The organism is Acetobacter vaccinii (assembly GCF_008365315.1).
GTDB classification, from domain to species: domain Bacteria; phylum Pseudomonadota; class Alphaproteobacteria; order Acetobacterales; family Acetobacteraceae; genus Acetobacter; species Acetobacter vaccinii.
The window spans coordinates 2402672-2633357 of sequence record NZ_CP043506.1; the positions used below are offsets into that span (position 1 = coordinate 2402672).

A 230686-nucleotide genomic window follows, 5' to 3' on the forward strand; every position below is an offset into this window, starting at 1 on the left:
CATGCTTTTTCAGGGAGCGCACTGGACTTTGCTTGGCTATGAGGTGCGGGATCGGCCGTCGGCTATTATCGGTGTTCGTATCGTCATCGTGGGTGCCGAGCATGAACTCGTCGACGATGACGGTCATATCGCGGAAGCGTACGGGATCGAAGCAGGTCAATGGGTGCTCGTACGTCCGGATGGCTACATAGCCGGGATATTTCCCTCTGACGGACTGGAGCCGCAGCTTTCGCGCTACCTTGCCCATACGCTGCCGTCTCATTTGCCCAACACCCATGAAGGACCATGATCGCGTGCTGCCTGACCTTGCTGGACTGTGCACCATTGCTGGGATTACATTGCGGTTCATGCAACAAAAGGTCAAAAAATCCGATATATATTCTATGACGATACATACACTTGAGAACGTAATGAAGCCTGCTTCCTCACCAAACGCGCATTTGATATTGGGCAGGGGTTCACTCGGTTCATTCATTTCATGAGACCCTGAGATATATCTTAAAAAGATATGACGCCCATCAGTGTTCTTAAAAAGGGGCCCCAGGTGCGCCTGATTGGTCGCACCAAAGGTAACATCATGTAAACTTACGATGCCGTAAGCGACCGTAATACGTCATAATACCGACAGGTTCCGTGACGCAAATAATAGAACCATGAGCAATCTTATAACTTCTTGAAATGGAGAACTGGATTGCAGTTTACAATTTTGAAACATTGTCATGGAACATACTCAAAATGAAAATGATTTCATTTGAGAGTGATAATTTCCAGAATTGGACATTAAAAAGCGCCGCGAAATGTGAACAAAAACTTCCTGGGGTTCCCAAGTGTATTGACCGCACCACCGACGGAACTAAAATAATACTGATCAAACATATTTGTGATATTTGCACCTAGAGATATTTTTGGTGTGAACGCATATGAGATGCGGGCATCGGCAATAGCATAGCCTGGTGCGTGAATATATACTGTTGAGCAGCAGTAATAGTAAGTCTTTGTCTGCGCATAAATCGACGCACCTACAGTCCAATGTTTCAAACGCCCAGGAAGAATATAATCCGTGGATAGCTTAAAAAGATGCTTTGGTGTGATGCCAACAGAATAATCATTACTGGAATTACTTTTGCCGCGCTGCAAATCATCATATGTGTATCCAACGAGCATCGTCCAGCCCGGAGCAAGCTGACCATGGGCTTGTATCTCGACACCCTGACTCTGGACTTTGCCAGAAGACAGATAGAAGCTGGTGTGTTGAGGGTCCTGAACTGCGTTATTTGTCTCGGTTGTACGGAACAGCGCTATTGAAGCAGTCAGGCGCCCATCAAAATGCTCGCTTTTCAGACCAACTTCATATTGTTCACCTTCGATCGGACGAATGAGATCACCAGATACGGTATAATCACCACTCTGTGGCTTATAGATCGAGGTATAGCTTGCGTAGGCGGAAATATTCTTGCTGATATCATAGATCACACCTGCAAATGGTGAGAATTTTGGACCCAATCGAGCGTTTGAGTTGCTGCTCCCCCAATAGTTAAGATTTGGGTCATCTGGAACTGTCTGGCGTGAATGCCACCAAGTCGCACGTCCGCCGCCTAGCAGAGTCAATCGTTTCGTAATGCTGAGCCGCAGATTGCCATAAAGACCGACCTGCTGAGTGTTGATGGTGCCTATGGAATGTGGGCCGTTATCAAATGTGGAAAGCGGAGCAAAAATTGAATTGTCATATATATTGACGTTTGAGACATCACAATACTCGTCATACCCTCCATTCATATTGCAAAGAGGTTCATCGTAGTACGTGTGTTGGTTCATATAGTTCGCTCCGACCGTGATCCGATGCTTTCTACCCAACAAAGAAAACGGTCCAGACAGATAGAAATCAAGCGCATGTTGTTTTTCGTTCTGATTGTATTTATAATTATAGGCCTCACCTGTATTTGTGGATTGATCGTCAATCAGATTTACAATGCCATTTAAATAATCAGTCTTTATATCATAGTGATTATAAGACAATTTTGCGATCCAGCCGTTTTTGAATGCCTGGGATAACTCCAGAAACTCCCCCAATCGTTTGTTACGGTAATGATTCCACGGCGCCCCCATGTAAGCAGAACGGGAAAAATGGGGAAATGAATAATCCGATGAAACATAAGGCACACCATACATCAGGCGTCCATCAGTGTCCGTGTAGCTAACTCCGGCACGTGCGGTCAGGCCGGGTGCCAGGTCGGCCTCAAGGGTACTATAAAACTGCTGGTCATGCTGCCAGGTTGTATCCTGCATTTCATGCTGATATTGCTCAAAACCGACGGCCCGAAAACGGATTGTGCCAGATTTGTTCAAGGGTGATCCGACATCCAGTAATCCCCGTACATTGTCATAGGTTCCGGCTGAGAGAAGGCCGGAAAGCTGGAAATTGTCGGGAGCGCGTTTACGGACCAGATTGATGACACCGCCATCACCGCCGAAACCGTTGAATAACCCAGCTGGCCCGCGAAGAATTTCTACACGATCGTACATAGCAAGACTGTCCGGCGCGAGACCCACACCACCTGCAGGAATGACTGTCGGCACACCATCCAACTGAATGGCAGTCAGTGGGAAACCTCTTGCGGAATACATAGTGTCATTTGGATTAACCACAGCAACCGTCATTCCTGGCGTGGCCTGGATCACGTCATCGACGGTCAGCATATTGCGGGTTTGGATTTCATCCTGCGTGATGACAGTTACCGATTGCGGAATTTCTCGGAGGCTCACGGCGTCCTTGGAGCCTATGGTCGTTGGTGGATTCAGACGGCGTGCCACAGAATCGCTGATTGGGCCGCGCAGATTGCCACCAAGCTCCGGGGACAGATGACCTAACACGCGAATGGGGCCAAGTGTGATGGCGGAGGAGGCTTTACGCACAATCACAGTATTGCCGCTTATCCGGGCAGCAAGACCCGTATCCGTGAGGAGAGAAGTCAATGCTACGTCAGTTGTCATGGTGCCACTTACACCGGGTGAGCGAACGTTTCGCGTGAGTTCCCCTGCGGCGATGGTTTGGAGATGAGTAATGCGGGAGAAGGCAGCCAACGCTCCATCCATGGACTGTGCGGGGATCGCAAATGAAAAGCTCTTTGTTTCTGATGCTGAACCAGAGCGTGGAACGGCCGAACTTTGAGTCTCCTGTGCGTTTGCGACAACGGAGATGAGTCCCGAAGCACAGCACAGCGCGGTTGTCAGGAGCAGTCGCACGACACTGTTTCTTGCGTGTGTCTTATAAATTCCGCGTCCGTTCGATGTCTGGTACACCTGCATTGCCTTTCGCCATCCTACCGCATGATGCTCAACAAGTGATGTTCACTCGCAATTGCATCTCTTATTCGTAGAGACGACGAGATTCGACGGTTTCGGAAAATACGCTTCATTTTTTTAAAAAAATGAGGGTGCGTGGGGAGCAATCTATCAATCGTTATATTTTAATGAGGTCTGCCCCTCTGGGGATCAATACAGCACCGTCACCCATGGTGTCAGATGCAAACCGCGCAATCCCAGAGCCTCCTGAAGCGCAGGTAACGTCTTGCTCCCCGTTCCCACCATAAACGTGCCGGAGATAGGGCGGTCGCGACCGCTGAATGCCGCCAGCACAAGGTGGCTTCCCTCGTAGCGGTTAAGTTCAGCAATAACTTCCCGTAGGGGGCGCTGTTGGAAAACGAGGGTTCCCGTGCGCCAAGAGGCGATGGTCGAAGGATCGACCTCCTGCGCTCCGCCCAACCCTCTGGGACCATAAGTAACACCCTGACCGATGTTCAGGCGAAGATGATCGGGCGGTAACGTCGAGGAGGACCCGACGGAAACATCAACGATCCCCTCCTGCACTGCGACGGTCGTGGTTTGATCCAGATGGCGCACGTCGAAGCGGGTCCCGACATCGGTTATCCGCCCATTGCCTGATAACACACGGAATGGATGTTGGGCGTCATGGTGGACCGCGAACCATGCTTCTCCATGCAACAGGGTTACGCCACGCCCGTCGCTTTCAGGCAGCAGCTTAAGTGCCGTGTCGGTGTCGAGGATGACTGTCGTGCCATCAGCCAAGGCAATGGTTCTCCGTTCGCCGTGTCCTGTCAGGTAGTCCGCACGAAAACGATCCATCCATGATGATGGCATCTGAACAAAGACCATCAGTGCAATGGCAGCCATCCCAATGGCGAGAACACTCTGGCGCAGGCGACGGGCGCGACGGAGCGACGGAACGGTTGCTTGAACGGGCGGTCGTGCCAGCGTCATCCTGATATCGGCGGCAAAGGTCTGAACCTCCTCCCATGCAGCCTCATGATCCGGGCTTTGAGCGCACCATTCGCAGAAGGCGCGTCGATCCGCCTCGGTTACGCTGTCACCATGCAGGCGATGATACCATTCATTGGCCTGATCAAAGAGATCACCTGAAAAGTGGTCATTATTATTCCGCATATCTACCTGTCAGACCGGCAGCGCGGCCGGATACCGCCTGCTTTACCTGGGAAGCGCCATGAAACTCAAGGGTGAGTGCTTACCCATAGCCTCAACTTACGTCATGAGGCTGGCCTCATTCGCGCTCGCGAGCGTAGCGGCGGCAGGCCTTCATGCCATCTCGAAGGTGATATTCGACTGCCTTGAGGTCCATACCCCGTTCGTCGGCGATCTGACGATAGCTCCGCCCATCCAGATGGAAGCGGACAAAAATCTCACGGGTGACAAGGGGAAGAGCAGCGACCGCCTCGTTCAGGATTGCCTGACGGTCAGTTTCCGCCTGCTTCGTTTCGGCATTAGGTGTCGATGAAGGGTGATCGGGATCAAGCTCACCGCCATCGCGTCCCCACTCGCGGAAGGTACGACGATTGTAGTCGATCGTGATGTTGGCCGCGGCCTTGAAGAGAAGATGTGCCGGTTTTTCAACGGCTTCGGGGGCAGACAACCGGACGAGCCTGAGGAATGCATCCTGCACCACGTCGCCGACTTGTTCAGGATCGGTGCATCTCTTCCTAGCCAGCGCCTCCAGCTTGCGACGCTCGTTTAGAAAGAGATCAGAGAGGGTTTTGCTCCAGGACATTCGATAACATAACTCACTCGGGCTGACGTAATGTCTTGACGGTCCCCTCCACCGGAACGCGGTAGAGGGTCAAATTACGCAGTGTACGTTAGCTGAGTTAAGAACTAATCTCAATACGTGACGTCACCCAACTGGGTTTTCATGTGTTGTGGGCGGTACCCTTTAACAGCTGCTTTTTGACGCCCGGTGGCCTGCTGCCGGTTTCGCGGACATGAAGATAAGATCGTGTTCAAGGTGATGGATGTGCTTATGATGGCGATCTGGCAACGTGGAAAAGTGATGCCTTGCTTCACCATTCGGATCAGGGATCGCAATATACAAATAACAGTTCCAGCGGCTCCTGGCTGACAATAGGATCGCCTGCAAAGTCTATCGCAGCCGAGATGAAGCCAAGCCGCCGTCCCGGACTATATAGAACGCTTCTACAATCCACGCAGACGGCTTTCAAAATTGGGATGCACAAGCCCAATGGAGTTTGAGGTCAGTACTATACTAACTTGACCTGCTGTCCATGAGCAGCAGGTCCCCAAACGTGGCGATGACCAGGTGCATCATTCAGAAGTGCTTTTGTATACGGATCAGAGGGACTCTCGAAAATTGCCTGAACCGAGCCTTGCTCCACGACCTGACCACGACGCAGCACGACGACATGGTCAGATATTTCCCGGACCATTTCAAGGTCATGAGAGATGCAGAGATAACTGACTCCAAGCTCGTTCTGTAATTGCGCCAGAAGCGAAAGAATCTGTAATTGTACGGACGCATCAAGTGCCGAGACCGGCTCGTCCAGCACAACCAGTTCCGGTTTGATCGCCAATGCACGGGCGATAGCAACACGCTGGCGCTGGCCGCCGGAAAGCGCCGTAGGCTGGTTCGTGCGCACTCGTTCCGGGAGGCCGACATTATCAAGCAGTTCACGGACCCGCATCTGGCGTGTCACACGGTCGCCCAGAGAGAAGGCATACAACGGCTCGGCAATGATTTCCTCTATCGAAAGGCGCGGATCAAGAGAGGCATAAGGATTCTGATGGACAATCTGGACTCGCCGACGAAACTGCTTCAGCGCCTTGCCGGTCAGTCCGAGTATTTCCTGACCGTCAAAACGTACACTGCCCGCCGTGGCGGTCTCGAGCCGCATGATGATGCGTGCGGTCGTGGACTTGCCGGAGCCGGACTCCCCTACAATGCTCGTTGTGCCATGACGGGGTACCTCAAAGGACACTTCGTCCACGGCCTTTCGTATTCCATCCTGCCTACCGCGGTTAAACTGCTTTGTCAGTCCTTCAACGACCAGGATGGGACTGGCCGCAGTGGTGGAGCAGCGCGTCCGAGCAGGCTGCTTCCTCGTTGTCGCGTTGATCAGTTGTGCGGTGTACGGATGACGGGGGGCAGTGAAGACAGTGCGGGTCGGCCCGGCTTCCACGATCCGCCCCGCGCGCATGACAATGATCCTGTCCGCACGATCAGCGGCCATAGCCAGATCGTGAGTGATCAGAAGGACGGCTGTTCCTTTCCGTCGGATAAGCTGTTCCATATGATCGAGAAGACGCCGTTGCACAGTGACATCCAGGCCACTTGTAGGCTCATCGGCAATGAGTAGAGGAGGGGCGTTTGCCAAACCAATGGCGACGAGAACTCGTTGCCGCATGCCACCGGAGAGCTCATGCGGATAGCTGGCCGCCACATGTTGCTGGCCTAAACCGACATCTTCCAGCAATTCCGTCACCCGCTTTCTGGCTTCGTGCGCCGGTAAGCCGTGAACTTCCAGAGCTTCCGCTACTTGCGTTCCGATACGTTTGACAGGATCAAGAGAAAGGCTTGGGTCCTGGGGCACAAACCCCACCGTCCGGCCTCGCAAATGCCGCCATGTTCGTTCAGAAGCATGGGAAAGTTCCTCTCCATTGAGGACGATACGGCCAGTAAGCTGTGCACTAGCGACGGATAGGCCGATAAGTGCGGAGGTAATGCTGGATTTACCCGAGCCTGATTCCCCTACGATCATCACGATCTCGCCTGGCCATACTTCAAACCCGACTTCGGAGATCGCAGCAACCGGAGTGCGACCAGAGGGTCGGTAAACAACAGTCAGGTCTTCCACACGCAACAATGGTTGCCCTTGCTTGCTCACCATTACTCGCTCTCAATCCGTTCGCTTCGGTCCTGAACAAATCGGGCAAGCTGATTGGCTGCCAGCACGACAAGTACGACAACGAGGCCGGGCAGCGTCGTGCACCACCATGCGACAGATATATAATTCCGCCCTTCCGCGATCAGTAGTCCCCATTCAGGTTGTGGTGGTGGCGCACCAAATCCAAGGAAGCTGAGAGAGGAAACCGCAAGCACAGCAGAGCCGAATTCAAGAGCGACCAGCGCCAGTACGGGACCAGCCGCATGTGGCAGCACATGGGTGATGAGCGTACCGATAGGGCTCCTTCCACATGCGATGGCGGCCTCAACGAAGGCTGCCCCCCGCCAACGCATCGCTTCACCTCGGGCCATGCGGGCAAAAGCAGCGACTGCCGAAAACCCAACTGCGACAGCAATTTCGGTAATACCAAAGCCCAGAACAGTAACAATTGCCATTGACAGAAGAAGGGACGGAACAGCCATCAGCACATCAATGGCACGCATGATTGCGGCATCGGCTCGTCCGCCGAGAAAGCCTGAAAGAAAACCAATTGGCATACCGCCAAAAAGGGCAACGATTACCGCCAAGCCTGTTGCAAGCAAAGAGTTGGAGGCACCATAGATGACGCGCGAGAAGAGATCGCGCCCAAGGTGGTCGGTGCCAAACCAATGCGCGCGCGACGGTGCTTCGAGAGCATGCAAAGATGAGCTGTGCAGGGGATTAACTGAGGTGAAGAGTGTCGGGGCGACGCTCCAACCAAGGATGCCTAGCAGGAAAATGCAGCTTGCGATTGTCAGAACAGCCCCTCGACGCCGAAGAAAATTCTGTATTGCGGCAGAGACCGAATAGGAACTGGAGTTATTATCCATATGTCCAGAATCGACTGTGTACAGAAGTGGGTTGCCCATCTCCTATCTCCTCTTTCCGGAAAGCGTGATGCGCGGATCAAGCAACGGATAGAGCAGGTCCACGATGAGGTTAACGACAACAAAAGATGCTGCAACCACGAGCACAACACCCTGTACCATTGGAATATCCTTGGCTGACACGGCCCCCTGAGCGAGGCGGCCGATGCCGTCGCGGGAAAAGACGGTTTCTGTCACGACGGAGCCAGCAAGAAGACCGCCCACTATGAGACCTGCCATGGTCAGAAGCGGAATGGCGGCATTGGGCAAGGTATGGACCAGCATCAGGTGCGTTCGGCTTACGCCCTTCGCCCGGATCGCCTCAGTGAAGGGCTGAGACCATACCAAAGCCAGAGAGCGGCTCATCACCTGAGCGATACGTGCGGAAGTCGGGATCGCCAAAGTCGCCACTGGCATCACGAGAGAACGCCACCCGTCGTTACCCATCGCCGGAAAGATGGTGAAATGAAAAGAGAGGACCTGCAGGAAAAGAAGCCCAATCCAGAATGTCGGAAGTGCTGCACCAAGAGAGGGCAGGGCCAGCAATAGGGTGCGCAGCCATGGTGCCTGGACCAGACAACCAAGCACGGCCAATCCGACACCCATTATCAACGCCACCACAAGGGCACAGAATGCGAGGTTGGCCGTAGGTGGAATGGCGTTTGCTAGGGCGCTTGCTACAGTCTGTCCAGACTGAATGGATCTACCAAAGTCCAGATGAAGAACGCGCCATAGTGCAATAAAGTACTGCTCGGTGATTGGCTTGTCGAGATTGTATTCAGCCTTCAGCTTGGCAAGTTCTGCACCGTCAACAAGACTCTGTCCATCCTGATTCACCATGATGCTGACAGGGTCGCCGGGAAGAACATACAAAATGGCAAACGAGAGTGTGAACGCCGCCCATAATACCAGAGCAGACTGGCCCACACGGGCTGCGACATAAAGCAAAACGTCACGTCGAAGCAGATGACGGATCGATAGGCCAGAGGAAGGGCGTGACATCGGATTAGCGCCCGATCCAGGTATCAAAGAACTGCAGGCGGGAAGATGCCTCATGATGCAGTCCGTGCACGGTTTTGGCGGTTGCAACCACAGTCGTTACTTCAACGAGAGGAATGATATGGCCTTCCTCAATCAATAGTGTCACGGCTTGGGAAATCAGATTTCTGCGCCGCTCGACATCCAGTTCGGCGCTTGATGCGTCGAGCAGGGCATCAACAGGCTCGGCCTTGCGGTTGTTGACATTGTGCGCGTCAACGGCAAAAACCGCACGCAGGATATCCGGATCTGAGCGTGTCAGGTTATAAAACTGAACCTGATATTTTCCTGTGTTTTGCAATGCTGATGTTTGGCTTATGGTCGTCTGGTTCAGAACCAGATCAATCCCAACCGCTCGCAATTGTTCCTGCAAAAGCTCAAGATACGGAGCCGACTGCCAATATGAGAGATGGATGACAAGACGCTGTCCGTCCCTTTCTCTGATGCCGTCCGATCCGGGTCTCCATCCGGCGTCGTCCAGGATTTTTTTGCTGCCAGCTAGGTCAAAACCGAGTTCAGAGGCGTGGTCTGTGTAGAACGGCGTCGTTCCAGCGAGCGCGGATGAGGCTGATGACTGATAATGCGAAATGACGTTTTTGATTTCCTGCCGGTTAACCGCTTTGTTGAGTGCAAGGCGTACTTCCTTATGCCCCAGCACAGGATCAGTCTCATTGGGAAATAGACTAAAGACCAGACCGGGATTCGGACGGGCGATTACCGGCAGGGCCTGTGCTGTGAAAAGCCGTTCATCCTGTGCAAGGACACCGGTATCCACATCGATCTGGCCCGATAGAAGACTTCCTGTGCGGACCCCGGATTCCGGCACGATACGATAGTCAATTCCTGACAGATACGCCTTTCCCTGATGACCTGCCAGAGAGGAGGGCCAAGCGTAATCCTCCCGGCGCGTAAGGACGACCCGCTGGTTATGTACGAAGCTCGTCACTGTGAAAGGGCCGGAGCCCACGAGCTGCCCCTGGCATCTCGCCCCTGCGTCACGCGCCAGCGTTCCAGGAGACAGAAGCCCGAGGCTCATTGTCGAGCTTGCCTGCAAGAATTGTACGTTAGGTTTGCTGAATGTCAGGACGACCGTATCACGGTCAGGAGTCTGTATTTCCTTCAGTCCGGCAAGATACCCTGAGCCAAGCGATGCTCGCGCGCCAAGTTTGAGTATCCCTTCGAAATTCGTCTTGACCGCGGCTGCGTCGACGGGCGTGCCGTCGCTGAAGGTAACGCCGGGACGGAGATAAAAGGTGAACACGCGACTGTCCTGGCTGACCGTCCACCGTGATGCAAGCCAAGGAACGATCTCGCCCGTGTCTGGTCTCTGGTCAGTCAGGGAGTCTGTGATTTGGCGTCCGATATTGAGCGAATCATTATTTCCCGCCTGCTGTGGGTCGAGGCAGAGCGGATCGCTACTCTGGGCAACTCTCAACACGCCGCCGTCTTTCGGTGTGAGTTGGACGGAGTCCGCTAAACAAGCGCTGCCGGGGATAACCCCTACGACAAGTCCCATAACGACCGTAAGCTTGCCGAGATATCTGACAATCTCGTCACCCAGCATCGGTTTGACCTTTCTCAACCTGACGGAGCAAAACAATGATCGGTATCCCGACAATGACAGGGCCTCCTGCGTTCCTGTCGCATCAGCACGTAATAAGGTCATTGTCTTTCCGGCCGTTCCAGGTACAGATTTTCGCGCAATGTCCTGCCTGCATATTCGGTTTTAAACAAACCGCGACGCTGTAACTCGGGAACAACCAAACGGACAAAATCGTCGATCGCCTCGAATGTCTGGTTCGTCATGATGTTAAAGCCGTCGGCAGCGCCAGCTTTAACCCATTCTTCGAAATCATCAGCAATATCGGTGGGCGAGCCTACAAGAACCCGATGTCCTCCAGCAGACAGAAGACGTAGCAGTTGGCGCACAGTAGGGCGCTCGCGTTTTATGAGGTCCGCGACCAACTTCTGCCTGCTCTTGTGACGGTTTGTATCGGGCAGAACCGCAGGAAGAGGAGCCAAATCATCCAAAGAGTATTGTGAAAAATCCACTCCCAAACCAACAAACTCTGAAATACTCTTCAAAGCGATGGTATTGTCCGTCAGAGCGTGGAGCTGGTCGAACTTCGCCTCTGCCTCTGTGCGTGTCTCGGCGACCGTCACAGAGACGCCAGGCATGATCAGCAAATGATCCGGATTGCGACCGAACTCCCGCTCTGCTTTCTGCCTGATCTCCGTGCGGAAAGCCCTGCCTTCCTCAATGGTTGTGGCCGCCGTGAAGATCAACTCCCCAATGCGCGCTGCCAGCTTTCGTCCAGCCTCGGATGAGCCTGCCTGTGCAATGACCGGCCATCCCTGAACGGGACGGGGCGCATTGAGCGGCCCCTTGACCTGAAAATGCTTTCCTCGGTGGTTGAGAAGTTTTACACGCGCGGCGTCAAACCACCGTCCGGACTCCTTGTCCTTAATTGCGGCGTCGTCGTCCCAACTGTTAAACAGCCCCAATACAACATCAACAAACTCTTCCGCGCGTTCATATCGTGTGGCGTGAAGAACATGATCACTGCGATTGTAGTTCTCACCTCCTTCAAGGGATGTCACGACATTCCATCCCGCACGTCCTTCACTCAGACGATCCAAGGATTCAAGACGACGCGCGAGGGTGAACGGCTCGTTATAGGTTGTATTTGCGGTGCCAACCAAGCCAATCTGGTCTGTGACCACGGAGAGACCTGCCAGAAGAGTCAACGTGTCCCAGCGGGTGGCGGCAGTATTTTTCTCGATTAAGTCAGGCTCGAAAAGTCCCGAAGAAATCGTATCATTCATGAAGAGAACATCGAACTTTCCATCCTGAAGCCTTGATGCCAACTTGCAGTAATATGCGAATGTACCGAGTTCTTCTGTGTCGATGTGTTCATGACGCCAGATTCCTCCGTGTGGCCCGCTGCCATTCAGAAAAGCCCCGAGCTTTATAAAGGATGACATGCAGCCTTTCCCTCTCTAGTAGATTTCTGTTCAGCGTCCCTAGGGCTCCGGCCACGTGACGGTACGCTCTCTACAGAATGTGAAAAAATATTTTCGATCTCTGCTGTTCGTAGCGGCAATACTTGTCTCTGCTACTGAAGCAGTCGGGAAAATCTCAAATCCCACAACGATTCTGCATCAATGCGATTGGGGAGGCTTCCCTCAGAAAAAAACAGATCCGCAGCCTTCTGCTGTTCCCGGATCATGTCCTGAGTCACTGGCACTAGTTTCACGGCATGCTGCCGACCAGCAGAAAGTCGTCTAAAAATACGTTCAGGCACCGCTGTCTCCGCTGCCATAATCCTGGACCAGGCTTCCGGGTTAGCTGCGACCCAATCCCAAGTGGCACGCTCCCTCACAAGATAGTCCTCGATCAGACCGCTTTTGATCCGATCATCCATAGCGCCGACGCGGGCAGAAATCGCGAAAAACGATAATCCCCCCGATGAGATGTCGCTGGTCAGCCATCTGGCAGCGCTTTCCTCCATCAGCAACTCGGCGACATAATCGTCGGAAATCAGAGCGTCGAGATATCCCCCAACAAAGGCCGCCCGGCCAGCCGCCGCAGAGAGGGGCACGGGTTGGATATCATCAGGCGTCATCCCGTTGTCGGTCAGTATCTTCAGAAGATAATAATGATGATTGGTAGCCGGAACATAGCCGATTTTCTTGTTACGTAGGTCTTTCACAGACGCGGCGGTCGACTTTTCAGGAACAAGCAGCCCAGCATACGAGACCCCTCCTTGTATCGCTGCGATCAAACGAAACGGACTGGCATTCTGTCCGGCGAAAAGTGCTGGTATTTGGCTCATAAACGCATAGTCCAGCGCCTTGGCCCTATAAGCGTTTAGAACCATCTTGCCTCCTTCCACATTGACATAACTGACCGGATAGGAAGGGGACTTCATTTCTGCAGCATTAAAAAAATCGGAGACCTGTCCCTTATAATGCCAGACAGCAAGCCCTTCTGGGGTGGCTGCAACTCCAGTCGTGGCCCGAAAAGCCGCGGCTTGCGCAACAAGACCAAAAACGGCAACCCGGCGCGGGATCAGGTGCCGTCGATTCATTCGGTGACATCCCGGTTGTCGTCGGAGATACGATCCCACAATGACAAGAAGGAATAGTGAGCAAAAACATCCTGCCGCGCACGTTGCTCCGCACTCACGGCTGGTGGGGGCGGCGGGGGTGGCACATCAGCCGCCTGCGCAACGAGTTGGGAACGCGCTGCATCCTCGAATGTCAGAAACCGCCACGCAGCGACCTCTACGGTAGTACCCACAGTCCACACCCCGTGGTTGAACCAGATCAGGGTATTCTTATTGCCCAGTGCTCCCGCAACAATCTGTCCCTGTTCGCCGGGCTTGGGCAATGAAGGAATTCGTTCTGCAAACAGTGCTGGATCAAACAGGGCCTGATCCTGATGGAAGAAAGACGCCTCGGCGGTGATCGGCAAGAGCGGGCGACGGAAAGCAGACCAGGTCCTGCCGAAAAACGCATGTGCATGCGCTATCCCAACCACATCGGGGCGCGCCTTTTGTATCTCATCATGGTAAGGAACTCCTGATTGGTTGATCAGCTTTGGTCCCTCCACGACCGTCCCGTCTCCCGAAACAAGTGAAAGGTCAGACGCTTTGATCTTACTAAACGGAATCCCCAAAGGATTCATCCAGAAAAGATCAGGACTAATTGGATCTCTGGCGGAAAAATGCCCTGCGAGTCCATGCTCAAAACCCAGATAGCCAAACACCCGAAGTGCAATAGCCAGACGCTCCTTCCGGTGTTTCTGCTCCTCTTCTAGGGGACGAGGATCAGGGATACGGAGATCGCTTCCAGCAAGAAAAAGCTCATGATTAAAAGAAGAAACGTGCTCTGACATGATAAATTACATTCCCTCCAGCGTAGTTCTAAGCATTTAAAGGGCTTAATATGAACTCGCCTATCAAATAAGGCTTATGTCAGGTATAAAAAAAACAAATTTCCTACTGCACAAGACTGTTGTAAATTTTTTCGCCAGAATCGATGGTCTTTATAAAAATAAAGAATGTATTATTCACGACATTGATATTGTTTATTGGATGTGATGACTGAAGATTGCATAAAACTCTTGCCTAGACCTTATGGTGAGCATGAAACGGGGGCAGGATGAGTGTTTTACAGGTAATCAGGAAAGTACCGATCAGCGAGCGATGGGTGGACGCAGTTGGTAGATCCCACTACAGCCCTCTATCGCTTGATGGTCAGATCTCGCCTGAACAAGAGCAATTACGTTGCACCATAATTGTTTCCTGTTGCCGATAATTTCAAAAATACCATTACTATATAGTCATTTTGCGCGAACAAAATCGCGGCATGGCCGAGGTTAGCCTCCATGCCAGCGACGTTCAGAAATGGACGATGACTATAGAAATACGACACGATATTTATCTGCAAAAGGTCAATAATACTATGTCAATCGCAGTGCGATCGTCTTTCGCTCTTGTTCTCGTATGCTCTTCTATCACTGTAAAGGATGCTCTGGCCCAGAGAAAAACGGTCAGTAGTGAAGAGCAGGTTATTGTGACCGGGACACGTTCCAGCAATCAGAAGGCACGCAATAGCCTTAGTCCAATTTCGATCATTAACGCCAGGCAGCTGGAGGAAACAGGGCAGTCTGACCTGAGAGATGCGATCGCTCAGCTCAGCCCTTCCGTTTCCCTTCCTCCTTTTGGTTGGGGCGGCACCGGTTCAATTCTTTCCATTAGCATGAGAGGGTTGAGCTCTAACCACGTTCTTGTGCTTGTTAACGGAAAACGGCGGCATCAAACAGCATGGATCAATACGACTGCGGCTGGAGGCAGAGGTCCAGATCCTGTCGATCTCGACCTTATTCCAATGAGTGCGGTAGATCATATTGAAATACTGCAGGACGGAGCAGCGGCGCAATATGGCTCCGATGCTATTGCTGGTGTCGTCAACATTATCCTGAAGAAAACACCGAACAAGTTATCCCTTCAGGCGCTGAATGGCGGATATTATCTTGGAGACGGTTTTACGACGAGCGAGTCCGCCAATTTTGGCGGTATGATTGGTAAACGGGGTTTTTATAATGTCAGTCTAGAATTCAAGCATAATGACCGTACAGCGAGAGCGGGTGAAGATAACAGGGCAGGTGTCCCGCCGGAGATGCAGAACGATATTCGACAGGAAATGGGTATTCAACCGGTTACGCGCGAGTCGGCCAGTATCAATGCAGGCTATGACATTAATGATAATGTTTCAGTCTATGCTTTTGGTACATATGGGCATGTTAACAGCCAGCAGGCTTATAACTACCGTCTTCCAGCCTATTACGCGCCGAACGGCTTTATTCCATACGTGACAACCACGCAGAATGACTACTCATTTACAGCCGGCTTTAAAGGAAAAGTCTTTTCCAAATGGGACTGGGATATCGGTACTACCTATGGCGGCAATATAAATGACATGGGTGGGTATAATATGTTCAATACGGCGCTTCTGGCCGCGACCGGCTCCAATCCTTCACATTTTTTTCTAGGATCTCAGTCGGATACCCAATGGACCACGAATGCTGATATCCGACGTGCATTCGACACGGGGATTTTTGCTGCCCCCCTCAATCTGGCTTTTGGCGCGGAATACCGCTACGAAACCTATGAGCTTGGTGCCGGAGATGCTGCCGCACGCTATCAGGCCGGGCTGTCAGGGGGTGCCGCCATACAGACAACAGATGCAAGCAATCATGGTAGAGATGTAACCGCAGGTTATATAGATGTGGGCACAACGCTTCTACCAAAGTGGAAAATAGATCTTGCTGGCCGTTTCGAGCATTATACTGATGCAGGTGATACGGAAACGGGCAAGGTCGCTACCCGGTATGATCTCAACAAGTTCATTTCGTTTCGTGGAACAGTCAGCAACGGCTTCCGTGCTCCTACACTTCAGGAAGAGTATTTTCAGGCGCAGAGTTCGTCCCCGACAGGAAATAGCGGGCAGGTTTCAGTCAACTCCGCTGCGGCACGATTTCTTGGGGCCAGAGCGCTCACCCCAGAACGGTCAACGAATTTTTCTGCGGGTTTTCAGCTTAACCCGATACCGCGACTGCATATCGACATTGACGCCTATCAGATTACATTACGGAACAGGATCGTAAGTGGCGGCACCTATAGTGGCGCGGAAGCTATTGAGGCCTTGGAGCTCAATGGCTGGTCACCCGGCGCTGCCATAACGCCAAATGCTGTCCATACGACATTTTTTACAAACGGTGCGAATACCCGGACGCGCGGCCTAGATGCAACTGCGCGCTATGACATTAATCTGCGCCAGAATGGAGACCTGAAAATAGATGTGGGATTGAATTTAAATAAAACTGTGATTTTATCAGAAAAAAATGATCTCCATGGAAATCCTCTATTAAACGCGCAGCAGCGCGCATTTTTGACGTCCTATACACCTAAGAGCAAACTGATCTTTGGTGGTCGCTGGACCGTTGGAAATTTCGATCTTTCCGTTCATGAAATCCGCTACGGGCAGACAACATCACAGCTCACTTACTATAGTGGCCCTAATGCGTATTCAACGTCAGTGTTTCAGAAGTTCACACAAACGCCGAGATGGCAGACGGATATCGAACTTGGCTATAAAGTAAACAATCAGTTGCATGTCGCCCTTGGCGCCAACAATCTGTTCAATTCATACCTGAAAAAACTTCCTGTAGCGAACAGATATATTGGGTCGAACCGCTATGATGCAAATGTTGCGCAGATGAGCTGGAGCGGCGGCTTCTATTACCTCCGTTTAAATTATACTCTATGATGAAGGTCGCTGCGAACAAATTGGAGACATTGAAAAATCATTGATTGAATTCGCAGTGCTCTGATTTTCGCTTTGTATATTAAATATATTATAGGCAAAACACTTCTATTTTTCATGTTTCTGCGTTGATTATTTCCAGAAATAGGACGCGGTCTATAATTATAGACACTATTAGCCCGCCCGATCCTCATGAGGGTCGGGGGAGTTCCTACAGTTGAGACAAGCAGTCCTGTCAGTGATTTCTGATCAACTTTCTTCGAAGCTCTTCCGTTTGTATCACTCATCACCTTGCTTAACACTACAGTTGCATTTTGTGTCGTGAGTGAAAGCGCATAGCGTTGGCCTGATGTGTTCGTCGAAAGACGGACCATCTGAGGATATGGGCGACGGGTAGGCGGCGTTGTGCAAGCTTTACAACGATGCGCCTGATTTCCTGTATGGACCATCGGATAAGGATGATCGTGTTCTGCGTTGTGTTTTTTTCGGTTTCAGTGAGTTTGCCTGATACCGCACACTTGCCATGACGGCATAGGCAAGCATGACCAAAGAGACATGCCGATGCCAACCATGCCAGGAACGGGTTTCGTTATGATCGAGACCGAATTCGTTTTTGGCTGCTTCGAAACATTCTTCGATCCTCCAGCGCGTTCCTTCAACGTTCACGAGTTCCTGTATGGTCATCCCTTTCGGACACCAAGTCGTAAAATAGGCGAGGTCTCCATCGACGATGGTCCGACGGATCAACAGGCCACGTGTCCATGATCCGGCAATAGGGCAGTCAAATTCTTCAGCATCCAGATCGGCAAGCGCAAGATATGCCCAGTCATACAGTCGCTCACCCTTTGTGCCGTGCCCCGCAGACAGGCGGTGCCAGTCATTCTCTGACAGAGCCGCAGCAATATCTCTTGCTTCTCCTGCAATCAGCGGGTCTGTTGCCCATGACCCGAACCAGTGATTGCCTTTGACGCCAAGGACATATCCTATTCCTGCCCGACGAAGTGTGCGTTCCATATCGCCGACGCCATACACGCTGTCTGCTGCGACCCAGCGGAAGGGCACGCCTGCGCTCGATCATCATCGAGGCCAACGCCGGTTTGGTTGCAAACACCACGTCATCGGGAACGTGGGTCTGCTGGAGGCGCTCACGGTTCGATGTCCAGTCTTGCGGGAGATACAGGGCGCGGTCAATAAAGGCATGGCCACGCGCTGAGACATAGGTGGCAAATACCCCAATCTGGCAGTTCGTGATCTTGCCGGCAGATCCCGTATACTGCCGCCCGACACCGCATGACGCCTGACCTTTCTTCAGAAAACCGGTCTCATCAATCACCAGTACACCATCTTCAGTGCCCAGATGCTCGATCACATATTCCCTCACGACATCACGAAGAGCATCGGCATCCCAGCGCCCGCGCCCCAAAAGTGCCTGCTGCCGCCAGGGACCGGGATCTCCTGCGGCTTCTGCCCGCATCCAACCTGTCTTGCGTGGATCATTGCCAATTAAAACATCAAGGAAAGAACACGCTGAATCCGCGACACGCTTTTGCGTAAACAGTGGAGCAATCCGCTCCTTGGCTGATCGAAGCGAACGCACCCATAATTCCAGCGTCTCTTCAACAGACGCACCACCAGTCATCATATCCTGAATCATGGTTATTCATAGAGTCAGAACTCAACACAATATGCAACTGTAGTGTTAACTGACAACACGCTCTAAGTTAAAGTTTAGGGCCGTTCAGAGTGAGTTCTGTCAAATTTTTATACTTTACGGTGCGCGGCCCTTTAGGCTGCATCAGCACATTCGGTCATATATCGCCTCATTGGTGTTGTAACTCGTCCTATGCTTGGTGTTTGGATGGTTGCGAGATCGTTCATCCTGTGCAAGAAAATGCGAACGAGTCTTATTTACCGTTTGCCATGAGAAGGCAACACGCCCCAGGAGGTCTCCTTTTTGAAGGGGAAACGTACATCGCTTCAGCTTTACGAGGCTCATCGAGAGCGTTTGCTGAACTACGCGAATCGTTTGTCGGGAGACCGTACTCTGGCGGAAGACATAGTTCAGGATGTATGGCTTCTTTTTGCCCGTCAGCCCGTCGAGCACATTAGCGCGCCCCTGCAGTATCTTCGTACTATTGTTCGTAATCTGTTCATAACCCGTCTTCGCCGCACTGCTGACGAAGAGACAAAGGATGTGGATTTCGACACAGTTGTTGAAGGAATAGCAGATCATGCTGCCTCCCCGGAGCAGGCGGTCAGTGCACGCGAGACTCTCGCCCGAGTGCTCGCTGTGGTTGACGCAATGCCGCTGCGCCAGGCTGAAGCCTTCAAACTCTATTATTTCGAAGGGCTGAAGCTGCGCGAGATTGCGGCCCGTCTCGATCTGTCCATCCCGATGGTGCATCGGCTGATCGCCGATGGCATGACGATTTGCGATCGGATTTATGAGGAAGGACTCTGATCCGTCGTGTTGCCCCTGGAATTGATGAAAAAAGACCTACGTTCATACGTCTTAGAAAATAGGGGCAAGGGATCGCAGGCGCGTGGGCGGATATTTCCATTTGTCATCCTCTGGCTCTGGAGATCGTGCGCGTGATGACTGAACAGCGAACACCCCAGCAGGCAGCCGCGGATTGGTATCTTTTTCTTCGGGAAGATCCTGATGACGAGGATATAAAAGCCAGGTTCGAGCAATGGTTGAGCGAAGATGATGCTCATGCTGCGGCTTGGGCGCGTATGAATGTAACGACCTCAAAGATTATCTCCGCTGCCACGCTGCATCAGTCTGTTTACGCTGCCCAACGGCGTCATGAACCGACAAGGAGACGTCACGTTTGGCATTTCAGGCGTTTCTTCTTTCCGATTGCCGCTGCTGCTACCGCATGTGCTGTTGCCATACTGAACGGGCCGGATTTACTCCTACAGTTACGGGCGGACTACATCACGCCTGTTGCCGATATCCGTGACCTCCGCCTTTCCGATGGCAGTGCTGTGACGCTGGCCCCGCATTCGGCTATTGCCGTCGATATGACGTCCACCGTGCGAAGTGTCCGGCTCCTGAGGGGGGAGGCGTTGTTTGACGTTCGTCATGATGCGGCACGTCCCTTCCGTGTGTTGGCGGCCGATGTCGAGGCCACTGATATCGGCACAGTGTTTGATGTGCGGATGGAGGAGGGGGCTACTACGGTCGCCGTACGTCAGGGCGCGGTCCATGTTCGTGAACGTGGAAAGGCGGATCGTGATCTTCAGGCTGGCGAGTGGATCCGTGTTTCCGACGACGTCGTTACAGGAAGCATGCCATCTGAAATGATAGGGGCCTGGCGCGACAGAACATTGATTGCGGACAACCAGACAATCAAGCAGATGATAACATTCCTTCGCCCGTGGACCAAAGCACGGATTGTGCTGACCAGCCAAGCTTTGGGTGAGAAGCGGGTAACCGGGACCTATGACCTCCATAAGCCTGAGGCATCTCTTCGCCTGATCGTCGGTTCTTATGGTGGAACAGTCAAATCGATAACACCGTGGTTTGATTTCGTGAGTGGGCGCTGATTTATTCTGTCCAAGTTGTTGCACACTTCTGAAGGCATAAAAGTGAGTGTGCCGGATAGTCTACACCCGTGTGAATAAAAAACTTTTTTCAATGAGACAAACAGGCACGCTTCTGCTTCGTTAAAAAAATTATTCTTTTTTGGTTAAAAATTCATCCGTAGGCGCATCTCTAGAATTAAGAGCTTGGAATGCGAATAAATCGCATTTTGGCGAACGGTGTGACTGAAAACGAATGAAGAAAAGAGCCGCGCGAATGGACCTGAATGTCTGCCCTGGAAAGGCACTTGCCCCGAAATCCGACAAAAATTTTCTCATTACCTCGATCGTGCTTCTGGCAGCCACGACTATGCTGACGTCACTCACTAGCGGGACAGCGGTTGCTCAAACTGTCATGACCTCACCAAAAGTGGCGCCTGTGCAAGAGCATGGTTCTATCAACTTCAACATTCCCGCAGGCTCTCTTTCCAGCGTGCTCACGGCTTTCAGTATTCAGGCACACACGCCCCTGGGTTCGCAGGCGCCGATGCTGGCTGGTAAATCCTCTTCCGGTTTGCAGGGAAGGTTTACATCGTCCGATGCGCTCTCGCGTCTACTGCAAGGTAGTGGGCTGACGTACCGGGTCACGACCGATCATGCTTTCCAGATAATTCCAGTTTCTAATACTATCATGCTTGGACCGGTGCGGGTGGGGGGCATACTTCGGAGTTCAGTGCCTCCCACCGCGATGATCGGAAATCTGCCGCCGACGCTTCCTGGTGGCGAGATTGCACGCGGTGGACAACTTGGAATGCTCGGCAATAAAGACGTCATGGATACGCCGTTCAGTACGACGAGTTATACGGCAGAGTTTATTCAGAACCGTCAGATACGTAACATCCGGGATGCGTTGAAGGACGATCCTTCGATCCGTGGAACATGGGCGACAGGTTCTGCTGGAAATGAACAGGTCATGATACGGGGGTTCAGTATCCCGACGAGCGGCATTTCCTTTGGTGGTCTTTACGGAATGCTTTCCACCTCATCCGTGTTGACGGAACTTGCAGAGCGCGTCGAAGTTTTGCGAGGCCCAGGTGCTTTGATGAATGGCATGTCACCAGACGGTAATATAGGCGGAACTATCAATATTGTTCCCAAGCGTGCTCATGACAAAGCCTTAACCCGAGTAGAAGCGGATTATACATCGAACCTGCAATTTGGCGGTCAGGCCGATGTCGGGAGACGTTTTGGAAAAGAGAAGCAGCTTGGGGTTCGTCTGAATGGAATGATACGTTCGGGCCCGACGGCCATTGCCCGAAGTGATCTGAAAACAGCTCTCGTTGGTGCAGGTGTTGATTTGCGGCTACGGCATGTTCGCCTATCAACCGATTTTGGATACCAATATCGCGAAATCGACGGTGTTCTGCCCTATCTTGCTTTGGGGGCGGGAGTGCCTGTGCCAGATGCGGCAAAAGTTCCTCAAAATCTGGGGGCGAGCTGGGGCTATAACAGGACGGAGGATATATTCGGAGTTTTCCGGGCTGAAGTGGATATTTTTCGTAATGTGACGGCCTATGGAAGTGTAGGCGTTCACGATTCAACATTTGAGGGGATATACCCGGCAAGCGTAACGCTGACAAATCAAAACGGCACAGCATCAACCTCCAAACCTCTGGCTATCGCTGATCATGATCGTAACATTACAGCTGACGTCGGGGTGAGGGGGAAGGTTGAGACCGGTCCGGTCACGCAGAATATTGTTGTCTCAGCCAATCGTTACAATCTGGTTCGGGATGAAGCGTGGGGATTTAGTGCTTCAGGGTATCCTGTTAACATATATAAAAGGTCTTATATCCCTCGTTCGGATATTTCTGTCCCTGGAAACCTTCCTCTCTATTCATCGTCGACTTTATCCAGTCTGGCTTTCGCAGACACGATTTCAGCCCTGGATAAACGAATTCAGGTTACGGCTGGCCTGCGTGTACAACGGGTACAATCTGCAAATTTCAGTGCGACAACGGGTCTTAAGACAAGCAGCTATGACAAAACTGCTCTGAGCCCGGCAGTCATGGCGGTATTCAAGCCGTTAAAAAACGTCTCGATATACGGGAACTGGATACAGGGGCTTCAGCAGGGGAGTGTTGTCGGGACGACATACGCCAATGCTGGTGAAATATTTGCGCCTTATAAATCGACGCAATACGAACTTGGTGTAAAAGCTGATTTCAAGAAAATCATTCTAACATTCGATGTTTTCCAGATATCACAGCCCAGTACGGTCTATGATGTCGTGACCAACATTATGTCGTTGAATGGCGAGCAGAGAAATCGCGGACTGGAGCTCAATATCGCAGGTGAGATTGTTCACGGGCTCCATGCAACGGGTGGCCTCATGCTGATCGATCCGGTTCTGAAGAAGACACAAGGCGGCCTTTACAATGGACAACGAGCCCCCAATGTGTCGCCCATTAATTTCAATATGGGCCTGGATTATTCTATTCCTTTTGTGAAGGGACTGTCGGTTAATACCGATATTATCTATACCAGTTCACAATACATAGAAAATCCCTCTCCCCGCAGAAGTGTGCCCGGTTGGGTCAGGCTGGATATGGGGGCGCGTTACGTGATGCCTAATCCGGCCACTGATGCAGGAAAGATCACTCTGTTCCTGAACGTTGATAACGTTACCAACGCGCGCTACTGGAATGCCGGAGGCTATAACAATCTTACGCTGGGGGCACCGCGTACATTCCGTTTCGCGGTTGCGGCAGACTTCTGATATGCGATCTTCTATCAGGATTGCACTGAGTGTTGCTATCGCCCAGATAGCGACTTCACCAGTGCAAAACTCTGACTGATCCCTGCATCTGATAGGGCGTCGGTCTACGACTTGTCTTCTTCCCACCCCTTACAACCGCGCTCAGAAAGCTCAGCTCCTTCGGCTCACCTCATGGCGAAGATCGCTGCCTTCTGTGCTGGGCCATGATCAGGCTGGGGGCCACAGTCTTGGGACGATGCGGCAATGGCACGGGCAATCACCGCATCATCCAGACTGCCCGCGTTCGAGCCAGCGCCATATCTCTATAGCGCCGAGCTTGTGGCCTGACCTTGATCAAATATCTCGCGATATCCGCCTGATGATAAAACATGATGATGCAATCGGCGGAGATGCGGCGGCTACTTTATGACTATGGCAAAAGACATGCCTGGCGGGTGTGGGATTGATCAGGCCAGCAATCCGCCATCGACTGCAATAGTCGTCCCTGTAATGTAGCTGGCCTGAGGACTGGCCAGAAAGCCAACCGTGCGGGCAATATCTTCAACACGACCATAGGTGCCTGTGGCAACAAACCCGGCAAGTGTGGCTGCCCCTTCGGTGTTGGCCGGGTTCATTTCCGTATCAATCGGCCCAGGTTCAACAACATTGATGGTGATGCCCTTGGGGCCAAGGTCCCGAGCAACCCCTTGGGCAAATCCCCGCAGGCCTGCCTTGGTGGCGGTATAAAGAGACAGGCCGGGGAAAGGGGCACGCCCGGCAAACGCAGACCCCATGAGAATGATGCGTCCGCCTTTTTGCATGTGCTGCACCGCTTCATGGGTTTCGACCATGACTGCGCGGATATTGAGGTTGAGAGTGTATTCAATGTCCTCAACACTGACTGCCTCGATATTTTTATGCGGATAGGTACCCGCATTGCAGACCAGAACATCCAGTCGGCCGAAATGTGCAACGGTTTTGGCAATAACCACACGATTGCCGTCAAGGGTGGCGCCATCAGCCTGAATGGTCAGGGCTTGTCGGCCAATTTTGCGAATTTTGGCGGCCAGCTCCTCGGCCCGTGCTGCACTGCGGGCGTAAGAAATAGCAATATCAAAACCCTGTGCTGCAAGATGTTCGGCTACGGCCGCGCCAATGCCACGGCTGCCACCTGTTATAAGGGCGACACGTTCTGTCATGTTGTTTTATCCTTTCCCGTTAGCTTTCTAAGGCTATATGGACTGCATAATTTTTTATTGGTGCCTGTGGCGGCAGTATGCGCCATTATAAACAGGCCTTTGTGCCGGATGGCTAAAGTTCCTTGTTTTGCATGGATTTTGTGGACTATTTTATGGGTGATCAGGTAGAATAATTTTCCATAAAAATTGTCTTATTTTCTATAATTGGAGTTAAACGGAACAGCTTGCACATGCATGGCCATAATATCCTGGCAGAACTCCAGACGGCCCTTGAGGCTTTGTGTCCGGCCAAAAGCCACAGGACGGATATTGATTTTCTCACTTTGTATAAGACAACCCGGAAGACTGATCCGGTGCTGTTTGTGTACGAGCCACGGATTTATATTGTCATACAGGGGCAGAAAGAAATTTCCGTTCGGGACAAGCGTTACGTGTACAATGAGACACAGTATCTTGTTTCAACCATTGATATTCCTGTATCGGGCATGATTACCGAGGCTTCGCCCCAAAGACCCTATTTAGCCATGTGTCTTTCTTTTGCTCCCATGGAAATTTTCGAAGTTATTTCTGCCATGGGTGGTCCGCCAGAACCTTTACTCTCGCCATATTTTGGTATGGGATTGAGCGAACTTACACCAGACCTGCTTGATGCGTTATGGCGATTGCTCAACTGTCTGCCTGAGCCATCTGCCCGTCGGTTTCTTGCACCTCGTATCAAGCAGGAAATCATTTACCGCATGTTGCACGGCGCACAAGGCAGTACATTATGCGAAATTGCCAATTACCGGAGTGATCTGTCGGGGGTAAATCGGGCTATCCTGTATTTGCGGCAGCATTTCAGGGAAAATTTCGAAATATCCCTGCTGCCTGGACTGACGGGCATGAGCCAGTCAAAATTCTACCAGTGCTTTCAGGATGCAACACATTTAACGCCGGTACAGTATCGGATGCGCCTGCGTGTGCAGGAGGCCCGGCGGCTTATGCTGCATGAAGGCAAGCGCGTGGCCGAGGCAGGTTTTGACGTTGGGTATGATAGCCCATCGCAGTTCAACCGCGAATATCGCAAGCTCTTTGGCCTGCCGCCTCATGCGGACATCAAGCGGATACGATCGATTGGCATGGATCAGTACTGTGCGGATAATGAGGAGGTCTGGCTTTAACGGCTTAATACCCCGCGGCAGATGGAGGGATCGGAAAGCTCTCCATTGCGGTTGAGCTACGGCTGCCAGTCATTGATGTCGTTGCAAGTCGACAAAGCAGAATAAGGTTTTTCTGATTTCTTAGAGCGAGGAGCGCCATTATCCCGGTGCCTCATGTGTCTTGTAGATAAAATATGGAAACCATAAATTTCCATCGTTGTTGTTTCTTGCCTGATCTTCAGGCGGTAATGAAGGTCTTAGCGGAACAGAGACCGTTGTTCATTTCGAACGCTACGGCGCTGTTTTCCAGATGCGTTCATTACCGACCGGAGAGTCAATCCATGAAGTACAATCTGCTTTCGTTTCCTGCTGCTGCCCTTGTTGTCGGACTGCTTGCAGGCAATCCGGCCTCTGCCCAGGTTGTAACCAATGCTGCTCAGGCTCAGTCTGGCACGTATGCTGTTGAACCGGGCCACACACAGGTTGGTTTTTCTGTGCTACATTTTGGTTTCACAAACTATCTCGGCGTGTTCTCCAATGTTTCCGGAACACTAAAGCTTGATACAAAAAATCCTGCGTCATCAAGGCTTTCCGTGAGCATTCCGGTGGCCTCCGTGCAGACGACGAGTGCCAAGCTTGACGATGAGCTCAAGGGTGATCAGTGGTTTGATGCCGCGAAGTTCCCGAATGCGACATTTGAATCAACATCCGTCCGTGTCACCGGTCGGAACGATGCCATCGTGACCGGCAACCTGACGTTACACGGGGTCACCAAGCCTGAAACTCTGAAAGTGCATTTTATCGGGGCAGGGGTAAATGCGCTGGACAAGAAATATACCACAGGGTTTGAAGCCACAGGGACCATCAAACGCAGCGACTTCGGCGTGAAGATGTATGTGCCCTACGTGTCTGACGATGTGACTCTGCGCATTTCTGGCGCTTTCGAGCGGCAGGACTGACGCTCATGCCTTCGCCCGCGCGCGTAGCGAGCGGGACCACGCGGTATTCTACAGTGGCGATCATCCTTCACTGGATGATCGCTCTGGGAATACTGACCCTGATCGCGATGGGGTTGGTCATGGACCATCTCCACCTCGATACAATGCGCGTGTTCCAGCTCTACCAGTTGCATAAATCCATCGGCATTACTGTGATGGGGCTGATTGCTCTGCGTATTGGTTGGCGTCTGACGCATAGCGCTCCCGCTCTCCCTGTAGATATGCCCGCGTTGGAGAAAAAGGGCGCACATCTTGCCCATCTTGCTCTCTATGGTCTGCAGATTGTCCTGCCCCTGAGTGGCTGGGCGATGGTATCAGTCTCGGTGCTGGGTATTCCGACCGTTCTGTTTGGAACACTGCCGTGGCCCGATCTGCCAGTGCTTTCGACCTTGTCCAACAAGGAGCCGGTCGAAGCCACTCTGAAGGTAGTACACCACTGGGCATCGTGGATGTTGCTTGCCCTGATTGGGCTCCATATTGCCGCCGCTCTTAGGCATCAGTTTGTGCTTCGTGATCATGTTCTTCGTCAGATGCTGCCGTTTCCAGGGGCATCCTCCACACCAAGCGAGAAGAGAGACAACTCATGACGGTTTTAAACCGATTTTTGCCAGTCGCCACGGTAGCTGGTTTATTGCTCTCAACGCCGACCTTTGCGGCCGACTGGACGTTGGCATCGGGTAACGGCACGCTGGGTTTCTCCGGTACCCAGACTGGCAAGGCGTTTGAAGGGCATTTTGGGAAGTATAACGGTACGATTTCGTTTGACCCAGCCCATCCGGAGGCCGGACATGCGAAGATCATCATCGATATGGCAAGTGCTACAACAGGTGACAGCCAGCGCGATGGTGCCCTCCCGGGCCACGACTGGTTTGATGTCAAAGCATTCCCAGAGGCTGTTTTTGAGGTGAAGAGCTTCAAAGCTAAGGGCGGCAATGCCTATGATGCCGATGGCACCTTGACCATCAAGGGGATGAGCCAACCCGTTAGTCTGCCACTGACCATCGACATTTCAGGTTCTACTTTACAAGCCAAAGGCCATCTTCAGCTTGTTCGCTCGGCTTTTAATGTTGGTGTCGGTCCCTGGGCCACGGGTCAATGGGTTGCCCTTGAAGTGGGCGTGGACGTCAACGTCACGGCACACAGCGACTGAAGGGGTCAGATGTCTTTTGTGTTCCTATCTGGAGGGTTCTGCAAACCTCCAGATTTTGAATTATAGGCTGTGGTTCCCTTTATAAAGGCTGGCATTCAAAGCAAAATCATAGGTAATAAGTCGGTTGAGATGACTGCGTAATCTGACAAGGCTGGCTAAGGATCGTTTTTTGGAACAGGCTCTGAAACTCCATTTATCCGGGCATCTGCATGAGGCTGCGAAAGCCTATCAGGTGGCACTTCAGAAAGCTCCAGAGAACGCTGATTTGCTCAGTAATTACGGTGGCTTGCTTTGCAGTCTTGGCGCTTATGATGAGGCGCGCCGATTGCTTGTGCAGGCTGTGACGGTTGATCCAGCTTGTGTGACTGGCTGGTGCAATCTCGGGAACTGCCTTCAGCGGCTTCAGCAGTATGGTGATGCAATTGCCGCTTACCGGAATGGTTTGCAGATTATGCCGACCCATGCGTTGGCACTCAGTAATCTTGGCCTAGCACTTGATTGTTGTGGTGAACACGCTCTTGCCAAAAATTTTCACCAGACAGCGATCAGCCTTGATCCAGACAATGTGCAATCTCGTATGAATCATGCGCGGTCTCTGCTGTCAGCAGGTGATTACCAGAATGGGTTTAGGGAATACGAGTGGCGCTGGGTACCGCCCGGCACTCGAAATGACCTTCAGGCTCGTGAGCAATGGAAAGGGGAAGTCGTCCCGGATGCGACCTTACTGATCCATGCTGATGGTCACTTTGGTGACATGCTCCAGTTTGTGCGTTTTGTGCCTGAAGCGGAAAAACGGTGTGGCCGGGTGATTGTGCGTGTTCAGAAGGAGCTCCTGTCCCTGCTGCAACGGTCGTTTCCTGCTACTTGCTTCATTTCAGAAGATGATCTGATTCCAGAGTATGATGTGCAATGCCCGGTTATGAGTTTACCTTTTGCGCTCGGTACCACTCTGGACACACTCCCTTTTGCGAATGGATATCTGCGAGCTGACCCTGACAAAGTTGCAGTCTGGCGTGACAGAATAGACAAGGATATTGCTCTAGGGCCGGTATCCAACCGAATACCGCTGCGGGTCGGGTTGGTATGGACGGGCAGCCCCCACAGGGATGTCCCTGGTGCGTCTTTGATCGATCAGCGTCGCTCAACAGATCTTGCGAGTTTTGCTCCGTTGGTGGCAGCAGTCCCCGATGCCATGTTCTACAGTTTGCAAATTGGAGAGCGGGCAGAGCAGGCCAAGACGCCCCCGCATGGCATGAGAATAATTGATCATACGGCTATGTTGCGGGATTTTGATGATACGGCAGCCTTTGTCAATGTGCTGGATCTTGTCATTGCCGTAGATACATCTACTGCCCATGTGGCCGCAGGGCTGGGAAAGCCAATCTGGATGCTGTCTCGGTTTGATCAGTGCTGGCGATGGCTTTCTCGCCGCATTGATACTCCATGGTACGACACACTGCGTATATATCAACAAGCCAAACCTTTGGATTGGGGAGGCCCAATCGAGAGGGTGTGCGTCGATCTGCAAAAATTCAATGCCAGTTTTGATAGGGAATGAGACATCTCGTTACTCGCCTAGGCTCAGGACTTAGAGCTAGAACATGTCAGTTGCAGATAGACAGAAGGCGGAGAAAAAGAGAGTGGGACATGCTGTCGTAGCATGTAGCGGACGTCTCCAGCCCTTGAGGCTGCCGGACATAATCTTGATACAATGATAGTGCCGCCTGTCGTAATTGGCAGGACGAGCGAGGGATTTCCGTCCCGTGATACAAGGCCTGACGGGACCAGTCGGCGTTGTAACTTCGATCCACCAGCAGCCATTGAACTTCCTGTTGGCTGTCGAGAAGAGCTGCGACCCTTGTGTAATCACTGACCTGACTGGCAGTCAGCCAATATAAGTCACTTATCTCCAGCCTCCTTGTAGAGCCTGAAGCTGATTGCAGAGCTGATGAATTGATGTTGATAGGGCAGGGACTTATGTCTGCAATCATCAGTTGCTTGTTTTCTGCTTCAGAAAAGCGATTATTAAGCCGCTATGCATTACGGCGTGTGTAACGGTAGATCCGACGTTTAACACATACTCAGATTGATTTTTCATAATGCTCCATGATCTGTTTGAGGAAGAGCGACGCCACGTAACGCTTGGCCCAGGGGCAACCCTTCTGGGAGGTTTTGTTAGAGATATTGCGGATGACTTGATACACCATATTCACGAGCTATCGGCACGTACGCCATTTCGTCATATGGAAACACCTGGTGGGAAACGCATGTCAGTGGCTATGCTGAGTTGTGGCCATCTGGGATGGATTACTGACCGCACTGGATATCGTTATACGGATTTTGATCCTCTGACAGGCAAGGCGTGGCCTGCGTTTCCGTTGTTGTTCCTTGATCTGGCACAGCGTGCTGCTCAGGAGGCTGGGTTTCGAAATTTTGTACCGGATGCTTGCCTGATTAATCGATATCAGCCTGGCGCACGGATGTCCCTGCATCAGGATATGGATGAGCGGGATCTGACAGCACCTATTGTCTCTGTCTCTCTTGGGCTTCCTGCTATTTTTTTGTGGGGCGGATTGCACCGCACTGTTCGCCCCAAGAGGCATCAGGTCTTGCATGGCGATGTTGTGGTTTGGGGAGGGGCATCGCGTATGATTTTTCACGGTGTGGACGTTCTGAAAAATGGTCAACATCCTGCGACCGGAGATATCCGCTTTAACTTGACGTTTCGGAAAGTAAACTGACGGATCATCTACGCTGTTGTCGATGGTTGCATTATGATCTTGCTACGCAGGATTGTCACGAGAGTGACCGGAGCGTTTTAGTGCATGGCATTGGAATATTATGTGAAAACCTTACTCTAAATGCCTTTTAGGCCGGACCACCATCGATGGATGGTGTGTTCTGCAGCGGGAAATTTTCCGGGCTTTGAGTCCTTACGTTGGTTTAAGTATGTGGGCACAGTCTACTCATGGGCAAACATATGAGTAGATATACAAGCACTAACGGTTATTCATGTATAAAATTTCCATAACAAAATCGTAATTTTCTTACTTGTGGGCTATTGGGCATGGTTGTGGAGCGCAAAAACTGACCTGCTCAGTCAATGGGCCGGTGCCGATTTTTTTTCATGTTGGTATAAAAATGAAATATAGAATTTTATATTTTTCATTTAGGAATAAGTATTTTTTTTAAGTCAATTTTTTATAGCGCGAGAAAAAATCATTTTTTGCTAATTTTCTGGAATAGAAATTCATATTTTTTATAATTATCAAAATATAATATAAAATATAGGTATTACTTTAAAAATACACATCATAAAATTTCTGTTAGTGTTGATATTGCAACAAATACGCTCTCTGGCGCGTGGTACATGCAATGCGGAGAATAAAAATTGAGCTTTTTTAAGGAACCAGTGCAGAAACACCCGGTCCATAAGAGTTCCGAAGGATATCATTTGGCGTTGGACAAACGACAAATTCAAATGATTTCAATAGGCGGTGCGATCGGTACCGGGCTTTTCTTGGGGGCAGGGAGCAGATTACAGGCTGTTGGACCAGGTCTGGCTTTAGTTTACCTAGTTTGTGGCGTATTTGCATTTCTTATGCTGCGGGCTTTGGGCGAACTGGTTATGTACCGCCCAACCAGTGGTAGTTTTGTGTCCTATGCACAGGAATTTCTAGGCCCTCGTGCTTCTTATGTTGCGGGGTCTCTGTCATTTTTTAGTTGGGCTATGACAGGTATCGTCGATATTACTGCCGTTGCACTGTATATGCATTATTGGGGCATATTCGTTTCGGTTCCACAATGGGTTATGGCTTTGATGGCGCTGGTGGTCGTGACTGCCATGAATCTTGTGGGGGTTAAATGGTTTGGCGAGATGGAGTTTTGGTTCTCGTTGATCAAGGTGGCCGCTCTAGTCATATTTTTTGCGGTTGGGTCGATCATTTTAGGGATGCATTCTCCTGTCGCTGGGGCCACTCCTGGGTTTTCTTTAATTACTGAGCATGGCGGTATTTTCCCACATGGCATTATGCCTGCATTGGTCTTGATGCAGGGTGTGGTGTTTGCCTATTTTGGTATAGAGATGATTGGTACAGCCGCAGGGGAATGTCAGAACCCACGCGAAGTTGTGCCCGCAGCCATTAATAACGTTATCTGGCGTATTGCTATTTTTTACGTTGGTACTGTCACATTATTAGTTCTGTTATTGCCATGGTCTTCATATCAAGCTGGTGTTAGCCCGTTTGTGACATTTTTCTCCCGTCTGGGTGTGCCAGGCATGGGGGGCATCATGAACCTTGTGGTGCTGACGGCAGCACTGTCTAGTCTGAACTCCGGTCTGTATTCCACGGGTAGAGTTTTACGCACTATGGCCCTGGATGGAGCAGCCCCGCGTTATCTTTCCCGTATGAACAGACAGTCCGTTCCTTCTGCCGCTATTCTTACAACTGTTGCTATCTATCTGATTGGGGTAGGGTTGAACTACCTTCTGCCATCCCAGATTTTTGAAATCATGCTTAACATGGCTTCTCTGGGTGTTATCAGTACATGGTGCTTTATCTTGGTATGCCAGATGAAGCTACGGCAGGCCATTGATGCAGGGCGGATTGCACCGACCAGTTTTGCTATGCCTGGCGCACCCTATACAACATGGGCAACATTGGTCTTTTTCATCGGTATTCTGGTGCTTATGGCGTTTGATTATCCGACGGGTACTTATTCCATCGCTGCTGTTCCTATTCTGGCATTGTTGCTGGTGATCGGTTGGAAGATGATGGGGGGGCGTCCTATCCCAGTGGAGCCCCAGACGCAGTTTTCAGCCATTTTGACAGATGCCCTTCCTCCCCGTTCAGAAACGGATTCAGATCGGGAGGATGCGCAATGAGCGGGAAAGCATCTATGGCTGGCAGTGCAAAGGTGCTGTGTCTGTCAGCATTCATTACAGCATGTGGAAGTCTTGCAGGGCAGGTGCACCAGGCCAAGGCCGAGCAATGGTACACTGGCTCTCTTGTCTCTCCCTCAGGGCCACTCTCAAAAAAGGGTATGTTCTTGCTGGAGCCGTATATGTATTACGCGGTGCCATCAGGGATGATCGGCCCGCATAATGATGCGGTTCCTATGAGTTCCCCTCGCCAGCAGTCTGTAACGAACCTGACAATCTACCGATATGCCATTACAGACACGTTGAGCATCCAGACTGTGCCGACCATTAGCTACCGCTGGAAACATGGTGAGGGTACCAGTAGCGGATTAAAACTGGGGGACGTGCCAGTTGATCTGATGTGGCGCTACCTGACGGCTGATCCCGCTCGTTACATCCCAACTTTGAACCTGATTACGGGCGTTTCCTTTCCCACAGGGGATTATTCCAGCCTGGGACGTGCGGAAGATGGTGTGGGGAGTGGCGTTTATACCTATCGCGTGGCTCTGACTGAACAATCGACTTACACTCTTCCCAATAATCATGAGTTGCGTCTGCGTGTCTGGGCAACATTCCGGCGGGCACTTAACACGGCACACCTGCATGATGTCAGTAGCTATGGTACTACACAGGGGTTTCAGGGGCGGGCTCAACCTGGAATGTATGGCGGGGCAGGTTTTTCCCTTGAATATGGGCTGAATCAGCGCTGGGTATTAGCATTGGATGTCGCGCGGGACTGGTCCAACGGCACCAAGCTACAAGGTCGATACATCAATACAGGGCAGACCATATCCCAAATTGGTGCACCCTCGGGTGATTGGCAGATTGCCCCTGCAGTCGAATATAACTGGAGCCCCCGCTACGGTATTATTGCCGGTGTCTCTGTTTATTATGCAGGCCATAATACAGAGCGGGTTATATCGCCCCAGTTTGCATTTAACGCCCTTTACTGAGAGGTTTCTCTTTCCTTTCTGTGGGCCGCCGGGGGTGTTACCATCTCCGGCGCTTCTCTCTCGATGCTTTGTGCAGCACTTTCCTCGCTCAGGGCAAAGCCTGTCAGTCCGCCTATGACAGCTGCCAGACCAGCATAGTCAGCAAGTCCCAATGACAGATGTCCTGTTAGCAAGCTTTCACCTAATAGAGTAAAAACAACTTCTCCAGCCTGAGTGGCATCAACTGCTGCAATCAGATAGGGGTTTGAAGATGTATTGCGTGCATGAATGAACAAAGGCGTGGCAAGGCAGCCTGCAACCAGGGCGATAATGCCTGTTGCAGTAATCTGCGATACTTCAGGTGCCGGAGGCTGAACAAGAAGGGTCAGACCAAGGAGAAAAGGCAAGGCTCCCAGTGTCATGAGTAACACAGCAGCAAGTGGGTCCTGTAAAGGCTGGTAGATGGAGGCTGTATTGTGCCGCAGGCGGTTGAGTAACTGGTTGCCCACGGGGTAGCTGAAGGCTGCAATGCTGAGTGGGATTACACCAGCCAGTACCTGCGCCAGCGGCACGCCACTCATCAACTGACCAAGATTGAGACCAATGATGCCAATGAAGATTAACCCTAGAAAAACAAGACCACGAAGTGGGACTGTGTCTCCAAAAGCTCGCAGCACAAGAGGTGTGGCGATAATAGTGCCCTGCCATGTTGCGGCAACAATCCATCCCGGAGCATGATTGGCGGCAAAGCAGCAGCATGCATAAAATACACCATAACCAATACTGCCAGCGCCGAGCCAGAACCATATCCGGTGGAGAAACAGCCGACCTAACTTACCCAGGTATGATGGACCTTTGGTAAGTAATAGCCAGAATGTCAGCAATATGGCTGTTTCAATGTAGCGTAAGGAGGCACTCCATACCCATGGTCCACCTTGCAAACTTATGGCGCGGTTGAGTACAAATGTGGTGGAAAACAGCGCAGAAGCAACCAGCCCCTGGCCTATCAAGCGTGGCGCCTGTGTGGTCCCGCCCATAGTGGCATCTGCTGCTCTTGTAACAGGCTGTATTGTGTGAGAGGGAGAAACCGTATGACCGGTAGTTGGGAGATCTGGCATAGTGATATGGATGACTTCTATAATGGAAAGTAGGTAGGTATAATATACCGATACCGAATTGAAATGTGTTTCCGTTTTTTATTGATATTACATTATAATCGTCGGAAAATTTGAAAAAACTCGGAATATCATTTCGGATTAATGCGAAAAACAGGAAGATTTAATCGTGGTGGGTGTGTTGGACAGAACTGACCGGAAGATTCTCCGCCTTTTGCAGAGCAACGGGCGTATTTCCAATGCGGATCTGGCTGAGGAGGTCAATATCAGCCCGGCCACGTGCCATCGTCGCCTCCAACGTCTGTTTGATGAAGGTTATGTCAAAAACGTACGTGGTATGATCGATGCGGAAAAAGTCGATCTAGGCACTCTTGTGCTGGTGGGTGTGGTGCTTGATCGTTCAACACCAGATAGTTTTGCTGAGTTTGAAGCCGCAGTCAGTCGGATTTCTTCCATCCTTGACTGTTATCTGGTGGCGGGAGACTTCGATTATTTTCTCAAGATCAGGGTGCGGGATATCGCAGATTTTAACCGCTTACATGCTGGCAAACTCATTACGCTGCCATCTGTCCGGCAGACACGCACCTTCTTCACCTTGAAAACTGTGGCTGATACACGCGCCTTCGATTTCTAGGGAAGGGGGCTTATGTACCAGCCTGTTCCTCATGGAAGCAATATGTCACGGCCATACAGTGAATATTTGAGAGAAAAGTAGCCTCTTTTACTCTAAAAGAGGCTATTTCCTGTTATCGTAGACGGGAAAAATCTATGATTGCGGCAGTGATATGATCGATGCCCGTACATGTTCAAGCTGCCGCTTTGCGCCATGCAAAAATATGGGATGAACTTAAGTAGCCGATTTCTCATGAGATGCGGCAAAGGCGGATCTCCCAGCACTTTCCAGAACAGCATCCGCTTGTGGCGTATGAATGCGACCGCATAGAACATTACGATAATGTCGCTCCAGAGGGTTGTTCTGGCTAAGGCCGGGGTTGCCCGTGACTTCTACTGCACGGGTTACAGCAGCTATGGCATTCTCTGTCACCAACCTTTTGACCTGCCCGGCTTCAGCAAGGGTGATCGTCTGATTTTCAGCCTTGCTGAGAGCCAACTCCAGTAATGCTTCATTGGTTAACAAGAGGCCGTCAATTTCCCCAAGAACCGTTTGAAAACGCGGCAATGTGGACAGGGAGCGTCCTAGAGCCGTGGGTACACGCTGTTGCAGGAAGTCGGTCAGCCAGTCCCGTGCAGAATGAGCGATTGCGTTATAGAGCGCTGGAATGACGATTGTATGCCATGTTGCCAAAAGCGGTGTTTCTGGGTTTTTTCCATTTTCATGGAAATTGATCAGATAACGCTCAGGAATTTCGACATTCTCAAAAATAATTGTATCGCTGCCTGTTGCGCGCATACCAAGGTGGTGCCAGCTTTTTTCGATCCGCACTCCAGGTAAGGACAGAGGGACAAGGATCTGTCCAATACGGGGTGTGTCTTCTTCTGTCGCGCCCCAGACGACCCCCCAATGTAAAGCAGATGACCCGGTCGAGAAGATTTTGCGACCGGATAAAAAATAACGGTCTCCTTTACGACGTATACGGGTGGCCGGTATTCCTCCTCGTGCAGGGGTGCCTAGCTCGGGTTCCACCCGCAGAGCATTGAGCAGGGCTCCGGACGTAACGATTGAATCAAGCACCTCATTGCGTACGTCGTCGGGCCATGTCTCTGACAGCAGAATGGCAATTGTCTGCAAATACTGCATGGCGAGTATCAGGGCGGTAGAAGGGTCACCTTTTGCCACTTGCGAAATGATGGTGGTGATCTGACGAAGAGTAATGCTCTGGCCACCCTGATCCGGGGGTAATGTCAGGCTGAGATAGCCAGCCTTGTGGAGGTCAGCAAGATTGTCGAAGTTGATTTCACCCAAGCGATCTGATTCCGCAGCCCTGGATGCAAAACGGTTTATCAAGTCTTCAGGAAAATCAAGACTGACAGTAGATTTTTCTGCCATGAGAGCACCATCCATAGTCACAATATCCTTATTATGGCTTCAGTGTGTCAAGTTTTGCTCGAATGCATCACTCAAATCACCCGTACGGGCGATGAAACCTGCAGATCGGTAAGCCTCCACAACCCCGTCCTCTGCCCGGATAACATCCGGGGTGACAGGGGCGGGAACAGCAATCAGTTTTTGTGCAACAGCTATTGCCACATCATCAGGCAGCCCCGTCTGCCGGGCGAGAATATGGGCATAAGCGACTTGGTGCTTTGTGCCCCAATCATAAGCTGCTGTGATGCGACGATAGAAATCAGCCAGGAGTCGTTTTTTTTGAGCAAGAGCCTCGGTATTGGCAACAAAAAAACTGTTGTTTGGCATCAGCCCTGCAGCATCGGCTATGGCATGTCCGTGACCGGAGATAACAGCAAGGGAAACATAAGGCTCCCACGTTGACCATGCATCAACACGCTTTGTATCCAAAGCTGCCTTTGCCTGAGCAGGTAAGAGGAAAACAATATGAGGAGCCGGCGCAGGAATTGCCCCTGTCGCCAGAAGACGTAATAATAGAAGGTGCCCGATAGAGCCGCGCCCTGTGGCAATACGTTTGCCAGAAAGCTGGTCCGGTGCTGAAATGGGGGAACCTTCTGGCACCACTATGGCTGTCGCTTGGCCTGCTCCACGTGGTGGAATAACCCATGCTGCCTTGATGTGCAGGCCAGCCCCCCAGGCAAATAAAAATGGGCCATCACCGGCAATCCCGGTGTCCACTGCCCCAGCACCAAGAGCCTGAAGAAGGGGGGCTGCCGCTTCAAATTCTACCCAGCGAATATGATAGGGTAAGTTCTGATCTGTGCCTGCCGCTTCCATCAAGGCTTTTTGCTGGCCTTTCTGGTCTGCCACAATCAACTCATCTTCGGCGTGTGCAGGCAGGCACAGCATGGCCGAAAGCAGCAAGGTCGATAACAGGGGGCAGGCCTGCATCAGGCCTCTGGCAGTTCGAGTATGTGGCAAAAACGGTTTCATCGCTCCTAACCCACCATTTCAATCCAGCATTTTCAATCAAAACACAAAAATACGTGCGATGAATATATTTCACACACCATATCCACGTAAATATGGAAGAATGATGGTCTGAAAATATACAGTTGTGGAGTCACAAGGGAATGTCCAGCACAATCCTGCACGATACGCACCAGCCTGTTTCCGACTTTAAGCGGCCCGTGGTTATCCGCTTTTCCCACTATGTAATGAGTAAAGCTGGGGGGATTCGTCTGCTGCATACTCTTGCTCGTTATCTCTCTCCTCTTGTGCTTATTCTTGTCTGGCAGATAGCCTGCTCTACAGGTTTGCTTTCCACACGCTTGGTCGCATCTCCAGCACAGATTTTGGCGACAGGCTGGAGCCTTGTGCAGGATCACACGCTGCTGACCAATCTGGGAGTATCGTTACTCAGAGCGGCTACAGGTCTTTCTCTGGCACTTCTGACGGGAACAGGTCTGGCGCTGATATCAGGGCTGTCCAAGGTGGGAGAGAACATTGTGGATGCTCCTCTCCAAATTTTTCGGACGCTGCCTGTTCTCGCTCTCGTGCCATTATTCATTTTGTGGTTCGGCATTGGCGAAACACCCAAGATCCTTTTGGTTGCGCTAGGCTCTACGTTCCCGATTTATCTCAACCTGCATAAAGGCATCCGTTCGATTGATCCCAAACTGCTGGAGATGACGCGCACCCTGCGTCTGTCCCGCTTCCAGGTCATTCGGGATGTTATTCTGCCAGGGGCTTTGCCTGATCTGCTGGTTGGTATTCGCTTTGCTGTGGGAATTTCGTGGCTGATGCTGGTCGTCGCAGAGCAGGTGAATGCTGATAGTGGCATTGGGCATATGATGATGGATGCGCAGGACTTCTTGCGGACTGACATCATTTTTGTGGGTCTGGCGGTCTATGGAGTTTTAGGGCTGGCATCAGATCAATTTGTGCGTTTGCTCGAACGGCAGGCTCTGGTTTGGCGCCCCGTCCACCTTTCGGGAAGGAGCGTCCGGTGATGAATAGCCTTGCTCCAATCTCTCCGTTGCCGTCCTTGTCTCCTCCAGTTGTTGACGTCCAGGGCTTGAGCCGCCGTTTTGGTAGTGGCCCACGAGTGCTGGATCATCTGAACCTGAGCATTGCTCCGGGGGAGTTTGTGGCTTTGCTCGGGCATAGTGGTTCAGGCAAATCCACATTGCTCCGCACACTTGCCGGATTGGACCCGGTCACGGAGGGCAAGGTTTCACGACCAGAGGAAATAGCTGTCGTTTTTCAGGAAAGTCGTTTGCTGCCATGGAAAAAAGTGTGGCGGAATATCACACTTGGCCTTGAGAACGCGACCCGAGAGAAGACATTGCCGGTCCTTGAAGAAGTTGGTTTAGGACACCGTGTGGACGCATGGCCCCTTACTCTCTCAGGGGGGGAAGCGCAACGGGCAGCTCTGGCACGTGCGCTGATACGAGAGCCACAATTCCTGATGCTGGATGAACCCTTTGCGGCGTTGGATGCACTGACCCGTCTACGGATGCAGGAACTGGTTTTTGCCTTATGGCAACGCCACAAGGCAGCAGTTCTTCTGGTCACACATGATGTGGACGAAGCATTGTTGCTAGCTGACCGGGCTGTGGTGCTCGATGCCGGTCGCATCAAGGCAGAGCTACAGATCTCACTGCCCAGACCTCGCCGCCATGCCGATCCAGAGTTTGAAAAACTACGCTCGACGCTTTTGAAGTATTTAGGGGTCTGCTAGGCTCAGGTCCTCTTCCATGCCGGTGACTGCTGCGGTTAAGCAGTTAGGTTTTTTGAGGCGATTGAGGTGGACTGCTCAAATCAAGAAGGCCCGTGGCAGCATTCTGCGAAGGTTGATTGCGCTCAAAGAGTCACGCACCATGTGTGATAGCGCGGTCTGCGCTGTTCTATTGATATGGTTGCGGATACACATAAGCAGGCCATAAAAAAGATTGGGGCCCAGTGAGTAACATGGGCAGGTACTCTCTTCGCTAAATTGCGACAGCCTTATCCTTAAAGAGCGCTGAGTTCTATAAAATGCGCTTTCAGTATAGATGTTTTTTCATTGGAGCTATATGTTCTCATGAATGAGAGATAGAGAGACACGATACTGTTGAGCGGTACGGCGTATCCTCATGCCGAGACATCACCGTAAAAATTGCATCGTATTATAACTACGACCCGTTAGTATTCTGAATGTGGTGTAAAGCAGGCATATCGTCGCTGTGGCAGGCAGGAACAAACGAGTTCAGCACCGAGAAAGTACTGCCTCACGTGCATTCAAGTGAGGCAGTACGGGAACTTATAATAATTTAGAAATCAGCCTGTTTGAGCCTGAGTAACCGCATAACGATTCGTAGGGAAGGGGAGGCCAAGATTTTCACGGAAAGTGCTGTATTCGTAATCGGTTTTAAACAACCCACGTTCTTGGAGAATAGGCACGACATGGTCAACAAACAGGGCCAGTTGCCCCGGGAGCGGCTCAAACAGAACAAAGCCATCAGCTCCGCCTGTTTCAAACCAGTTTTGTAGTGCATCCGCAACCTGGGTTGGCGTACCAACAAAGTCACCACGTGGCGTGGCGAGTTCAAGAGCAATCTGTCGGATACTCAGATTGCCTTCCCGGACACGTTTGAGGATGCGCAGTGAGGAGCTTTGGTTGCTTTCATTGCCAATGTGCTCAACTTCAGGAAAAGCCCCATCAAGGTCATATTGCCGGAAATCATGGTCGTTGAAGGAGCGGGACAGAAAACCAAGCCCTGTGTCCAGGGAGGTCAGGGCCGCCAGTTCCTGATAGCGTGCTTCGGCGTCCTCTTCAGTCAGCCCTATGATAGGGGCAGCACCGGGCAGAATGAGAGGGGCATTGTTTTCTCGACCAAGTTTGCGTGCACGCTCCTTGAGGTCTGCATAATAGATGCGGGCTTCTTCCAGGTCGGCCGGGCCGCAGAAAACAGCTTCTGCATGGCGGGCAGCAAAGTCACGGCCTGTATCGGATGCGCCAGCCTGAAAGATAACTGGCTGCCCCTGTGGCGAGCGGTCAATGTTCAGAGGACCACGGACCTGAAAATAAGGGCCTGTGTGGTCTAGTCTGTGCAACTTGTTTGGATTGACAAAAACGCCGTTGGTTTTGTCGCCAACTAGGGCATCATCTTCCCAACTGTCCCACAATCCCTGTACGGTTGTCAGGTGTTCAGCTGCAATGGAATAACGTTCGCTATGGGCAGGGTGGGCTTTTCGGCTAAAATTTGCTGCCGTGTCACTCAGCCAGGACGTGACGACGTTCCAACCGGCGCGTCCATGGCTTATATGATCGAGAGAGGCAAACTGCCGGGCCACATTAAATGGCTCCGTGTAACTGACACTCAGAGTGCCAACAAGGCCGATATGATCGGTCACTGCGGCAAGCGCTGATAGAATTGTCAGAGGCTCAAACCGGTTAAGGTAATGCGGACTGGATTTTTCATTGATCGAAAGACTGTCCGCAACAAACAGGAAGTCAAACTTCCCTTTTTCAGCCAGTTCAGCCTGTTTGCGGTAGAGCGCGAAATTGGTGCTGGCTCGCACGTCCCGATCCGGGTGGCGCCAGTCATCCCAGGTGCGCCCGACACCGTGCAGGATGAACCCGAGCTTGATTTTGCGATGATCTGCCATATCAAAAATCCTTTTTTATAAAGAGTGTTCAGGCTGCATCCACATGCTGCGACGACACAGCCCATCGGTTGTCTGGAACTGCAAGGCCCAGATGCTCCCTCAGGGTGGAGCCTTCATATTCAGTTTTGAACAGGCCTCGGGCCTGAAGAATGGGAATGACGCGTTCGCGGAAGAGTGCGAAATCATGCGGATTTGTAACGCGGATATTAAAGCCGTCTGCCGCGTGACCGAGGAACCAGCGCTCGATCTCGCGTGCAACCGTTTCTGGTGATCCTACAAAATTCAGGCGCCAACCGCCGTAACGCTCTGCGGCCTGCCGCAATGTCAGGTTGTCAGCGCGGACCCCACGCAGAATGCGCTCAGCATGTCCTTTGTAACTGTTGAGTGTCAGGCCACTAACATCAGGAAATGCCTCATCAAGGGGGTATTGCTTGAAGTCATGATAATTGAAGGCGCGCCCAAGAGCGACAAGCCTTTTTTCGATATCCTCCAGTCCTTCCCGTTCAACGGCAATACGCTGGGCTTCCTCATCTGTGTCGGCAATGATGGGGGCAATGCCGGGGAGGACCGTAATAGCCTCAGGGTCCCGGCCAAGAGCTTTGGCTCTGGCTTTCAGGTCAGCGTAATATTCACGGGCAGAGTCAAAATCTTCTGTCGCAGCGAATGTGCCATCTGCAATTTCTGCTCCCAACTGTCGGCCTGCGTCACTGTCTCCAGCCTGGAAAATAACCGGATAGCCTTGAGGGGAGCGGCTGAGCGCCAATGGCCCCGCAACGGACAGGAACTTCCCTTTGTGGTTCAGGGCATGTTGTTTCGCCTTGTTCAGGAAAACATCATTTTCCTTGTCATAGGGGAAAGCATCGTCTTCGTAGCTATCCCAAAGGCCTTTGACCACATCGACAAATTCTTTTGCACGCTGGTAGCGCAGGGCATGGTCAAGGTGTTTGTCCTGACCATAATTGCGCGATGCACCTTCCAGGCCAGTGGTGACCACATTCCAGCCAGCACGCCCTTTGCTGATGTGGTCGAGTGAGCCAAACAGCCTGGCAACATTATAGGGTTCCCAATAAGTGGTCGTAAGCGTGCCTACGAGGCCAATACGGGATGTGGACACTGCAAGTGCCGACAGGAGTGTGAGGGGTTCAAGCCGGTTAAGAAAGTGGGGGGCGGTGTCCGGGGTAATGAAAGGACTATCCACAATGAAGACAAGATCAAACTTGGCGTCTTCTGCTAGTCGGGCATTGTGGATGTACCAGTCGATATCGATACTGGCATTTGGCGGCAGTTCCGGGTCACGCCATTGGCTGAAATCCGTTCCGACACCAGCAAGAATGGCACCAAGCTTGAGAGTGCCTTGTCTGACCTGGCTCATGAAAATCTCCCTGAACGATAGGCATGTTACATTGGCGGGGCAAACTCTTTCTTGCTAACGAGAAATTTTAAATCTTTGGATGCGCTGCCTAAAACAGTCCCGATCAATTATGATGTATTGATTCAATAAAAAGAAAAACTTGTTAGAGAAAATTGATTTCCCACGAATAAAGTGATGCTGTCGCATTTCTTCATGAGGTATCGTGGTGCATCTGGCTCTGTTTCTGACTCTTTCCGGCTTGCACTTAGGGGGCTGGCGTCATGCTGACGCGTCCGAGGCTGACCACATGGATATCAGAGCTTATGTGGCCCTTGCTCACAAGGCAGAGCGCGCCGCACTGGATATGGTTTTTATTGCTGATAAACTGGCCATTGATGGCAATTATGGTGGGTCCATTGCGGCCACAGTAACCAGTCGCGCTGTGGGTTCACCAGAGCCATTGACATTGCTGTCTGCATTGTCGGTCCTAACAGACAGGATCGGTCTGGCGGCAACAGTTTCCACAACATATACAGAGCCGTATCACGTTGCGCGTATGCTCGGCTCAATCAACCACTATAGCCGCGGACGGGTGGCATGGAATGCCGTAACCTCTGTGAGCGATAGTGAGGCACAGAATTTTGGGCGCAAGCGCCATCTCGAACATGCTGAACGATATGATCGTGCTGGGGAATTTATAGAGGTTGTCAATGCGCTTTGGCGCAGTTGGCAACCAGGTGCTGTCGTGCGGGACCGGGAAAGCGGTGTTTATGCGCAGGCAGAGCATGTGCGGCCGATCCATTATGAAGGGCAGCACCTTCGGGTAGCAGGGCCATTAAATCTACCACCCTATGATGACTTGGGTCCTGTGCTCATTCAGGCTGGTGTGTCTGAGTATTTTTCTCATGTTGCTTCACGCCATGCTGAGGTCATTTTCCCTGTTCTGCCGAACATATCTCGGGCTGGTCAGTTTATCTCAGAGTTTCGGGGAAAGGTGGCCCAGGCAGGGCGTGATCCTCATCGTGTTCGTATCCTTCCCGGTTGTGTTCCAATCGTTGCCGAAACCACAGCACAAGCAGAAGCCCTTCAGGAGGAGTTGGATGCCCTTATCCATCCTCTTGCAGGTCTGACTTTTATGTCGGGAAGCATGAACCATGATCTCGCTCTGTATCCACAGGATGAACTGATCCCTGATCTGGATACTGAAATTCGCGGTAGCCGTGGGCGTTTTGTGCCTTTGGTTGCAGATGCCAGAGCGCGGGGCATGACGTTGGAGCAGACGGCGCTGTCCTATGCACGGAATTTGTCGTTTCCGACTTTTGTAGGATCACCGACGGCTGTTGCTGACCAGATGATATCGTGGACTGAGGACGCTGGAATAGACGGCTTTACCATTATTCCTCCCTATTGTCCGGCATCCGATGACCTGTTTTTTTCGTCTGTGGTGCCAGAACTACAGCGGCGAGGTGTTTTCAGGCGCGATTATGAGGGGAACACTCTTCGCGATCATCTGAAGCTTTAAAGTCACCTTTCCGTATACGTATTTCCGGGTTTTTTCTGTAATTATTGCCGGTGCAGCACCGGATGTTGTTGGACACAAAACATGCTGTGGAAAGATCAACTTCTCTCTCGTTCTTTTGGGCTTTTTGCTTTTGCCGGTTTGGTAACGTGCGTTCCTGAAGGGTCGCTGATTGCGGCCTCTGCTGATCATTTGCCAAAGATCAAAAAGGAAAATCGCAAAAGCGTGGCAAAAACTGACCTGAAAGCAAAGGAGGCGGCGACTGTCAGCCGGTCTGCGGAGAATGTGGTTGTTCATTCTGGTGGAGTAGGGCGGGCTCTGAACGCAGCAGTCAATGATGGGGCTCTTGGCCGTCGCTCAGTTTTTGATACTCCGTTTTCAGTAGTCTCTGTCGGGGCCGCAGCGATCCAGGCTCGTCAGGCGACTGATATTAATGCTGTTTTTGCCCAGGATTCCTCAGTAACGATTGCTAATAGTGGGAGTGGGGCTGCCTCTGGGGCGAGTTTTAAAATTCGAGGCCTCGCGGTTGATTCCTTGAATGGCTACAAAGTTGATGGTCTGGCTATCCCATACTGGTCCATTGACCTGCCCGTGGAGAATTTTGAAAGCATCCAGATGATTAAAGGGGCTTCGGCCTTTATGTATGGTTTTGGGGCCCCGGGTGGTGTTGTCAATTTTGAAATTAAAAAACCGCATGATCTTTCAACACTGTCATTGGAGGCCGGTTATCGATCCGATGCCGTTTTCCGGCAGATGATTGATGCCGGGGGCACTCTTATTGATAGGGAAAGGCTGCGCTATCGTTTTTCCTTCTCCAACGAGATTGGCAATCTGTTCAACGGCGGCACGATGCGCAGGGACGGTGTGACACTGGCGTTTGACGGTAAAATTACCAGTTCCCTGAAATGGGATGCCAGCATGTTTTTCATGAAAACTTTGCAGGAAAACATGATCAACACGCTGTCCATTGCTTCTACGGTTACGTCCTTGCCGTCGGTCAGTGGTCGTACCCAGCTTGGTGCAAGAGGAAGCTGGAAAACGAATGACATGAAAGTAGTGACGGCAGGGTTAACGTGGGAGATAAACCAGAACTGGCATTCTCGCTTATCCTATCGTTATTCTGTTCTGGATGAAGATTTCCCTGGTACAATCATGACCATGACGAATAATCAGGGGGATTATCATGATAATGCTTTTTTCATTCAAAGGCAGTGGTGGTACAACCAGATCCAGGAAGTAACGGAAGGGCACGTGGACACAGGTCCTTTCCGGCATGATATTGTTGCAGGTGTTTCCTGGGAACATCAGCTGTATGATACAGATGCAAATGCGACGACCAATACTGTTATTTCAACAGGGAATATTTTTAATGATATTCCAAGTCTATCGGGGCATACACCGGCAGATTTCTATCATCCGCGCTTATACCATTATATTGACTACCAGCAGATTGCCCCATTTTTAAGTGACACGGTCACATGGCACAACTGGTCATTGCTCGCCGGATTTCGGTACACATGGTATAGTGAAAACGATTTTTCCCCAACGGGTGCAAGAACTGCGAGCCATAGAAACACTCCTATTACGCCGGTTTTCGCCCTGACCTACAAGGTTGATCCGGGTTTGAATGTTTATTTTAGTTACGTTCAGGCCATGCAAAGTGGTGGGCAGGCAGGGAGCAGTAATGTCAATCGGAATGAAGTTTTTGCCCCAATGGAAAGCAGTAACTATGAGCTAGGTATAAAAATTGCTCGGAAAAAATGGTCTCTAACAGGTGCTCTGTTTCGGCTTGATAGTGGCACGGGTTATACCAATGCCCAGAATTATTACATGCAGGATGGTTTGGCCCGTTATCAGGGTGTCGAAATCAATGGCGCGTTTGCAGTTACACCTCGTCTGACTGTATCAGGGGGTATTACCTATCTTTCGGCCCGTTACCAAAAAGCTGCATCAGCTATTATTGGCAACCATGTTGAAGGGACAGCCCCTTTACAGGCATCTGCGCAACTCCATTACCGTGTGCCACGGGTGGAAGGACTCAGCCTAGATGCGTACTTCCGCTATGTGGATTCAATGTATGATGGGGCTGCCAATACACTTTCGCTCCCATCGTATCGGGTGTGGGATATCGGAGCCAATTATGCCCTGCCTGTTGGTAAACATCATTTAACCTTCAGGGGGATGATCCGTAATCTGGGCGGACAGCGCTATTGGACCACTTACGGCAATATGGCTGCTCTGCCTGGAGACCCTCGAACAGTCTCACTCAGCGCACGGATCGATTTCTGAACGTTTTGAGGGGGAGTGGTTATGAGTGAAATCCAGGCGGATGTTTTGGTTGTTGGTGGAGGAATGGCGGCTGGTTGGGCGGCGATTTCGGCTGCCAAGGCCGGTGCCTCTGTTGTTATTGTCGATAAAGGCTACATGGGCACCAGTGGCGTAACAGCACCAGCGGGGCCTAATCACTGGTGGGTGCCTCCTGAACCAGAACTGCGAAAGTCTGCCGTTGCCCGTCGGCTGGAAACAGCGTTTGGTCTGGCAGACCCTGCATGGATGGAACGGGTTATTGATGTTACATGGCGCTCAATTCCAGAAATGGCGCCGTGGTACCCGTTCTCTGGCAATGGCAAGGGGGGCACATTTCAGTCAGGTTTGCGGGGGCCAGAATATCTGCGCGCACTGCGGCGTTACGCCACCAGTCTGGGTGTTAGAATATTGGACCATCACCCCGTGTTAGAGCTTTTGGCACGGCAGGACGGTTCTGTTGGTGGGGCTGCGGGGCACGATAGACTGGCAGATAAAGCATGGCGTGCCCGTGCGGGTGCTGTCATCTTGGCAACTGGAGGGTGTGCTTTTCGGTCAGGACTGCTGGGAAGTTATAATAACACGGGTGATGGCTACCTTATGGGGGTCGAGGCTGGTGCTGAACTTTCGGGAATGGAGTTTAGTATCTCCTATTCCATTTCACCGGCATGGCTAAGCACACGAACGTTGCCGTATACAGGGGCGCGATATTTTGATGCAGACGGACAGCCTCTGGCAATTCCGGGTTGGGATAAGCCGCGTGACTATCTTTGCAGATTAGCAGATGCGTTTCGATATGGGCCTGTCTATGCTGACCTGCATGAAGCCCCGGCTGAACTGGCTACCGTCCTTCGGGAAATTCAGCCTGCGACACTGGCGGCGTTTGAACGGCGTGGTGTTGATCTTTTTCGGGATCGGTTTGAAGTCAAGCTCTTCGGTGAAGGCACAATTCGTGGGGTTGGTGGGCTCCGCATTGTTGATACGTCCTGCGCGACATCTGTAAGGGGATTATTTGCGGTGGGAGATGCCGCAACGCGCGAACATGTGGCTGGTGCTACGAGTGGCGGGGGCGCGCAAAATGCAGCCTGGGCACTCTCCTCTGGCGTGCTGGCGGGGGCTGGAGCCGCTTCTGCCGCCCAAAAACAGAAGGGGCGAATTGAGCAGACTGAAAAGTTGAAGCCTTTGGGGGGCGCAGGGCTGCGCCCAACGGGGACGGTGCAGAAAATTGACAGGAATGCTGCTGTACACACGGCGCAGCAAGAAGTTCTGGATCTCGATAAAGCGCTCTGGAGAAATGAGGTTAAACTGAAAAAATCTACATCTGTATTGGATAACACGTGGACCGATATCCGGCGTGGCTTGCATGCTGACGGTCTGGATGCGGTCGCTGCGCGCGAGGTGGCAGCTATGGTCGCGACAGCGCGTTGGTGCACATCCGCCGCCCTTGCCCGGAAAGAAAGCCGTGGCATGCATGTCAGAGAAGATTACCCTGTCATGAGCCCTGAATATCAGCATTCTATAGTCACAACGGGTTTGGATCAGATCACGACACGGCTGGACACATACCATAATGCCCAGGAGGTCTTATGATTGCAGAAATTCTTTTGGAGCGCTGCAATGGATGTAATAGCTGCGTTGTTGCGTGCCCCGATCATGTGTTCGACAGGGGGCCGGAGGGGGCTCCGCCAGTTATTGCCCGTCTGGAGCAGTGTCAGACGTGTTTTCTGTGCGAACTCTACTGCCCAGAGGACGCCCTTTATGTTGCTGTAGGTCTTCCACGAGCACAATTGAAAGAGGACCCTCTGGGGCATATTCGTCGAGATTATGGGTGGGACGGGGCAGAGGATGACCCATTGAAGAACTTCTGGAAGCTAGGACCTCTGTTGCGAGAGGGTGTCCAGACATCATCCGCCCGTTATGCCCGACAAGAACTGGAAACCCCCACCGCCACCAGCAAGGACTGAGATATTTCGTATCAGTCTGCTGAAGTAAGGTACATGTTGATATGAAAGCTGTCCTTTCCCGGCGGACTATGCTGGGCACAACTTTATTCTCATTGCTGCCGTTGCAGGCATTGGCGGCTCCGCAATCGCAGGAGGTTGTCGATGGGAAAGGAAGTTCCACGTTATTGATAGGGGACCAGCGTGGGGGTGTTCGCTCCTTGCTTAGAGCCTCTGGGCAGCTTGCCAACCTGCCGTATCGGATTCAGTGGGCATCTTTTCCTGTTGGGGCACCTCTGGTGTCGGCTATTGCGTCCGGCGCGCTTGACTTTGGCTATGTGGGAGACGCAACAGCCACCTTTGCTTTTGCATCAGGCAGTCCGATTAAAGCCATTACGGTATGGACAGTGGATGGGCAGTCTAACGCGTTGCTGGTGCCCCAAAGCAGTAAGGCCCAGACAATGCGTGACCTGATCGGGCGACGTGTTGCCTTTGTAAAAGGTTCACCGGGCCACCTTCTGATTCTCGCGGCCTTGCAGCGGGAAGGGCTGACGGCAAAACAGATTGTCGGGGTGCCATTATCGGCGGCGAATGCAAGGACTGCACTTGCCAGTGGCTCAATCGACGCATGGGCCATTTGGGACCCTTACGCAGCAATGGCGGAGCTGGAAGACCATGCCCGGATCATGCTGACAGCGCATGGTCTTGTAGATGAAGTTGAATGTGGTGTGGCGAGCGAGAAGGCCATTGCCACTAAACGGGCTGAATTGACCGATTTTATGTCCCGCGTTGGAAAGGCTCTTGTATGGGGGGTAAACCATCTGGATGAGCGGTCACGCGCGTTTGCTCAGGACACCGGCACACCATTGGATGTTGCACGGCGTACAGCATCGCGCATGCTTATGACACCTCTGCCTTCTGTCACAGATAAAGCCATTGCTATCCACCAGCATGTGGGGGACCTGTATCAGGAGGCAGGGGTTATTCCGACCAGAATTGATGTGGCCCGTTTTTACGACAGGTCCTTTGTGATCGCAGGGTGATGTAAACTGTCTTTCCTCAACCTGTCAGGAGTGGAAACAGCGCGTCGGAAAAGACTTGGTTCAGGTTGAGGTCAGGAGCAATCAGGTGTTGCTGAATAAAAACGTCAGCCACGGAATGTGCGCTCTTGATATCATCTGCCGTCCAGGGACGGGCTTTGTAAGGGCGGTTTTGTGCATTCAGATCCCGTAGAACAATGTCTTCCGGCACCTGAATGACGGGGGAGATGGTTTTTGCCCACAGTGCTTTGTTCTGTGACAGACGGCCATAAGCTTTGCCAAGGCGTTGGATGTAATCTGCGGCAGCTGCCCGAAAAGCCGGGTCAGGGAGCTTTGTGGGATTGACGCCCGTAAAATAGTGCCCGGACAAAATATTTTCTGCACTTTCAAGAACACGAGCAGAACCATCAGCTTCCAGCAGCGGGATCACATACCCATAGGTCGCCCATGCATCCAGGCTGCCTGATTTTAAGGCTGTCAGACCCTGGCTCATGCCCAAAGGCACAGGTGTTATGTCCGCAAGTGTCAGCCCCGCGTTCTGCAACATCCGGATAAGGAAATAATGGGCCGTCGTGGACCGGATATAGCCAACTTTCTTGCCACGCAGGTCGGCAAAGGAATGGGCTGTTGAATGGGACGGGACAACGACAGCCTGATTGGTAGTGGGGCCGTCCATCGTGGCAACAACTTTGACATTTGCTTTGGACGCGGCGATGAAGACAAGCGGGATCTCGCTCCAACCGCCAAGGTCAACAGCGTTTGCGTTAATAGCCTGTGCAATCAGATTGCCGGAATTGAACTCGCTGAATTCTACTTTGTAGGGGAAATCCGCAAGCCCGGCAGCGGGGATCAGAGAGGAATCCATTCCTCTAAAGCTGGCGACCCGCAATGTTACGGATGACAGGTCCGCAGCGCTGGCAGCGCGAATATTGCCAAGCCCAGCAGCGCCAAAAAGAGCAAGGGAACCCAAGCTAAAATGCCGACGGGATAGGTGTTTGTCTGAAAAAGTCATGTGTTTCTCATTCTGCTTTGTCGCGGCCCATATTATGGTAACTCTGTCACTGTCTGTGATTTTTCAAATATAAAAAATACTGTTTAATGAGATGATAATATCTGTACAGTGTTTATGAAAACGGAAGTGAGCATCAATTCTGTCTTTGATATTAGTTAATAGACGGTGTGAGCCTAATTCGGAGATACCGGAAGAGTAGGACCCCGCTTGTTCTTCATCGTCTTTTACTCTTGCTGTTGAGACAGAAATAACAATGTATGTAAGGCAGGATGCGCTTCACTTGGAACGTCTAGGAAACAGGCGTTTCCGTTTCTCTTTTCTGTTTCAGACGACGTTCTGCGCCACGCTTCTGCTCACGTCTGCGCAGGAATTGCTGGCTGCGGAAACACATCCATCGTCTCCCTCTGCTGTCAGGGTACAGCATGGCAGAACTGCGGCAAAACAGCCGAGACACTCAGCAAAAAATTCAGCTCCCCTGCATGCAGCGCAAGGAGAGATGATCAGCGTATCAGGGAAGAATAAAACGGCACGGCAGGAAGCCGTGCTCCAGAAAACAGCGGTGGCGGCAACACTATTATCTGCCGCTCGGTTGGAACGTCTTGGTGTGCATAGTACCAAGCAACTTGCTGGTCTGACACCTAATCTTTACATACCCAATAATATGCCGGGCTATTCGGTAACAAATTATTTTATTCGCGGGATTGGTGAAATTGATCCCCAGGGTGAGCCTTCTGTTGGGACCTATATCGACGGCGTCTATCTGCCTCGGAATATGGGAAATATGCAGGAGTTGCTTGATGTCGAGAACATTCAGATTGACCGTGGCCCCGTAACGTCCATTGGGCATCAGTCCGAAGGTGGGGCAGTTCATATTAATACTCTTGTACCAACCAATAAACGCCGCGTTGTCGCCCAAACTGGGTATGGCACATATAACGAGTGGCAGATTGGTGTAGCAGCCAGCGGTGCTATTTTGCATGATAAGGTTTATGGCAGTATTGCCTTTGACCATCATGAACGCGGTGGCATCGACCACAATTATACGGTCGGCAAAGACGTCAATAATATTGATTATACCCAGGCACGCGGAAAACTACGTTTTACCCCGAATGAAGACTGGGACATCACGCTGGCCTTTGATGGCACGGTAGATGGGAGTACCAATAGGGGGGCAGGCAACCTGCTCAACGCAAACAGATTTGCGAACTACAACCCAGCATTTCCCAAGAACAATTACGTTGAGGCCGGGTTTACCGGTAATGTCCGTTATACACTTTCGCCACGTCTGACGTTGTACTCAATCACGGGTATCCGTGGTTATGATGACAAAGGCATGTACGATAACTTTGGTGATCTCTACTCCAGGTCATCCCAGCAGTTGGCGTATAAAGACCGGATGTATTCTGAGGAGTTGCGTCTGCATGGAGCTTATGGAAAGCTTGATTTCAACGTAGGTGCCTATTTCTTATATGAGGACTGGTTTACCAATCGGAATGCCAACAATCCGTATGGTACGATGACAAACGACCCGTCGCAGATACGCTACATGCCGGTCAATGCGGTTATTGACCAGTTGAACCGGAACTGGGCTGTCTATGGGGAGGCCCATTATCATATCACGCCCACGCTGACGTTTACGGCAGGTCTGCGCTTCAATTGGGAAAATCATTCAAACTCGGAAACCCTGCGCTATCTTGCCGGTGGTAATCATATCACTACGGTTGCCAACCAGCTTTCAACGCTTCTGTCATCAGACCCGGTGGGCGGGGTGGCCTGGCGGGCATCGGCACAGGATAGCTGGATACAACTGCTGCCCAAGGGGTCTTTGACGTGGCAGGCGCTTCCAAACCTGATGACATATGTCTCCATCTCGCAGGGGGGGAAATCCGCAGGGTATGATTTCCGGGCGCAGTCTCCCTCTGCTACCGGCAGCCTTCAGGCGACTATCCCTTTCCGGCCTGAAATTGTCACGACATATGAGGTCGGGGTTAAATCCGACCCTCTGCCAGGCCGGGTGCACTTTAATGGGGCGCTGTTCTGGAACCAGTTTGATGATATCCAGTTGACCACAATGGACCCCTCAACGGGTCTAAGTCGCCGGTTTAATGCGGGGAAGGGGCATTCTGCCGGGGCGGAGGTAGAGACCTCTGTAAAAATTACCCGCGATTTGAACCTGCACTACACAGCATCTTATCTTTATTCAGTTCTGGATAGTTTCAAGGGGCGGAGCAGCCATATTATTCTGGCTGACGGGAGTTCTTACAATACTACTCCTTACGCCGGGGCGCCGCTGCCATGGGCACCGCGTTTCCAAACGGCGGCATCCTTGACCTACCATATTCCGGTCAAACTGCCTGGAACCTTCCATATCGGTGCAGATGTATCTTTCCAGACCGGGATGCATACGACCTCCCTTGCTAATACGCAGGATCGCATACCTCCCCAGACATACGTTAATGCCATGGTGAGTTGGTCCAGCCCAGACACGCGCTGGCAGATCCAGGCGCAGGCACGCAACATGCTTGATCATCGCTATCTACAAGGCACGTCCTTTGCACAGGGTAATGGGGTGCCTGTCTATTATACGGGCTATTACTCTGATCCGCGCACAATTTACGTCACGGCCCGCTTTACACTCTAAAGAACAGAGGACGGATGTGAGGTATAAAGGGGGGATGGATAACCATTCCCCTTTTTCTTTGGCGTTATATCATTTCTGATATGCGGGAAAGTGATGGGTGCTTAATGCAAGTCAGGCTTGCATGGACAGGCATGTCAGAGCGCCAGTGGCCGCCCTACATAGAGCTTGTTACTTACAAAGGCCGTCCATCGTGGCGGGAGGTTTACAATGTCCTACATCTCTAACCGTTCTCTGAAAATGAAGTTTGCTGGTATCATGAGTGCCGCTGTCGTAGCAGTTGCTCTGTGCGGGTCTGTTGCCTCTGCAGCGCCGGCCGATGGTCCGATGGCAATCTGGGCTGCTGATCACCGGAGTGAGGTCAAGGTTACGCCTCAGCAGGTCAAGATTGTTCACGCTGACACTGAAGCCGATGCTCGTTCAGACGCTCAATCTCTGCTTGTTACCGATGCTCCCGCACGTGATGATGCCCGCTCTTTGCAGCGTGAGTCAGGCCTCCAGTCGGAGCATATCTGGCTTGGCCTGCATCACGCAGGGTAAAATGCAGAGTTTGGTAAGGATAAGAGCTTGGAGGGTTTAAAAACCCTCAGTTCTGCTATCTGCCATTAAAAAGGGGCGGTGTTTCAAACACCGCCCCTTTTTAATGGATATGAGAACAGATTATTCGAGAATGAAAAACCCGTGGGTGCCGTCACGTTCCAATTGTGCGACAAGCCCGTATTCCCAGTCTAGATAGGCTTGCATGGCTGCTTTGGCATTGTCGGTTCCCTCATAGGGACGTTTGTAAACATCTATGGGGTCAGACAGACTGTTGTCTTTTGAAAGGCCTGCCTCAGTAGGGTGTCCTGCGGCTTTCCAGGCGTTGGTGCCGCCTTCCAGAATACGAACAGTAATACCAGCATCACGCAAGCGCGCTGCTGCGATATGTGCAGAAACACCATCGGGAGATGTTAGCACAATATCCTGAGCTTTACGCACCAGATCATGCGTTGCAATATCTGATGGAATTACAAAAACAGAACGCGGGATATGTGCTTTGCGAAAAATTGGGCTGGTTGCAAGGTCAAGTAGCAAGGGGGTTCGCGGACCAGAGAGTGCTGATGCCAATTCATCACTGGTGATTGTGCCGACGGAGGGTAAAGGTCGTGGTAACAGAGGGGACTCTGCGCCAGCTGCGTGTGGCAGATCAGACCAGTCATCAAGCACATAAACGTCCTGCCACCCTAATTGCCTTAGCCAATGGCCAGTCATGCGGGCGCGGACACCGTCTGTATCCGTAAGAACGATAATACCGTGCCGTACTCCCACCCATTCATCGGTTGCCTGAACAAGCTGGCCACCAGGGGCTGAGCGAAAACCAGCAAGATGGTCTGCTTCATATTCCTCAGGACTGCGAACATCCAGCCGGTAGAGGGTGCGATCCTGTTCTTTTTCCAGGTCATGCAATTGTTGTGGGGGAATCTGTCGCACGCCAGTACGGTCGGCCAGTTCCTGTGCGTTGCGGCGTGCCTGTTCATGAGTGTCTGAGCTGGGCGTGTCGGCCCTGCGTGAGGCACCATGTTCCAGTGTAAACCCGGCCAATGTCCAGCCAATCGTACCATTCCGCAAGGCAAAGACCGGATTGGGGATACCTGCATTGACTAGAGACTGCGTGCCAATAATCGACCGTGTGCGCCCTGCACAATTGACGATGACTGTTGTCTTGGGCGACGGCGCAATATCACGGACCCGTAGTGCCAACTCTCCTCCAGGAACAGAGCGTCCACCGGGGATCGACATTACGTTATATTCAATGAAACGCCTTGCATCGAGAATGACCAGGTCATCCCCTCGGGTAATGCGAGCGTGGACATCCTCAGCCGGAAGAGACGGTGTATGTCGTATATGCTCGACCAGTTCACCAAAGGCTTTGGAGGGTACGTTCACATCAATGAACAGCTCCCCACCAGAGGCACTCCAATTTTCCAACCCGCCTGCAAGGACTGAAACATCGGTATAACCCAGATGCAAGAGTAGGGTTGCGGCCGGGTGGGCGCGTCCTTCTCCATTGTCATAGACAACAATGGGGGCAGTCAGGCGGGGGATCAGCCCGGTGATACGCTCTTCTATACGGCCAAGAGGGAGATTGACCGCAAAAAGCGGGTGCCCTGCTGCGTAGGGTGCTTCTTCCCGCACATCAAGCAGCGCAACCTCCTGCTTGTTGCGTAGGCGCTCCCGAACGGCTTCGGGAGTGGTTTCGGCAAGGGGCGTATCAATGGAGGAAAGCGCGTTCATGCCGCCTGCCTTTCGCGGGAGCGATCCCATAGGTTGGGTGTTTCTTCGCTGGAATAACCCGAGATGAAAGTTTTTTCAGCGCCGGTATCCGGGTCGTAGGTGGCACGAGATACGCCGCCAATATTGGCACCGTAAACATGAATGGAAATGGATGTCTGGTCGTTAAGGGCATTGGCGACCAGATGGTAGTCGTTGATCCCAGGAGTGAGAGCTGCGACCTCGCCGGGTTCCAGAAACGTGGTTTCCGTAGCATGAAAATGGCCGTCAGCGTCACGCGTAAACTGTGTCTCGCTTTCACGTCCACGCAACATGCCAATCAGGCCCCAGACGCGGTGGTCATGCAAGGGTGTTTGCTGTCCCGGCCCCCAGACAAAGCTGACAACAGAAAAGCGTTCAAGAGGGTCGCAATGGAGTAGATATTGGCTGTAACGCTCAGGGGATGGACGGGCAAACTCTTCGGGGAGCCAGTCATCACGGGAGACCAGTTTTTTAAGCAAGGATGCTCCATCACTCTGCAGTGTCTGCGGAGGGAGGTCAGAATCATGTATTTTCGTGAATTCCACAATGAAGTCACGGAGCGGGGAAATTGTGGTCATAATGCAGCTCGTGTGTTTGTGTGCGAAAAGCTCAATCCAGAAGGTCAGGTTCCTGTGCTACAATCCAATCCCACAAGGGCTGGAAAGAAAAATATCCACCTAGATCCGTGCCCACCTGGGCTGCAGTCTTGCGGGCGATATCGGGTGCGATCGGTTTGACCGGGCCAGCAGCCTGCGCCAGCAATTGTGCATGGGCAGCGTTATCCATGGTGATGAACCACCATGCTGCGGCTTCCACAGAGTCACCAACAGTCAGGAGGCCATGATTTTGCAAGATAATGGCCTTGTGACTGCCAAGCGTTTTGGCCAGCCGCTCTCCTTCACTATCGTCCAAAACCACGCCGGAAAAAGGATCAAAGACAGAGTGAGATTCGTAAAAAGCGCAGGAATCCTGCGTGAGAGGCAAAAGCGGCGTGCCAAGCGCCGAAAAGGCCTTGCCATAAGTGGAATGTGTGTGTGCCGCCGCAATAACATCGGGGCGCGCCTTGTGCAGGGCTGAGTGGATTGTAAAGCCAGCGGTATTGATCGGTCGGTTTCCGATCAGGATGTTGCCGTCATGATCGACCAGTTGGAGGTCTGATGTGCGAATTTGTGAGAAATGTACCCCAAGAGGGTTGATCCAGTATTGTTCAGGAAACTCGGGATCTCGCGCGGTGACATGCCCCGCCAGACCCTGGTCAAAACCGTAGCGACCAAACAGGCGGAAGGTGGCTGCCAGACGCTGCTTGCGATGCAGCCGCTCTTCTTCATGAGATGCAGCAGGTTGACGGGGCTCAAGGCGGAAAGAGCGCGCCTTGGGTGCAGTGACTGGGGAGAGGGCGTTCATAGGCGGTGTCCTTGTGTCTGGCATGAGCCGTAATGGGGGGTTAGTAGCCGCGGGCAGGATCAATGGTGTCGATCAGGGGTTTTCCCCCGAGAAAATGGGTCAGGTTGGTGCGGATACGCTGAACGAGATTGTCTCGTACGGATGGGCCAACCCAACTGATGTGTGGTGTCAGGTGAATGCGAGGGTGGGTATAGAACGGATGCCCCGCAGGGAGGGGTTCAGGTGTCGTAACATCCAGCGTGGCAAAGGCTGGGCGGCCATTATCAAGCGCCTTCAGCAGGGCATGCTGGTCCACAAGCCCCCCACGTGCGATGTTAATCAGGTGCAAACCGGGGCGAGCATGCTTCAGAACATCCGCGTTAACGATCTGTTGTGTCTCGCGCGTGAGTGGCATGGCCAGTACGAGATGGTCAGAGGTCTTGAACAGTTCAGCGAGGGATGACACGGGCTGAATGTTGTTTTCTTCCTCCTCCCATGCTCCTCGGCGGAATGCGCGAATGTTCATGCCAAAGGCGCGTGCCCGCGTGGCGATAGCGCGGCCGATAGCTCCGTACCCTGCCAGCCCGAGGGTGCGGCCTTGCAGGGTTCCGGTCGAAGGGTTCTGGCGGAAAGGGGCTACAATAGCCTCCCATTCCTGCGGAGAGCCCGGATGGAGCGCATCAATCTGCCGTTCATGGTTCAGCAGTGCCGCAATAACGTATTCAGCAATCGGGGTTGCGGCATCGCCCCGGCCACAGGTTACAAGCCGTCCCTCGGTGAGCCATGATGGAAAGCTGTCAATGCCAGCCGAGGCAATTTGCACCCACCGTGGCCCATCCTGCCATTCTGGTGGTGGAGAGGACGGAGCTTCAGCCCAGGCGCGGGAAGGGGCGGTAAACAGAATATCCGCCCCGTTGATGTGCCATGGCGCTGTTGTGTTGCGATCACCTGAGATGACATGTACCTGCTGCGTGTAGTCAGCTAATAGATGGGCGACGGGGCCACCGATCTGGTCAAGCAGCAGGGGGCGGGTAGGGGAGATGCTCATGGCCAGTCCTAGGCGGCCTGCGCTGTATGACGGGCATCTTCAGCGGCCACCAACTGACGGACGAGAGGGATCAGATCCCGCCCATAGGTATAGGCATCTACCAAGGGGTCAAAGCCACGGATCAGGAAGGTGGAAATACCCAGACGGTAATAGTCGAGCAGTGCTTCGGCCACCTGCTCAGGCGTGCCTACCAGAGAGGTGGAGTTGCCTTTGGCTCCAGTCAGGGCCGCAATGCCGGTCCAGAGCCGTTTATCAAGGCGACTTCCCTGTGAGGCTGCGGCAAGAAGGCGGCGGGAGCCTTCGTTGGGAATATCGGAAGACTTGGTAAAGCCTGTTTTTTCCTGAAGTGAACGTGCCGTTGCAAGAATGTGATCTGCACGGGCCCAGGCGGCCTCTTCCGTGTCGGCCAGTATCGGGCGTAGCGAGAGTGAAAAGCGGGGTGAGCGACCGTGCTTTGCGGCACTAGCACGGACGTGTGCGACGGTCTCGGCGACCTGCTCATAGGTTTCCCCCCATAGAGCATAAACATCAGCGTGTTTGCCAGCAACGTCGATCGCTTCGGATGAAGAGCCACCAAAATACACAGGTATGCCGCTATCCCGATAAGGACGTACTAGTGAATTCGCCCCGTGCACATCATAGAACTGCCCCTTGTAGTCAAAGGGAGCCGTCTCGCGCCATTCCTGTCGGATAATATCGAGATATTCACTGGTGCGGGCATATCGCTCTGCCTTGGTCGTGTGGTCGCCATCAGCCTGAAGCTCTAAATCACTACCGCCAGTGATGATATGAACGGCGACACGCCCTTTTGTAATATTATCGAGCGTTGCAAACTGTCGAGCGGCAATGGTTGGTGCATTAAAGCCTGGTCGATGAGCGATTAATAACCCGAGGTCCGGTGCCACGGCAGCCGCATGCTGTGCGACCAGAATACTCTCTGGAGAGTTGGAGTGGAAAGCCACAAGAGCACGATCAAAGCCACCATTTTCGTGAATTTTTGCGGCAGTTTCAATGTGCTTTGGATCGACGATCGGCCCCTGGGGGGGGATGATTTCGGATTGATTGTGGCTGCCGATATAGCCGATGAATTCAACAGGCATGACGGGCTCCCCTATAACACTAAACAATTCAGTTTATTCTGAAATAAACGCTTGAAAATAGATTAAAAGCAAGCAAGGAATGCTCAAGACGCACATCATCCCCATTAATTTGAGTGCCCTGATTGGGTCTGAGACCAGAGGTTTTGCATGTCACAATCCGATCATTCCGCCCCAGGGCTACTTCTGCCACAACGTATGGCGCGTAACGTACCGACCGAGTTGTTGCGGTCTTTTGTTGCCATTGTGGAAGCTGGTTCCATGTCGCAGGCGACTGAGACAATTTTTCTCACCCAGTCTGCACTGAGCCTGCAGATGAAACGGTTAGAAGATGTGTTGCAGCAAAAGCTTTTCCGACGTGATGGACGGCGATTGATCCTGACCTCCACCGGCGAAGAGCTGGTGAATTATGCGCGGCAGCTCCTTGCTCTGAACGACCGAATTATGAGCACACTGGGGCAGGAATCCGAGCCTGAACCAATTAGCGTTGGTATGGTGCAGGATTTTGCAGATACGCTGCTGCCTGATGTACTAGGGCAGTTTCGCCTTGCCCACCCTCGCTCCCGACTGGTGGTGTGTGTTGGTGGCTCTGCTGAATTGCTGGAGATGTTTGATCGTTCTCGTCTGGATATCGTACTCTGCCTTGGGCAACACGGAGATCGTGCGGGTGGAACGTGGGACATTGTGGGGCGCGACACCATGGCGTGGATCGGAGACCCAGGCCTTGCCGAACATTCTGAGTTACCCTTGGTCCTTTTGGAGCCGCCCTGCCGTTTCCGCGATGCCGCTCTTTGTGTTCTGACACAGGCGCGGCGGGATTATCGACTGGTGATGGAAACACCTAATCTCCCTGCTATGCGGGCGGGTGTGCGTGGTGGTTTGGGCGTGAGTTGCCGGACGCGTCGCTTTGCTTTGGCGGAGGGGCTGCCGACCATTACAGGGGGGGCTCTCCCGATAGTTCCTGATATCGAGACTATTCTTGTCAGGCGCAATCATTTGTCGGATGCGGCGCATGATCTGGGTGATCTGTTGGCAACAGCAGCTGGTGCTTGAAGGCTACTCAAGGAACGGATGAAAAGAACTCTTTATGCGTCAGGGAAGGTTTTGCGGCAGGATCGGGCTCTTCTGATCTTCGCAGTGAGGTTTCTTATGACGTCGTCCGCATCCCTTGGTCCTCTTCGTGCAAAATTCCGGGCTCTGGAAGAAGAGCGTGAGCGGACATGGTCGCCTGATGCCTTGGCTGTCAATGTTAATCAGCGTGCACTGCTGGTGCGGGAGCATGGGCAAATTCAAGGAGTAGTGCAGAAGGGAGACGTGCTGCCAGAGTTCACGTTGCCTACAGTTGATGGCGCTACAGTCTCTTTGATCGATCTGGTCGCAAAAGGTCCAGCTGTTCTAGTTTTTTTTAGGTTTGCTACGTGTCCTGCCTGCAATATTGCTTTGCCTTATTACCGGGATACGCTGTGGCCCAAGCTCAAGGCTGCCGGAATCTCACTCTTGGCCATTTCACCCCAGCCAGTCCCCGCGCTTTCAGAAATTGCCACTCGGCATACATTGCCATTCCCTGTTGCAAGTGATGTCGGCCTGGAGTTGTCGCGTGCATTGGGGATTACCTATAAGTTTGATGAGGCCTCCTATCAGGCGGCTGTGTCCAAAGGTGGCAGAAGTATAGACCTGAATGGTCTTGATGACGTGTGGGAACTGCCAAAGCCTGCGGTGCTGGTAGTAGGGCCTGAACGTGTCGTGCAGTTTGCTGATGTATCCCCAGACTGGATGGATCGTACTGAAAGTGACAAAGTGCTGAAAGCACTTGCGCTGGATGCAGGGGAAGCGTCGCACGCTGCGTGATTGGATTACCTTTGCGGGAGATGATCCTGCAAAGGTGGATGCTGAGTGCTATTGATAAGTAGCCCTGATATGCAGTTCTGTGTGCATTTTCCGCCATGGGGCAGTCGCGTAAACAGCGGGGCAATTCGCGCGGACATAGAACTTCACTCAGTTGTCAGAATGATGGTCGGGATATGTCTTATCGTCATTTAATGCCAGCTAATTGGGAGCTATGGTAATAATCACCGTTCCTCATTTAGCGTTTTTTGCCCGATCCGCGCTTCGTCCTGAAACCAGATTTCAATCTGTTTGCCGCTTGGTCTCTCTTAACTCACGCACATTTTTGCATTGACCGGTTTGCGCAGGAAACCTCCTGACAGCGTCCTGCTCGTGGGCATGACATCACGTTTTCGGCTGCAACCGTCATCGCCGCAGCTTTGAGGCTATACCCGCACTGTGAGGCGACAAGGCGCAGAAGGCTGGTCAGTTCGGGTTCATTACACAGGGTCTTCTGCCCTGTGTCGGCATCCACAAATGTCAGAAGCGGTTCTGGTTTGTCATTGTTGGTTTGTTCTACGTTATAAGGGAGAACGTAATGAAAAATACGATCTTCCCCCACTGTGCGCTCGACAATACCGTGCGTAGCCAAGGAGTTGAGTGCTCGTTGAACCGAGGCAATGCCAGGCGTATGGTGTTGTCCCAACATCTGATCGAGTGTTCTTTGCAATGTTACTGCGGAGGGGGCCGGTTGAGAGCAGAGAAGGGCATGCAGCACGAGGAGTCGCACACCAGAGGCGCTCAGGCCAGCAGACTTACACCGCTCTTTTAAGTGATTAAGCCGGGTAGAATTGACAGTAAATTCTGGGCGAATGGCGTCAGGCCCAGGGGGGGAGCGGCGGCGGTCAGAATAGAACTGCATGATGTTTTCCTTCAATCTCGGAGCCGCTCAGCAGTGTAATGTTTGCTGCAACAGCAATCAGGCCTGCAAGAGTCCCTTAATTTTAAGGGAATCGTTTGTGACGTGAACTGAAAATCAATAAAAATATCAAATTAGAGAATTAATTTTCTGTATCGCATCGGTTTTCTATCTTTGATGTTTCACTATTATCATGTGGTAGGTAGTTGTTAGACGCTGCGTATGATGGGAAATTAACTGACTGTATGAAACGGACAGCAGGCATGCGAATTTGACCGATCGACATGGCACAATCATAGCTTGCAATTAAGAATGGCTTGCAATAAGCCTGGCTTTCGTTCGGGTGAGTCTCGATCGCGAGAGTAAGCATAATAATTCGAAACCTTCGGCAGTAACCCGATTGGCGGGAGGAACACGGCGGTGAGTGTGACGAGCGTGGAAGACAGACTCCTGGGTGAGTATATGGTCCATCGACCGCAATTACATGCGCTCGCGACACGCCTCATGGGTTGTCGCTGGAAAGGCGAGGAGATTGTGCAGGAAGCCTATCTCCGCATGACCGCCGACACCGGGGCGCGGGATATTAAACGTCCTTTCCAGTTTTTGTGGAGTGTTGTCTATCGCCTCTCGATTGACGCAATGAGGCGGGAGACGCGAGACCCTCTTTCTCTGAGGCGGTCTTTTGCAGCGCCGGAGTGTCATGACGAACTCCATGAAAGAGAAGAAAAGGCGCTGGCTGATATGGTCACGCCAGAACGTGATGTGGTTGCCCGTGAGCACATGGCGCGTATGTCAGTCGTGTTACAACGGCTTCCTGATCAAACCCGCCGAGCCTTTGAACTGGTTCAGATTCAAGGATATTCTCAAAAAGAAGTGGCGCAGATGCTAAATGTCTCAGCCCCTTACGTTAATAAAATTGTGAAAAATGCGTCTAGAATACTCGACGAGTGCCTTATCGACTTTGACTGAGTGCTTTTGCGGTTCTCTGGCGTGATTGATGGAAATTCGTCTATAAGAAGGAAGAGTGCAGTCGACTGAGCGGCTCACTGCGTTAATCGCTGTCTATTATGTGAGCCTATGACTGAAACTCGTTCTCCCGATTTGCGTGAGCAGGCGATCTCGTGGCAGCTTTTGCTGAACGATAATCCCCATGACTCTGGTGTTCGACGTCAGTTGGAGGCGTGGTGTGCCGAATCTCCGCAGCATAGGCAGGCGTGGGAGCGAGCGGAGCGTGTTCGGGCATTTGCCAGATTGGCCATTGAGGCGGAACAGGCTGCTCCCCTTTCGTCCAAGTCATTTGAGCAGAAGTCGCCACATACACGTTTCGCAGGAATTCTCAGAAAATATGTGAGTGTTGGTCTGGTGGGGGGGCTTGCGCTAGCCGGTGCTGCGGTCATGTTCTTTGTCCCGGAGCTGAATGACTGGTGGCTGGCAGATTATTCTACGGGAACAGCAGTTAACCGTATGATTACTCTGGCTGATGGGTCTGAGCTTGTGCTTGGTGCAAAGAGTGCCATAGCACTCAGTCATGATCCCCTTGCACGTGGTGTGACTCTTTTACATGGTGAGGCTTATTTTAAGGTCGTTCACGATGAGCGACATCCATTCGTCGTGAGAGCTGCATCCTTCACTATCAAAGACATTGGCACGGCTTTTGATGTTCGGCGGGTTGGTGGGCACCTGACAGTTGCGGTGCGTGAAGGGCAGGTTGCCGTGAAGGAAAACGGCTCAGCTCAAAGCACAGCAACAGAACTGGGGGCGGGACAGCAACTGGATGTGGATACGCAAAACCCACAGGGTGCTAGTTTAACGCAGGTTTCTTCTGATACTATTGGGTCATGGCGAACTGGCATACTTTCAGTCGAGGGTATTCCGATGGGAGACCTTGTGAGTATCATCAAGCGCTATTACCCCGGGTATGTTATGGTTACTGGACCGATCGCTACCCATACCGAAGTTGGGGGCGTTTACGATCTGAACCATCCTCTGGATGCATTGAAGATGCTTGTGAGCGTACGTCATGGCAGTGTGAGCGAGTATGGTGGGCATATCGCAATGGTTAGGTTCTCTTCGGAAATGGGTAGGGACAGTCGTTAAAGCCGTAGGTTTTTCTGTTACGCATAAGAGATGCCGTTTTGAAGATGTTGAGGATTGCGGTTTATCCTCTTTGATTTCTATCACTGTGGTGTTCAGTAATAGGAGGCCATAATGGCTAAGGCGACGCCTGCCAGTCTGTTCGATCTTTCACTGCCTATTATACAAGCGCCTATGGCGGGTGTTTCTACACCGGAGCTTGCGGCAGCAGTTTGCAATGCAGGCGGGCTTGGTTCTCTTGGTCTGGGGGCCTGTAATGCTGCCCAAGCCAGGTCAATGATTGAGCAAACACAGGGGCTTACAAATAAGCCATTCAACGTCAACGTCTTCTGTCATGCTTCTGGAAAACGCGATATCGGACGTGACAAAGCGTGGCTGAAGTATCTCTCTCCGTTCTTCGTGGAGTTAGGGATTGCTACGCCAGAAGCTCTCAACGAAATTTATAAAAGTTTTCTTGAAGATGAAGGTTTATTTAAAACAATTTTGAGTCTTTCTCCTGCGTATATCAGCTTTCATTTTGGGTTACCTTCAGGAGAGCAATTGGAGGCCTTTCGTCAGGCAGGTATTACAACCCTGGCGACAGCAACTAACCTGCAAGAGGCCGCATTAATTGAAGCAGCAGGCATAGACATTATTGTGGCGCAGGGCGTAGAGGCTGGGGGGCATAGAGGTCTGTTTGACACAGAAGCTGTTGATGAGTGCCTGAGCACTGCTGTTCTCGTCAGGTTGTTAGTTTCTCAGACAAAGCTGCCCGTTGTCGCTGCCGGTGGAATCATGGATGGTTATGCTATAAGAGCAGCTCTTGACCTAGGGGCTGTTGCGGCACAATTGGGTACAGCCTTTATTCTGTGCCCGGAATCTGCAGCGCATGAATATTATCGTAAAGACCTTAAGAGTGAAAAAGCATTTAAGACACGTCTGACATCTGCTCTTTCTGGGCGTCTTGCACGGGGCATAGTTAATCGTTTTATTCTGGAAAGTGAACGTTCAGGAACGCCGGCTTCTGCCGACTATCCTTTTGCGTATGATGCTGCCAAACAATTGCATGCAGCGGCCATCAAACAAGGTAATTCAGAGTTTTCTGCCTATTGGGCAGGGCAAGGAGCACCATTAGCACGGGAGCTTCCAGCGGAACGGCTTATTCAAGTATTAGCTGAAGAAATGCGAAAGGACCTTGCAGCTCCAATAGCCATAACGTCGCAAAGTGATGTAATTTAAATTATAAGTAAGTTTATGATATAATTTTAAAATTCCAAATATACAATTTTGGGAAACACGTTTTTTGTTCTTAGAAGGGCTTTTACAATTGTAGAAATGCATTTATTTTTTAATTTATGAAGTTGCATTCAATATTATTGCGATATTTTTTCTTGTTGTCAAAGTGTCTCAAATGCACGGTTAACTTTCTTTTCAAAGCGTCGTCTATCCCGCAGACGTGGAGGGTTCGAAAAACCCTCTGTTTTTGAAGCTTTCTATGTGATTCCCTTCCTTCGGTTCTGGTTGAGGGAATGGCGCTATGAAACAGCCTGGTTTTTTTGATGTTGAAGAGCGGCTTGCTCGATTGAGCGGGCTTGGTGATCAGCTCGAAGCGTTTTCCCGGACTGTGGATTTTGAAGTGTTCCGCCCTGATCTGGAGCAGGCTCTGGTCTATTCAGACGGCAGCAAAGGCGGGCGTCCCCCGTTTGATCCCGTGTTGATGTTCAAAATTCTGGTGATCCAGACGCTGAACAATTTGTCTGATGAGCGGACAGAGTATCTGATCAACGATCGCCTGTCCTTCATGCGTTTCCTTGGCCTGGGGCTGTCGGACCGTGTGCCTGATGCCAAAACGGTCTGGCTGTTCCGTGAACGCCTGACCCAGGCGGGGGCCATTGAAAGACTGTTTGACCGATTTGACGCGACCCTGCGGAACGCGGGCTATCTGCCGATGTCGGGCCAGATCCTGGATGCAACACTGGTAGCCGCTCCAAAGCAGCGCAATACCAACACTGAGAAAGCCGACCTCCGGGCAGGGCGTATTCCTGAAGACTGGCAGGACAAGCCATCCAAATTGTCCCACAAGGATCGCCATGCGCGCTGGACGCTGAAGTTCACAAAAGCAAAGCGGCAGGATGATGGGACGATCCCGTCAACGGATCTTGCCATTCCGTTCTTTGGCTACAAATCGCATGTTTCCATCGATCGAAAATTCAGGCTGATCCGCAAATGGAAAACGACGGATGCCGCCGCCAGTGATGGCGCGCGATTGAGAGAGGGGCTGCTGGATAAAACCAATACGGCCTCAACTGTGTGGGCCGACACGGCCTATCGCTCGAAAGCAAATGAGGACTTCATGGACAAAGAGGGTTTTGTCTCAAAGGTTCACAGAAAAAAGCCGCATCTCAAGCCCATGCCCCGCCATATCCAGCGGTCCAATGCAGGGAAATCGGTGATCCGATCACGCGTCGAGCATGTCTTTGCGGATCAGAAATCACAGACAGGGTTGTTCGTCCGAACCGTCGGCATCACCCGAGCCACCACGAGGATCGGACTGGCCAATATCGTCTACAACATGCGCCGCTTCATCTTCCTGGAACGGATTAGCACTACAGCATAGCAATCCAGAGCAGGAGGCCTTCTCTCTACTCAAAACGCAGAGCGAAAGCGACCCAAAGAACCGTTAATCAAATCGCCAAAAGCCCAAAATCAGAACCAAGACACATCAACCAACGGTTCTTCGATCCCTCCATCTCCCGAAGGCTTGGATTTCGTTTCACGTTATGCAGATGTTTATGCAGTAACGACCGAACCCTTAGCCGAAACACGTGCCTTACTGGATCAGGTTAAGGCAGCGACCTTGGAGCAGGGACGTAAAGACATTGCTTTCTGGCGAGATTCCAACTTCATTCTTGCTGCGACTGATGAAGAGGCACAGCAGCGGGCTGAGCGTATAGCAGCTGATATTCGAACAACAACAGGCGGCGTCGCTGTCCAGACGCAAAGTGTCGGGCAGGCGCGGGCTCTTTCTGCTGTTGATCGGGCAGAATGGCATGACAGAGCGCTTTATACAGGGATCAACCGTGCTGGTGGCCGCGGGGGGATTCCCTTTGTGGGCTCTCCCAAGACAGCAGCGGACGCTGTGCTTGATTATTATGACCTAGGAATAGAAACCTTTTCCATCGGCGTTCCCCTTGTGTCTGAAGAGGATGACCGTCTTGCGACGGAGTTGCTGGAACATATCCGCAATGGCGTCAAAGACCGGGCATCAAAACACCACGCCGCGTAATGGATGAGCATTACTCCCAAATTTCAGATACGAAAGCTTTAAGTCATGACTTCTAAAAATTTATCTTCCCAAGCCCCTGCAAGTGCACGGGTTTTGAACTACTCAATCTGCCCTGTATTTGTCGCCTCTCATGTTGCGGTTGAACTGGGCTGGCTTGAGGAGGAACTGGCATCTGTCGGTGCATCAGCACGTTATCTGGGATCACTGACAAGAGATGAGCAGAATATCGCCCATCATCAGCATACTCTTCCGTTTCAAATCCGGGATGGCGGTAACATTCCTCCGACATGGTCTCATGCAAGAGGGGCAGAGAATGTTGTGATTGGTACGACCGGATTTAATTCCGGCGGACAGATTGTTGTTAGAGCGGATTCAGGAATATACACACTTGCAGACCTGGCCGGGCGCAAGGTTGCTCTTTCTCGCAGCAATGCTGATTATCGCGCTGACTGGTGGCGTGCCAATTCAGAGTTTGGTCTGCTCCTCCTCCTACGTTTGGGGGGGCTGACATTTGACGATGTGGAACTGATAGAAATCCCCGCGATTGAATCCACAGCCCATCTCCCACCGGTTAGCCGGCTGTCAGAACGTTGGCCACAGACAGAACGGGAGAGTCTGGCCTTTAATCTGCCCGAGGTGGTAGCTTTGGGTGATGGTCGCGTTGATGCCATTTTCAGCAATCAAGGACGCTCCGAAATTCTTGAGAAAACCGGGCAGTTCAAGGTAATTGAAGATCTCCGGCGTTACCCGGATTGGACATTAAACGCACCTTCCGGTCCCTATCTGATTACTGCAAGCCGAACACTGCTTGACCAGAGCCCTGAAATTGCAATTGCCTTCTTAAAGGCTTCCATTCGGGCGGGGAGGTGGATCGCTGATAATCGTCGAGAAGCAGCGGTTATTCTTAACCGCGTTACCTACCAGGCAACTGCCGAAGATGTTTTGAGGGATATAGCTGATATTGATTTTGTACCATCATTATCAGCACAAAATATTGCTAACCTGACTTCTCTAAAAGATTTTCTATTTAAACATGAATATATCAAGAATGATTTTGAAATCAGTAGCTGGATTGATGGTCAATTCTTGAAGTCAGCATTGGACGACCTATAAAGCGTTTGCTCTATATGCCAAAAATCTGGAGGGGGTAACTCCTCCAGATTTCTTGCACTCATCACCCTGTTTCGCACCGAATGAGCAAGCTATTTAAATGGATGCCAGAGCCAGACCTTCGGCAACCGATACAAACTCTCCTCCAAGCTCTACCCGTTCAGCACCGAAGCGGGAGGTAAAGAGTGCGCGCACAGCAGGCACAAAGGATGTACCTCCAGTTAAAAAGACCCGGTCAATCTGTTCTGGGGCCAGAGCAGCCTCGGTCAGTGCTGCATCTATACCTTGTGCAAGTCGGGCAATATCAGGGGCAATCCAACGGTCAAAGTCAGTGCGTGAGACTTTTGTTCTGATGTTTAATCCCGGCTGTGAAAAATCCAGTTCAGCCTCGGCATCGGAAGAGAGCGCGCGTTTTGTGGCAGAAACAGCATTGTAGAGTTCCTGCCCACGCTGTTCGCTTACAAGCTCGACCAGATTGGCAAGTTTTTCTGGCTCGGATGCTGTGCGTGCCACATCTTCAATCTCCCGCAGAATACGCGGGGTACGCATGAGCGAAAGACGGTGCCAGCGAGCAAGAGAGTGATACCATTCTATAGGTACAGGCAATGGCTCCCCACCCATAACGCGGAATGTGCAGTCTCTGCCCAGGTAGGGGGCCACAACATTGTCGATAATACGAAAATCAAACTGATCTCCAGCAAGTCCAACACCGGCATGCCCCAATGGCTGTGTTGCTTTCTGGCTGGTGGGGTCAAAGCGCATTACTGAGAAATCGCTTGTTCCGCCACCAAAATCCCCGACCAGAACGGTGGCGGGCCGATCAAGACGTTGCATAAAGCGCCAGCCTGCCGCCTCTGGCTCCATCATGATTGAGATTTGCGCAAATCCTGCCTGCCCAAACGCGGTACGTAGTCGCTCTTCGCCTAGGGTGTCATCTGCATTGTCACCAACAAAATGTACGGGTCTCCCCACAGTTACATAACAGTTGGCTGGCTCCAGACCACTCAACGCCATAAGTTCTTTAAGAAAAGTCGCTATCAGGCTTTCCAATGGAAAGCGTTGCCCGAATACTTGGGTCTCACGAAAGCTGACCTGAGCCAGGTAGGACTTCATGGACATGATAAGCCGGGTTTCGGCCGGGTCATCCATATAGGCTTCAATAGCATAATCGCCAATAGCACGGTGCTGTATGCGCCGCCCGCCTTCCATATCCTGCCATAAAGCCAACAATGTACGGCATGTCTGGGAAGAGCCATCATCCACAGTGGGAAAATGGACTGTCTGGATCTGATGGCCGGGTCGGGCAATGACAATGACACTGTTAGTCGTGCCAAAATCAATACCAATGCGGGTGAGGGAAGGGGAGGTGGTCATGATTGCGAGAAAATAGAATCCCGCAATCACGCTGTCTATGGTCCATGCCTAACAAAATGCTCGGAACCCAAAGAGCCCAACATCAGTATTATCAAGCTTATGGGAATACGCTGCCTATGGGCTAGGACGATTAGCACGATAGAACTTTGCCATCGGTATAATCATTGTTCAGGCTTAACCGCGATTACCATTGCTGTTTGACGCTACAAAAGCAATATCCACATCGTTTTTCTGGCGACGTATGACGAACATATGGTAGCCAGAGGCTGGTATTATGAGAGCATGAACCGTAAGTACTGTCAGGTAAAACACTCTAATCATGAAGTTTCTGTAATACCTTCATTTCTGGAGTTTTTTGTATCATCACAACAGCGTGTTGATTATACCTGTTTTGCGTAGACAAAGAGAGTTTTGGCCTTTTTTGCTCTTCAAAACTAACAGGCTATTTTTAAATTTGAGCGTGATTTTTTTTTATAAATCCGGCATGAGGAGTAGGTAACGCATGTTCTTTTTTGTGCGCCCTTGTTTCTTTTTTGTTCTCATGCTTCATAATCCCTAACCGAGGACGCCCCTGTCGTGCTGAGATTCGGACTTGTCGGAAAAATTGTTTTAGTCACCATTGCTTTTCTTATTGTTTTTACAATTTCCATTATTGTGGAAATTACCCATCTTGTGCGCAGTGAGATGCACCAGTCTCTACTTGATAGTATTCATTCAAGAATGCGGGCAGCAGTCAGCATTTTTGAACGGGATATGCCGACTGTGCATGTTACATGGGCGGCCAATGGGGCGATCCAACGCGTGACTGCAGGCAGCCTTGCTACGCATTATTCTGATCATCACATGACGGATGCTATTGCTCGTGTTGCCAATGGGCGAGCCGTTCTGTTTGTTGCGGATGAAAGTGGGCATAGTTTTGTCCGGCGCATGGTGAGCGATGCGAACGACACAAACGAGGAAAGTCAGCGGTCTCTTGGCATGCCCCTCGATCCCAGCACACCAGCCTATCAGGCGCTTGCCCGTGGAGAGCCCTCGGAAGGGGAAACCACTCTGCTGGGAACCCGCTATTATGTTTACTATCTTCCAATCTTCTCGCCCGAGGGAAAAGTGATTGGAAGTATTGATGTGGCAATTACCGCAAACAAAGCGGATGCCGTCATCAATAACCTGATTTGGACGATTGGCCTGGTCGCTGGTGCCATTATGCTGGTCGCTGCGATTGGGATGGCCTTTATTACAAAGCGAATGCTCCAACCGCTTGCTGTGATTACTCAATCAATGCGCGGATTGGCCGGGGGAGACACCACCACAGTTGTGCCATATGCTGACAGACAAGACGAGATCGGCACAATGGCTGGGGCTGTTGAAGTGTTTCGGCAGGCTGCGATTGATAAGGCACGGTTAGAGCAGGAAGCCGAGAAAGCCCGACGCCAGCAAGAAGCTGAACGTCAGGCGGCCCAGCAAAAGGCCGAGGAAGCCGCCCATCAACTCCAGATTGCAACAGACAGCCTGGCTGATGGCTTGCAGAAAATGTCCAATGGCGATCTGTCTGTGCAGATAAAGACCCGATTTGCCGCTGACCTTGAACCGCTACGTGAAAACTTCAACCAATCGATTAGCCAACTGGCGAGCGCCTTTGGGACAGTGTCAGGCTCGGCTTATAGTATCAGCAACAGCACGCATGAACTCTCGACAGCTTCTGACAATCTTTCGCGGAGGACAGAGCAACAGGCTGCAACGCTGGAAGAAACATCGGCCGCATTGACACAAATTACTCAGCGGGTTCAGAAAACAACGGAAGAAACCCGTCACGCTCATACGGTTGTCAATTCCTCCCGCGCTGATGCTGAGCAGGCCAGCCTTGTCGTTCGCAAGGCTGTTGATGCCATGTCCCGGATTGATACCTCATCGCGCGAGATTTCGGGGATTATCGGCCTCATCAATGATGTTGCATTCCAAACCAATATTCTGGCCCTTAATGCCAGTGTAGAAGCCGCCCGTGCTGGGGATGCCGGGCGTGGTTTTGCTGTCGTTGCAACGGAAGTACGTCATCTGGCTCATCGTTCGGCCGAGGCCGTAAAGGAGATTTCGGCGTTGATCACCGGCTCTGCCATGCAGGTCAAAGATGGCGTTGAATCAGTGCAGGAAACTGGAAACGCCCTGCATCGGATTGTCTCCCAGGTGGAGGAGATCAGCACTCTGGTCTCCAATATTGCAGCGGCTGCACAGGATCAGGCAACGAGTATCAGTGAACTGAATCTCGCCATGACGAGTATGGAGCAGACGACCCAGCAGAATGCGGCTGTCGCAGAACAAAGTGCTGCGGCCAGCCATAATCTGACAACCATGGTGACAGAGCTCCAGAATCTGGTCGGTCGTTTTGACTTGGGGGATGCTGTCAAGTTGCCCCATCAAGACCAAATATCTCTCCAGAGAACGGCAACGCTCAGAATTGTTTCTCATAATTAATTAGAAATATTTTTTCGAGACTTGGTTTTGCCATCGCTTTTTATTCCTGAAAAGCGATGGCGTTCCGTACTGGTTCTTCTGGAAATAACAGTAATTGACTATTTTATTTTTAATTTTCCGGCGGCGGGGCTTGCACACATTGTGCCGGAACGCTTTAACGGCCGGAGAGTAAGGTGATTTATCTCCACCATTTATTTGTTCCAGAATGTGCTTATGTCTCTCACTTAAGCCAGGGCAACTTCCGTAAACTGATACCTAGTATTTGACGTGCTTTCTGATTGCATGCCCCTGTCAGAGTATTCTGGTAGTAAACACTCTCTTCTCCTAAAAGGCGAAGAGCTTCCTGTTCATCAAGAGAGGGAAGGGCATTCAATCCGAGCCAGTTCGCGTAGGCCGGAAGCCATTCCGACAGTCTTGTTGGTTGATCATCAACGACATTATAAAGACCGACTGGTGCTGTAAGAGCAGCCACAGTTGCCTGCGCCGCATCCTCCACATGGATAAAAGAGAATGTACTACTGCCCTTGCCGATTAAAGACACATCCCCCTGAGCCAGATGCCGACTGAAGGCACCATCTGGCCAGTACCATGTGCCAGGGCCATAAAAGAAGCCATAGCGCAGTCCGACACCCTCAAGTGATGTCGCACTCAAAACCCTATTTTCTAAAGCGGCGTACATACGCGCACTGTCGCCAATTGTACCGGGAGCACTGGTTCTCAAAGGGCTGAATTCTGTTGCCAGTCCATGACCACCATCCAGATAAAACCCGGACAACTGTTGGATATAACGCTTTACATGAAAGGCTTGGGCTGCCTCAAACAGATTGCGCCCTCCTTCCAACCGCAATTTTCTATCAGCAGGAAGGCGTTGGGGTAAATCAAAGGGGCTGGCAGGAAGGGAGGTCAGTTGGTCAATCACAACATCCGGACGAATATGTTCTATAAGTGCAAAAATACTTTCCCGCTCTAAAGCATTGCCAGCGACAGGGTTGGCTCCCAGTTGTTCAATGGCCCTTAAGCTGCTTGGGTGGTGCGCTAACCCCCAGACGTCATGCCCGGCGTCCTTAAGACGGGTGATTAATGGACGACCAACTGCACCGCTGGCACCTGCGACAAAAACCTTCATTGTCTAGTGTCCTTCGCTTTAATGAGCGGGGAGGACAAACGGAGCATTCTTGTCTTTGACAAAAAATGCCAGAAAACGCGCGGGATCTGTCTGGCTGGCATTGCGCCCTACAAGATGGACATCATCCGGTCCTTCAAAAAAGCTTTGTCCCTCTTTCAAAGTCACAGACGCACCACCTTTGACCTGCATGATGATGCTTCCCTTCAGCACATACACAAACACGGAAGCATTGTGCCTGTGGATTGGGTCTGAGGCTCCGGGTGAGTAATCCACTGTCACCATAGCCCCTTCCTTGCCAGGAATGCCCTGTAAGTTCTGCGCCATGAGCGGGGTTACTCTCGTTTCCGCATGGATAGAGTGGCCACAGAGGCTTGCAGCTATAGCTGCAAGGAACACAACTTTGCGCATTTTCATTATCCTGATTTAGAGGCGTTAAGCGGGATCAAGAGGCGGGCGGTTTTTTCGTTGCCGGACTTTCCCGGTTCGACGTGTTTGCACACGTTCTTCAAACCACGACCGTGCTTCTTCAAAGAAAGGCGAGGGGGCTTTATGGCGCACCGATTGGGCCAGATCAGCCAGAGTGGTTTTGGCTAATTCCCGCCTCATGGCCTGTTCGGCATTGAGCATGAGGGCATGAATGCTGCACACACCTTGCGTAGCCCATGGCGGAGTTTTGTGATCAAAAAGCGCACAGCGCTCTCTGATTTCCTGACAGTTGAAAAGGCTTTTTTTGCCTTCAACTGCATCGACAACAGCGAGCACACTGATCTCATCAGCAGCCTTTGCCAGTCTATATCCGCCCTTTAACCCTTCGGAGGCCGCAAGTAGCCCAGCCTTTTCAAGCTTGGGTAGCAGCTTGGCGACAAAGGCAGCAGGGATCTCCTGTAATTCTGCCAAATCAAGGCTGCTGACAGGTTCGGGGTTATCGACCAGCCAGAGTAAACTGTGCAGGACGTATTCGGTGCTTGCGCCATAAAGTGCCATACGCGGATATTATAAGTCTGCGTTTAGATTCGCAAGGTGGCACAAAAGAGTCAGAGCCCATAAAATGACGTGACCTAGAGATGCTGCCAGAGTGTGGGGGGGCTGTTTGTGTCAGCGCAGTCATTCACACCGAAACTAAAATGGCACCTCGTGCTCTCAGGCTACGCTGGCTTTTTTGCAGAGCAGCGAGCAGGTTCTGCCGTGTTTCAGACATGTGTGTTTCCATCAACGCGATTGCTTGCGAGCGTTCCCCATTTTTAAGGGCTGCGATGATAGAACGATGCTCGTCCCACCCATGGTGGGTAGGCTCATTATCCAACCAGCGCGCTCGCCTCAAGCGTGTCATAGCGTCCTTTACACCTTGTGTGACAAAGCGATTTTTTGCCAATCCAGCTATCCAGAGGTGAAAGTCGCGGCCTGCCTGATCCAGCTCTTCAGGGCGACTGGTTGGCGTAATTGATTCCAATAGACTTTCAATTGTCGCAATCTCGCAGGCCGGAATCACTGCTGGTGCCAACCTCAAGGCTGTCAGTTCCAAGGCTTCACGATAAACACAAAGTTGGGAAATTTCCTCCAGATCAATCGGCGGCACTCTCCAGCCACGGCCTATGCGACAAACAAGCCCCTCAGCTTCCAGACGAAATAATGCTGTCCGCACGGATGTTCTGGAAACACCAAGCATACTCTCCACGCCACGCTCGGTCAGGCGTTCCCCCGGGCCAAGCTCCATATCCAGAATCAAGCGTCTGAGATGATCCTCTGCCTGTTGCATCTGCGTGGCGCTTTTGGTCATGACAGTCTCTCTTTTGACCTTGTGTGAGGGCTTTCTTTAAAGGTATCCCAATTTGGTATACCAAGAATCGTAGAGCTCTTGAACATGGTTATCGTGTATGTCTGGCCATTCTAAACATGAAGGCTACGAGCCCCATTGGCAGCGTAATTTGGCCGTCTGCCTGTTTGGCTCCTTTACAACCTTGGTCGCAATGACACTCATGCTACCGTTCTTGCCGCTTTATGTGCAGCAGTTGGGTGCAAGAGATCAGGCAAGCATTGCTCAATGGTCGGGCATAGCCTACGGCGCAACATTTCTGACAGCCGGGCTCGTCGCGCCGCTCTGGGGGCGGTTAGGAGATCGATATGGACGCAAACCCATGCTGGTACGGGCCAGCTTGGGTATGGCCATAACAATGGCGTTGATGGGGTGTGCCGACACTCTATGGCAACTTGTCGGATTACGACTGCTGGCTGGTCTGGCAGGAGGTTATTCATCCGGAGCAACGATCATGGTGGCAGCCCAGACACCACGCAATCGCTCTGCCTGGGCTCTGGGCCTGCTGTCTTCGGGCGTCATGGCGGGCACTTTGGCAGGCCCACTGATTGGGGGCTTTCTGCCGGCTCTTATTGGCATCCGTATGACGTTCCTCGCGGCAGGGGGGCTGATTTTCGTGGCGTTTCTGGCGACTGTTCTGCTGGTGCGTGAAACACCACGCTGTTCGGTCAAGGAGGGGCAGGCTCGCAGTCACTGGGCGGAAATTCCCGATAAGCGTCTCGTCTTGGCTATGTTAACGACCGGATTGTTATTGATGGTCGCCACTATGTCGATTGAGCCCATTATTACCCTCTATGTGCAAACCCTGACCACTGATCCGGCCCGAGTAACGTGGATAGCTGGCCTAGCCATGTCGGCCGCTGCATTCGGGAGTATTGTGTCTGCCTCTTACCTTGGCCGACTTGCAGATCGTGTTGGCCATGGCTCTGTGATCGCAGGGGCTCTGGCTGTTGCCGGGTTACTGCTGATTCCTCAGGCGTTTGTTACAACGGGTTGGCAACTGATCGGGCTGCGCTTCCTGATGGGATTATCCCTTGGAGGGCTATTACCCTGTATTTCCACGGTGATCCGACATAATGTCCCTGATTATGCGGTGGGCCTTGTTTTGGGTTACGCAATTTCTGCCCAATACGCGGGTCAGGTTGTGGGACCGCTGCTTGGTGGATTTGTCGGTGGGCACATAGGCATGCGTGCTGTTTTTCTGGGAACGAGCGGGTTGCTGCTTTTGGGTGCAGCCTGCAACTGGCGTATTTGCCTATTTTATCGCCAGACTACCTAAGCTGCTGCAAATTTTCGGATCAGACACAACAAGTGCCGGAAAATTGACATGACAAAACCGGCCATAACTGGGATTAATCACGACCAATAAGTCGAGCAGACAGTTGCCGGTTGGTATTGCCGTTGCTTCAGGTCCAGAACACCTTCACGACGTTGGGATTACAATGAGCGCCTATTCAGATTACCTCGCTGAAATCAAAGACCGCGAAAATCAGGGGCTTGCTCCCAAGCCAATCGATGATGGCAGTCTTGTTAGTGAAATTATCACCCTGATTGAAGACACTGGGAACGAGCAGCGGGCAGATGCTCTCAAATTCTTCATCTACAATACGCTACCAGGCACCACGAGTGCGGCTGGTGTCAAGGCCGATTTTCTGAAGAAGATCGTGCTGGGTGAAACAGTCGTCCCAGAAATCACCCCGAGCTTTGCCCTTGAGCTTCTTTCACACATGAAAGGTGGCCCCTCTGTCAGGGTGCTGCTTGATATCGCATTGTCAGACGCAAGCCCGCTGGCCAAACAGGCTGGAGAGGTGCTGAAGACCCAGGTCTTCCTTTACGATGCCGATATGTTCCGCCTGCGCGATGCCTATAAGGCAGGCAATGCCGTCGCAAAGGACGTGCTTGAAAGCTACGCCAAGGCTGAGTTTTTTACCAAGCTCCCTGATGTTGAAGACGAAATTAAAGTCGTCACCTTCATTGCTGCTGAAGGCGACATCTCGACGGACCTTCTGTCTCCCGGCAATCAGGCCCATTCGCGCTCAGACCGTGAACTACATGGCCAGTGCATGATCTCGCCCGAGGCGCAGAAAGAGATCGTCGCGCTGCAGAAGCAGCACCCTGATGCCCGCGTGATGATGATTGCCGAAAAAGGCACAATGGGTGTCGGTTCTTCCCGCATGTCGGGTGTAAACAACGTGGCACTGTGGACCGGCAAGCAGGCAAGCCCTTACGTTCCTTTTGTCAATTTTGCTCCTATTGTCGCAGGCACGAATGGTATTTCGCCAATTTTTGCGACAACCGTTGATGTGACAGGCGGCATTGGCATTAATCTGAAAAACTGGGTCAGAAAGACTGATGCCGATGGCAAGCCAGTTCTGAACGCTGACGGCAACCCTGTCCTTGAGCAGAAATATTCGGTCGAAACCGGCACCATTTTGACGATTGATGTGAAGGAGAAGCAACTTCGCGATGAGGCTGGCAAAGCTCTGGTCGATATCTCTGCGGCATTCACGCCCCAGAAAATGGAGTTCATGAAAGCCGGTAGTTCTTACGCTATCGTTTTCGGCAAAAAGCTCCAGACTTTTGCGGCCCAGACGCTTGGAGTTGAAGCAACTCCGGTTTTTGCCCCCAACAAAGAAATTGCGATTGATGGTCAGGGTCTGACGGCTGTCGAGAAAATCTTCAACCGCAACGCTGTTGGTGTTACGCCGGGCAAGGTCCTGCATGCAGGGTCGGATGTGCGTGTGAAGGTGAATATCGTCGGCTCCCAGGATACGACCGGCCTGATGACTGCGCAGGAACTTGAGGCAATGGCAGCTACCGTCATTTCACCTTTGGTGGATGGCGCATACCAGTCTGGCTGTCACACGGCATCTGTCTGGGATAAAAAAGCACAGGCGAATATTCCAAAGCTCATGAAATTCATGAATGACTTTGGCCTGATCACGGCACGTGACCCCAAAGGGGTCTACCACCCGATGACAGACGTCATTCATAAAGTGCTGAACGACATCACGGTAGATGACTGGGCGATCATCATCGGTGGAGACAGCCATACCCGCATGTCGAAGGGTGTTGCCTTTGGCGCTGACTCCGGCACTGTGGCGCTGGCACTGGCTACCGGTGAAGCAACAATGCCGATCCCGCAGTCCGTCAAGGTCACGTTCAAAGGTACGATGAAGCCGTATATGGACTTCCGTGACGTCGTACACGCCACTCAGGCACAGATGCTTAAGCAGTGCGGTGATAACGTCTTCCAGGGCCGCATCATCGAAGTCCATATCGGCACTCTGCTTGCAGACCAAGCTTTTACCTTTACCGACTGGACAGCGGAGATGAAAGCTAAGGCTTCCATCTGCATCTCTCAGGATGAAACGCTGATAGAATCCTTGGAAATCGCCAAGTCACGCATTCAGATCATGATCGACAAAGGTATGGAGAACGCGGCAGGCACATTGAAAGGCCTGATCGCTAAAGCCGACAAACGCATTGCTGAAATACGTTCGGGTGAAAACCCAGCTCTGGCTCCCGATGACAATGCGAAATATTTTGCCGAGGTGGTGGTTGATCTCGATCTGATTGACGAACCGATGATCGCCGATCCGGATGTGAATAATCCGGACGTATCCAAGCGCTACACACACGATACCATCCGTCCGGTTTCTTACTATGGTGGTACCAAGAAAGTAGACCTCGGTTTTGTCGGTTCCTGCATGGTACATAAGGGCGATATGAAAATTGTTGCCCAGATGCTGAAGAACCTTGAAAAAGCACAAGGAAAAGTAGAGTTCCAAGCGCCCCTGGTTGTTGCCGCACCAACTTACAATATTATTGATGAGTTGAAGACGGAGGGAGACTGGGAAGTTCTGGAACGTTACTCTGGCTTCGAATTTAACGATCAGCACCCAAAAGCAACTGCACGTACCGAATACGAAAACGTCCTCTATCTGGAACGCCCAGGCTGTAACCTGTGCATGGGTAACCAGGAAAAAGCCGAAAAGGGTGATACTGTCCTCGCGACTTCAACACGCCTCTTCCAAGGACGTGTCGTTGAAGATTCCAAAGACAAGAAAGGTGAATCCCTTCTGGCTTCAACACCAGTTGTAGTGCTGTCCGCAATCCTTGGCCGGATGCCCACTAAGGACGAGTACAAAGCTGCGGTCGAAGGGATTGAGTTGACTAAATTCACTCCACCAAAAACGGCTCCGCTCGGTTCTATGTCCGTCCACTATTAATGATTGCAAATGTTAGACTTAGCCAATTTTAATTTATTGTGTTGAACGCTGCGTTATCGCTCACAGATTTATCCATAGAGGATTAAATCTGTGAGTGACGTTTTTTTGCTATCAGAGAGCTAATTCTTGGGGGCATCGAAGAATTATATTTTGATGTATTTTGCTTACGATAGGAGGCTATGACGTGTTGATTGATGGTGCCCGGATTAGCCTTCCATCTGTATTTTGAGAAAATCGAGGACTATATAATGTGCTGAATTTCTATACATGGGGGGCATCCTCTCCAGAAACAGGAAGCAGCACATTTTTTAATCAGCCTGTAGCTCGAGTGATGCTTACCGTTCGGGAAACAAGCCTCGCCTGGGATTTCTGATCAGAACAGATTCAACACGGGGTCGGATGACCGATTTTCCAGCATTCGACTTCTGGATATGGTAGGGTTGGGTTTGAGATGAGGCTTTTCCCTGCAGATCTTCCCAACAAATTCCTACGTCTTTATGAAGTCTGCGTCGGCTTTCGATCAATAGAAATATGGGATTTGTAACCAAAAAACGTGATCGCGAGATTGATTGAGGTCATACTCCTATCTTCCTGCCCCTTGATGTTGGAAAATTTCAACGTCCAGAACGCATGGCGGTCTTTGTGAGACAGCTTTGTTGGCCATCCAGTCCTATGGATATCCTTCCAGAAAACTCGGCTTCTTAGTGCCCGTGTTGTGCCGCTAGGAGGTATCGTCAGTTAACGGTGTTGCCCCGGCCCGCGTAATTTTTCTTGTTTTGTGGTGTTTTCTCTCTGCTTTTCAGGGAAATATGCAGGTGCGCCGGTATGGTTTGAACGATGCTCAATGAGAACGGATCAAGGATATTCTTCCTGGTCGGGAGGGTAGTCCCTGGCGCGACCCGCCTGTCCGGTTCGGGAGTTGGAAGAACGTCCATCGCCAGTTACGTCCCTGGTGCGAAGGGGCGTTATCAAACGGGATTTTCCGGTACCTAGCTGTCGACCATGACAACGCATACATGGCGATCGATAGCACGATCGTTTGAACTCACCAGCATAGTGCGGGCGCTCATAAAAAAGGGGCGTGAACCAAGCTATCGGATGGTCCCGTGGCGAGCTAACCACGAAACTCCACGGCACTATCGATGCTACCGGAAAAGCTACGGCTCTTCTTCTGGCGCCCGGACAAAAAGCCGACATCGTTGAATCTGAGCCATTGCTCGATGAAGTCGATCCCGGGACCTTCCTTGCCACGGCTCAACTCGTCGCCGCTATCATCAGAATTAACCGACGACATGACCGAGTAAACTCAGGCTAGTTTAGTAACTTGATTTCCGTGTATTCACTATATATGACACTCGGAATATGTATTTTATAAATACGGTCTTTCGTCGTTATATTATCTGTGCCTGAAGGCATGTCATCATGTCTCTCGGCAGTTGTTCCTTCTTTTTCAAGCCGGACCTTTCGATGATTTCTGCTTTCTCTCTGTCCCGCCGCGCTTTGCTGGGCGTTCTAGTGATCGAGCCTTTGCTGCGCGTTGCGCACGCCGCCGAACAGAAGACCTTGCGGATCGGTATTATGTCCGGTGAGGACGAGGATATCTGGCGTCTGATCGCCACCCACGCTGCCAGGGTCGGTCTGACGTTGAAAATCGTGACTTTTTCGGACTACAACGCGCCCGACGAGGCGCTGGCAGAGCATGAACTGGATGCCAATGCCTTTCAACACGGTCCATTTCTAGAGGCCCAGAAGGCAGCACACGGTTATAGTATCGTGCCTGTGGGCAATACCTATTTCTCCCCGATCGGACTGTATTCCGCGCGCTGGCCGTCGGTGGCAGCCCTGCCAAAGGGGGCCGTGATCGGCGTTCCGAACGACCCTAGCAACGAGGGCAGGGCCTTGCGCTTACTGGAGACGTTAGGGCTGATCAAGCTGGCGCCTTCGGCCGGCTTGCTGCCCACAGCGCTGGATATTACCGACAACCCGCTCGACCTGTCGGTGAAGGAACTGGATGCTGGGATCGTGGGCCGCACGCTTCCCGACCTAGATGCTGGCGTTGTCAACACGAACTGGGCGTTCAAATCGGGTATCCAGATTGATAGGCAGCGGATCGGGCAGGAGGTACTGACCAATAACCCGTACGTCAATTTCGTTGCGGTCAATGAGGCGGATGCCAATGCACCTTGGGTCGCGCCGTTGATGGACGCCATCCACCAGGCCGACGTGCGGAAGGCCATCATCGATATCTACCAGAGCAGGATCATCCCGGCATGGTGAAGAACCTTCTCCGGGTTGAACATGCCACTCGCCGCTTCGGCAGCCACACGGCACTGGACGACGTCTCGGTTCAGCTCCGCTCCGGCGAGATACTAGGCATTATCGGTCGGTCCGGTGCTGGGAAAAGCACGTTGCTGCGGTGTCTGAACGGGCTGGAACGGCTCGATAGCGGGCGCATCCTGATCGAAGACCGCGATATTACAACCCTGCCCGAGCGCGAACTGGTACAGGTGCGGCGGCGGATTGGGCTGGTGTTCCAGCATTTCAACCTGCTGAATTCTCGCACTGTTGCCGGCAATATCGAACTTCCCCTCAAGATCGCCGGTGCACCCCGCGACAAGCGCCGGGCGCGGGTTGCTGAACTGCTGGATCTGGTCGGGTTGGCTGGACATGCCGACAAACGTCCCAGTCAGCTTTCGGGCGGTCAGAAGCAGCGGGTGGGTATTGCCCGGGCACTGGTGGCCGACCCAGCCTTACTGCTGTGTGACGAGGCCACGTCGGCTTTAGACCCGGAAACCACGCTCTCCATCCTCGACCTGCTCCACGACATCAACCGTCAATTGGGTTTGACGATCATCCTGATCACTCACGAGATGGATGTGATCCGCCGTATCGCGCAACGCATTCTGGTCATGGATCACGGCCGCGTGGTTGAGGATGCAGAAACCGCGCAGGTTCTGCGCGGTGCGGCACAGCATGCGGTCACACAGGCCTTCCTGCACGGCGAAACGACGCCTCTGCCCGACAGGATCGTGGCCCTGATGCGTCCGGACGCGTTTGCCGGAGCGGTCCCCGTGCTGCGGCTGGCGCTTGATATTGAAACGACGGATGCGTCCATCCTGTCGATCCTAGCGCACCAATATGGCATTGATGCTACGATGCTATGCGCCAGAATAGCCGAAGGCGGTGCGCGCATACAGGCGGAATGCGTGGTGCGTCTGTCCGGGCATGATGAAAAGGTTATGAACTTTCTTCACCAGGCTAGCCCGTCGATGGAGGTATTGGGCTATGTCCCGGCTGATTCTTGATCTCATCCTGCACGCAACGGTTGAAACCATGGTAATGGTTATGGCTTCCGGCCTGATTGCAGTCGTCGGCGGCCTGCCTTTAGCCATCCTGCTGATTGTGACCAAACCAGACGGCATTCTGCCGCTGCCTGTGTTCTCGCGCGCACTCGGACTGGTGATCGATGCCGCACGGGCGGTACCATTCATGATCTTGCTAGTGCTGCTACTTCCGGTCACGCGGCTGATCGCGGGTACGACGCTCGGCACCGGGGCGGCCATCGTGCCGCTTTCCATCGCTGCTGTGCCATATTTCGCACGTATCGCTGAAGTCTCTTTGCGTGAGGTGGATCGCAATCTTGTTGATGCCGTGCAGGCGATGGGCGGCACGCGCTGGATGGTCATCCGCTTTGTCCTGCTGCCCGAGGCACTGCCTGGCTTGATCTCCGGCATTACGGTTACGCTCGTCACGTTGGTCGGGGCTTCGGCCATGGCAGGTGTGATAGGTGCCGGGGGGCTGGGCGACCTCGCGATCCGCTACGGGTATCAGCGTTTCAACACAACAATCATGCTCTCTGTCGTGGCGGTGCTGATCGCTATGGTCACACTCATACAGGCCATCGGTAATGCATTGACCCGCAAACTGCGGTGAAATTGTCAAAACTATCGGCGCGGTGCTCAGGTCGCCCTGCGCCCCTGTATGCTCGATTATGATACGCATACAGGGGTGATGTCACGTTAAGTCGGGCATGTTAATTGATGACGATGTCAAAGCTTCGTCTGCTGTCTTCTCCGCTGCCCGCAACCTCTTCGTTCCCCCCAATTCCAGCAGGAACGCACTCTCTCGCCGTCTCTTCGCATTCGCCCAATGGAATGCCGCAGCTACTCTCTCAGTATGAAAAGTCGGCCACATTGGCGTCCTTCAAATTAACAGAGTTAGCGTGACAACATCCGAGAAAGGTGAGGCCCATGTTAGAAAAACTTTCATATAGAAGAGCAATATAAAATGCCGACAAACCAACCAAACATTCCAAAACCTGGCACCATAGAATATTACGAAGGGGCAATACGATTTTCTCTGCGAATTGAAAATAAATTTGGATTGATATCAAAAATAGTGCTTTGGATTATTTCTTTTATAGCAGTATCAAGCGCAGCCTTAATTCTATTTGCTATGTACATTCATTTCGATTTAGACTCTGCGCTGAACATCCGTAGCCAGCATGAAAGCAACATATATACAGCATTTATAATTTTATTCTTTTCTCCGACATGGATTATTGGTTGGCTGTGGTGCATCGTCGTCTTCACAAGATTATATGCAGAAAAAAAGCTCAAGCATCTGAGATACTCTTGATTTTCTTAACATCAACCTTGGAGCCTGTCTGGAAATTCGCCCTGATGTGATTCAAACTCTGGATGTGGACGCCAGAGCAGAGGGGCCGGCTGACCAGGATAGCGGTAAGACGAAACACTACCCGGCTGACATAACGGACAAAAAATGGAAGAGGATCGCGCCGTTTATGCCAGGCTCTGGGCGTTGTGGTCGCCCACGGGAGGTTGCATTCCGTGAAGTGATCAATGCGCTTCGCTATCTTGTTCGCTCAGGCCGTAGGTAGCGGATGCTGTCGATCCACTTCGGACACTGGTGCACAGTCTATGGCTGGTCTCGCGAGTTGACGCGCCGGCTCCTGTCCCAGACCATCGATGACGTTGAACTGATGCTCGACTGGGAGCAGGCTAGCCGCGAAGTCAGTCGATGATGGCGCGTTAGTTCATTGATGGGGATGGGCAGGCATCTGTGACCCACAAACGGCATCGTTTTTACGTGAGGTGATCGCGCATGCGGTGTGGCTGTATTGCCGGTTTCCTCTGAGCTTGAAGAGATTCTACTCGAACGCGGGATTGTGGTCTCGTATGAGACAATCCGTCGCTGCTTGATGCCGCGTTCGCCCTCTCCCTGCACAGCAAACCAGCGAAAACTGGAGATGTCTGGCCTCTCAACGAAGTCTGTATCGTGATCAACGGTCGGCCCCACGGGCTCTGGCGGGCCGTTGACCAGGATGGCTACATCTTCGACGAGACCCTTCAGGCCCACCGCAACACGAAACTGGCAAAGCGCCTGCTGACCAGACTTCTGAAACAACAAGGTATCTGCCCAATGGAACGCCGCAGCTACTCTCCTAGCCTGAAAAGATGGTGACATTGGTATCGCTCAAGTCAACAAAATTAACGTGAAAGCATCTCTGGAATTATTCGTGTGAAAAATGACTGTTAAGTGTAAAATGATAGCGCTCTGGTCGAATAAAAAATGTGGAATATTCGGCAGGCTGATTGTTCATGAAATAGGAAATACGTTCCATATGCAGGAGCGCTGTATTTTCTGCAATTTGCAGCAAATGCGCCAGTTCAACGCCAGCAGACTGCGCACCAAGGGTTACATGAACCCGATCTAGGGAGTGTCCTGAAAAGCGGTTGAGCAATGCGTATGTTGGTACAATATCTGCCTCGTCGCGCGAAATATCGGCAAGCTTTGCAGGTAAAAAGCTGCGCCCTACGGCGATTGGTTCTTCACCGATCAGGTGGAGTCTTTCCAGGAAAAGACACTCACCATCGTGCCCAAGCATTTTTCCGACTGGTTCGGGAGGCGTCTTAAGCTCGAAGGTCAACAAGCGCATCCGCGCATCAAAACCCTGCAGACGCAGCGACTCATGGAAACTACGCAGAGTGTCAAGTTCGTAACGCACTTCGCGCCCGATAAGATACGTCCCTTTCCCCTTGCGTTGTTCGATCAGACCACTTTCAGCAAGTGCGTTCAACGCCAGTCTCACCGTTACCCGGCTGACTGAAAACCTCTCTCGAAGCTCTGCTTCGGAAGGAAGTTTTCCGGTGCGTTCAAACCGGCCTTCGGCAATCTCTTGACGCAGTTGCGTGGCGAGTTGGCGATAAAGAGGCGTGGCGTTTTCTCTGACAAGCTGCATGTGGTTTTATAAAATCCTTTTGATATAGGTCGTTATGAGATCTTTTGACGCGATGCAAACGTCAGATTGTCTTGGTCTTGCGATACATGTATTAGCCTGTATTATTGAGAGGTCACAGTCAGTCATACTGGCGGAAAGCGAGCTTTCTCTTCGTAGGTCATTTCCCTCTTCGACGCGGGAAGACAATCTACGCCACCTGGAAGGGTCAAGCATGGATAGCATTACACCTTTTGCCTCTGTCACGCCGACCATTCCTTCGGGCTTGAGCGACTATGTCCATTCCCTTCCGTTTCTCGGTCGTATTAGCCTGGACCGAAAGCAACTGTCTGCGGGGGAGTGGACAGAACTTGTGCTGACGTACGAAATTGGCGGCGTGGGGCTAGCCGATGGAGCGTGGCTTAAGCTGGCATTCAAATTCTATTCGGACTGGGCTTTATTCCAGACATCAGATCCCCGAGCAGCGAATTATGTTTCCGCTGAGTATCATGCCACCGCTTTGCGACCTGGCCAAAGTCCGTCTACTGTTCAGGCACTCAAAGTGCGCTTCGATCAAAAAGGACATGAGCGTCCTTTCCAGAAAGCGGTGATCATCGACATTGTGGATGGTTATCTCAATCCCGGCGACCGGATCATTATCCGCCTTGGTGATCGGCGGCAGGGTGGGGCCGGTACGCGGGTGCAAACTTTCGTTGAAAAGAATTTTCGCTTCCGGATGTTCATTGATCCGCTAGGAAGTTCCAAATTTGCTGAGGTTCCTGGCGACTGCGTGCTGGACATCGTGCCTGCCGCCCCAGCGGCATTGGAGCTTATCGCACCACGCTTTGTGGCTCCGCACCAAAGTTTCGGTGTGCGCCTGCGGATAGACGATGTATGGGGAAATACGGTTGAAAATCAGGAAGCAACCGGACGTTTGATACTCACGGCGCCGAGCGGCAAAGAGTATGATCTCAAGGCTGACTTTGCCAGTTCCGGGTGGGCCATTGCCCTCGTGAAGGACGTGCAACTGGACGAAGCAGGTGAATGGCTGTTCAGAGCCAGTCTGGATGATACCTCGATTGTCTCGGTTGCCACTTATGTCACTGTCGAAGCAAAGGAAAATGACCTAAGCGTCTTCTATGCTGATCTGCATGTCCATTCACAAGATACGGTCGGCACCAACGACACTTACTATAACCTCAGTTATGGAAAGGATGTGGCAGGACTGGACGTACTTGGCTATACAGTGAACGACTTCAATGTTACCGAAGAAAAATGGGATGAAGCAGTTGGGATTATTTCCCGTTTAAATCAGCCAGGACAGTTTGTCTGTTACCCGGGAACCGAATGGTGCGGCAACTCCGCTGCTGGCGGGGACCGTAATGTTGTGTTTTTGCGCGACGGCAAGCCGCGATTTCCGTTCGATGCGGCTGGGAATTCGGTAAGGTCTTTCGAGTGGAATGAATTCACTGCAGGTGCCATAAAACCGGGGACATGGCCGGTTGATCAGCTATGGGCCGCCTACGCGGACGATCCGGAAGGTCATCTCATGATTCCGCACGTGGGTGGCCGACGTTGCATTTTTGACTGGTATCATCCCGACTTGGAGCGATTGACGGAAATCACTTCTGCATGGGGACAATTCCACTGGAATTATATTGATGCACTGGCGCGCGGGTACCGTGTTGGCGCATCCGCAGCCAGCGACGAACATCAGGGCCGTTGCGGCGGCGGTGCACCAGCGACCGCTGTGTTTGGCTCTCGTGGTGGTTTGACCGGTGTTCTGGCGGAGAGGCTAGATCGTGCAAGCATCGGCGGCGCACTACGAGCACGCCGGACCTTTGCCACAACCGGTGAACGCAGCTTTGCTTCCTTGCGTCAGGGAAAGGTATGGATGGGAGAAGAGGCCCAGGCCGATCTCAATGTCCCGCTCAGCTACCGTTTGCTTGGAACAGCAGGGTGGGAAGAAGTCAGCCTCTTTGACGCTAACCGTTGCATCTGGCAGCGTAACTTGCATGCCGAACTCGGGCTCTCATCGCGACAGATCCGTATTCGAATTGGGGGCGCACGCATTAAAGACCGCTATCGTGCGGCCTATTGGCGCGGTACTATCGAGATTACCGGTGCCGCTATCTTGGATGTCGGAACCGTTGGTTTCGACCATCCCGAGCAAACCGCTTGGCGCGAGAGTGCGACGACTGTTTGCTTCACTACCGCCACCCATGGCGATACAGATGCTATTGAACTGACACTTTCCGCGCTTGAAGGCGCTCGTATTAGAGTCAGCACAGATCTGTTTGGTTATACCAAGGTTGGGGATTCACTACAGCCTCCAGTTCATACTGCCTGCCCCAAGGCCAGCCTTGAAATATCGGGCCAGGATCTGCTTACGAAAAGCGAGGTCGTTCTTGATATTCCTGGAGTGGAGCTTCGGCTTGCTGTCGAACGTATCACCGAAAGTGCGCTTCCCCGCGATATCGCGGGGGACATAGATTGGAACTGCTTGAGCCTGCCTTCATGTCCCGTGCATGCGTTGTTTCTTACAGCGCGACAGCGTGATCAGTCACGTGTGTGGACGTCGCCTCTATTTCTTGCGGTGTAAAACTACGTTTCGTAGCATGATCTTTCAGCATCGACGGATACACAATGGCCGTTTCCGCCGATGCCGTCACGTTAACGCTGTTGACTTGAGCGACGTCAATGTGGCCGGATTTTCAGGCTGCAAGAATAGCTGCGGCGTTCCATTGGGCGAATGCCCAGAGACGGTGGACGTGGTGGGAGATTTCGGTCCTGATGTGATTGGAGGGAACAAAGAGGTTTCGGATAGCGGGGAAGACGCAGACGAAGCGTTGATATCCTCCCGGCGATCAAAACTTCTGCATGATCCGTTCACGTTTTCGCAGGGGCAGGTGGCTGTTTTCGGCGCTATTGTTCCGTCCCTTATGAGACAGGTACCGGACACGCAGTCAGGGCTTTCTTCTGGCCGCCCCATAAGATTTCAGCTTGTCCGTGATCATCCGTTTTGGGCGGATACCTTATTGTTTCAGAAGTCTGGTCAGCAGGCGCTTTGCCGCTTTCGTATTGCGATGAGCCTGAAGGATATCGCCGAGGACGTAGCCATCTTGGTCAACGGCTCGCTAAAGCCCGTGGGGCCGACTATTTGTAGTTCACAGATGCCTTGCTCATCTCCATCAATGAACATGACATCACTCAGAGGACGTTTTTGTAAGTGTCGGTATTGGGCAGTCACAGGAGTTTGCCAAAATTATTTGCAATGAGTGTGTTAACTTCGATATCAAGACTTTCAACGTAAATGGTCATAAAAAAGAATATTTTCCAAATTTATAGATATATCGTTGGCAGTGATTCCTCGACTGACAGGAGGTTCAAATGGTTTGAAGAGCAGGGAGGATATTATCCCTTCAGAAGAGATAATTCGTTTTTTATTCTAAAATAAACATGTATATTTTGTTTTTCGATGTAAATGCGCCAGACCTGTGAGATAATTTCCCGTCAAAGGTCTAATATTTTCCTTAATTCTTCAAACTCTTGCCTAAGAAGAGTGATAACACTCCTCACTTTTGGTAGATCCACTAAACGCTTGTGACAGATTATTGCGAGCGGTGGGCTAAATGCCGGTGAAGCCTTGAGATCGAGTTCTACCAGTTCGCTCGAGTGCTTAAGCCTATGGAGAGTTTTCAAAAGAACCATTGCGCCAACTCCGGCCTGGCAGGCAGCGACCTGAACGCTGTAGTCGTCAGATGTAAAGATTGGCCGGAATTCCGGTATCTTAGCGGCCAGTTCCGGATTGGGACTCAGCATCTCATGTTCATCGGCCCATGCAATCCAATCCAAGTCATAAAAATCGTATTTCTCTGGAAGGTTTTGCGCATATTCCCTGCTTGCATATACGCCTGTGGGAATCCTGATTTCGTCGAGGATAATCAGATCAGGATCGTCATAAGACGTCTTCCTGAGCCTCAGTGCGATATCGACTTCTCCACGTGAAAGATTCAAGCGTTTCATTCCGGAGATAACTTTAAGAGTAATCTGCGGATGTTTTCTCTTAAGCGTCTCTGCAAACGGCGCAAGAAAATCGAAGGCGAACGACGGTGCAGCAGAGATACTGACAACACCGCTGACTGGAGAGGTCTTCGTATCGAGTGACAGATTGGCTTCTGCTGCCCACTGTGCCATGCCCTGCGCAGCGGGCAGCAGCCTCTTTCCCGTGTTTGTGAGAGAAATGCCATGGTTGCTCCGGACGAAGAGTGTTTCACCAAGCATATACTCCAGATCTGCTATTTTCCGGCTCAATGTGGGTTGGCTCACCTTGAGGTAGCGTGCAGCCTTGCTCATGCTGCCAGACTCACAGATTGCGAGAAAAAGCCGGATATCATCCCATTGAAGTTCCATCTCATTCCTGAGCATTTTTGTGTTTTGTTATCCATATATAGATGGCCATATAGGAAAATATGGAATTGCTATTCTATTTTGTAGCGGTCAAAAAAATCAAGCTATTCAAATAGCCCCTTCCAGAGGCAGTCCAGCCAGTGTCGGCAAGGGTTATTCCAGATGCAGGAGGCGAAGATGGGTAAGTTGGATGGAAAAATTGCCGTCATCACTGGTGGTAGTGATGGGATAGGATTTGCGACTGCCAAACTATTCGTACGTGAAGGCGCCAGGATCGTTATCACTGGACGTGACCCCGCAAGGCTTGAGACCGCAGTGCAGGCCATCGGAAACGTTGCTGACGCGATCTGCTGCGACATTTCAAAGATGGCGGATATCCAAGGCCTTCGCGACTTTGTCGAGAGCAGGTACGGACACGTTGACATCATTTTCGCGAACGCCGGTGCAGCACGCCCTAACATGTTTGAATATATGTCGGAGGAAGAATTCGACTTCACACTTGCCTGCACATTCAAGGGAACCTATTTCACAGTCCAGAAGCTTCTTCCACTTATGACGTCTGGCGGTTCGATTATCCTCAACACTTCCACCCTTAATACAAAAGGCATGCCTTACGTAAGCGTCTATTCAGCTGGCAAAGCGGCTATTCGCTCGTTGGCACGGTCGCTTACAGCCGAACTCGTTGACAGAGACATCCGGGTGAATGCCATGGCACCGGGCTATATTGATACCAACCAGGCACAAAAATCCGGTGTAAGCGAGGAGATGCTCCAGCAGACGACGGCTAAGGTACATGCGCAAATTCCGATGCGCCGGAGTGGCAAGGTCGAGGAAGTTGCAAAAGCCGTACTGTTTCTGGCCTGTGATGACTCCTCCTATCTTACTGGGAGCGAACTCTGTGTCGATGGTGGCTGGAACCAAGTGTAATCCTTTTTAATTCTGCCAACAGCTCTGTTGCACAAATGATCTTGGCGGAATTCACAGCGTGTATCCAGGGTGGTAGCTGATTGTAATGAATAAGCCGCCATCCAGACCTGTCTTGCGATGAAAATTTTGGTTGGCATGCCGCAGCACAGCCCGGAGATCGTGAACAACAGCCTCGAAACATCCCACTTCCATCCAGCGCCGGGCCTGCTGGTAAGCCGCAGTCCACGGCGGAAGATCGTTCGGCATCGCCCGCCAGGCAATGCCGTAACGGATCATATACCGAAGACAGTTGAAGAGTTCCCGCAGATCATGGTGGCGTTGTTGCGCGTCCTCCGTCATCAGAAGAAGATACGGAACAATCAGAGATTACTCTTCATCGCTGATATCAGACGGATATGGTTTGTGTGCAATATTCATCCAGATGTTCTGCAACACTCACGCCAGAAAGCACATAACACCCTCTAACCATGGTGCGTCAGCCAGTGAATGAGGCCGTCCAGCGTGTGAAAATCATCCGCGCTGCGTGTTGGGATGCTGGCGAGGCTGGCATGCGCCATGCGCGACAATGCACAGCCCGGGCCTGTTTCGAGAATGGCGCTTACAGTGCTTTCCGCACAAGCCTCAAGGCAGGCGTTCCAGTGCACTGTCATGCCGACCTGCTTTGCCAGCCGGTCACATCCATCGATCATATCAAAAACGGGTTCGCCATCGAGGCCACTGATAAGACGTCGTCCGCAGGCAGGGCGGGACGGCCTAAGAGCCGTCAGTGCTTCGCGCAGTGGTACCACCGCGCTCTGAAGCAACGGCGTATGAGATGGAACGGCCACAGGGAGACGCCGGGCCGTGGTGGCACCAGCTTCCAGAGCCAGGAGAATGGCGGCGTCTAGCGCGGCGTGGAGGCCTCCGATGACGGCAGATTCAGGCCCGTTGGCAATGGCGATCGTCGTACCCGTCTTGTGGAGAATGGGGTCTAGGCGTGCCATCGGTAGTCCCGCAATCCCGGCGAGCCCTGCATCGGGAGGGCTGGCAGTGTTCATGAGGTCTGCCCGACGGGCTGCCAGAGTCAGCACCTGTTCGGGTGACAGGCATCCGGCAATGCCCCAGGCAGCCAACTCGCCCACGCTGTACCCTGCACAAAGCAGTGTCTGGCCATCGAGCGTAGGCGCAAGGGTTGCATGCAAAGCAAGGGCCTGCGTGCAGCACAATATCTGTCCAGCCCGATTGCTGAACAGTGCAGTCTCGGAGGCTGTTTTCACAAAATCACGGGGATCAGCGCCAAGCAGAGGGGTTGCTGCCTCGAAAATCGTGTCGGCCTCTGAACGATCAGCCAGAAGATCGAACATGGTGGCATGCTGTCCACCCTGTCCGGAGCAGAGAATGGCGAGTGCGCCTGTCATGAGATGCGTCCTCGTCTCACAGCCGTTGTGTCAGGATGCGGCCGGAGCGGCGGTTAGGGAGAGAGCAATCGTTAAGGTCACAAGACTGAGCACGGTGCTGACGACCATGATAGATCCAGCGTCCTGACTGTCTGCCTTGTAGCGGAGCGCGAAGAGCAGGCCAAAGAAACCGGCGGGAAGGGCCATGAGCAGGATGACAGCATGAGCCATCTGTGTAGGCATCGGGATCAGCCAGATAAGCGGCAGAGCGATCAGGGGCTGAATGATATTGCATAAGATGCTGAGGAAGATAATGCGCGGGGAGAGAGATACTTTCTGCGCGCTCAGGATCAGGCCGGTAACAAACAGTGCCACGCCTGCAGTCGCCTGTCCCAGCAAGTCGAAGGAACGCAGCACAAAGACCGGCAGCGTGATCCCGATCAGCGCGATGGCGACGCCGAGGAACGGGGCAATCACCAGTGGCTTGAGCATCGAGCGCCCGATGGAGGTGAACAGCAATGCAACGCCGCTTGTCTTGCCGCCATCCTTCTCTGCTTCGAGAAAAGCAAGCGTGAGAGGAGACATCACGATGGCACCGGAGACAATCGCTGTGGTGATATAGAGTTTGCCCGTTGCACCGAAAACGGCAGCCGCCAGCGGGATACCGGCTGCGGCATAATTCGGCAGCGCTGTGCTGAGCGCGATGACGGCGGAGACAGCCGAGGAAAATCCGGAAACAAAGCGCGCCATTACCCAGACAAAGGCAAAGACGATCAACATGCCCAGTAGCAAAACCAGCAGAAGTGGCCACTGCTCAGCCAGCACGGTGCGCGAGGCCCGTGCTGTTGTCGCGAAGAGGGCGGCTGGGAGGGCGAATTCCATGGTTAGAACGTTCAGGCTTGCAACGTTCCGATTGTCGATCTTGCCGCGTTTACCGGCGTAATATCCCGCAATCATCACCGCAAAGATCGGGACGAGAGAAATCAGAAGAATTTGCGCCATTGTCCAATTCCTGAATATTTATCCTATCAGCGATCCGGTGGGCCTCTTGCTGGGGCGGTGCTGGATCAAGCCGATCAAGAAACAATGACAGCGCCAGGCCATCGGCCGCGCCGCCTGGGGATAAGCGGTGTTTGACGAAATCGCTGTGGATGACGGCCGCCTCTTGGCGCCATGCCTCCTGCCCAACGCCGCCATTTTCCAGAAAATGACGGGCATGACGCTGGGCAAAGCGCAGGCCTTTCCACCCACCGCGGTAGAGAAGATTGGTGTCGATCAATGTGGCGATGAGTGCCATGCAGCACTGCACTCGCGCGGCCTCGGGATCACCCGGCCGCAGAGCACGGCCTTGCCGGAGCGCGGAAACGCCCACAGTGCGAATGGTAGGAAAACCCCAACCTGCCTCAATTCTGGCTCCGCCCGCCCCATGCAGGCGACGCATCCGACCGCCATGTGTTGCCTCTTCGGGAGGTGTCGCCAGAATCTCCGTACCCCAGTGCTGCCGGAGAATATCGGAGCAGGCAGAGGGAACGCCCAATGTCGCGCGGCGGCCTGCCGCAGCGCTGGCGAGGCCAAGTGCCCAGATTGCGCCCCGATGGGTATTGATCCCACCCGTAGCATCCATCATGGCCCGCTCGGCAGCAAGACCAATTTCGCGCAGGCGAGACAGGGGTGCGCTGATCGATCCGGCTTCATAAAGCTGCGCGAAAAAAGGTGTGATGGCGTGGGCGCTGGAGACGAACTGTGCGATCGTCATATCGGTGTGGCTGCCTTGGTCGATATGACTGACGAGCCCGGGTTTCGGCCATGTTTGCACCTCGGCGAGCAGGCAGGCTCTGGCGAGCCATGCAATCCGTCGGGCGCTCTCGGGGGAGGGGGCGGTCTGAAAGGCGAAGCGCTTCGTCATGCCGTTCTGTCCTGCGCCGGGGAGAGCAGGGTTTGCGCGGGGGCGAGAGAGAGGCCCGTAAAGCTTTTGACTAGCACCTCGTCGCCCGGGGTAGCAGAGACCAGTTCGTGCCACTGAACGGCCCGGTCGCCGGGGAAAATGATTTCACCATCCAGTCGCGTGTTCAAGGTCGCGGCGGTCTGCTCCAGATCCGCAAGGAAGGCATGAATATCCAGGCAGGACGGATCGACGCGCCAGAGTAGATCAATATCGGACGTGGGCGACAGATAGGGCAGGCCCGTCACCGCGCCCCAGAGAAGGCTTCCCGTCGGTTCGGGCGTCAGGTGATGGCGTTGGGCGAGGGCGTCCAACCGTTTTATGTCGGCCTGCCGAGGGGCTGTCATACCAGATTGCGTGGCTACCACCTGCGGCCAGACCGATGTTGTGAAAGGACGTAAAGCCTCGATCGGCGCTTGAAAGCTCAGCCGCCGTTTGCCTTCAGTGGGGGGGAGTGGCAGGCCAAGCGGCACAAGCCTACCCGTTAGGTCAGGCTCGGAAGGGTAGGGGCGGCGGACGATAAGCGGCCAACCTTGCGCGGCCCAGCACTGTACGAGCGCCTCGGGCTGAGCAGCCGCGACGGCCAGCCAGACCCGCGGTTCGACGACAAGCAGAGCGTGGCGCCGAAGTGTGATCATCAGATCGCACCTTCTCCAGAGGCTGGCTTCAGAAAAGCAGCTGCGACCCGTAAGGCGACGTCATGCGCCTGTTTACGACCTCCCCGCTCGGCACCGAGTACATCGCGCGTGTCCTGATTGGATGATGTTGCCAGCACGGTTGCAAGACGGGGTGCGAGTGGACCATCGGCTGCGGCCCAGACCTCAGCGACGGCACCCATTGCTGCGAGCGGTACAACACCAGGCGCAAAAATGGGGGTCGAGGCTGCTTTTTCAGTCAACACGTCCAAAGGTAACTTGGTCACACGCGCGATGGATGGCAGATCCATGACGCTGGGATGCGCGCCATCCAGCGCGATCAGCGTTTGCGTGGCAAGGGCCGTTGCAATAAATGCTCCGGCCGCCGCCGTGCCATACAGAATCCCGACTGTCCGATGCCCCTGCGCACCGGCCAAGGTAATTACCTTGGCAAGATGCCCGAGATATTCATTCAGGCCGAGCATTTCATCGCGCCGCGTCATACGCTGGCTTGCCGTGTCGATCAGCAGGACGATCGGCGTTTTCTCTCCAGCACGGATGATATCGAGCACAAACCCGGCGAGGGTGATGGCGATCTCCGGGCTTAGGGGCGTGGCATCCGTTATCCCCAGAACGGCGACACTTTCGTTCGCTACGATCGCCGTGCCCAGAAGAGTATTCTCCGCTCCGGGGGTGACGTTGTGGCCCTCGGGGAAGAGGGCGGCAAGCAGATCAGCGGGCGCCATGGGCGTGTCCCTTCTCGGCAAGTAGAGCGATAAAAGCGTCGTCACTGAGTTCAGACACGTTCTTGGGGTCATCTATTCCGGCACGCGCCCATATCTCGGGTGTATCGCGGCAATCCCCATAGGCATTCAGTCGTTCTTCGAGGCGCTTCTGCTCGGCATCAAGTGTTGCCAGAGAGAAATCGGGCAGCGTATTGCGGGTAACCGCCGCCGCCTGACGAAAGCTTGCCACATCGCCTTTAACGTAGCTGTCGGCCCCGCCGAGCAAAGCGCGGCTCCGCCCGCCGGTCACACGCCAGACAAGAGCACGATCACGGGAGTCAAACTCCTCTGCGCCTTTGTTTGTCTCGATGACTTCCGGTCCGCTGATGGAAATACGGCCCTGTTCCGAGATGATGACATGCGAGCAGCAGGCAGTGACGATGCCACCACCGCCAAAAGCTCCAGCCCGGCCACCGATCAGTGCGATGACCGCAATCCCCGCGCTACGGGCTTCCAGGAGGGCTCTTACCGTTTCGGAAACAGCCATTTCTCCGGCATTGGCTTCCTGAAGGCGTACGCCGCCCGTATCGAGCAGCAGGAAAACGGTTGATACCGCCTGCGCCGTGTCGGCCGCGGCTGTCGCTGCCCGCAATAGCCCCACGAGTTTGGCACCGCTCACCTCGGCAAAGGTGCCGCCCATGAACTGGCCTTCCTGTGCCGCGATGGCGACGGGGTGGCCATTCATGGTGCCCCGGCCGATAATCATGCCATCGTCAAAGGCAGGTGGCAGATCGAACAGGGCAAGATGCGGGCTGATCACACCGGCTTCGGGGCCGAGGATCTCCCTGAAGCTCCCGTGATCAAGCAGGCCGTTAATCCGGTCACGCGCCGAGGATTCATACCAGGATGCGGCCTTGGAAATATTTTTGGGGATCATGAGGGCATCTCCAGCATTTTCGCTCCCTGCATCAGGCGCAGCATCACCGTATCGGGGCGTGCACCGTTGTCATGGATGGTAATGCGCACCCCCCCTGGTGAGGTCCGCTCCACGAAATCGCGGATGACGGCTTCCCAGACAGTGCGATACCCTGTTGAGGCCGTCAGGATATTGATCTCGACTGTGTCGCCACCGATCCGTTCAAACAGGAGTTCGAGATTACCCGATGCGACGACGCCGAGGATGGCCTGCCGAGTTGTGCCCGACAGGGGGCGCTGCGCACGGGTGCTGATGGTAAATTTTTCCATGACGCCCTCACCAGTTCCGGAATTTTGACGGCGGTGCATAAAGCCCGTCCGACCAGGTTACGAGATCGCGGATGGATCGTGCTGCCAGAAGATTGCGGTTGGCCTTAAGTGGGTCGATGCCCAGATCTTCAGGACGCTGAATGACACCGCGTGCCCGTAATTCCGCCACCTTCGCGTGGTCACGCGCCATGCCAACGGGGGTGTAGCCCGCCACGCCGCGGATGGCCTGTTCGATATCGTCAGTGCTCCGGCATAGAAGGAGATTGGCGATACCCTCTTCGGTGACGATATGCGTTACGTCATCGCCGAAGATCATGACGGGGGCGAGCGGCATATTGAGCTTGCGCGCCAGAGCGATGCTATCAAGTTCTTCGACGAAGGCCGGCTTCATTCCGTCGCCAAAGGTTTCAACCATCTGAACGACAAGCTTGCGGCCGCGCACCAATGGCCCTTCTGCTCCTGCCGCCTCGTACCCAGCTTTGAGCCAGGCATCCGACGTATGACGACGGCCATGGGCATCCGCCCCCATGTTAGGCGCTCCACCGAACCCTGCGATCCGGTCTGGGGTGACGGTGGAGGAATTGCCAGCGAGATCGATCTGGAGTGTCGAGCCTATGAACATGTCACAGGCGTAGAGCCCGGCATTCTGGCATAGCAGACGATTGGAGCGCAGTGTGCCGTCCTTGCCAGTGAAATAGACGTCGGGTCGGGCTGACATATAGGCATCCATGCCAACCTCGCTGCCGAAGCAGTGTATCTGCTGGACCCAGCCGCTTTCGATGGCAGGGATCAGCGTCGGATGCGGGTTCAGCGCCCAATGCGTCGCCACGTTACCGCGCAGGCCGAGTTCTTCGCCATAGGTGGGCAGTAGCAGTTCGATGGCTGCGGTGGAGAAACCGATGCCATGGTTGAGGCGTTTGGGCCGGTATTTTGCGTAAATACCTTTCAGCGCCATCATAGCCATGAAGACCTGTGTGTCCGTCACCGCACCAGGGTCGCGGGTGAAGAGAGGTTCTACGTAGAATGGCCTGGGGGCTTCGACGATGAAGTCGATCTGATCGGCGGGAATGTCCACGCGGGGCACCCGATCGACGATCCGGTTCACCTGGGCTACGACGATACCGCTTTTATAGGCAGTTGCCTCAACGATTGTCGGCGTGTCTTCCGTATTCGGACCGGTATAGAGATTGCCGTCCCGATCTGCACTGACAGCAGCGATCAGCGCTACATTCGGCGTGAGATCGATGTAGTAGCGCGCGAAGAGTTCGATATAGGTGTGGATGGCGCCCAGTTCGATCTTGCCTTGGTCCAGCGCGCGGGCAATTGCTGCTGATTGCGGGCCGGAATAGGAAAAATCGAGCTTGCGGGCGATGCCGAGGCGGAAGAGATCGAGATGTTCCGAGAGAACCAGCCCTGACTGCACGATATGAAGGTCGTGGATGAGCCCCGGGTCAACTTCCGTCAGGCAACTCGCGAGAAAATCCGCCTGTTTCTGATTATCGCCTTCAAGACACACACGATCTTCGCTGCAGATGATGCGCTCGAGAAGAGCGGTCACGTTATCTCCGGCGACGACCTTGCCGTCTGTCAGCGGCGCTGCGGCATTCAGTCGCCGTGCCCGTTCCGTCGCCTGCTTCGTCCACATACTCATGCACTTCATCCCATTCGACTGCTGACTTGGAAAGGTTTACGCGATATCTCGGCTCAGTGTCAGAATAAATTATTGACACCTTGGTGAGTGGTTTTATAAATAAATCTATCATGCTTGATACTGGCCTTCTCGAAAGTTTCCTTGCTGTTGTTGAAGAGGGAAGCTTCACCCTCGCCGCCGAGAGGATCGGGCGAACACAATCCACTGTGAGCCAGCAGATCCGTCGGCTGGAGGAGCAGTTGGGCCAGCGCCTGCTCCATCGGTCGACGCATCATGTGACGGTGTTGCCGGATGGCGAGCGGCTGCTCCCTCATGCGCGGCGCATCCTTGGCGCGATCATGGAAGCCGAGCGAGATCTTGGCGGGTCGAGCCTGAGTGGGCATGTCAGTCTCGGCGTGGCGGAGGATTTCGCGACATCACGCCTGCCGGATATTTTGAGGCGGTTTCGTCGGTTTTATCCGCAGGTGACGTTACAGGTGGAAATCGGGCTTAGTGGCAATTTAAAGGACAAACTCCATGCAGGGTTTTTCGATGCCATTCTGATAAAAACCAAAACTGTATCCGCAGGGACCGAACCGCTCATGGCGGACCCATTGGTCTGGGTGGCGTCGCCCGATGAGCCCATGATCTATCGGCAGCGGCCCTTGCCCCTTGCGCTTCATCCCGAACCCAGTGTGACCCGCGGAATGGTAATCGAGGCCCTGAAGGCGGCCGGAATTCCCTTCACGATTGCCCATACGAGTTTGAGCATCACCGGACTACGCGCCGGGGTCATCGCGGGCATGGGTATATCGGCGTTCGGGCGTAGTTTCATCCCGGATGGGATGCAAATTATTGATACGCAGGCTATTGATCTGCCACGCTTGGCCGATCTGTCTTTCGTCGTTGAATTGCAGGATGGTAAGCATGATAGCCTCGCGGTGACAGCACTAATCCAGGCCATTCGAGAAAATATCGCCTTGTTGGATCAACACACCCTTCCTCAGGGGGGCAGGGCAGGACTAGTGTGAAGCGGTTCCGTATCTTCTTCTAGGCTCAGGACTCATAGCCAAAACATGACGGTTACGGCGAGGCCGATGGCCGAGAAGAAGACGGTGGGGCATCTGTCATAGCGTGCTGCGACCCGCCTCCAGTCCTTGAGCCTCCCGAGCATGATCTCGATATGGTTGCGTCGTTTGTATTTCCGCTTGTTGTATTTTTCCGGTTTCCCAAGGAGTTTCCGTCCCGGAATGCAGGATTTAATCCCAGGACATGCCTGAACCAGTCAGCGTCATAATCCCGGTCTTCCAGCATCCATTCGGCTGCTGGAAGACCGTTCAGAAGGGCAGTTGCACCGGAGTAATCACTGAGCGGACTGCAGGATCAAGGGGGACGCAGAATGTCTTCTATGGGGCGATAGTGTTGAAAAACTCATGGTGAAGAGTGAAGGTGTTGCCAAACCACTTCGATATGTGTGCGGCTTTCTTGACTCAGGTGGATAAGGCAGGCGCTCCGGTAGGTATCAGTTTCGCCATTTTGCGGAGATTTTGGGCAGCTGCGGCGAGATGAAACTCATCACGGGCGCCGTTTGGTCCTCTGAGCCTCAACCGATCGATCTTCAAAATGCGCTTGAGGTGAGCAAACAGCATTTCGACCTTCTTCCGTTCTCGTCTGGAGACAATATAGGCGTCGGTTAAGGCAATGTCGCGGGCCATATCACGAGCACCTTCATGAACAGAGCGCAGAACCTTACGATTGGGCTGATTGGGGCAGCATTTTTGTTTGAGAGTGCATACGTCGCACGCCAGTTTCGACGAACGGTATCGAAGTAGGTTATCGGGAGGGGTGTTTGGTCGATCCGAGTTGATCTTGCGCCACTGCTGCTTCAGTTCCTGTCCACCAGGACAGACGTAAAGATCGTGCACGTGGTCATATGTGAAATCTCGGCGTTCGAAAGTCCCGTCCTGCCGGGCAGATTTGTCGAAGACCGGAATGTGAGGTTCTATGCCACGCTCATGAACCAGCCACGCAAGATTTTCAGCGGATCCATAAGCTGTATCCGCAGCAAGCCTTTCGGGCCATATCCCAAATGTTTCCTGCGTACGCTCTATCATTCGGCGTTGCGCCGTAACCTCGGCCTGCCGGATGGCTGTCGTGGTTTCTACATCCATGATGACAGCCGATTTAAGGTCGATGAGGTAATTTGTGCAGTAGGCATAATAAGCTAGGCCACCGCTTGCAGCGTTCCAACGTGCCGCAGGATCGATCGGAGAGATATATTTTGGTTGTACGGGCGTAGCAGACCCAAATGCAGCATCGTCCAGCACCGAGAAATACTCTCGCACAGCACGATGGGCCTCAATTGGCAGCTTGTCTGGGCTCGGAACACTGCGCTGCCGATTAGCGTCGGCCTTGATCGTGCTGGCATCGACCGCAAAGCCTTCACCGCCCACCAGCCCCTTGGCGATGCACTGCCTGACGGTCATTTCGAACATTTGGCGAAGCAGATCACTCTCCCGGAAGCGTCCGTGCCGGTTTTTCGAGAATGTCGAATGATCAGGCACAGGGCCGTTGAGACCAAGGCCACAGAACCACCGGTAGGCCAGGTTAAGATGGACTTCTTCGCATAACCGTCGCTCGGATCGAATACCCATCACGTAGCCAACGATTAACATCCTGATGATCAGTTCGGGATCGATCGAAGGCCGCCCCGTGCCGCTGTAAAATGGGCGAAGATGCTCACGCAGGCCGTCCATATCAACAAAGCGATCAATTGAACGCAAAAGGTGGCCAGCTGGCACATGATCTTCAAGACGGAACTCGTAGAACAGTGCCTCCTGTATTTTCGTTCGATCACCCATCATTAGCAGGTTCCTCCTGCAAAGAGTGAATCAGTGCTTCACTCTCAAAGTCAAGCGCGACTTTTTCAACACTATCGGTCTCTAAATGTCTATAAGCAGACATTTAGAGTTTCCAGTTCATGTGTAAAGGACGGAATAGTCTCAGAATGTTCAATAATGACCACGTAAGGTAAAGCTAAAAGTACGTGGCTCGCCATAGATCATGCCGTCGTAAAACCCCTCCTGACGCACGTAAGTCCGGTCTGTGAGATTGGTAATGTTCCCGGCAATATCAAGCCAGTTGGCAACACGATACCGCGCCATGATATTAATGAGCGTGTAGCCTTTGACACGAAGGTTGGAAGAATCATACTTGCCATTCCCAAGAGGACGCCCGGGATTGGTGGACCATTCTGTACTGGACTGGCTGGAGATGCCACCACCAACAGTCAGATGATGGAGTTTTCCAGGGAAAGTATAACTTGTTGTAAGACGCACAAGGTGATGGGGATCCTGACGATAGCTCAAACCTTTTTCGTAGAGATAGCTGTAACCAAAGAATACGTTCCAACCAGGTAGAAGCTCACCCGAAGCATCAAAATCAATACCTTCAGTCTTCACACCATTGACAGACTGATAAATAGCTTCCCCGGTGGTTGAATTTGTTGAGCCAGTTGCCTGGGCAACATTGTTTTGACGGTTGAGATAAAATGCGAGAGACGTGTTCAGGCGCTGCTTGAAGAACGCACCTTTCAAGCCCGTTTCATAGCTTTTTCCCATGACCGGATCGAGGGGTTTGTTGTTGACGTCCCGCAGGTTCGACTGAGGTGTGTAAACGTTTGTATAGCTTCCATAAATCGACATGGTCTTTGTAAAGTCATAGACCATACCAGCATAAGGGGTCAGGACAGCGTTTTGCTGACCTGTACTGGTGGATCCTGAGTATTTGTTGGCTGTATTATACGTGCCGGTGTAAGCTTGATAACTGCTCATGCGCCCCCCCAGAATAAGGGAAAGCCCTTTGGCTAGAACAAACCGACCAGAAGCATACGCACCGTAATTTCGGGTGACATCAACCTCACGCGCGTGTGTGCGGTGCGTTGCAAAATTAGGGTAAGATCCGTTCCATGTCTGCCAGTTATCAATAGGAAGACCGATTGCCCGATACTGACACCCTGAATAGGGGGTGACACCTGCAATCGAGCAGTTTCCTAAAGCCTTACTGAATGAATACTGTGTCAGTTCATCATTATATCCGTTGAAACCAAAGACCAGTTGATGTTTGCGACCGAAAACATGAATGGGCCCAGAGATATGGACGTCAGCATTATCCCGCGCATCTTCATACTCAGCATGAAGGGCGTTCAGATACGCTCCAGTCCCATCCTGATTCCAAAACCCTCCATAAGTTCCCCGTGATGCGTTATTAATTTTTGCGACACCAAGGTTGTTATAAGAACTCCCCTGAGTACGCATATAGCCGGCTTTCAGATGCCAGCCTGCTGAGAAATCATGATCGTAGTTGATAAACGCCGTATACTGGTCACGCGTGGCCTGGCTCCAGTCCGCAGCAGGGTTGGTGCTACGTGGTAGATTGGTTTTTGTTCCATCTGCATACCATATAGGAACATTGGTTCCCCAGGATGCACCATCATTACGGGTTCTTTCATATTGAAATCCGAAATTCAGCGTATCTCGCGAAGAGATATCTGCTGTGAAGTTCGCAAGAGCCCCAATACGGTTGACGTGTTCTCTTACCCTGAAGGTATCGGTATCATCCCACGAAAACACATATCTGCTACGAATAGTTCCTGAATGATTAAGAGGAGTATTGAGGTCCGCCATGACGCGGTGCTCGTTCCAGTTTCCTAGTCTTAAAAGACCATTCGCCGAAAATTCTCTCTGAGGTGCTTTACGTTGCAAGTAGATTGTTGCGGATGGGTCCCCCGTTCCACCCAGAAGGCCGTTGGCCCCACGGACGATCTGCACATTATCATACAGGTCCATATTCATGGATGAGCCAACACCACCAAAGCTTGTTGAGGCATCAATCTGCATGCCATCAATCTTGTAGTTGGTAATGTCGAAGCCACGTGCGCGATATGTTGTTCTGCCAGCGTTGTCGTTTGCATAGGATGTAACGCCAGGCGTGGTATTCAGAACGTCATCCAGGGTATTGATCTGCTGATCATCCATAACCTGCCGCGTCATAACCGTGACTGTCTGCGGTGTTTCCCGTAAGCTTAATGGCAACCCCGTGGAAGCACTTGTTTCTGGTGCTGTATAACTTCCGTGGTCCCACCGTCTGGCTCGTACAAGAATACTTTCATCAGTTTTGGATGCAACATTGGCAATACTTTTTTGTTTTGTAGTCTTTTTTGCAGCTGATTGTTTGTTATTTACGGATTTTTTTTCAAAAACTTCGCTCGTATTTGTTTTCTTCTTTACGATATCTTCTGCCTGAACAGCAGATATTCCTCCTAGAGAAAGGAACGTTGAGGCCAGCAGGGCAGTCACTCGAAGATGGGTTACAGGGTGGAGGGTCACATCAATATCCTACCAGGAACAGTAAATGAGAATCATTATCATTTATGGCGGAATATCAGTTATGCGTTGTTGTTGATAGATTGAATAAATTAAATTTTATTCATTATTTCGATGTGGCAGCCCTTGATACCAGAGCGGGCATGGTGGCAGAGTTCTACCATCGCGAAGTAAACATAACGTCGAGCAGTATTCTCGTATCAACCATCCTTTCATTTACGCGTATCACGCTCTATCTGGACGCAATCGGTTGAACATGAAGCTGAGGCATCTATCCCCGGTTAGACGGGTTCCTCCATTTGGGAGATTTGTCAGATCTCCCTAGCACTACAGTTGCATTTTGTGTTGAGTTCTGACTCTATGAATAACCATGATTCAGGATATGATGACTGGTGGTGCGTCTGTTGAAGAGACGCTGGAATTATGGGTGCGTTCGCTTCGATCAGCCAAGGAGCGGATTGCTCCACTGTTTACGCAAAAGCGTGTCGCGGATTCAGCGTGTTCTTTCCTTGATGTTTTAATTGGCAATGATCCACGCAAGACAGGTTGGATGCGGGCAGAAGCCGCAGGAGATCCCGGTCCCTGGCGGCAGCAGGCACTTTTGGGGCGCGGGCGCTGGGATGCCGATGCTCTTCGTGATGTCGTGAGGGAATATGTGATCGAGCATCTGGGCACTGAAGATGGTGTACTGGTGATTGATGAGACCGGTTTTCTGAAGAAAGGTCAGGCGTCATGCGGTGTCGGGCGGCAGTATACGGGATCTGCCGGCAAGATCACGAACTGCCAGATTGGGGTATTTGCCACCTATGTCTCGGCGCGTGGCCATGCCTTTATTGACCGCGCCCTGTATCTCCCGCAAGACTGGACATCGAACCGTGAGCGCCTCCAGCAGACCCACGTTCCCGATGACGTGGTGTTTGCAACCAAACCGGCGTTGGCCTCGATGATGATCGAGCGCAGTATCGAGGTCGGCGTGCCCTTCCGCTGGGTCGCAGCAGACAGCGTGTATGGCGTCGGCGATGTGGAACGCACACTTCGTCGGGCAGGAATAAGATATGTCCTTGGCGTCAAAGGCAATCACTGGTTCGGGTCATGGGCAACAGACCCGCTGATTGCAGGAGAAGCAAGAGATATTGCTGCGGCTCTGTCAGAGAATGACTGACACCGCCTGTCTGCGGGGCACGGCACAAAGGGTGAGCGACTGTATGACTGGGCATATCTTGCGCTTGCCGATCTGGATGCTGAAGAATTTGACTGCCCTATTGCCGGATCATGGACACGTGGCCTGTTGATCCGTCGGACCATCGTCGATGGAGACCTCGCCTATTTTACGACTTGGTGTCCGAAAGGGATGACCATACAGGAACTCGTGAACGTTGAAGGAACGCGCTGGAGGATCGAAGAATGTTTCGAAGCAGCCAAAAACGAATTCGGTCTCGATCATAACGAAACCCGTTCCTGGCATGGTTGGCATCGGCATGTCTCTTTGGTCATGCTTGCCTATGCCGTCATGGCAAGTGTGCGGTATCAGGCAAACTCACTGAAACCGAAAAAAACACAACGCAGAACACGATCATCCTTATCCGATGGTCCATACAGGAAATCAGGCGCATCGTTGTAAAGCTTGCACAACGCCGCCTACCCGTCGCCCATATCCTCAGATGGTCCGTCTTTCGACGAACACATCAGGCCAACGCTATGCGCTTTCACTCACGACACAAAATGCAACTGTAGTGCTAGGTGTCAGGTTGTGAGACGTCATTGGGATGATGTAGCGTGGGCAATACCGCGTTACACTCCATGGTTTTCTTCCGTCTGCAGGGAGAGCGAATGATGCTTCAGATCCATCCACAGGCACGCACGACACCAGCGGTCCGGGCTGACATAGCGCGTTCGTCAGAACCGACATCCGTGCTCGCCAGACGCTACGGGATCAGCGATGAAACTGTCCGCAAGTGGCGCAGGCGTGGTCCAGACGCCTGCCAGGACCGCAGCAGCCGTCCCTGGAAACTGGCCTGGAAAGCCTCGGAGGAAGAGCGTGCCATTGTCTGTCAGCTTCGGCGTTCGACCGGTTTTGGCCTGGATGATCTGACCTTCGTCGCGCGGCATTTCCTGCCACATCTGAAACGGGACAATATCTGGCGTATTCTGAAAGATGCTGGACTGAACAGGTTACCTCCCGCTTCAAAGGCCGGGCCTGTGCGTGGACAGGGAACATTCCGGGATTACGATCCCGGTTATGTCCATATCGATGTAAAACATCTGCCTAAATTGCAGACAGCAGATGGAGAACGGCGGAAACGTTTTCTCTATGTCGCCATCGATAGATGCTCCCGCTCGGTCCATCTGGCCGTCTATGACGCAGAGAATGCCGATAATTCCGTCGATTTCCTCAAAGCTGTCAAAACTACCTTTCCTTTCCGGATCACCCATATTCTGACCGATCGTGGCTCCTGCTTTACGGCGGATGCCTTCGAAAAAGCCTGTCATGACATGGGTATCGACCGACGCCGGACCAAAGCTTACTCCCCTCAGACCAACGGAATGGTCGAACGCTTCAATGGCCGTGTCGCGACAGAGGTGTTACCGGTCTGTGTCTCAAGCCATAAGGATCTGGAAATTCTGCTCAGAGGCTTCTGTTTCGCTTACAATCATCGCCCGCAGCGTGTTCTGGGCGGCATAACTCCCGCCCAATGCATCATGTCGTGGCTTGAAAAACATCCCGCGTCTCGTAATCCTGATTACGTCAAACCAGCCAATCGTGACATCATGAAGCAGATCGACGAAATCCTCGATTATGCCAATGACGTCTCACAACCTGACAGCTAGCTTTCATCCTAGACATTCCGTCCGTAAGAGATGTTCCCTTAAGCCGACATGGATGGGTAGATTGCTGCGCGGCAACATTGCGGGAATTGAACGCACGACAAAGGAGGTGGAGAGACCAGAAATGCCACCTGCGGACGCTAAACGTCTCGTCATTATGATGCGATCATCATCCTATAACGCTACCTGCCTAACAATGACCCTCTGACGCCAGTTCGTGCGTGATTATGAGAGCCGCATTGATGTGTCACAGTGAATAGCCCCAGAATTTATATTTAGGGGCAGTTGCTTTGGTAGGCATGAGAGATGTGTGTTTGATATGCGACAGTGAGAAGTAGTTCATCACGCAGCAACAGCATCGTTCAGAGTTCTCACAATCTGAATAATCTCTTTAGCCTGATCTCGGTCGAAGATGCCAGCGATGCCCATGTCGTCCAGATCGGTGAACGGACTCTCGTAGAAGCTGGCCGGATCGACATACCCAGACTCCGTCAGGCTATTGATAACCAAGTCGAGGAACTCGGTTTGGTCGGCGTTCAATTGATGTTGCCCCACGAATGTGCTGAAAGCTTCCTTCGCGGCAGCTTTGTCCAGGCCGGTCAGTGACCTCAAGAAGCGTCCGAGGCCTCCTTCCTCGTCGAGGTCAGCAATGAGGGTATCATTCGCGATCTCTTGCTCGATTAGTATGCGCTGCAGCTCTTCGAGATCCAGCTTGGTCAGGGGCTCACCTCGGCGGATCTTGATCAGGGTGATGTGGTCACGATGATCGTCAATGAAGCGACGAACCTTCATCTTGAAGCGCGCCTTGTCAACGCCGCTGCCCACCTCCGGCATGTTGACCTCGGTCCCTTCGCCGATTTCATCCTCGAAGTCGGTGACGACCACCTTGCGCTCCATAGGCTTGATGAGCTCAGCCAAGTGTCGAAGGCGTCGACGCACGGTCTCCAGAATCTCCGGTGTGATGTCTTCCCAGAAGGCGTCAGTCTGAATGTCGAGAATCAGCTCCATTTCCTTCGCCACGAGAGGCACGTTGTCAATGCTTTCCAGCGCTGAAGCGAAGCTGATGATTCGCACCTGGAGCCTGGTGAAGGCTCCGGTCTGCTTCAGCAGCTCTAGTTGTGTAGTCAAAAGCAATAGGTCAAACTGCTTTGCGGGCAGGTTGCCATCCTCGAAGGCCGTTGGCAGCCCGGCGACCTCCTCGATCAACGTCAGTCGGTCGTCGAGGGTCAGGTTGCCCCAGCCTTTCGGATTGCGGAACTTTTCGACACTCCGCCGCTTGGCCCGGACGATGAAGTTGTCCAGCGGCATGCCAAGTACCTCGTCACGGAGCCGCGTTTTGATGTCCTTGATTAGCGCCTCGTGCGGCTCGCCTGCGTCTGCCAAGGCCTCGATCAGTTCGACGCGTAAGCCGAACAATCGCTCGCCTAGCGGCCTAGCCGTGGGGCCATCAGTCTTGTTAAGGTTCTCTTGGAAGAACTCAAGGTTCTGGCAGTAGTCGAAGATGACGAACTGCTGCTTGTCCTTGCCCGGCCCGAATAGATCGGGACACAGGCGGGTTCCTCGACCGACCATCTGCCAGAACTTGGTCTTGGACCTGACGATCTTGAAAAAAACGAGGTTCACGACCTCGGGCACGTCGATGCCGGTATCCAGCATGTCGACCGAAACCGCGATGTGTGGGGTCTTGTCCGCCTCGGAGAAGTCGTCAATCAGCGACTGGGCATAGCTGACGCTGTAATCGATCAACTGGGCGAATTGCCCCTTGTAATACGGATAGGCCTTATTAAAGCGGTCGATGATAAACTGGGCGTGCTTGCTGTTCTTGGCGAAGATTATCGTCTTGCCCAGACGGTCGCCCCCCTCGACCTTGACCCCGTTGCGCATCAGGTGCTCCAGCACCTTATCGACCGAGTCCTTGTTAAAAAGCCATTTGTTCAGATCGGCACTTTCGATGCGGTCCCGCTCTGTGCCGTCCTCGTCCCACTCGATAGCGTCCCAGGCTTCCTTTTCTTCGTCGGTCAGCTGATCGTAGTCGATGCCGTTGCGCTGGAACTTCAGCGGCACGGAGATGGTGGTCGGCGGCACGAGGTAACCATCGCTCACGGCATCATCAAGGTCGTAAGCGTCGGTTGGCACGCCCTTCTCGAGCCCAAACAGGGAATAGGTGTCCTTGTCGATCTCATCGCGCGGTGTCGCTGTCAGACCGACCAGCAGGCTGTCGAAGTAATCGAAGATCGCCCGGTATTTGCGGTAGACCGACCGGTGCGCCTCGTCGATCACGATCAGGTCGAAGTGACCAGGGCCGTAACGCTTTTCGCCGCCCTTGCTCTCCTCGATCAGCCCCATCATTGTCGGATAGGTCGACAGGCAGACCCGCGCTCCGGCGTGGTCGTTCTTCCTGGTGTCGTGTCGCTCAAGCAGGTTGGCCGAGGGTGTTGAGGGCAGATGCTCTTTGAACGCCCCGTGGGCTTGCTTCACCAAGGCAATCCGGTCCGCCAGAAACAACACGCGCTTCACCCGGTTGGCCCGCATCAGCTGGTCGATCAGGGCGATGACGGTCCGTGTCTTGCCGCTGCCCGTGGCCATGACGAGGAGTGCCTTGCGTTGAGCGTCGCGTTCGATGGCCTCTCCCACACGGCGAATGGCCCGCTGCTGGTAGTGGCGCCCCGCAATCTCAGGATCTACATCGACCTTCGCCAAGGGGCGGATGTTCTCGCGACGCTGCAAGAGCAGCTGCAACTCATCCTTCTTCAGAAAGCCCGAGATCCGTCGCGGCGGATAGGCCTGGTCGTCCCAGATCCAGTGCTCGTAGCCGTTACTGGTGAAAATCACCGGGCGGCGACCGTATCGCTTCTCCAGACAGTCAGCGTAGAGCTTTGCCTGCTGCTGCCCCGTTCGACTGTCTTTCTTCGTCCGCTTGGCCTCGACTAAACCCAGTGGCTTCCCGTCGTCGCCCCAGAGCACATAGTCGACGTACCCGTCACCGCTCTGGTTGGGCATGCCCGTTACGGCGAACTCCCGGTCCCGCTCCTGATCGAGAGGCCAGCCCGCCTCGCTCAGAAGCAGGTCGATGAAGTTGTCGCGGGTCTCGGCCTCGCCGTAGTCGTGGTCGTCCTGCACCGTGCTGTTGGCCTTGCGCAGTGCGGCCATCTCCGCCCGAACGGTGGCTAGCTCCTCATCCAGCTTGGCGCGTCCCTCTTCAGAGGCACGAAGGGCTTCCTCGGCCTCCGCCGCGCGCTTGCGCTCGGCCTTGATGTCCGCCTCGACCTTCTGGATTTGCGCCACGGTGCTGGCGGTGATTGTCAGCGACTTCTCCAACTTCCCAGCATCGAAGGTCAGCGCCGGATCCGGGCGCTTGATCTTTGCGTAGGTTCGGGCAATCCAGTAGCAGACATGGAACAGCTCGCGCACACAGGCGCTGGCATCATAGGCGCTCAGCGGCTTGCCGGTGTCATGGGCGGCGCGGTTGCCCTGGTCCTTGATGTAACGGGCCTTGATGACGACGGCGGGGCCGGTCAACGCCGCTAGGCTCGGCTCTGCAATCATCGCGGCCAGCGTGTCGGTGTAGACCCTCCGCAGCGCCGGGTCGGTCCGGTAGAGCCACTTCAGCGCCGTTTCCAGCGTCAGCCGCGCCCAGAAGCACGCGCCCCGTGGGTCAGACAACGCGTGGGTCTCGGCTTTGCTGGCCGTTTTGAAGAGAGCTGGAAAGTCTGCTGACAGAAAACTGAACTGGCTCATGTATTAGCCCCCTTAAAATCGAATTCCGTTTCACCAAGAATAGTTTGACCAAGAGAGAAATCGGCTCCTGTGGTCACACGCTGACGCAAGCCCCTTTGGATTGCATGGCTTTCGGTAGCACTGGTGAAACTGGTGGTCATCTAATCCTCAATCCGAATAAATCTTTTCTGGATCCATGGAGGGACTCAAATAAGGGGAAAACCCCGTCAAAATCACAGATATCGAAAGGAGATCGCGCATATCAATTTCACGCAGTTGGCTGGCCGGATTACCGCCATGGCGAATCCCGGGATAGTCGGACGCAAAGCTATAGATGGCTTTTGCAGACTCCATGACCTTGTTGTGGGGCCAAACACCCGCCTTGTCGCACATTGCACCGAAAGTGTTCGCCTTCCGGCCTTGCGGAATGCGGTTTTCCATAACGGTATTATAAGCAAGTATGTTCGGGTGCTGGGATAACATGGCTTCGAGCAGATTGAACTGAGCCGCAATACACTGCTTTACTCTCCGAGGAGATCGTTCGTCATGCAGATCTCGGATCGTCTCCTCGAAGGCCCCCATTAGCGCGGCCAGAGCGGCATCTTGAGCGCTGGATAACCTTAGATCTCGCAGCATCTTTGTGAATAGCCCTGGAAGCGTTGGATATATTGCCATCCTACGATTGAAGTACGGTCGGCGGACCTCGTAGCGAAGGCTGAATTTTTCTATGAAAGTCTGAACGGCAACGAAATACGCGTTCGACAGTTGATCGCCGCCGGCATCGTCAAAGGGCGTGAAGGCTTTTTCCAGAGTCTCGACGATGGCATGTTCCGATGACGCGTCGTCGAAAAAGTTGCGGATGTAATCCCGTGCGCATCCGTCGTCTGTGCTGGCCTCCATGTAGGTCTCCAGCTTGGTTTGATGTTGTTCGAGAGCCGCCTCGTAGGTTGCACGCGCCTCAAGGTCCTCCGGCAGGTGCAGCTCACCGTCGTCGTTGTACGATTGGTATGTCGGGGCGACCGGCGGCACCGGTCTTGGCAGCGCGGACTGAAGTATATCCAGCCAGAGGTCTTCGACCTCGATGTCGTTTTCTTCAATAAACTCGAACAGAGGTTCGAAGATCTCGGCCATCAGCAGGGTTGGGATCCCCAGAAACTCGCCACGCATCAGAGCTCCCCTCGGAAGGCGCGGTGCTGGAGGGAGGCGAACAACTTTTTACCAGTTGACAGGCTTTTCGAAAGCTTGGCTGCTTGTCCTCGGATGCTTGATATTTTGCCTTCGAATTCTGCCTGCATCTCAAGCGGAGCAACCGGTATTTCGTAGGCCATGAGCTGTTTCCGATTTATTTTCGGAATATTTGCACGTCCCGAAACTGATGCTGCGTAGCTAAGGAAATCCGAGCTCCCTAAGATAAAATGCAGATAGGAGTTCTTGACCACATCACTGTTTGCAACAAGTGCATACATGTCCGCGCTACACATTCCGACGCGATCCGCAATTGCAACCTTGTTCAAGTATGGCCGGATCTTACTGTAGATAATATCGTTAGGCTCAAACCGATATTTCCCACTGGTAACACCGTCTTGGGCGCAGGATACTACGCGATCCCATTCAATTTCAGCGCCGCCCTGCCGAATATGCTCAGGACCGACGTGAGGTAGTTGGGCGTTTTCTGGCAGTATTGGGTCAGCTAGAGAAGAGCGGGCTTCAATTACTTCTGCAAGGGCAACCCGTTCAAAAGAACCACTTCCAAATATCTCATGAAAGATCGCCTGGCCGAGGGTGTTTAGTTTGTCGAGGGCGCGGGTGCGGAGGCGGTAGAGCTCTGCTGCCTGATTCAGTATCCCCGCAATCCGCTTCTGCTCCTCCAGCGGCGGGAGAGGGACCGGTAGTGCGAGAAATGATCCCCTATCAAGGGAACGACGACGAGCGGTCGTAGAGCGTAGCTTCCCGAGATAGTAAGCGATGGCCTGCGGCGATTTGAGAAAATTTTCCAAATACATGGGATCAACCGATGCTCCCGACCTTATTTCCCAAATTCCATATGCCGGGCTGACGATGGCTTCATCATGAAGCTGCTGGAAGGATAGGACCCCTTCGTCGATGGGGAAGCCAACAACTAGTTGTCCACGTTCGACAACCTTGTAGCCTGACGTGTCTTCACTGGCGACGCGCTTTTTGAACTTGGTTGTGGGGTCGACCAAACCACCCGCCATTGTCATCGACAAAAGCGGGTAGTTGGTGGAACCAGCTTTTCTCGTTTTAGCGGGCTCGATTAAGTCACCCAAGCAAACTTGCAGGACGCTCATCCCAGCATCCCCTCAAGCCGATCCAGCCCCTCCGCGATCTCGGATTCCAGCGCGCGCAGTTCGGCGATGATCTCGGCGGGGGCGGCGTGGGCGACCTCCTCGTGCTCGATCTCCTTGTAGCGGTTCAGCGACAGGTCCCAAGACCCGGTGGCGATGATGTCCTCAGCAGGCACCATGAAGCTTTGCGCTGTGCGGGGCCGCGCTGCCTCGGCTTCCCAATCGCCCCAGCGGGTGAGGATGTCGGGCAGGTTGTTTTTCGTATGCTCCTCGTCCGTCAGCGTATGCGCTGGGCAGACGCCGAGCTTTTCGGCGTCCAGAAGCGGCGTTCGTTTGTCATCGAGGCTAAAGCCATCCGCCGTCATGTCGTAAAACCACACGCCCTCCGTACCGCCGACGCCAGTCTTGGTGAAGACCACGATGGCGCAGGACACACCGGCATAGGGGCGGAAGACGCCCGAGGGTAGTTTGATGATGGCGTCGAGCTTATGTTCCTCGACCAGCATCTTGCGAATGTCCTTGTGAGCGGTCGACGAGCCGAAGAGAACCCCGTCCGGCACGACCACCGCCGCGCGCCCGCCGATCCGCAGCTGCCGCAGGAAGAGCGCCATGAAGAGAAGTTCGGTCTTCTTGGTCTTGACGATCTTCAAAAGGTCCTTGGCCGTGGTGTCATAGTCGAGCGATCCGGCGAAGGGCGGATTGGCAAGGATCAGGGAATAGCCGCCCGCGTCGGTGCCATGTTCCTCAGCCAGGCTGTCGCGATAGGAGACATCGGCATTCTCGACCCCGTGCAGGGTCATATTCATCGCACCAATACGCAGCATGGTCGCGTCGAAGTCGAAGCCATGAAACATGTGATTGTGGAAATGGTCGCGCGTTTCCTTTTTTCGCAACATCTTCGGGTGGTGGTCGCGCAGGTATTCGCCCGCCGCCACAAGGAAGCCGCAGGTGCCCGCCGCTGGGTCGCAGATGGTATCACCGGGCTGGGGCTTCATGATGTTGACCATCAGCTCGATGATGTGGCGGGGTGTGCGGAACTGGCCGTTCGTGCCTGCGCTGGCGATCTTGCCCAGCATGTACTCGTAGACGTCGCCCTTGGTATCCCGGTCGTCCATGGGGATGTCGTCGAGCATCTGCACGACCTTGGCCAGCAAGTTGGCGTTGGAGAAACCAAGCCGAGCGTCCTTCATGTGGGTGCCGTAGGACGATCCTTCCTCACCTAGCTGGCGCAGGAAAGGGAAGACGTGCTCATCCACGATGCGCATCATCTCTCTGGCTTCGAAATGCTTGAAGCGGGACCAGCGAAGATTGTCGTAGGGCTCGCCCTTGTCGTCGGTGCCTTCGGGGAAGATGCGGCGGGCGATGGGTCGGCCGAGGTCTTCTGACTTGCGTTCCTCGACCGTCTGGAGGTCGTCGAGCCGCTTGATGAACATGAGGAAGGTGAGCTGTTCGATCACGGAAAGCGGGTTGGAGACCCCGCCGGACCAGAACGCGTTCCAGATCTGGTCGATCTGGGTTTTGATTGTGCCTGTGATCACTTGCTGCCTACTGTAATTGTCGCGCGGTTCATGTGCATGAGGGGCGCTTTGTAAATGACTGGACGTCGATCTCATAGGCGCGGGCCATGACCGTTTCTAGTTCGTGGTTCATTTGCCGTTCCATCCAGGGCCGGCCGGAGGTGCCGAATGCCTTTTCAAGGCGTAGCGCCATCTCCGGCGAAATGCCGGATCGCTCGTTCAGGAAGTTGCACCCGAGCACCTGGCCGGTATTGGTTGCGGACAAGCCGTTGGGATCAAGGCACTCTTGGCGAACAAACATTCCGGGATGGGTCACGTATGTTTCTCCATTTCTGAAACCGTAGAGTGGTAGTCGACAGTTATCAATGGGTCGTCGTACGCATATCCGTTGCACGTGACGGCGTTCTACTCAAGGTCCGGCGCATGTATTCGCGAGGAAGGAGCCGAAGCCTGCGTTCTGCTCGTGGATATCGGGCTTGCGAGTTTCGCGCGTAGACGTGCGATCTCCTGTCGTGCCCGCTCTTTTTCGGCCTGACGTTCCCTGTCCCACCGTCGGATGCGGTCGGCTCTGGCCTGCACCAGCCTGTTAAAACGGCCTGCAAGCCATGGTTCGAGTTTATCTGGATCGGCCATGGCGGTGAATTCAGCATCATATTGTTTATGAAAGCCCTCAAGGGCTGATCTGTCGCGTTCTGTCAAAACATGTCGGACTGGTTCTGGCGGCGAGGAGCGTAGCCCCACGATGTGAAGGAGGGCTTGAACGACAAAGCGCAGGACGTCAAGAAATTTAAGCAGGAGTTGCTGGTAGACTTTTTCCAGTTTCCCGGCTCGTCCGGTCATACGTTGCCAGCGGCTTTTCTCGGCCTCCTGCCATGCTCGTTTTGCCGTGGCGTAACGGTCATAGCTTTTTCGGAGCTGCTTCTGATAGGGGATAAGCTGTCTGCGCCATGTCGTTATGGTTCTGTTTCTGTCCAGAGGTTTCCAGCTTGCTTCCGGGGCTTGCTGGTCGAGAATAGCCTGTTGTTGCACAATAGCCTTTGTGATCTCCTTGTGGAAACGGGCCTCCCCTGCACTGATGATCCGGATAGAAGATGTGGGGCTGAGTGGTTCTGTTGTTGTCGTATCAACATTAGCCATACGTTGGAGCCAGAGTTCTCTTTGCCATTTGCGCATTTGGGGGCGTTTTATAACAGGTCTTTTTCTAAGGACGGTCTGAGTGTCTGGGCCTTTGGGGATAGGGTATTCCTCATAAAAATCAGCGGTTGTCCGGCGGATGGATAAACGGGTGCTTTTGATATCCGTCTCTGGCTTGCTGACTGTGGGGTGCTGTTCTTCTGCAAGAAGCTTTCTGAACTCCGTCATTCTGACTTTTGTGAGACGGGTAAAGCTGCCGATCAGTTTTCCGTCCTGATCTTCAATGATGTGCGCTCCTGACCTTTTATCCGCTCGGTCTCCTTCGCGCATGGTCAGGCCATGTTCCGTCAGTGCTGCACGGAAAGACTTTAATCCGTCAGACTGGGTCCAGAGGGAGCAGACAAGCTGTTTCAGTTGCGGGAGGTCTAATCCTTGTCGTTCAGCCGTGCGATGTGACTGGGACGTATAGGCAGCACGAGGTTTGTCAGTGGGGTGCTCTGGAACAAGAGCATCAATCAGGACTGCTTCCTGATGTCGGCCTTCTTTGCGAAGAGCTTTGGCAATCGAACAGTCGTGGCGTCCAGCGACCAGCGCGTGACCCAGCCTGATTTCTTCCAGCCTTGCGAGTTTCTCCAACCGTATCCAACTAAAACGATTGTCTAAAATATGACCCTGTTGCCATTCAGGGAGGAGAAGATGCCCATGAGTGCTGCCATCTTTCTGATGGATGACCAGAGTCATATGCTCCGGGTCTCCATGGAATTCGTGACAAATCCTTCTGGCAAACTCTTCCAGTTGGGCGTCTGTCATGGGTTCATTGGGATTGAAAGCGATGTGACGCAGACCATAGGTCAGGTTTTCGCGTCTCGCTTCCCGCATGGCATCGTAAAGCAACCAGTCTGACCCAGCCATGATCCTGATTGCTTTCAATGAAGTGTTTGGGCAGACCGGACGCACCTGCGCCCGGTTGACGGTTGCCCTGAGCGGGTCAGAAGCTGGTCAATCTGGTGCAGTCTGTTTTCCAGTTCGCTCAATATCGTTTCGCAGTAAACGGCGTCACCACAATGGGCGGAATGAGCCAACTGATTCAGATTGTTACCAATGCGTGAGAGGGCATGACGCAGGTTGTAAAGTTCTGCGCTGACCTGCTGACCATCGTCACCAGCCAGTTCTGAGGTCATCAGGAGAGCCCTGATCCAGTGGGCGGTGGTGGCATGGCCGAGGTGGCGGGCAACGCTATTCCAGCGGTCCAATTCAGTTGGGCTGGCTCTCACAGAGAGACGAGAAGTTCGGGCAATCGGCATAACAAAGTGCTCCTTAAAGGGGGTCAACGGGGGAAGTATTCCCCCTTGCCAGCTGCGCCATGCACCCGGAACGGGTAGCCATGGGGCACTGCTGGCTCCTTCTAAAGATAACCTATTGAGATGCCCGATTTCCTGTTTTTGTTTTTATACAAACAAGACTGTCACCATAAGGCTTTCAGAAAGGCATGATGCACTCGGGTGGATAGGTAAGTGCTTCAATGACCTGCTTGAGATTGGCAACTTCAATCCCGCTTGTGTAGTTCATTGTTCCTTGACTCTTGTGGGTTGCTTCATGGCCGAGGACAGTATCAATCTATAACTCTCTAATGTGCGCTTCCTGATTTCTAAGTTTTGTGCTGACGGTATGGCGGAAAGAATGGAATGTCACAGCTTCTGGCAGACCGAGCCTTTTTTTATGCTTTGAGAAAGAGCGAGCAAAGTTATCACCACGTTCACCTGATGCTGAAACAGTCAGATCAGGAAAGAGGTATTTTTCACCATTGCCCTGAAGCAGTTTCAGCCTTTCCATTCCGAGCAGACTGGAATGAATAGGAATGATACGGGTGCCCGCTGTGGTCTTTGGTGACCAGCCATCTTCGGGGTGAGGGCGCACATGGAAGCAAGGCGCACCGTCAATGACTTCAATATCCTGTCGCCTGAGGTTACAGATTTCACCCAAGCGCATGCCTGTAAACATGCCGATAGTAATATGTTCGGTGAGAGACAGCCGTTCCTGACCATTCCGCATGCGCGAGTTGTGTAAGCTCGGCATCCGTCCATCCCCGGCGAACAATCTTCTTGGTGACATTGAAGTCCCAGCCAGACCATGGGTTCTTGTCGGCGAAATCCCGTTTGACCAGATGCTCCCATAGTGCAGACAGTCGAGAGAAATGGTTTTTGACAGTTTTTCCGCCAACTGTTTCCAGACCCCGTTCGTGCGCCTGTGTAATGACAACACGTAACGGGAGAACTGTTTTACCCTTCCCATGCGTGGCTGGCAGAGAAGAAAGTAAGTCAAAAAACTCTCCCGCCACGTTGCCCGTAATCTGTCGCACGGGCATATCGCCAAAAGCTTCAATGAACAGCTCAATAGTCTTCTTAGTGGCTTTTATAGTGTCGGCGCTCTTTGCCTTGTCGGAATAGATGAATCGTTCAGCCATGGTCGAGAGAAGAGGGGAGGACGTTTTTGGGGCAGGCTTGCGCTCTTCTTGTACGGGCGGGGCAGGTTTCTGTGGCACCGGCTGGATACTATGGACAGGCTGACGACTCTGGATGTCAACGATCATGCCGGACAGACGGTCAGCTTCCGCCTTGAGCATTTTCTTTTCCTGTTTGCTCAGGGCAATGCCGGTGGTGAGCTGCTGACGCATACTTTCAAAGCTCTGGCCGATCTCGCGTATCTTGCTCGAGCTTTCATCAAGGAAGGCATTTTCACTTTCAAGCCGTTCCAGCAGTGCCATGTTATGGGTGGCATCGCGGATTTTGCGGATTTTGCGGTCAAGGGCGTGACACTCTTCAGCAAGGGCAAGTGTTTCTTCCTGATCCCTGATTGTCTGGGCCTGAACAGCCAGCAGGTCTTTCATCAGATCAGTGTCAGGTTTTTCGTCCATCATCCTTGCTCTTTCAAACAGTGCGCCTGTGGACGCATAGAGGGCCGCCGCCCGCTCTCGGGCGATGAGCTTACTCTGAGTCTGTAAGGAAAGGGAGATTTCGGTTCTGCCGAGGCAGGCTTGCACGGCCTGAGGGACTGCGCGACGGAAGTGGTAATGAGAGCCAATGAGGCGGAGCATCTGCGTTTCCCGTTCTGGGAAGACAAACGGGAAAATCCCGCAGACCCGTCAAATTCTCACTTTACTGTTATATTTCAAGAGGTTAGTGGTGCGAACTGCGGGACTCGAACCCGCACACCATTGAAGGTTGGAGATTTTAAGTCTCCTGCGTCTACCATTCCGCCAAGTTCGCTTAGCAACGAATATTTCTCGCAAATAGATAATTGTGTCAATATGCGGAGCATGAATTTGGAAAACCATCTTGTTTTGATGTTACCTCATAACCTCGTTCTGTGTATGGAAATCAGAGAATATTATAATATAGAATTAACGATCCAACTCGCATATTTAATGTTTATACTTAAGATTTAGAATATCTGATACCTGAGAAAACTGATCAATAACCACCTGTCATTCATGTAATTTCTTCAGTTTAAGGTTATCAGGAGTTATCTTTGATATAGAGATGGAATGGAAGAGTCGAAAACCCCTTTGTTTGTGGGTATCCTACATCTTTTAGCCGCAACATATTGGATTAAGCATTAGGTTCTGTTGACAAAAGGTCTTTGCAGGCTGGCCTGGACGTGATTCAACGCGGGTCTTTACGGAGACCTGTGGATGCGTGGCGACCTGACGGACGAGGAATGGGCGATCATTGGCGGCCTGCTGCCGCCTGAACGTGGCCGCTGGTCCCGACCAGCACAGGATAATCGTCTGTTTCTCAACGGAATGCTTTATGTCCTGCGTGTCGGTTGTCCGTGGCGGGACATGCATGAGCGCTACGGAAAATGGAACTCAGTGTATGTGCGGTTCCGTCGATGGGCAGAGCAAGGCGTCTGGGACGCTCTACTGGAAACGCTGGTTGAACTCGGCCTGACCGATGACTGGCAGCACATGATCGACAGCACGGTCATTCGGGGTCACAGCCAGGCGGCTGGCGCAAAAGGGGGACTCATAAGGAAGGCTTTGGTCGAAGCCGCGGCGGCTTTACGAGCAAGATCCACGCCCGCGTTGACGGTCAGGGACGCCCTCTTGGCTTTGAACTGACGGGCGGTGAAATTTCTGACTACTCTGGCGCTGATGCCCTGATGGACCTACCGGTCGTGACACCGCGCCGACTTCTGGCCGACAAAGGGTATGATAGTGACAGGATACGGCAGAACCTGCTTTTTCGAGGTATTCTTCCTGTTATCCCGCCGCGTTCAAACCGCACAGAGGATATCCCCTGCGACTTCCGTTGTTATCGGGATCGCAACCGTATCGAGCGGATGTTCAACAAGCTGAAGCAGTTCCGACGTATCGCCACACGCTATGACAAGACAAGAAAATCGTTTCTCGCCTTTCTTAACCTCGCAGCCGTAAAACTGTGGCTACCGTCTTTTGTCAACAGAACCTAATCCTCCGCTTAAAACCCGGCTGTTAAAGACAAGCGTGCAGAAATAGGCTCAATGGGATGACCTGTGGCCCCTGTTTGAACGCTAGATGTTGGTGTCAGGCGATAATCATAAGCATATTGTGCTGCATAAGCGTGAGTATCGAACGCGTTAAACACACTTGCTTCTAACTTCAGCTTGGAAGTAAAGCGATAGCCTAGGTTCATGTTGACCTCTTTGTATCCACTCGAGCGCAGGCTGTTATCCTCCACGAGAGGGTAGCCACCTAACCAGCGAACCTGTAATCCCCCATACCAAGGCCCTCGATCCAGAATGATACCGAATGACCAGACAAAACTCGGTGCATTTGTGACATAAGGTCCATCGATACCATATTTCGAGAGGTCTTTTGCCTGGTAACGAGCTTTGGCGAATGAGAGATCAGTATTGATCTCAAGCCATTGGAAGGGCGTGTATTGTGCAGATAATTCCACACCTTTGCGTCGGCTGGCAGGCCCTGGGGAAGTTACCCCTGCATCTCCGTCGTAGCTAAGTTCAGAATCAAAATCGATAATAAAGGCGGCAGCTTGAACGTTCAGGTGGCGCAGGGGCGTCGTTCGAACCCCGACTTCACCACTGACGGCTGATGTCATAAGAGGAACTGTTACCGAGCCTTTGGTGAACTCACCAGATGCATAAGAACCGGAAACAGAGCGGAAATCATTGGAATGAAAGCCACGCCCCGCACTGAGATAAAGCTCTGTTTTCTGCCATGGCCCAAATATCAGGCTACCTTTGGGCTGGAACAACCACTGATGCCGTCGTGTCAGGCTGCCATCAACCTCGTTACTATCAGTGCCGCCTTGATAGTCTTCACGCAGCCCCACAACCGTACGTAACCACGGCAACCAGTGCGTCGTATTCTGCACAAAAAGTCCGACTGCACCCAAATCGATAGTATCCGCATTACACAGGTAAGGCCGGGTTGCTTCAAGGCTGGAAGGGCAGTTGGGAAGAGCAATACGTTGTCGTGTATGGCGGCGGTCAACATAGAGAAAATCATAGCGACCCTGCACACCAACCTGGGTTTCAGTTTTAACAGTTCCAACATGATCTTGCCGGGCATAGACGCTACTGCCGCCAAGAGTAGTGCGTGTTTCATCCTGCTGCTGCTGATCACCATTCACAGGATCATCCAGATAGTGCGTGAAGTTGTTCCAGAGTGTCAGCCTGTCATGGGCAACAAAAGCACTTGTCGTCCATTTCCAGTTATCGCGGCTAAGATGATAGTGTCCTGACAGGCTGTACCGCTCCGAGAAACCACCATCAGTCGGATCCAATGAACCATAACGGCTGATCAGTCCTTCGGAATAGGCCGCAAGCGGCTGGTCATTGGTTGCACGCCATTGACCACGATAAAACATGGCTGTCAGGTCAAAACCACTGGCTGCACTACCATGTGTGTAACGCGACAGAGCCCGAATGCTGCGAGCATTATCTGGATATTTCCATGGTCCATCTGAATGCGAAATATTGAAAGCATTGACCCACCGGTCACCATTTTCAAAGTGCGTGGTGCCGCCAATATAGGCACGATAATCACCTAACGTACCCGCACTCAGGCTGATCTGCCGTCGAATTTCATCAGCCAGTTTCATATGGTCCGAGCCAGCAACGCCAAAGTCACCAATATCCGCGTGAAACGGCCCCTTGGTATAATCAACACCAGACAACGTCTCGGGAATAAGAAAATTGAGGTCCGTGTATCCTTGCCCATGAGCATTACTGACACCGTTAATCGGCATATCATCAACAAATGTTGCCAAATCTGTACCATGGTCGAGGTTGAAGCCACGTAACAGAAACTGATTGGCTTTGCCCTCACCGGAATGAGATGTCACGACCAGACCGGGTACAGCCTCCAGCAGTTGGCCAACACGGTAGACAGGTCGCAATTGTATCTCCCGTGCAGTCAGCGACCCTTCACTGGCAGTCGCGGCTCGGCCCAGAAGATTATGACGGGAAGCTATGACCTGAACAACTTCAGCGGGTCGATTGCCCGCATCCACTTTCTCGGATGCTACAGGTTTTGAGGCGGCACCCCCGGGGCCCTTTGGCTGTCGGGGAGAGTTAACTGCGGCCTGTGTGCTGGAACGCAGGGCATACTTGGGTTTCTCTTCGTCTTCCGCAAAAGCTGGTTGTGTCAACAGAACGAAAAAAGAGGGCAGGGAGAGTGAAAACAGAGCTGTTGCCGTAACCAAATGCCGCTGACTGGCCCGTTGAATAGTTCCACACCGGAGCCGCATTGAAGAAAATGAGTGAATAGTCATAGTGATCCTGCAGCGTGCAAAGGCCGCGTGTTCATCCAGTTCAATTGCTATGTGACCGGGATAGTCCTATGTTCGTTCCCGATAGAAACAACACTCAGGATTGCCGGAAAGACATGGATAAACAGGCCTGATGAAGCCGAAAATATCAGAAGAGCAGAATGGCCATTAGCCGAGCTGTAAGCCTGAGATCTTTCTTGCAGGCAAAAAACCATGTGCTGCATGGCACACGACACACAGGAGGCTCATCATCATCACTCTCTCAGGAACCGGCCATCCCCGACCGATACTCAGGCTTATCATGACGATGGCAGGTCTCCTGACTCGCGGATCACAGATATCTGCCCAACCTTCCCAGCCTCACTCAGGCCAGTGGCTTGTTTCCGCAAAGAAACAATAAGGACACATTCTCACCGCCAACAGTTGCGGGGGCAGTTGCTGACTGGCTTCCGGACTATTTGTCCTGCCAAAGCGCACAGCATTCCCTTTTCATCCGTTCGCACGGAACCATCGACTTGTGGTGTGTTCATAACCACGCATTTACTGCCTATCAAGAGACTGTTTTGAGTCTTGGCCACGGCACCTGCTTTTCAAACCATGCGCCACCGTGTAGTCTTGGGACAGTAATAGCAGGGAAGTCGGTGTAAGCCCGACGCGGTCGCGCCACTGTAATTGTCGTCACGCCATGCGTGCACAAAGCCAGACCCCTGCTAGCCCTTGTCCCACCCCGGAACGCGATTTTCCGAGCGGAGTTTATCATGAGCCACGGTTTTTCCTCGCCCATTCCTGCCGCCGCACCAGTTGCCATTCCTGTGCGCGCACTTCTTCCCTGGGCGATTTTTGGCCTGATTTTGTCGGCAATGCTCCTGTATTTCGTGGGTGCTGAACAGGGGGCCACTGCGTTACTTTCCGGTCATGCCGTGCATGAATTTGTGCATGACGGACGGCACCTGCTGGGTTTCCCCTGCCACTGACAGCAGGAATAGTCTCATGGCCGGACGCCTTCTGGCGCGTGGCATGATTGCCGGTGTTTGCGCGGCATGCCTTGCCTTTGTTTTTGCACGCCTGTTTGGCGAGCCACAAGTTGCCCTTTCTATCGCCTTTGAAGCGACGCAGGATGCAGCAAAAGGGATAGCCCCTGAGCCAGAACTCGTCAGCCGCAGCATCCAGGCCTCCTTAGGCCTTTTGACAGCTGCGGTCATGTATGGTGCGGCTTATGGCGGTGTTTTTGCTGTTGTCTTCAGCCTGGCTTATGGACGGGTAGGGGGGCTGTCACCCCGCGCCTTGGCGTTACTGCTGGCCGGGGCCGGGTTTCTGACCTTTGTGTTGATCCCTGATCTCAAATACCCTCCCAATCCCCCCGCTGTAGGCCTGGAAGAAACCATAGGCCTGCGAACTGTCACGTATTTTGGCATGATCATGCTGTCGGTCTGTGTCATGGCGGTTTCCATTCTACTGGGCCAGCGATTGATACAGCGTTTTGGAACCTGGAATGGGGCTATAGCGGCAGTTGGTATCTTCATAGCCCTGACTGCGCTGGTGCAAGCAGGCCTTGTGGATATCAATGAGGTTCCACAAGATTTTCCTGCCGTCGTTCTCTGGCGCTTCCGCGAAGCGGCCATTGGCATGCAAATTGTCTTATGGAGTGCGCTGGGGTTGATTTTCGGGCGATTGGCAACACCCGTTCTACTCTCGACAGATATTTCACAGCGCCCCAGGCGCTAAAGCTCTGCCTGATTATCGGGGGTGCTTTGCTGCACCGATCCAACAGTCTGGAAGCAGCAAAGCCATGGGAACCCCTTCATGTTCTCATGGGTCAAGAAGGTTCACACAGGCAACATAGTCTTAACCAAGCGGCACACCTATGCGGGAAACACGCCAACCCATATGGTAAGACATGTCACTACGGCTTGACGGCGGCACATCCAAGCGCCCAACCATTTCTACTCCACCACCCAGACCATGAATTAACAGCATCCGTATCACTGCCGGACGGGCAATGATGACCCGGTGACTAGCATCATTGGCTAAACTGCCAAGCCAGCCACCGATGCGGTCAAAAACCGCGCCTGCACTTTCCCCCGAGGGTGGGGAAAATTGGGGATCATTCAACCAATCCCGCAATGCTGTCGGTGACAGGTCCCGCAAATTACGGCCATGCCACTCACCATGATCACGATCACTAAGTGCCGGGACAACCTGGATATTCTGCTCGAAACAAGGCTGCCCCATGAGAGAGACATCGGGCCCAATAATCATTAGGCACTGCGGCTCCACTGTTTGCAGCCATGCCGCGGAACCTGCCTCTAACTCGCTAAGACTGTTACGAGCAGGGATAAAACCTCGCCGCATATCAGCAGGCGCACTGGAAGCAATGCAGAAGAGCTTCATACTATCCTAGCATTTCAGGCAGATGGCTGCCGTCGCAGCAAGTAAATATCCATAATCCATCCATGCTGGGCCCGAGCGTCTGCCCGCGTGGTTATAATCCGTTGCCCAACCTGTTCCAGCGGACCCGACAACAGGATTTGCTCGGCCATACCAACATAAGCCCCCCAGTAAATTGTCACGTTTTTTGTGTCGATCTGCTGGAACGAGCATTCACCATCGAGCATGACCACGACCGTGTCCGCACCCTGTGGCCAACCATGGTCCCGCAACTGTCGGCCTGTGGTGACAACAAATGGAGCTCCGATGTCATTAAGCGCAATCGTATGTGCGGCGGCCAGCATGTTCAAAGACATGATGCCAGGAACACTCCGCACCGCCCGAGGTGGTGGGGAAAGGCGCGATGCAATGCGCAGAGTGCTGTCATACAACGCGGGATCTCCCCAAACCAACAAGGCGACTATGCAGTCTTGCTGGCTATGCTGGGTAAGATGCGTGGTAATTGTCTCCTGCCATATTTGGGCTATTGCCTCATGCCAGTTGTCCACCCCCTTGTGATAGTCTGGGTGTGTGGCGTCCCGACGTGGCATGTCGAATGTCACCATACGAGTGGCGGAATTGGTCACAACCTGAGCACAAATTGTATGCCGCAATTCGGCTAGGTCAGCTTTCTGGGTCCCTTTGCTCGGTATCAGAATCAAATCTGCCGCATTGAGCTCACGAATAGCCTGAAGAGTCAGATGCTCAGGATTACCGGTACCAATGCCGACAAGCACCAGAGTAATCATGCCGTGGCCGGAAAACGAGGGGCCGTGCCAACTGGCCGAAACCTCCGATCATAATCCCCGGCGTAAAGGCGGCTCTCCTCAAATTCAGTCGTGCTGATCGCCCGCCCTACTAGAATAAGCGCCGTACGTTCCATCTCCGTTGCAAGGGTGGATGCAAGCGTTTCCAACGTTGCCCGCACAATACGCTCATCCGGCCAGCTTGCCCGCCATACGACTGCGACAGGGCAGTCAGGGCCGTAATGGGGTGTCAATTCCGCCAGGACACGGTCCAGCACATGGACCGACAGGTGGATTGCCAGTGTCGCTCCTGTTGCCGCAAAGGCCGCAAGTGTTTCTCCTGGTGGCATGGTGCTGGCCCGCCCACTCGTACGCGTCAGCACAACCGACTGAGCAACACCCGGCAGGGTCAGCTCTACCTCCAATGCCGCAGCCGCGGCGGCAAACGAGGGCACCCCTGGGGTCACATCATAGGGAATATCCAAGGCACGTAAGCGGCGAAGTTGCTCGCCCATGGCAGACCATACAGAAAGGTCGCCCGAATGGAGGCGGGCTATCTCCAGCCCCGCCTGATGTGCTGACACAATTTCGGCCATAATATCGTCAAGCGACAAAGGAGCCGTATTGATGATCCGCGCCCCCGGTGGACAATGGTCAAGCAATGCAGCAGGCACCAGAGACCCCGCGTACAGGCAGACTGGGCTTGAAGCAATCAGATCACGACCGCGCAGGGTAATCAGGTCTGGCGCGCCCGGTCCTGCACCGATGAAGTGAACTGTCATCTTTTCTCTCCTTCTGTCGCGGGGCTACAGGCTATTGCAGCAACAGCCATTCCATCAGCAGAACATGCACGAGGCGCAAGCAAGCGGGCATTGGGGCCCGCAGCGACAAGGGCAAGTGCTTCGGCAACACTTCCCGTACCAAAACGGGCCACGATGCGCTCTGACTGGGTAAAGGTATCGATACCGGCCAAGGACTGTGCCGTAAGCGCCTGAATAGGAAGCCCCATCTCTTCCGCCAGAGCCCGCAATGCTGGTGCCTTGGCTTTGTGCGCAAGGGCCGCTACCGCATGCAGCCCACAACTACCCCCGGCAGCAGCCAGTGCGCTACGCAATGACGCAATGCTGGCGGCGTGCCGGAAGCCAAAGCCCACGACCATCACCGCGTCACACTCCATTGCATAATAGGCCGGGACGGGCGCCAGCCACGCATTGCCCCTAACGGGGCTGCGCTTGCCAGTTCGATGCGGAGCAGCTCGCCCCCTTTCTGTCCATGCCACAAGGTAAGCAAAGCATCAGTTTCCAGCGTGACACTGTTTGCGACCAGTCGGGTAGAAGCGGCAAGAATGCTCCATAATTGTTCCAACAGGAGTGTATTAGCACCCCCACCGATAAAAACAGCGTCTGGTGCAGGCAAACCCGACAGCACTGCCGAGGCCTCTCCTTCCACCACATTCAGCAGATGGCTCACCCCCAGTGCAGAGGCATTGGCCCGGGCCATGGCAGCACGGTCGGCACGGACCTCCACAGCAATGGCCCGCCCACCAGCTAGACACCATTCAACGGCAATAGACCCAGACCCGGCACCAATATCCCACAATACTTCCTGCGGTCGCGGCGCCAGCGCGGACAGGGTGAGGGCACGGATGGGGCGTTTAGTAATCTGCCCTTCGTGCATAAACGTCTCATCGGGCAGACCCGTAACACAGGCAAGTCCAGGTGGCCCGACCATAGCAAGGCCGACAGCCACTGGTGCCACAATATCAGCAAGAGAGAACTCTACTGCACGCGACACACGGACCCGCTCATGCACCCCGCCTAAAGCTTCCATGACGTGCAGGAGGGAGGCTCCAAACCCCCGCATGGCCAGCCACTGCGCCAGAGCCCCCACAGCCGCCCCATCCCGCAGCAGGCAAATGGCCTGTCCATGATTGTGCAATACAGGTACCAGACGTTCAAACGGAGCGGCATGGAGCCCCAGACAGTTCACCCGTTCCAGCGGCCATCCCAACCGACTAGCCACGATTGAAAAAGTTGATGGTGCAGGGTGGGCAATCCATTCGTCTGGGGCAAGTCTGGCAGCCAGGCTGGTACCCCCGCCAAACCAGAACGGATCACCCGAGACCACGGCAACTACGCGCCGCCCCCGCTCTGCCAGAACAGGGTCAACCGAGAATGGGACAGGCCATGCCCGCCCTCTATCCCCCGCATTGACCAAGGCAAGATGACGCGGGCCACCAAAAATAACCTCGGCCTGCGCCAGTTCAGCATGGCGTGCAGCCGACAAACCTGCCATGCCGTCTTCACCAATGCCGATGATGACAAGCCAGGGGTCAGCCATGACACGCATCCTTTTGCTGGGAGGCACCACAGAAGCCAGTCAGATGGCGCGCATACTGGCCGAAAGCGGGATTGATGCCATCTTTTCCTACGCAGGCCGCACTACGGCACCGTCCTCTCAACCGCTTCCCATGCGTATTGGCGGTTTTGGAGGGGTAGACGGGCTTGTCAGCTATCTGCGCACGGCTGGTATTACGCATGTCATTGATGCCACCCACCCTTTTGCCGCGCAGATAAGCTGTAACGCCCTGACTGCGTGCCGCAGTACTGGCGTGCCTCTGATTGCTTTTGAACGCAAACCATGGACGCCTGAAGACGGGGACAACTGGCATATGGTAGCCGATACGGCTGCTGCCGTGGCCAGCCTGCCAAACACACCGGCAAGAGTTTTCCTGGCAATTGGCAAGCAATTGCTGCGCGCTTTCGCGGCTTGCCCGCAGCATCATTATCTGCTCAGGCTGGTTGATCCCCCCACCGGACCTTTGCCAGTGCCCCGTTGCACTGTGGTGGTCGCACGCGGCCCTTTTACACAGACAGGCGATCGGGCTCTGATGCTGGCACATGGCATCACCCATATCGTAGCCAAGAACGCCGGAGGGGAGGGAGCACGCGCCAAGCTGGATGCTGCACGCGCTCTCGGCCTGCCTGTCATTATGATCGACCGGCCCACCATCCCACCTCGAGCCATTGCCCATACGGCTGATGCCGTGCTGACCTGGTTGGCAGGACAGGGCTATCATACAGCCCGCCGAGGCGTGTAAACATACCGACCGACCTGCCGTGTCGCGGCATTGCCGAGCAGGACAACAGTACGCATATCCGCCATTTCAGGGCGGGCTTCCCCCAGTGTTGTCACAACAATCCGCTCGGCCGATGTCGTGACAGCATGGGCGAAGATAATTAACCGTTCTGGACCGCACTCCTCTCGCAAGATGTCCAGTGCTCGCGCAAACTGGTGAGGCCGGCTGGCTGATCGGGGGTTATAAAACGCCATGGCAAAGTCAGCCTGCGCGGCAAGACGCAGGCGTCGTTCGACAATACCCCAGGGTTTGAGATTATCGGACAGGTTAATAGCACAAAAGTCATGCCCCAGTGGCGCACCAACACGGGCAGCAGCCGCTAACATGGCTGTAATACCGGGGAGCACACGGACATCCACACCAGTCAGGTGCGGGGTGTTCTCCATAGCTTCGAACACAGCCGATGCCATGGCAAATACCCCAGGGTCACCAGAGGAAACCACCACGACCCTGCGCCCTGCGGCTGCCATTTCCAACGCATGAGTTGCACGGGCCAGTTCCACACGATTGTCCGTCGCATGCAGTGTCAACCCCGGACGGGCAGGAATACGCGCTACGTAGGGAATATAACCGACCACATCAGTTGCCACCGCCAGAGCCTGGGTGACCTCGGGAGTGATGACGGTCTCATTCCCTGGCCCCAAGCCTGCCACTACCAGTGTACCCGTCATAAGCAGGGCTCCACAGTAGCTTCAGGGCGGCGACCATGCCCATGCACGAGTACTATCGCAAAATATGGGCATTCAGCGTCTTGTGTATCCACCAGGCGACTTACCTGCTGACCCGGCATGGTCCCTCGCTCAACCAGCCATGCTGCCTCCAGCCGTCCTGCGGCAGCAAGGGCGCTACGTATTTTTGGCAGGTTTCGACCCGTTTTCATGACAACAAGAGCATCAGCCACGCGCATATGCCTTACCAGTTCTGCCTCTGACATTGTGCCGGTCAGAACTGTCAAGACATCATCCCCCCAGGTGATAGGCAACCCCGTGGCAGTCCAGCAGCCAACCATGCCGGGAATACCAGGAACGACCTCCACAGCCACCCGGCCCTGAAGGCGGATATGCAGATGCATAAAGGAGCCATAGAAAAATGGGTCTCCCTCGCACAACACGACAACATCCTGTGTTTGCGCCAGCTCCACGAGCCGATTGGTCCAGTCGTCGTAAAATGTTGCCAGCGTATTGCGATAAGCTAGGCTATCCACCGGCAGTTCGGTGGTAACCGGGTATTCCATGGCGTGCTCAACCACGTCCGACGCAAGCAGACCCGAGACAATGCGCCGAGCCTCCCCAGTACGACCAGCCTTGCGGAAATAGGCTACGTGCCGGGCATTACGGATCAGCCGGTCTGCACGCACACTCAACAGATCAGGGTCGCCAGGACCCAGGCCAGTGCAAATAATCCTGCCAGAGGAGGGGGAATGGAGCACGTTCCTATTCCACCCTGCTTGCCAAGGCATTGACAGCCGCAACCGTTATCGCAGAACCACCCAACCGCCCTTTCACACTCAGTGCAGGAGCCGGAGGGGCTGCCATCAAAGCATCCTTTGATTCAGCCGCTCCAACAAACCCAACGGGGCAGCCAATAATCGCCGCAGGCCGTGGGCATGCAGGGTCTTCCAGCATGTTGAGCAAATGAAAGAGAGCAGTAGGAGCATTGCCAATAGCCACCACCGCACCGGATAGATAGGGTCGCCATAACTCCAGCGCTACTGCCGAGCGCGTGTTGCCCGCCTGGCGCGCCAGATCAGGCACTTCTGGCGCATGTAACGTACAGATAACAGCATTGTCGGCCGGGAGACGCGCCCGGGTAATACCTTCACTCACCATCCGGGCATCACACAGGATCGGTGCTCCAGCTTCCAACGCGGTACGTGCGGCGGCCACCATACCGAAGGTAAAGACAATATGATGCTCAAGCCCCACCATACCGGCTGCATGTATCATTCTGACAGCCACATTTTCCTCATCCGGGGTAAAACGCGCAAGATCGGCTTCTGCCCGAATAATCGCAAAGGACCGCTGATAGATCGCGCTGCCGTCAGTTTCATAACAATGAGGCATCAAGGCCCTCCAAGAGTATTTCAGGTGTGGCCATAAGGTGCTCAGCCGTTACATGGCGATTGTTTGCCGCTGTAGCAGGACCATTGTGGATCAGGTCAAAGCCGCTTGCTTGCGCCACCAGTGTCAGTGGTGTTGCTCCCGGATGGGCGCAGCTTTTTGCGCAGCCGCTGACATGCAGCACCGCATTGACCGGCACCTGCGGAGCCAGATGGCGCGCAAGAGCACGCGTGGGCTGCAAACCCTGCACACAGGCTGGCGCACCGGGGCATGCCACAACACGCAGGAGCGGGTCTTCCGGTTGGGTCAATACATGTTCAATCGCAGGAATATCTGCCAGTCCTTCAACCAAGAGCATACGCCACGGCGTAACGCGTAATGGCCCAATCCCTGCCAGAACTGCAAGTGTGTGGGCTTGCATCTGGCCAAAGGCAAAGCCCACCATCATACTTGCGACCGTCCGGCCGGGACGGGGAGGGGGCAGTGCATCTGCTGCTACAGCACTTTGCATGCTAAAAACGGAGGGAGGAACAGCCCCTTCTGACAGGCGCGCTGCCATACGGCCCTGCCTGCCGCCTGCCAGAAACCAACGGGCAAGATCAAGTGCAGTGCTGGCCATGGTCTCCGGCGTGACCAGCGCGCCATGGCTGGCCCCATCAGCCCGGCAGAGTAGCTGCCCATTGCTCGTACGTTCAATTCTGATATCGGCAGATATACTCCGCAGGACGGGGGCAGGGCCTGTGTCAATGGCAAAGCCGAATTTGGAAGGCATGGTACCTTCCCAGCACTGTAACGCTCTTGCCAGATTATGGGCCAGTTCCAACGTGCCATCACCCTCCAGCCAATATGGGGTGGTCACAATATTCCGCTTGGCTTCAGCCTCTGGCGTAGGGTCAATAAGCCCTAACTCTGAAAGCTCTGCCATCAGGGGCTCGTACGTGTGATCCTGAACACCACGGAGTTGAATGTTGGCACGGGTGGACAGGTCTATCAGCCCGTTGCCATATCGCCCAGCCAGACGGGCAACCCCAGCCGCCTGAGCTTGGGTCAACCGCCCCGCAGGTGGGCGCACCCGCACCAACATGCCATCACCCGATGCCATTGGCCGCAGGGCCCCTGGGCACCATCCCTTAACCACTGGCGCAGTCATGGAGTGTCCCACAAGCTGGCGGCAATGGCATTCCGGCGTGTTACCCACAAGCCTGCACGGTCCAATGCGCGAAAACGCTCACGCAAGGCGGCAAGAGCCGCAGGGTTTTCACGCTCCATAAATGCCACCAGATCATCACGACCGAGGGTGGCGTTGTAGTAAATATCGAACAAATGGGCGGGCACATCCCGCGTCAACTGGGCAAATGCCGCCAGGTTATCCAGTGTCGCGGTGATTTCCGCTGCACCACGAAAACCATGCCGCATCATACCATTAGCCCATTCTGGATTGCCCGCACGAGCGCGGACCACGCGGGCAATCTCTTCAGATACAGTACGGGCACGAGGCGCCTGCGGACGGGTTGCATCAAGGTGGTAGAGCGTTGGTGCCACACCGCCAATACGCGCAAGGGCCGCAGCAGGACCAGCCTCATGCGCCGCGTAATCAGCCGCAAGAAGCAGGTCGGTCTCGGGAAGGTCCTGCACATGCACGACACTGTCTGTCATCCGCAGGCGAGCTTCCAACGCCGCACGATCCTGCCTGCTTTCTCCCTTTGCACTGATAACCCACTCGGAAGCACTCAGCCACGCCTCTCCGGCTTTATCACGCCCCTGGTCGCTATAATCTTCCAACGCTGTGCCCATGCCCACTCCATAATAACCAGGCTTGGGACCAAAAACACGGGGCCCTCGCACGGTATAGGGGTTTTCCTCCACAGGTTCACGCCGGTCAGCCAGTGCCGTGGCTGCGGCTTCAAACATCTGCGCAAGCCCTGGGAAAACATCACGGAACAGGCCCGATACACGCAATGTCACATCAATACGGGGGCGCCCTAAAAGAGCTGGGGGCAGAATTTCAAAACCACAGACCCGCTCTGTTCCGCAATCCCACTGCGGAGCAAGGCCAGCCAGATGCAGGGCCATGGCAAACTCCTCCCCAGCCGTGCGCATGGTGGCTGAACCCCATAAATCCACCACCAAACCACGCGGCCAGTCGCCATGGTCCTGTAGATGGCGGCGCAAGAGTTCCTCAGCCAGACGCACGCCCTGGCCATGTGCGACGCGGCTGGGCACCATACGTGGATCAACCGCATAGAGATTCCGCCCTGTGGGCAGCACATCAGCACGGCCACGCAATGGGGAGCCTGCAGGACCGGGGGGAACACGGCGGCCGGATAGGGCTTGCAGCAGGCCTTCTCTCTCGCCTACGCCTGCACCATAAATATGCAGACCATCACCAAACTGGCTTTCCTTGATATCGCAGACAAAGCGATCAATCCGTACAATAGCCTCGGCAGCACTGGCATCAGGCGGAATACCCATATCCTGCTCAACCCCAGTGGCCTGCGCTTCTGCTCTGATCGTATTTATCAGCCGGTTACGGCGGGCAGGATCAAGACCATCTGCTGTGGAATATTCATCCAGCAGGCGCTCCAGCCGCAGCATCTCGTCCTGTATAGCACTCCCACGCTGTGGGGGAGGCAGATGACCTAGTGTTACTGCCCCAATCCTGCGCTTGGCCTGTGCGGCTTCCCCTGGGTCATTGACAATAAACGGGTAGATAACCGGCAGGCTACCCAGCAATGCTTCTGGCCAGCAGGTCGAGGACAACGCTACGGACTTGCCCGGCAGCCATTCCAACGTGCCGTGGGCACCTACATGCACCAGTGCCTGTATCGCCTGCTCTCTCAACCACAGGTAAAACGCAACATACCCATGGCAGGGGGTGCGGGTCAGGTCATGGTAATCCCCCTCACGCGCAAGAGCTTCCCCTCGTTCCGGCTGCAAGGCCACCAGCATGTGACCCCGCCAGATGGCCGCGAAGTGAAATGCGCCATGCTGCACGGCGGGATCGTTTGCTGGGTCCCCCCATGTTTCATGCAGTGTCTGCTGTAATTCGGGCGGCAGTGCGCCAAGGGCCGTCTGATAGGCGGGCAGAGACCAGCTTTGCCGTGTTGTCAGCAATGCCTCGGCCAAGGAGGATTGTGACCGAGCGCTCTTATATCCCGCCTGCTCAAGAGCACTCAGAATAGCCTCAGCCGAACCAAGAGCATCCAGACCCACGGCATGAGCCATCTGATCAGGCCGACCAGGATAGCTGGAGAGAATAAAGGCCAGCTTTCGCTCTGCGGGCGGAGTAACACTCAGGCGATGCCATGCGGCCACACGGTCGGCCACAGCGGCAATACGCTCAGGGTGGGGACAATGCACCATGCGTGCAAACTGCAACTGAGGGTCCCAAATCTGCGCCGCTTTAAAACTGACAACACCCGCAAAAACTCGCCCATCCACTTCCGGCAAGACAACATGCATGGCCAGATCCGCCGGAGACAAACCTCGTTCCGCCTCAGCCCAGGTAGTTTCTGACGCTGTGGAAAGAGCGACCTGAAACACAGAACAATCAGTGATATCAAGAGGGGAGAGACCATCATCCCCTCGGGCAGAAAAGGCCGTGGCATTGATAATGGCAGCCACATTAGCGCCCGATAGCTCCTGCCTGACCCAGCAAACCGCATTGGGGGCCTTGAGCGAGGGCACGAACAGGCCCACAGCCCGAAAACCTCGGGCACGCATGGCATGGATCAACGCGTCAATCGGTGCAGTATCTGCCGCAGCCAGATAGGAGCGGTAGAAAGTAACAACGGCTAACGGCCCATGACCTGATGGCACAGTTGCAACAACCCCGATATCAGGATCGTACCAGCCGCAGTCCGGCAGAACAGTAGCATCTGCAACAGAGGGTGCCGACACCCCTGATGCCTGAGCTAATTGAGCCAAAGCAACCTGTGCCGCCGCGACCCCGCCACTGTCACACAAGACTGACAAGCTCTGGAGCGTAGCCGGTGGCACGGTGGAGAGTGCTTCCAGCCGAGGGTCCTGCTGCCCATCGGCTGGGAGCACGGCCAAGGCCAGCCCTTTCTCCCGCGCCAGACACTCAACCTGCGCAAGCCCATAAGACCAGTAACCAGTCCCGCCGATCAGCCGGATCAGAATGCCTTTTGCCTGGGCCAAGGTTGTTTCAACATAAGTGTCGATCGACAGTGGGTGGCGTAAGGCTGCAAGGTTAGCAAGCCGCAAGCTGGGCAATGCACCCCCGGCGGCGTGCCATGCTGCTGCAAACGCCCCTAAATCACTGTCGGAAAAGGACAGAACAACCAGATCGGCCGGGCTCTGTCCTAGATCGATCGGGGTTTCCGTCTCTTCCAGACCATGACTTTCGCGGAAGAGCACATGCATAAGAGCTTATTCCTTTGGGGCAGGCTGGCCTGTCAACACGAAGCGGATGGCACGTTCATCCACATGATCGTGCTCAGCAATGACAACCAAACGGGTCTGGCGGGGCAACTCCCCCCAAGGGCGATCATACTGGGTCCGCACGCGCTCCCCCACAGCTTGCAACAGCATCCGCATAGGCTTTCCTGCAATAGCAACATAGCCTTTTACACGCAGAATATGCTGCTCGCGCGCAAGAGTACGTACAGCCTGCACCAATGTATCCGGGTCGGTCACTTCTGGCAGATCGATGACAACACTTTCAAAGTCTTCATGCTCATGATCATCATGACCATCGTGATGCGATGGCCGCGCAGCAAGGTCGTCTTCCACCGCTGCTCCAAGCCCCAGAACAATCTGCGGATCAATCGCCCCGTCACGTACAGCCACGATAGGCAAGGGGCGGGGAGCAAGCTCTGCAATGACTGCACGCGCACGCTCCAGACATGCAGCATCCACCAGATCAGCCTTGGTCAGAAGCACGATATCCGCACAGGCAAGCTGGTCCTCAAAAACTTCAGCAAGAGGGGTATCATGATCCAGGCTGTCATCAGCCAGCCTCTGGGCATCTACTGCCGCAATGTCAGGTGCAAAACGCCCTGCGGCAACGGCTTCTGCATCAGCTAGAGTGATGACACCATCTACGGTAATGCGGGAGCGAATACCCGGCCAGTCAAATGCCTTGAGCAGAGGCTTGGGCAGAGCCAGACCTGACGTTTCAATCAGAATATGGTCAGGTTGCTGTGGCAGCGCCATCAACCGCTCGACTGTCGGAATAAAATCATCCGCGACCGTACAGCAGATACACCCGTTGGCGAGTTCGATAATGTTTTCAGCCGGACAATTTTCATCGGCACAGGATTTAAGAATGTCGCCATCCACTCCCAATGTACCAAATTCATTAACAAGCACGGCCAGACGGCGACCTTGTGGAGCGCTCATCAAATGGCGGATCAGGGTCGTCTTGCCTGCACCGAGAAAGCCCGTAACAACAGTGACGGGAATTTTTGTAAGGCTGGTTCCCGCCTGACGGGACAGAGTTGTTTCAATCATGTTCAACGCTCCTGCGGGGGAAGGCGAGCAAGGCTCTGCTTGCGGAAAATCAAAGGGCGCTCACGCCACGGCACAAGCCCATCTGACGTAGCCGCATAGGCCGCAGCCCCTGCGAGAATATCGTTGGCGTCATCCTGACTGAGCCGCCCGTACACATAGCTCCAACACGCAGGAGCGCTCAGGGCTACCACACACCCATTGCTACACGCGGACAAACACTCCACAGGAGCAATGGTAAGGCCTGGAGGCCGTGGGCTTTCTAGCAATGCAGTATAAAGGCGGGCACCAGCCACAGGCTGCCCATCCACGACGGGCTGACCTGCACGGCAGGTTGTACAGACAAAAAGCGTCGCGTTCATGGCTCAACCCTGTTCATAGTCAGGGTATGTACGGCCAAACTCCTGCTGCCGCCATCAGGCAATCACAGAGTATTTAGCCGGTTACAGCACACCCCGGCTGCCCGTTTCATCCGTTTGCTGGCAGGTCTCCCGGCTCCCGGATTCAGGGTTTCCCCAATGATCACCCGCCCTTCCCAACATGACGTCAGTGGCACCAGGTGATCTTTCCGGTAACGGTCGCGGGGGCGGCTGTGCCTGAGCCTGCCTTGCGAGCAGGCCTGTCACATTCCCTCTTAGCCTCTCCATAAAGTCTCTTCACAGAGCGGAACCAACACCTCTTGCTGTTGGGGCAAGGCTTTGCACATGTCAAGTTTTCGCCGTCACTTGCAAACATTGCAGCCTGAAATTTCGGAGAAAAATATAGGAACATCTATTTGATATTATTGTAAAATAAGACAAAAAGTGGGTTTTGGAACCCTCTGAAAAACACTCATTCACGAACACTAGCCCGTTACACATCCGATATAATGCACCCGGGAGCTTGATTAAAATTAATGAACGCATAAAATACTCCCTACCAGTATAATGAGGCGAGTCCAATGCCACACACACCAGCAGAAAAAAAACGGGCTCTTGCCAGAGTACGACGCATCCGTGGGCAGCTGGACGCTCTGGAAAGTGCGTTGGAGCAAGGTGTAGAGTGTGGTCCTGTTTTACAGCAGCTTGCTGCGGTAAGAGGGGCAGTCAACGGCCTGATGTCGAGTGTCTTGGAAAGTCATCTACGCGAAGAGTTTTCTTCGCCGCCTCATCCAGATGCACCGGAGCAAAGAAATATCGACGATATCATATCGTTGATGCGCTCCTATTTTCGTTGAAACAAAATCCAACAAAAAATCATGATTATACAAAGGGCTAACAAGCTATGAAATCACGTGCGGCCGTTGCTTTTGAAGCAAACAAACCTCTCGAAATTGTCGAAATCGATGTTGCGCCTCCTCGCGCTGGGGAAGTGCTTGTCAAAATTACACACACGGGTGTGTGCCATACGGACTCCTTCACTTTGTCAGGCGAAGATCCTGAAGGGCTTTTTCCTGCCATTCTTGGGCATGAAGGGGCCGGGATTGTTGTCGAGGTGGGAGAGGGCGTCACGAGCGTAAAGCCAGGTGACAGCGTCATTCCACTCTACACAGCAGAGTGTGGCGAGTGTCTTTTCTGCAAATCTGGAAAAACCAACCTTTGCGTTTCCGTTCGTGCAACGCAGGGCAAAGGTGTCATGCCAGATGGGACGAGCCGCTTTTCATACCAGGGCAAGCCTATCTTCCATTATATGGGATGCTCCACGTTCAGCGAATATACGGTCGTAGCTGAAGTCTCGCTGGCAAAAATAAATCCTCAAGCCAACCCTGGCCATGTTTGCCTGCTCGGATGCGGGGTTACGACAGGTATCGGAGCCGTTCACAATACTGCAAAAGTTCAACCAGGCGATACTGTCGCAGTATTCGGCCTTGGAGGAATTGGTTTGGCCGTTATTCAGGGCGCGCGCCAGGCAAAAGCAGGACGCATTTTTGCGATCGACACTAATCCTGAAAAATTTGAGCTTGCGAAAGTCTTTGGAGCAACTGATTTTCTGAACCCAAAAGATTATGACAAACCCATTCAACAGGTTTTGGTGGAAATGACTGGGTGGGGCATTGATCATACCTTTGAATGTATTGGCAACGTCAATGTCATGCGTGCCGCGCTGGAAAGTGCTCATCGTGGATGGGGGCAGTCTATTGTTATCGGCGTTGCTGGGGCAGGGCAGGAAATCTCAACCCGTCCATTTCAACTCGTGACCGGACGTGTCTGGAAAGGCTCTGCATTTGGAGGAGTGAAAGGCCGCAGCCAACTCCCCGCAATGGTAGAACAGGCGATGCAGGGAGATATACAACTCGAGCCTTTTGTGACACACACCATGCCGCTCGAAGATATCAATACCGCATTTGATCTTATGCATGAAGGTAAATCCATTAGATCTGTTATCCATTATTGATATTTTTATTAAATAGAATGTAATAAGTTAAAAAACTATCGAGAGGGTTTTTTTAAACCCTCTCTTTTATTTCTCTCTCTATGACTTCATTTCCCCTGATATCAATTTAGGGCTTCTGTCTGAAGTCCATTAGTATCTCAAATATCGAGAAACACTTGGCCCGCCTGATCGAGCCAGAGATTTCTCCAAACCTCTGATTTTTGAGCTACTCAGAGCTATCCAGATAAAAACCGTCGGCAGGTCATATGATCCGATGTCAAACGCAGCACAATCTATCTGATGAACACAGGCGGAGAAGTTCAATCAACGATCACCTAATTTTGTGCCTCAAGCCTCGAAATACCTTAGGAAGAAATCATTCATGAAACCCTGATCGTCAGGAGGAGTGAAATCATAACACAGGAGCTTGAGAGGCCTCTCATGCCTGATATGTTGCCACTTTACAAAAAACATTGACATAAAAAATTAACTATATTTAATTAAAATTCAAGCTCTCTCTATTGAAACATAACTTGGCCAACAATCATGTGTGATCATTCGGTGTCTCTTATCCCCGATACTCTGCAAAAGCTATTTGATAACTCATCAATAGCTCTATCTTTGGCTGATGCTGGGCAAGATAAGCCGCTAATCGCAATCAATACCCCATTTTGTAATCTTACTGGTTATACAAAAAACGAAATTATTGGTCGGAATTGCCGCTTCTTACAAAAAAATGCCGACAATACAATCGCCCGAAAAGAACTTCGTGAATTTCTTGACAATAAAGGTGATCTAAGCATCCGAAAGGCACTTATAAATTTCAAATCTGATGGAACTCCCTTTATTAATCTTCTTTATATGTCTCGCTTATGTGACAGCAAAGGGAATACGCGTTTTATTTTGGCATCACAATTCGAAATTAGCAATTCATACCCAGAGACGTTTGCTCATTATGGCATAGAGCTTCAAAGCACCGTTCAAAAAATCACCCCCGCTGTCGCTCAAGCTGGCATAATATTAGAAGGTTCAATAAGAGCAATTGCAAATTCAACTAGTATGATTGCTCAAGCAAAGCTAACCCTTGAGGAATTGAAAAATTCTGGGCCTGTATTTTAATGGAATATGAAAACAATAACGTGATTATGCATAATGACTCTTTTAACATTGTTGCCATAGGTGCATCAGCTGGAGGGCTAGAAGCCCTTCGCGATATGCTAGCCGTCGCCAAACCCCCAACCAACCTTGCCTTCGTTATAATACAGCACCTTGATCCAACGCATGAAAGCATGCTCGCCCAGCTTCTCAACCGCACCACTGCATTAGACGTTTTGCAATGTGAAGGTGGAGAAGATATTCGAACTGACCACGTTTATATTATTCCACCGGGAAAAGGACTTGCCATTGATAATGGCAGGTTAAGACTTACCGACTTTACTCAGCCTCGCGGACTGAGGAAGCCAATTGATGATTTTTTTGCATCGCTGGCTCATGACTGCCAAGGAAATGCCGCGTGTGTCATTTTATCTGGCACAGGAGCAGATGGATCAGTCGGCCTACGTACTATTAAGGAGTATGGCGGCGTTTGTATCGTACAAGATCCTTTAACTGCTCGTTATGATGGCATGCCATTATCTGCGATCAATAGTGGTCTTGTTGACTTCATCAAACATCCCCGCGACATTATCAGCTGTCTAGAAACTTTTTTCCAACGACGAAACCCAGTTTTTAATGAAAACAAATCCTCTCTTATTTCTGATTATGTTGATTCCTTTTGTAGCATTATAAAGAAAAATATTGGCCATGATTTTTCTCATTACAAACGCTCGACTTTTATTCGGCGTATCGAAAGGCGCATGCATATTCTTGATTTAAATATAGTTGAAGATTACCTAGACAAAGTAAGAGAAGATCAAAATGAATGTAATGCCCTCTTTCGTGATCTTTTAATTAACGTTACACGGTTTTTCAGAAACATTGACATGTTTGATATACTTCGCACGAAAGTTATCGAACTGCTTTTACAAGATAAAAGAAGCACCCCTGATATCCGCGTCTGGGTCTCTGGTTGTTCAAGTGGTGAAGAAGCTTATACTATTGCTATGCTTTTCGCGACTGTCGCAAAAAATCTTGGTGTGAACAATACCGTACAGATTTTTGCGACTGATATTGATGAGCAGATGCTACAAATTGCTCGTGAAGCTATTTATCCTATATCATCTTTAACAGACATTCCTAATGAAATTGCAAAAAATTTTATAACAATAAACGGAAATTATTTTACTATATCTAATAAGATTAGGGAGCATGTTCGGTTTTCAAATCATAGTATAATCAGAGACCCACCATTTTCAAAAATTGATTTAATATCCTGCAGAAACCTACTCATTTATTTTGATGATGTCTTGCAGCAACAGGTTATGCCTCTCTTACATTATGCTTTGGCTCCTAAAGGATTTCTTTTTTTAGGGCCATCTGAAACTATTGGAAAGTCTGAGAGTTATTTTTCATCTATCGATCACCATGCTCGCATTTTTCAACATAGCGGTCTGACAACTCGTTATCCATTAAACATGCCAAGCGCACCACAAGCTTTCCCACGGCATCTATCTCAAGGACAAGAAGAGCACAGCAATAGTCATATGCACAAAGACGATGTGGCAATCCAAAAACTTGCAGACCGTTATGCACCTCCTTCTATGGTCGTAAGTGATGATGGCTCTATTCTGGCTGCATATGGGAAGTTAAGTAAATATTTTGATTTTCCTGTAACACGTGAGGGTGGCTCTAGTGCCTTTACCCTAGCACGGCCAGGTCTCCGTAATATTATGGGGTCTCTTCTACGCCAGACACGGCAAAAACAACGGGCTGTAGTAGCTCGCAATATACAGATAGAAGGGGACTATGGTGCTCAACCTACAGAAATCACCTGTGATCCGTTATCAAACAATTCTTTCCTTTTGGTTTTTAAAGATTGTGGCCCCTTTCAAGCTATTGATATTAAAGAATATGAAGAATTTGAGCCTGTTGCAGATCATGTTGATCTACTAGAGGAAGAACTTCGTATAACCCGCCATAAATTACGATCAACTATTGAAGAATTGGAAACCGCGAATGAAGAACTAAAAAGCTCTAATGAAGAAATGATGTCGATGAATGAGGAATTACAATCAACGAATGAAGAGCTTTCCACTGTCAATGATGAGCTAAAAAACAAGGTCGATCAACTTACTATCGCCAATTCTGATGTTAAAAACTTTTTTGATTCAACAGAATTGGCTGTCATGGTTGTTGATAAAGACTTACGTATCCGCAGCTTTACAGACGCCACCACAGCTATTTTCCCACTCAAGAGAAGTGATAAAGGCCGACTTTTATCTGATGTATCTTGCAAACTAAATGACAATAACTATTTGGAAGACGCGCTAAACGTTGCACATAATGGGAAAATAATACAAAGACGATTACATACAAAAGATAAAGAAAAAACATTTTCCATGCGTATACTGCCATATAGAAATAATATGGGAGATATTAGTGGCGCCACAATTGTAATGACTGATATTACTGAGGCCCTCACTTTAGAACATGCTTTGCTTTTTGAACAAGAGCGACTTAAAGTCGCAGTCAGTGCGGGTCAAATTGGAATATGGGAATACTCTTCTATCGGGAATTATTTTAAATTTGACCGCATACATCAATCTATTTTAAATTTAACTAACAGAGATACAATAAAATTTGAAAATTTTTTAGAAATCATTGACACTTCTGATCGCATGAATTGGGAAAATGCTATCGATTTTTCTTTTGATAATAATGAAAAATTAGAAATTTGTTACAAACTATCACTTCCGAATGGTGAGCGAAAAATTTTCAAAAGCTATGCCAATATTTCTTTTAGAGGTGAAAACAAAGTTCTTGTTGGGGCGACAATAGACGTTACACCAGAGTACACACTGGCAGAAGCCCGCTCTGTTCTTCTTCAAGAAATGAATCATAGAGTTAAGAATTTATTTGCAATTATCGCCAGCATGGTCACAATATCAGCTCGCTCTCACTCTGATATTTCTGTTTATGCTCAAAACTTTCGAGACCGTATCGTTGCTTTGGGGCGAGCTCATGCGCTAAGCGTACAATCTGACACGTCCGATGTTATATCATTAAAAACACTGGTCAAAACAATGACCGACTCCCACAATCATGAAAATGGGAAAATTTTCATTAATGGCCCTGATGTATTTTTACATTCCAATGTTTTATCTCCTTTAGCAATGATCTTGCATGAATGGACAACAAATTCTTCTAAATATGGAGTGCTAAGCTGCCTGGAAGGTACGCTGACTATTTCATGGAGGAATGATAGTGAAAATTTAAACCTCACTTGGAGAGAAGTGTGCTCACATCCAATTGAAAAAACTGAAAAAATTGGATTTGGCACTACATTGATCATATCCTCAGCACGCCAGATTAAGGCAAAAATATCAAAGGAAATAAAAGAAAATATTTATATTCTCAAAATTCAAATTCCACTTGAAAATATAGAGAAATAAACAATGATTTTAATTGTCGAAGATGAATTTCTTATCGCTTTAGATATTGAAAATCTTATCATGGATTGTGGATTTTCTGTATATGGTCCTTACGACACAGTGCAATCTGCTTCTGCCGCGATTAATGTGAAAATGCCCTTATGTGCTATTTTAGATGTGCGTCTTCCAGATGGCGATATTTTCCCCGTCGCAGATAAATTATACGAAAAAAATATACCTATCTTTTTTCATTCAGGGCATGCCAATATCATCGACTTACAAAAAAGATACCCAAAATCTAAAGTATGTCAAAAACCAACATCTATCGATGAACTACAGTTTTCTCTTACTGAATGCATGAGGAATATGGAAAATTTCTGATTCTATATGTAACACGATCAGATCGAAAAGCCGTTGATTGAAACGGTTATATCCTGATTAGGGACTCAACTGACAAGCATTGATGGTTTTTTTCCTTACTCTGCCTAAGGCACAGGACTCATAATCAGAAGTTAACAGTTACAACGAGACAGATAGCTGAAAAGAAGGTGGAGGGTTCAAAAAACCCCTTGGCTCTGACCTGTTCTGTGAGATCCCATTTCCCGTGCGTTGATTGGGGGTATGGAAGATGAAGCAGCCGGGTTTCTTTGATGTTGAAGAGCAGCTTGCTCGGCTGAATGAGCTTGGTGATCAGCTCGAAGCATTTTCCCAAACTGTGGATTTTGAGGTGTTCCGCCCTTATTTGGAGTTGGCACTGGCCTATTCGGACGGGAGCAAAGACGGACGACCGCCTTTTGATCCGGTGCTGATGTTCAAGATCTTGGTAATCCAGACGCTGAACAATTTATCTGATGAGCGGACAGAGTATCTGATTAACGACCGCCTGTCGTTCATGTGCTTCCTTGGTCTGGGACTTCAGACCGTGTGTCGGATGCAAAAACGGCCTAGCTGTTTCGTGGGCGCCTGAGCTAGGCGGGTGCCATTGAGAGACTGTTTGAGCGGTTTGACACGACCCTGCGCAACGCCGGTTATCTGCCTATGTCGGGCCAAATCTTGGACGCGACGCCGTTGACTGCTCCAAAGCAGCGCAATACGAACGCCGAGAAAGCGGATCTCCAGGCAGGACAATACCGCAAAGCTGTCGCACAAGGATCATCATGCACGATGGACAACGCAGAGCAAACACCATTCCAAGAACCGTCAATCAGCACGCCAAAAACCAAAAATCATGAGCGCAGCGCATCAACTAACGGTTCTTCGATCTCTCCAGTTTTTTCAATCTCTAAAAATTAAATTTCCCAAAATATTTTTTAACAAATTATGCATGCTTCTTGATTATTGAAAGGAGAAATTTCCTTTCTTTCCTGAGTGTCTGCATATGGATGAAATGACCCTACTTAACGAGGCCGAATTTGCACTCGAACATAGTAATCCTCTTTCTAATAACAACTCTGAGGATTGCAGTGCTGAAAGAACAGGTGAATATCCTTACCTAACTCCAAGTGCAGTGCCTACACAAATAGCAGTTGACGGCATTCGTTTTGATTACAACGATGGAATTCGCATCTCTGTTCCTCGCAAAAATGGGACACAATGGAAAATAACAATAAAAGATGAAAAAACAGGAACAATAGTTTATAGCGCAACTATTGAACATGGCATGGTATGCTCAGTAAAAAAATATTTTGTGCCTTTTTCGCTATCCATTTCAGAAGTTCTTCCCAACGGAAACACTAAGGAAATATACTCCCATCAACATGATTTGTCAGAAGAAAAAACTATTCTTATTCAACTGCCTGTTGGCACATTAGGAGATGTATTAGCTTGGTTCCCCTATGTCGCAAAATTTTCTGAAAAATATCCTTGTCAGATTTATTGCGTGTTATCAGAAAATTTTATTCCACTTTTTGAAAAAACATATCCAAAAATAAAATTCATTACAAAATTACGCGCAGAAAAAGAAAAATTATCTGAAACTGCATATTCTATTTATAATCTGGGTCTTTTTTTTCAAGATGAAAATTGCGATCGACAACCTACAGATTTTAGATTTGTCGGGTTGCATAAAACAGCAGCCTATATTCTTGGCGTTGATCCTGATGAGCAACGGCCAAAGTTGGTATTTGATGAAACCAAAAGACCCATCAAAGAGCCTTATGTCTGCATTGCTGTACAGAGTTCAGCTCAATGCAAATATTGGAATAATCCGCATGGATGGTCGTCTGTTATCAGTTTCCTAAAACAATGTGGCTACCGTGTTATTTGTATAGATCGCGATAAAGTACATGGTGCAGGCCTTGTTTGGAATCATATCCCCTTTGGTGTTGAAGATGAAACCGGTAATCGACCACTTGCAGAACGGGCACAATGGCTCCGGCATGCTGAATTTTTCATCGGGACCAGTTCCGGTCTTGCCTGGCTGGCTTGGGCTGTGCAGTGCAAAGTTGTCATGATTTCTGGATTTACCCACCCCACGAATGAGTTTCATACACCTTGGCGTGTTATCAATTGGCATGCCTGTAATTCCTGCTGGAATGACCCTAAGCACCAATTTGATCATAACAATTTTCTTTGGTGCCCACGTCATGAAGGAACACAGCAGCAATTCGAATGCTCACGCCTTATCTCAAGCGATCAGGTTATCAAAACCATCAAAGATCTGATGAAAGACCTGCCTCCGATCTGACAGGTAAATCACTCTTCCCTTACGGAACTCCAGGAGCACTGACATGGCAACAACACTCGCCGGAACATGGTCTGCCGTTAGCACAGGCAACGGGACAGTCTATCAAAGTGGCAGTACTACAGTCAGTGGTTCTGTTATTTTGCAAAATGGAACAACTCTCACCATAACATCAGGGGCTATTGCTTCAGATGTCAGCACCACCGTAGGGGGCATAGCAACCGTCAATGTCTTGGGAGGGGGAGAACTCCTGAACTCCCATATTGACAATGGTTACGTCTATGTCAGTTCGGGAGGCGTCACGAGTGGAAATATTTTCAACTCTGACCCTGTATATTTAAGTGCGGGCGCAAGTTCTTTAAACGACACTTATTATAACAGCGGCTATGGTGTCGATACTGTTTATGTTGCCAGTGGCGCAACACTGTCCGGCGCTATTGTGTCTTCTGGTGGCTCCCTTGTTGTCAGCAGTGGTGCTGCGGTCAATAATTTAACAGTTTATTCCAGTGGCGTAGCAAATCTGGCAAGCGGAACCACTAATGACTTTGTGGCCAGCAGTGGTGGTTATATTGCTTCTGGATCTTCCGTATTTTCAGGCGTTGTGCTCTCGGGTCAAAGCGGCAATACAGACCAGAATACGGCTCTGGTTCTGTCAGGAACATGGTCTGCAGTTAGCACTGCGAGTGGTACTGTCTATCAAAGCGGCAGCACGGTTGCCAGCAGTCCCGTTGTCCTGGCCAATGGGGCTACCTTGAACATTATGTCTGGAGCCACGGCATCGGGCTTAAATACAGTTCCAGGCGGTGCTGCCACAGTCACGGTAAGTGGGGGGGGAGAACTTCTTAATTCTTATATTGAGAATGGTTATATATATGTCAAATCAGGTGGTATCACCAGCGGTAATATGCTCAATTCAGACCCAGTTTATATCAGTTCTGGGGGGAGTTCTGTTAATGACATCGTCTATAACAGTGGCTTTAATAATGATCTGACATACGCTGACAGCGGTGCAACAGTAGTTGGAACCATTGTATCGTCCGGCGGTATCCTTTCCGCCAATAGCAACGCGATAGCCTCTAATATTTCTGCCAACAGTGGTGGGGTGGTTTATATCAATGGGCCTTATGGAAGTGGGGCAGGGGCCACCTTGACATTACCCTCTGATGCCACAACTCTTCAGGGCTCATGGAGTGCAGTTAGCACCGCGAATGGCACAGTATACCAAAGTGGCACGGCTACCGTTAGTGGTGCTGTTACCTTGGCCAATGGTGCAACATTAAATATTATGTCAGGCGCCACTGCATCTGGAATTAACACTACAACAGGTGGAATCTCTCTTGTTATCGTCAACAATGGCGCTGAATTAACGAGTTCTTATATTCAAAACGGTTATGTTTCTGTCAACTCTGGCGGCATTACTAGCGGTAATATTTTTAATTCAGATCCAGTTTATCTGAGTTCTGGCGCAAGCTCCGTTAATGATACGTATTATAATAGCGGGTATGGCGTTGACATTACGTATGTTTATAGTGGCGCAACACTTACAACTCCTTATGTTTCCTCAGGAGGCTATATCTCTGTTAATAGTGGCGGAAATATTGACACGCCAACAGTAACCTCCGGTGGCAATCTTGTTGTAAACGGGGGTGCTTTGGATATTTGCTTTCTTGCAGGCACTCTTATTCTGACCCCGTCAGGGGAGGTTCCCATTGAAAAACTTACTGCTGGTGATGAAATCATTACCTATGATTGGGAAAATAAAAAACAGAAAATCCAAAAATTAATATGGGCTGGACATAAGAAAAATACATTCCGTTACGGTCAACCTGACGATCTTTCTGGGTATCCAGTTCGTATTTGCAAAAATGCCATTGCTGATGGTATTCCCCATAAGGACCTCCTGGTTACGGCAGAGCATAGTCTGTTTTTCGAGGGCATGTTTATCCCAGCTCGCATGCTGGTTAATGGCTCGAGTATTTTTTATGATCATACAATGACGTCCTATGACATATTCCATATTGAAACAGAGGAACACTCTGTTATCTGGTCTGATGGCGCATTGTCTGAAAGTTATCTCGATACCGGCAATCGCCCCATTGGATTGCATTCAAATCAAATAACACCAGCAAGAAATTATACGCAAACATGGGCAACACATGGCTGCGCCCCACTGACTGTCGCCCGAGAAGTGGTCGAGCCCATATTCCACAAAATACATGAGCGCTCTAAAATACTTGAATTCGAAAACAAAACCCTCACTAAAAAATGGGATAATGATCCAGCTTTCCATCTTGTCGCTGACACTGGGCAGATACTTTACAAAGCCAGAGAAACAAAAGGCTATACTATATTTTCAATTCCAGCAGGGATAAAGTCAGTCAGGTTAGTGTCGCGCACGTCTCGCCCATCAGACACGATAGGTCCGTTTGTTGATGATCGTCGCAATCTTGGCGTGCTTGTCGGAAAAATCATGCTTTTTGATGCGGGCAAAACATACTGGATAGAGCAGCACCTCGAAAAATCGACACCAGATGGTTGGTATGCAAAAGAAAACACATCCTGCTGCTGGACAAATGGTAATGCATATCTATCTTTGAAACAGAGAGATATACATAATACTGTAGTTTTATCTGTACAAATACTTCATTCTGGACCATACCTCATTGAATGCGAAAGTGGTTGCGTAGAATTATCTGCTTAAAAAGCGTCCAAGAATATTGTTGAAACTACGGCTCAAATAAGACCCACAATTGAGATGCGCAAATGTCTGGATTGAACAGCGATCAAAGCGCTACCAGACCAATCTGATGGCTGGAGCGGCTCTTCATTCAGCCGTTCCAGCCAAACCGTACCTCCCTTCGGTCGCAAACCTATAAACGATCCTGAATCTGTCAGCCGAGCAGTTCTGAGCCGTTCATTTCGTTTGAAATCAAACACTCACAACAACTCTTCCACGCGTATCAAACGTGTAGGGACTGTTTGTTATAACTATTCCCAACGATGCCTTATTTTCTTTTCATGTTGTTTTTCTTGATTTTAAAAATAGTTAATTGTATGTATTAATTCTTAATTCGCATGAAAATGTTGTAACAAAAACAAGAGAAATTCAGTTAAGGGCCCACGAACTGAGTGTTTGGAGAAGATTATAAATGCTGAAATCTTGGCCGGGCAGATGGGCAGATGCGAAAGCGACACTTGCGGCACTTCAGAGGTCGTTTGCAATTATCGAGTTTGATACCAACGGCAAAATCCTGACTGCAAACGAGAACTTCTGTTCTGCTATGGGATATCGACTACATGAAATTCGTGGTCAGCATCACTCCATGTTTGTCGAGCCTGACTATGCACGTAGCGTAGAATATACGGCTTTTTGGAATAAACTGACTCATGGTGAGTTCGATACACGAGAGTACATCCGTGTTGCGAAAAGCGGCGTCGAGGTTTCCTTGCGGGCATCCTACACGCCTGTTCAGGACGTTATGGGCCGTGTTTACAAGGTCGTGAAGGTCGCAGCCATTACCACTGAAGCTGCCTTGCAAGCTGCAGATTCAAAAGGGAAATTGGATGCAGTCTCGCGTGTACAAGCGATAATAGAGTTTTCACCGAACGGTGAAATTTTGACAGCCAATGAAAACTTCCTGCGCGTCATATCATATGAGCTGAGCGAGATTCAGGGCAAGCATCACAGCATGTTTGTAGAACCAGATTATGTTCAGAGTGCAGATTACGCTGCGTTCTGGAAAAAACTTCAGGCAGGGGAGTTCGTCACGGCCGAATTCAAACGAGTTGGAAAAAACGGCAAGATCATTTGGCTTCAAGCATCCTATAATCCAATTTTTGACCACAAGGAGCGAGTTATTAAAGTCGTCAAGTTTGCGACAGATGTAACCAGTCGTGTGCAGGCCATTGATGAAATTGCTGCTGGCTTGAATACCCTGGCCGACAATACGCTGCATTATCGTGTGACCAAGAATATTGATCCGGCCTACGAAAAATTACGGACCGATTTCAATACCGCAATAGAAAACCTTGAAACTACGGTTGCTGCCATTTCAGATTCGGTCGGAACAGTTGGAAACGGCGCTCATGAGATCGCCATAGCCTCCAATGATCTTGCGCGTCGGACTGAAATACAGGCCGCCAATCTAGGTTCTGTTGACAAAAGACGGTAGCCACAGTTTTACGGCTGCGAGGTTAAGAAAGGCGAGAAACGATTTTCTTGTCTTGTCATAGCGTGTGGCGATACGTCGGAACTGCTTCAGCTTGTTGAACATCCGCTCGATACGGTTGCGATCCCGATAACAACGGAAGTCGCAGGGGATATCCTCTGTGCGGTTTGAACGCGGCGGGATAACAGGAAGAATACCTCGAAAAAGCAGGTTCTGCCGTATCCTGTCACTATCATACCCTTTGTCGGCCAGAAGTCGGCGCGGTGTCACGACCGGTAGGTCCATCAGGGCATCAGCGCCAGAGTAGTCAGAAATTTCACCGCCCGTCAGTTCAAAGCCAAGAGGGCGTCCCTGACCGTCAACGCGGGCGTGGATCTTGCTCGTAAAGCCGCCGCGGCTTCGACCAAAGCCTTCCTTATGAGTCCCCCTTTTGCGCCAGCCGCCTGGCTGTGACCCCGAATGACCGTGCTGTCGATCATGTGCTGCCAGTCATCGGTCAGGCCGAGTTCAACCAGCGTTTCCAGTAGAGCGTCCCAGACGCCTTGCTCTGCCCATCGACGGAACCGCACATACACTGAGTTCCATTTTCCGTAGCGCTCATGCATGTCCCGCCACGGACAACCGACACGCAGGACATAAAGCATTCCGTTGAGAAACAGACGATTATCCTGTGCTGGTCGGGACCAGCGGCCACGTTCAGGCGGCAGCAGGCCGCCAATGATCGCCCATTCCTCGTCCGTCAGGTCGCCACGCATCCACAGGTCTCCGTAAAGACCCGCGTTGAATCACGTCCAGGCCAGCCTGCAAAGACCTTTTGTCAACAGAACCTAAGCACAGAGACTTCAAAAGCATTGCATTGATGTTTGGACTATTTGATCTCAAATCTGTTTGATTCATATTACCCCGCCATAAGTCGCGGGGTAATATGGAGTGCAGCCTCTCAATATCTTTTACCAACGGGTAGAAAGTGTCACAAAGGCTGCGCGTCCAGGTGCCCATGCACAGGCGACTGAACGAGTACAGATGGCAACATATTTGCGGTCTGTCATGTTCGTACCATTAAACTGGATGCGGGTACGCCGATAGTCGAGATGGGCTTCCAAATCCCAAACCAGTTGGGACGGCACGCTAAAAGTCTCGGGCAGGGACCCTGCCGTATTGCCTGTATAACGCAGCCCACTGCCCAAACCTGCGACCCAATCAGACCCAAAATGAACATCGCGTTGCAGGAAAAGAGATGCCATGTGCGATGGAATGGTCACTGGTCTTTGACCTACCTCACTGGCAATCGTGCTTTTGGTAATGCGTGGGTCTTGATATGTGTACGATGCAATAAAGTCGATTTTATATGGCAGACGTCCTATCCCCTCGAATTCAAATCCGCGCGTTCTCTGCTGTCCGGTCTGAATCTCAAAGGAGGTGTGATTGGGGTCTGTCGTCAGGACGTTGTCCTCGACAAGGTTAAACACATCTGCCGTCAACATAAAATTCTGCACAAGATTACCGATTTTACCCGGCTTATACTTGACCCCCACTTCAATCTGCTTTCCAAAAGTCGGCTGATAGGGCGTGTTATCATACGTCAGCCCGACCTGCGGCTGGAAAGATGTCGCGTATGAGACATATGGATTAAGCCCAAACGCTGTTTGGTACAAAAGCCCAACGCGCCCTGTAAAGGCATTGTTTCGCTGCGGTGTTTTATCATTCGTCAGGTTGTTAACCGTCAGGCTCTGGGTAAAGTCTCCACGCCCCGAAAGGGTTAAATAAAAATGTCTCCAGGTTGCCTGCTCCTGGGCATAGATACCGGTGTCTGTCTCAGTCTCATTGCTATTTGTCGTCGTGGCATAAGTGGGCCATGCAATCGTGGTATAAACAGGATTATACAGATTGAGAGACGATACATTTCTTTGGCCACGTCGGGTGGCTATAAAATCACTGCGGAAATCTACGCCAAAAAGGATGTCGTGATGGACTGGCCCAGTGTGAAAGGTGACATCTGAGCGCGTATCCAGTGTGACGTTGTTGTAGTTTGCGGACTGACGGAGCGCCCGCCGTGTGATGCTCTCATCATTGGCTGACAGCGCAGTGGTCGTGACAAAACGATAATCCAAGTCCAGATGCGCATAACGCATGTTCTGCGTAATCGTCCAGTTCGGTAAGAGGTGGCGAACAAACGAATATCCAATCGCCGCCTGCCTTTTGGAATAAACATCGAAACCTGCATCGCTGGAAAGAAAATTACGGGCAATATAGCCTCGCCGTGAGGGAAATACCGTTCCGATAGCAGGAAGAAACTGGGCAGTAGAGCCCGCATCCAATTGCTCGTAACTGGCAAGGATAGTGAAGTCGGTCTTCTCGTCCGGGCGCCAACGCAAGGACGGTGCAACATAGATCTCGTTGTTCTTGATGTTGATTGCGTATGAGTCAGACTTGCGGACTAATCCATTGAAACGCCATAAAAGAGTCTTGCTGCCATTAAACGCACCGCCGACATCTGCTGCCCCTTGCACACGCCCGTATGATCCAGTCTGAAAAGCAAGTTCGTTTGTCTGATCTCTAGTAGGGCGCTTGCTGACTGCGTTAATAATGCCACCGAGCTGCCCAGAACCATAAAGTGCTGAGGATGCTCCACGCAGCACATCCATTTCTTCCAAACCCCAGGGCTCGATACTGAATGACTGGGAAGAAGCTGCATCTGGCGTGCGGGTTCCATCCAGATAGATATCAGGCGAAAACCCTCTGATTGTGCCAAAATAGCCGCGCGGATCATCCTTGGAGCCATAATCGGACACGCCCGCCGAATAGCGTACGGCCTCGGAAAGGCTCCGCGAATTCAACATATTCATGCGGGCTTGTGTGATAACTGTAATGGCCTGAGGGGTCAGGTCGACCGGAACGGACGTTTTCGTCGCTGCACTGACTGTGCGAGGCAGAAGGCCATGCCGCCCAGAAGTAACGAGGATGTTCTCTTGCTGCCCGTTCTCTGCATTCAGGGGTTTGTGTTCGCCTTGAGAATGCTCCTCTTTGCTGTCATGCACCTGTTTATGCGGACTGACCTCGGCATGGCCACTATCGACACAATAAGCAGCCTCGATAGCAAGAAAAAGGTACAAGCAGAATCTGCTGCGGGAATGGCCAGACATTTGTATTCCGAAGTCTCGAAAAGTTGATAAAACCTTTTTGATATTGAGAATGATTATCATATATGTCAAGAAGGCATTAATTCCACAACAGATGCGTGGAATTTGAGCGCGTCTCTATGGTCAGAGTTCCAAAAACAGTCCGGAGCATAGGGTGATATTTTTGAAACCGCTTTTGATCCCCCTACAAGATTCATGCACCAGTCTGCTCAAACAACGGACAGAACCTGCATCTGGCTTTAGGTGGGTGAGGGGCCGACAAGTGTATCTGGCGGCAACGTCATCTACTTCAACATTCATCCTGAGCGCACGATCACATCAGACTGACGGCGTGGCATCAATGCAATAGCGCTTAAGGCAGCTACGTTTACTGCTATCAGGACAGGTCTGTACCTTCTCAAAGTCAGGGCGGAGCACACTAAAAACACCAGTCCGGGACCATACAGGGAAGCCCCCACTCCAATCCCGACACATGAGATGGCTTTACAGATAAGTCAGTATAAAGAGTTTCCAAACCGTTCAGTATGTAAATTACGGCCAGAGATAAAGAAGCTTCACATAATATGCATTAGTCTCTGGAGTATTCCGGCCTTCCAAAGAATGACTGTAACGGGCAGTGATACTCATGGTCCGGCTGATATTGAACATAATACCAACCCCGGAAGCGACCTCACGACTGCTGGTATCGAGCACGGAACGGTTAAGTGTCTGGTCATATGTGCCGCCAACGTTCTGCCAGTCAAATGCAAAAAAGGGTTCAATCAGCTTTGTTGCTTTCCAGCTAAAACGCAGGTTGCTGTAAAAAACCACACCGGGCGAAAAGCTGTGTTCTTTTTTGATATGCTTTGTAGAGCCTACAACTGTCCCGATGTCACCATCAAAGCTGAAATGCTTCCACTCATAATCAAAAAATATACTCGAAATATTGGCCCAGTAATGGGTCGCCAGCGTATCGCGTGTTCCTGACGGTGTTTGCATGAATGTCTGAAAACCTAGCGTACTGTTCTTGCTTGGTTTCATCCACACAGCAGGACCAACAATTGTCGCACCCAAGCCCCCGTAGTTTTTCCCTCCCGCCAAGGTGAAATTTTCCGATTGGATAATCTCAAACGCAAACCCAACGTGAGGCAGGGCGTCAAAGGTTCTGAAATGAACATATTTTGTCATGCCCGACCATGTATGGCTGCCACCATGGTTTTTTACTCGCTGACCAGAGCCATTATAGGCCATACCTGCCGCGTTGCCATCACCATATTGGACCAGCACATTAAAGGGCTTGTAATCGACAGGCAGGTCATATTCATGGGGGCCGATAATGCCCAGGGTGATATCGGCAGCATTAACTGGGCTGACGACAAAAAAGAACATAATGAGAACATAAAACCCCAAGCACGGAACATGCCGTACCACTCGTCTGGTCATACACATGATACGCCTCTCCATCACGGTGCTAATCTAAACAGACAGCACCGTGACGTTTTTGAGTGATGGTTTAAGTATCCTGACCAGAAAAGCGCATCTGGTCAGGAGTATAGTTTACGGTTTGGCAGGTGTTCCCTGCACACCATCCAGCGTATAGGCGACAATGTAGTCACCACTGCGGGTACCCAGCCCGCCATGCCCACCAGCAGCAATCACTACGTATTGTTTGCCACCGCTCTCATAAGACATAGGCGTGGCCTGCCCACCGGCTGGCAGACGGTCCCGCCAGAGCACATCCCCCGTCGCCACATCAAAGGCGCGCAGGTAATCATCGGCTGTGGCACCCATGAACAGAACACCACCGCGAGTTACAATATTACCGCCAATATTATACATCCCTGTTGGAAGCGGGATATTGGTGTGGGTTCTAAAAGGCCCGGTATCGCGTGTTGTACCAACAGGGTGCTGCCAGACAATTTTCTTGGTCACAAGGTCAATGGCTGTCAGCGTGCCCCACACAGGGCCTTTGCACGGAATCTGCAAGGGGTTCAGCCAGGGGTCGGTATAGGCGACATAAGGTGTGCCGTAGTCAGGCGAAATTGCCAGGGCATTCCCCTTGGGCGAAGGCTCATTCCCGTCTCCGTTCCATTTGGGCAGCACACCATCCTGTTCAAGCTTGGTGCGATGGTCCAGCTTGATACGGAAGGGCAGATAGCTGGCATTGGCAAACAGGAGCTTGCGGGCGGGATCAACAGTAACGCCCTGCCAGTCAATCACACCATAAAAGGCCGGGTAGACAATGGTTGTCTTACCAACATGAGGAGGGGTAAACTGCCCGTCATAAGCCGACTGCCGATACTGGATGCGGCAGATCATCTGGTCCAGCAATGTTGCCCCCCACATATCGGCCTCCTTCAGGTCCGGCGGTGTGAGAGAGGGCATGGTTGCAGGGAATGGCTGTGTGGCAGAAACCCGATCATCAACGGCATGCCCTTGCGTCGGCACAGGGCGCTCTTCCACTTCGTAACCCGGCACTGGCTGACCTGTGCGCCGATCAAGCACAAAGAACTCACCTCGTTTTGTGCTCTGCACAAGGGCAGGCACAGATGTGCCATCCGGTCCAGGCAAATCAACCATGGACGGACCAGACGGAATGTCCATATCCCACAGGTCATGGTGGACAGTCTGGAAAATCCAGCGCCTCTGGCCAGAAACAATATCCAGGGCAACTGTCGCGCTGGATGTCGCATCATCAAACGCACGGCGCGATCCACCCCAGTTATCAGGCGGGGCGTTGCCGGTGCCGAGGTACACCAAACCAAGTTCTGGATCAGCCGTATAAACACCCCAGGCATTGGGGGTATCACGCGTTAGAATATCGGTTGGGGCAGGGGTGAATGTTTCCGGGTCATGCCCAGCATCCCACACCCAGGCAATTTTCCCTGTGGTTGCATCAAAGGCACGCACTGCGCCGGATGGCTCAAAATTGGCCTGATTATCAAAAATCCACCCACCTGTGATCAGCCTGTTCTTCATAACCAGGGGTGGGGAGGTAATGAAGTGGAAGCCAAGCGGCACATTCCCCATGTAGTCGCGCATGGAAATAAAGCCGTGATCCCCAAAGTCTTCACAGGGCTTACCGGTTTCTGCATTCACCGCAACAATACGGGCATCTGCTACAGGGGAGTATATACGCTCCCGGCAGGAGGTTTGAATTTCGTCAGGCACGCGGTAATAAGAGACCCCCCGGCAGGCCAGATAGACGTTAGCATTCAAGTCTGCCTTGGCGGGCTGTGGGTCATATTTCCATTTTATTTTGCCCGTTGTGGCATCCATGGCCATCACCCAGCTATGGGGCGTGCACATATAGAGCGTGTTATCAACCTTGATCGGGGTCAGTTCCAGGTTGAACTCATGCCCGGCGTCCGGGCCGGCGACAACAGCTTCCCCGGCTTTTTGTGTATCACCGGTTTCCGTGATCCAGGCCCGCTTGAGCCGCCCGATGTTGGCTGGGGTTATCTGATCCAACGGGCTATAGCGGTCACCTTGGGCGGTGCGCCCATAATACCGCCAATCACCGGCGGGCATCATGTCTTTCAGTTCCGGCAGGCTTGCCGCCATACGGTTGGCAGGCACCGTCCCCGTAATGGAATAAGACGAAAAACAGCTTGCCAGCAGAACAACGCCAGAGAAGGCGAGAGAGCCCGCAAGCACCCGCTTGTCCTGCAACCATGTATTCTGGCTACGCCAGACCCCAGGCAGCAGCAGCCACAAACCGAGGCCTGCAAGCGTGAGCAACCTGACCTCCAGCCCCCATATGTTCAGCCCGACCTCCGCGAGAGACCATAGTGTGGCAAGGACCAGCAGCCCTGCATATAACTGCGTTGCCAAAACCGGCTTACGAAAGCCAACACCGGCAGCGGCAAGCATGATTGCACCAGCCACGATATAAAACCAGGAGCCACCCAGAAAGAGCAGTTGGGCACCACCAAGAAAAAGGAAAAGACCAGCCACGCCAAGGAACAGCGCAGTCACTATGGCCCAAAGTCGTGCATGATTATTCTGCATATTCAATCGTCCTTGAATTGCCCAGAACGCCCCCATGCAGACACCCGCAAAAGCCGGTTTCTACAATGGTGGCATTGCAGGCTCTCTGCGGAATTTATTCAGAAAAAAATCATGACCCTTCAAATATGGAATAAACACACTCACCACAGTGTGTGAGAAAGCGGCCGATCTGTCGCAAAGCTGCGACAGTTTGAGCAGGTCTGATGCGGCACCACGTACCAGCCTGCCAGCTAACTGGGCTGAAAAGCCCCTTGGCTGGCACGATGATCGTACGTATAGAAAACAGCCCTTGTCAGGACAGGCGCGCTCTACCCAAACGTGCGCAACCTTATGGAGGGAAGCCAGAGGGATGTCTCTCGCCTGGCTTGGATGCCACCTGCACGGGCCTGCCAGATCCTGAAACATCAGGATGCTGGAGACATGGCGACGCACTGTATGGAAAGGGTTTGCCCTGTGAAAGGACGGCTTTTCAAGGCGGTTCGTACGCCTCTGTTCTGGATTATATTGGTCTCGGTTGCACTCCGCCTACCGGGCCTCACCTGGGGGCTACCCGCCTCTGACGGGTGGGACGATGACGGAGTTGCCCCGCGCAATTTTTTGGTGGGGCTGGCACAGACCTATATTCCGGGTTCTTATTTTACCTATCCTCCCCTGCATATGCTCTGGCTTGCTCTGCTCAGTGCCCCAGGGGTTGTGCTGGCACTCCTGCATGCGCCAACGCTCAACCAGCATGACGTGATCGGGCAATTCATACACGTGCCGTATATGACGTTTTTTGCGATCACGGCGCGCATACTCAGTATCGTCATGTCGGTGGGCACCCTCCTGTTCATCGGGCAACTGACAGAAACCTTTGCGGGTCGAAAAGCGGGCCTTTACGCAGCCGCTGCCTGCGCTCTTGATGCCCCGCTTGTTTATTATGGCCAGGTCACCAATCTGGATGGCCCATATCTTTTCTGGGCCTCTCTTGCCCTGTGGGGATGGGTCAAATTTCTTGTCGAACGTCAGCCGCGCCATCTGCGCTGGGTCGCTCTTGCCTCAGTGGCGGCCATCACCACCAAAGATCAGGCTTATGCCGTTTTCTTACTGGCACTCCCGATATCGCTCGTTCTCTGGTTCAGCGTGGACAGGAAGGCGCGGCAGAGTTGGGCACCCATTGCCCGCTCTCTGACCCTATGGGCTACCCTTGCAGGCGGAGGGCTGTTGCTGATTGATGGTGCAATAACCAACCCATCAGGCTTTTCCAAACGACTGGCTTTTCTGCTTGGCCCTGCAAGTCAGGACTACACAAGCTACACGGCCAACCTGGAAGGACGCTTTCGCCTTCTTGCAGACATGGTTCTGCAATTTCCACGGTTTTACCCTGCGGTGACTGGCTTGTTGATTGTCATGGGGGTCGCTCTCATCTGGCGACAGTTCCGCAATGATCCTGCCAAGCAGGTTGCGGCTCTGGTGCCCGCACTGGCCGCTCTTTCCTTCACAGTGTGCTTCAATCTGCTGGCATTACGCTCTGACAACCGCTTTCTGCTGCCACAGTCAGTTTTTGTCGCACCCTATATCGGCATGGCTGCGGCATGGCTGACAACACGCCACTCTTGGAAAGTACGCTACGCAGCAGGGGCAGGTCTGGCTACCATAGCCTGTCTTGCCGTGTATCAATGCCTCGGCATTGATGCCGCCCTGATCAATGACCCACGATACGATATGGAGCGCTGGGTCGCGGCACACATGCAGCCCAATGATTATATTGAAGCTTATGGGCGCAATGCTTTTCTGCCGCGCCTACCTGACACAGGCAATGTTGCCCGGTTGGATATCAATCCGCTCAAACGCCGCAACCCACTGCCCGGTGTTACGGAAAAACTGGCTCCATTTGACCAGGTTGAGGCCCGCGACCCCCGTTTCCTGATTATTCCTGACTTCTGGGTAGCGGATTATCTACGCGCTGTTCCCCCTGAAAGCCTGAACGGCAGAAAAACACCACGCGTGGCCGAGACGACCTTACACGACACGGACAATCGTGCCTTTTTCCAAAAGCTGTTTGCTGGAGAGTATGGGTATCGACTAGCCCATGTCTCCCGCTACGCACCGGGCCCATGGCCTGCCGTGGAGGGCTTTGAAAGCCTTGGCCAGACTGTCTACCTGTTCGAGCGTGCCACTCCTTAATCAAGTGTTTGATTGCCTTGCCCCTTGGAATATGGCTGGCTAGCATCCTTGATCGGCAAGGCCCGTAGGAGGGACAATCAACCATGGCTTCACCCATTCTTTATAGCAGCCCTCTTTCTGGCAACTGTTACAAAGTCAGGCTGTTTGCAGCTTTGATCAATGTCCCTCTCAACGTTATAGACGTTGACCTCGCCGGGGCCGAACACAAGGAAGCATGGTTTACCGCCCTCAACCCCTGGCAGCAGGTACCCGTGCTCAAAAGCGGCTCCACTGTTATCTGGGACTCTCAGGCCATTTTGGTCTATCTGGCCGAATTGCATGGGCAAAACGCCTGGTGGCCACAAGACCCTGTGCGACGTGCCAAGGTTGTAGAGTGGCTGTCAGTCAGCGTTAATGAGATTCAGCATGGACCTGCCGATGCGCGACTGGTTCAGAAATTTGGCTACCCTCTCTCCCATGCAGCCGCTGTCGTTGCCAGCCAGCGCACACTGGGTGTTATTGAACACCACCTGACAACCCATAAATGGCTGGCTGGAGATGAAGGGCCAACTCTGGCCGAATGTGCCGCTTACCCATACCTTGCCCTAGCACCTGAAGGCGAGATCAGTCTGGATGAGTATCCTGCGCTCCAGGCATGGCTCCGCAGAGTGGAGGCTTTGCCGGGCTACATCCCCCTTGACGGCTGAACCTGCCATTTCTTTTGGAAACACCAGTTGAACGGAGCCCGTTGGTGCGGCATGAGGGGGACATCGCATCCTCCTCGCGATGGCAGTTAGGGCTTTTACATGTCAGAATATACACCCATTGGTCTTGATAACGGAAACCAGCCTGTCAAGGCGCTGACCCATTCGGGTAATTTCCACGTCGATGAAACTCTGGGTTACGTCATCCTCCATTACGCCCTTGCCCCGGCAGGAGACCTGCGAGGCCGGGTGCTTGGCACTGCCCCGCAGGATCGTCTGATATTCAGCCGTTCACGCGTTCCTGCGCAGATACAGGAGGCTGACATTGTGTTTGATGTTGGCGGTATCCACGCACCGCCAAAAGGCCGCTATGACCACCACATGCGGGATAAACCCCTCCGGGATGATGGTATTCCATTCAGTGCGGCAGGCCTTTTGTGGAAAGATTACGGGCTGGCCGCCATCAGAAACATTCTGCCGAACGACCTAGATGAGGCCACATTGGCCGCCATCTGGCAGGCCGTTGATAAATCCCTGATTATCCCTGTTGATCAGGACGACAACGGCGTGGTGAAAATGGGCCGCCTTTCCCTGGCAGATATTGTGTCAGCCTGCAGCCCCCCCTGGGACACTGCTGAACTGTATGGAGCCGACATGGCCCAGCAGAAGGAAACGGAGGGCTTTGCCAATGCTGCTCAGGCCGTTGCTAGCCATCTGCGCAACAGTATCGACAGAACACGCGCCAGCCTGAAGGCAACAGACCGCGTCCTTTCTGCTCACAAGCAGGCAGAGGACAAGCGTATCCTGCTAATGGATACCGGCATGCCGACCGAGAAGGTTATTTTTGAGCATAACCTGCCTGTTGTTTACGTCGTCTCCCCCGCAGGGTCAGCCCAGTGGAATGTCAAAGCTATTCCCCCCGTGCGGGGAGATTTTGGCCAACGTGTGTCTTTGCCTGATGCCTGGGCAGGGCTGGAAGGCCAGGCCCTGGCACAGGTATCCGGCGTGGCTGATGCCAAATTCGCACATCCGGCCCGGTTTATCTGTGGGGCCGCCAGCCGGGAAGGCGCACTTGAGATGGCACGCCGTGCATTGGAGATCGACGCAGCCCTTAACCAGACACCCTGACATCTGTCAGGCTTTGACAGTTTCCAAGCCTCTAGTTACACACAATACGATGGTGTCCCTCACGGGATTTAAAAGGGAAGCCGGTATAGCAAGCATGCTTAGTCCGGCACTGCCCCCGCAACTGTAAGCGGTTAAAAAAGGTCTTTTATGCTTTGCCCTGTAGCTGGCAAAGCCACCACTGGGCTCCCCCCGGGAAGGTGAAAGACCCCTTGGGACGTTACTGTCCCAGCCGCAAGTCAGGAAACCTGCCATCCGACCTATCTGAGTGTCATGGGCTATGGCGGGGTGCCGTAGGCCATGAGGCCACAAACCGTGTGCCCCTCCGTCGGAGGCCTCTCCCTCTCGCACCCTGTTTTTGCATAAGGCGCAAAAACATGCCGAACATTTCAGGTGTGAGCAGGCAGGTAAAAACTCACGTTTTTTCCGCACTCGCTTGGTTCATCGGCTGCCAACAGCGTTTATCTTCCAAAGCGCGACTGTTCAGTAGAGCAGGAAACTCCTTTCCATGACAGCACGCGCCATCATGATTGCCGCCCCACGTTCTGGCGGAGGCAAAACAACAGTTACCCTCGGCCTCCTCGCCGCCTTTAAAGCTATGAGAGTGCGGGTCAGAGGCGCAAAAACTGGCCCCGACTACATCGACCCGGCGTTCCATGAAGCCGCCACAGGCCGCAGTAGCTTCAATCTCGATAGCTGGGCTATGCCGCAGCCGTTGCTGAACTCTCTGCTGGATCACAGCGCGCACGAAACAGACTTTGTTATTATTGAATCCGCAATGGGGCTGTTTGACGGTTTGATGGCACCAGACAAAGCCCGTGGCGCACCTGCTGATATTGCTGAACAGTTTGGTATTCCGGTTGTGCTTGTGCTCGACGTTTCCGGGCAGGGCCAGTCAGCCGGTGCGGTCGCCCATGGTTTTGCCACGTTCCGCCCCGGCCTGAAGGTTGCTGGGGTTATTCTCAACCAGGTTGCCTCTGCCCGTCACTTGGCTATGGCCGAAAGTGCGGTCACTTCAGCCGGCCTTAAAGTGCTGGGCGCGTTTATGCGCGACCCAACACTTGTCCTGCCAGAGCGGCACCTAGGGCTTGTTCAAGCACGCGAACACCATGACCTTGCTGCCTTACTGGGTCACCTCGCCACCCGTACTCAAGCCGCCCTCAATCTGGACGATCTATACGCAACTGCGGCACCTCTACCCCCCCATACTCAGCAACAGCATTTTGCTTTGCCGCCACCAGGACAAAGAATTGCGGTTGCGGATGATGCGGCTTTTTCTTTCTTCTACGGCCATCTTGGGCAGGGCTGGCGGGATGCCGGTGCTGAGCTGGTTCCTTTCTCTCCCTTAGCAGATGAAGGACCAGACCAATCCTGCGATGCCTGTTGGTTACCCGGAGGATACCCGGAGCTATATGCGGGCACTCTATCAGCAGCATCGACCTTTCAGGATCAGTTGTCACAGTTCGCGCATCACAGCCCGGTCCATGGAGAATGTGGGGGCTTTATGGTTCTTGGGCGCGCGCTGGAGGATTCCCAAGGAAAAATCCATGCCATGGCAGGCCTTCTCAACCACGTAACAAGCTTTGCCAAGCGTAAAATGACTCTGGGTTATAGAGAGACCATAGTCCGTAGCCCCTGTATTCTGGGGGAAGTAGGTACCCGCCTGCGTGGGCATGAATTCCATTACGCACAAGTCATAGAACCTGGGCAGGATGCCCCTCTGGTGGATCTGTTTGATGGGGCCGGCAACAGCCTTGGTCCAGCCGGAGGGCAGAGGGGCCGGGTGTCCGGGTCCTATTTTCATGTCATGGCGCAACAGGAACATTCTAATGACATCTGACAGCCACGATGCCGACAGGCACAAAGAAAAAATGCAGCGCCGCAAGGCTGTACAGGACCAGGAAGTCGCCTCGAAAACAATCGAAAAAGGCCTCCTGATGGTGCACACAGGGGCTGGCAAAGGCAAATCAACCGCTGCATTCGGGCTGGCATTGCGCATGCTGGGGCGCAACCGGCGCGTCGTAGTTGTGCAGTTTATCAAAGGTGCCTGGTCTACAGGGGAGCGCACGGCCCTGACACGGTTTGATGACCTTCTGGAATGGCATACTGCCGGGGAGGGGTTTACATGGGAAACACAGGACAAAGCACGGGATATTGCCGCCTGTGCCCATGCGTGGGACATCGCCCGTGAGGCCCTGCGCCGGACAGATGTAGACTTGGTGGTACTGGATGAATTGAACATAGCCCTGCGCTATGACTATCTGCCCCTGTCCACTGTGCTGGCTGATCTGGAAGGGCGGCCACAGAGGCAACATGTCGTTATAACAGGCCGTAACGCTCCGGCTGACCTCATTACTGCGGCTGACCTGGTCACAGAAATGACGCTGGTAACACACCATTTTAAAAACGGGGTCAAAGCACAGGAAGGGATTGAGTTCTAATGCCTTCGCCGCGTGCCCTCATGTTCCAAGGGACGGGTTCGAGTGTTGGTAAATCCGTACTGGTCGCGGGACTGGCGAGGGTCCTGACCCGCCGGGGCCTACGTGTGCACCCCTTCAAACCCCAGAATATGTCCAACAACGCTGCTGTTACCGCTGACGGAGGGGAAATCGGGCGGGCTCAGGCGCTACAGGCCCAAGCCTGTGGCATTGCCCCAACCGTGGACATGAACCCGATTTTGTTGAAGCCACAAAGTGATATTGGCGCACAGCTTGTGGTGCGTGGTCATTTGAGGGGAACCTTTAAAGCCAGGGATTATCAGCACATCAAACGGGACTTAATGCCGCATGTTCTTGATTCATTCCAATCCCTAGCGCAGGGTGCCGATATTGTTCTGGTCGAAGGAGCGGGCTCGGCCTCAGAAGTTAATCTACGGGACCACGATATTGCCAATATGGGCTTTGCCCAGGCCGCCGACGTTGATGTTGTGCTGATTGGCGATATTGACCGCGGTGGAGTTATCGCCAGTCTGGTGGGAACACAGGCTGTGTTGGCAGACGCCGATGCCCGCCGTATCCGGGGCTTTATCGTCAATCGTATGAGGGGTGATCCCTCTTTGTTCTCATCCGGCATGAGTCTTATCGCAGAACACACAGGCTGGGCACCTTTAGGGCTTGTTCCCAACCTCGGCATTCTGCAAAGCCTGCCGGCTGAGGATGCTCAGGACCTGTGTGCTCATCATCACTCTGCACACTCTGGGCACATCAAAATTGCCGTACCCCATATGCCCATGATCGCCAATTTTGATGACCTGGACCCGTTGTTCAATACGCCAGACGTGGACGTGCTTTTTGTAGAGCCCGGGCAGGCACTCCCTGTGTGTGATCTGATTATTCTACCCGGGTCAAAAAGCACCTGCTCTGACCTGGACTTCCTCCGCCAACAAGGCTGGGATGTGGATATCAAAACTCATGTGAGACGTGGAGGGCGAGTGCTGGGTATCTGCGGTGGGTACCAGATGCTCGGACATACCATCAGTGACCCTGAAGGTATTGAGGGAGTTGTAGGTCACTCTCCCGGCCTTGGCCTTTTGGATGTCACGACCGAATTGACGCATGGTAAGCGCCTGCTTGCGGTAAAGGGCAGGCTGGAACCGGAACAAGTGGCTGTGCACGGGTATGAGATGCATATGGGCCGCACAACCGGGAACGATCAGGCCCGGCCTTTTGCTTTTATCGACCAGCAGCCGGAGGGAGCCTGTTCCCCCGATGGGCAGATATGGGGGACATATCTTCACGGGATCATGGCCAGCGGTGCCATACGTCAGGCCTTGCTTGCCCGTTTGGGTATGCAAGCGCCCCGTTATCAGAACCATGAAAACATCGTGGAAACCGCCCTGAACACCTGGGCAGACCATTTGGAACACCATATTGATATCCCAGCGCTACTCAAACTGGCGCGCCCTGTATCCTTATGAATACCCCCCAGATGCAGTTGCCAACCCATGGTGGGCAGGTTCAGGCCATCATGCGAAATTTCTCCGGCGCACCAGAACCCTTTGTAGATTTATCCACCGGCATCAGCCCCTATCCTTATCCCTTTAGCCTGCCAGACCCCTCTATTCTAACGCGCCTGCCAGAACAGGCTGAGGAACAGGCTCTGCTAGCTGATGCGGCAAGAGCTTACGGGCTTACCTCCACCGCACTACTCGCCGCAGGGGCGGGAACACAGCTTTTAATCTCGCTGCTGCCCTACGTCCTCAAGGGTGACCATGCGACCATTCTCGGCCCAACCTACAATGGGCATGCCACTGCATGGCAACATGCAGGGGTAAGCCTGCAAGTCGTCTCGGACATGGAAAGCATGATGGCTCTGGCACCTCGCCCCGGTCATGTCATGATTGTTTGCAATCCCAACAACCCGGACGGCCGCCACTACTCTCCCGATGTTCTGCGTCCTCTGGCTGACCGCTGTGCCAATCATGGCGGATATCTGGTTATTGATGAAGCCTATGTAGATTTTGAGCCATCTCTCAGCTTGGCATCCGCACTGCCACATCCGGGGCTCTGCATTTTACGGTCGTTTGGCAAAAGTTATGGCCTGCCAGGAATACGACTTGGGTTCTTCCTAGCCTCCGCTCCTCTTGTCGAGCGTATGTCTCACATGCTGGGAGATTGGCCTGTCAGTATTCCTGCCATCCATGCCGGGCGCGCCGCACTGTCTGACCCACTATGGCTGAAGCAACAATCTGACAGGCTGGAACAAGACATACGACAACTTTTGCATATCTTGCAGAAGGCAGACCTCCCTGTTGTCGGACAAACCAAGCTGTTTGTTCTGGTCCGCACAGCACAAGCACCTGCTTTATGGCACTGGCTCTGCCAGCACGGCATTATCACCCGGATTTTCCACGACCAACCAACCGACATCCGCTTTGGCCTGCCTGCCCATGTCGATGACTGGACCCGGCTCGAACATGCTCTGTTCTCCTGGGCGGCGGTGGACAAAACCACAGACTGTTCAGCGAACATGCCTTTTTTGCTTCTGGATGAAACTTGCCAGAGAGAGACCACCCAACACAGCGCCTTGTAAAAAACACGCCCGCCGATAAAGCTGCAACGCGGCACGAATGTCAGCAGATGTCAGGTCTCGGCGGCCACGCCCCACCCAATGCACCGCATTCAACTCGCCATCATACACTCGTGGACCACCGATGGAGAGGCCAAGCGCTCCCGCCAAAGCCCCCTCCGGCCACCCTGCGTTAGGAGAGCGATGATGGGATGCATCCTTCCAGACTGTGCGTAATGCCTCCCGCCAATCCAGCCCGCCACACCACGCAGCCAGAACCAACCAGAGGGCTGCAAGGCGTGATGCAGGAATGTTAATGAGATCATCCACCCGCGCCGCACATTTCCCAAAGGCCTCGTAGCGGGTGTTTCTGTGGCCGATCATGCTATCGGCTGTATTGATGGCCTTGTAAAAAACACCCCCCGGCAAGCCAAAGGCAAAGCACCAAACCAAGGGGGCGACAACACCATCAGAAAAATTTTCGGCCAGGCTTTCAATCGCCGCACGGCAGATAGCAGCCTCATCCAAAGCGCTTGGATCACGCCCGACGATCATCGACACAGCGTAGCGACCGGCTTCCAGCCCGTCACTTTCGAGCGCCAAAGCCACGGCCTCTACGTGTTCATACAAGGACCGTTGTGCCACGCAGGAACTGGCCAAAACGCCACATATCACCGGATTGCTACGACACAGACGGGCCACAAGCATAGCGCATACGCTTGGAACCACACTTAAGGCCACAGTCGCAACGCCACCACTGGCTACTCTTACCGAACGTGATGCCGTCTGCCTGTTAAGGCCTCGGTCCAACGCTGTAATGAAGTTGCCCTGCCAGACAACGGGATGCTTGATAAGACGATAAGCGCGTTCAGGGTACCCAAAAACACCCTCCACCACAGCCGCGATCAATGTTGTCAAAGGAAAAGCCAGCATACACAACGCATATCACTTTAAACCTGCCTTGTAAGGGCCGGAGCAAAACAGGCACCACAAGAACAGATTATTCAGGCTCACCATGATGTGCTGTGCTTATGTGTCATGGACATACCAGAACGCAGCAAGGGGCAGCCCATCTGAAATTTCACTCGCCCAGCTAGTACGTCTATGGTTCGTTGCATTCAGCACGCCATGGCCTGCATAGCATTTTACAAATAAGGGACTACACTTTGGACCAGACAGAGTTTGTCAAAGCGATTGGAACATTTCTGGCGATTATGAACCCGTTCCTAAGCTTGCCGGTGTTTCTGGCCATGACAACGGGCTTTAGCGTATCGGAACAAAGAAAGCTTGCCACCAAGATAACGTTCTTTTCCGCCATCATGTGTGCCGCCATTCTACTTGCGGGGACGCAGATCATCTCATTTTTTGGCATTACGATTGACCAGTTCCGCATCGCAGGCGGGATTGTACTAGCCCATATTGCATGGTCCATGCTGAGTGGTAAGGAAATTGCCTCCCACCAAGGCAGTACGCAGGAACAGGACCAAGTACAGGCGCTGTCTGGGCTGGCATTCTACCCCATGACATTTCCGCTGGTTGTCGGACCAGGCACCATTGCAACACTGATCATCTATACCAGCCATACCCAGCAGAGCGAAAAGCTGGCTGTTGCGGGAATTGTTGGTGCAATTTTACTCCTCCTGTTCGGAGTGCTGTTTTTTGCGTCAGAATTTGGCAAAGTGCTGAGCGATACCATGCGCGTCATCACCACACGGCTGATGGGCATGATCCTTCTGGCAATTTCTGTGGGTATGGTCACATCGGGCATTAAAGCCGTTTTTGCCCTGCATTAATGGCTCTACGGCCAACTCTACATACACGCTACCAGTCGGAGGGGAGAGATTTCTCTCCCCTTTTTTATGGGGCTATTGCACAGCATACAGCTGACTGAAGACCGTCACGTTTTGGAATGCAGGTCAAACGGACATTGCATTGAATGCGATCCGCTATATATACTCAGATCGAGTACATATATGACCCAATGAGGTTCGCCCATGACAACTCTGGCAACAGCACCCGACAGAGATACGCTTTATCAGCCTCTCTCTCACATCATGCGGCGTGATATCTGGGAGCAGTCATACGCTGCGGATGTAGAGGCTATTCTACGCCTCAAGAAAGAGCGGAATGCCATCATTCTGGCCCATAATTACCAGACGCCCGAAATTTTTCACGGTGTTGCTGATGTCAAGGGCGACAGTCTTGCTCTGGCCCGTGCCGCGCAAGGCGTGGATGCTGACATTATTGTCATGGCGGGTGTCCACTTCATGGCAGAAACAGTTAAACTGCTTAATCCCGACAAAACCGTGCTTATTCCCGACCCACTCGCTGGGTGCTCCTTAGCGGAGGGCATAACGGTTGAGAACATTCTGGCTCTGAAACGGGATAATCCGGGTGTGCCGGTTGTGACCTATGTGAACAGTTCCGCAGCAGTCAAAGCGGTAACTGACATTTGCTGCACTTCAGGCAATGCCCGCAAGGTTGTGCAAAGCCTGGGGGTACCTCGTGTCATCATGATCCCGGATGAGTTTCTGGCACGTAATATCGAGCAAGAAACCGGAGTGGAAATGATCACATGGCCCGCCCATTGCGAGGTCCATGAGCGCTTTACCCCGCAGGAAATACGGCAGTATCGGCGCATCCACCCGGGAGTGACGGTGATCACCCACCCCGAATGCCCGCCCGAGGTGGTAGAAGCCGCTGATTTTTCAGGCTCTACAGCCCATATGATTGATTATATTGATGCAGCCAGACCCGAAAAAGTGCTGCTCGTGACAGAGTGTTCCATGAGTGACAACCTGTCTGTCCTCTACCCGCAAACCGAGTTCGTGCGGCCGTGCAACCTTTGCCCCCATATGAAGCGCATTACACTTGCCAATATCCGTAGCGCGCTTGAAACCGGACAAACGGCCGTCACCATCCCAGCCAATTTGCAGCAAAAAGCGCGGCAGTCGGTCGAGCGGATGCTGGCTATCTGAATAACGCCATGCCCCACATTCTTTCTCATTTAGCTGGACAACCAGTTATTGCTGGCGCAGGCCTTGCCGGTCTGGCTGTTGCACTCCAGTTGAAGACATCATGCGTTGTGCTCTCCCCCGCACCATTGGGAAAGCAAACAGCCTCTGGGCTGGCACAAGGGGGGATTGCTGCCAGTGTGGGAGCCGATGATAGTCCTGAATGCCATAGTCAGGATACATTAGCTGCAGGGGCAGGACTATGTGACCCCAGTGTGGTGCAGGCTATCACTGCCGAAGGAGCGCATTGTGTAGAAACATTGCGCCAATGGGGAGTCCCCTTCGCCCAAAAACACGGTCGTTTTCTATTGCATCATGAGGCTGCCCATTCCGTTGCAAGAATTGTTTACGCAGGAGGGGACGCAACGGGTGCCGCAATTATAAAAACACTCGTCCAGCGTGTGCATGAAACGGACAGAATTACGGTCTTAAACCAAACACAGTTGTCTGACGTGGTGCTGCATGACGGACAGGTAAGCGGCGTCTGGACCTCTGCTGGTTATATTCCCACCACATGCTGTGTTATCGCCACCGGCGGGGCAGGGGCACTCTTTCAGGGTGCCACGTCTCCAAGCCAATGTGATGGCTCTGGTATTGCTGTCGCTGCAAGGGCTGGGGCGCTCCTAGCTGATATGGAGTTCACACAGTTCCATCCAACAGTAATTGATTGCCGTGCTCCCGATGGTCGAGGCTTGCTGGTAAGCGAAGCGGTCAGAGGGGCAGGGGCCATATTGGTCGATGAGAGCGGCCAACGCTTTGTTGATGAACTACAGCCCCGTGATTGTGTCAGCCGTGCTGTTGCTCAGAAAATACTGTGTGGCCAAAAAGTTTTTCTCGATGCACGCAGGCTACACACAGGTCGGTTTAGCCAAATATTTCCTACAATTTTTAATTCCTGCAAGACATTCAACATTGATCCCGACACAGACCTCATTCCAGTACGTCCTGGCATGCATTATCTCATGGGGGGTATCCATGTTGATCTCTCAGGGCGTAGTAGTATTCCCGGCCTGTGGGCATGCGGGGAGGCCGCCTGTACCGGCATGCATGGTGCCAACAGACTAGCCAGCAATTCCCTGCTTGAAGCCTTTATCATGGGTCGCAATGTTGCCCGCGATCTTTCCAGCATTGAAAAACAACAATACCCCCTCAGCCAGCCTCCGACACATCAAGGTAAAAGGGAAGACGATCTTGATTTCAGTCATCTGACTGAAAACCTTGGCATTTTGCGGAGCTCAGAGAAACTGGAGAACATCTTAAACGCGACCCTCCCGTTTTTAAAAACCAGCAATCGTGCCCTGATCGCCGCCAGTATGGCCTGGGCAGCGCTGCAACGTCGTGAAAGTCGTGGCAGCCATTGGCGAACGGATTTTCCACGACCAGCCGACACAACCAGCCGCCATTTTTTCACCATCAATGATCTTGCCATCTAATACGACCAGAGTGGAGTGTTCACGATGCCTGCACAGCCGTTTTTGCCGTCCATCATGTGGGAAAACACTATCCGCAATGCCCTATTGGAAGATCTGGGAATTGGAGGTGACCTGACAACACAGGCCCTTGCCAGCCCTGACTGCACGATGCGTGCTGCCTTTAGGGCCCGTCAGGATGGTGTCGTCGCTGGGTTGGAGGGCATGCGGCTTGCATTCACTCTGCTGGACCCAAACACCACGGTCTCATATTCCACAACAGATGGCACTATCGTCTGCGCGGGTGATACTCTTGCCTACGTGGAAGGCAAAGCTGCCGTCGTGTTGGGTGGGGAACGTACAGCTTTAAACATTTTATCGCACTTAAGTGGAATTGCATCTGTCACCCGACAGATTGTTGACAAGGTCTCCCATACAAAAGCCCGCGTCTGCTGCACACGCAAAACGCTTCCAGGCCTCAGAGCTTTCCAAAAATATGCCGTCAAAGCTGGTGGTGGCCATAACCATAGATACAGGCTGGATGATGCCATTCTGATCAAAGACAACCATCTCGCCCTGTGCAACGGCAGTATTACAGAGGCTTTGCAAAAAGCCCGTGCCTATGCAGGCCATCTTGTTTGTATAGAACTTGAAGTTGATACTTTAGCACAACTGGAAGAAGCTCTCTCCTGCAGTGTGGCCAATACCTATTTGTTAGACAATATGTCTATCCCAGAATTACGACAAGCTGTGGCCATGGTTTCAGGCCGAGCCGTTGTCGAGGCTTCCGGCGGCATAACCCCTGATACTGCACAAGAAATTGCCGAAACAGGCGTTGATGTTTTATCCATGGGGTGGCTAACACATAGCGTCAAAGCGCTTGATATTGGCCTTGATGTTGAAATTGCCTAAAAAAACGAAAAGAGGATGAGTACAAACCCATCCTCTTTTCATCATGTTACCCGTTGTAAGAAAACGAGATGTCGGCCTTCGAGAAATGGCTGGCAATTTTATCTTTATCAGACAGAACAGCATCAGCTTCTGAAATTGGCCATGTGATGTTGAGTTCCGGGCAGTTCCAGATCACCGCACGTTCAGATGGCTTGCTGTAAAGGGATGTGCACTTGTACTGCACCTCCGTATTCTCTTCCAGCGTGACAAAACCGTGCAGGAAGCCTGGCGGGATCCATAGCTGAGACCAGTTTTCTGCAGACAGTTCTGCCGCAACCCACTGCCCATATGTCGGCGACCCTGTACGGGCATCCACCGCCACATCCCAGATAGCACCACGTGTCACACGGACAAGCTTACCTTGCTCATAAGGAGCCAACTGACAATGCAGCCCTCGGACCACGCCTTTCTGGCGTGACAGGCTTTGATTGTCCTGTACGAAAGGTAGCGTAATACCAACTTTTGACAGCTGGTCCTGATTGTAAGTCTCTGAGAAAAAACCGCGACTGTCTTCAAAACGGGCTGGAGTGACAAGAATCACATCTGGAATGGCAAGTCGTTCAGCGTGCATCAACGATGATCTTTCCTGTTATAAGAAGCTGGGCAAAAGGGGACAGCAGTCAGTAACCGCTGTCCGCCAGTTCCAGAAGCAGGCGGCCCAGTTCTGTTTTGCCCATTTTATTAGCGTGCTCACGCAGCTGATCTGCATTGATGTATTTATTACGAAAAGCCACTTCTGCAGGTGAGCCAACCAACATGCCTTGACGGGACTGAATGGTCTGCACAAAATTGCCAGCCTGCATCAAGCTGTCAGGCACCCCGGCATCCAGCCAGGCGCAACCACGGCCAAGGCGTTCAACCTGCAGGGTGCCTTCTTCCAAATACATGCGGTTCAGGTCGGTAATTTCCAACTCGCCGCGCGCACTGGGCTTAACTTTTTTGGCAAAATCTACGACCCGATTGTCATAGAAATACAGCCCAGTCACAGCCCAGTTGGATTTGGGCACCTTCGGCTTTTCTTCCACCATCAAAGCCTGACCTTGCTCATCAAAAGAGACAACGCCATAACGTTCCGGGTCACGAACCTGATAGGCAAAAACCGTCGCCCCTTTGGCCCGACCGTAGGCCTGCCGCAGAAGCTCACCCAGATGATCGGCAAAAATCAGATTATCGCCCAGCGCCAAGGCGCAGGATGCCCCATCAATCCAGTCTTCCGCGATCAGAAAGGCTTGTGCCAGACCATCTGGCGAAGGCTGGATACGGTATTCAAACCGAACACCAAACTGCTCCCCCGTTCCCAGAAGCCGCTGGAATTGCGGCATGTCATGCGGGGTCGTAATAATCATGATATCCTGTATGCCAGCCAGCATCAGGGTCGCCAGAGGATAATAGATCATTGGCTTGTCATAAACCGGCAGCAACTGCTTGGATGTTGCCAGAGTCATGGGGTGCAGCCTGGTTCCAGATCCCCCTGCCAGAATGATACCTTTCATCCGCGCACTCTCAGTCATTTTAATGCCTTCGTTCATCACTGTTCCAAGGCTTTTACACCCGCTTTTGTGCTTTGTAACCTAGAGGCAAACAGAGCATTGGAAAGACGTGGTATAAAAACAAAAGAAGTAATAAAAAATAAATAGTCTACTCTCATAAAGAGGGTAGGGGGAGCATTGCTCCTGCCAGAAAACAGCTTGGCGCTGTTTCCGATTGGAAAGAATACAAACGGGCTGGCCGCCCTTTACCATATGCGATGTAATGGGCAGTTTCTGCCACCAGCCCCTGCTGCTGCACGAGCCGACGGAAATTTTGCTTATGCATTAACCGACCTGCCAAAGCCTCCATGGTATTCTGCAATTGTAACAAAGGAAAAGAAGGCGGCAACAGATCGAATACGACCGGTGTGTAGCGAATTTTTGCCCGGATCCGCGACAGCGCCGTCGCCAGTACACGGCGGTAATCATGCCGCATGGTTTTACCCGGAATGAGGCTTGCCCTGTGGCCGCTGGCTTCAGGCACCAAACCGGCCTCCCACAACAGCTCGTAACGGCTGAGTGCGAGTTCGTCATTCCAAACGGCACCGTCAAAACCAAAAATACGACAGCACCGTTGCCAGTGGCTACTCTTAGCGCCTGCCCATGATTTTAACTGTTCTTTTATTTCCAGCAGCAAATTATGGCAGGCTGGATGCCTGCGATCCTCCCACGGGAAATACTCATATAAAGAAGTTGCTGTTTCTTCTGCCTCATAATTCTGACGAATAAACGCAAGGTAGGAAATACGAACCTGCCGAGGCGTTTTGCCATCGGCCGCAGACGCAAACGTATAAAGCTGCTCGGTATGCCCTAGTGCCATACCTGTCTGGCGCTCCACCCAACCACGCATGCCTTTCTGGAGCGAGCTGTGTTCCATAGTCAGTGGGCCCGCTGGAAATATTTCGCCATTACAAAGCGTTAAAACAGTCGGCACACCAAGACCCATGCCGACCAGCACTGCCACCAGTTCTGCCTCACACAGATCTGGCTTTGCCATTGGTTCTGACAAAGCATGAACAGAGGGGTGTGCCATGAGCATTGTAAACCATAAGTTGCAGCCGACATCACCTTGTAACAGCAACGCGTTGCCTGTCACAACAGCATGGCATTATGGCAGAAAAGAGCGAGCCACGGGCACAGATTGCAGGAGTGCCCCCACCAAACAAAAAACGACAATGGCCAGAGTCAAAGACTCTGGCCATCCACACGCGGCAAAACGTGTTGCTCCCTACTGATCAGGGGGAGTGAATCAGCTTATGGTTCAGGAACTCTTCAATCCCGAATTCAGACAACTCACGCCCGTAGCCTGAATTCTTTACCCCACCGAATGGAAGGTCCGGGGCTGTCCCCGTAACATCGTTAATAAAGACCATGCCTGTTTCAATGCGGGCTGCTACATCCCGACCGCGGGCAACATTGGTTGTATGGATAGAGCCACCAAGCCCGTAGGGAGAGTCATTGGCCAGATCGACAGCTTCATCCTCATTTTTTACGGAGTAAATAATGGCAACCGGGCCAAAAATTTCTTCATAGAAAATAGGGTTGTCTTTGGTTACCCCTGTCAGAACTGCGGCCTGAAGGAAGAAACCATCCCGCGCAATCTGCTTACCCCCGGTGACCAATTTAGCACCATTGGCAACAGCACGCTCAACCTGCTCCAACGCCCGTTTCATGGCATCTTCGCTGCTCATCGGGCCATGCGTCACACCCTGTTCCAACGGGTCACCATATCGGAACTCGGACAGTGCAGAAGCCAGCCTGTCGGTAAATTCATCCGCCAGAGAATGATGAACGATCATGCGCTTTGCAGCCGTACACACCTGACCATTGTTGCTCATACGGCCCGCAACAGCATGCGGGATAACGGCGTCGAGGTCAGCATCGTCAAGCACGATAAATGCATCGGAGCCACCAAGCTCCATGGTGCTCTTTTTCAGGGCACGGCCAGCCTGCGAGGCAACGGCGCTACCCGCCCGCTCGCTCCCAGTCAGAGCAACACCACGGACTTCAGGCCGGCTGATCAGCTTTTCGGACTGCTCATTCGTCAGGAACAGGTTGGTGTAGGCACCTTCAGGCAGCCCTGCCTCGCGGAACAAAGCTTCAAACGCAACGGCACACTGCGGCACGCCAGGAGCATGCTTGACCAGCACCACGTTGCCCGACATCAGATTGGGGCCAGCAACACGCGCCAACTGATAGTATGGGAAGTTCCATGGTTCCACACAGTAGATCACGCCCAGAGACTGACTAAGCACTGTTGCCCGACCCGACGCCACGGGCAATTCCTTGGGGGCGAGGAATGTCTCGGCTTTTTCGGCATAATAGGCAAGAATATCAGCAGAGAGTTCAATCTCGCCCAGAGCTTCTGACAGCACCTTACCCATTTCCACGGAAATCAGGCGAGCATGCTTTTCCTTATCCCTACGGAGAATCTCCGCAGCCTTGAGGACCAGCTTCCGCCGCTCGGCAATAGAGCGTTTGCTCCAGTCATTTTTCCAGAACGTATGGGCTGTTTCCAGCTTGCCAAACATCTCTCCATCCATGTGGAGGTCAAATGTCTTTTCAGTTTTCCCGGTCGCCGGATTGATTGTGCGATACATGCTCATCGATACCGATCTCCTATGGTGCTCGCCCGGCTTGCAATCCCCCTGAATGGGAGAATGTCTGCCGGATGAAAGCTGCTGTCTGTCACAGCCTAGGCGATACCCAGAGGCGATGCGACCCCATGTATTCGATGATCACGAAAAAGTGTGAATCCTAAGATCAACATGAAAAACACTCATTCATGAATGTTTTAATAAATATTTTAAATAATACTAAAGCATTTCTGGTGATTTTCGAAGCCAAAATAAAAAGAAATCACCTTCACCTTCCGCATTTAAATATTGTTTCAAAACTGAAAAGAGTCTCAATTTAATCGTCAATTACAATATGGGTTCTATAAAATTTTATATCGTCGGAAACTTTAACGCTCTGTAAGGCAACAACCTATCCCACCGCGCGACAGAAGCACCAGAGCACAAGAGAACCTTGCGCCCTGTTTTTCCACATCGCTACGGATCATCATAACGGAGCAGCGCAGGCAAGGCTGCTACTCTGCCAGCAAAGCTTCACGCTTCATTTCCAGCTCCAGCCAACGTTCTTCACATTCAGCCAGTTGTTCCTCTGCTTTTTGCAGCGTCGCAGTCAGTCGCTCAAACTCAGCAGGGCTTCGAGCGTATAAATCGGCATCCAGAAGTTTTTCCCGCAGGACCGTTATATCTGCTTCAATTTTCGCCATTTCAGTAGGCAACTTGTCCAGAGCGTACTGGTCTTTGTAACTCAGCTTGCGGGCCGGGGCTTTAGACGTGGCCTCCTGCTTGCCTTTCCCTGCCGCGACCACAACGAGAGGTGCCTCGTTCAACGGCACCTGATTGCGCTGGGCCAGCATGTCGGAATACCCACCGGCATATTCGACCCAGTTCCCATCGGCCTCAGTCGCAAGTGTTGAGGTTGCAACCCGGTCCAGAAAATCACGATCATGGCTGACAAGCAGAACTGTGCCTTCATAGGTGGACAGCATGTCCTGAAGGATATCCAGCGTCTCCAAGTCCAGATCGTTCGTCGGTTCGTCCAGCACAAGCAGGTTGGATGGTTTAGCCAGTGCACAGGCAAGCATAAGCCGACCACGCTCCCCCCCGGACAAAGCACCTACAGGTGTACGAGCCTGCTCAGGCCGGAACAGAAAGTCTTTCATATAACCAATGACATGGCGCTTCTCGGTGCCCACCAGCACCATGTCACCGCCTTCTGTCAAAGTGTCAGCCAGAGTTTTTTCCGGGTCGAGAGCGCGGCGTTGCTGGTCAAGTGTGACCATGCTCAACGATGGCCCTAATGTCACCGTGCCACTATCTGGCTGGTCCAGGCCTGTCAGCAGGCGCAGCAAGGTTGTTTTGCCTGCACCATTGGCACCCACAATCCCCAGCCTGTCACCTCGCAGCAAACGCAGGTCAAGGTTATGGACGATAACGCGCTCACCCCATGCCTTACTGATATTCTCAGCCACTGAAACAAGACGGCTGGACGTGTTGGCCGTCTGAGCATTCATGGTCACGCTGCCTACAGCCCGCACAGCTTCCTTGCGGGCTGTGCGCAGGGCCGCCAGTTCCCTTACCCGCCTGACATTACGCTTACGGCGTGCGGTCACGCCATAACGCATCCAGTCTTCTTCACGCGCGATCTGCCGGTCCAGCTTGTGGGCGTCGCGCTCTTCCTGCTCCAGCACCTCTTCCCGCCAGGCCTCAAAGCGCTCAAAGCCTTCATCCAGTCGGCGGGTTACACCCCGATCCAGCCAGACAACAGACCGGGACAATGTGGACAGCAAACGCCGGTCATGGCTGATAATGACAAGAGCCGTCCCCAGACTCAGCAATTCACGCTCCAACCACTCAATCGTCGGCATATCGAGGTGGTTGGTTGGCTCATCCAGCAGAAGAATATCAGGTGCCGCAGCCAGAGCCCCGGCTATCGCACAACGGCGTACCTCACCACCGGAGAGATGGCTTGTGTTTTCGTGCCCTTTCAAACCCAACGCTTCCAGCATGGCAGCGGCCCGCCATGCCATGGCAGGGTCAGCAATCTGTGCGGCAACATAATCAGCCGTTGTGGCATAGGCGCTTAAATCAGGTTCCTGCGGCAGGTAGCATAAGGACGCACCAGGCTGAAGAAATACGCGGCCTGAATCGGGCTGAATAACCCCCGCAGCAATTTTCAGAAGCGTAGATTTTCCAGACCCATTGCGCCCGACCAGACAGAGGCGCTCTCCTTTTCCCACAGCAAAATCTGCCCCGGCCAGCAACGGTTTGCCACCCAGCGTGAGAGAAATGTCCTGTACATGCAGAAGGGGAGGGGGAGCCATGAAGATACTGCCTGTTCGTCGCAAGTGGTCAAAGGGAACAGGCTGGGCAACGCCCTGTTGCCGTTAGACCTGCGCCATGCCTGCGCTGCTTACGGCCTGATAGGTAGCCACGGCAAGGGCCATGGGGTCAAACGGCTTCGTAATAACGTAGCTTGGCTCCAAAGTCTGCCCCGTCAAAAGCCGCTCTGGATAGGCTGTGACGTAAATAACCGGTACATGGAACGACGTGATAATTTCGGCAACAGCCGCCATACCGTCCCCGCCATACCCCAGGTTGATGTCAGCCAGAACCAGGCCCGGCCGCGTCTGTACCGCCATTTGGATGGCATCTTCCTGCGTATGGGCAACACCCGCAACGCTGTGCCCGCATTGCAGGACAAGCTGCTCAATATCCATGGCAATAATCGGTTCATCTTCGATAATCAGAACCGAAGTCTGGACACCTTTACGTATCAGTTCCTGAGCGGCCGTCAGTTCCGCCTGAGCCTGTTTTTCAGAAAGGCCGACAATCCGACCTGCCGTCTCCAGTCCGACATCTTCCAATGACGTCAGCAACAGCAACTGGCGCTGCCGGGTTGTTACATCACGGACTGGTGATGCGTTTTGCCCCTCGGCAGGCACATACAAACGGGAGATGACCTTGTACAGCTGTTGCAGGGGCGTAAAACCATCCTCCGACCTTTGAGAGGAAAGATTACGCAACCCTTCCGCAACAAGGAGGTCCCCGTCTGGCTGGCTACCTGTCAGCGCACGTGCATAACGTCTGGCATAAGGGAGAGTCCTGATCAGACCGTCACGCAGCGATTCTGACACGACAAATCTCCTTCATGAAATGGCTATGATAAAAGCATACGATGCCGCAATGATGGCATGGCACGCCGCCGACCGAAAGGGGTATCCACTCTGACTTCTGCCAAACAGGCCATACTGCAGCCTCAACACAAGCCTTTTCGGGCGGAGTTGCTGGCGGTTGTTCCATCGCTTCGGGTCTTTGCCCGCTGCTGGACACGGGACTGGGCTCTGGCCGACGATCTGGTGCAGGAGACCGTCCTGCGGGCACTGTCTGCGGCGGACAGTTTCCAGCCCGGCAGCAGTATGCGGGCCTGGTGCTTCACAATCCTGCGTAATTTTTTTCTGGAGCAAGCCCGTAAAAAGAAACGGGAAAGCGAAGTGTTGCACCACTACAGCGAACAGCAGCCCCGACAAGAACAGACAGAGACTGTGACAGATAATCCACACGATCTGGAGAAATTTCTGTGGCGTCTTTCTCCACTCCTGCGAGAGGCCCTGGTACTCATCGGCGCACAGGAAATGACGTATGCGGAAGCCTCGAAAATCTGCGGCGTGGAGGTCAGCACCATGAAAGTACGTGTTTCCAGAGCCCGCTCAGCCCTCCGCAAGATCATGGATGAACAGAACGCCCCAGCTTCCTGAGCGAACATTTTTTCTATCGCCATGTAACCTTTGAAACGCCCCATCCATTGATACCGCAAAACAGGAATCATTTATGGAGATTTCGGACATGGTGGACACATTTCACGACCAGCTGATAGCCATTCTCCCCAAGCTACGGGTGCAGGCCATGGCGCTGACCCGTAACCGGGCCATGGCGGAAGATTTGGTGCAGGATGCCGTCTGCAATGCCCTGTCCGCCCGCACCAGCTTCATGCCCGGCACCAATTTTGGTGCCTGGATGCACCGCATACTGCGAAACCGGTTTATCTCCGACCTGCGCAAAAAACGTGAGACCACAAATATCGACGACACTCCCCAGTCCTTTCTGGCGGTCGGCGCACGCCACGATGACAGGCTTGCCCTGATGGAACTGGATGCAGCCCTTGCATGCCTGCCAACCGACCAGCGTGAAGCTCTGCTGTTAGGCGTTCTTGAAGGAATGAGCTATCAAGAACTGGCGGAAATTTCTGGCTGTGCCGTTGGTACGGCCAAAAGCCGCGTGTTCCGCGCGCGGAGGCAGCTTGCCCTCTGGCTGACAGGCGAGGACTACGTGGAAGACGGAGAGAGTTCTGGCAAAAAATCCCAGAAGACCCCGTCGCGGAGTGGCAGACGCCCCTCCGGCACGAGCAAGACGCCTTCGGGCATTGGCCCTTTGCTTGGTTAGTCGCCGTGGCACGTTCGAGTTTAGAAGAGTGGCCGCCTTCGCAGATCGAGCGGCCGAGTATTAAGTCCTCCCTCCTGCCTTGGGCCGAGGGAGACGAACCGGAGAGCAGGGTGGGAAAAAGCAGGGAAGAATCTCCCCGCCAGAGGCCAACAAAACCACAGCAGCGGCAGGCTTTTGATATCTGGCTGGAACGAGGATTGCGTCAGATGTTTAATGATGTCGTCAACGAACCCGTGCCCGAAGAGCTTCTTAAACTCATTCAGGATGACAGGGAAAAACAGGGCTGAATCTGTTTGAACTTTCTCTTATGGCTGCTTGCAGGCACCCGGCATATCGCTCTGGCGCTCCTTGCCATTCTGGGCCGGGTGTTTGCAACCACCAGTGCCCGCCTGCGGGTTCTTATTGGCCTTTCGGCTATTCCTGTCATGGCCATTGGCTCGGTCCTGGCCTTCAACAACTATCAGGACGTCAGGACAGGTAGCGCCCAAAGGGCTGCATCCGCCATCATGCGGCTGGACCTGCAGTTCCGCCACGATACAGACAGGCTACGTAGCGCGCTCGAAACTATTGGCAACATGGACCTGACTCCAGGGCAGATCGTGCATGCCCTGACATTGGCTGAAACCATCAGCGGCCAGCGCTACTGCTTTATGTCCGTGCTGGATGATGCCGGACATACAGTGGCATCAGTCTCACCACCTGGACGCTCCTGCGCGGAAGTCGGGCGACTGGCTCCGCCGGGCGCAATCAAGGACACTTTGCTGGAAGCCGTGCAACAAAGCGGCGGTACTGAAGACAACGGTGCTTTTCTCCGTATTACCGTCCCGGCCTCGTTTTTATCCCTCCCGGAAACACATGGTTACCTGATGGGGATCCTCCAGATCTCCCGCACCAATTTTTATCTTGGTGGCGCGTCTGGCTGGGAGGCATTTTCCGACGACAGTAACCCGGTCCAAGCATGGCTGGTTATGCATAACGACCAGCTTTTACCCGTCTGCACCAACTGCGGCTGGCACCCACCCCCCGCCGCTTTGGTCAAAACCCTCAAAGACAAATTGGAAAACAGCGCCTTATCCATTGTGTCCCTTCCGTCATCCGATGGTGGTTATGCCTTGGGTGCCATTGCCGGCGGGGCTGACATTTTTGTTTCGACCCAGCGCACACAGCTTGAGGCCGAAGCACTGCGGAACATGATTTTCCAGCTTGCAGCCTTGTTGTTCCTGCTGGTTGCAGGTCTGCTGGCCATGACACTGGCATCCAATATCGTGCTGGTATGGCCTTTACGACGCCTGATTCTGTCTGTGCAGAAATGGCAGCTCGAAGGCATTTTTGATGCTCGGATCACCCGCTCCATGCCCAGAGAGCTGCAACAGTTTGGGCAGGCATTCACCCGTGCCACCCGCCGTCTTGCCCGACACGAGGCGCGCCTGAACAAAGCTATGGCCCACCAGCGACTGCTGATGAAGGAGATCCACCACCGCGTAAAAAATAATTTACAGATTGTAGCGTCTCTTCTCAATCTTCAGGCAAGCCAGATCACTCACCCTGAGGTCAAAGCTGAGTTTGCCCTTGCCCGAGATAGAATCCGCGCCCTGGCAACTCTGCACCGCACACTGTATGCCGAGGATAGTCTGAACAGTCTGAACATGGCTGTTTTTCTAAAAGACCTGTGTGAACAAACCCTGCTGATATCCGGTGAGCATGAAAGCGGCCGTATTAGCATTAACGTCCATTCCGACAGCTTCTGGATGGACCCGGATCATGCCGTGCCTCTGGCCCTGATCGTCACTGAACTCATTACAAACTCAATCAAATATGCCTTCCCCGACCAACGGCGTGGCGTCATTCTTGTTGATCTGCGGCGCACTCAGCAGCAGGTCACCCTCCAGGTTGGTGATGACGGCATTGGCTGTGCGTTTGACAGCAGCACCGCCGCTCAAGGGATCGGGCTGAAGCTTATCAACGGCTTTGCCCGTCAGCTTAAAGCTACGGTCACATTCTCTAGCGACGCTGGGGTAAAATTTACGCTCAGTATGCGTCTACCAGAGGAGAAAGAGGCGAGTACCGACAGCCTGTAATGCATGCCATGCGAACAATGCAGCGGTTCATGTCGGTCTAAGTTGTTTGCGTCATGCGTAGAGCAGTATAAACGCCTGTGTATGAGCAACGACAAAGCAGCAATCCGCGGCTGGACCCAAACTCAGTCTCGTCTGGGGCGTAAGGCCGCACGATCAGTAATAGCAACCGGCCTGCTGTCCAGCCTGGCCGGTGTTGGGCAGGCGTGGTGTGTCGCTGTTATTCTGGGGCAAGCCTTGCTTGCCTGGCAGACAGGGCATGGCCACCCTACCATATGGCCATTCCTCCTGTTTGCCATTCTGGCTGCGTTCCGCGCCATAATAATGGCCAGTGCTGACATTACGGCAGCCAAAGCTGGCATTGCTGCCCGCCGTCGTTTACGGGCGGAAGTGCTGTCCTCCATCTTGGCAGGTGGCCCAGCCTTGCTCCGCCGGATGCACAGCGGAGCCTTGGCAACAACTGCCGTGGACAGGGTTGAAGCGCTGGATGGTTTTTTCAGCCGATGGATTCCTGCCTCGACCCTCTGGATTGCCGCCCCGCTGGTCATCCTTGTGCCAGTTGGCATTGTACAACCCCGCGCAGCCCTGATTCTCGGCTTATGCGGTTTGTGTGTGCCTGTCGGACAGGCCGTTTTTGGAATTGGGGCCGCCGTTGCCTCACGCAATCAGTTTCTGGCCATGACACGCCTTCAGGCCCGCTTTCTGGATCGGGTCAAAGGCATTGCAACGATTGTACTGGCAGGACGCGCAGACGACGAAGCCCGCAAGCTGGGAGAGGCCGCGGAAGAACTACGCCAGCGCACCATGAAAGTCCTGCGGGTTGCCTTCCTGTCGTCCGCCACCATTGATTGCGCCATGGTGGTGGCTCTGATCACGCTGGCCATTCTGGATGGCCGACAGGCCCTAAGCCTGCAAGCGTCAGGCAACGCTCCCTTGCTGGAAAGCACGATCAGAAATGGACTGTTTGCCCTGCTGGTTGTGCCTGAATTTTTTGCCCCCCTACGGTCCATGGCTCTGGCTTATCAAGACCGGGCCCATGCCCAAGGGGCTGCAACGGCGATTTTGGAACTGCCCGACAAACCAGACCTGACTGCGCCCGAAGGTGCCCGTACCGTCAACGCCAATGGTGTCATGCTGTCGTTCGATTCTGTCAGCTTTACATGGAACCCAGCACGTGGGCCGGTTTTGCACGACATCAGCTTTATAGTGCCTGCCGGGGAAACCTTGATCCTTGCCGGGGCTTCTGGCTCAGGCAAATCAACCATTATGGAGCTGCTCCTCGGCTTCATTCAGCCCGAGACCGGGCGTGTCCTGTTTAATGGCGCCCCAGTTGAGAGCATTGTGCCCGATGCCCTGTCACGCATGGTATCCTGGATCGGGCAAAAGCCTGTCCTGTTTGCGGGCAGCCTGCGCTATAATATTCTGTTCGCAAAACCCGATGCCGATGAAAAAGAGTTGGCCGCAGCCTTACGCGCCGCAGCCGTAGACCAGTTTTTGCCCGACCTGCCTGATGGCCTGGATACCATGATTGGGGAAGGTGGCTTTGGTCTCTCCGGTGGGCAGGCGCAGCGTATCGCCATAGCCCGTGCGTACCTGAAAAATGCCCCCGTGCTTTTACTGGACGAACCTACCGCTCACCTAGACCCGGCGACAGAAAAAGCCGTGTTTGAAAGCCTGCAACGCTTGGCTGTAGGGCGCACTGTTGTTCTGGCAACCCATTCTACTGCGGTGCACATGTTCAAAGGGCGGCGCATCGACTTACAGCACGGACGTATCATGAGCCGGCAGGGAGCAGCGTGATCATGCAGAGCAAGAGCAACCCGGCCCCGGCCAGCCTCCAGAGCGCCCCCCTTGGCCCAAAAACCAACCGGGAATGGCACGCCATCCGCACTATTTTCCACCTCTGGCGCAAGCAGGGCATGCGTTTGGCTGGTGGAATCATACTGGCTTTGGGTGCTCTTGTTTGCTCTTTGGCTCTTATGCAAACCTCTGGCCTCAGGCTGGCAGGGTGTGTGATGGGCGAGGTCATCATCGCTACAGCGACCCTGAAATGGATAGGCGGCAGCCGCATAGCCCTCCGCTATGCGGAGCGGCTTTTTGCCCATGATGCCATGTTCCGCGCCCTGGCAGATCTGCGGGTATGGTTCTTCCGCTCCCTCGCACGAGGCGGCGCTGCGGGGCTGGGCTTCCGCCATGCCGGTGACATGCTATCCCGACTGGTGTCGGACATTGGCGCTCTGGACGGGTTGTACCTGCGCATTATCCTCCCGCTGATCTGTGCTCTTGTCACGTTTCCCGCTCTCGTCATTCTCATCGCTCGCCAAAACCTGCTTCTCGGACTGATCATCGGCGCACTATTTGCATGCACTGCCTTTGTTATCCCGTGGCGCATTGCCCGGTCCGGTAATCAGGCTGCCAGCCAGATGGCGCAGGAACTGGCCCATTTACGTATTTCCATTCTCGATCTGGTGGGAGGACTCCGCGAAATCCGTGCTTTTGGAGCAGAAGGTCGGATGCTCGCCCATGTGCAGGCGGCGGACTCCAAACTCCTGAAAAGCCAGATGGCGCTTTCACGCCGGGCTGCACTGGCTGGCGCCGGCGCGTATCTGGCTGGGCAGGCCGCCATTTTTGCCCTGCTGATCGGGCTCGTGGGGGCAGGGAGCTTACACCTGCCAGCCCTGCAAGGGATCGGGCTCCTGTTCCTCTGTGTCGCCGCTTTTGAGAGTGCGACCGCCCTGACACGTGCGGGGCTTCAGGCAGGCACCATGGGGGCTGCGGCCGTGCGCGTAGTGGAAATTGCAACCGCCCCCTCCGCAGTGACCGCGGCCAATCCGCAAACACAAACCCCCATCAGCACCGATATTCACATTCGGAATGTCAAATTCCGCTGGTCCGACAGTAGGCCCTGGGTGTTTGATGGTCTTACCCTGGATATCCCTGCGGGGGCCCGTATTGCCATTCTCGGCCCGTCAGGCACCGGCAAATCAAGCCTTGCCGCCATGCTGCTCCGGGCTGCCGCCCCTCAGGAAGGGCAGATCTGCATGGGCCAGGTCGATATTAGCTGCGTTGCTCCAGATGTACTGCGACGGCAGATTGCCTGGCTGTCCCAAGCTACGCATCTGTTTGATGACACTATCCGCGCAAACCTGCTGCTTGGTCGCCCGGATGCGACTGAGGCTGACCTGTGGCAGGCCCTGGATGATGCCGCAGTCTCCGATGTTGTACGCACCTTGCCGGATGGGCTGGATACATGGCTGGGAGAAGGCGGTGTGCGGCTTTCTGGCGGGCAGGGCAGGCGTATAGCACTGGCCCGGACCCTGTTGACGCAGGCCCCAATCCTGATTCTGGATGAGCCTGCAACCGGATTGGATGCCCAGACAGAGCAGGAGTTTCTGAAAACCCTGAACACCGTCAGCACTGGCCGCACTGTCATCCTGATCGCACACCGCCTGACGGGTGTGGAAAAACTCGATCGTATCTGGCGGCTTTCTGGTGGTGTCGCCAAAGCTGCCGTGGCATGATTGCAAAGTATCAATACCCCTGACAGTCAGGATGTCTTCCACGACCATCCAAGAGCGAGGCCGTTTTATGGTGCGAAATTCTGCCAAGATCATCACCCGAGCCCTGGCCCCGCTTGCTGGGATTTTGCTCCTGAGCGCCTGCGCCGATCAGGCACCGCGTAAGTATGTGGTGTTTTTCTCCAACCGATCGGCCGAGCTTGATGAGGCCGCAAGCACCGTCGTCGCTCAGGTCGCGGAAAAAGCTGCCCACCATCCCTCCCGCATTGTGCAGGTTGAGGGGTACGCCGCCGCCGGGGGTGATCTGTCGGCGGATGCCCTGCTGGCCATACAGCGCGCCAAAGTCGTGACTGAAAAACTGCAAGCTGATGGGGTCCCGGCAGACCATATCGTCCAGACACCTCGTGCACCCAGCACTCTGGAAGGGATGGCGGTCGGCTCCAGGCGTGTTGAAATCGAATTGGTCAGCCCCTGACGTCACGTGGAAATTTCTGACAACGATAGTCCTTCAACCGCTTCTTCTCCCGGCATACGTCGCGACAGGTTTGTAGGCCGCACCCCTGAAGATGTTCTGCAGACCGTCTTTGGCTTTCATGGCTTTCGCAGCCTGCAAGCCAAAGCGGTAGGCAATGTCATGGATGGGCAGGATACGCTTGTCCTTATGCCAACAGGCGGGGGGAAAAGCGTCTGTTATCAGGTGCCCGCCCTTTGCAGACCGGGGATGGGTCTGGTTATCTCCCCCCTGATTGCCTTGATGGATGATCAGGTTGCGGGCCTGCGCCAGCTCGGCATTAATGCCGCGGCTCTGCACTCCGAACTGGATGAGGAAGAGTCAGCCAAAATCCGATCAGACCTGGCTGGTGGGCGGGTGGACCTTCTCTATATTTCCCCTGAACGGCTACTGTCTTCGGGCACGCTCGATCGGCTGGTGCGCATCCCGCTATCCGTTATCGCTATTGACGAGGCACACTGCATCTCGGCCTGGGGCCATGAGTTCAGGCCCGAATACCGGGCTCTGACCGCACTGCCCAGGCATTTCCCCGGTGTGCCGCGCATTGCCCTAACTGCCACTGCGGATGAACGCACGCGGGAGGATATTCTGCGGGCGTTGGATATGCCGCATGCCGATATCCTTGTATCCAGCTTCCACAGGCCCAACCTGAATATTACGGTGCAGGCCAAAGGCTCGGAAATCAAACAGCTTCTGGCCGTCACCCAGCAGCACAAGGATGCCGCCTGCATTGTCTACTGCGGTAGCCGTGCACGAACCGAACGCATTGCTGAGTCCCTGAAGAGCAGGGGCCTTCCTGCCCTGCCTTATCATGCAGGTCTTTCGCCTCAGGAAAAAAAAGCGGCCTTGCTCCGCTTTCGTTCTGGTGAGCCGCTTATTATCGTCGCCACCATTGCTTTTGGCATGGGTATAGATCGGCCTGACGTACGCTCTGTCGTGCATCTGGATATGCCTGCTTCCCCTGAGGCCTATTACCAGCAGATCGGGCGCGCAGGGCGTGATGGCCTACCTTCGGAAACGGTCATGCTGTACGGCGGCGAGGATATGGCCCGCGCCCGATACTGGCTGGACCAGTCTGCGGCACCAGAGCAGGAAAAGCGGGTCATGCGTAACCGCCTGGAAGCCATGATTGCCCTGACAGAAACGACTGGCTGCCGCACACAGGCTCTGTTGCAATGCTTTGGCGAGGTGCTGGAAGAACCCTGTGGCCACTGTGACAACTGCCGAACCCCGGCTCTGACGTTTGATGGCACACAAGCAGCCCGCAAGCTGCTCTCAGCCATCTACCGCACAGGCGAATGTTTCGGCGCCCTGCATGTCATCGCTGTATTACGCGGTAAGATGACCCCCGTTGTGGAACGCAACGGGCACGACAAGCTCTCTGTCTGGGGTATCGGTAAGGAGCGGAGCGAAACCTTCTGGCGCGGGGTGACCCGTCAACTTATCGCTCGCGGTGCCCTCAAGACAGAAGGGCAGTATGGCGGCCTGCTACTGAACCACGATATTGCCAGACCCATTTTACGTGGCGACATGGAGGTGCACCTTCGGGCTGACCCTGTGACCCATTCCAATAGCGACAGCACCCCACGCAGCAGCGCACCAAGAGCAATGGATGACCTCTCTGGTGATGCACTTCTGTTGTTTGAAGCCCTGAGACAATGGCGGCGGGACGAGGCAAGGGAGCAGGAAATTCCCCCATACCTGATTTTTCACGACGCAGTCCTCAAAGACATTGCCGAGGAACAGCCCGACACCATAGACAAATTGGGGGACATCCGTGGGGTTGGCCGCTCCAAACTTGAACGATACGGGGATGCTGTTTTGGCCGTCATTGAAGAAAACAGCACAACAGGGATTATCGCCTGACTGCTCCAGGCCGCTCTCATCCCCCCGCTAAAAATCAGACACAGCTACAGGCTGGCACTGTAACTGTGTTTGAAAATACCCTAATGAGCCTTGTTATCCTGTGCAGTAATCACGTCTGCCTGCACGACTTTAGTCGCCCCCCCATAAAACCGGAATGTTACTGGGATACTACGGCCCACCTGAATATCTGGGCTCTGCCCAAAGCACGCAAGGCTGTAGCCACCGGGAGCAAAAACCAGTGTTGTCGCGGCAGGTAAGGCCAGATGTTTGAACAGGTCCCGCGTCTCGGGTGTATTTTCCTGATCAACATGCTGCCCAACAAGGCTTGCACAACCGGGCGTAGAAACGTCTGAGAGCAAGTGGACCGCACTACCGTGGTTGCGAATGGTAAAATACAAGGCAGGGGGGCCTTTGTCTGGGTCAAGCACCAGTTGCACAGCCTCTACGGTAATATCCTTCTGCTCGTCATCCTTCCCCTGAGATACAGCAACGGGAGGACTGGCGGCTGCCTGCACAATACTGGTTGAGACATGAGTGACAAACAGGCCCGAGAGGAGCGCGACAGTCAGACGGCAGCGTTTCATGCGTAATTCCTTAAAAACAGAAGGCAGACTGTGGTATGGACGAACCGTCGTAAAAGACATATCTGATCGAGGTAGAATGTTGCTGGCGCCCCCAACGCCTCCACACCCGCGCTGATAAAAGGAACAGAGTGCACCATGCGTTGCCCTTTTTGCGGTAACCCGGACAGCCAGGTCAAGGACAGCCGCCCGAATGAAGAAGGCTCCGCCATCCGGCGGCGGCGGGCATGCCTGTCCTGTGGGCAGCGCTTTACAACCGTGGAAAGAGTGCAACTGCGCGAACTGGTTGTTGTCAAGCAGGATGGTCGCCGCGCTGTTTTTGAGCGTGAAAAAATAACCCGCTCCATCCGTATCGCCCTGCGCAAGCGCCCCGTTTCGGAAGAGCGGATTGAACAGATTGTAACGGGCATTGTACGCCAGCTTGAAGCATCCGGTGAAACGGAAGTGGCAACCACCCGCATTGGTGAACTGACCATGGATGCGCTGAAGGAAGTTGATAGCGTCGGTTATGTCCGCTTTGCCAGCGTGTACCGTGACTTCAGGGAAGCCAGAGATTTTTCTGAAATCCTGACCCTGATGGAAAACAGCGCAGCCCACCCGACAGAATAAACACTAGACCTAGAGCCATAAAACCGTCATGAAACGCGGCTGCGTATTTATGCGGGCAGGAGAGACGGATGCCGGAATTACAGGACCCCACAAAACTGAATGGTGCACAGCGCCCGCGCACGGCTGCGCGCGTAGCGGCTGTCCAGGCACTGTTTCAGATCGAGCAGAATGGGGACCAGACAGACACCGTCATTGAGCAGTTTCTCGTCCACCGTTTTGGCACCACGCTGGATGGTGCGTCTTACGAAGATGGCTGCATCCCCGAGGCCGACACCGTTCTGTTCCGGAGCATTGTCCGCGATGCCATCGCCTCCAAAACAGTTCTGACCGACAGCATACGGCAAGTCTTGCCCGCCACTTGGCCGCTTGAGCGTCTGGACCCAGTCCTGCGTGCGCTTTTTCTCGCAGCTGGAGGAGAGGGCAAGGATGATTCTATCCCCACCCCCATCCTGATCAATGAATATATGGATGTGGCACACAGCTTTTTCTCAGGCGATGAACCCCGCCTGGTTAATGGTGTGCTGGATGCGCTGTTCCGGAAAATGAAATCGGCAGATAACGATGGTGAACTCCCCTCCGACCAGCCAATCGACTAACCTCCCAAGGGAGTTTTCCTTCATCCGCGACCACTTCGGGCCCCTCGGCGGGCCCGCTGCCCTTGGGTTGCGTGATGATGCTGCCGTCTTTACCCCCGCAGAGGGGCGCGACCTTGTTGTCGCAGTCGATACCTTGGTGGAAAATGTTCATTTTCTGCCAGACGACCCGCCAGAGACTATTGGCCGCAAGTTACTAAGGTGCAACCTGTCGGATCTTGCAGCCATGGGCAGCAAGCCTGAAGGCTGGTTACTGGCTTTTTCCCGCCCTGCACACATTACAAACGACTGGACCAAACGCTTCTCTGAAGGGCTCCACAAAGATCAGGAAACATTTGGCCTGAGCCTGATGGGGGGGGATACAACCTCCACCTCTGGCCCACTGGTACTGTCCCTGACTATTCTGGGTTCCGTTGCGCACGGGCAAGCCATCCGACGCCAAGGCGCCAAGGCTGGGGATGGAATATGGGTCACAGGCACAATTGGAGATGGCGCACTGGGCCTACAAGCCTTGCAAGGCACGCTGGAAGACCCAACAGGGTGGCTGGCTGAGCAGTATCGCCTGCCACGCCCTCGGGTTGGCCTGCCTCTGTTTGGATTAGCCTCTGCCGCCATGGATGTGTCTGACGGGCTTGTGCAGGATTGCGGGCACCTGGCACGGGAAAATGGGCTGCATGCCGTGCTGTATGCCAGTACGGTCCCACTTTCACCCGCGGTACAGACGGCGGGCAGTCAGTGGCTCCCTACCTGCCTGACAGGCGGGGATGATTACGAGATACTGATGGCAGTCCCGCCTGAGCATGAGGCCAAACTCGCTGCATCAGCTATGCTCGACACGCCGCATGGGGCCGTACCGGTTACCCGCATTGGCACTTTCACCAATGGCCCCCACACCGTCACTGTGCTTGATGACGATGGAATCCCCCTGACTTTTCCTACAGGCGGCTGGAGCCACCTGTAGGGGTACCATTCAGGGCAGAGTTTTTTCGTACATCCGGTGGCGCTTGTATGGCTCGGGGACAATCCGCTCGATCAGGTTCCGAAGGCCTTCATGGACTTCCAACACCCAACCCAGTTCAATCGTGCGATAGGGCAGAACATGCCCTCGGCGCATCAGTTCATCAATAATCAGCGCTGGCAGCATGGCCCGCAGGGCTGTCGCGAGATATTTTTTACGAACCCCGAGCAAGACCACCCTGGCAGAATGAAACTCATGATTGAGAACACGGCTGCCAAGCTTCAACCACCCAAGCGGTGACGGGCCACCACCCAGATCACCACAGACGTCAAACATGTTAGGCACCACGAGGGCAATGGCCGCGGGCTCACCATCCACTTCCGCCAGTACATATTGTTCCGGCCGCAGGACGGGCTTCAGTTCCTTGAGCAGGCTCTGCACTTCTTTTGCGGTCAGAGGGATATTGCCCCATGTCCCGTCCCATGCGTCGTTATAAATTTCACGCAGGATTTCCGCGTCTTCCGCAACATGATCCATACGTAACCCACGCATGGTAATATTGCCCATGCGCTCACGCACGTTGAAAGGCAGGATATTGGCGCGTTCGGCTGCTGATCCTGTTTCCATACGGTAGGACAGCAGGTCCATGGCCTTTGTGTAACCTGCCTGCTCCACAGCATGCCCGAGGGAGACCGGGTGCCACGGCGTTCCGATCATGGGGATTTCATTCTGCCCCTCGATCATGACCCCGGACTGGCCATTACTGTTCAACGTCCATGGACCACGCACACGCTCTATACCGCGCAGCTTCAGCCAGTGTTCGGCGGCTTCAATCAGGGGACCGACACACTCCGGCTCGGCCGTATCCAGAGCACCAAAAAAGCCTGTGCGGGGACCTTCCTGCTTAAGGGCAAACGCATCAATATGCGCCGAAATCCGGCCAACAGGCTTGCCATCACGCCAGGCCAGAAAGTAGCAGGCAAAGCCATGTTCAAAAAAAGGTGCCTTGCTGGGTGAAAGCAGCCCGCGGGATTCCATATCCAAAGGTGGAACATAACCGGACAGGCCATCGTAAAGAAGGCGTGGAAGCTTTATAAAGAGGGATTGCTGGCGGAAGCCCGAAACAGGAGAGACGATAATCTGATTCGGGGAAGGCATTGCCGCTTCATCCTCTGGACCTGAAAAACATCAGGGGTGATGCCTCATTCCGCTTGAATGGGAAAGGAAAAAATGTGACCTCCGTTACAGTCGCACCAGGAGTTTCACGCTCCATCCTTATAACAGGGGCCAGTGGCGGCATTGGCATGGAGTTGGCGCGCCATTACGCAGCCCCAGGCCGCACGCTGGTTTTATGGGGCAGAAATGCCGAGCGCCTGGCCGAAATTGCAACGCGTTGCTGCGCCAATGGCGCACGCGTTTTTACCCGGCAGGTTGATCTACAGGATGGCAATGCAGCCTTGACGGCCTTCGCACAGGACGATGCCACACACGAGTTAGACCTTGTTATCCTGGGGGCAGGTCTGTCTGATATTCAGAGCATGGACAGCAAGACGGAAGAGCCTGAAAAAGTGCTCCAGCTCGCGTTGGTCAACTATGCCACACCAGTCAGCCTGGCCACGGCCGCAGCACGCGCCATGATGGCCCGCAAAGGTGGGCGTATTGCCCTGATCGGCTCCGTAGCCGGGATGTACGAACTCCCCTTCGCAGCCTCCTACAGCAGCTCCAAGGCTGGTCTGGCTTTTTTTGCCAAGGCCGCTCGACTGGCCTGGCGGCAGCATGGGGTATCCCTGACGCTCATCGCCCCCGGTTTTGTCAACACAGCCATGAGCCAGAGGCTTGAAGGCCCACGGCCTTTCCTGGTGTCCCCCCGGCATGCGGCCCGTGTTATTGCCCGCGCCGTTGCCCGTCAGCAGGCTGAGTATATCTTCCCATGGCCATTCAGGGTGCTGAACGTACTCGTGCGCCTGGTGCCACAAAGCCTGCGGGAACGTATTCTCCTACGTCTTGCCGTTGGCCAGAAGGAGAGTAAACGCTAACAGCGCACCTAGTATTTTATCTTTCTGTTCATCAATGTATGTATTCATGATGCATGATGAACAGAAAGCATCATGATCTTTTTGAGAAAGATGCACAGAACAAAGACTACACAAGATGAGTGTCATAAAAGAACCCACCCAAAAACGGCTTCTCGGGCGCAAATCTCTCTTTCAGATCGGCAAAGATCTGCGGCCACGGCTGGATCGCCTGATTATGAAAGACTCTCTACTCTCTGATCAGGCTGTGTTTGATCGCAATACATTCAAGTGGATTGGCCTGCTGGAACAGAACTGGCAGCAGATCCGTGATGAAGCAACACGCATCAATACCGCCGAGATTCCCTCATTGGGGGAAATCTCACCCGACCATGGCCGTATTGCCGCTGACCGGCGCTGGCGTTCGTTTTTTCTAACCGGCTATGGCTATAAACGGGCTGAAAACTGTGCGCGCGTGCCTTTGACCTCGACCCTAATTGAACAGATTCCAGGGTTGGTTACAGCCGTGTTCTCGGTGCTGGAAGCGGGATGCCATATTCCCCGCCACTACGGCATGACCAAGGGGATGCTGACCTATCACCTCCCGTTGAAAGTTCCGAAGGATAGGGAGCATTGCTGGATTCAGATTGAGGATAAAGACGGGTTGAAGGTCCACCCATGGGCGGAAGGACAGTCCTTGCTGTTTGATGATACCTACAATCATGAAGTCTGGAACAACACAACGGAAGACCGTTATGTTCTCCTCATTCAGGTCCAGCGACCGTGCCGGGGCTTGGCCCGTATTGTGTTGAAAACATTCCTGTGGGCCGTCAGACATTCGCGCTTTGTGCAGGATATCAAACAGCACCTCGATAACCGCAGGGATACAGCCGCAGCCTAATCCTTAGACCTCATAAGGGGAGGGGTCTCTGACCTCTCCTGCAAAAAAGGCTACATATCCCTTTGGTACGCGTGCTGGTAAGAAAGGGAAGGGGGTGTTGGCACGCAACCGCCATAGCCAACCTGCACCGACTGAGTGCCCTAGGATCAAAGAGTCACAATGACAGTACGCAGCATCGTCCCCTTTCCAGACCCAAGGTTACGGCAGGTCGCCCACACGGTTACAGTTTTTGATGGTCAGCTACGCCTCTTAGCCGCTGACATTACCGAAACCATGCGCTTGGCGCCGGGGATCGGGATGACTGCATCGCATATCGGTGTAGCCCAGCGTGTTTATGTTCTTGAACTGCCTGAGGACGTGCAGCCACAAACCTATGTTAACCCGGAAATTACCTGGCTTTCGGACGAAACCGCCCAGAATGAGGAAGGCAGTGTTTCCATGCCCGGCGTGACTGAATTGGTCACAAGATCTTGCAGAGTAACAGTCCGCTATCAGGATATTAACGGGAATGAGCAGCTTGAGCATGCTGATGGCCTACGTGCCATTTGCCATCAGCATGAAATAGATCAGTTAAACGGTCTATTCTGGACACAGAAGCTCTCCAGCCTGCGCCGGAACCGCCTTATGGCGCGCTACAAAAAGCTGCACACTATGAAGAAGGTTGCAGAACACACATAACGCTCCGGCAGTTCCAAGAGCAGGTTAAGCCTCAGGCTTCAGCCATGCCACTATTGAAATCGGAAAGTAGAAGTGGATCCCATCCTCCGCTTTCCAGGCCCCCATTCCCAAGCGATTCTGCCCGCCTGCTATATCTTCTGCAAACAGATCATTCAGAGCCGACCAGTCTTCTGGCGCCACCTGATCCTGTAACCGTGATTCCAGGCGGTATTGTTGTGTCAGCAAAAGCTGCAAACCTGCGTCGGCGCCCAATGACAATAATTGTGGCAACGTCAGTGCGCTGGTATGTGACGGGTCCCGTAAGGTTTCCGCCTGATCATAGCCCGTCTGGCACTTTGGGGCTGGCATTGCATCAATCACAATAATCCGCCCACCGGGGCGACAGACACGCACCATTTCCGACAAAACGTTTCCAGGCACCTGCATGTGGTGGAAGCTGTACCGCGTTATAACGCGGTCAAAGCTTGCTGTCCGGAATGGCAGAGCCTGCGCATCACTAATATAGTAGTCCACAGCCACATTCATGCTGGCTGCACGCAGTTGCGCCTGTTCGATCATGGCAGGCGTCAGGTCAATGGCGGTCACCTGCACCCCGGCCTGTGCCAGTTCACAAGCAACAATTCCCGGCCCACAGGCAACATCCAGCACGTTCATACCTGCATTTACTGAACAGGCAGCTAGTGTCTGTGCCATGCTTTCCGCCTCAGCATGAATAGGCAGATCGGCAAAAGGCTTTGCCCAGCGTGTAAACTGCGCGACGATGCGTGCATCATGAGATGGAGCAATATCTGACATCTTCTTTCCTTTCCCTTATGGGGTCAGAATAAAGATGGTAGCGTTGACCGACTAACGCCTGGCGGCCAAAAATGAGCGGATATCGGCCAATGAAAAACCTGACATCCAGCGAGACACACACCGTTATCGTTGGAAATCAGCTTGATGGTCGCGGCAACCCCGGTTTTGCATTCCGCAACCCTTCCGCACCCATCTTCTATGACTGGCATGACCACCCTTGCCACCAGATCACCTACGCCAAACGTGGGGTTACTCAAATTGAGGGGCCAGATGGCTGGCACCTTCTCCCCACCGCACATGCCATCTGGATTCCTGCGGAAACCCGCCACCGGACCATGATCCGCAATCTGGATGGAGTATCCGTCTACTTTGACCCCACACACTTCCCTGCGGACCATCCCGCGCAGATCCTGACTTTCCCCGTGACCGCCATGCTCAAGGAAATGCTGTTTTATACTCTACGCTGGCCTGCCGGGGCCACAGAGCAGCACCCTGTTGCACAGAGTTTTTTCCATACTCTGAGCCTGCTGTGTCTGGAGCACATGCTGGCAAAACATGAAGGTGTTTTCAGGCTCCCACGCGCCACAAACCCATCTCTCATACGCGCAATGGATACGACGCTAGCAGATCCGGGATCTGCCAACCTTGCACTCGCCCTGAAACAAGCGGGCATGTCTGAGCGGAGTTTTCGCCGCCACTTTCATGATGAAACAGGCATGACATGGCAGGAATGGGCAACACAGGCGCGCCTTTTCCGTGCGGCAACCATGCTGGCAGAGGGGCTACGCGTCACCGATGTGGCGGCTGAGGTCGGCTATGCATCCCTTAGTGCCTTTGCCAAGGCATTTACGCAGTTGTTCGGTATGTCACCCACCCATTACCGAAAACTTCAAACAGGGAATGAATGACCGGGAGTGAGGCAATCTCTGGTTGTCTGTGCCGCCGCAATAAAAAACCTGCCCAACCAAGGCGTATTCAAAACAGAATACACCAAAGTCGAGCAGGCTTTATCAGTCAGACATCAAGGAAGAATAGAAATCCCTGAGTCTCAGAACGGTGCGTCGATGTCCACAACATCAATCAGCTTGTGATTGACGAATTCCTTGATCCCCAGACCAATCAGTTCACGGCCATAGCCCGAACGTGCCACACCGCCGAAGGGCAGGTCGGCTTTAACCATTGTCGGGTGGTTTACAAACACCATGCCGGTGTAAATGCGCCGCGCAACAGCCACACCACGCTTCGTATCACGCGTGAACACCGACCCACCAAGCCCGTAGGGTGAGTCATTGGCAATACGCACCGCATCATCTTCATCCTTGGCGCGGTAAAGCTGCGTCACAGGGCCAAAGAACTCCCAGTGCCGGGCCGGATTGTTGTTTTCCAGGCCCGTCATCAGCAGCGGCTGCACAAACGCGCCCTTCTCGGGCACGGCCGAACCGATAACCTCGACAACAGCACCCAGCTTACGGGCTTCTTCAACCTGCTTGAGCAGATCATCCGCAGCTTTCTGAGAAGACAGGGGAGCCAGCGTTGTTGCGGCATCCAGCGGGTCACCCGCACGCAGTTCGGCCACACCTTTTTTGTACAGCTCAAGGAAGCGGTCATAGATCGCATCCACAACAATCAGGCGCTTGGCAGAAACGCAAACCTGACCTGCGTTCCAGTGGCGGCCAAAGACTGCCCAACGCACGGCCTTTTCAAGGTCGGCATCTTCCAGAACAATAAAGGCATCAGCCCCACCCAGTTCCATGGTAGCTTTCTTCAGCGCCTTACCGGCGATGGAAGCCACAACGGCACCAGCCCCTTCAGACCCTGTAAGAGCAACACCACACACGCGCGGGTCGTTCAGCACCACCTCGGTATGATGGCGGGCCATATACAGGTTGCGGAAGGCCCCAGCAGGCAGACCAGCCTTTTCCATCAGCGTGTCAAAGGCTGCGGCACACTGCGGCACATTGGAAGCATGCTTGAGCAGAACCGTATTACCAGCCGACAACTGCGGCGCGATGATGCGAGCAATCTGGTAGTACGGGAAGTTCCAGGGCTCGATCGCCAGCACGATACCCTGCGGCTCATGCACCAGAATGGCATTGCCTTCTTCCGGTTTTTTAACCGGCAGCGCCTCTGCTTCCAGCAGTCGCTCGGCATGTTCAGCGTAGTATTCAAAAATTTCGGCAGACAGGATCACTTCTGCCTTGGCTTCCGCCAGCAGCTTGCCCATTTCCAGGGTCAGAACACGGGCGTATTCGTCCAGATTATCACGCAGGATGGTTGCTGCTGCGGTCATAACCTTAGCGCGTTCGGCAAAAGATGTCTGACGCCATGCCAGATAGGCATTATAAGCGCCATCAAGAGCCGCCTGAACTTCCTGGTCAGTTGCGTCAGGGAAAACCTTAAGGGTTTCACCAGTGTACGGGTTGGTTGTGGCGTATGCCATGACTTAAATCTCCTTTAACATAAGGCTGTTGGCAGCATGCGATAGCTACCCGTGATGCGGTAGAGCAATTCTGCCCACTTCTTGCCTTATCCGCTCAGTCGTGAATGTTGCTGTCTTTTGACCTATGCTATTTTTGCCATAATTCTTGCCTTATCCTATTTTCCTTGAAATTATCGGATAGGCACTTCTTTCCGTCGGGTTTCAGAGCATGACAGATGTGAGCAGTCATTTGGCTGAACTGCAACGTATGACGCTGCATCATTGCCGGAAATCGAGTGTTATAACAGCCATACCAGAATTAACACTCTACCGGGCAGAGGCTTTGAGCGAGCCACTGCCATTTGTTTCTGAACCCAAGGTTTACGTTATTGTGCAGGGTCGCCAGCAGATCATGCTGCGCGACAAGGTGTTTGATTACGATGCCAGCCACTATCTGGTCACTGCAGTGGACCTCCCTGTAGCCGGGTGCATCACCCAAGCATCGCACGACCATCCTTATCTTGCACTGTGCCTGACACTGGACCCCGCACAAATTGCGGAGCTGTTACTGGCTGTGAATGACAGGCAGGTTGACCCCTATCAGGCATGCATCATGGGCATGGGGCTAAGTCCGCTCAACACCCACATTACCGGCCCCTTGCTGCGCCTGATGAGTCTGCTGGATCAACCCGAGGACATTTCCATCCTGAAACCCTTGATTATCAAGGAACTGCTTTACCGCCTGCTACAGGGGGACCAAGGATGCGCCCTGAAACAGATCGCAACAGCAGGCAGCAGCCTGTCCCAGATCAACCGCGCTATTCACTGGATTGCCCGCCATTTCATGCATGCTTTTGACATCGCTGACGTCGCAGGGATTGCGGGGATGAGTCTGTCCACCTTCCACCGCCATTTTCGGGCCGCAACCAACATGAGTCCCATGCAGTACCGTACCCACCTGCGCCTCCAAGAAGCGCGGCGCCGTATGGTCAGTGAACACATCGACGCAGCACAGGCCGCATTTTCTGTCGGCTATGAAAGCCCATCACAATTCAGTCGCGAATACAAAAGAATGTTCGGCCGCCCACCCGCACAGGATGTCAAAGCTGTTGGCGTGTCGCAGGACGCAGAGGCGGCACCGAACATCAAAAGGGCAGGGGGTCTATCTTAACAAAAACGTGAACACAGCTATGCGCCTTAAGAAGCGCCAGTTCCCCCTCTCTAAGCTTCAGAGGAGGTATGGGGCTTAAAGCATCCCACAATTCCCCGTGATCTGCATTTTTCTGACCTGAACCATCGGGGGCCAAATAAGGGAAATTTGGCAGATTTAACGCAGCAGACTTTGCTGCAATCAACACTAACGTAGAGTCGGGAGTCTTATGGCAGCGGCTCTTGCTGCATAGATTCACACGTTCCTACGCCTATCAGCATTGATACTCCTGCATTGCAGGCAATATCCCTGACATCACTTCTGCCGCCTGAAATAACATTCAGGAAAACATAGTTTTTAATTTTCTGGATCATGACACCGTCCATTTCATAAAGAAATGGAGGTCCGGGCGGGAATCGAACCCACATACGCGGATTTGCAGTCCGCTACATCACCATTCTGCCACCGGACCCTCATCGGGTGTGTGGGTGGGTTATCTCCTGTTCCACGCATTTGGTCAAGATGTTGTCTTGAACGATTTTTAAATCAATATGGCACACAGTCGTGGTTCATCCGGTCACGCTGGCCGGGCGGGGACACGCCAAGGCAGAAGGACAGACGACATGATCCTACAGGCAGGCACCGCCACGCTGGCGGAAAAGAAAGAAACAGAAGCAGAGATGTGGGTGGAAGCACGGAGCCTGATGGTCGATGACCAGCTACGCCCAACGGAAATTACCAACCCGCTGATTCTTAAAGCCATGCGCTCCCTTCCGCGGGAACTATGCGTTCTACCCCAGCAGCAGGCCGCCGCTTATGCAGACACCAGCCTGCCCCTTTCTGCTGGCCGGGTTCTGGCGCAGCCTCTGCTGACTGCCCGCCTGCTACAGGCCGCAGACCCGCAGAAAGGCGAGCGGGCATTGGTCGTCGGGGCAGGGACGGGTTACGCTGCGGGACTGCTTGCGTCTCTGGGTCTGTCCGTGACTGCCTTGGAATCTGATTCTGCCTTGGCGGCCCAGGGGCAAAGCTTCTGTCAGCAGCTTGGCCTGAATGTCACCTGGAATATTGGTCCGCTGGACCATGGTGTGCCAGACAACGCCCCTTATGACCTGATTTATTTTGATGGTGCGCTCTGTGCCCTGCCTGAGTTCTGCACGCGCGATCTGGCACCCAAGGGCCGCATTGTCGGACTGCTACAGAAAGCAGGTAAGCTGCCAGAAATTTTCCGGGCACGGGAAGTATCTGATGAAACAAACAGCCTGATGTTCACGTTCCTTGCCGAAGCACGTGTGCCCGTTCTGCCAGGCCTGGAAGCAGAGCGTCAGTTCACTTTCTGACCATTCACACACCCAGCCGCCATGGTGAGCATGGCGGCATTGCTGATTTGCAGGAGATGTCATGCCATGATGGTTCCCTTCCCACGGCATGACAAAAGGCGGCAGGAACAGGCCATGCGCTATTTTTATGGGCCGGGGGTCAGCCTTGCTGTCCTTCTGTGCGGCTCCTCCGCCTGGGGGCAGAAATACGATGGTGGGGGCTCCCCCACCTTTGTGCCCCATACGTTGCAGGAGGCTCTGGCAACGGCCTACCTGACCAACCCCACCCTGCAACAGGCCCGTGCGACATTGCGCGCCACGGATGAGGACGTGCCAACCGCCCTTTCCGGGTGGAGACCCACAATAACGGGCACCACAAACCTGTCCTACTACAAGGGCGTCAACGACTATCAGGGCACCTTGTCACGACACTTCAGTACTCCGGGCTATGCCGCCGGGGTATCCGTCACCCAGCCGCTCTATACGGGTGGCAAAACCACGTCCGCCACGCACCAGGCCGTCAATCAGGTCATGGCGGCAAGAGCACACCTGATCTCGGTCGAGCAGCAGGTTTTCCTTCAGGTGGTGGATGCTTACGTCAATGTCATTACCGACGAGCAACTCCTCCAGCTCAACATCAACAACGAACGCGTTCTGGAGCAGCAACTCCGCGCGACCAGCGAGCGCTTTCATGTCGGCGAAATTACACGCACAGACGTAGCACAGGCAGAAGCCGCCTATGCCTCGGCCACCGCAACGCGACATCAGTCCGAAGGTACGCTGCAAACCGCACAAGCCACCTATATGCAGGTTGTGGGCATGGCTCCGCCCCCCAACCTTATTCCACCCCAACCACTGGCCTTGCCTGTCAAAAACGAGAAGGCTGCGGCCGCATTAGCCGTGCAGAACAACCCGGATGTAATCGAAGCCCTGTTTACCGAATCGGCCCGCAAGGATTCCGTCGGTGTTGCCATGGCCGCCATCATGCCCAAGGTTTCCGCCACAGTGGCGTATCAGCGCATGGTCAATCAGGCTCTGAACAGCCAGGTCAACGAAAACAAATACGCAGCCATTACCTTTGACGTGCCGGTTTATCAGGGTGGGGGAGAATACGCAGCCGTCCGGCAGGCCAAGCAGCAAATGCAGGTTGCCCACAGGGGGGTGGATGTGCAGCGCAGAGCCGCTGCGCAGGACGCCGTTTCGAACTGGCAGAATTTTGTCGCATATCAGGCGGCAATTGCCAGCAACCGGGCCGCCATAAAAGCAGGCACCATTGCCCTGGACGGGGTAGAGCGGCAGGCCATTGTCGGCACCAGTACAACGCTGGAGGTTCTGCAGCAGCAGGCCACGTTGCTGCAAGCGCAGGTAGCACTGGTGCAAAGCCTTGGCAGCATGGTCCTGTCTTCCTACAATGTGGCTGCGGCCATTGGCCGCCTGACTGCGGCGGATCTCAAACTTGCCGTGCCGCTTTATGATGACAAGGCATACTATAACGCGGTAAAGAACCGCTTGTGGGGGGTAAGCGACTACGCGCTTAACCAGCCCGGTCGGTAGTACTGAGCCAGAACTGGCAGGGGTGTTTGTTCATGATGTCGTCCCAGGAGCCTTCGGAAACGGCTGACAGGCAGGAAACGCAGGCGTCACCGCCCGCCGATGCCGATCAGCCGCATACTGATGCAACAGCCACTGCCACGCAGGATGATGACGACATTCTGCTCCTTTCCCCTGCCATGCGTGATGACAGCGCGCCCGTCGGTGATGACCACGCCTCCACCGCACAGCACGGGGGAGAACCGCTTGCACAACCCAGGCATGCCGATCATGATGGCGAAATACTGTCCGTGACCGATTTGAGACAGATTGATCTTAACAAAAAGGCTGAAAGCACAATGTCTGGCCCGCTGCCGATCCCGCTGAACGATGAAACGGTTTCCGATACCGCCAATTCCCTTTCTGTCCTCCAGAAGACACTGCAGGACAAATACCTGAGAGAGCATGAGGAGAGAAAAGTGGCCATCTCGCACGAAGGGTCCCTGACTGTTGAAGACATTGTGCGCCAGGAAGTGCGCGTGTTCCTCAAAAAATGGCTTGATGCCCACCTGGCAAGCATTGTCCAGGCGTCTGTCCGCAAGGAAGTTGAACGCCTGACGCAAAGCGGGCTGTAAGCCCCAGGTACACACCGCTCTGCCCGCCCGTCGGGCGGGCGGTGTTTTCGGTTACGATGGCTCTGCAAGGCGGTGGCAGCATATGTGCCTGCCGCCTTTTTTACGTGGTATGGTTGGAACAGGATGCTGAACAAGACTTTTGATCCCGCACAGACAGAACAACATCTGTACACGCTGTGGGAAAGCCAGCGGGCTTTCTCCGCACGGCCAGAAAGCGGGAAAAAACCGTTTACCATCATGATTCCGCCCCCCAACGTGACCGGCACCCTGCATATGGGCCACGCGTTGACCATGACCTTGCAGGACACGCTTGTCCGCTGGAAGCGCATGCAAGGCTTCGATACCCTATGGCAGCCCGGCACGGACCACGCAGGCATTGCCACACAGATGGTGGTAGAGCGCACGCTAGCGGCCGAAGGCAAAACACGCCAGGCCTTGGGTCGTGATGCCTTTGTAGAGCGCGTGTGGCAGTGGAAAGAGGAGTCCGGCGGTGGCATTACCCGCCAGCTCCGCAGGCTTGGCGCATCGCTGGACTGGCCGCGTGAACGCTTTACCATGGACGAAGGGCTTTCACGCGCAGTGCGTGAAGTGTTTGTCAGCCTGTACCGTGACGGTCTGATCTACCGTGACAGGCGACTGGTCAACTGGGACCCCGTGTTCCGCTCCGCCATTTCCGACCTGGAAGTGGAAAGCAAGGACGTCGCGGGTAACCTGTGGTATATTCGCTACCCTGTGGACGGTGCAGCCGACCTTTCCATTACCGTTGCCACAACACGCCCCGAAACCATGCTGGGTGATACGGCCGTAGCCGTTCATCCGGATGATGAACGCTATGCTGGGTTGATCGGCAAGTTTGTCCGCCTGCCTCTTACCGGGCGTCTGATCCCGATCGTCGCCGACACATATTCGGACCCTGAGAAAGGGACAGGCGCGGTCAAGATCACGCCTGCGCATGACTTCAACGACTTCGAGGTCGGCCGCCGCCACAACCTGCCCATGCTCTCTGTTCTGGATGATCAGGCATGCGTGATGCTTGATGAAATCTCGGACGAGCTTTGCGCGCAGGACGGTCTTTCCGACCCCGCCTTCGTGCAATCCCTCAGCGGTCTTTCGCGCGAGGCGGCCAGAAAAGCGATTGTCGCGCAGCTGGAAGAAACCGGCTGGCTGGAAAAAATTGAACCTCACCGCCACCAGGTCCCTCACGCGGAGCGGGGCGGGGCGGTTATTGAACCCCGACTGACCACGCAGTGGTACTGTGACGCTGGCAAGCTGGCCCCCGCAGCCATGGAGGCCGTTACATCGGGCCGCACCAACTTTGTGCCCAAGCAGTGGGAAAATACCTTTTTCGCCTGGATGCGCGATATCCAGCCCTGGTGCATTTCCCGCCAGCTTTGGTGGGGGCACCGCATCCCTGCCTGGTACGGCCCGGACGGCCATGTGTTTGTCGCTCATGATGAAGACGATGCTCTGGCACAGGCTGCACAGCACTACGGGCAGGCGACACCGCTGGACCGTGATGAGGACGTGCTGGACACGTGGTTCTCCTCCGCCTTGTGGCCTTTCTCCACTCTGGGCTGGCCCGACAAGACGGCTGAGCTGGACCGGTATTACCCGACCGATGTGCTGGTGACTGGCTTTGACATTATCTTCTTCTGGGTCGCCAGAATGATGATGATGGGCCAGCATTTCATGGGTGACGTGCCCTTCCGCCATGTTTTCATCCACGGGCTTGTACGGGACGAGCATGGGCAGAAAATGTCCAAGAGCAAAGGCAACGGCATTGACCCGCTGGAGCTGATCGAGGACTACGGTGCCGATGCCATGCGCTTTACCATCTGTGCGCTCACAGGCATTGGCCGCGATGTCAAACTCGGCCGCAAGCGCGTTGAAGACTACCGGGCCTTCATCACCAAACTATGGAACGCCGCTCGCTTTTGCGAAATGAACGGTGTTGCCCCACAGCCTGACTTTGACCCGACGACAGTCCAGTCTGCCCTCGGCCGCTGGATTTTGGCGGAAGTCGCCGCGACAACGGCAGAAGCCACAAAAGCGCTCGAAAACTACCGCTTCGATGAATACGCACTGACCTGCTACCGCTTTGTCTGGAACAAGTTCTGCGACTGGTTCCTGGAGTTTGCCAAGCCGGTCTTTACGTCTGACGATGCGGCACAGGCTGCGGAAATCCGCGCGGTTGCTGCCCACGTGCTGGGCACGATCCTGCGCCTGCTACAACCCGTTATCCCGTTTGTAACGGATACACTGTGGCAGGAGTTCGGGTTCGGCGCAGAAGGCAGCCTGATCAACGCCCCGTGGCCAGACCCCGTGGCACCAGAAAACGCACAAGACGCGTGTGACGAGTGCGAACAGATTATCCGTATCATTACGGCCATTCGTACCGTCCGCTCGGAAATGAACATTCCGCCGTCCAGAACAGCCCCGGTTCTTCTGCGTGATGCAAGCCCGCTCACTCAGGCCCGGATAGAGCGCTGGAGCGAGTCTGTTGCCCGCATGGCGCGTGTCTCTGAAATTGCGTCCCTGGCAGGGGATGTGCCGCGTGGTGCAGTCCAGATTATTGTGGACGAAACAACGCTCATCCTGCCTCTGGAAGGGCTGGTGGACCTCGACGCCGAGAAAAACCGCTTGCAGAAAGAGCTGGCAAAGGCCTCAGATGAGGTTGAAAAAACCGAAAAGAAGCTAGGCAACGAAAACTTTGTCAGCCGGGCCAAACCCGAGATCGTGCAGGAAATGCGTGATCGCCTTGAAAGCCAGCGCGGCGAATGTGAACGCCTGAAAGCGGCTCTGTCCCGCCTTCTTTAAAACCAGTATCTGGCTCCTGCTCTGCAAAGAGCTGGAGCCAGAACAACCCTGGCCTGTTGAGGAGCCTAATCATGGAAACCGCAGTTTTAGGGGGAGGGTGCTTCTGGTGCCTTGAAGCATTTTTTCAGGGTATCCGAGGTGTCCACAGCATCACACCCGGCTATGCTGGCGGCACAGTCGATAAGCCAACGTATGAGCAGGTGTGTTCCGGCACTACAGGCCATGCCGAGGTTATTCAACTGCAATGGGACCCGGCTCAGATCAGCTATACCGAGCTTTTGCTGATCTTTTTTACACTCCACGACCCCACGACGCTCAACAGGCAGGGCAACGATATTGGTACACAATATCGCTCTGTTATTTTTTACACGTCAGAGCAGCAGGAACAGACCGCACACACTGTCATATGCGACATTGAGCGTGACGGACTGTGGACAAACCCTGTTGTGACCAGTGTTGAGCCGTTAAGCACTTTCTGGCCTGCTGAGGCTGCCCATCACGCCTATTACGCACGTAATCCTATGGCCGGGTATTGTCAGGCTGTTATCTCACCCAAACTCGCCAAAGCCCGCGCAGTGTTTGGAAAATATTTCAACCCGTAAGGGTAGGGGACTATTCGACCTCTTCTTCCTCCAGGAAGAAGCGGTCGCCTTCCTCATCATAGTCAAACAGTTCGGCAAAACGGGCCCAGCCAATAATGGTCTGGAGTGTCTGGCGGGCATAATCCGCCGACATGGATGTTTCCAGTTCATCGCGGAAGCGCTCAGCCTTGACGCTATGACTGGAACGCTCATCCAGTGCCAGACAGATCATCTTGACCAAGGGCACCTGATGCAGCAGCGCATGGCTCATAATGGCCTTGCGCTCTTCCAGATCACTCAGAACAAAATGCACGCCCTCATTCAGCAGAAGGATGTCTCCATCCTCCAGTTCTGCCAGAGCCAGAAGTTCCAGAGATTCTCCCAAGGGGAAGAGATCATCCAGTTCCAGTTGCAGTTTTTCTGCAAGCACGGGTAGATCCGCCCGCCCATTGAGCGGCGGCGCCGCCAGAGCCTCCATCATCCCGATCATCATGGTGATCGAGACTGGAGCCAGGGCCCGGAACGCTGGAGCCATAGGTGCTACTGCCTGGGCAGCACCGTCGCCCAGATCAGCTTCAGAGACAATGGGCGCGCGCTGGGTCATGAGTGAATAGATGTGGTCAACCAGTGTCCTGAACTCCGCATCCACCCGGTTTCTGGGGTGAGAGAACGGAACGGTCAGAACATGGGCAATACGGCCAGGGTTGGAGGAGGCAATAATAATCCGGTCACACATGAGGACGGCTTCCTCAATATTATGCGTGACGATAAGCATGCTCTGAACCGGCAGTTTCTTTTCGGACCACAATTCAATCAGATCCGTACGCAAATTCTCGGCGGTCAGCACATCCAAAGCAGAAAACGGCTCATCCATCAGCAGCAGGGCAGGCTTGACGACCAGCGCCCGTGCCAACCCCACACGCTGCTGCATGCCGCCAGAAAGCTCTTTCGGCCAGGCGTTTTCATAACCACCCAACCCGATCAGGTTGATGGCATCCTGCACCAAGGTATCTCGCTCCTGCCTAGGCGTTCCTCTGGCATCCAGCCCAAGCGCAACATTGTCTTCCACCGTCATCCATGGAAACAGGGCGAAGGACTGGAAGACAACGGCAATGTCCTCAATCGGACCTGTCAGCGGTTGCCCTTTCCAAAGCATTTCCCCCGATGTCGGGCGCAACAACCCTGCCAGAATACGCAGCAATGTGGACTTGCCAGAGCCAGAACGGCCCAATAGGCCCACGATCTCTCCAGATCGCAGGGTCAGGTCCACACCATCAAGAACCTGCACATCCGCTGCACTGTCCTTGTGGTAAAATTGCCTGATTTGCCGGGCCTCGGCCAGCACTGTCCCATCCGTAATGGTCGGGTTGTCAGAAGACGAAAACACCATGGGTGGCTGGCCCCTTCAGTTCTGTTTCAGTCGTCGGGCGGCGTAATCCGACAGTGGACGCCAGAAGAGTGCATTCAGCACCATGACAAACACACACATAACTGCCGTGCCAAGACCAACAGCCGCAATATCGCCCCGCACAGTCGCCTGGGCGATATACGCACCAAGTCCGTACGCTGTCAGAGTGGTATTGCCCCATTCCGCCACCTCAGACGCAATGGCGGCATTCCAGGCCCCACCAGCCGCTGCAATGGCCCCTACAAGGTAGTACGGCATAATGCCGGGCAGCAGAACCTTACGCCACCAGAAGAGACCACGCACATTCAGGTTCCGGCAGACTTCAAGCAACTCGGTGGGGAAGGATGATGTCCCGGCGATGACATTGAACAGAATGTACCACTGCGCCCCGAGGATCATCAGCGGTGTCAGCCAGATGTCGGGAGTCAGATGGAAGTGTACAATCCCGACCACAAAAACCGGGAAGAACAGGTTTGCCGGAAACGCCGCACAATACTGAGCCGCCAACTGGGCTGCCCGCGCACGGGCAGGGTGCAGACCAAGCCACACCCCAAGAGGCACCCAGATCAACGATGCCAGCAACACCATGCTGAAAACGCGCAGCAGGGTGACGCCGCCCATCAGGAACACGCTCCCGATTTCGGGCAGGCTGTAGGTAACGTGCGCGTAGACCCAGACACGCCGGGCAGCCACAAGCCCCACACAGCCCACCACACACCACCACAACCAATCAGCGCGTTTACCTGCTTCAGCAGCAGGCTGGTCAGGCGTTGTGCCCACCCGTCCCAGAGGGAGCGACCCTACCCGGCGAGCCCCTTGGACAATCATGGCCCCAATAACGCTTAACAAGCGGGTCCGACGCACGAGGCGTAAAAACCAGGGTTCTGGCACATGGGCACCAGTGCCCGACCCTAAGCGAAAGCGGGTCGCCCACGCAGCCAGTGGCCGGAACAAAATCTGGTCATACACAAGAATGACCACCATCATGGCCACAATAGCGGCCAGAACGGCAGAAATACTCCGCTGGTTAATTGCCTCGCCAACGTAGGACCCAATGCCTGGCAGTACGATCTCTGTATTACCGACCGTAATGCTCTCTGAATAAACGACCATGAACCAGCCGCCAGCCATGGACATCATCGCATTCCACACAAGCGATGGAATGGCGCAGGGCACATCCAGCCGCCAGAACTTCTGCCATGATGTCAGACCGAAACAGCGGGCTGTTTCCTCAAGCTCAGAGGGCACCGAACGCAGGCTGTGGTACATGCCCAATGTCATGTTCCACGCCTGGCTGGTAAAAATCGTAAAAATCGCAGCCAATTCTCCCCCAAGCACGCGCCCGGGGAACAGCCCTTGGAAAAAGGTGACTGTAAATGTCAGAAACCCGAGGATCGGCACGGACTGGAGAACGTCAAGCAACGGCACAAGAATTTGCCGCGCACGCCTGCTACGGGCCGCAAGTGTTGCATAGACAAATGTAAAAACCAGAGAGACTGCCAATGCAGCAAACATACGCAGCGTCGTGCGCAGCGCATATCCGGGCAGATAATCCAGTTCCAGATGCACAGGGGTTGCCGTGACAGATGCCAGCGGCCCCCAGATGTGGCGTGCAGCACTACCAACAGCAATCGCCAACGCTGCTACACAGACCAGCAGCAGCAGGTCCAGAGCATTCACGTAGCGTAAGGTCGGCGAGGAAAAAAATTCGGATTGTGAAGAAAAAGCCCTTTTAGGGTATTTCATGACATTCCCGTTCCCGTGCTGCCAAAGCCTCCTGTTCCCCGCTCGGTCTGGTCGAGTTCATCACACTCCTCCCACACCACCTTGAAAACAGGCGCAACCACAGCCTGGGCGATCCGCATGCCGCGTTCAATCACAAACTTCTCTTGACCCGCATTCATAACAATCACGCCAAGCTCGCCCCGATAGTCCTCATCAATGGTCCCTGGGGCATTGGGCAGGATAATGCCATGCTTGAGGGCAAGCCCGGAGCGCGGGCGTATCTGAAGCTCATATCCTGCTGACAGGGCAATCCGCAGGCCGGTTGGTACCAGCACACGGCACCCTGGCTCCAGCACCAGTGTCTCTTCTACAGCGGCCAGCAGGTCCATACCGGCAGCGCCTGCTGTGGCATAGGAGGGCAGGGGAAGCCCCTCGGCACGCGGCAGGCGCTGCACCTGCACAACTGTCGTACGAGGTTTTGTATCGGCATTAGGCATCAGGAGCTTCCATCCTCGGAATCATATCGTTCTTCAACACCACCGGCACGCCAATCCACCACACGTTGGACCAGACGACGGGCCACCTCGTCCTTGCCCATCAGGGGCCATTCTTCCGTGCCATTACGGCTGAGCAGAAACACCTTATTATCGGCGCCCCCCATTACCCCCGTACCGGGGCTGACATCATTGGCAACAAGCCAGTCACAGCCCTTACGGTGGAACTTGTCCCGAGCATGGGTCAGCACGGTCTGTGTTTCCGCTGCAAACCCGATAACAAGCTTGGGGCGCAAGGCTGTAGGGGCCGAAAGTTCCGCCAAAATATCCGGGTTAGGGACGAGCATTAAAGGTGGAGGGCTATCATTCGGTCCGGTTTTTTTGATCTTTTGCGTCACCTGGGTCTCTGGCCGCCAGTCCGCCACGGCTGCGGCGCATACTGCAACATCGCAGGGCAGGGCTGCCAAAACGGCCTCATGCATCTGCTGGGCCGTCTCACACCCGACAACTGTCACCCCAGCCGGAGCGGGAAGAGACACGGGTCCGCTGACAAGCGTAACGGCAGCTCCCATATCGGCAAAAGAATCTGCAATCGCATAGCCCTGCTTGCCGGATGAGCGATTGGCCAGATAACGCACCGGATCCAGCGGCTCATGTGTTGGACCGGCTGTGATCAGAACCTTGATACCTGCCAATGGACCGTCCTGCTGGCTCCGGGCACGAAAAAACGCCTGCACGGCACCACATACATCTGTGGGTTCGGGCAGGCGGCCTGGACCAAATTCACCGCAGGCCATGGGGCCACATGCGGGCGGCAAAATCATCACCCCTCTGGCCGCAAGCGTGTCCATATTCTGCCGTGTTGCCATGTGCTCCCACATGCGGACATTCATGGCAGGCGCAACCATAACCGGGGCACTCGTCGCCAGCAGGATTGCACTGGCCAGATCCTCCGCCAGCCCATGCGCCATGCGCGCCAGAAGGTTGGCGGAGGCTGGGCAGACCAGCACCAGATCTGCCCAGCGGGACAGGGCGATGTGCCCCATCTCGTGCTCTTCCGTGAGTGAGAAAAGATCCGTTGCAACCGGCGCGACTGTCAGAGCCTGCAACGTAAACGGGGTCACAAACCTGGCCCCGCCCTGGGTCAGCACGCAGCGTACCTTCATACCCGCAGTCTGAAGCTGCCGGACAACTTCCGGTGCCTTGTAAGCAGCGATACTGCCACTGACAATGAGCAGCACCGTGCGGGAAGAAGAATACGCCACCATAGCCGCCTTAGAGGCGCCAGCCGGAGTGAATGGCCGCAATGCCCCCAGACAGAGACTGGTATTTGACATGAGAAAGCCCGGCCTGCCGGAACATGTCGGCTAGAGTTTCCTGGTCCGGGAACATACGGATGCTTTCGGCCAGATACTGATAGCTTTCCCGGTCCTTGGCGATCAGGCCGCCCATGGTCGGCAGCACCTTGAAGGACCAGGTATCATAAATCGGTGCCAGTGCTGCCACCTGCACCTTGGAGAACTCAAGGCACAGAAAACGCCCACCCGGCCGAAGCACCCGCCGTGCCTCCCGAATGACAGCCAGTTTGTCAGTGCAGTTCCGCAGGCCAAAAGCGATGGACACACGGTCCACCGACATATCCCGCAGGGGAATTGCCTCCGCGTCCACAACGCAAAAGGACAAATCAGACACAAGCCCCTGATTGATGGCCCTATCGCGGCCAACACTCAGCATGCTGGCGTTGATGTCGGTCATAATCGTAGGGCCACCACCGCCCTTGAGCCAACCGAAAGTAATATCCCCCGTACCACCGGCGAGGTCCAGCAGGCTAAGGCCAGGCTGCGGCCCCAGTTCGGTCACGAAGATCCGCTTCCAGACACGGTGAATACCAAGGGACATGACATCATTCATCACGTCATACTTGGAGGCCACGCTGTCAAACACAGCACGGACGAGATTTTTCTTGTCTTCCTTCGGCACGGAACGGAAGCCAAAATCAGTTTCGTCCGCAGGGTTCACGGATGAAACGGGCGAGGGCGCAAAGCTGTTGTCGGTCATGGGTTTCCCCTATACCCTGCTTTGCAGCCATGCCGGAACTCCCTGAAGTAGAAACCGTGATGCAAGGCATGCGCAATGCCCTGCAAAACCACACCATCACGCATGTCATTGTCCGCAGACATGACCTGCGATGGCAGATTCCCGCCGATTTTTCCCAACAGGTCAGTGGCCGCCGGGTGGAAGGCTTTCGCCGCAGGGGAAAGTACATTCTCATCCAACTGTCCGATGGGCTGTCCATTCTGCTGCATCTGGGCATGTCGGGGCGGATCGTTCTCGATTCTCCGGTGACACATCATCCTCATGAGCATGTCCTCTTTGTCATGGACGATGGGCGACGCCACGGTTACGTGGACCCCCGCCGTTTTGGCATGCTGTCTCTGCTCCCCACTGAGAGCGAGGAGAGCAGTCCATTCCTGGCCAGCATGGGCCCAGAACCTCTTTCTTCCGCCTTTACGCAACATACCCTGCTGGCAGCCTGCAACGGTCGCCGATCCCCCATCAAGACCACACTTCTGGACCAGAAAGTGGTCGCCGGGCTGGGCAACATCTATGTCTCCGAGGCCTTGTACCGGGCAGGCATTGACCCCCGGCAGCCAGCCTCCGACATCACCACACCGCAAAGCAAAGCGCTGGTCCGGTCTATCCATGCCGTGCTGGAAGAAGCCATTGCAGCCGGGGGCTCCAGCCTGCGTGATTATGTGCAACCTGAAGGGGAGTTGGGGTATTTCCAGCACGCATGGCAGGTCTACGGTCGCAAGGGGCAACCCTGCCCAAAATGCCCCGGCCCGCCCGACTGTGATGGTGTCGAACAGATAACCCAGGCCGGACGCTCAACTTTTTTCTGCCCGAAATGGCAGAAAAAGCGACGAAAAAGCCCCCATTCTCCCGAACATGCTTGACGGGATATGCGTGCCTGCATTACAGCACCGCTTACTCTTTTGGGGTTGTGATTCATCAACCTCATCTTTTTATCCTAGTGCTGGACAGAACAAAAACCCATGGCGAATATCGCTTCGGCGCGTAAGCGCATCCGGCAGACCGCGAAGCGGACTGCCCGTAACACGGCCCGTAAATCCCGCATGCGTACCTTCATCAAGAAGGTCGAGACTGCCATTGCTGCTGGCGACCACGACGGCGCCCGTGAAGCCCTGCGCGTTGCGCAGCCGGAAATCCAGCGTGCAGCCACCAAGGGCGTTGTGCACCACAACACCGTGGCCCGTAAGATTTCCCGCCTGTCCGCCCGCATCAAGGCGCTGGCTGCAGCCTGATTACGGCGCGGGGTTATCCCTTACCGGGTAACCTCACGACATGCCCAAAGCAAAGCCGGATCATCTTGCGATGATTCGGCTTTGCTTTTTCTGCCAGACCAACACCAGCGTCACGCATTGGAGCTGAGGCAATTTTCCCATTGCCCCGCAGGCGTCCGCTCCTCTACTCTGGCAAGAGTGACTCTTTCCAAGCCCCCTGTTGGCCTGCTCGCAATATGCAGACCCAAGGACAGGAAAGAACCCCCACTCACCATTCCCAGTTGCGTACCATGTTGCATGGACCAATTGACTGATTTTCTTAGATTTGCGCGCATGCCATGTGCCAGTTTGACCGCTCGGGAGCAAAAATGACAATCGGGGTGGACGATGACGAAAGCGCCTTTTCCGGGCTGGAAAACGACAGGGAGCTTGAGAAATCGTGGCTGCGGATCTGTGCCCGCCTGAAGGACGAGGTGGGTGAGGTTGAATACCGCACATGGCTGACCAAAATAGCGCTCGGCCCCATTGATGGGGATGAAATTACCCTGCTGCTGCCCACCCGCTTCCTGCGTGACTGGGTGCGTAGCCAGTACGGCGACAGGCTGAGCGAACTCTGGCACCAGGAAAACCAGACCCTACGGCGTGTTGAACTCCAGGTTGCCCGCCCCGGCGACCCGGCCCCCGTGCCTTTGCGCGAGGATGGGCCCGCACGTGCCGCAGCCACACCCTTTCAGGACGATACGCCTCCCCCCCGGCCAACGCCGTCCATACCAGACAGCCGGAGCGATCTGGTCACTGCGCTGGATACCCGCTTTACCTTCGACACCTTCGTCGTGGGTAAACCTAATGAATTCGCCTACGCCTGCGCCCGCCGCGTGGCTGAAAAGCCATCCAGCGCAGGCTTTAACCCGCTGTTTCTTTATGGTGGGGTCGGGCTGGGTAAAACGCATCTGATGCATGCCATCGGTGCCGAACTGATCAAAACGGGGCAGGTCTCTGTCGCCTATATGTCGGCCGAGAAGTTCATGTACCGCTTCATCGCGGCCATTCGGTCCCAGTCCACCATCGAGTTCAAGGAGCAACTGCGCTCCGTCGATGTGCTGATGATTGATGACCTCCAGTTCCTGATCGGCAAAGACAACACGCAGGAAGAGTTCTTCCACACATTCAATGCGCTGGTGGACGCGGGTCGCCAGATCATTGTATCGGCCGACAAATCCCCATCGGACCTGTCAGGGCTGGAAGATCGCCTACGGACCAGGCTTGGCTGCGGTATGGTGGCAGACATCCATGCCACCACGTTTGAACTGCGCATTTCCATCCTTGAAGCCAAGGCCCAGGCCTCGGGCGTTGTCGTGCCGACAAAGGTGATGGAATTTCTAGCGCATAAGATCACCTCAAACGTCCGAGAACTGGAAGGCGCGCTGAACCGCCTGATCGCCCATGCCAACCTCTTTGGCCGCCCGGTCACGCTGGAAGCCACGCAGGAAGTCCTGCACGACATCCTGAAGGCTCACGATAGACGCGTCACCATTGAGGAAATCCAGAAAAAAGTGGCAGAGCACTGGAATATCCGCCTGACGGATATGTCCTCCGCCCGCCGGGCCCGCAATGTTGCGCGACCACGGCAGGTTGCCATGTATCTTGCCAAGCAGCTGACCAGCCGTTCACTTCCTGAAATTGGCCGCAAGTTCGGCAACCGCGACCATACCACCGTCATGCATGCTGTCAGTCGTGTCAGTGAGCTGATGGAGCGCGATGCCGCTTTTGCGGAAGATGTGGAACTGCTGCGCCGCATGCTGGAAAGCTGACCCGCGTGCAGGATTGACGGATAAGCGTCACCTGTTACTTTTGACATTAGAGAAGACCAGGCCACCCAACTGGCATGGCCTGCGTGCAGGGAATGAGGATTAAATGAAGTTTTCGGCCGAGCGTGCGACGTTGCTCAAGGCGTTGGCTCATATCCAGAGTGTCGCAGAAAAGCGCAATACCATCCCCATTCTCGCCAATGTGCTTATTCAGGCCAATGGCCAGCAGCTCAGCCTTAAAGCCACGGATATGGAAATTGAGGTGGTGGAGCAGGTGCCCGCCACCATCATGCGTGAAGGCTCCAGCACAGCCCCGGCAGCAGTGCTGTATGAAATCGTGCGCAAGCTACCCGATGGTGTTGCTGTGGAGCTGGATCAGGCCGATAGCGACGGCCCCCTCCACCTGCGGGCTGGCCGCTACACCACACGGCTGAACGTGCTGCCGGTTGACGACTTTCCGTCCATGGGCACAGGGGAATTCCCTCATACGTTCCAGGTTCAGTCCTCCGTACTGCGTGCCCTCATTGACAGGACCCGCTTTGCTATTTCCACCGAAGAAACACGCTACTACCTGAACGGCATCTACCTGCACGTTACAGACGTAGACGGTGAAGCCAAGCTGCGTGCTGTTGCCACCGATGGCCACAGACTGGCCCGGATGGAAACGGACATGCCCGAAGGGGCTGCCCAGATGCCCGGCGTTATTATTCCGCGCAAAACCATCAACGAACTGCGCAAGCTGGTTGATGAGGCTCCGGAAGAAGTGGCCGTGGCCCTGTCTGAAACCCGTATCCAGTTTACCGCAGGCCCCATTACCCTGACATCCAAACTGATTGACGGGACTTTCCCTGAGTATGAACGCGTTATCCCGCGTGGCAACACACGGGTGCTACGGGTTGGCAAAAAAGAGTTTTCCAACGCCGTCGCCCGCGTTGCCGCCATCAGTCAGGAACGCTCACGCCCGGTCAAACTGGCTCTTGAGCCCGGCCTGCTGACACTGTCCGCCAGCAGTGCTGAGCAGGGTGTTGCGAAAGAAGAGCTGGATGACAGCACGGTATCTTATGATTCCGAAGCGCTGGAAATCGGCTTTCAGGCTCGTTACCTGAACGACATTACCGATCAGGTTGAGAACGAAGCCGAGTTTATTTTTGCTGACAGCGCATCCCCCACCATTGTGCGTGATGTCAGCACCCCCTCAGCACTCTATGTGCTGATGCCCATGCGCGTGTGAGGAAAAAAATCCTCACTCTGACAGGCTTTCCCCTATGGGGCAGCATTAACGCTGCACCCTAGGGGCTATGTCACGCTTGCTAAAGCTGAGTCTGTCGCGGTTTCGCAACTACACTCAGCTCTCATGGAAACCGGATGCTCCGTTACTGGTCCTAACCGGTGAAAACGGATGCGGCAAAACCAACCTGCTGGAAGCCGTTTCCCTGCTGGCCCCTGGTCGCGGCCTGCGGGCTGCGCCGCTGCCGCAGCTTGGACAGTCCGGCAGTCTGGAATGGGCCGTTTCCGCCCGGATAGAAAGCCTTGATGAGCAACTGGAAATAGGCACCGGCACCCAACAGGACGGGCAGGGGACGCGCCGAGTTTCCTTGTGCAATGGCAAGCGCCTTCGTGGGCAGTCCGCCTGGAGCCAGGCTCTGTCAGCGGTCTGGATAACCCCCCAAATGGACCGCCTTTTCAGTGATGGCGCAGCAGGCCGACGCCGCTTTCTCGACCGGCTTGTCATGGCGGTTTCCCCCCAGCATACGTCGGAACTGGCTGCGTATGACAAAGCCATGACCCAGCGCAACCGGCTACTTCAGACCCGTTTTTCCGAACGAACATGGATCGAAGGGTTGGAACACTCCATGGCCCGCCATGCCGTGGCCGTGGCTGCTGCCCGCAACGAAACCGTAGATCACCTCAACAGCCATACCCGCCATGCGCTGGATGCTTTTTCCGCCATGCGGCTGGATATAGACTGCGCTATTGGCAACCGCCTGCATACAACGCCAGCCCTAGCTGTGGAGGACTGGCTGCGTGAGCAGTTACAAGCACTTCGCCCACAGGACAGGCAAAAAGGCCGCGCCAGTCTGGGCATCCATCGCGCCGATTGCACCCTGACAGACCTGCGCTCCGGCAATCCGGCCTCCATGGCCAGCACCGGGCAGCAGAAAGCCCTGCTGGTCGGGCTTGTGCTGGCTCATGCCAGGGTTGTCACAGCGTATCGGGGGGCACCACCGGTGCTGCTGCTTGACGAACCCCTGGTTCATCTGGACGCAACCCGCAGGGCATCCCTCCTTCAAAGCCTGCAAGCCTTTGACAGCACTGTCATGCTGACAGGCACTGACTCAGCTCCTTTTGCTCCTCTTGCTGGCGTGGCCAAGTTCATTAGCGTGCGGCAAGGCGCTTTTATGCCCTGAGGAGTGTAAATAAGAGAGCCTGCGCGCTGGTCGCACTGACGAGAGCAGGATATAATATCTCCTTGGTTTTTGGTTCTTCCTTTCGTGGAGTACAGCATCCTAATGACTGAAGTCTCTCAGCCCACGCCATCAGCGGTCGTTGACGAGTATGACGCCGCGTCGATCTCTGTGCTGAAGGGGCTTGATGCTGTCCGCAAGCGGCCGGGCATGTACATCGGCGACACGGACGATGGCTCAGGCCTGCACCACATGGCATTTGAAATTATTGATAATGCCGTGGACGAAGCGCAGGCTGGCTTTGCCACACGCTGTATTGTCACCCTCAATGCCGATGGCAGCGTGACTGTCCGTGACAATGGCCGTGGCATCCCGACCGATATGCATGCCGAGGAAGGCGTGAGTGCTGCTGAAGTCGTGCTGACGCGCCTGCACGCGGGCGGCAAGTTTAACCAGAACTCCTACAAGGTATCCGGCGGCCTGCACGGCGTGGGTGCTGCCGTTGTGAATGCCCTGTCGGAATGGATGTATGTCCGCATCTGGCGCAACGGGCAGGAACACAGCATCCGCTTTGCCCATGGTGACAGGGTTGACCCGCTGCAACTGCTTGGCCCCTCCACCGAGGAAAGCGGGACAGAAGTCACCTTTCTGCCCAGTGGCGCGACATTCCCCAGAACAGTTTTTGATTTCGCCATTCTGGAGCGTCGCCTGCGGGAGCTGGCATTCCTGAACTCGGGTCTGGAAATCATTCTGCGTGATGCCCGCGTCACTCCAACCCGTGAAGAAATTTTCCATTACGAAGGTGGGCTTGAAGCCTTTGTCACCTGGCTGGACCGCTCACGCACAGCCCTGATTACCCCGCCCATGACCGGTAGCCTTGAAAACCCCGAAAACGGTATCAAGGTCGAGTTTGCTCTCAGCTGGAACGACAGCTTCCACGAGACCATGCTCTGCTTCACCAACAATATCCCCCAAAGGGATGGTGGGGCCCATCTGGCAGGGTTCCGGCAGGCTTTGACCCGTATTGTCAGCCGCTATGCTGAAAGCATCGCCAAGAAAGATGCCCAGTCCCTGCAAGGGGAAGACATGCGCGAAGGGCTGACGGCTGTCCTGTCCGTCAAAGTCCCTGACCCCAAGTTCTCGTCCCAGACCAAGGACAAGCTGGTCTCCTCCGAAGTGCAGCCTGTGGTGCATGCCGCTGCGGCTGACATTATTGGCCACTGGTTTGAAACACACCCCAAGGAAGCCAAAACCGTTATCGCCAAGGTTTTGGATGCTGCCTCGGCCCGTGAAGCCGCAAAGAAAGCGCGGGAACTGACACGCCGGAAAGGCGTGCTCGACATTTCCTCACTCCCCGGCAAGCTGGCTGACTGTCAGGCGCGTGACCCGGCCCAGGCGGAACTGTTCATTGTGGAGGGTGACTCCGCAGGTGGTACAGCCAAGCAGGGAAGGGACCGTCGTTTTCAAGCAATCCTGCCTCTGAAAGGCAAGATCCTCAATGTTGAGCGCGCCCGGTTTGACCGCATGCTGGGGTCGGCTGAAATCGGCACACTCATTACCGCACTGGGTACAGGCATTGGCCGGGGCGAGGCCGATCAGGGCGGTTTTTCCATAGACAAGCTCCGCTACCACCGCATTGTCATCATGACTGATGCTGACGTTGATGGCTCGCATATCCGCACACTGCTGCTGACATTCTTCTTCCGTCAGATGCCAGAGTTGATTGAGCGTGGTTACCTGTATATTGCGCAGCCTCCTCTGTACCGCGCCAAACGCGGCAATGAGGAAACCTACCTGAAGGATGATGCCGCGCTGGAGAAGTATCTTCTGGATAAAGCGCTGGCCAAGGTTTCTTTCGTCTATTCCAACGGCCGCACAATAGCGGGTGATGACATTGATGCAGAAATCCCTTTCATCCGTCAGGCGTATCAGGTCATTGCCAGGATTGCAGGGCGTATTCCCTTGTGGATTATCGAGCAGGCAGCCCTTAGCGGTGTTCTGACACCCGACGTAGACCGCCTGCAGGCTTTGGCCCCCGATTTCCAGAACCGCCTGGATGCTGCATCCTCCCAGACTGAGCGTGGGTGGAAGGTTGAGGCCGGAGACAATGGCCTTGAACTGGCCCGTAATGTGCGCGGTGTTGGTGAACGATACAGCCTTGACCCAGCAACCCTTGCTGGAGCAGATGCACGCTGGCTGAACAGCCAGAATGAACGTCTGCAAAACGACTATGGCACAGGCATGGTCCTGAAGTCTGAAACCAGCGAAACCACCCTGTCTGGCCCGGCCGACCTGTTTACACGCCTGCTGACACAGGGCCGCAGAGGCCTTGCCATCAACCGCTTTAAAGGTCTGGGCGAAATGAATGACGCCCAGTTGTGGGAGACCACCCTAGACCCAGCCATGCGGACACTGCTGCAGGTCAAGGTTGGGGACAGTGAAGAAGCGGGAGACGTGTTCACGACACTGATGGGTGATGTCGTGGAGCCCCGTCGGGACTTTATCGTGGGCAACGCACTGAAGGTTGCTAACCTGGACGTCTAAAAAATCTAGCTACTGTGTGGGGCGATTGTCCCACACAGTAGCCATTTTTGACTTTTTAAAGCGCCATATCCTTGACCAACTGGTCAAGTTTTTTGAACTGCTGCAACAGTGCAGGCAATTCACGAATGGGCAGCATGTTCGGGCCATCGCTAGGAGCGGTGTCCGGGCTTTCATGCGTTTCCAGAAAAACGGCAGCAATACCAGTCGCCAATGCAGCGCGCGCCAGTATGGGGGCGAATTCACGCTGCCCACCAGAAGCCCCACCCAAGCCACCCGGCTGCTGCACGGAGTGTGTGGCGTCAAACACCACCGGGTATCCTGTTTGCGCCATAATAGGCAGGGCGCGCATGTCATTCACCAGCGTGTTGTAGCCGAAGCTGCTCCCACGCTCGCACAGCATGATTTTCTGATTGCCGGTCGAAGCAATTTTCTGTGCCACATACTGCATGTCCCAAGGAGCCAGAAACTGGCCTTTCTTGACATTGACCGCAGCCCCAGTGCGCCCTGCTGCAAGCAGCAGATCTGTCTGTCGGCATAGGAACGCGGGAATTTGCAGCACGTCCACAGCCTGCGCGACAGGGGCACATTGCTCGGCCGTATGCACATCTGTCAGAACGGGCAGGGCCAGTTCGGAGCGGACGCGGGCCAGAATGTCCAGCCCAGCCTGCATCCCAATCCCCCTGGCCCCAGACACGCTGGTCCGGTTTGCCTTGTCGAAAGAGCTTTTATAAATCAGCCCGATCCCGGCAGCCTGACACATCTCCTTCAGCGCTGCCGCCGTTTCCAGCGCATGGGCTGCTGATTCAATCTGGCAAGGCCCGGCAATCAGCACAAAAGGCTTGTCATTGCCCAGCGCCAAGGACCCAATTGAAAAACCATGCTCAGTTGGTGCGGTCATGCCTTGCGTGCCTGTGCCAGTGCTGCGCCCACAAACCCGGCAAACAGCGGATGGGGTGCAAAGGGGCGAGACTTCAGTTCCGGGTGGTACTGTACCGCTATAAACCAGGGGTGGTCAGGATATTCGACAACCTCTGGTAAAATACCATCGGGGGACAGGCCGGAGAATTTGAGCCCGGTTTTTTCAAGCTGGTCTTTGTAGTGAATATTCACTTCATAACGGTGACGGTGACGCTCACGGATTGCAGTCGCACCATAGACATCCGCTGCGCGTGACCCTGCAATCAACGTGGCGGGGTAAGCACCAAGCCGCATTGTGCCGCCCAGTTCACCACTCTCGCTCCGCCGCAGCCGCTCGTTCCCACGCGCCCATTCGGTCATCAAGCCCACCAGAGGCTCATCCGTCTGGCCGAATTCGGTGGAGGAGGCATGAGGCAGGCCAGCAAGGTTACGGGCACACTCGATCACCGCCATCTGCATGCCAAAGCAGATCCCCAGGAAGGGAATTCCATTTTCGCGGGCAAAACGGATGGCTTCAATCTTGCCCTGTGACCCACGCTCCCCAAAGCCGCCGGGGACCAGAATACCATGAGCACCCGCCAGAATGGCCTGTGTTTCGGCTGGGTTTTTCTCAAGGCTTTCTGCCTCAATCCAGTCCAGACGCACCTTGGTCAGATGCGCGATCCCACCATGCAACAAGGCTTCGGCAAGGGATTTGTAGCTATCAAGCAGGGCTGTATATTTGCCCACGACAGCAATCCGCACTTCCGCCTCGGGGTGGCGAATGGCGTCAACAATTTTCTGCCAACCGGAAAGATCAGGCTCCTCAGTATGGGGCAAGCCGAAGTAGTGCAGCACTTCCGTATCCATACCCTCAGCATGGTAGGACAGGGGGCAGGCGTAGATTGTATCAACATCACGCGCAGCAATAACCGCTTCAGGGCGGACGTTGCAGAAATTGGCAATCTTGCGGCGCTCGGTTGCCGGGATTGGGCGGTCACACCGGCAGAGCAGAATCTGCGGCTGAATACCCACATTCTGCAATTCCTTGACGGAATGCTGGGTCGGCTTGGTCTTGAGTTCCCCTGCAGAAGGAATCCAGGGCAGCAACGTCAGATGCACAACCATTGTCTGGTCCGTGCCAAGATCATTGCGGAGCTGCCGGATAGCTTCCAGAAACGGCAGGCTTTCAATATCGCCAACCGTTCCGCCAATTTCGACCAGCACAAAATCCAGGTCATCAGTGTTGGCGACAACAATGTCCTTAATCGCATCCGTAATATGCGGGATCACCTGCACCGTAGCGCCCAGATAATCACCACGGCGTTCCCGCGCGATGACATCCGAATAGATCTTGCCTGTCGTGGTATTGTCTTCACGCGATGCGTTAACATCCGTGAAGCGTTCATAATGGCCCAGATCCAGATCGGTCTCGGCACCGTCTTCTGTCACAAAGACTTCGCCGTGCTGGTACGGGCTCATGGTGCCGGGGTCAACATTCAGATAGGGGTCGAGCTTCCGCAGGCGGACCTTGTAGCCACGCGCCTGCAAAAGGGCTGCGAGAGCGGCGGACGCAATCCCCTTTCCGAGAGAGGACACCACACCACCGGTGATAAATACAAAGCGGGTCATGAGCAGACTTCCTACGCGGGCAGAACCGAGTGGGTAAAAAAGAACAAACGAAAAAGACCGCATACAAGGCTGCATGCGGTGACCGAAAGAGACAACATCCCCCTCCACGTCTGCTGTGGACAGGAGGGAGACATCAGCATGTCACGGATGGGCCGGGGCGGGGGCAGGTGCCGGGGTGACCGCCTGCTGGGGCGGGGCAACAGGTGCTGTGGCCGCAGGCTGGGGTGCCTGCCCAAGAATATCCTGCCCAGCCCCAGTCACGCCGCCTTTGTAAAGGACAGCCAGAGTCAGGGACAACAGCATGAACAACCCGGCCAGAATCGCTGTTGTACGCGTTAGCAGGTTGGCCGTCCCGCGACCGGACATAAAGGCCCCCATGCCCTGGCTGCTGCCAATGCCAAGGCCACCGCCTTCGCTGCGCTGGATCAGCACAACGCCGATCAGGGCTATTGTGACACAGAAATGCAGGATCAGCAGGGCTGTGGTCATGTCAGGTTCCAGATTCAATACAGGCGGTCAGGCAGCCGATGCGGCGCTGACAATGGAGAGAAACGCATCCGCGTCTAGGCTGGCGCCACCAACAAGCGCCCCCCCGACCTCGGGAATACCAAGGATGGCGGCTGCATTGTCAGCGTTCACGGACCCTCCATACAGGATTTTGATAGCTTTTCCAGCCTCTCCAAACTGTCGCACCAGTTCCTCACGCAGGAAAAGCATGGTCTGGGCAATCTGCTCGGTCGTCGCGGCAAGCCCCGTACCAATGGCCCAGATGGGTTCATACGCCAGTACTCCGGCAAAATTGTCGGGCAGGGAGCCCTTGATCTGCCAGCCAAGAACATCGGTATAATCACCGCTTTCGCGCTGGTCTTCCGTCTCCCCGATGCAGACAATGGGTGTCAGCCCGGCCTTGGTTGCGGCGATGGCTTTTTCCCGCACGGTGTCATCCAGTTCACCATGCCCCTGCCGACGCTCGGAATGTCCAAGGATGACGTAAGATACGCCAAACTCACCCAGCATCGTGGCAGAAATATCGCCGGTATAGGCCCCAGATGGGGCTTTGTGGCAGTCCTGCGCGCCCAGAGCCAAAGCCGTTCCGGCAAGGCTGTCGGCCAGCAACGGCAACAGGGTAAAGGGCGGGCAGACAACAACATCCGCCGCATCAGCAGGCAGGCGGGCCACAAGGGCCTGCGCCAGCCCCTGTGCATTCTGCCGCGTGCCATTCATTTTCCAATTGCCTGCGATAAGCTGTCGGCTCATGCTCTGCTCCCTGCGGTTTCCTGCACAGCCACGACCAACAGGCGCGGCGGCGCTGATACTGTCTGTCTGCCTAAACCATGGATAGGCCCGTCAGGGCAAGCCAGCCAGACATAGCATGCCCCGTGCCCAGCGCCTGATGTGTAAGTCATGGTTATGTCTGGTCAAGTGGGTCGCCTGCGCTTATGGTGCCGCGCCTGAATGTGAGAACGGCATCTTGCCTGACAAAGCTGTGGATCCCCTCTGTCATGATCTCCTCTCTTCGTCGAATTCTGGTTGAATCGTGGCTGGGCCGCGTTATCGCCATCGTCGTCTTTGCTGCGTTTATCGGTTGGGGGGTCGGCGATGTCATCGGCTATATGGGCACCAGCCCCAATGTTGCCGCACAGGTGGGTGAAAGCGATGTCACCGCGCCGGACCTTGCCGCCGCCCTGCGGCAGGAGGTGCCCACTGTTGCCCAGCAGATGGGGCTGAGCGATGCCTCCCAGCTTTCTCCCGCCATGCTCCAGCAGGTTGCACGGCAGATTCTGCAACGCCTGACGGGTCAGGCAGAACTGCTGAATGCCGCCCACACCATGAAGGTTGTGGTGCCTGACGAGGCCATCCGAAAAGAAATTTTCTCCCTCCCATATTTCCGTGGCAGCAATGGTCAGTTTGATCGCGCGCTTTTCAACCAGAAGCTGCGCGCACAAGGGCTGACGGAACAACGCGTGATCCAGATCGTGCGCGACGACCTGACAGCCCGCACTCTGCTGCAACCTATTGCCCAGAGTGGCAGCGCCTCCGAAATCCTGATCCAGAAGCTGGTGCAGTATGGCGCACGCACACGAATGGTCGATTTTGTGACCATTCCCTTTGAAAATGTGCCCCAACCCGCCACTGCTGATGAGACAACGCTGCGCCGCTACTATGCCAACCACCCTTGGCTGTTCCGCACCGCCGAGCAGCGCCATGCCCGCATTGTCGTTCTATCGCCCGACACGGTAGCCCAGAACATTCCGGTGGATGAAAAACAGCTCCGCCGTATTTATGACGAGCAGAACAGCCGCTTCAACACCCCGGAAACGCGGGATCTGCAACTGATCACCCTGCCTGATGCCACGCAGGCCCAGGCTGTTCACGCCGCATGGCAGCGCAGTGGAAGCTGGCAGGAGGCTCAACAGGCCGCCAAAGGCGCTGCTGCTGTTGAAATGCCCGCGACACGAGCATCCGCCATTCCGTCAGAGGCCCTGCGAAGCGCCATTTTCCAGGCGCAGGCAGGTCAGGTGAACCCTGTGATCCAGACAGAAAACGGCTCGGCCGTGTTCCGTGTCACAAAGATCACCCCCGCCCGCAGCACATCGTATGAGCAGGCCAAGCCTGACATTCTGGCCGAATACCGCAAGGCCATTGCCCCTTCGCTGATTACCGACCGGCGACGGACATTGCAGGATGCCATTGCAGGTAAAGGGCTTGATGCCATTCCCGATACCCTGGGGGCTGTCGCAGCCGCGGGCTCGTTGGATGCCCGCGGTATAACGGCCGAGGGTCAGCCTGCGCCGTTGCCTGCGTCTGGCGCATTGCGCGAGGCCATTATCCATCAGGTTTTCACACAAAAAGAGGGGGCAGCCCCGTATCTTGTCGAAGGCCCGGATAATGGCTGGTTTGCGGTGGATGTGGACAAGATCAGCCCCGCCAGCCCGCGCAGCTTTGAGCAGGCCCGCGCTGATGTATTGAAGGCATGGCAGGCGGATAACCGCCGTCAGGCCGCCAACCAGCAGGCAACCGCACTTTACGTCGCCAGCAAGGCCTTGGGCACCATTGCCCCTACGGCTTCCGCCAAAGGGCAGGTTACGCGCAACGTGCCGCTTTCACTGGCATCTGCCAATCAGGCCATTCCTGCCGAACTGGCGCCCCAGTTAGCCCGTATGCAGGCAGGGCAGGCGATCATGGCCGAGAATGACCACGCCTTTTTTGTCGCGGTTGTGACCAAGGTCTTTACACCTGACCCGCCCATGTCCGCGACTAACATGCAGAAGCTGAAATCCGCTCTGGCCCAGGCCGATAGCGAAGACCTTGTCGCCGCGTTTATTGATGCTCTAGCAGCCCGCACGCCGCCCCGCATCAACCCGACGGGCATCACATCCGCCCTCGACATCGCAGGGCTGGGAGAGGCCAGACAATGAGCACAAGCGCCAATACCGCGACGTCTCCCTCTCTCCAGGTCTGTGAAGCGGCATGGGAGCAGGGTCAGGCCTCTGTTGTTTTTTCAGTGGAAGCCGCCGACCTTCTGACACCCGTTTCGGCCTATATCCGTCTGGCCCATCTCGATGGCAGCACAGGGCAGCACAGCCTGCTGCTTGAAAGCGTGGAAGGCGGCGTCTCCCGTGGGCGGTATTCCGTCATTGCTCTCAAGCCTGACCTTGTGTGGACATGCCATAACGGCCAGGTAACCCTGCATGATGGGGCGGGTCTGCCACAGTCGCCCGCATGGATGCAGCAGGGCAAGCCGCTGGATAGTCTGCGCCAGCTTATACACACCAGCAGGCTTGACCTCCCCACAGGGTTGCCACCCATGATTGCGGGATTGTTTGGCTACCTTGGCTACGACATGGTCCGGCAGATGGAAGACCTGCCCAATGCGCCGGTTGATGATCTGGACCTTCCAGAAGGGGTGATCATGCGTCCGGGTCTGTTTGCCGTTTTCGATACGGTGACAGACGAACTCATTTTGGCAGCCCCCGTGCGCCCTGCTGAAACAGAAACCGCAGGGCAGGCGTGGGAGAGGGCACACGCCCTGCTGGAACGCGCCCGCACATGCCTGCTGGGTGCTTTGCCCGCTCTACCCTCTGCCCAACCCACAGCACCGCTGGCTGACCCGACATCCACTTTCAGCAAGCAGGATTTCTGCGCGGCGGTGGAAAAAATACAGGAATACATTGCTGCGGGGGATGCTTTTCAGGTTGTTCCCAGCCAGCGCTTTTCCACCCCGTTCCCTTTGCCCTCTCTGGCGCTATATCGTGCATTGCGGCGGGTTAACCCGGCTCCCTTTCTGTTCCATCTCGACTTTGGGGACTTCTCACTGGTCGGGTCATCACCCGAAATTCTTGTCCGTCTACGCGATGGCCGCATGACTGTCAGGCCTCTGGCAGGCACACGCCCACGTGGTGCCACCCCGGAAGAAGACAAAAAGCTGGAAGAGGAACTTCTGGCCGATCAGAAGGAAATCGCTGAACATCTGATGCTGATTGATCTGGGCCGCAATGATGTCGGACGCGTCTGCACCCCCGGTTCCGTTAACGTTACAGAGCGCTTTGTCATCGAGCGGTTCAGCCACGTCATGCATATTTCCTCCAATGTGGAAGGCATATTGCAGCCGGATCTGGAAGCACTCGATGCCCTTGTGGCCGCATTTCCAGCAGGCACCCTGACCGGAGCGCCCAAAATCCGGGCCATGGAAATCATTGACGAGATCGAGCGTACCCGCCGCGCAACCTATGCGGGCTGCATCGGGTATTTTGGCGCCGGGGGCGACATGGATACCTGCATTGGCCTGCGCATGGCTGTGCTCAAAAACGGGACCATGCATGTGCAGGCAGGCTGTGGTGTTGTTGCCGACAGCGTGCCCGAAATGGAATACGAGGAAACGCGACACAAGGCACGCGCCGTATTCCGGGCAGCCGAACTCGCAATCCAGCAGGCGGGAGACGGGAAGGGCTGAGCACGCCTTTCCTCTCCGTCATTTGACCAGTGCGCGGTAAAGGGCCATCATTCCGCCATGATCCTACTGATCGACAATTATGATAGTTTTACCTTCAACCTCGTCCATTATCTGGGCGAGTTGGGGGAGACATGCCACGTCGTCCGCAACGACGCGCTGAGTGTGGATGACGCGCTGGCCCTCAAGCCGCACGCCATTGTGCTCTCACCCGGCCCATGCTCCCCTGATGAAGCCGGGATTTGCTGTGACCTGATTGCTGCCGCCGCAGGCAAGGTACCCGTATTTGGGGTCTGCCTTGGCCACCAGTCCATCGGGCAGGTGTTCGGGGCGCAGGTTGTCCGTGCTCCTGTGCCTATGCACGGTAAAATCAGCCCTGTTTTCCATGACGGCAAGGATGTCTTTGCCGGGGTACCCAGCCCCTTCAAAGCCACCCGCTACCACAGCCTGACGCTAGAACCAGCCAGTATTCCCCCTGAGCTTGAAGTGACAGCCTGGACAGAAGACGGTGTTATCATGGGGGTCCGACACCGGACCTATCCGATTTCAGGCGTGCAGTTTCATCCTGAAAGCATTGCGTCGGAATATGGACACGACCTGCTGCGTAATTTCCTGAGCATTGCTCAGGACTGGCACGCCGGACAGGCGGCATGACAGCCCAGCCGCAACATTCCGCACCGGACGCCTATGATCCCACACGCCTGACCGCGACACTGCTCAAGCTTGCCGACCGGCACGACCTTGATGTCGGTGAGGCTGAAGCCGCCTTTGGGGCCATTATGGATGGGGCTGTCCCGCCCGAACATATTGCCGCCTTCCTCATGGCGTTGCGGGTCAAGGGAGAGACGCGGGATGAGTTGCTGGGGGCTGTCACCGCCCTGCGGGCACGTATGCACCCCGTACCCGCCATGCCTGAGGACACCCTTGATGTCTGCGGCACAGGGGGCGACCATTACGGTACACTGAATGTTTCCACCGCCGTCGCTTTTGTGCTGGCGGGGCTTGGTGTGCCTGTTGCCAAACATGGCAATCGGGCTGTGTCCTCTCGCTCTGGGGCATCGGATGTTCTGACCGCCCTTGGCGTGCCCCTTTCGCCCGGTGCTGAAACCCATGCCGCGTGGATGCGCGACTACCGCGCTATTTTTCTGGCAGCCCCGCATCATCATCCCGCCATGCGACATGCCGCAGCCGTCCGCAAGATGCTTGCGTTGCCCACACTGTTCAATCTTGTCGGGCCACTGGTCAACCCGGCCGGGGTCAAGCGCCAGTTGATTGGTGTGTTTTCCCCCCGCTGGCTGGAGCCGATTGTCGATGTGCTCCGCACTCTTGGTTCTGAACGGGTCTGGGCTGTCTGCGGCCAGCCCCGCGACGGCAAAACCGGCATTGATGAAATTACCCTGGCAGGGCCAACTCTGGCAGTTGCTTTGGAACAGGGCCAAACCTGCCAGTTTGTTATAGAACCGGAGATGGCAGGACTTGCATACGCGCCGGTCAGTGCCATAAAAGGGAAAGACGCACACCACAATGCAGCCACGCTTGATGCGCTGCTGCATGGGGCTGCCGGACCCTACCGGGATACGGTTCTGCTAAACGCAGCCTGTGCCCTCCACATTGCGGGGAGGGTCAGCATTTTGCGCAACGGGCATATTGACCCGACAGCCCTGCAGGAAAGCGTGGCTCAGGCCGCCTTTTCGCTCGATAGCGGTGCCGCTCTTGCGGTGCTGAATGGTTTACGCTCGTCATCAGCGATGCACACGCCTGAGACATGACAGGATAATCATGACCGACACCCCCACCAGTCCCACGGTTGCACCTACCACCTGCAGCACAGAACATGGCCCCGACGGCCTGCCCGATGTTCTGGCGCGAATCTGTGCCCGCACACGGCTGGAAGTGGAGCATCGTTCCACGCTACTGTCCCTCAAGGACATCACTGCCAAGGCCCAGGAAAGCAAAGAGGCTCCCCGTGGCTTTGGACGCACCCTGAAAGAAAAGGCCGCCGACCGGAAAGTCGGTCTGATTGCTGAGATCAAAAAGGCCTCTCCCTCCGCCGGAATCCTGCAGGAACATTATGATCCCGCGCAGATTGCCAAAGCCTACGAGCAGGCGGGCGCTGCGTGCCTGTCGGTGCTGACAGAAAGCTCCTGCTTTCATGGCTCCAACGATGATCTGATCACAGCGCGGAATGCGACCTCCCTGCCAGTCCTGCGCAAGGACTTCATCCTTGATCCGTGGCAGGTTTATGAAAGCCGGATGATCGGTGCGGATTGTATCCTCCTGATCATGGCCATCCTGTCAGATGAAATGGCGCTGGAACTGGTAGATCACGCCAAAGGGCTGGATATCGACGTTCTGGTAGAAGTGCATGATGAGGAGGAACTCAATCGCGCTCTGGCGCTGGATACCTTCCTGATCGGCATCAACAACCGTAACCTGAAAACGCTGGCAACCGACATTACGACAACCAACAGGCTTGCGCCGTTGGTGCCGCCTGACCGGATTATTGTCTCCGAAAGCGGGATCAAGACCCATGCCGAGGTCGCCCAGCTTTCAGGAATCGGTGTGACCGGCTTTCTGGTAGGGGAATCTCTGCTGCGTCAAGCTGATCCCGGTGATGCAGCCCGCAAGCTGCTTTCCCCCGACGGTAACTGACCTTTCGGGCCTGATAGACTAATGTCAGGCCCGAAATTTTTTCCTCTGCCATGAAGGCCCAGAACTCATTGAAAAACAGTGTGTTTTCGGGCTCACTCTTGGCTTCCCCGACTCTGTCATTCCGCTTAAACAACAGATGCCCTGCACGGGCCTGACGGTTCAGGCACAAAGCGGGATGACAAAAACGCGACGCGCTTCTTTGTTACAACAAAGTACGCAACTGGCATGCAAAAAGGGACGTTGAGTGTTGCGTTCAGAGCAATGCAGCCCCAGATGCTCCACCGCAGGAGAAAGACGACACCTAGGACATCACGTATCGCTACCATCAGACTGCTGAACCAAAACGGGGAATAGCCCGGAAACCAGAAACTATAAGAATAAAAATCCAACAGGATTCCGAGTATTTAAAATTATAAAAATAACATCTCTGTTCACCCACTAGATAGGCAGCGGTCAGATTGAAAATATGATGAATAACAGGGGTTTTATGTATGAAAACAAAAGACACACAGGTTGAAAAACCCACAAGCAACGGCCCGTCCCTGACCCGCGAAGAATTTCTGAGCGCCTATCACGACATGCTGCTGATCCGCCGTTTTGAAGAAAAAACCGGCCAGCTTTATGGGATGAACCTGATTGGTGGCTTCTGCCACCTGTATATCGGCCAGGAAGCCGTGGTAACCGGCATCCAGATGAACCTGCGTGAGGGCGACAAGCTCATCACCTCCTACCGTGACCACGGGCAGATGCTGGCCGCAGGCATGGACCCGCGCGGGGTGATGGCTGAGTTGACCGGCCGCGCCACCGGGTATTCCCGCGGCAAGGGCGGGTCCATGCATATGTTCTCCCGCGAAAAGAACTTTTATGGCGGGCACGGCATTGTCGGCGCACAGGTAGCTCTTGGCATCGGCCTTGCGTTTGCCAACCAGTACCGTGGCACTGATGAAGTGGCTGTGACCTATTTTGGTGATGGGGCCAGCAACCAGGGTCAGGTGTACGAAAGCTACAATCTGGCCGCGCTGCACAAGCTGCCGTGTATTTTCGTGATCGAAAACAACAAATACGGCATGGGCACATCCATCGAGCGCGCCTCCGCCTCTCACGAACTGTACAAGAACGGTGCCCCCTGGGGCATTCCGGGCCTGCGGGTTGATGGCATGGACGTTGCCGCCGTGCACGCTGCCGCAGCAGAAGCCGTGGCCCATTGCCGGGCAGGGAAGGGACCATACCTGCTGGAAATGATGACCTACCGCTACCGTGGGCACTCCATGTCCGACCCGGCAAAATACCGGAGCCGTGAGGAAGTCGATCAGGTCCGCAAGCTGCACGACCCCATTGAGCATGTCCGGCATATCCTGCTGGATGCAGGCGTGGAGGAAAGCACCCTCAAGGACATCGACAGCAAGATCAAAGCGGTTGTCAACGATGCGGCGGAGTTTGCCCAGACCAGTCCCGAGCCGGACCCCGCAGAACTTTATACGGACATTGTGCTGGAGGCGTGATTACTGATGGCTACTGAAATTCTGATGCCAGCCCTGTCCCCGACCATGACAGAAGGCAAGCTGGCCCGTTGGCTGAAAAAAGAAGGCGACGTTGTCTCCAGCGGTGACATTCTGGCCGAGATTGAAACCGACAAAGCAACCATGGAAGTTGAAGCGGTTGAGGAAGGCATCCT

The 230686-nt window shown here is 53.7% G+C and carries 186 protein-coding genes, 2 tRNA genes, 10 pseudogenes and 4 riboswitches (2 of these 202 cut by a window edge); of the genes and pseudogenes, 104 read left to right on the top strand and 94 right to left on the bottom strand.

The window, feature by feature from the left end; genetic code table 11:
- A protein-coding gene (locus FLP30_RS10805; protein ID WP_149279819.1) for an FAD-dependent oxidoreductase crosses the window boundary here: on the top strand, window positions 1-289 show its final stretch. 1226 nt of this gene lie to the left of the window's left edge; only the last 289 of its 1515 coding nucleotides appear in the window; the start codon falls outside the window, past its left edge; the stop codon is at window positions 287-289.
- Window positions 290-780: 491 nt separating this feature from the next.
- On the opposite strand, the gene FLP30_RS10810 is transcribed toward FLP30_RS10805, so the two are convergent.
- The 3 genes from FLP30_RS10810 to FLP30_RS10820 form a co-directional block, all read right to left on the bottom strand.
- Entirely contained in the window at window positions 781-3243 is a 2463-nt protein-coding gene (locus FLP30_RS10810; RefSeq protein WP_168200093.1) for a TonB-dependent siderophore receptor, read from the bottom strand.
- Between the two features lie 249 nt (window positions 3244-3492).
- A complete protein-coding gene (locus FLP30_RS10815) occupies window positions 3493-4461 on the bottom strand; it encodes a FecR family protein (RefSeq protein ID WP_149279821.1) in 969 nt (322 codons plus the stop codon).
- A 115-nt stretch (window positions 4462-4576) separates the two neighbouring features.
- A complete protein-coding gene (locus FLP30_RS10820) occupies window positions 4577-5080 on the bottom strand; it encodes an RNA polymerase sigma factor (protein ID WP_149279822.1) in 504 nt (167 codons plus the stop codon).
- Window positions 5081-5314: 234 nt separating this feature from the next.
- Between FLP30_RS10820 and FLP30_RS10825 the strand changes: the two are divergent.
- Window positions 5315-5581, top strand: a pseudogene (locus FLP30_RS10825) (DDE-type integrase/transposase/recombinase); the annotation flags it as partial.
- On the opposite strand, the gene FLP30_RS10830 reads toward FLP30_RS10825, so the two are convergent.
- The 7 genes from FLP30_RS10830 to FLP30_RS10860 form a co-directional block, all read right to left on the bottom strand.
- Entirely contained in the window at window positions 5568-7211 is a 1644-nt protein-coding gene (locus tag FLP30_RS10830) for a dipeptide ABC transporter ATP-binding protein (RefSeq protein WP_149279823.1), read from the bottom strand. The pseudogene FLP30_RS10825 and the gene FLP30_RS10830 sit on opposite strands and share 14 nt — an antisense overlap.
- A complete protein-coding gene (locus tag FLP30_RS10835; protein WP_210419276.1) occupies window positions 7211-8116 on the bottom strand; it encodes an ABC transporter permease in 906 nt (301 codons plus the stop codon). Before FLP30_RS10835 ends, FLP30_RS10830 begins: the two co-directional genes overlap by 1 nt.
- A 3-nt stretch (window positions 8117-8119) precedes the next feature.
- Complete coding sequence (locus tag FLP30_RS10840) at window positions 8120-9115, bottom strand: ABC transporter permease (RefSeq protein ID WP_210419277.1); 996 nt, start codon at window positions 9113-9115, stop codon at window positions 8120-8122.
- A gap of 4 nt (window positions 9116-9119) precedes the next feature.
- A complete protein-coding gene (locus tag FLP30_RS10845) occupies window positions 9120-10817 on the bottom strand; it encodes an ABC transporter substrate-binding protein (RefSeq protein WP_210419278.1) in 1698 nt (565 codons plus the stop codon).
- Window positions 10814-12136, bottom strand: a complete 1323-nt coding sequence (locus FLP30_RS10850) for an LLM class flavin-dependent oxidoreductase (protein ID WP_149279826.1) — start codon at window positions 12134-12136, stop codon at window positions 10814-10816. The genes FLP30_RS10845 and FLP30_RS10850 overlap by 4 nt, the downstream gene beginning before the upstream one ends.
- Window positions 12137-12267: 131 nt before the next feature.
- Complete coding sequence (locus tag FLP30_RS10855) at window positions 12268-13242, bottom strand: ABC transporter substrate-binding protein (protein ID WP_149279827.1); 975 nt, start codon at window positions 13240-13242, stop codon at window positions 12268-12270.
- The gene (locus tag FLP30_RS10860; protein WP_149279828.1) at window positions 13239-14051 is read right to left on the bottom strand and encodes a class II aldolase/adducin family protein; all 813 of its coding nucleotides are present in this window, start codon (window positions 14049-14051) and stop codon (window positions 13239-13241) included. Before FLP30_RS10860 ends, FLP30_RS10855 begins: the two co-directional genes overlap by 4 nt.
- A gap of 518 nt (window positions 14052-14569) precedes the next feature.
- Here FLP30_RS10860 and FLP30_RS10865 point away from each other — a divergent pair.
- Complete coding sequence (locus FLP30_RS10865; RefSeq protein WP_168200094.1) at window positions 14570-16987, top strand: TonB-dependent receptor plug domain-containing protein; 2418 nt, start codon at window positions 14570-14572, stop codon at window positions 16985-16987.
- Window positions 16988-17398: 411 nt separating this feature from the next.
- Here the strand turns inward: FLP30_RS10865 and FLP30_RS10875 are convergent.
- Window positions 17399-18638 (bottom strand): annotated as a pseudogene (locus FLP30_RS10875) (IS701 family transposase).
- A 300-nt stretch (window positions 18639-18938) separates the two neighbouring features.
- Between FLP30_RS10875 and FLP30_RS10880 the strand changes: the two are divergent.
- From FLP30_RS10880 to FLP30_RS10890, 3 genes are all read left to right on the top strand, one after another.
- Window positions 18939-19445, top strand: a complete 507-nt coding sequence (locus FLP30_RS10880; protein ID WP_149279831.1) for an RNA polymerase sigma factor — start codon at window positions 18939-18941, stop codon at window positions 19443-19445.
- Window positions 19446-19579: 134 nt separating this feature from the next.
- Complete coding sequence (locus FLP30_RS10885; RefSeq protein WP_149280346.1) at window positions 19580-20536, top strand: FecR family protein; 957 nt, start codon at window positions 19580-19582, stop codon at window positions 20534-20536.
- Window positions 20537-20789: 253 nt separating this feature from the next.
- On the top strand, window positions 20790-23291 hold the full coding sequence (locus FLP30_RS10890) for a TonB-dependent receptor (RefSeq protein ID WP_246856505.1): 2502 nt from the start codon (window positions 20790-20792) through the stop codon (window positions 23289-23291).
- A gap of 446 nt (window positions 23292-23737) precedes the next feature.
- Here FLP30_RS10890 and FLP30_RS10895 read toward each other — a convergent pair whose 3' ends face one another.
- Window positions 23738-24469, bottom strand: a complete 732-nt coding sequence (locus tag FLP30_RS10895) for an SDR family NAD(P)-dependent oxidoreductase (RefSeq protein WP_149279833.1) — start codon at window positions 24467-24469, stop codon at window positions 23738-23740.
- A 230-nt stretch (window positions 24470-24699) separates the two neighbouring features.
- Here FLP30_RS10895 and FLP30_RS10900 point away from each other — a divergent pair, with 230 nt between their 5' ends.
- From FLP30_RS10900 to FLP30_RS10935, 8 genes are all read left to right on the top strand, one after another.
- Window positions 24700-25629, top strand: coding sequence for an AraC family transcriptional regulator (locus FLP30_RS10900; RefSeq protein ID WP_149279834.1), 930 nt, complete (start codon window positions 24700-24702; stop codon window positions 25627-25629).
- Window positions 25630-25949: 320 nt separating this feature from the next.
- The gene (locus FLP30_RS10905; RefSeq protein WP_149279835.1) at window positions 25950-26567 is read left to right on the top strand and encodes a YceI family protein; all 618 of its coding nucleotides are present in this window, start codon (window positions 25950-25952) and stop codon (window positions 26565-26567) included.
- A 53-nt stretch (window positions 26568-26620) separates the two neighbouring features.
- Window positions 26621-27193, top strand: a complete 573-nt coding sequence (locus FLP30_RS10910; RefSeq protein ID WP_246856506.1) for a cytochrome b — start codon at window positions 26621-26623, stop codon at window positions 27191-27193.
- Window positions 27190-27756 carry a YceI family protein gene (locus FLP30_RS10915; protein ID WP_149279837.1) on the top strand — a complete coding sequence of 189 codons (567 nt, stop codon included), beginning with the start codon at window positions 27190-27192 and terminating at the stop codon, window positions 27754-27756. The genes FLP30_RS10910 and FLP30_RS10915 overlap by 4 nt, the downstream gene beginning before the upstream one ends.
- A gap of 169 nt (window positions 27757-27925) precedes the next feature.
- Window positions 27926-29314, top strand: a complete 1389-nt coding sequence (locus tag FLP30_RS10920; protein ID WP_246856507.1) for a tetratricopeptide repeat protein — start codon at window positions 27926-27928, stop codon at window positions 29312-29314.
- A gap of 541 nt (window positions 29315-29855) precedes the next feature.
- Window positions 29856-30497: a DNA oxidative demethylase AlkB gene (gene alkB / locus FLP30_RS10925; RefSeq protein ID WP_149279838.1), complete on the top strand. Its 642-nt coding sequence runs from the start codon at window positions 29856-29858 to the stop codon at window positions 30495-30497.
- Between the two features lie 650 nt (window positions 30498-31147).
- Window positions 31148-32641, top strand: a complete 1494-nt coding sequence (locus FLP30_RS10930) for an amino acid permease (protein WP_246856508.1) — start codon at window positions 31148-31150, stop codon at window positions 32639-32641.
- 14 nt (window positions 32642-32655) lie between these two features.
- Window positions 32656-33630: a hypothetical protein gene (locus FLP30_RS10935; protein ID WP_408834565.1), complete on the top strand. Its 975-nt coding sequence runs from the start codon at window positions 32656-32658 to the stop codon at window positions 33628-33630.
- Here FLP30_RS10935 and FLP30_RS10940 read toward each other — a convergent pair.
- Window positions 33624-34646: a multidrug resistance efflux transporter family protein gene (locus tag FLP30_RS10940; protein WP_149279839.1), complete on the bottom strand. Its 1023-nt coding sequence runs from the start codon at window positions 34644-34646 to the stop codon at window positions 33624-33626. The two genes, FLP30_RS10935 and FLP30_RS10940, sit on opposite strands and share 7 nt — an antisense overlap.
- A 247-nt stretch (window positions 34647-34893) precedes the next feature.
- On the opposite strand from FLP30_RS10940, the gene FLP30_RS10945 reads away from it, so the two are divergent.
- Window positions 34894-35358 carry an Lrp/AsnC family transcriptional regulator gene (locus tag FLP30_RS10945; protein ID WP_149279840.1) on the top strand — a complete coding sequence of 155 codons (465 nt, stop codon included), beginning with the start codon at window positions 34894-34896 and terminating at the stop codon, window positions 35356-35358.
- A 213-nt stretch (window positions 35359-35571) separates the two neighbouring features.
- On the opposite strand, the gene FLP30_RS10950 is transcribed toward FLP30_RS10945, so the two are convergent.
- Together FLP30_RS10950 and FLP30_RS10955 are read right to left on the bottom strand one after the other, a co-directional pair.
- Window positions 35572-36747 carry an acyl-CoA dehydrogenase family protein gene (locus tag FLP30_RS10950; protein ID WP_149279841.1) on the bottom strand — a complete coding sequence of 392 codons (1176 nt, stop codon included), beginning with the start codon at window positions 36745-36747 and terminating at the stop codon, window positions 35572-35574.
- Window positions 36748-36771: 24 nt separating this feature from the next.
- On the bottom strand, window positions 36772-37659 hold the full coding sequence (locus FLP30_RS10955; protein WP_246856509.1) for an ABC transporter substrate-binding protein: 888 nt from the start codon (window positions 37657-37659) through the stop codon (window positions 36772-36774).
- On the opposite strand from FLP30_RS10955, the gene FLP30_RS14120 reads away from it, so the two are divergent.
- The 3 genes from FLP30_RS14120 to FLP30_RS10965 all read left to right on the top strand — a co-directional run bounded on the left by FLP30_RS14120 (window position 37658) and on the right by FLP30_RS10965 (window position 39493).
- Window positions 37658-37855 carry a hypothetical protein gene (locus tag FLP30_RS14120; protein WP_168200017.1) on the top strand — a complete coding sequence of 66 codons (198 nt, stop codon included), beginning with the start codon at window positions 37658-37660 and terminating at the stop codon, window positions 37853-37855. The genes FLP30_RS10955 and FLP30_RS14120 overlap by 2 nt on opposite strands.
- 112 nt (window positions 37856-37967) lie before the next feature.
- A complete protein-coding gene (locus tag FLP30_RS10960) occupies window positions 37968-38762 on the top strand; it encodes an ABC transporter permease (protein ID WP_149280350.1) in 795 nt (264 codons plus the stop codon).
- On the top strand, window positions 38762-39493 hold the full coding sequence (locus tag FLP30_RS10965) for an ABC transporter ATP-binding protein (protein WP_149279843.1): 732 nt from the start codon (window positions 38762-38764) through the stop codon (window positions 39491-39493). The genes FLP30_RS10960 and FLP30_RS10965 overlap by 1 nt, the downstream gene beginning before the upstream one ends.
- 578 nt (window positions 39494-40071) lie before the next feature.
- On the opposite strand, the gene FLP30_RS10970 is transcribed toward FLP30_RS10965, so the two are convergent.
- Both FLP30_RS10970 and FLP30_RS10975 read right to left on the bottom strand, forming a co-directional pair.
- Window positions 40072-41403, bottom strand: coding sequence for an LLM class flavin-dependent oxidoreductase (locus FLP30_RS10970; RefSeq protein WP_149279844.1), 1332 nt, complete (start codon window positions 41401-41403; stop codon window positions 40072-40074).
- A 28-nt stretch (window positions 41404-41431) separates the two neighbouring features.
- Window positions 41432-42775, bottom strand: a complete 1344-nt coding sequence (locus FLP30_RS10975) for an LLM class flavin-dependent oxidoreductase (RefSeq protein WP_149279845.1) — start codon at window positions 42773-42775, stop codon at window positions 41432-41434.
- A 202-nt stretch (window positions 42776-42977) separates the two neighbouring features.
- Here FLP30_RS10975 and FLP30_RS10980 point away from each other — a divergent pair, with 202 nt between their 5' ends.
- The 5 genes from FLP30_RS10980 to FLP30_RS11000 all read left to right on the top strand — a co-directional run bounded on the left by FLP30_RS10980 (window position 42978) and on the right by FLP30_RS11000 (window position 49560).
- Window positions 42978-44276: an NtaA/DmoA family FMN-dependent monooxygenase gene (locus tag FLP30_RS10980; protein ID WP_246856510.1), complete on the top strand. Its 1299-nt coding sequence runs from the start codon at window positions 42978-42980 to the stop codon at window positions 44274-44276.
- Window positions 44277-44357: 81 nt separating this feature from the next.
- A complete protein-coding gene (locus FLP30_RS10985) occupies window positions 44358-46562 on the top strand; it encodes a TonB-dependent siderophore receptor (protein WP_149279846.1) in 2205 nt (734 codons plus the stop codon).
- Window positions 46563-46583: 21 nt separating this feature from the next.
- A complete protein-coding gene (locus tag FLP30_RS10990) occupies window positions 46584-48167 on the top strand; it encodes an FAD-dependent oxidoreductase (protein ID WP_149279847.1) in 1584 nt (527 codons plus the stop codon).
- Window positions 48164-48541, top strand: a complete 378-nt coding sequence (locus FLP30_RS10995) for a 4Fe-4S dicluster domain-containing protein (RefSeq protein WP_149279848.1) — start codon at window positions 48164-48166, stop codon at window positions 48539-48541. Before FLP30_RS10990 ends, FLP30_RS10995 begins: the two co-directional genes overlap by 4 nt.
- Before the next feature lie 197 nt (window positions 48542-48738).
- The gene (locus FLP30_RS11000; protein ID WP_246856511.1) at window positions 48739-49560 is read left to right on the top strand and encodes an aliphatic sulfonate ABC transporter substrate-binding protein; all 822 of its coding nucleotides are present in this window, start codon (window positions 48739-48741) and stop codon (window positions 49558-49560) included.
- A 16-nt stretch (window positions 49561-49576) separates the two neighbouring features.
- Here the strand turns inward: FLP30_RS11000 and FLP30_RS11005 are convergent, their stop codons facing one another.
- Window positions 49577-50569: an ABC transporter substrate-binding protein gene (locus tag FLP30_RS11005; protein ID WP_149279849.1), complete on the bottom strand. Its 993-nt coding sequence runs from the start codon at window positions 50567-50569 to the stop codon at window positions 49577-49579.
- Between the two features lie 280 nt (window positions 50570-50849).
- Here FLP30_RS11005 and FLP30_RS11010 point away from each other — a divergent pair, with 280 nt between their 5' ends.
- Together FLP30_RS11010 and FLP30_RS11015 are read left to right on the top strand one after the other, a co-directional pair.
- Window positions 50850-53210, top strand: a complete 2361-nt coding sequence (locus FLP30_RS11010; RefSeq protein ID WP_246856512.1) for a TonB-dependent receptor — start codon at window positions 50850-50852, stop codon at window positions 53208-53210.
- A gap of 207 nt (window positions 53211-53417) precedes the next feature.
- Complete coding sequence (locus tag FLP30_RS11015) at window positions 53418-53747, top strand: hypothetical protein (protein ID WP_149279851.1); 330 nt, start codon at window positions 53418-53420, stop codon at window positions 53745-53747.
- Between the two features lie 120 nt (window positions 53748-53867).
- Here the strand turns inward: FLP30_RS11015 and FLP30_RS11020 are convergent, their stop codons facing one another.
- The 5 genes from FLP30_RS11020 to FLP30_RS11040 are packed head-to-tail and all read right to left on the bottom strand — an operon-like array spanning window position 53868 to window position 59030.
- Window positions 53868-55481, bottom strand: coding sequence for a rhodanese-like domain-containing protein (locus tag FLP30_RS11020; protein ID WP_149279852.1), 1614 nt, complete (start codon window positions 55479-55481; stop codon window positions 53868-53870).
- Window positions 55478-56077, bottom strand: a complete 600-nt coding sequence (locus tag FLP30_RS11025; RefSeq protein ID WP_149279853.1) for a cysteine dioxygenase family protein — start codon at window positions 56075-56077, stop codon at window positions 55478-55480. The genes FLP30_RS11020 and FLP30_RS11025 overlap by 4 nt, the downstream gene beginning before the upstream one ends.
- Before the next feature lie 31 nt (window positions 56078-56108).
- Window positions 56109-56903 carry a class II aldolase/adducin family protein gene (locus FLP30_RS11030; RefSeq protein WP_149279854.1) on the bottom strand — a complete coding sequence of 265 codons (795 nt, stop codon included), beginning with the start codon at window positions 56901-56903 and terminating at the stop codon, window positions 56109-56111.
- Window positions 56904-56943: 40 nt separating this feature from the next.
- Window positions 56944-57930 (bottom strand): NAD(P)-dependent oxidoreductase, encoded by a 987-nt coding sequence (locus FLP30_RS11035; RefSeq protein WP_149279855.1) that lies wholly within the window; start codon window positions 57928-57930, stop codon window positions 56944-56946.
- A gap of 8 nt (window positions 57931-57938) precedes the next feature.
- A complete protein-coding gene (locus tag FLP30_RS11040; protein WP_149279856.1) occupies window positions 57939-59030 on the bottom strand; it encodes an LLM class flavin-dependent oxidoreductase in 1092 nt (363 codons plus the stop codon).
- A gap of 147 nt (window positions 59031-59177) precedes the next feature.
- Here FLP30_RS11040 and FLP30_RS11045 point away from each other — a divergent pair, with 147 nt between their 5' ends.
- The gene (locus FLP30_RS11045) at window positions 59178-60080 is read left to right on the top strand and encodes a LysR substrate-binding domain-containing protein (RefSeq protein ID WP_149279857.1); all 903 of its coding nucleotides are present in this window, start codon (window positions 59178-59180) and stop codon (window positions 60078-60080) included.
- Between the two features lie 18 nt (window positions 60081-60098).
- On the top strand, window positions 60099-60875 hold the full coding sequence (locus FLP30_RS11050; protein WP_246856513.1) for a peroxiredoxin-like family protein: 777 nt from the start codon (window positions 60099-60101) through the stop codon (window positions 60873-60875).
- A gap of 310 nt (window positions 60876-61185) precedes the next feature.
- On the opposite strand, the gene FLP30_RS11055 is transcribed toward FLP30_RS11050, so the two are convergent.
- Window positions 61186-61773, bottom strand: a complete 588-nt coding sequence (locus tag FLP30_RS11055) for a hypothetical protein (protein WP_149279858.1) — start codon at window positions 61771-61773, stop codon at window positions 61186-61188.
- 501 nt (window positions 61774-62274) lie between these two features.
- Between FLP30_RS11055 and FLP30_RS11060 the strand changes: the two genes are divergently transcribed.
- The 6 genes from FLP30_RS11060 (at window position 62275) to FLP30_RS11085 (ending at window position 68242) form a co-directional block, all read left to right on the top strand.
- Complete coding sequence (locus tag FLP30_RS11060) at window positions 62275-62739, top strand: sigma-70 family RNA polymerase sigma factor (protein WP_246856646.1); 465 nt, start codon at window positions 62275-62277, stop codon at window positions 62737-62739.
- A gap of 108 nt (window positions 62740-62847) precedes the next feature.
- Window positions 62848-63867: a FecR family protein gene (locus tag FLP30_RS11065; protein ID WP_149279860.1), complete on the top strand. Its 1020-nt coding sequence runs from the start codon at window positions 62848-62850 to the stop codon at window positions 63865-63867.
- A gap of 111 nt (window positions 63868-63978) precedes the next feature.
- On the top strand, window positions 63979-65082 hold the full coding sequence (locus FLP30_RS11070; RefSeq protein WP_149279861.1) for an NAD(P)H-dependent flavin oxidoreductase: 1104 nt from the start codon (window positions 63979-63981) through the stop codon (window positions 65080-65082).
- Between the two features lie 298 nt (window positions 65083-65380).
- Window positions 65381-66460, top strand: coding sequence for an IS5 family transposase (locus tag FLP30_RS11075; RefSeq protein WP_149279216.1), 1080 nt, complete (start codon window positions 65381-65383; stop codon window positions 66458-66460).
- Window positions 66461-66604: 144 nt separating this feature from the next.
- Window positions 66605-67129, top strand: coding sequence for an LLM class flavin-dependent oxidoreductase (locus FLP30_RS11080; protein WP_168200095.1), 525 nt, complete (start codon window positions 66605-66607; stop codon window positions 67127-67129).
- Between the two features lie 45 nt (window positions 67130-67174).
- Entirely contained in the window at window positions 67175-68242 is a 1068-nt protein-coding gene (locus FLP30_RS11085) for an ABC transporter substrate-binding protein (RefSeq protein ID WP_149279863.1), read from the top strand.
- Between the two features lie 93 nt (window positions 68243-68335).
- Here the strand turns inward: FLP30_RS11085 and FLP30_RS11090 are convergent, their stop codons facing one another.
- Window positions 68336-69652, bottom strand: a complete 1317-nt coding sequence (locus FLP30_RS11090; RefSeq protein WP_149279864.1) for an Hsp70 family protein — start codon at window positions 69650-69652, stop codon at window positions 68336-68338.
- A gap of 537 nt (window positions 69653-70189) precedes the next feature.
- Between FLP30_RS11090 and FLP30_RS11095 the strand changes: the two genes are divergently transcribed.
- Window positions 70190-72082 (top strand): methyl-accepting chemotaxis protein, encoded by a 1893-nt coding sequence (locus tag FLP30_RS11095; RefSeq protein ID WP_149279865.1) that lies wholly within the window; start codon window positions 70190-70192, stop codon window positions 72080-72082.
- 220 nt (window positions 72083-72302) lie between these two features.
- Here the strand turns inward: FLP30_RS11095 and FLP30_RS11100 are convergent, their stop codons facing one another.
- From FLP30_RS11100 to FLP30_RS11115, 4 genes are all read right to left on the bottom strand, one after another.
- Window positions 72303-73208 carry an NAD-dependent epimerase/dehydratase family protein gene (locus FLP30_RS11100; protein ID WP_149279866.1) on the bottom strand — a complete coding sequence of 302 codons (906 nt, stop codon included), beginning with the start codon at window positions 73206-73208 and terminating at the stop codon, window positions 72303-72305.
- Between the two features lie 18 nt (window positions 73209-73226).
- A complete protein-coding gene (locus tag FLP30_RS11105; RefSeq protein WP_149280354.1) occupies window positions 73227-73616 on the bottom strand; it encodes a cupin domain-containing protein in 390 nt (129 codons plus the stop codon).
- Window positions 73617-73640: 24 nt separating this feature from the next.
- Entirely contained in the window at window positions 73641-74192 is a 552-nt protein-coding gene (locus tag FLP30_RS11110) for an RrF2 family transcriptional regulator (RefSeq protein ID WP_149279867.1), read from the bottom strand.
- Between the two features lie 124 nt (window positions 74193-74316).
- Entirely contained in the window at window positions 74317-74985 is a 669-nt protein-coding gene (locus tag FLP30_RS11115) for a GntR family transcriptional regulator (protein ID WP_149279868.1), read from the bottom strand.
- 97 nt (window positions 74986-75082) lie between these two features.
- On the opposite strand from FLP30_RS11115, the gene FLP30_RS11120 reads away from it, so the two are divergent.
- Window positions 75083-76300: an MFS transporter gene (locus FLP30_RS11120; protein WP_149279869.1), complete on the top strand. Its 1218-nt coding sequence runs from the start codon at window positions 75083-75085 to the stop codon at window positions 76298-76300.
- Window positions 76301-76463: 163 nt separating this feature from the next.
- Window positions 76464-79253: a bifunctional aconitate hydratase 2/2-methylisocitrate dehydratase gene (locus FLP30_RS11125; RefSeq protein WP_149279870.1), complete on the top strand. Its 2790-nt coding sequence runs from the start codon at window positions 76464-76466 to the stop codon at window positions 79251-79253.
- Window positions 79254-79571: 318 nt separating this feature from the next.
- Here the strand turns inward: FLP30_RS11125 and FLP30_RS14260 are convergent.
- Window positions 79572-79913: pseudogene (locus FLP30_RS14260) on the bottom strand (IS5/IS1182 family transposase); the annotation flags it as partial.
- An 810-nt stretch (window positions 79914-80723) separates the two neighbouring features.
- Here FLP30_RS14260 and FLP30_RS11135 point away from each other — a divergent pair.
- The 5 genes and pseudogenes from FLP30_RS11135 to FLP30_RS14265 all read left to right on the top strand — a co-directional run.
- Window positions 80724-81530 (top strand): MetQ/NlpA family ABC transporter substrate-binding protein, encoded by an 807-nt coding sequence (locus tag FLP30_RS11135; RefSeq protein ID WP_408834566.1) that lies wholly within the window; start codon window positions 80724-80726, stop codon window positions 81528-81530.
- Complete coding sequence (locus FLP30_RS11140) at window positions 81524-82558, top strand: methionine ABC transporter ATP-binding protein (RefSeq protein WP_149279871.1); 1035 nt, start codon at window positions 81524-81526, stop codon at window positions 82556-82558. The genes FLP30_RS11135 and FLP30_RS11140 overlap by 7 nt, the downstream gene beginning before the upstream one ends.
- A complete protein-coding gene (locus tag FLP30_RS11145; protein ID WP_149279872.1) occupies window positions 82539-83186 on the top strand; it encodes a methionine ABC transporter permease in 648 nt (215 codons plus the stop codon). Before FLP30_RS11140 ends, FLP30_RS11145 begins: the two co-directional genes overlap by 20 nt.
- 767 nt (window positions 83187-83953) lie before the next feature.
- Window positions 83954-84291: pseudogene (locus FLP30_RS11150) on the top strand (transposase); the annotation flags it as partial.
- Window positions 84292-84340: 49 nt separating this feature from the next.
- Window positions 84341-84695 (top strand): annotated as a pseudogene (locus FLP30_RS14265) (DDE-type integrase/transposase/recombinase); the annotation flags it as partial.
- A 91-nt stretch (window positions 84696-84786) separates the two neighbouring features.
- On the opposite strand, the gene FLP30_RS11160 reads toward FLP30_RS14265, so the two are convergent.
- Window positions 84787-85515 carry a GntR family transcriptional regulator gene (locus FLP30_RS11160; protein ID WP_149279873.1) on the bottom strand — a complete coding sequence of 243 codons (729 nt, stop codon included), beginning with the start codon at window positions 85513-85515 and terminating at the stop codon, window positions 84787-84789.
- A gap of 211 nt (window positions 85516-85726) precedes the next feature.
- On the opposite strand from FLP30_RS11160, the gene FLP30_RS14270 reads away from it, so the two are divergent.
- A complete protein-coding gene (locus tag FLP30_RS14270; RefSeq protein WP_149279874.1) occupies window positions 85727-88093 on the top strand; it encodes a PHP domain-containing protein in 2367 nt (788 codons plus the stop codon).
- 112 nt (window positions 88094-88205) lie between these two features.
- Here FLP30_RS14270 and FLP30_RS14275 read toward each other — a convergent pair.
- Window positions 88206-88628 (bottom strand): annotated as a pseudogene (locus tag FLP30_RS14275) (DDE-type integrase/transposase/recombinase); the annotation flags it as partial.
- A 376-nt stretch (window positions 88629-89004) separates the two neighbouring features.
- A complete protein-coding gene (locus tag FLP30_RS11175) occupies window positions 89005-89904 on the bottom strand; it encodes a LysR family transcriptional regulator (RefSeq protein ID WP_168200097.1) in 900 nt (299 codons plus the stop codon).
- Between the two features lie 159 nt (window positions 89905-90063).
- Here FLP30_RS11175 and FLP30_RS11180 point away from each other — a divergent pair, with 159 nt between their 5' ends.
- The gene (locus FLP30_RS11180; protein WP_210419279.1) at window positions 90064-90828 is read left to right on the top strand and encodes an SDR family oxidoreductase; all 765 of its coding nucleotides are present in this window, start codon (window positions 90064-90066) and stop codon (window positions 90826-90828) included.
- A gap of 129 nt (window positions 90829-90957) precedes the next feature.
- On the opposite strand, the pseudogene FLP30_RS11185 reads toward FLP30_RS11180, so the two are convergent.
- The 9 genes and pseudogenes from FLP30_RS11185 to mdcA all read right to left on the bottom strand — a co-directional run.
- Window positions 90958-91191 (bottom strand): annotated as a pseudogene (locus tag FLP30_RS11185) (transposase); the annotation flags it as partial.
- 98 nt (window positions 91192-91289) lie between these two features.
- Complete coding sequence (locus FLP30_RS11190; protein WP_149279877.1) at window positions 91290-92225, bottom strand: acyltransferase domain-containing protein; 936 nt, start codon at window positions 92223-92225, stop codon at window positions 91290-91292.
- Window positions 92226-92255: 30 nt separating this feature from the next.
- Window positions 92256-93206, bottom strand: a complete 951-nt coding sequence (locus FLP30_RS11195) for an AEC family transporter (RefSeq protein ID WP_149279878.1) — start codon at window positions 93204-93206, stop codon at window positions 92256-92258.
- A complete protein-coding gene (mdcB, locus tag FLP30_RS11200) occupies window positions 93136-94110 on the bottom strand; it encodes a triphosphoribosyl-dephospho-CoA synthase MdcB (protein ID WP_149279879.1) in 975 nt (324 codons plus the stop codon). The genes FLP30_RS11195 and mdcB overlap by 71 nt, the downstream gene beginning before the upstream one ends.
- Window positions 94107-94784, bottom strand: a complete 678-nt coding sequence (gene mdcG / locus FLP30_RS11205) for a malonate decarboxylase holo-[acyl-carrier-protein] synthase (RefSeq protein ID WP_149279880.1) — start codon at window positions 94782-94784, stop codon at window positions 94107-94109. Before mdcG ends, mdcB begins: the two co-directional genes overlap by 4 nt.
- Window positions 94784-95527: a biotin-independent malonate decarboxylase subunit gamma gene (locus FLP30_RS11210; RefSeq protein ID WP_149279881.1), complete on the bottom strand. Its 744-nt coding sequence runs from the start codon at window positions 95525-95527 to the stop codon at window positions 94784-94786. The genes mdcG and FLP30_RS11210 overlap by 1 nt, the downstream gene beginning before the upstream one ends.
- The gene (locus tag FLP30_RS11215) at window positions 95514-96443 is read right to left on the bottom strand and encodes a biotin-independent malonate decarboxylase subunit beta (protein WP_149279882.1); all 930 of its coding nucleotides are present in this window, start codon (window positions 96441-96443) and stop codon (window positions 95514-95516) included. The genes FLP30_RS11210 and FLP30_RS11215 overlap by 14 nt, the downstream gene beginning before the upstream one ends.
- Window positions 96440-96751, bottom strand: coding sequence for a malonate decarboxylase acyl carrier protein (mdcC, locus tag FLP30_RS11220; protein WP_149279883.1), 312 nt, complete (start codon window positions 96749-96751; stop codon window positions 96440-96442). The genes FLP30_RS11215 and mdcC overlap by 4 nt, the downstream gene beginning before the upstream one ends.
- 7 nt (window positions 96752-96758) lie before the next feature.
- Entirely contained in the window at window positions 96759-98402 is a 1644-nt protein-coding gene (gene mdcA / locus FLP30_RS11225; protein ID WP_149279884.1) for a malonate decarboxylase subunit alpha, read from the bottom strand.
- Between the two features lie 110 nt (window positions 98403-98512).
- Between mdcA and FLP30_RS11230 the strand changes: the two genes are divergently transcribed.
- Complete coding sequence (locus FLP30_RS11230) at window positions 98513-99412, top strand: LysR family transcriptional regulator (protein ID WP_149279885.1); 900 nt, start codon at window positions 98513-98515, stop codon at window positions 99410-99412.
- Between the two features lie 32 nt (window positions 99413-99444).
- On the opposite strand, the pseudogene FLP30_RS11235 reads toward FLP30_RS11230, so the two are convergent.
- The 3 genes and pseudogenes from FLP30_RS11235 to FLP30_RS11245 form a co-directional block, all read right to left on the bottom strand.
- A pseudogene (locus tag FLP30_RS11235) lies at window positions 99445-99752 on the bottom strand (IS5/IS1182 family transposase); the annotation flags it as partial.
- 119 nt (window positions 99753-99871) lie between these two features.
- Window positions 99872-101245 carry a transposase gene (locus FLP30_RS11240; RefSeq protein WP_149279886.1) on the bottom strand — a complete coding sequence of 458 codons (1374 nt, stop codon included), beginning with the start codon at window positions 101243-101245 and terminating at the stop codon, window positions 99872-99874.
- Between the two features lie 147 nt (window positions 101246-101392).
- Window positions 101393-103768, bottom strand: a complete 2376-nt coding sequence (locus FLP30_RS11245) for a TonB-dependent siderophore receptor (RefSeq protein WP_246856514.1) — start codon at window positions 103766-103768, stop codon at window positions 101393-101395.
- Between the two features lie 367 nt (window positions 103769-104135).
- Here FLP30_RS11245 and FLP30_RS11250 point away from each other — a divergent pair.
- A pseudogene (locus tag FLP30_RS11250) lies at window positions 104136-105386 on the top strand (IS701 family transposase).
- Window positions 105387-105598: 212 nt separating this feature from the next.
- On the top strand, window positions 105599-106594 hold the full coding sequence (locus FLP30_RS11255) for an IS481 family transposase (protein ID WP_149280360.1): 996 nt from the start codon (window positions 105599-105601) through the stop codon (window positions 106592-106594).
- A 339-nt stretch (window positions 106595-106933) separates the two neighbouring features.
- Here FLP30_RS11255 and FLP30_RS11260 read toward each other — a convergent pair whose 3' ends face one another.
- The 10 genes from FLP30_RS11260 to FLP30_RS11300 all read right to left on the bottom strand — a co-directional run bounded on the left by FLP30_RS11260 (window position 106934) and on the right by FLP30_RS11300 (window position 118531).
- Window positions 106934-110329 carry a DEAD/DEAH box helicase family protein gene (locus FLP30_RS11260; RefSeq protein ID WP_149279887.1) on the bottom strand — a complete coding sequence of 1132 codons (3396 nt, stop codon included), beginning with the start codon at window positions 110327-110329 and terminating at the stop codon, window positions 106934-106936.
- Window positions 110330-110476: 147 nt separating this feature from the next.
- Complete coding sequence (locus FLP30_RS11265; protein ID WP_149279888.1) at window positions 110477-111475, bottom strand: hypothetical protein; 999 nt, start codon at window positions 111473-111475, stop codon at window positions 110477-110479.
- A complete protein-coding gene (locus FLP30_RS11270; RefSeq protein ID WP_149279889.1) occupies window positions 111475-112617 on the bottom strand; it encodes a restriction endonuclease subunit S in 1143 nt (380 codons plus the stop codon). The genes FLP30_RS11265 and FLP30_RS11270 overlap by 1 nt, the downstream gene beginning before the upstream one ends.
- A complete protein-coding gene (locus FLP30_RS11275; protein ID WP_149279890.1) occupies window positions 112614-114152 on the bottom strand; it encodes a type I restriction-modification system subunit M in 1539 nt (512 codons plus the stop codon). Before FLP30_RS11275 ends, FLP30_RS11270 begins: the two co-directional genes overlap by 4 nt.
- A 28-nt stretch (window positions 114153-114180) precedes the next feature.
- The gene (locus tag FLP30_RS11280; protein WP_210419280.1) at window positions 114181-114447 is read right to left on the bottom strand and encodes a HigA family addiction module antitoxin; all 267 of its coding nucleotides are present in this window, start codon (window positions 114445-114447) and stop codon (window positions 114181-114183) included.
- A gap of 89 nt (window positions 114448-114536) precedes the next feature.
- Complete coding sequence (locus FLP30_RS11285) at window positions 114537-116177, bottom strand: hypothetical protein (RefSeq protein ID WP_149279891.1); 1641 nt, start codon at window positions 116175-116177, stop codon at window positions 114537-114539.
- A gap of 14 nt (window positions 116178-116191) precedes the next feature.
- The gene (gene mobC / locus FLP30_RS11290) at window positions 116192-116569 is read right to left on the bottom strand and encodes a plasmid mobilization relaxosome protein MobC (RefSeq protein ID WP_149279892.1); all 378 of its coding nucleotides are present in this window, start codon (window positions 116567-116569) and stop codon (window positions 116192-116194) included.
- Window positions 116570-116882: 313 nt separating this feature from the next.
- On the bottom strand, window positions 116883-117248 hold the full coding sequence (locus tag FLP30_RS14125; protein ID WP_246856516.1) for a tyrosine-type recombinase/integrase: 366 nt from the start codon (window positions 117246-117248) through the stop codon (window positions 116883-116885).
- Window positions 117241-118359 (bottom strand): DUF6538 domain-containing protein, encoded by a 1119-nt coding sequence (locus FLP30_RS11295; protein ID WP_168200098.1) that lies wholly within the window; start codon window positions 118357-118359, stop codon window positions 117241-117243. The genes FLP30_RS14125 and FLP30_RS11295 overlap by 8 nt, the downstream gene beginning before the upstream one ends.
- 86 nt (window positions 118360-118445) lie before the next feature.
- Window positions 118446-118531 (bottom strand) — tRNA-Leu (locus FLP30_RS11300).
- A gap of 425 nt (window positions 118532-118956) precedes the next feature.
- Here FLP30_RS11300 and FLP30_RS11305 point away from each other — a divergent pair.
- A protein-coding gene (locus FLP30_RS11305) for an IS5 family transposase (protein ID WP_210419281.1) occupies window positions 118957-119735 on the top strand; the annotation gives its coding sequence in 2 pieces (ribosomal slippage) (window positions 118957-119284 and window positions 119284-119735; 780 coding nt in all).
- An 8-nt stretch (window positions 119736-119743) separates the two neighbouring features.
- On the opposite strand, the gene FLP30_RS11310 is transcribed toward FLP30_RS11305, so the two are convergent.
- Window positions 119744-122041 (bottom strand): TonB-dependent receptor, encoded by a 2298-nt coding sequence (locus FLP30_RS11310; protein ID WP_246856517.1) that lies wholly within the window; start codon window positions 122039-122041, stop codon window positions 119744-119746.
- Window positions 122042-122330: 289 nt separating this feature from the next.
- Window positions 122331-122565: riboswitch (cobalamin riboswitch) on the bottom strand.
- A gap of 66 nt (window positions 122566-122631) precedes the next feature.
- A riboswitch (cobalamin riboswitch) is annotated at window positions 122632-122767 on the top strand.
- Window positions 122768-122796: 29 nt separating this feature from the next.
- Between FLP30_RS11310 and FLP30_RS11315 the strand changes: the two genes are divergently transcribed.
- Together FLP30_RS11315 and FLP30_RS11320 are read left to right on the top strand one after the other, a co-directional pair.
- Entirely contained in the window at window positions 122797-123012 is a 216-nt protein-coding gene (locus FLP30_RS11315; protein ID WP_149279893.1) for a CbtB domain-containing protein, read from the top strand.
- 16 nt (window positions 123013-123028) lie between these two features.
- Window positions 123029-123763 carry a CbtA family protein gene (locus tag FLP30_RS11320; protein ID WP_149279894.1) on the top strand — a complete coding sequence of 245 codons (735 nt, stop codon included), beginning with the start codon at window positions 123029-123031 and terminating at the stop codon, window positions 123761-123763.
- 120 nt (window positions 123764-123883) lie between these two features.
- On the opposite strand, the gene FLP30_RS11325 is transcribed toward FLP30_RS11320, so the two are convergent.
- Genes FLP30_RS11325 through cbiE form a run of 5 tightly spaced genes read right to left on the bottom strand, consistent with a single transcriptional unit; the run spans window position 123884 to window position 127551 of the window.
- Window positions 123884-124429, bottom strand: a complete 546-nt coding sequence (locus FLP30_RS11325; RefSeq protein WP_149279895.1) for a histidine phosphatase family protein — start codon at window positions 124427-124429, stop codon at window positions 123884-123886.
- A 14-nt stretch (window positions 124430-124443) separates the two neighbouring features.
- Window positions 124444-125214 (bottom strand): precorrin-6A synthase (deacetylating), encoded by a 771-nt coding sequence (gene cobF / locus FLP30_RS11330; protein ID WP_149279896.1) that lies wholly within the window; start codon window positions 125212-125214, stop codon window positions 124444-124446.
- The gene (cobM, locus tag FLP30_RS11335) at window positions 125211-125993 is read right to left on the bottom strand and encodes a precorrin-4 C(11)-methyltransferase (RefSeq protein ID WP_149279897.1); all 783 of its coding nucleotides are present in this window, start codon (window positions 125991-125993) and stop codon (window positions 125211-125213) included. The genes cobF and cobM overlap by 4 nt, the downstream gene beginning before the upstream one ends.
- On the bottom strand, window positions 125990-126388 hold the full coding sequence (locus tag FLP30_RS11340) for a cobalamin biosynthesis protein (RefSeq protein WP_246856518.1): 399 nt from the start codon (window positions 126386-126388) through the stop codon (window positions 125990-125992). The genes cobM and FLP30_RS11340 overlap by 4 nt, the downstream gene beginning before the upstream one ends.
- Window positions 126370-127551, bottom strand: a complete 1182-nt coding sequence (cbiE, locus tag FLP30_RS11345; protein WP_149279898.1) for a precorrin-6y C5,15-methyltransferase (decarboxylating) subunit CbiE — start codon at window positions 127549-127551, stop codon at window positions 126370-126372. Before cbiE ends, FLP30_RS11340 begins: the two co-directional genes overlap by 19 nt.
- Between cbiE and FLP30_RS11350 the strand changes: the two genes are divergently transcribed.
- Window positions 127550-128311, top strand: coding sequence for a cobalt-precorrin-6A reductase (locus FLP30_RS11350; protein ID WP_149279899.1), 762 nt, complete (start codon window positions 127550-127552; stop codon window positions 128309-128311). The two genes, cbiE and FLP30_RS11350, sit on opposite strands and share 2 nt — an antisense overlap.
- Here FLP30_RS11350 and cobJ read toward each other — a convergent pair.
- From cobJ to FLP30_RS11385, 7 genes are read right to left on the bottom strand one after another with little or no spacing between them, the layout of a single operon-like run.
- Window positions 128287-129021, bottom strand: a complete 735-nt coding sequence (gene cobJ, locus FLP30_RS11355; RefSeq protein ID WP_149279900.1) for a precorrin-3B C(17)-methyltransferase — start codon at window positions 129019-129021, stop codon at window positions 128287-128289. The genes FLP30_RS11350 and cobJ overlap by 25 nt on opposite strands.
- A complete protein-coding gene (locus FLP30_RS11360) occupies window positions 129018-129779 on the bottom strand; it encodes a precorrin-2 C(20)-methyltransferase (protein ID WP_246856519.1) in 762 nt (253 codons plus the stop codon). Before FLP30_RS11360 ends, cobJ begins: the two co-directional genes overlap by 4 nt.
- A 4-nt stretch (window positions 129780-129783) precedes the next feature.
- Complete coding sequence (locus tag FLP30_RS11365) at window positions 129784-130413, bottom strand: precorrin-8X methylmutase (protein ID WP_149279902.1); 630 nt, start codon at window positions 130411-130413, stop codon at window positions 129784-129786.
- Window positions 130397-131512, bottom strand: coding sequence for a precorrin-3B synthase (locus FLP30_RS11370; RefSeq protein WP_149279903.1), 1116 nt, complete (start codon window positions 131510-131512; stop codon window positions 130397-130399). The genes FLP30_RS11365 and FLP30_RS11370 overlap by 17 nt, the downstream gene beginning before the upstream one ends.
- A gap of 44 nt (window positions 131513-131556) precedes the next feature.
- Window positions 131557-134796, bottom strand: coding sequence for a cobaltochelatase subunit CobN (gene cobN / locus FLP30_RS11375; RefSeq protein WP_149279904.1), 3240 nt, complete (start codon window positions 134794-134796; stop codon window positions 131557-131559).
- Window positions 134797-134802: 6 nt separating this feature from the next.
- Complete coding sequence (gene cobW, locus FLP30_RS11380) at window positions 134803-135885, bottom strand: cobalamin biosynthesis protein CobW (protein WP_149279905.1); 1083 nt, start codon at window positions 135883-135885, stop codon at window positions 134803-134805.
- A 2-nt stretch (window positions 135886-135887) separates the two neighbouring features.
- Entirely contained in the window at window positions 135888-136244 is a 357-nt protein-coding gene (locus tag FLP30_RS11385; RefSeq protein WP_149279906.1) for a DUF1636 family protein, read from the bottom strand.
- A 102-nt stretch (window positions 136245-136346) separates the two neighbouring features.
- Window positions 136347-136571, bottom strand: a riboswitch (cobalamin riboswitch).
- A gap of 251 nt (window positions 136572-136822) precedes the next feature.
- Between FLP30_RS11385 and frmR the strand changes: the two genes are divergently transcribed.
- From frmR to FLP30_RS11430, 9 genes and pseudogenes are all read left to right on the top strand, one after another.
- Window positions 136823-137098, top strand: a complete 276-nt coding sequence (frmR, locus tag FLP30_RS11390; RefSeq protein ID WP_149279907.1) for a formaldehyde-responsive transcriptional repressor FrmR — start codon at window positions 136823-136825, stop codon at window positions 137096-137098.
- A gap of 47 nt (window positions 137099-137145) precedes the next feature.
- Window positions 137146-138255, top strand: a complete 1110-nt coding sequence (locus tag FLP30_RS11395; RefSeq protein ID WP_149279908.1) for an S-(hydroxymethyl)glutathione dehydrogenase/class III alcohol dehydrogenase — start codon at window positions 137146-137148, stop codon at window positions 138253-138255.
- Window positions 138256-138795: 540 nt separating this feature from the next.
- Window positions 138796-139353, top strand: coding sequence for a PAS domain-containing protein (locus tag FLP30_RS11400; RefSeq protein WP_168200100.1), 558 nt, complete (start codon window positions 138796-138798; stop codon window positions 139351-139353).
- A complete protein-coding gene (locus tag FLP30_RS11405; protein WP_210419282.1) occupies window positions 139353-142784 on the top strand; it encodes a CheR family methyltransferase in 3432 nt (1143 codons plus the stop codon). Before FLP30_RS11400 ends, FLP30_RS11405 begins: the two co-directional genes overlap by 1 nt.
- A gap of 3 nt (window positions 142785-142787) precedes the next feature.
- Window positions 142788-143144 carry a response regulator gene (locus FLP30_RS11410; protein ID WP_149279910.1) on the top strand — a complete coding sequence of 119 codons (357 nt, stop codon included), beginning with the start codon at window positions 142788-142790 and terminating at the stop codon, window positions 143142-143144.
- Window positions 143145-143391: 247 nt separating this feature from the next.
- A pseudogene (locus FLP30_RS11415) lies at window positions 143392-143934 on the top strand (transposase); the annotation flags it as partial.
- 207 nt (window positions 143935-144141) lie between these two features.
- A complete protein-coding gene (locus FLP30_RS11420) occupies window positions 144142-145449 on the top strand; it encodes an autotransporter strand-loop-strand O-heptosyltransferase (protein WP_246856520.1) in 1308 nt (435 codons plus the stop codon).
- A gap of 43 nt (window positions 145450-145492) precedes the next feature.
- Window positions 145493-148147 carry a Hint domain-containing protein gene (locus FLP30_RS11425; protein WP_149279911.1) on the top strand — a complete coding sequence of 885 codons (2655 nt, stop codon included), beginning with the start codon at window positions 145493-145495 and terminating at the stop codon, window positions 148145-148147.
- A 448-nt stretch (window positions 148148-148595) separates the two neighbouring features.
- The gene (locus tag FLP30_RS11430; protein WP_149279912.1) at window positions 148596-149618 is read left to right on the top strand and encodes a PAS domain-containing protein; all 1023 of its coding nucleotides are present in this window, start codon (window positions 148596-148598) and stop codon (window positions 149616-149618) included.
- On the opposite strand, the gene FLP30_RS11435 is transcribed toward FLP30_RS11430, so the two are convergent.
- The 4 genes from FLP30_RS11435 to FLP30_RS11450 form a co-directional block, all read right to left on the bottom strand.
- Window positions 149592-150370, bottom strand: a protein-coding gene (locus tag FLP30_RS11435) for an IS5 family transposase (protein WP_210419281.1) whose coding sequence is annotated in 2 segments (ribosomal slippage) — window positions 149592-150043 and window positions 150043-150370 — 780 coding nt in all. Because the reading frame shifts where the segments join, the coding sequence is not laid out codon by codon here. The genes FLP30_RS11430 and FLP30_RS11435 overlap by 27 nt on opposite strands.
- 195 nt (window positions 150371-150565) lie before the next feature.
- The gene (locus FLP30_RS11440; protein WP_149279913.1) at window positions 150566-152758 is read right to left on the bottom strand and encodes a TonB-dependent siderophore receptor; all 2193 of its coding nucleotides are present in this window, start codon (window positions 152756-152758) and stop codon (window positions 150566-150568) included.
- Window positions 152759-153286: 528 nt separating this feature from the next.
- Entirely contained in the window at window positions 153287-154123 is an 837-nt protein-coding gene (locus FLP30_RS11445) for a transporter (RefSeq protein WP_246856647.1), read from the bottom strand.
- Window positions 154124-154291: 168 nt separating this feature from the next.
- Entirely contained in the window at window positions 154292-156745 is a 2454-nt protein-coding gene (locus tag FLP30_RS11450; RefSeq protein WP_149279915.1) for a membrane-bound PQQ-dependent dehydrogenase, glucose/quinate/shikimate family, read from the bottom strand.
- Between the two features lie 453 nt (window positions 156746-157198).
- Between FLP30_RS11450 and FLP30_RS11455 the strand changes: the two genes are divergently transcribed.
- The 7 genes from FLP30_RS11455 (at window position 157199) to cobD (ending at window position 165750) form a co-directional block, all read left to right on the top strand.
- Window positions 157199-158911: an ArnT family glycosyltransferase gene (locus FLP30_RS11455; protein ID WP_168200101.1), complete on the top strand. Its 1713-nt coding sequence runs from the start codon at window positions 157199-157201 to the stop codon at window positions 158909-158911.
- Between the two features lie 83 nt (window positions 158912-158994).
- The gene (locus tag FLP30_RS11460; protein ID WP_149279917.1) at window positions 158995-159597 is read left to right on the top strand and encodes a glutathione S-transferase family protein; all 603 of its coding nucleotides are present in this window, start codon (window positions 158995-158997) and stop codon (window positions 159595-159597) included.
- A gap of 99 nt (window positions 159598-159696) precedes the next feature.
- Window positions 159697-160722, top strand: coding sequence for an MYG1 family protein (locus FLP30_RS11465; RefSeq protein ID WP_149279918.1), 1026 nt, complete (start codon window positions 159697-159699; stop codon window positions 160720-160722).
- 33 nt (window positions 160723-160755) lie between these two features.
- Window positions 160756-160989, top strand: a riboswitch (cobalamin riboswitch).
- Window positions 160990-161227: 238 nt separating this feature from the next.
- Window positions 161228-162559 (top strand): cobyrinate a,c-diamide synthase, encoded by a 1332-nt coding sequence (locus FLP30_RS11470; protein WP_210419283.1) that lies wholly within the window; start codon window positions 161228-161230, stop codon window positions 162557-162559.
- On the top strand, window positions 162549-163160 hold the full coding sequence (cobO, locus tag FLP30_RS11475; RefSeq protein ID WP_149279919.1) for a cob(I)yrinic acid a,c-diamide adenosyltransferase: 612 nt from the start codon (window positions 162549-162551) through the stop codon (window positions 163158-163160). Before FLP30_RS11470 ends, cobO begins: the two co-directional genes overlap by 11 nt.
- Window positions 163160-164635, top strand: a complete 1476-nt coding sequence (locus FLP30_RS11480) for a cobyric acid synthase (protein ID WP_246856521.1) — start codon at window positions 163160-163162, stop codon at window positions 164633-164635. The genes cobO and FLP30_RS11480 overlap by 1 nt, the downstream gene beginning before the upstream one ends.
- Before the next feature lie 11 nt (window positions 164636-164646).
- On the top strand, window positions 164647-165750 hold the full coding sequence (gene cobD, locus FLP30_RS11485) for a threonine-phosphate decarboxylase CobD (protein ID WP_149280368.1): 1104 nt from the start codon (window positions 164647-164649) through the stop codon (window positions 165748-165750).
- Here the strand turns inward: cobD and cbiB are convergent.
- A complete protein-coding gene (gene cbiB, locus FLP30_RS11490) occupies window positions 165679-166644 on the bottom strand; it encodes an adenosylcobinamide-phosphate synthase CbiB (protein ID WP_338028477.1) in 966 nt (321 codons plus the stop codon). The genes cobD and cbiB overlap by 72 nt on opposite strands.
- 248 nt (window positions 166645-166892) lie before the next feature.
- On the opposite strand from cbiB, the gene FLP30_RS11495 reads away from it, so the two are divergent.
- The 4 genes from FLP30_RS11495 to nadC all read left to right on the top strand — a co-directional run bounded on the left by FLP30_RS11495 (window position 166893) and on the right by nadC (window position 171061).
- On the top strand, window positions 166893-167519 hold the full coding sequence (locus FLP30_RS11495) for a MarC family protein (protein ID WP_149279921.1): 627 nt from the start codon (window positions 166893-166895) through the stop codon (window positions 167517-167519).
- 201 nt (window positions 167520-167720) lie between these two features.
- Window positions 167721-168704, top strand: coding sequence for a quinolinate synthase NadA (gene nadA, locus FLP30_RS11500; protein WP_149279922.1), 984 nt, complete (start codon window positions 167721-167723; stop codon window positions 168702-168704).
- 8 nt (window positions 168705-168712) lie between these two features.
- Window positions 168713-170173, top strand: coding sequence for an L-aspartate oxidase (locus tag FLP30_RS11505; protein ID WP_149279923.1), 1461 nt, complete (start codon window positions 168713-168715; stop codon window positions 170171-170173).
- A 24-nt stretch (window positions 170174-170197) separates the two neighbouring features.
- Window positions 170198-171061, top strand: a complete 864-nt coding sequence (nadC, locus tag FLP30_RS11510) for a carboxylating nicotinate-nucleotide diphosphorylase (RefSeq protein ID WP_149279924.1) — start codon at window positions 170198-170200, stop codon at window positions 171059-171061.
- A gap of 46 nt (window positions 171062-171107) precedes the next feature.
- On the opposite strand, the gene rfbC is transcribed toward nadC, so the two are convergent.
- From rfbC to FLP30_RS11540, 6 genes are all read right to left on the bottom strand, one after another.
- Window positions 171108-171671, bottom strand: a complete 564-nt coding sequence (gene rfbC, locus FLP30_RS11515) for a dTDP-4-dehydrorhamnose 3,5-epimerase (RefSeq protein WP_149279925.1) — start codon at window positions 171669-171671, stop codon at window positions 171108-171110.
- A gap of 49 nt (window positions 171672-171720) precedes the next feature.
- Entirely contained in the window at window positions 171721-172593 is an 873-nt protein-coding gene (rfbA, locus tag FLP30_RS11520; RefSeq protein ID WP_149280369.1) for a glucose-1-phosphate thymidylyltransferase RfbA, read from the bottom strand.
- 151 nt (window positions 172594-172744) lie between these two features.
- Window positions 172745-173626, bottom strand: a complete 882-nt coding sequence (locus FLP30_RS11525) for an NUDIX hydrolase (RefSeq protein WP_149280370.1) — start codon at window positions 173624-173626, stop codon at window positions 172745-172747.
- Between the two features lie 238 nt (window positions 173627-173864).
- Complete coding sequence (locus FLP30_RS11530) at window positions 173865-175235, bottom strand: NAD-dependent succinate-semialdehyde dehydrogenase (RefSeq protein WP_149279926.1); 1371 nt, start codon at window positions 175233-175235, stop codon at window positions 173865-173867.
- A gap of 485 nt (window positions 175236-175720) precedes the next feature.
- A complete protein-coding gene (locus tag FLP30_RS11535; protein WP_149279927.1) occupies window positions 175721-177526 on the bottom strand; it encodes an ABC-F family ATP-binding cassette domain-containing protein in 1806 nt (601 codons plus the stop codon).
- 63 nt (window positions 177527-177589) lie between these two features.
- Window positions 177590-178339 (bottom strand): response regulator, encoded by a 750-nt coding sequence (locus FLP30_RS11540; RefSeq protein WP_149279928.1) that lies wholly within the window; start codon window positions 178337-178339, stop codon window positions 177590-177592.
- A 57-nt stretch (window positions 178340-178396) separates the two neighbouring features.
- Between FLP30_RS11540 and FLP30_RS11545 the strand changes: the two genes are divergently transcribed.
- The 8 genes from FLP30_RS11545 (at window position 178397) to recQ (ending at window position 187615) form a co-directional block, all read left to right on the top strand.
- A complete protein-coding gene (locus tag FLP30_RS11545) occupies window positions 178397-178960 on the top strand; it encodes a sigma-70 family RNA polymerase sigma factor (protein ID WP_149279929.1) in 564 nt (187 codons plus the stop codon).
- A gap of 88 nt (window positions 178961-179048) precedes the next feature.
- Window positions 179049-179645, top strand: coding sequence for a sigma-70 family RNA polymerase sigma factor (locus FLP30_RS11550; protein ID WP_149280371.1), 597 nt, complete (start codon window positions 179049-179051; stop codon window positions 179643-179645).
- 5 nt (window positions 179646-179650) lie between these two features.
- Window positions 179651-179932 (top strand): NepR family anti-sigma factor, encoded by a 282-nt coding sequence (locus FLP30_RS11555; RefSeq protein WP_210419284.1) that lies wholly within the window; start codon window positions 179651-179653, stop codon window positions 179930-179932.
- A 102-nt stretch (window positions 179933-180034) separates the two neighbouring features.
- Complete coding sequence (locus FLP30_RS11560; RefSeq protein ID WP_149280373.1) at window positions 180035-181723, top strand: sensor histidine kinase; 1689 nt, start codon at window positions 180035-180037, stop codon at window positions 181721-181723.
- Between the two features lie 81 nt (window positions 181724-181804).
- Window positions 181805-183520: a thiol reductant ABC exporter subunit CydD gene (gene cydD, locus FLP30_RS11565; RefSeq protein WP_149279930.1), complete on the top strand. Its 1716-nt coding sequence runs from the start codon at window positions 181805-181807 to the stop codon at window positions 183518-183520.
- 2 nt (window positions 183521-183522) lie between these two features.
- Window positions 183523-185241 (top strand): thiol reductant ABC exporter subunit CydC, encoded by a 1719-nt coding sequence (gene cydC, locus FLP30_RS11570; RefSeq protein ID WP_149279931.1) that lies wholly within the window; start codon window positions 183523-183525, stop codon window positions 185239-185241.
- Window positions 185242-185308: 67 nt separating this feature from the next.
- On the top strand, window positions 185309-185713 hold the full coding sequence (locus tag FLP30_RS11575; RefSeq protein WP_149279932.1) for an OmpA family protein: 405 nt from the start codon (window positions 185309-185311) through the stop codon (window positions 185711-185713).
- Between the two features lie 54 nt (window positions 185714-185767).
- Window positions 185768-187615, top strand: coding sequence for a DNA helicase RecQ (gene recQ / locus FLP30_RS11580; RefSeq protein ID WP_168200128.1), 1848 nt, complete (start codon window positions 185768-185770; stop codon window positions 187613-187615).
- 80 nt (window positions 187616-187695) lie between these two features.
- Here the strand turns inward: recQ and FLP30_RS11585 are convergent, their stop codons facing one another.
- Entirely contained in the window at window positions 187696-188199 is a 504-nt protein-coding gene (locus tag FLP30_RS11585; RefSeq protein ID WP_168200102.1) for a copper chaperone PCu(A)C, read from the bottom strand.
- 135 nt (window positions 188200-188334) lie between these two features.
- Here FLP30_RS11585 and nrdR point away from each other — a divergent pair, with 135 nt between their 5' ends.
- The 3 genes from nrdR (at window position 188335) to thiL (ending at window position 190359) form a co-directional block, all read left to right on the top strand.
- Window positions 188335-188805, top strand: a complete 471-nt coding sequence (nrdR, locus tag FLP30_RS11590) for a transcriptional regulator NrdR (RefSeq protein WP_149279935.1) — start codon at window positions 188335-188337, stop codon at window positions 188803-188805.
- A 68-nt stretch (window positions 188806-188873) separates the two neighbouring features.
- Window positions 188874-189401, top strand: coding sequence for a transcription antitermination factor NusB (gene nusB / locus FLP30_RS11595; protein WP_149279936.1), 528 nt, complete (start codon window positions 188874-188876; stop codon window positions 189399-189401).
- Window positions 189367-190359: a thiamine-phosphate kinase gene (thiL, locus tag FLP30_RS11600; RefSeq protein WP_149279937.1), complete on the top strand. Its 993-nt coding sequence runs from the start codon at window positions 189367-189369 to the stop codon at window positions 190357-190359. The genes nusB and thiL overlap by 35 nt, the downstream gene beginning before the upstream one ends.
- 9 nt (window positions 190360-190368) lie before the next feature.
- On the opposite strand, the gene FLP30_RS11605 is transcribed toward thiL, so the two are convergent.
- The gene (locus FLP30_RS11605; protein WP_149279938.1) at window positions 190369-191514 is read right to left on the bottom strand and encodes a hypothetical protein; all 1146 of its coding nucleotides are present in this window, start codon (window positions 191512-191514) and stop codon (window positions 190369-190371) included.
- Between the two features lie 74 nt (window positions 191515-191588).
- Between FLP30_RS11605 and FLP30_RS11610 the strand changes: the two genes are divergently transcribed.
- The 3 genes from FLP30_RS11610 (at window position 191589) to FLP30_RS11620 (ending at window position 193947) form a co-directional block, all read left to right on the top strand.
- On the top strand, window positions 191589-192392 hold the full coding sequence (locus tag FLP30_RS11610) for an SDR family NAD(P)-dependent oxidoreductase (protein ID WP_246856523.1): 804 nt from the start codon (window positions 191589-191591) through the stop codon (window positions 192390-192392).
- Between the two features lie 214 nt (window positions 192393-192606).
- Window positions 192607-193269 (top strand): aspartyl/asparaginyl beta-hydroxylase domain-containing protein, encoded by a 663-nt coding sequence (locus FLP30_RS11615; protein ID WP_338028478.1) that lies wholly within the window; start codon window positions 192607-192609, stop codon window positions 193267-193269.
- Window positions 193270-193428: 159 nt separating this feature from the next.
- Window positions 193429-193947 carry a peptide deformylase gene (locus FLP30_RS11620; protein ID WP_149279941.1) on the top strand — a complete coding sequence of 173 codons (519 nt, stop codon included), beginning with the start codon at window positions 193429-193431 and terminating at the stop codon, window positions 193945-193947.
- Between the two features lie 24 nt (window positions 193948-193971).
- On the opposite strand, the gene FLP30_RS11625 is transcribed toward FLP30_RS11620, so the two are convergent.
- Complete coding sequence (locus FLP30_RS11625) at window positions 193972-194742, bottom strand: class I SAM-dependent methyltransferase (RefSeq protein WP_149279942.1); 771 nt, start codon at window positions 194740-194742, stop codon at window positions 193972-193974.
- 89 nt (window positions 194743-194831) lie between these two features.
- Here FLP30_RS11625 and FLP30_RS11630 point away from each other — a divergent pair, with 89 nt between their 5' ends.
- Window positions 194832-195650, top strand: coding sequence for an AraC family transcriptional regulator (locus FLP30_RS11630; RefSeq protein ID WP_149279943.1), 819 nt, complete (start codon window positions 194832-194834; stop codon window positions 195648-195650).
- Window positions 195651-195790: 140 nt separating this feature from the next.
- Here FLP30_RS11630 and FLP30_RS11635 read toward each other — a convergent pair whose 3' ends face one another.
- The gene (locus FLP30_RS11635) at window positions 195791-197182 is read right to left on the bottom strand and encodes an NAD-dependent succinate-semialdehyde dehydrogenase (RefSeq protein ID WP_149279944.1); all 1392 of its coding nucleotides are present in this window, start codon (window positions 197180-197182) and stop codon (window positions 195791-195793) included.
- A 322-nt stretch (window positions 197183-197504) separates the two neighbouring features.
- On the opposite strand from FLP30_RS11635, the gene FLP30_RS11640 reads away from it, so the two are divergent.
- Complete coding sequence (locus tag FLP30_RS11640; protein ID WP_246856524.1) at window positions 197505-198332, top strand: AraC family transcriptional regulator; 828 nt, start codon at window positions 197505-197507, stop codon at window positions 198330-198332.
- Between the two features lie 206 nt (window positions 198333-198538).
- Here FLP30_RS11640 and FLP30_RS14130 read toward each other — a convergent pair whose 3' ends face one another.
- Window positions 198539-198685, bottom strand: coding sequence for a hypothetical protein (locus FLP30_RS14130; RefSeq protein ID WP_168200103.1), 147 nt, complete (start codon window positions 198683-198685; stop codon window positions 198539-198541).
- A gap of 24 nt (window positions 198686-198709) precedes the next feature.
- Window positions 198710-198783: transfer RNA gene (locus FLP30_RS11645), tRNA-Cys, on the bottom strand.
- Between the two features lie 151 nt (window positions 198784-198934).
- Here FLP30_RS11645 and FLP30_RS11650 point away from each other — a divergent pair.
- The 5 genes from FLP30_RS11650 (at window position 198935) to msrA (ending at window position 205211) form a co-directional block, all read left to right on the top strand.
- Entirely contained in the window at window positions 198935-199648 is a 714-nt protein-coding gene (locus tag FLP30_RS11650; protein ID WP_246856525.1) for a protein-L-isoaspartate O-methyltransferase family protein, read from the top strand.
- 114 nt (window positions 199649-199762) lie between these two features.
- On the top strand, window positions 199763-201181 hold the full coding sequence (locus tag FLP30_RS11655; RefSeq protein WP_149280375.1) for a TolC family outer membrane protein: 1419 nt from the start codon (window positions 199763-199765) through the stop codon (window positions 201179-201181).
- A 32-nt stretch (window positions 201182-201213) separates the two neighbouring features.
- Entirely contained in the window at window positions 201214-201792 is a 579-nt protein-coding gene (locus tag FLP30_RS11660; RefSeq protein WP_149279946.1) for a DUF2497 domain-containing protein, read from the top strand.
- A 123-nt stretch (window positions 201793-201915) separates the two neighbouring features.
- Window positions 201916-204609, top strand: coding sequence for a valine--tRNA ligase (locus tag FLP30_RS11665; RefSeq protein WP_149279947.1), 2694 nt, complete (start codon window positions 201916-201918; stop codon window positions 204607-204609).
- Between the two features lie 71 nt (window positions 204610-204680).
- Entirely contained in the window at window positions 204681-205211 is a 531-nt protein-coding gene (gene msrA, locus FLP30_RS11670) for a peptide-methionine (S)-S-oxide reductase MsrA (protein WP_149279948.1), read from the top strand.
- Window positions 205212-205221: 10 nt separating this feature from the next.
- On the opposite strand, the gene FLP30_RS11675 is transcribed toward msrA, so the two are convergent.
- From FLP30_RS11675 to FLP30_RS11695, 5 genes are read right to left on the bottom strand one after another with little or no spacing between them, the layout of a single operon-like run.
- A complete protein-coding gene (locus FLP30_RS11675; RefSeq protein WP_149279949.1) occupies window positions 205222-206580 on the bottom strand; it encodes an ABC transporter ATP-binding protein in 1359 nt (452 codons plus the stop codon).
- A gap of 15 nt (window positions 206581-206595) precedes the next feature.
- Complete coding sequence (locus tag FLP30_RS11680) at window positions 206596-208344, bottom strand: ABC transporter permease (protein ID WP_149279950.1); 1749 nt, start codon at window positions 208342-208344, stop codon at window positions 206596-206598.
- Complete coding sequence (dut, locus tag FLP30_RS11685) at window positions 208341-208820, bottom strand: dUTP diphosphatase (protein ID WP_149279951.1); 480 nt, start codon at window positions 208818-208820, stop codon at window positions 208341-208343. Before dut ends, FLP30_RS11680 begins: the two co-directional genes overlap by 4 nt.
- A complete protein-coding gene (coaBC, locus tag FLP30_RS11690) occupies window positions 208820-210085 on the bottom strand; it encodes a bifunctional phosphopantothenoylcysteine decarboxylase/phosphopantothenate--cysteine ligase CoaBC (RefSeq protein ID WP_149279952.1) in 1266 nt (421 codons plus the stop codon). The genes dut and coaBC overlap by 1 nt, the downstream gene beginning before the upstream one ends.
- 7 nt (window positions 210086-210092) lie before the next feature.
- Window positions 210093-210875 carry a class I SAM-dependent methyltransferase gene (locus FLP30_RS11695; RefSeq protein ID WP_149279953.1) on the bottom strand — a complete coding sequence of 261 codons (783 nt, stop codon included), beginning with the start codon at window positions 210873-210875 and terminating at the stop codon, window positions 210093-210095.
- A gap of 29 nt (window positions 210876-210904) precedes the next feature.
- On the opposite strand from FLP30_RS11695, the gene mutM reads away from it, so the two are divergent.
- From mutM to gyrB, 6 genes are all read left to right on the top strand, one after another.
- Entirely contained in the window at window positions 210905-211774 is an 870-nt protein-coding gene (gene mutM, locus FLP30_RS11700) for a bifunctional DNA-formamidopyrimidine glycosylase/DNA-(apurinic or apyrimidinic site) lyase (RefSeq protein ID WP_149279954.1), read from the top strand.
- 99 nt (window positions 211775-211873) lie between these two features.
- A complete protein-coding gene (gene rpsT, locus FLP30_RS11705; RefSeq protein ID WP_149279955.1) occupies window positions 211874-212143 on the top strand; it encodes a 30S ribosomal protein S20 in 270 nt (89 codons plus the stop codon).
- A 347-nt stretch (window positions 212144-212490) separates the two neighbouring features.
- Window positions 212491-213933, top strand: coding sequence for a chromosomal replication initiator protein DnaA (dnaA, locus tag FLP30_RS11710; RefSeq protein ID WP_149279956.1), 1443 nt, complete (start codon window positions 212491-212493; stop codon window positions 213931-213933).
- Between the two features lie 103 nt (window positions 213934-214036).
- Window positions 214037-215161, top strand: a complete 1125-nt coding sequence (gene dnaN / locus FLP30_RS11715) for a DNA polymerase III subunit beta (RefSeq protein WP_149279957.1) — start codon at window positions 214037-214039, stop codon at window positions 215159-215161.
- Between the two features lie 67 nt (window positions 215162-215228).
- Window positions 215229-216338 carry a DNA replication/repair protein RecF gene (gene recF, locus FLP30_RS11720; protein WP_149279958.1) on the top strand — a complete coding sequence of 370 codons (1110 nt, stop codon included), beginning with the start codon at window positions 215229-215231 and terminating at the stop codon, window positions 216336-216338.
- Between the two features lie 102 nt (window positions 216339-216440).
- A complete protein-coding gene (gene gyrB / locus FLP30_RS11725; RefSeq protein WP_149279959.1) occupies window positions 216441-218879 on the top strand; it encodes a DNA topoisomerase (ATP-hydrolyzing) subunit B in 2439 nt (812 codons plus the stop codon).
- 55 nt (window positions 218880-218934) lie between these two features.
- Here the strand turns inward: gyrB and kdsA are convergent, their stop codons facing one another.
- The 4 genes from kdsA to tpiA all read right to left on the bottom strand — a co-directional run bounded on the left by kdsA (window position 218935) and on the right by tpiA (window position 222665).
- Window positions 218935-219777, bottom strand: coding sequence for a 3-deoxy-8-phosphooctulonate synthase (kdsA, locus tag FLP30_RS11730; RefSeq protein WP_149279960.1), 843 nt, complete (start codon window positions 219775-219777; stop codon window positions 218935-218937).
- Window positions 219774-221408 carry a CTP synthase gene (locus FLP30_RS11735; protein WP_149279961.1) on the bottom strand — a complete coding sequence of 545 codons (1635 nt, stop codon included), beginning with the start codon at window positions 221406-221408 and terminating at the stop codon, window positions 219774-219776. The genes kdsA and FLP30_RS11735 overlap by 4 nt, the downstream gene beginning before the upstream one ends.
- A 141-nt stretch (window positions 221409-221549) precedes the next feature.
- Entirely contained in the window at window positions 221550-221897 is a 348-nt protein-coding gene (gene secG, locus FLP30_RS11740; protein ID WP_149279962.1) for a preprotein translocase subunit SecG, read from the bottom strand.
- Between the two features lie 27 nt (window positions 221898-221924).
- Entirely contained in the window at window positions 221925-222665 is a 741-nt protein-coding gene (tpiA, locus tag FLP30_RS11745; protein ID WP_149279963.1) for a triose-phosphate isomerase, read from the bottom strand.
- A gap of 245 nt (window positions 222666-222910) precedes the next feature.
- On the opposite strand from tpiA, the gene FLP30_RS11750 reads away from it, so the two are divergent.
- From FLP30_RS11750 to FLP30_RS11780, 7 genes are all read left to right on the top strand, one after another.
- On the top strand, window positions 222911-224827 hold the full coding sequence (locus FLP30_RS11750; RefSeq protein WP_149279964.1) for a peptidylprolyl isomerase: 1917 nt from the start codon (window positions 222911-222913) through the stop codon (window positions 224825-224827).
- The gene (gene trpE / locus FLP30_RS11755; RefSeq protein WP_149279965.1) at window positions 224824-226362 is read left to right on the top strand and encodes an anthranilate synthase component I; all 1539 of its coding nucleotides are present in this window, start codon (window positions 224824-224826) and stop codon (window positions 226360-226362) included. The genes FLP30_RS11750 and trpE overlap by 4 nt, the downstream gene beginning before the upstream one ends.
- Window positions 226363-226419: 57 nt before the next feature.
- The gene (locus FLP30_RS11760; protein ID WP_149279966.1) at window positions 226420-227013 is read left to right on the top strand and encodes an anthranilate synthase component II; all 594 of its coding nucleotides are present in this window, start codon (window positions 226420-226422) and stop codon (window positions 227011-227013) included.
- A complete protein-coding gene (trpD, locus tag FLP30_RS11765) occupies window positions 227010-228128 on the top strand; it encodes an anthranilate phosphoribosyltransferase (protein ID WP_149279967.1) in 1119 nt (372 codons plus the stop codon). The genes FLP30_RS11760 and trpD overlap by 4 nt, the downstream gene beginning before the upstream one ends.
- Window positions 228129-228138: 10 nt before the next feature.
- The gene (gene trpC / locus FLP30_RS11770; protein ID WP_149279968.1) at window positions 228139-229011 is read left to right on the top strand and encodes an indole-3-glycerol phosphate synthase TrpC; all 873 of its coding nucleotides are present in this window, start codon (window positions 228139-228141) and stop codon (window positions 229009-229011) included.
- A gap of 491 nt (window positions 229012-229502) precedes the next feature.
- Window positions 229503-230513: a pyruvate dehydrogenase (acetyl-transferring) E1 component subunit alpha gene (gene pdhA, locus FLP30_RS11775; RefSeq protein WP_149279969.1), complete on the top strand. Its 1011-nt coding sequence runs from the start codon at window positions 229503-229505 to the stop codon at window positions 230511-230513.
- A gap of 6 nt (window positions 230514-230519) precedes the next feature.
- Window positions 230520-230686, top strand: the 5' end (the start) of a protein-coding gene (locus FLP30_RS11780; protein WP_149279970.1) for a pyruvate dehydrogenase complex E1 component subunit beta. Its footprint extends 1189 nt past the window's final position; 167 of the gene's 1356 nt are visible here — the first part of the coding sequence; it begins with the start codon at window positions 230520-230522; the stop codon falls past the right edge of the window.

Excerpts from the sequence above, each read along its gene's own strand:
- FLP30_RS10915 (WP_149279837.1), top strand. The coding sequence starts at position 27,190 with ATGACGGTTTTAAACCGATTTTTGCCAGTCGCCACGGTAGCTGGTTTA.
- FLP30_RS11425 (WP_149279911.1), top strand. The coding sequence starts at position 145,493 with ATGGCAACAACACTCGCCGGAACATGGTCTGCCGTTAGCACAGGCAAC.
- FLP30_RS11040 (WP_149279856.1), bottom strand. The coding sequence starts at position 59,030 with ATGCCTGTTGAATTCATCGGCTATATCGGCAGCCACAATCAATCCGAA.
- FLP30_RS10885 (WP_149280346.1), top strand. The coding sequence starts at position 19,580 with ATGACTGAACAGCGAACACCCCAGCAGGCAGCCGCGGATTGGTATCTT.
- FLP30_RS10895 (WP_149279833.1), bottom strand. The coding sequence starts at position 24,469 with ATGACAGAACGTGTCGCCCTTATAACAGGTGGCAGCCGTGGCATTGGC.
- FLP30_RS11125 (WP_149279870.1), top strand. The coding sequence starts at position 76,464 with ATGAGCGCCTATTCAGATTACCTCGCTGAAATCAAAGACCGCGAAAAT.
- rfbC (WP_149279925.1), bottom strand. The coding sequence starts at position 171,671 with ATGCACGCTGAACGACTTGCCATTCCAGATGTGATTCTTGTCACTCCA.
- FLP30_RS11385 (WP_149279906.1), bottom strand. The coding sequence starts at position 136,244 with ATGAACGCGACGCTTTTTGTCTGTACAACCTGCCGTGCAGGTCAGCCC.
- cbiE (WP_149279898.1), bottom strand. The coding sequence starts at position 127,551 with ATGGCTGACCCCTGGCTTGTCATCATCGGCATTGGTGAAGACGGCATG.
- FLP30_RS10965 (WP_149279843.1), top strand. The coding sequence starts at position 38,762 with ATGAATAGCCTTGCTCCAATCTCTCCGTTGCCGTCCTTGTCTCCTCCA.
- FLP30_RS10990 (WP_149279847.1), top strand. The coding sequence starts at position 46,584 with ATGAGTGAAATCCAGGCGGATGTTTTGGTTGTTGGTGGAGGAATGGCG.
- FLP30_RS11070 (WP_149279861.1), top strand. The coding sequence starts at position 63,979 with ATGGCTAAGGCGACGCCTGCCAGTCTGTTCGATCTTTCACTGCCTATT.
- trpE (WP_149279965.1), top strand. The coding sequence starts at position 224,824 with ATGAGCACAAGCGCCAATACCGCGACGTCTCCCTCTCTCCAGGTCTGT.
- rfbA (WP_149280369.1), bottom strand. The coding sequence starts at position 172,593 with ATGAAAGGTATCATTCTGGCAGGGGGATCTGGAACCAGGCTGCACCCC.
- FLP30_RS11675 (WP_149279949.1), bottom strand. The coding sequence starts at position 206,580 with ATGGTGTTTTCGTCTTCTGACAACCCGACCATTACGGATGGGACAGTG.
- FLP30_RS11760 (WP_149279966.1), top strand. The coding sequence starts at position 226,420 with ATGATCCTACTGATCGACAATTATGATAGTTTTACCTTCAACCTCGTC.
- FLP30_RS11450 (WP_149279915.1), bottom strand. The coding sequence starts at position 156,745 with ATGCAGAATAATCATGCACGACTTTGGGCCATAGTGACTGCGCTGTTC.
- FLP30_RS11650 (WP_246856525.1), top strand. The coding sequence starts at position 198,935 with ATGATCCTACAGGCAGGCACCGCCACGCTGGCGGAAAAGAAAGAAACA.
- FLP30_RS11045 (WP_149279857.1), top strand. The coding sequence starts at position 59,178 with ATGTCACAATCCGATCATTCCGCCCCAGGGCTACTTCTGCCACAACGT.
- FLP30_RS11075 (WP_149279216.1), top strand. The coding sequence starts at position 65,381 with ATGAAACAGCCTGGTTTTTTTGATGTTGAAGAGCGGCTTGCTCGATTG.
- FLP30_RS11625 (WP_149279942.1), bottom strand. The coding sequence starts at position 194,742 with ATGTCAGATATTGCTCCATCTCATGATGCACGCATCGTCGCGCAGTTT.
- FLP30_RS11030 (WP_149279854.1), bottom strand. The coding sequence starts at position 56,903 with ATGAACGCCCTCTCCCCAGTCACTGCACCCAAGGCGCGCTCTTTCCGC.
- FLP30_RS11365 (WP_149279902.1), bottom strand. The coding sequence starts at position 130,413 with ATGCCTCATTGTTATGAAACTGACGGCAGCGCGATCTATCAGCGGTCC.
- FLP30_RS11025 (WP_149279853.1), bottom strand. The coding sequence starts at position 56,077 with ATGACCACAATTTCCCCGCTCCGTGACTTCATTGTGGAATTCACGAAA.
- FLP30_RS11115 (WP_149279868.1), bottom strand. The coding sequence starts at position 74,985 with ATGACCAAAAGCGCCACGCAGATGCAACAGGCAGAGGATCATCTCAGA.
- FLP30_RS11575 (WP_149279932.1), top strand. The coding sequence starts at position 185,309 with ATGGTGCGAAATTCTGCCAAGATCATCACCCGAGCCCTGGCCCCGCTT.
- mdcA (WP_149279884.1), bottom strand. The coding sequence starts at position 98,402 with ATGAGTATGTGGACGAAGCAGGCGACGGAACGGGCACGGCGACTGAAT.
- dnaN (WP_149279957.1), top strand. The coding sequence starts at position 214,037 with ATGAAGTTTTCGGCCGAGCGTGCGACGTTGCTCAAGGCGTTGGCTCAT.
- FLP30_RS11035 (WP_149279855.1), bottom strand. The coding sequence starts at position 57,930 with ATGAGCATCTCCCCTACCCGCCCCCTGCTGCTTGACCAGATCGGTGGC.
- FLP30_RS11145 (WP_149279872.1), top strand. The coding sequence starts at position 82,539 with ATGTCCCGGCTGATTCTTGATCTCATCCTGCACGCAACGGTTGAAACC.
- frmR (WP_149279907.1), top strand. The coding sequence starts at position 136,823 with ATGCCACACACACCAGCAGAAAAAAAACGGGCTCTTGCCAGAGTACGA.
- FLP30_RS10940 (WP_149279839.1), bottom strand. The coding sequence starts at position 34,646 with ATGGGCGGGACCACACAGGCGCCACGCTTGATAGGCCAGGGGCTGGTT.
- FLP30_RS11735 (WP_149279961.1), bottom strand. The coding sequence starts at position 221,408 with ATGACCCGCTTTGTATTTATCACCGGTGGTGTGGTGTCCTCTCTCGGA.
- FLP30_RS11320 (WP_149279894.1), top strand. The coding sequence starts at position 123,029 with ATGGCCGGACGCCTTCTGGCGCGTGGCATGATTGCCGGTGTTTGCGCG.
- FLP30_RS11545 (WP_149279929.1), top strand. The coding sequence starts at position 178,397 with ATGGCACGCCGCCGACCGAAAGGGGTATCCACTCTGACTTCTGCCAAA.
- thiL (WP_149279937.1), top strand. The coding sequence starts at position 189,367 with ATGGTGAACTCCCCTCCGACCAGCCAATCGACTAACCTCCCAAGGGAG.
- secG (WP_149279962.1), bottom strand. The coding sequence starts at position 221,897 with ATGACCACAGCCCTGCTGATCCTGCATTTCTGTGTCACAATAGCCCTG.
- cydD (WP_149279930.1), top strand. The coding sequence starts at position 181,805 with ATGAGCAACGACAAAGCAGCAATCCGCGGCTGGACCCAAACTCAGTCT.
- cobJ (WP_149279900.1), bottom strand. The coding sequence starts at position 129,021 with ATGACGGGTACACTGGTAGTGGCAGGCTTGGGGCCAGGGAATGAGACC.
- FLP30_RS11655 (WP_149280375.1), top strand. The coding sequence starts at position 199,763 with ATGCGCTATTTTTATGGGCCGGGGGTCAGCCTTGCTGTCCTTCTGTGC.
- FLP30_RS11055 (WP_149279858.1), bottom strand. The coding sequence starts at position 61,773 with ATGCAGTTCTATTCTGACCGCCGCCGCTCCCCCCCTGGGCCTGACGCC.
- mutM (WP_149279954.1), top strand. The coding sequence starts at position 210,905 with ATGCCGGAACTCCCTGAAGTAGAAACCGTGATGCAAGGCATGCGCAAT.
- FLP30_RS11140 (WP_149279871.1), top strand. The coding sequence starts at position 81,524 with ATGGTGAAGAACCTTCTCCGGGTTGAACATGCCACTCGCCGCTTCGGC.
- FLP30_RS11680 (WP_149279950.1), bottom strand. The coding sequence starts at position 208,344 with ATGAAATACCCTAAAAGGGCTTTTTCTTCACAATCCGAATTTTTTTCC.
- cobF (WP_149279896.1), bottom strand. The coding sequence starts at position 125,214 with ATGATTACTCTGGTGCTTGTCGGCATTGGTACCGGTAATCCTGAGCAT.
- gyrB (WP_149279959.1), top strand. The coding sequence starts at position 216,441 with ATGACTGAAGTCTCTCAGCCCACGCCATCAGCGGTCGTTGACGAGTAT.
- FLP30_RS11525 (WP_149280370.1), bottom strand. The coding sequence starts at position 173,626 with ATGGCAAAGCCAGATCTGTGTGAGGCAGAACTGGTGGCAGTGCTGGTC.
- FLP30_RS11605 (WP_149279938.1), bottom strand. The coding sequence starts at position 191,514 with ATGCCTTCCCCGAATCAGATTATCGTCTCTCCTGTTTCGGGCTTCCGC.
- FLP30_RS11480 (WP_246856521.1), top strand. The coding sequence starts at position 163,160 with ATGCCTTCGCCGCGTGCCCTCATGTTCCAAGGGACGGGTTCGAGTGTT.
- FLP30_RS11110 (WP_149279867.1), bottom strand. The coding sequence starts at position 74,192 with ATGGCACTTTATGGCGCAAGCACCGAATACGTCCTGCACAGTTTACTC.
- FLP30_RS11020 (WP_149279852.1), bottom strand. The coding sequence starts at position 55,481 with ATGAACGCGCTTTCCTCCATTGATACGCCCCTTGCCGAAACCACTCCC.
- FLP30_RS11050 (WP_246856513.1), top strand. The coding sequence starts at position 60,099 with ATGAAAAGAACTCTTTATGCGTCAGGGAAGGTTTTGCGGCAGGATCGG.
- FLP30_RS11465 (WP_149279918.1), top strand. The coding sequence starts at position 159,697 with ATGTCAGAATATACACCCATTGGTCTTGATAACGGAAACCAGCCTGTC.
- FLP30_RS14120 (WP_168200017.1), top strand. The coding sequence starts at position 37,658 with ATGGCCGAAAGCAGCAAGGTCGATAACAGGGGGCAGGCCTGCATCAGG.
- FLP30_RS11440 (WP_149279913.1), bottom strand. The coding sequence starts at position 152,758 with ATGTCTGGCCATTCCCGCAGCAGATTCTGCTTGTACCTTTTTCTTGCT.
- FLP30_RS11615 (WP_338028478.1), top strand. The coding sequence starts at position 192,607 with ATGAAAGACTCTCTACTCTCTGATCAGGCTGTGTTTGATCGCAATACA.
- FLP30_RS11445 (WP_246856647.1), bottom strand. The coding sequence starts at position 154,123 with ATGTTCTTTTTTGTCGTCAGCCCAGTTAATGCTGCCGATATCACCCTG.
- FLP30_RS10840 (WP_210419277.1), bottom strand. The coding sequence starts at position 9,115 with ATGTCACGCCCTTCCTCTGGCCTATCGATCCGTCATCTGCTTCGACGT.
- alkB (WP_149279838.1), top strand. The coding sequence starts at position 29,856 with ATGCTCCATGATCTGTTTGAGGAAGAGCGACGCCACGTAACGCTTGGC.
- FLP30_RS14130 (WP_168200103.1), bottom strand. The coding sequence starts at position 198,685 with ATGATCCAGAAAATTAAAAACTATGTTTTCCTGAATGTTATTTCAGGC.
- FLP30_RS11340 (WP_246856518.1), bottom strand. The coding sequence starts at position 126,388 with ATGGAGTGTGACGCGGTGATGGTCGTGGGCTTTGGCTTCCGGCACGCC.
- mdcC (WP_149279883.1), bottom strand. The coding sequence starts at position 96,751 with ATGGAAAAATTTACCATCAGCACCCGTGCGCAGCGCCCCCTGTCGGGC.
- FLP30_RS10900 (WP_149279834.1), top strand. The coding sequence starts at position 24,700 with ATGCATGGCCATAATATCCTGGCAGAACTCCAGACGGCCCTTGAGGCT.
- FLP30_RS11240 (WP_149279886.1), bottom strand. The coding sequence starts at position 101,245 with ATGATGGGTGATCGAACGAAAATACAGGAGGCACTGTTCTACGAGTTC.
- FLP30_RS14270 (WP_149279874.1), top strand. The coding sequence starts at position 85,727 with ATGGATAGCATTACACCTTTTGCCTCTGTCACGCCGACCATTCCTTCG.
- recF (WP_149279958.1), top strand. The coding sequence starts at position 215,229 with ATGTCACGCTTGCTAAAGCTGAGTCTGTCGCGGTTTCGCAACTACACT.
- FLP30_RS11260 (WP_149279887.1), bottom strand. The coding sequence starts at position 110,329 with ATGAGCCAGTTCAGTTTTCTGTCAGCAGACTTTCCAGCTCTCTTCAAA.
- FLP30_RS11265 (WP_149279888.1), bottom strand. The coding sequence starts at position 111,475 with ATGCGTGGCGAGTTTCTGGGGATCCCAACCCTGCTGATGGCCGAGATC.
- FLP30_RS11410 (WP_149279910.1), top strand. The coding sequence starts at position 142,788 with ATGATTTTAATTGTCGAAGATGAATTTCTTATCGCTTTAGATATTGAA.
- cobD (WP_149280368.1), top strand. The coding sequence starts at position 164,647 with ATGCAGTTGCCAACCCATGGTGGGCAGGTTCAGGCCATCATGCGAAAT.
- FLP30_RS10950 (WP_149279841.1), bottom strand. The coding sequence starts at position 36,747 with ATGGATGGTGCTCTCATGGCAGAAAAATCTACTGTCAGTCTTGATTTT.
- nadC (WP_149279924.1), top strand. The coding sequence starts at position 170,198 with ATGCCTGCACAGCCGTTTTTGCCGTCCATCATGTGGGAAAACACTATC.
- FLP30_RS11315 (WP_149279893.1), top strand. The coding sequence starts at position 122,797 with ATGAGCCACGGTTTTTCCTCGCCCATTCCTGCCGCCGCACCAGTTGCC.
- FLP30_RS10860 (WP_149279828.1), bottom strand. The coding sequence starts at position 14,051 with ATGTCAGAGCACGTTTCTTCTTTTAATCATGAGCTTTTTCTTGCTGGA.
- FLP30_RS11460 (WP_149279917.1), top strand. The coding sequence starts at position 158,995 with ATGGCTTCACCCATTCTTTATAGCAGCCCTCTTTCTGGCAACTGTTAC.
- FLP30_RS10830 (WP_149279823.1), bottom strand. The coding sequence starts at position 7,211 with ATGGTGAGCAAGCAAGGGCAACCATTGTTGCGTGTGGAAGACCTGACT.
- FLP30_RS11175 (WP_168200097.1), bottom strand. The coding sequence starts at position 89,904 with ATGGAACTTCAATGGGATGATATCCGGCTTTTTCTCGCAATCTGTGAG.
- cobM (WP_149279897.1), bottom strand. The coding sequence starts at position 125,993 with ATGACAGTTCACTTCATCGGTGCAGGACCGGGCGCGCCAGACCTGATT.
- nusB (WP_149279936.1), top strand. The coding sequence starts at position 188,874 with ATGCCGGAATTACAGGACCCCACAAAACTGAATGGTGCACAGCGCCCG.
- FLP30_RS11530 (WP_149279926.1), bottom strand. The coding sequence starts at position 175,235 with ATGAGCATGTATCGCACAATCAATCCGGCGACCGGGAAAACTGAAAAG.
- FLP30_RS11270 (WP_149279889.1), bottom strand. The coding sequence starts at position 112,617 with ATGAGCGTCCTGCAAGTTTGCTTGGGTGACTTAATCGAGCCCGCTAAA.
- FLP30_RS11535 (WP_149279927.1), bottom strand. The coding sequence starts at position 177,526 with ATGGCTCCCCCTCCCCTTCTGCATGTACAGGACATTTCTCTCACGCTG.
- FLP30_RS10955 (WP_246856509.1), bottom strand. The coding sequence starts at position 37,659 with ATGCTGTGCCTGCCTGCACACGCCGAAGATGAGTTGATTGTGGCAGAC.
- tpiA (WP_149279963.1), bottom strand. The coding sequence starts at position 222,665 with ATGAGCCGACAGCTTATCGCAGGCAATTGGAAAATGAATGGCACGCGG.
- FLP30_RS11190 (WP_149279877.1), bottom strand. The coding sequence starts at position 92,225 with ATGACAGGCGCACTCGCCATTCTCTGCTCCGGACAGGGTGGACAGCAT.
- FLP30_RS10985 (WP_149279846.1), top strand. The coding sequence starts at position 44,358 with ATGCTGTGGAAAGATCAACTTCTCTCTCGTTCTTTTGGGCTTTTTGCT.
- pdhA (WP_149279969.1), top strand. The coding sequence starts at position 229,503 with ATGAAAACAAAAGACACACAGGTTGAAAAACCCACAAGCAACGGCCCG.
- FLP30_RS11105 (WP_149280354.1), bottom strand. The coding sequence starts at position 73,616 with ATGCGCAAAGTTGTGTTCCTTGCAGCTATAGCTGCAAGCCTCTGTGGC.
- FLP30_RS11585 (WP_168200102.1), bottom strand. The coding sequence starts at position 188,199 with ATGAAACGCTGCCGTCTGACTGTCGCGCTCCTCTCGGGCCTGTTTGTC.
- FLP30_RS11120 (WP_149279869.1), top strand. The coding sequence starts at position 75,083 with ATGTCTGGCCATTCTAAACATGAAGGCTACGAGCCCCATTGGCAGCGT.
- FLP30_RS11015 (WP_149279851.1), top strand. The coding sequence starts at position 53,418 with ATGTCCTACATCTCTAACCGTTCTCTGAAAATGAAGTTTGCTGGTATC.
- FLP30_RS10995 (WP_149279848.1), top strand. The coding sequence starts at position 48,164 with ATGATTGCAGAAATTCTTTTGGAGCGCTGCAATGGATGTAATAGCTGC.
- mobC (WP_149279892.1), bottom strand. The coding sequence starts at position 116,569 with ATGCCGATTGCCCGAACTTCTCGTCTCTCTGTGAGAGCCAGCCCAACT.
- cobO (WP_149279919.1), top strand. The coding sequence starts at position 162,549 with ATGACATCTGACAGCCACGATGCCGACAGGCACAAAGAAAAAATGCAG.
- FLP30_RS10855 (WP_149279827.1), bottom strand. The coding sequence starts at position 13,242 with ATGAATCGACGGCACCTGATCCCGCGCCGGGTTGCCGTTTTTGGTCTT.
- trpD (WP_149279967.1), top strand. The coding sequence starts at position 227,010 with ATGACAGCCCAGCCGCAACATTCCGCACCGGACGCCTATGATCCCACA.
- FLP30_RS11660 (WP_149279946.1), top strand. The coding sequence starts at position 201,214 with ATGATGTCGTCCCAGGAGCCTTCGGAAACGGCTGACAGGCAGGAAACG.
- trpC (WP_149279968.1), top strand. The coding sequence starts at position 228,139 with ATGACCGACACCCCCACCAGTCCCACGGTTGCACCTACCACCTGCAGC.
- FLP30_RS11695 (WP_149279953.1), bottom strand. The coding sequence starts at position 210,875 with ATGACCGACAACAGCTTTGCGCCCTCGCCCGTTTCATCCGTGAACCCT.
- cydC (WP_149279931.1), top strand. The coding sequence starts at position 183,523 with ATGCAGAGCAAGAGCAACCCGGCCCCGGCCAGCCTCCAGAGCGCCCCC.
- FLP30_RS11405 (WP_210419282.1), top strand. The coding sequence starts at position 139,353 with ATGGAATATGAAAACAATAACGTGATTATGCATAATGACTCTTTTAAC.
- FLP30_RS11215 (WP_149279882.1), bottom strand. The coding sequence starts at position 96,443 with ATGATCCCCAAAAATATTTCCAAGGCCGCATCCTGGTATGAATCCTCG.
- FLP30_RS11255 (WP_149280360.1), top strand. The coding sequence starts at position 105,599 with ATGCTTCAGATCCATCCACAGGCACGCACGACACCAGCGGTCCGGGCT.
- FLP30_RS11395 (WP_149279908.1), top strand. The coding sequence starts at position 137,146 with ATGAAATCACGTGCGGCCGTTGCTTTTGAAGCAAACAAACCTCTCGAA.
- FLP30_RS10970 (WP_149279844.1), bottom strand. The coding sequence starts at position 41,403 with ATGGCAGATCATCGCAAAATCAAGCTCGGGTTCATCCTGCACGGTGTC.
- FLP30_RS11085 (WP_149279863.1), top strand. The coding sequence starts at position 67,175 with ATGACTTCTAAAAATTTATCTTCCCAAGCCCCTGCAAGTGCACGGGTT.
- FLP30_RS11285 (WP_149279891.1), bottom strand. The coding sequence starts at position 116,177 with ATGGCTGGGTCAGACTGGTTGCTTTACGATGCCATGCGGGAAGCGAGA.
- FLP30_RS10850 (WP_149279826.1), bottom strand. The coding sequence starts at position 12,136 with ATGTCATCCTTTATAAAGCTCGGGGCTTTTCTGAATGGCAGCGGGCCA.
- dnaA (WP_149279956.1), top strand. The coding sequence starts at position 212,491 with ATGACAATCGGGGTGGACGATGACGAAAGCGCCTTTTCCGGGCTGGAA.
- FLP30_RS11635 (WP_149279944.1), bottom strand. The coding sequence starts at position 197,182 with ATGGCATACGCCACAACCAACCCGTACACTGGTGAAACCCTTAAGGTT.
- FLP30_RS10935 (WP_408834565.1), top strand. The coding sequence starts at position 32,656 with ATGGCTGGCAGTGCAAAGGTGCTGTGTCTGTCAGCATTCATTACAGCA.
- FLP30_RS11370 (WP_149279903.1), bottom strand. The coding sequence starts at position 131,512 with ATGGCATCGGGTGATGGCATGTTGGTGCGGGTGCGCCCACCTGCGGGG.
- FLP30_RS11505 (WP_149279923.1), top strand. The coding sequence starts at position 168,713 with ATGCCCCACATTCTTTCTCATTTAGCTGGACAACCAGTTATTGCTGGC.
- nadA (WP_149279922.1), top strand. The coding sequence starts at position 167,721 with ATGACAACTCTGGCAACAGCACCCGACAGAGATACGCTTTATCAGCCT.
- rpsT (WP_149279955.1), top strand. The coding sequence starts at position 211,874 with ATGGCGAATATCGCTTCGGCGCGTAAGCGCATCCGGCAGACCGCGAAG.
- nrdR (WP_149279935.1), top strand. The coding sequence starts at position 188,335 with ATGCGTTGCCCTTTTTGCGGTAACCCGGACAGCCAGGTCAAGGACAGC.
- FLP30_RS11230 (WP_149279885.1), top strand. The coding sequence starts at position 98,513 with ATGCTTGATACTGGCCTTCTCGAAAGTTTCCTTGCTGTTGTTGAAGAG.
- FLP30_RS11350 (WP_149279899.1), top strand. The coding sequence starts at position 127,550 with ATGACACGCATCCTTTTGCTGGGAGGCACCACAGAAGCCAGTCAGATG.
- FLP30_RS11195 (WP_149279878.1), bottom strand. The coding sequence starts at position 93,206 with ATGGCGCAAATTCTTCTGATTTCTCTCGTCCCGATCTTTGCGGTGATG.
- cobN (WP_149279904.1), bottom strand. The coding sequence starts at position 134,796 with ATGCATGTGCTCTTCCGCGAAAGTCATGGTCTGGAAGAGACGGAAACC.
- FLP30_RS11210 (WP_149279881.1), bottom strand. The coding sequence starts at position 95,527 with ATGGCGCCCGCTGATCTGCTTGCCGCCCTCTTCCCCGAGGGCCACAAC.
- FLP30_RS10820 (WP_149279822.1), bottom strand. The coding sequence starts at position 5,080 with ATGTCCTGGAGCAAAACCCTCTCTGATCTCTTTCTAAACGAGCGTCGC.
- FLP30_RS11060 (WP_246856646.1), top strand. The coding sequence starts at position 62,275 with ATGGGTTGTCGCTGGAAAGGCGAGGAGATTGTGCAGGAAGCCTATCTC.
- FLP30_RS11100 (WP_149279866.1), bottom strand. The coding sequence starts at position 73,208 with ATGAAGGTTTTTGTCGCAGGTGCCAGCGGTGCAGTTGGTCGTCCATTA.
- FLP30_RS11160 (WP_149279873.1), bottom strand. The coding sequence starts at position 85,515 with ATGCAGCTTGTCAGAGAAAACGCCACGCCTCTTTATCGCCAACTCGCC.
- FLP30_RS10975 (WP_149279845.1), bottom strand. The coding sequence starts at position 42,775 with ATGAGCCAGGTCAGACAAGGCACTCTCAAGCTTGGTGCCATTCTTGCT.
- dut (WP_149279951.1), bottom strand. The coding sequence starts at position 208,820 with ATGCCTAATGCCGATACAAAACCTCGTACGACAGTTGTGCAGGTGCAG.
- FLP30_RS10845 (WP_210419278.1), bottom strand. The coding sequence starts at position 10,817 with ATGACCTTATTACGTGCTGATGCGACAGGAACGCAGGAGGCCCTGTCA.
- FLP30_RS11750 (WP_149279964.1), top strand. The coding sequence starts at position 222,911 with ATGATCTCCTCTCTTCGTCGAATTCTGGTTGAATCGTGGCTGGGCCGC.
- kdsA (WP_149279960.1), bottom strand. The coding sequence starts at position 219,777 with ATGACCGCACCAACTGAGCATGGTTTTTCAATTGGGTCCTTGGCGCTG.
- mdcG (WP_149279880.1), bottom strand. The coding sequence starts at position 94,784 with ATGATCACACTTCGGCGCCACGCTCTGCTTGTCGTCGAACCGCGGGTC.
- FLP30_RS10905 (WP_149279835.1), top strand. The coding sequence starts at position 25,950 with ATGAAGTACAATCTGCTTTCGTTTCCTGCTGCTGCCCTTGTTGTCGGA.
- cobW (WP_149279905.1), bottom strand. The coding sequence starts at position 135,885 with ATGATTGAAACAACTCTGTCCCGTCAGGCGGGAACCAGCCTTACAAAA.
- FLP30_RS11420 (WP_246856520.1), top strand. The coding sequence starts at position 144,142 with ATGGATGAAATGACCCTACTTAACGAGGCCGAATTTGCACTCGAACAT.
- FLP30_RS11005 (WP_149279849.1), bottom strand. The coding sequence starts at position 50,569 with ATGACTTTTTCAGACAAACACCTATCCCGTCGGCATTTTAGCTTGGGT.
- FLP30_RS10865 (WP_168200094.1), top strand. The coding sequence starts at position 14,570 with ATGACTATAGAAATACGACACGATATTTATCTGCAAAAGGTCAATAAT.
- msrA (WP_149279948.1), top strand. The coding sequence starts at position 204,681 with ATGGAAACCGCAGTTTTAGGGGGAGGGTGCTTCTGGTGCCTTGAAGCA.
- FLP30_RS11470 (WP_210419283.1), top strand. The coding sequence starts at position 161,228 with ATGACAGCACGCGCCATCATGATTGCCGCCCCACGTTCTGGCGGAGGC.
- FLP30_RS11180 (WP_210419279.1), top strand. The coding sequence starts at position 90,064 with ATGCAGGAGGCGAAGATGGGTAAGTTGGATGGAAAAATTGCCGTCATC.
- FLP30_RS11295 (WP_168200098.1), bottom strand. The coding sequence starts at position 118,359 with ATGCTCCGCCTCATTGGCTCTCATTACCACTTCCGTCGCGCAGTCCCT.
- FLP30_RS10960 (WP_149280350.1), top strand. The coding sequence starts at position 37,968 with ATGAGTAAAGCTGGGGGGATTCGTCTGCTGCATACTCTTGCTCGTTAT.
- FLP30_RS11065 (WP_149279860.1), top strand. The coding sequence starts at position 62,848 with ATGACTGAAACTCGTTCTCCCGATTTGCGTGAGCAGGCGATCTCGTGG.
- FLP30_RS11430 (WP_149279912.1), top strand. The coding sequence starts at position 148,596 with ATGCTGAAATCTTGGCCGGGCAGATGGGCAGATGCGAAAGCGACACTT.
- FLP30_RS11550 (WP_149280371.1), top strand. The coding sequence starts at position 179,049 with ATGGTGGACACATTTCACGACCAGCTGATAGCCATTCTCCCCAAGCTA.
- FLP30_RS11620 (WP_149279941.1), top strand. The coding sequence starts at position 193,429 with ATGACAGTACGCAGCATCGTCCCCTTTCCAGACCCAAGGTTACGGCAG.
- FLP30_RS11665 (WP_149279947.1), top strand. The coding sequence starts at position 201,916 with ATGCTGAACAAGACTTTTGATCCCGCACAGACAGAACAACATCTGTAC.
- coaBC (WP_149279952.1), bottom strand. The coding sequence starts at position 210,085 with ATGGTGGCGTATTCTTCTTCCCGCACGGTGCTGCTCATTGTCAGTGGC.
- mdcB (WP_149279879.1), bottom strand. The coding sequence starts at position 94,110 with ATGACGAAGCGCTTCGCCTTTCAGACCGCCCCCTCCCCCGAGAGCGCC.
- FLP30_RS10815 (WP_149279821.1), bottom strand. The coding sequence starts at position 4,461 with ATGCGGAATAATAATGACCACTTTTCAGGTGATCTCTTTGATCAGGCC.
- FLP30_RS11325 (WP_149279895.1), bottom strand. The coding sequence starts at position 124,429 with ATGAAGCTCTTCTGCATTGCTTCCAGTGCGCCTGCTGATATGCGGCGA.
- FLP30_RS11630 (WP_149279943.1), top strand. The coding sequence starts at position 194,832 with ATGAAAAACCTGACATCCAGCGAGACACACACCGTTATCGTTGGAAAT.
- FLP30_RS11310 (WP_246856517.1), bottom strand. The coding sequence starts at position 122,041 with ATGACTATTCACTCATTTTCTTCAATGCGGCTCCGGTGTGGAACTATT.
- FLP30_RS10890 (WP_246856505.1), top strand. The coding sequence starts at position 20,790 with ATGGACCTGAATGTCTGCCCTGGAAAGGCACTTGCCCCGAAATCCGAC.
- FLP30_RS10835 (WP_210419276.1), bottom strand. The coding sequence starts at position 8,116 with ATGGGCAACCCACTTCTGTACACAGTCGATTCTGGACATATGGATAAT.